At 43.8% G+C, this 230,686-nt stretch carries 213 protein-coding genes, 2 tRNA genes, 6 pseudogenes and 1 riboswitch (2 of these 222 only partly in view); of the genes and pseudogenes, 140 read left to right on the top strand and 81 right to left on the bottom strand.

What is annotated here, in order from left to right:
* Together B1L02_RS16825 and B1L02_RS16820 are read left to right on the top strand one after the other, a co-directional pair.
* Positions 1–391, top strand: the 3' portion of a protein-coding gene (locus B1L02_RS16825; protein ID WP_088531945.1) for a hypothetical protein. The gene continues 59 nt to the left of window position 1, outside the view; 391 of the gene's 450 nt are visible here — the last part of the coding sequence; its start codon lies beyond the left edge, outside the window; the stop codon is at positions 389–391.
* A gap of 126 nt (positions 392–517) precedes the next feature.
* Positions 518–1,288, top strand: coding sequence for a hypothetical protein (locus B1L02_RS16820; protein ID WP_088531944.1), 771 nt, complete (start codon positions 518–520; stop codon positions 1,286–1,288).
* Here B1L02_RS16820 and B1L02_RS16815 read toward each other — a convergent pair.
* A complete protein-coding gene (locus B1L02_RS16815) occupies positions 1,285–1,899 on the bottom strand; it encodes a LexA family protein (RefSeq protein ID WP_088531943.1) in 615 nt (204 codons plus the stop codon). The two genes, B1L02_RS16820 and B1L02_RS16815, sit on opposite strands and share 4 nt — an antisense overlap.
* Positions 1,900–2,003: 104 nt before the next feature.
* Here B1L02_RS16815 and B1L02_RS16810 point away from each other — a divergent pair, with 104 nt between their 5' ends.
* From B1L02_RS16810 to B1L02_RS23810, 18 genes are all read left to right on the top strand, one after another.
* The gene (locus tag B1L02_RS16810; RefSeq protein WP_410477290.1) at positions 2,004–2,249 is read left to right on the top strand and encodes a YdaS family helix-turn-helix protein; all 246 of its coding nucleotides are present in this window, start codon (positions 2,004–2,006) and stop codon (positions 2,247–2,249) included.
* Positions 2,250–2,259: 10 nt separating this feature from the next.
* Positions 2,260–2,514, top strand: a complete 255-nt coding sequence (locus tag B1L02_RS16805; RefSeq protein WP_088531942.1) for a pyocin activator PrtN family protein — start codon at positions 2,260–2,262, stop codon at positions 2,512–2,514.
* The gene (locus B1L02_RS16800) at positions 2,511–2,756 is read left to right on the top strand and encodes a hypothetical protein (RefSeq protein WP_088531941.1); all 246 of its coding nucleotides are present in this window, start codon (positions 2,511–2,513) and stop codon (positions 2,754–2,756) included. Before B1L02_RS16805 ends, B1L02_RS16800 begins: the two co-directional genes overlap by 4 nt.
* Positions 2,753–4,714, top strand: coding sequence for a replication endonuclease (locus B1L02_RS16795; RefSeq protein WP_197696991.1), 1,962 nt, complete (start codon positions 2,753–2,755; stop codon positions 4,712–4,714). Before B1L02_RS16800 ends, B1L02_RS16795 begins: the two co-directional genes overlap by 4 nt.
* Positions 4,698–4,877: a hypothetical protein gene (locus B1L02_RS16790; RefSeq protein ID WP_088531940.1), complete on the top strand. Its 180-nt coding sequence runs from the start codon at positions 4,698–4,700 to the stop codon at positions 4,875–4,877. The genes B1L02_RS16795 and B1L02_RS16790 overlap by 17 nt, the downstream gene beginning before the upstream one ends.
* A complete protein-coding gene (locus tag B1L02_RS16785) occupies positions 4,861–5,325 on the top strand; it encodes a hypothetical protein (RefSeq protein ID WP_088531939.1) in 465 nt (154 codons plus the stop codon). Before B1L02_RS16790 ends, B1L02_RS16785 begins: the two co-directional genes overlap by 17 nt.
* The gene (locus B1L02_RS16780) at positions 5,234–5,704 is read left to right on the top strand and encodes a hypothetical protein (protein ID WP_167651265.1); all 471 of its coding nucleotides are present in this window, start codon (positions 5,234–5,236) and stop codon (positions 5,702–5,704) included. The genes B1L02_RS16785 and B1L02_RS16780 overlap by 92 nt, the downstream gene beginning before the upstream one ends.
* Entirely contained in the window at positions 5,694–6,482 is a 789-nt protein-coding gene (locus B1L02_RS16775) for an ATP-binding protein (protein ID WP_223191951.1), read from the top strand. The genes B1L02_RS16780 and B1L02_RS16775 overlap by 11 nt, the downstream gene beginning before the upstream one ends.
* 240 nt (positions 6,483–6,722) lie before the next feature.
* Positions 6,723–7,289, top strand: a complete 567-nt coding sequence (locus tag B1L02_RS16770; protein WP_232003105.1) for a major capsid protein P2 — start codon at positions 6,723–6,725, stop codon at positions 7,287–7,289.
* Positions 7,286–7,531 (top strand): hypothetical protein, encoded by a 246-nt coding sequence (locus B1L02_RS24590; protein WP_232003104.1) that lies wholly within the window; start codon positions 7,286–7,288, stop codon positions 7,529–7,531. The genes B1L02_RS16770 and B1L02_RS24590 overlap by 4 nt, the downstream gene beginning before the upstream one ends.
* 11 nt (positions 7,532–7,542) lie before the next feature.
* Positions 7,543–7,869: a hypothetical protein gene (locus B1L02_RS16765; RefSeq protein ID WP_088531937.1), complete on the top strand. Its 327-nt coding sequence runs from the start codon at positions 7,543–7,545 to the stop codon at positions 7,867–7,869.
* Positions 7,870–7,982: 113 nt separating this feature from the next.
* The gene (locus tag B1L02_RS16760; protein WP_088531936.1) at positions 7,983–8,198 is read left to right on the top strand and encodes a hypothetical protein; all 216 of its coding nucleotides are present in this window, start codon (positions 7,983–7,985) and stop codon (positions 8,196–8,198) included.
* 8 nt (positions 8,199–8,206) lie between these two features.
* The gene (locus B1L02_RS16755) at positions 8,207–8,560 is read left to right on the top strand and encodes a hypothetical protein (protein WP_088531935.1); all 354 of its coding nucleotides are present in this window, start codon (positions 8,207–8,209) and stop codon (positions 8,558–8,560) included.
* A complete protein-coding gene (locus B1L02_RS16750; protein WP_088531934.1) occupies positions 8,553–9,383 on the top strand; it encodes a hypothetical protein in 831 nt (276 codons plus the stop codon). Before B1L02_RS16755 ends, B1L02_RS16750 begins: the two co-directional genes overlap by 8 nt.
* Positions 9,383–10,426, top strand: coding sequence for a hypothetical protein (locus B1L02_RS16745; protein ID WP_088531933.1), 1,044 nt, complete (start codon positions 9,383–9,385; stop codon positions 10,424–10,426). The genes B1L02_RS16750 and B1L02_RS16745 overlap by 1 nt, the downstream gene beginning before the upstream one ends.
* The gene (locus B1L02_RS24175) at positions 10,426–11,262 is read left to right on the top strand and encodes a hypothetical protein (protein ID WP_197696990.1); all 837 of its coding nucleotides are present in this window, start codon (positions 10,426–10,428) and stop codon (positions 11,260–11,262) included. Before B1L02_RS16745 ends, B1L02_RS24175 begins: the two co-directional genes overlap by 1 nt.
* A 2-nt stretch (positions 11,263–11,264) precedes the next feature.
* Entirely contained in the window at positions 11,265–11,426 is a 162-nt protein-coding gene (locus B1L02_RS23815; protein WP_157757252.1) for a hypothetical protein, read from the top strand.
* Positions 11,420–11,557, top strand: a complete 138-nt coding sequence (locus B1L02_RS23810) for a hypothetical protein (protein ID WP_157757251.1) — start codon at positions 11,420–11,422, stop codon at positions 11,555–11,557. Before B1L02_RS23815 ends, B1L02_RS23810 begins: the two co-directional genes overlap by 7 nt.
* A gap of 89 nt (positions 11,558–11,646) precedes the next feature.
* Here B1L02_RS23810 and B1L02_RS16735 read toward each other — a convergent pair whose 3' ends face one another.
* From B1L02_RS16735 to B1L02_RS16730, 3 genes are all read right to left on the bottom strand, one after another.
* A complete protein-coding gene (locus B1L02_RS16735) occupies positions 11,647–12,000 on the bottom strand; it encodes a hypothetical protein (RefSeq protein WP_088531932.1) in 354 nt (117 codons plus the stop codon).
* A 231-nt stretch (positions 12,001–12,231) separates the two neighbouring features.
* A complete protein-coding gene (locus B1L02_RS23805; RefSeq protein ID WP_157757250.1) occupies positions 12,232–12,396 on the bottom strand; it encodes a hypothetical protein in 165 nt (54 codons plus the stop codon).
* Positions 12,397–12,700: 304 nt separating this feature from the next.
* Positions 12,701–13,768, bottom strand: coding sequence for a site-specific integrase (locus B1L02_RS16730; protein ID WP_088531931.1), 1,068 nt, complete (start codon positions 13,766–13,768; stop codon positions 12,701–12,703).
* A 188-nt stretch (positions 13,769–13,956) separates the two neighbouring features.
* Between B1L02_RS16730 and dusA the strand changes: the two are divergent.
* The 7 genes and pseudogenes from dusA (at position 13,957) to B1L02_RS16695 (ending at position 18,739) form a co-directional block, all read left to right on the top strand.
* Positions 13,957–14,891 (top strand): annotated as a pseudogene (dusA, locus tag B1L02_RS16725) (tRNA dihydrouridine(20/20a) synthase DusA).
* 179 nt (positions 14,892–15,070) lie between these two features.
* On the top strand, positions 15,071–15,727 hold the full coding sequence (locus B1L02_RS16720; RefSeq protein WP_088531930.1) for a PspA/IM30 family protein: 657 nt from the start codon (positions 15,071–15,073) through the stop codon (positions 15,725–15,727).
* 47 nt (positions 15,728–15,774) lie between these two features.
* A complete protein-coding gene (locus tag B1L02_RS16715) occupies positions 15,775–15,984 on the top strand; it encodes a PspC domain-containing protein (RefSeq protein WP_088531929.1) in 210 nt (69 codons plus the stop codon).
* Between the two features lie 23 nt (positions 15,985–16,007).
* Positions 16,008–16,349, top strand: a complete 342-nt coding sequence (locus tag B1L02_RS16710; RefSeq protein WP_088531928.1) for a hypothetical protein — start codon at positions 16,008–16,010, stop codon at positions 16,347–16,349.
* A gap of 95 nt (positions 16,350–16,444) precedes the next feature.
* On the top strand, positions 16,445–16,969 hold the full coding sequence (locus B1L02_RS16705; protein ID WP_088531927.1) for a copper chaperone PCu(A)C: 525 nt from the start codon (positions 16,445–16,447) through the stop codon (positions 16,967–16,969).
* 17 nt (positions 16,970–16,986) lie between these two features.
* Positions 16,987–17,973, top strand: coding sequence for a DUF2333 family protein (locus B1L02_RS16700; protein WP_088531926.1), 987 nt, complete (start codon positions 16,987–16,989; stop codon positions 17,971–17,973).
* A gap of 4 nt (positions 17,974–17,977) precedes the next feature.
* Entirely contained in the window at positions 17,978–18,739 is a 762-nt protein-coding gene (locus tag B1L02_RS16695; RefSeq protein WP_088531925.1) for a TIGR04219 family outer membrane beta-barrel protein, read from the top strand.
* A gap of 86 nt (positions 18,740–18,825) precedes the next feature.
* Here the strand turns inward: B1L02_RS16695 and B1L02_RS16690 are convergent, their stop codons facing one another.
* Together B1L02_RS16690 and B1L02_RS16685 are read right to left on the bottom strand one after the other, a co-directional pair.
* Entirely contained in the window at positions 18,826–19,704 is an 879-nt protein-coding gene (locus B1L02_RS16690; protein WP_088531924.1) for a TIGR03899 family protein, read from the bottom strand.
* Between the two features lies 1 nt (position 19,705).
* The gene (locus B1L02_RS16685; protein ID WP_088532300.1) at positions 19,706–20,188 is read right to left on the bottom strand and encodes a hypothetical protein; all 483 of its coding nucleotides are present in this window, start codon (positions 20,186–20,188) and stop codon (positions 19,706–19,708) included.
* Between the two features lie 220 nt (positions 20,189–20,408).
* Here B1L02_RS16685 and B1L02_RS16680 point away from each other — a divergent pair, with 220 nt between their 5' ends.
* Both B1L02_RS16680 and B1L02_RS16675 read left to right on the top strand, forming a co-directional pair.
* Positions 20,409–22,598 (top strand): EAL domain-containing protein, encoded by a 2,190-nt coding sequence (locus tag B1L02_RS16680; protein WP_088531923.1) that lies wholly within the window; start codon positions 20,409–20,411, stop codon positions 22,596–22,598.
* Between the two features lie 123 nt (positions 22,599–22,721).
* Positions 22,722–22,982: a hypothetical protein gene (locus B1L02_RS16675; protein WP_088531922.1), complete on the top strand. Its 261-nt coding sequence runs from the start codon at positions 22,722–22,724 to the stop codon at positions 22,980–22,982.
* 537 nt (positions 22,983–23,519) lie between these two features.
* Here B1L02_RS16675 and B1L02_RS16670 read toward each other — a convergent pair.
* The 4 genes from B1L02_RS16670 to coaBC all read right to left on the bottom strand — a co-directional run bounded on the left by B1L02_RS16670 (position 23,520) and on the right by coaBC (position 31,517).
* Positions 23,520–26,432: a TonB-dependent receptor plug domain-containing protein gene (locus B1L02_RS16670; protein WP_088531921.1), complete on the bottom strand. Its 2,913-nt coding sequence runs from the start codon at positions 26,430–26,432 to the stop codon at positions 23,520–23,522.
* Positions 26,433–26,697: 265 nt separating this feature from the next.
* Entirely contained in the window at positions 26,698–29,469 is a 2,772-nt protein-coding gene (locus B1L02_RS16665; RefSeq protein ID WP_088531920.1) for a prolyl oligopeptidase family serine peptidase, read from the bottom strand.
* A 106-nt stretch (positions 29,470–29,575) separates the two neighbouring features.
* Positions 29,576–30,163, bottom strand: coding sequence for a nucleoid occlusion factor SlmA (slmA, locus tag B1L02_RS16660; protein ID WP_010376740.1), 588 nt, complete (start codon positions 30,161–30,163; stop codon positions 29,576–29,578).
* Between the two features lie 157 nt (positions 30,164–30,320).
* A complete protein-coding gene (gene coaBC / locus B1L02_RS16655) occupies positions 30,321–31,517 on the bottom strand; it encodes a bifunctional phosphopantothenoylcysteine decarboxylase/phosphopantothenate--cysteine ligase CoaBC (protein ID WP_088531919.1) in 1,197 nt (398 codons plus the stop codon).
* Between the two features lie 128 nt (positions 31,518–31,645).
* Here coaBC and radC point away from each other — a divergent pair, with 128 nt between their 5' ends.
* The 3 genes from radC to rpmG all read left to right on the top strand — a co-directional run bounded on the left by radC (position 31,646) and on the right by rpmG (position 33,184).
* A complete protein-coding gene (radC, locus tag B1L02_RS16650; RefSeq protein ID WP_010605891.1) occupies positions 31,646–32,320 on the top strand; it encodes a RadC family protein in 675 nt (224 codons plus the stop codon).
* A 459-nt stretch (positions 32,321–32,779) separates the two neighbouring features.
* Positions 32,780–33,016 (top strand): 50S ribosomal protein L28, encoded by a 237-nt coding sequence (gene rpmB, locus B1L02_RS16645; protein WP_010605890.1) that lies wholly within the window; start codon positions 32,780–32,782, stop codon positions 33,014–33,016.
* Between the two features lie 12 nt (positions 33,017–33,028).
* The gene (gene rpmG / locus B1L02_RS16640) at positions 33,029–33,184 is read left to right on the top strand and encodes a 50S ribosomal protein L33 (protein WP_010364212.1); all 156 of its coding nucleotides are present in this window, start codon (positions 33,029–33,031) and stop codon (positions 33,182–33,184) included.
* Between the two features lie 56 nt (positions 33,185–33,240).
* On the opposite strand, the gene B1L02_RS16635 is transcribed toward rpmG, so the two are convergent.
* Positions 33,241–35,214, bottom strand: a complete 1,974-nt coding sequence (locus tag B1L02_RS16635; RefSeq protein WP_088531918.1) for a winged helix-turn-helix domain-containing protein — start codon at positions 35,212–35,214, stop codon at positions 33,241–33,243.
* A gap of 131 nt (positions 35,215–35,345) precedes the next feature.
* Here B1L02_RS16635 and B1L02_RS16630 point away from each other — a divergent pair, with 131 nt between their 5' ends.
* Together B1L02_RS16630 and B1L02_RS16625 are read left to right on the top strand one after the other, a co-directional pair.
* Entirely contained in the window at positions 35,346–37,169 is a 1,824-nt protein-coding gene (locus tag B1L02_RS16630; protein WP_088531917.1) for an alpha/beta hydrolase, read from the top strand.
* A gap of 602 nt (positions 37,170–37,771) precedes the next feature.
* The gene (locus tag B1L02_RS16625; RefSeq protein WP_088531916.1) at positions 37,772–41,527 is read left to right on the top strand and encodes a two-component regulator propeller domain-containing protein; all 3,756 of its coding nucleotides are present in this window, start codon (positions 37,772–37,774) and stop codon (positions 41,525–41,527) included.
* Between the two features lie 77 nt (positions 41,528–41,604).
* On the opposite strand, the gene gorA is transcribed toward B1L02_RS16625, so the two are convergent.
* A complete protein-coding gene (gorA, locus tag B1L02_RS16620; RefSeq protein ID WP_088531915.1) occupies positions 41,605–42,963 on the bottom strand; it encodes a glutathione-disulfide reductase in 1,359 nt (452 codons plus the stop codon).
* A gap of 168 nt (positions 42,964–43,131) precedes the next feature.
* Here gorA and prlC point away from each other — a divergent pair, with 168 nt between their 5' ends.
* The 4 genes from prlC to B1L02_RS16600 all read left to right on the top strand — a co-directional run bounded on the left by prlC (position 43,132) and on the right by B1L02_RS16600 (position 49,364).
* A complete protein-coding gene (gene prlC / locus B1L02_RS16615; protein WP_088531914.1) occupies positions 43,132–45,171 on the top strand; it encodes an oligopeptidase A in 2,040 nt (679 codons plus the stop codon).
* Between the two features lie 126 nt (positions 45,172–45,297).
* Positions 45,298–46,449 carry a response regulator gene (locus tag B1L02_RS16610; protein WP_088531913.1) on the top strand — a complete coding sequence of 384 codons (1,152 nt, stop codon included), beginning with the start codon at positions 45,298–45,300 and terminating at the stop codon, positions 46,447–46,449.
* Between the two features lie 74 nt (positions 46,450–46,523).
* Positions 46,524–47,279 (top strand): class I SAM-dependent methyltransferase, encoded by a 756-nt coding sequence (locus tag B1L02_RS16605; protein WP_088531912.1) that lies wholly within the window; start codon positions 46,524–46,526, stop codon positions 47,277–47,279.
* 162 nt (positions 47,280–47,441) lie between these two features.
* Positions 47,442–49,364: a methyl-accepting chemotaxis protein gene (locus tag B1L02_RS16600; RefSeq protein WP_088531911.1), complete on the top strand. Its 1,923-nt coding sequence runs from the start codon at positions 47,442–47,444 to the stop codon at positions 49,362–49,364.
* Between the two features lie 1,093 nt (positions 49,365–50,457).
* On the opposite strand, the gene B1L02_RS16595 is transcribed toward B1L02_RS16600, so the two are convergent.
* Complete coding sequence (locus B1L02_RS16595) at positions 50,458–52,608, bottom strand: S8 family peptidase (RefSeq protein ID WP_088531910.1); 2,151 nt, start codon at positions 52,606–52,608, stop codon at positions 50,458–50,460.
* 544 nt (positions 52,609–53,152) lie between these two features.
* Between B1L02_RS16595 and B1L02_RS16590 the strand changes: the two are divergent.
* Positions 53,153–54,339 (top strand): annotated as a pseudogene (locus B1L02_RS16590) (NAD(P)/FAD-dependent oxidoreductase).
* A gap of 109 nt (positions 54,340–54,448) precedes the next feature.
* On the opposite strand, the gene B1L02_RS16585 reads toward B1L02_RS16590, so the two are convergent.
* The 7 genes from B1L02_RS16585 to asnC all read right to left on the bottom strand — a co-directional run bounded on the left by B1L02_RS16585 (position 54,449) and on the right by asnC (position 64,018).
* Positions 54,449–57,556: an efflux RND transporter permease subunit gene (locus B1L02_RS16585; RefSeq protein WP_088531909.1), complete on the bottom strand. Its 3,108-nt coding sequence runs from the start codon at positions 57,554–57,556 to the stop codon at positions 54,449–54,451.
* A complete protein-coding gene (locus B1L02_RS16580) occupies positions 57,556–58,656 on the bottom strand; it encodes an efflux RND transporter periplasmic adaptor subunit (protein ID WP_088531908.1) in 1,101 nt (366 codons plus the stop codon). The genes B1L02_RS16585 and B1L02_RS16580 overlap by 1 nt, the downstream gene beginning before the upstream one ends.
* Positions 58,657–58,671: 15 nt before the next feature.
* Positions 58,672–59,397 carry a TetR/AcrR family transcriptional regulator gene (locus B1L02_RS16575; protein WP_088531907.1) on the bottom strand — a complete coding sequence of 242 codons (726 nt, stop codon included), beginning with the start codon at positions 59,395–59,397 and terminating at the stop codon, positions 58,672–58,674.
* Positions 59,398–59,585: 188 nt separating this feature from the next.
* The gene (locus B1L02_RS16570) at positions 59,586–60,248 is read right to left on the bottom strand and encodes an alpha/beta hydrolase (protein WP_088531906.1); all 663 of its coding nucleotides are present in this window, start codon (positions 60,246–60,248) and stop codon (positions 59,586–59,588) included.
* Between the two features lie 446 nt (positions 60,249–60,694).
* The gene (gene recG / locus B1L02_RS16565; RefSeq protein ID WP_088531905.1) at positions 60,695–62,782 is read right to left on the bottom strand and encodes an ATP-dependent DNA helicase RecG; all 2,088 of its coding nucleotides are present in this window, start codon (positions 62,780–62,782) and stop codon (positions 60,695–60,697) included.
* Positions 62,783–62,810: 28 nt separating this feature from the next.
* Complete coding sequence (gene trmH / locus B1L02_RS16560) at positions 62,811–63,509, bottom strand: tRNA (guanosine(18)-2'-O)-methyltransferase TrmH (RefSeq protein ID WP_088531904.1); 699 nt, start codon at positions 63,507–63,509, stop codon at positions 62,811–62,813.
* A gap of 50 nt (positions 63,510–63,559) precedes the next feature.
* Positions 63,560–64,018 carry a transcriptional regulator AsnC gene (asnC, locus tag B1L02_RS16555; RefSeq protein WP_010374296.1) on the bottom strand — a complete coding sequence of 153 codons (459 nt, stop codon included), beginning with the start codon at positions 64,016–64,018 and terminating at the stop codon, positions 63,560–63,562.
* Between the two features lie 161 nt (positions 64,019–64,179).
* Between asnC and asnA the strand changes: the two genes are divergently transcribed.
* The 6 genes from asnA to B1L02_RS16520 all read left to right on the top strand — a co-directional run bounded on the left by asnA (position 64,180) and on the right by B1L02_RS16520 (position 70,841).
* Positions 64,180–65,175, top strand: a complete 996-nt coding sequence (gene asnA / locus B1L02_RS16550; RefSeq protein ID WP_088531903.1) for an aspartate--ammonia ligase — start codon at positions 64,180–64,182, stop codon at positions 65,173–65,175.
* 1,212 nt (positions 65,176–66,387) lie between these two features.
* Positions 66,388–67,011, top strand: a complete 624-nt coding sequence (gmk, locus tag B1L02_RS16540) for a guanylate kinase (protein WP_088531901.1) — start codon at positions 66,388–66,390, stop codon at positions 67,009–67,011.
* Positions 67,012–67,098: 87 nt separating this feature from the next.
* A complete protein-coding gene (gene rpoZ, locus B1L02_RS16535) occupies positions 67,099–67,374 on the top strand; it encodes a DNA-directed RNA polymerase subunit omega (RefSeq protein ID WP_010374289.1) in 276 nt (91 codons plus the stop codon).
* Positions 67,375–67,621: 247 nt separating this feature from the next.
* On the top strand, positions 67,622–69,724 hold the full coding sequence (gene spoT, locus B1L02_RS16530) for a bifunctional GTP diphosphokinase/guanosine-3',5'-bis pyrophosphate 3'-pyrophosphohydrolase (protein WP_088531900.1): 2,103 nt from the start codon (positions 67,622–67,624) through the stop codon (positions 69,722–69,724).
* 10 nt (positions 69,725–69,734) lie between these two features.
* Entirely contained in the window at positions 69,735–70,127 is a 393-nt protein-coding gene (locus B1L02_RS16525) for a RidA family protein (RefSeq protein ID WP_010374286.1), read from the top strand.
* A 123-nt stretch (positions 70,128–70,250) separates the two neighbouring features.
* Positions 70,251–70,841, top strand: coding sequence for a biliverdin-producing heme oxygenase (locus B1L02_RS16520; protein ID WP_088531899.1), 591 nt, complete (start codon positions 70,251–70,253; stop codon positions 70,839–70,841).
* 71 nt (positions 70,842–70,912) lie between these two features.
* On the opposite strand, the gene B1L02_RS16515 is transcribed toward B1L02_RS16520, so the two are convergent.
* The 3 genes from B1L02_RS16515 to B1L02_RS16500 form a co-directional block, all read right to left on the bottom strand.
* Complete coding sequence (locus tag B1L02_RS16515; protein ID WP_088531898.1) at positions 70,913–71,137, bottom strand: hypothetical protein; 225 nt, start codon at positions 71,135–71,137, stop codon at positions 70,913–70,915.
* 44 nt (positions 71,138–71,181) lie between these two features.
* Positions 71,182–71,868, bottom strand: coding sequence for a hypothetical protein (locus B1L02_RS16510; protein ID WP_088531897.1), 687 nt, complete (start codon positions 71,866–71,868; stop codon positions 71,182–71,184).
* A gap of 489 nt (positions 71,869–72,357) precedes the next feature.
* Positions 72,358–72,675, bottom strand: coding sequence for a helix-turn-helix domain-containing protein (locus B1L02_RS16500; RefSeq protein WP_088531896.1), 318 nt, complete (start codon positions 72,673–72,675; stop codon positions 72,358–72,360).
* Positions 72,676–72,930: 255 nt separating this feature from the next.
* Between B1L02_RS16500 and B1L02_RS16495 the strand changes: the two genes are divergently transcribed.
* Positions 72,931–73,164, top strand: a complete 234-nt coding sequence (locus tag B1L02_RS16495; protein ID WP_088531895.1) for a hypothetical protein — start codon at positions 72,931–72,933, stop codon at positions 73,162–73,164.
* A gap of 98 nt (positions 73,165–73,262) precedes the next feature.
* On the opposite strand, the gene B1L02_RS16490 is transcribed toward B1L02_RS16495, so the two are convergent.
* The 3 genes from B1L02_RS16490 to B1L02_RS16480 form a co-directional block, all read right to left on the bottom strand.
* Positions 73,263–73,715, bottom strand: coding sequence for a DUF3299 domain-containing protein (locus B1L02_RS16490; RefSeq protein WP_410477308.1), 453 nt, complete (start codon positions 73,713–73,715; stop codon positions 73,263–73,265).
* A 64-nt stretch (positions 73,716–73,779) separates the two neighbouring features.
* Positions 73,780–75,177, bottom strand: a complete 1,398-nt coding sequence (locus B1L02_RS16485; protein WP_088531893.1) for an ABC transporter permease — start codon at positions 75,175–75,177, stop codon at positions 73,780–73,782.
* Entirely contained in the window at positions 75,171–75,863 is a 693-nt protein-coding gene (locus B1L02_RS16480) for an ABC transporter ATP-binding protein (protein WP_088531892.1), read from the bottom strand. The genes B1L02_RS16485 and B1L02_RS16480 overlap by 7 nt, the downstream gene beginning before the upstream one ends.
* A 188-nt stretch (positions 75,864–76,051) precedes the next feature.
* On the opposite strand from B1L02_RS16480, the gene B1L02_RS16475 reads away from it, so the two are divergent.
* From B1L02_RS16475 to B1L02_RS16445, 7 genes are all read left to right on the top strand, one after another.
* Entirely contained in the window at positions 76,052–77,152 is a 1,101-nt protein-coding gene (locus B1L02_RS16475) for a phosphoribosylaminoimidazolesuccinocarboxamide synthase (protein WP_088531891.1), read from the top strand.
* Between the two features lie 116 nt (positions 77,153–77,268).
* The gene (locus B1L02_RS16470; RefSeq protein WP_088531890.1) at positions 77,269–77,898 is read left to right on the top strand and encodes a methylamine utilization protein; all 630 of its coding nucleotides are present in this window, start codon (positions 77,269–77,271) and stop codon (positions 77,896–77,898) included.
* Complete coding sequence (locus tag B1L02_RS16465) at positions 77,898–80,234, top strand: putative bifunctional diguanylate cyclase/phosphodiesterase (RefSeq protein WP_088531889.1); 2,337 nt, start codon at positions 77,898–77,900, stop codon at positions 80,232–80,234. The genes B1L02_RS16470 and B1L02_RS16465 overlap by 1 nt, the downstream gene beginning before the upstream one ends.
* Positions 80,221–81,048 carry a DUF3034 family protein gene (locus B1L02_RS16460; protein ID WP_088531888.1) on the top strand — a complete coding sequence of 276 codons (828 nt, stop codon included), beginning with the start codon at positions 80,221–80,223 and terminating at the stop codon, positions 81,046–81,048. Before B1L02_RS16465 ends, B1L02_RS16460 begins: the two co-directional genes overlap by 14 nt.
* Positions 81,049–81,468 (top strand): group I truncated hemoglobin, encoded by a 420-nt coding sequence (locus B1L02_RS16455; protein ID WP_088531887.1) that lies wholly within the window; start codon positions 81,049–81,051, stop codon positions 81,466–81,468.
* Positions 81,469–81,716: 248 nt separating this feature from the next.
* Positions 81,717–82,118, top strand: coding sequence for an adenylyltransferase/cytidyltransferase family protein (locus B1L02_RS16450; protein ID WP_088531886.1), 402 nt, complete (start codon positions 81,717–81,719; stop codon positions 82,116–82,118).
* 4 nt (positions 82,119–82,122) lie between these two features.
* Positions 82,123–82,962 (top strand): sulfurtransferase, encoded by an 840-nt coding sequence (locus tag B1L02_RS16445; RefSeq protein ID WP_088531885.1) that lies wholly within the window; start codon positions 82,123–82,125, stop codon positions 82,960–82,962.
* 86 nt (positions 82,963–83,048) lie between these two features.
* Here B1L02_RS16445 and B1L02_RS16440 read toward each other — a convergent pair whose 3' ends face one another.
* Positions 83,049–84,017, bottom strand: a complete 969-nt coding sequence (locus tag B1L02_RS16440; protein ID WP_088531884.1) for a class 1 fructose-bisphosphatase — start codon at positions 84,015–84,017, stop codon at positions 83,049–83,051.
* Positions 84,018–84,171: 154 nt separating this feature from the next.
* Here B1L02_RS16440 and B1L02_RS16435 point away from each other — a divergent pair, with 154 nt between their 5' ends.
* A complete protein-coding gene (locus B1L02_RS16435; protein ID WP_088531883.1) occupies positions 84,172–86,595 on the top strand; it encodes a zinc-dependent metalloprotease in 2,424 nt (807 codons plus the stop codon).
* 54 nt (positions 86,596–86,649) lie between these two features.
* Here the strand turns inward: B1L02_RS16435 and argE are convergent.
* A pseudogene (argE, locus tag B1L02_RS16430) lies at positions 86,650–87,797 on the bottom strand (acetylornithine deacetylase).
* Between the two features lie 176 nt (positions 87,798–87,973).
* On the opposite strand from argE, the gene argC reads away from it, so the two are divergent.
* From argC to B1L02_RS16395, 8 genes are all read left to right on the top strand, one after another.
* Positions 87,974–88,984, top strand: a complete 1,011-nt coding sequence (gene argC, locus B1L02_RS16425; RefSeq protein WP_174694584.1) for an N-acetyl-gamma-glutamyl-phosphate reductase — start codon at positions 87,974–87,976, stop codon at positions 88,982–88,984.
* A complete protein-coding gene (gene argB / locus B1L02_RS16420) occupies positions 88,981–89,760 on the top strand; it encodes an acetylglutamate kinase (RefSeq protein WP_088531882.1) in 780 nt (259 codons plus the stop codon). Before argC ends, argB begins: the two co-directional genes overlap by 4 nt.
* Positions 89,761–89,769: 9 nt before the next feature.
* A complete protein-coding gene (locus B1L02_RS16415) occupies positions 89,770–90,690 on the top strand; it encodes an ornithine carbamoyltransferase (protein WP_088531881.1) in 921 nt (306 codons plus the stop codon).
* Between the two features lie 11 nt (positions 90,691–90,701).
* Positions 90,702–91,913, top strand: a complete 1,212-nt coding sequence (locus B1L02_RS16410; protein WP_088531880.1) for an argininosuccinate synthase — start codon at positions 90,702–90,704, stop codon at positions 91,911–91,913.
* 14 nt (positions 91,914–91,927) lie between these two features.
* On the top strand, positions 91,928–93,793 hold the full coding sequence (argH, locus tag B1L02_RS16405; RefSeq protein ID WP_017218422.1) for an argininosuccinate lyase: 1,866 nt from the start codon (positions 91,928–91,930) through the stop codon (positions 93,791–93,793).
* Between the two features lie 177 nt (positions 93,794–93,970).
* Entirely contained in the window at positions 93,971–94,129 is a 159-nt protein-coding gene (locus tag B1L02_RS24050) for a hypothetical protein (protein ID WP_017218423.1), read from the top strand.
* Between the two features lie 66 nt (positions 94,130–94,195).
* Positions 94,196–94,651 (top strand): hypothetical protein, encoded by a 456-nt coding sequence (locus B1L02_RS16400; protein WP_223191948.1) that lies wholly within the window; start codon positions 94,196–94,198, stop codon positions 94,649–94,651.
* A 70-nt stretch (positions 94,652–94,721) separates the two neighbouring features.
* Positions 94,722–95,237, top strand: coding sequence for a zinc metallopeptidase (locus B1L02_RS16395; protein WP_088531878.1), 516 nt, complete (start codon positions 94,722–94,724; stop codon positions 95,235–95,237).
* Here B1L02_RS16395 and B1L02_RS16390 read toward each other — a convergent pair.
* Both B1L02_RS16390 and coaD read right to left on the bottom strand, forming a co-directional pair.
* Complete coding sequence (locus tag B1L02_RS16390) at positions 95,209–96,567, bottom strand: capsule assembly Wzi family protein (protein ID WP_088531877.1); 1,359 nt, start codon at positions 96,565–96,567, stop codon at positions 95,209–95,211. The genes B1L02_RS16395 and B1L02_RS16390 overlap by 29 nt on opposite strands.
* Positions 96,564–97,046: a pantetheine-phosphate adenylyltransferase gene (coaD, locus tag B1L02_RS16385; protein ID WP_088531876.1), complete on the bottom strand. Its 483-nt coding sequence runs from the start codon at positions 97,044–97,046 to the stop codon at positions 96,564–96,566. The genes B1L02_RS16390 and coaD overlap by 4 nt, the downstream gene beginning before the upstream one ends.
* 185 nt (positions 97,047–97,231) lie before the next feature.
* On the opposite strand from coaD, the gene B1L02_RS16380 reads away from it, so the two are divergent.
* Positions 97,232–97,888 (top strand): TetR/AcrR family transcriptional regulator, encoded by a 657-nt coding sequence (locus B1L02_RS16380; protein ID WP_010374241.1) that lies wholly within the window; start codon positions 97,232–97,234, stop codon positions 97,886–97,888.
* Positions 97,889–98,106: 218 nt separating this feature from the next.
* Complete coding sequence (thiI, locus tag B1L02_RS16375; RefSeq protein ID WP_088531875.1) at positions 98,107–99,564, top strand: tRNA uracil 4-sulfurtransferase ThiI; 1,458 nt, start codon at positions 98,107–98,109, stop codon at positions 99,562–99,564.
* Positions 99,565–99,833: 269 nt separating this feature from the next.
* On the opposite strand, the gene B1L02_RS16370 is transcribed toward thiI, so the two are convergent.
* Complete coding sequence (locus B1L02_RS16370; protein ID WP_088531874.1) at positions 99,834–100,736, bottom strand: ketopantoate reductase family protein; 903 nt, start codon at positions 100,734–100,736, stop codon at positions 99,834–99,836.
* Positions 100,729–101,001, bottom strand: coding sequence for a VanZ family protein (locus B1L02_RS16365; protein WP_010374238.1), 273 nt, complete (start codon positions 100,999–101,001; stop codon positions 100,729–100,731). Before B1L02_RS16365 ends, B1L02_RS16370 begins: the two co-directional genes overlap by 8 nt.
* A 230-nt stretch (positions 101,002–101,231) precedes the next feature.
* On the opposite strand from B1L02_RS16365, the gene B1L02_RS16360 reads away from it, so the two are divergent.
* The 3 genes from B1L02_RS16360 (at position 101,232) to B1L02_RS16350 (ending at position 105,350) form a co-directional block, all read left to right on the top strand.
* The gene (locus B1L02_RS16360) at positions 101,232–101,714 is read left to right on the top strand and encodes a YajQ family cyclic di-GMP-binding protein (protein WP_010374237.1); all 483 of its coding nucleotides are present in this window, start codon (positions 101,232–101,234) and stop codon (positions 101,712–101,714) included.
* A 354-nt stretch (positions 101,715–102,068) separates the two neighbouring features.
* Positions 102,069–102,315, top strand: a riboswitch (cobalamin riboswitch).
* A gap of 34 nt (positions 102,316–102,349) precedes the next feature.
* Positions 102,350–104,212 carry a TonB-dependent receptor domain-containing protein gene (locus tag B1L02_RS16355; protein ID WP_088531873.1) on the top strand — a complete coding sequence of 621 codons (1,863 nt, stop codon included), beginning with the start codon at positions 102,350–102,352 and terminating at the stop codon, positions 104,210–104,212.
* Between the two features lie 160 nt (positions 104,213–104,372).
* Entirely contained in the window at positions 104,373–105,350 is a 978-nt protein-coding gene (locus tag B1L02_RS16350; RefSeq protein ID WP_088531872.1) for a hypothetical protein, read from the top strand.
* A 41-nt stretch (positions 105,351–105,391) separates the two neighbouring features.
* Here B1L02_RS16350 and msrA read toward each other — a convergent pair whose 3' ends face one another.
* From msrA to B1L02_RS16335, 3 genes are read right to left on the bottom strand one after another with little or no spacing between them, the layout of a single operon-like run.
* Positions 105,392–105,925: a peptide-methionine (S)-S-oxide reductase MsrA gene (gene msrA, locus B1L02_RS16345; RefSeq protein WP_088531871.1), complete on the bottom strand. Its 534-nt coding sequence runs from the start codon at positions 105,923–105,925 to the stop codon at positions 105,392–105,394.
* Complete coding sequence (locus B1L02_RS16340) at positions 105,925–109,023, bottom strand: efflux RND transporter permease subunit (RefSeq protein ID WP_088531870.1); 3,099 nt, start codon at positions 109,021–109,023, stop codon at positions 105,925–105,927. Before B1L02_RS16340 ends, msrA begins: the two co-directional genes overlap by 1 nt.
* Positions 109,024–109,029: 6 nt before the next feature.
* Positions 109,030–110,082: an efflux RND transporter periplasmic adaptor subunit gene (locus B1L02_RS16335; RefSeq protein WP_088531869.1), complete on the bottom strand. Its 1,053-nt coding sequence runs from the start codon at positions 110,080–110,082 to the stop codon at positions 109,030–109,032.
* Between the two features lie 213 nt (positions 110,083–110,295).
* Between B1L02_RS16335 and B1L02_RS16330 the strand changes: the two genes are divergently transcribed.
* The 5 genes from B1L02_RS16330 to B1L02_RS16310 all read left to right on the top strand — a co-directional run bounded on the left by B1L02_RS16330 (position 110,296) and on the right by B1L02_RS16310 (position 114,525).
* Positions 110,296–111,015, top strand: coding sequence for a DUF2982 domain-containing protein (locus B1L02_RS16330; RefSeq protein WP_410477289.1), 720 nt, complete (start codon positions 110,296–110,298; stop codon positions 111,013–111,015).
* Between the two features lie 22 nt (positions 111,016–111,037).
* Positions 111,038–111,370 carry a hypothetical protein gene (locus tag B1L02_RS16325; RefSeq protein ID WP_088531867.1) on the top strand — a complete coding sequence of 111 codons (333 nt, stop codon included), beginning with the start codon at positions 111,038–111,040 and terminating at the stop codon, positions 111,368–111,370.
* A 15-nt stretch (positions 111,371–111,385) separates the two neighbouring features.
* Entirely contained in the window at positions 111,386–113,071 is a 1,686-nt protein-coding gene (locus B1L02_RS16320) for a DUF1566 domain-containing protein (RefSeq protein WP_088531866.1), read from the top strand.
* Positions 113,072–113,081: 10 nt separating this feature from the next.
* Complete coding sequence (locus tag B1L02_RS16315) at positions 113,082–113,585, top strand: DUF1566 domain-containing protein (protein WP_088531865.1); 504 nt, start codon at positions 113,082–113,084, stop codon at positions 113,583–113,585.
* Positions 113,586–113,754: 169 nt separating this feature from the next.
* Positions 113,755–114,525: a YggN family protein gene (locus B1L02_RS16310; protein WP_088531864.1), complete on the top strand. Its 771-nt coding sequence runs from the start codon at positions 113,755–113,757 to the stop codon at positions 114,523–114,525.
* Here the strand turns inward: B1L02_RS16310 and B1L02_RS16305 are convergent.
* The 7 genes from B1L02_RS16305 to B1L02_RS16275 form a co-directional block, all read right to left on the bottom strand.
* Positions 114,520–115,353, bottom strand: a complete 834-nt coding sequence (locus tag B1L02_RS16305; protein WP_088531863.1) for an amidohydrolase family protein — start codon at positions 115,351–115,353, stop codon at positions 114,520–114,522. The genes B1L02_RS16310 and B1L02_RS16305 overlap by 6 nt on opposite strands.
* Before the next feature lie 13 nt (positions 115,354–115,366).
* The gene (locus B1L02_RS16300) at positions 115,367–116,095 is read right to left on the bottom strand and encodes an SDR family NAD(P)-dependent oxidoreductase (RefSeq protein WP_088532299.1); all 729 of its coding nucleotides are present in this window, start codon (positions 116,093–116,095) and stop codon (positions 115,367–115,369) included.
* 2 nt (positions 116,096–116,097) lie between these two features.
* Positions 116,098–116,586, bottom strand: coding sequence for an FKBP-type peptidyl-prolyl cis-trans isomerase (locus B1L02_RS16295; RefSeq protein WP_088531862.1), 489 nt, complete (start codon positions 116,584–116,586; stop codon positions 116,098–116,100).
* A gap of 101 nt (positions 116,587–116,687) precedes the next feature.
* The gene (locus B1L02_RS16290; protein ID WP_411170909.1) at positions 116,688–117,872 is read right to left on the bottom strand and encodes a transglycosylase SLT domain-containing protein; all 1,185 of its coding nucleotides are present in this window, start codon (positions 117,870–117,872) and stop codon (positions 116,688–116,690) included.
* A 338-nt stretch (positions 117,873–118,210) separates the two neighbouring features.
* Positions 118,211–119,194: a hypothetical protein gene (locus B1L02_RS16285; RefSeq protein WP_088531861.1), complete on the bottom strand. Its 984-nt coding sequence runs from the start codon at positions 119,192–119,194 to the stop codon at positions 118,211–118,213.
* On the bottom strand, positions 119,194–119,478 hold the full coding sequence (locus B1L02_RS16280) for a cell division protein ZapA (protein WP_088531860.1): 285 nt from the start codon (positions 119,476–119,478) through the stop codon (positions 119,194–119,196). Before B1L02_RS16280 ends, B1L02_RS16285 begins: the two co-directional genes overlap by 1 nt.
* Positions 119,478–119,705, bottom strand: coding sequence for a hypothetical protein (locus tag B1L02_RS16275; RefSeq protein WP_010374211.1), 228 nt, complete (start codon positions 119,703–119,705; stop codon positions 119,478–119,480). The genes B1L02_RS16280 and B1L02_RS16275 overlap by 1 nt, the downstream gene beginning before the upstream one ends.
* A gap of 233 nt (positions 119,706–119,938) precedes the next feature.
* On the opposite strand from B1L02_RS16275, the gene B1L02_RS16270 reads away from it, so the two are divergent.
* A complete protein-coding gene (locus B1L02_RS16270) occupies positions 119,939–120,781 on the top strand; it encodes a 23S rRNA (adenine(2030)-N(6))-methyltransferase RlmJ (protein ID WP_088531859.1) in 843 nt (280 codons plus the stop codon).
* A 70-nt stretch (positions 120,782–120,851) separates the two neighbouring features.
* Here B1L02_RS16270 and B1L02_RS16265 read toward each other — a convergent pair whose 3' ends face one another.
* Together B1L02_RS16265 and B1L02_RS16260 are read right to left on the bottom strand one after the other, a co-directional pair.
* Positions 120,852–121,421, bottom strand: a complete 570-nt coding sequence (locus B1L02_RS16265; protein ID WP_010374208.1) for a PhnA domain-containing protein — start codon at positions 121,419–121,421, stop codon at positions 120,852–120,854.
* 107 nt (positions 121,422–121,528) lie between these two features.
* Entirely contained in the window at positions 121,529–122,266 is a 738-nt protein-coding gene (locus B1L02_RS16260) for a substrate-binding periplasmic protein (RefSeq protein ID WP_088531858.1), read from the bottom strand.
* A gap of 208 nt (positions 122,267–122,474) precedes the next feature.
* On the opposite strand from B1L02_RS16260, the gene B1L02_RS16255 reads away from it, so the two are divergent.
* The gene (locus tag B1L02_RS16255) at positions 122,475–123,752 is read left to right on the top strand and encodes an EAL and HDOD domain-containing protein (protein WP_088531857.1); all 1,278 of its coding nucleotides are present in this window, start codon (positions 122,475–122,477) and stop codon (positions 123,750–123,752) included.
* 122 nt (positions 123,753–123,874) lie between these two features.
* On the opposite strand, the gene B1L02_RS16250 is transcribed toward B1L02_RS16255, so the two are convergent.
* From B1L02_RS16250 to B1L02_RS16240, 3 genes are all read right to left on the bottom strand, one after another.
* Positions 123,875–125,359 carry an exopolyphosphatase gene (locus B1L02_RS16250; RefSeq protein WP_088531856.1) on the bottom strand — a complete coding sequence of 495 codons (1,485 nt, stop codon included), beginning with the start codon at positions 125,357–125,359 and terminating at the stop codon, positions 123,875–123,877.
* Between the two features lie 17 nt (positions 125,360–125,376).
* Positions 125,377–127,473, bottom strand: coding sequence for a polyphosphate kinase 1 (ppk1, locus tag B1L02_RS16245; RefSeq protein WP_088531855.1), 2,097 nt, complete (start codon positions 127,471–127,473; stop codon positions 125,377–125,379).
* Between the two features lie 119 nt (positions 127,474–127,592).
* Positions 127,593–128,099: a glycine cleavage system protein R gene (locus B1L02_RS16240; RefSeq protein ID WP_088531854.1), complete on the bottom strand. Its 507-nt coding sequence runs from the start codon at positions 128,097–128,099 to the stop codon at positions 127,593–127,595.
* Positions 128,100–128,404: 305 nt separating this feature from the next.
* On the opposite strand from B1L02_RS16240, the gene B1L02_RS16235 reads away from it, so the two are divergent.
* From B1L02_RS16235 to B1L02_RS16190, 10 genes and pseudogenes are all read left to right on the top strand, one after another.
* A complete protein-coding gene (locus B1L02_RS16235) occupies positions 128,405–130,639 on the top strand; it encodes an ABC transporter permease subunit (RefSeq protein WP_088531853.1) in 2,235 nt (744 codons plus the stop codon).
* A gap of 15 nt (positions 130,640–130,654) precedes the next feature.
* Entirely contained in the window at positions 130,655–132,304 is a 1,650-nt protein-coding gene (pstA, locus tag B1L02_RS16230; protein ID WP_088531852.1) for a phosphate ABC transporter permease PstA, read from the top strand.
* A 27-nt stretch (positions 132,305–132,331) separates the two neighbouring features.
* A complete protein-coding gene (gene pstB, locus B1L02_RS16225; RefSeq protein WP_010607157.1) occupies positions 132,332–133,159 on the top strand; it encodes a phosphate ABC transporter ATP-binding protein PstB in 828 nt (275 codons plus the stop codon).
* Between the two features lie 23 nt (positions 133,160–133,182).
* Positions 133,183–133,884, top strand: a complete 702-nt coding sequence (gene phoU / locus B1L02_RS16220; RefSeq protein WP_010607158.1) for a phosphate signaling complex protein PhoU — start codon at positions 133,183–133,185, stop codon at positions 133,882–133,884.
* A gap of 142 nt (positions 133,885–134,026) precedes the next feature.
* A complete protein-coding gene (locus B1L02_RS16215) occupies positions 134,027–134,704 on the top strand; it encodes a TIGR00153 family protein (RefSeq protein ID WP_010607159.1) in 678 nt (225 codons plus the stop codon).
* Between the two features lie 36 nt (positions 134,705–134,740).
* A pseudogene (locus B1L02_RS16210) lies at positions 134,741–136,008 on the top strand (inorganic phosphate transporter).
* A 108-nt stretch (positions 136,009–136,116) separates the two neighbouring features.
* Positions 136,117–137,028 (top strand): hydrogen peroxide-inducible genes activator, encoded by a 912-nt coding sequence (locus B1L02_RS16205; RefSeq protein ID WP_088531851.1) that lies wholly within the window; start codon positions 136,117–136,119, stop codon positions 137,026–137,028.
* A 114-nt stretch (positions 137,029–137,142) separates the two neighbouring features.
* Positions 137,143–137,691, top strand: a complete 549-nt coding sequence (locus B1L02_RS16200) for an RNA polymerase sigma factor (protein ID WP_232003103.1) — start codon at positions 137,143–137,145, stop codon at positions 137,689–137,691.
* Positions 137,684–138,256, top strand: coding sequence for a hypothetical protein (locus tag B1L02_RS16195; RefSeq protein WP_088531849.1), 573 nt, complete (start codon positions 137,684–137,686; stop codon positions 138,254–138,256). The genes B1L02_RS16200 and B1L02_RS16195 overlap by 8 nt, the downstream gene beginning before the upstream one ends.
* On the top strand, positions 138,253–139,143 hold the full coding sequence (locus B1L02_RS16190; RefSeq protein ID WP_088531848.1) for a hypothetical protein: 891 nt from the start codon (positions 138,253–138,255) through the stop codon (positions 139,141–139,143). The genes B1L02_RS16195 and B1L02_RS16190 overlap by 4 nt, the downstream gene beginning before the upstream one ends.
* Before the next feature lie 90 nt (positions 139,144–139,233).
* On the opposite strand, the gene B1L02_RS16185 is transcribed toward B1L02_RS16190, so the two are convergent.
* Together B1L02_RS16185 and B1L02_RS16180 are read right to left on the bottom strand one after the other, a co-directional pair.
* Complete coding sequence (locus tag B1L02_RS16185; RefSeq protein ID WP_010607165.1) at positions 139,234–139,431, bottom strand: hypothetical protein; 198 nt, start codon at positions 139,429–139,431, stop codon at positions 139,234–139,236.
* Positions 139,432–139,589: 158 nt separating this feature from the next.
* Positions 139,590–142,097 carry an EAL domain-containing protein gene (locus tag B1L02_RS16180; RefSeq protein WP_088531847.1) on the bottom strand — a complete coding sequence of 836 codons (2,508 nt, stop codon included), beginning with the start codon at positions 142,095–142,097 and terminating at the stop codon, positions 139,590–139,592.
* 320 nt (positions 142,098–142,417) lie between these two features.
* On the opposite strand from B1L02_RS16180, the gene queA reads away from it, so the two are divergent.
* The 8 genes and pseudogenes from queA (at position 142,418) to B1L02_RS16140 (ending at position 151,647) form a co-directional block, all read left to right on the top strand.
* On the top strand, positions 142,418–143,455 hold the full coding sequence (gene queA, locus B1L02_RS16175; RefSeq protein WP_088531846.1) for a tRNA preQ1(34) S-adenosylmethionine ribosyltransferase-isomerase QueA: 1,038 nt from the start codon (positions 142,418–142,420) through the stop codon (positions 143,453–143,455).
* Positions 143,456–143,879: 424 nt separating this feature from the next.
* On the top strand, positions 143,880–145,019 hold the full coding sequence (gene tgt / locus B1L02_RS16170) for a tRNA guanosine(34) transglycosylase Tgt (RefSeq protein ID WP_088531845.1): 1,140 nt from the start codon (positions 143,880–143,882) through the stop codon (positions 145,017–145,019).
* 20 nt (positions 145,020–145,039) lie between these two features.
* A complete protein-coding gene (gene yajC / locus B1L02_RS16165) occupies positions 145,040–145,378 on the top strand; it encodes a preprotein translocase subunit YajC (RefSeq protein WP_088531844.1) in 339 nt (112 codons plus the stop codon).
* Between the two features lie 24 nt (positions 145,379–145,402).
* Complete coding sequence (gene secD, locus B1L02_RS16160) at positions 145,403–147,262, top strand: protein translocase subunit SecD (RefSeq protein WP_088531843.1); 1,860 nt, start codon at positions 145,403–145,405, stop codon at positions 147,260–147,262.
* Between the two features lie 9 nt (positions 147,263–147,271).
* Positions 147,272–148,216 carry a protein translocase subunit SecF gene (secF, locus tag B1L02_RS16155; protein WP_088531842.1) on the top strand — a complete coding sequence of 315 codons (945 nt, stop codon included), beginning with the start codon at positions 147,272–147,274 and terminating at the stop codon, positions 148,214–148,216.
* A gap of 132 nt (positions 148,217–148,348) precedes the next feature.
* Positions 148,349–148,876, top strand: coding sequence for a hypothetical protein (locus B1L02_RS16150; protein WP_088531841.1), 528 nt, complete (start codon positions 148,349–148,351; stop codon positions 148,874–148,876).
* Between the two features lie 112 nt (positions 148,877–148,988).
* Positions 148,989–150,769 (top strand): annotated as a pseudogene (locus B1L02_RS16145) (bifunctional diguanylate cyclase/phosphodiesterase).
* Positions 150,770–150,855: 86 nt separating this feature from the next.
* On the top strand, positions 150,856–151,647 hold the full coding sequence (locus B1L02_RS16140) for a substrate-binding periplasmic protein (RefSeq protein WP_088531840.1): 792 nt from the start codon (positions 150,856–150,858) through the stop codon (positions 151,645–151,647).
* 5 nt (positions 151,648–151,652) lie between these two features.
* Here B1L02_RS16140 and B1L02_RS16135 read toward each other — a convergent pair whose 3' ends face one another.
* The 5 genes from B1L02_RS16135 to B1L02_RS16120 all read right to left on the bottom strand — a co-directional run bounded on the left by B1L02_RS16135 (position 151,653) and on the right by B1L02_RS16120 (position 155,475).
* Positions 151,653–152,273 (bottom strand): hypothetical protein, encoded by a 621-nt coding sequence (locus B1L02_RS16135; protein WP_223191945.1) that lies wholly within the window; start codon positions 152,271–152,273, stop codon positions 151,653–151,655.
* A 9-nt stretch (positions 152,274–152,282) separates the two neighbouring features.
* Positions 152,283–152,408, bottom strand: coding sequence for a hypothetical protein (locus B1L02_RS25015; RefSeq protein WP_257790091.1), 126 nt, complete (start codon positions 152,406–152,408; stop codon positions 152,283–152,285).
* 245 nt (positions 152,409–152,653) lie between these two features.
* The gene (locus B1L02_RS16130; protein WP_223191944.1) at positions 152,654–154,312 is read right to left on the bottom strand and encodes a methyl-accepting chemotaxis protein; all 1,659 of its coding nucleotides are present in this window, start codon (positions 154,310–154,312) and stop codon (positions 152,654–152,656) included.
* A 99-nt stretch (positions 154,313–154,411) separates the two neighbouring features.
* Positions 154,412–155,122 carry a 16S rRNA pseudouridine(516) synthase RsuA gene (gene rsuA / locus B1L02_RS16125; RefSeq protein WP_167651264.1) on the bottom strand — a complete coding sequence of 237 codons (711 nt, stop codon included), beginning with the start codon at positions 155,120–155,122 and terminating at the stop codon, positions 154,412–154,414.
* A gap of 23 nt (positions 155,123–155,145) precedes the next feature.
* Complete coding sequence (locus B1L02_RS16120) at positions 155,146–155,475, bottom strand: 5-carboxymethyl-2-hydroxymuconate Delta-isomerase (protein ID WP_088531838.1); 330 nt, start codon at positions 155,473–155,475, stop codon at positions 155,146–155,148.
* Positions 155,476–155,556: 81 nt separating this feature from the next.
* Between B1L02_RS16120 and B1L02_RS16115 the strand changes: the two are divergent.
* The 5 genes and pseudogenes from B1L02_RS16115 (at position 155,557) to B1L02_RS16095 (ending at position 160,119) form a co-directional block, all read left to right on the top strand.
* A pseudogene (locus B1L02_RS16115) lies at positions 155,557–156,347 on the top strand (hypothetical protein).
* A complete protein-coding gene (locus B1L02_RS16110) occupies positions 156,331–156,954 on the top strand; it encodes a LysE family transporter (protein WP_088531837.1) in 624 nt (207 codons plus the stop codon). The pseudogene B1L02_RS16115 and the gene B1L02_RS16110 overlap by 17 nt, the downstream one beginning before the upstream one ends.
* Positions 156,954–157,484 (top strand): gamma-glutamylcyclotransferase family protein, encoded by a 531-nt coding sequence (locus tag B1L02_RS16105; RefSeq protein WP_088531836.1) that lies wholly within the window; start codon positions 156,954–156,956, stop codon positions 157,482–157,484. Before B1L02_RS16110 ends, B1L02_RS16105 begins: the two co-directional genes overlap by 1 nt.
* A 47-nt stretch (positions 157,485–157,531) precedes the next feature.
* Entirely contained in the window at positions 157,532–159,094 is a 1,563-nt protein-coding gene (locus B1L02_RS16100) for a serine hydrolase (protein WP_088531835.1), read from the top strand.
* Between the two features lie 104 nt (positions 159,095–159,198).
* On the top strand, positions 159,199–160,119 hold the full coding sequence (locus tag B1L02_RS16095) for a histone deacetylase family protein (RefSeq protein WP_088531834.1): 921 nt from the start codon (positions 159,199–159,201) through the stop codon (positions 160,117–160,119).
* Here B1L02_RS16095 and B1L02_RS16090 read toward each other — a convergent pair.
* Positions 160,116–160,418, bottom strand: a complete 303-nt coding sequence (locus tag B1L02_RS16090; protein ID WP_088531833.1) for a DUF4144 family protein — start codon at positions 160,416–160,418, stop codon at positions 160,116–160,118. The two genes, B1L02_RS16095 and B1L02_RS16090, sit on opposite strands and share 4 nt — an antisense overlap.
* Positions 160,419–160,494: 76 nt before the next feature.
* Here B1L02_RS16090 and B1L02_RS16085 point away from each other — a divergent pair, with 76 nt between their 5' ends.
* Positions 160,495–163,011: an EAL domain-containing protein gene (locus B1L02_RS16085; protein ID WP_088531832.1), complete on the top strand. Its 2,517-nt coding sequence runs from the start codon at positions 160,495–160,497 to the stop codon at positions 163,009–163,011.
* On the opposite strand, the gene B1L02_RS16080 is transcribed toward B1L02_RS16085, so the two are convergent.
* The 12 genes from B1L02_RS16080 to rsmD form a co-directional block, all read right to left on the bottom strand.
* Positions 162,984–163,805, bottom strand: a complete 822-nt coding sequence (locus B1L02_RS16080) for a DUF2797 domain-containing protein (RefSeq protein WP_088531831.1) — start codon at positions 163,803–163,805, stop codon at positions 162,984–162,986. The two genes, B1L02_RS16085 and B1L02_RS16080, sit on opposite strands and share 28 nt — an antisense overlap.
* A gap of 114 nt (positions 163,806–163,919) precedes the next feature.
* Positions 163,920–165,203 (bottom strand): phosphoribosylamine--glycine ligase, encoded by a 1,284-nt coding sequence (gene purD, locus B1L02_RS16075; RefSeq protein ID WP_088531830.1) that lies wholly within the window; start codon positions 165,201–165,203, stop codon positions 163,920–163,922.
* A gap of 15 nt (positions 165,204–165,218) precedes the next feature.
* The gene (locus tag B1L02_RS16070) at positions 165,219–166,055 is read right to left on the bottom strand and encodes a class I SAM-dependent methyltransferase (RefSeq protein WP_088531829.1); all 837 of its coding nucleotides are present in this window, start codon (positions 166,053–166,055) and stop codon (positions 165,219–165,221) included.
* A 100-nt stretch (positions 166,056–166,155) separates the two neighbouring features.
* A complete protein-coding gene (gene purH, locus B1L02_RS16065) occupies positions 166,156–167,742 on the bottom strand; it encodes a bifunctional phosphoribosylaminoimidazolecarboxamide formyltransferase/IMP cyclohydrolase (protein ID WP_088531828.1) in 1,587 nt (528 codons plus the stop codon).
* Between the two features lie 211 nt (positions 167,743–167,953).
* Entirely contained in the window at positions 167,954–168,244 is a 291-nt protein-coding gene (gene fis, locus B1L02_RS16060) for a DNA-binding transcriptional regulator Fis (protein WP_010374122.1), read from the bottom strand.
* Positions 168,245–168,289: 45 nt separating this feature from the next.
* Positions 168,290–169,255, bottom strand: coding sequence for a tRNA dihydrouridine synthase DusB (dusB, locus tag B1L02_RS16055; protein ID WP_088531827.1), 966 nt, complete (start codon positions 169,253–169,255; stop codon positions 168,290–168,292).
* Between the two features lie 303 nt (positions 169,256–169,558).
* A complete protein-coding gene (gene prmA / locus B1L02_RS16050; RefSeq protein ID WP_088531826.1) occupies positions 169,559–170,431 on the bottom strand; it encodes a 50S ribosomal protein L11 methyltransferase in 873 nt (290 codons plus the stop codon).
* Positions 170,432–170,505: 74 nt separating this feature from the next.
* Positions 170,506–172,356: an RNA polymerase sigma factor RpoD gene (gene rpoD / locus B1L02_RS16045; RefSeq protein WP_010374116.1), complete on the bottom strand. Its 1,851-nt coding sequence runs from the start codon at positions 172,354–172,356 to the stop codon at positions 170,506–170,508.
* A 121-nt stretch (positions 172,357–172,477) separates the two neighbouring features.
* Complete coding sequence (dnaG, locus tag B1L02_RS16040) at positions 172,478–174,217, bottom strand: DNA primase (protein WP_088531825.1); 1,740 nt, start codon at positions 174,215–174,217, stop codon at positions 172,478–172,480.
* Between the two features lie 177 nt (positions 174,218–174,394).
* Positions 174,395–174,841 carry a GatB/YqeY domain-containing protein gene (locus B1L02_RS16035; protein ID WP_010374111.1) on the bottom strand — a complete coding sequence of 149 codons (447 nt, stop codon included), beginning with the start codon at positions 174,839–174,841 and terminating at the stop codon, positions 174,395–174,397.
* Between the two features lie 20 nt (positions 174,842–174,861).
* On the bottom strand, positions 174,862–175,077 hold the full coding sequence (rpsU, locus tag B1L02_RS16030) for a 30S ribosomal protein S21 (protein ID WP_010362466.1): 216 nt from the start codon (positions 175,075–175,077) through the stop codon (positions 174,862–174,864).
* 197 nt (positions 175,078–175,274) lie between these two features.
* Positions 175,275–175,859 carry a 16S rRNA (guanine(966)-N(2))-methyltransferase RsmD gene (rsmD, locus tag B1L02_RS16025; protein WP_088531824.1) on the bottom strand — a complete coding sequence of 195 codons (585 nt, stop codon included), beginning with the start codon at positions 175,857–175,859 and terminating at the stop codon, positions 175,275–175,277.
* Positions 175,860–176,121: 262 nt separating this feature from the next.
* Between rsmD and ftsY the strand changes: the two genes are divergently transcribed.
* The 7 genes from ftsY to B1L02_RS15990 all read left to right on the top strand — a co-directional run bounded on the left by ftsY (position 176,122) and on the right by B1L02_RS15990 (position 184,001).
* Entirely contained in the window at positions 176,122–178,287 is a 2,166-nt protein-coding gene (gene ftsY / locus B1L02_RS16020; RefSeq protein ID WP_088531823.1) for a signal recognition particle-docking protein FtsY, read from the top strand.
* Positions 178,288–178,400: 113 nt separating this feature from the next.
* The gene (gene ftsE / locus B1L02_RS16015) at positions 178,401–179,078 is read left to right on the top strand and encodes a cell division ATP-binding protein FtsE (protein WP_017218471.1); all 678 of its coding nucleotides are present in this window, start codon (positions 178,401–178,403) and stop codon (positions 179,076–179,078) included.
* A complete protein-coding gene (ftsX, locus tag B1L02_RS16010; RefSeq protein ID WP_088531822.1) occupies positions 179,075–180,061 on the top strand; it encodes a permease-like cell division protein FtsX in 987 nt (328 codons plus the stop codon). The genes ftsE and ftsX overlap by 4 nt, the downstream gene beginning before the upstream one ends.
* A gap of 298 nt (positions 180,062–180,359) precedes the next feature.
* On the top strand, positions 180,360–181,217 hold the full coding sequence (rpoH, locus tag B1L02_RS16005) for an RNA polymerase sigma factor RpoH (protein WP_010374102.1): 858 nt from the start codon (positions 180,360–180,362) through the stop codon (positions 181,215–181,217).
* Between the two features lie 195 nt (positions 181,218–181,412).
* A complete protein-coding gene (locus tag B1L02_RS16000) occupies positions 181,413–182,126 on the top strand; it encodes a 1-acylglycerol-3-phosphate O-acyltransferase (protein WP_174694563.1) in 714 nt (237 codons plus the stop codon).
* A complete protein-coding gene (rraB, locus tag B1L02_RS15995; RefSeq protein ID WP_010374098.1) occupies positions 182,126–182,461 on the top strand; it encodes a ribonuclease E inhibitor RraB in 336 nt (111 codons plus the stop codon). The genes B1L02_RS16000 and rraB overlap by 1 nt, the downstream gene beginning before the upstream one ends.
* 265 nt (positions 182,462–182,726) lie before the next feature.
* Positions 182,727–184,001, top strand: a complete 1,275-nt coding sequence (locus tag B1L02_RS15990) for an HD-GYP domain-containing protein (RefSeq protein WP_088531820.1) — start codon at positions 182,727–182,729, stop codon at positions 183,999–184,001.
* Here the strand turns inward: B1L02_RS15990 and B1L02_RS15985 are convergent.
* Positions 183,998–184,315, bottom strand: a complete 318-nt coding sequence (locus B1L02_RS15985; RefSeq protein WP_088531819.1) for a hypothetical protein — start codon at positions 184,313–184,315, stop codon at positions 183,998–184,000. The two genes, B1L02_RS15990 and B1L02_RS15985, sit on opposite strands and share 4 nt — an antisense overlap.
* 374 nt (positions 184,316–184,689) lie before the next feature.
* Between B1L02_RS15985 and B1L02_RS15980 the strand changes: the two genes are divergently transcribed.
* Positions 184,690–185,949 carry an outer membrane protein transport protein gene (locus tag B1L02_RS15980; RefSeq protein WP_088531818.1) on the top strand — a complete coding sequence of 420 codons (1,260 nt, stop codon included), beginning with the start codon at positions 184,690–184,692 and terminating at the stop codon, positions 185,947–185,949.
* Positions 185,950–185,995: 46 nt separating this feature from the next.
* On the opposite strand, the gene mutS is transcribed toward B1L02_RS15980, so the two are convergent.
* Entirely contained in the window at positions 185,996–188,587 is a 2,592-nt protein-coding gene (gene mutS, locus B1L02_RS15975; protein ID WP_088531817.1) for a DNA mismatch repair protein MutS, read from the bottom strand.
* A 24-nt stretch (positions 188,588–188,611) separates the two neighbouring features.
* On the opposite strand from mutS, the gene B1L02_RS15970 reads away from it, so the two are divergent.
* From B1L02_RS15970 to B1L02_RS15955, 4 genes are all read left to right on the top strand, one after another.
* The gene (locus tag B1L02_RS15970) at positions 188,612–189,103 is read left to right on the top strand and encodes a CinA family protein (protein ID WP_088531816.1); all 492 of its coding nucleotides are present in this window, start codon (positions 188,612–188,614) and stop codon (positions 189,101–189,103) included.
* 66 nt (positions 189,104–189,169) lie between these two features.
* Entirely contained in the window at positions 189,170–190,225 is a 1,056-nt protein-coding gene (gene recA, locus B1L02_RS15965) for a recombinase RecA (protein WP_088531815.1), read from the top strand.
* A 338-nt stretch (positions 190,226–190,563) separates the two neighbouring features.
* The gene (locus B1L02_RS15960; protein ID WP_088531814.1) at positions 190,564–191,880 is read left to right on the top strand and encodes an adenylosuccinate synthase; all 1,317 of its coding nucleotides are present in this window, start codon (positions 190,564–190,566) and stop codon (positions 191,878–191,880) included.
* 241 nt (positions 191,881–192,121) lie between these two features.
* Positions 192,122–192,760 carry a tetratricopeptide repeat protein gene (locus B1L02_RS15955; RefSeq protein ID WP_088531813.1) on the top strand — a complete coding sequence of 213 codons (639 nt, stop codon included), beginning with the start codon at positions 192,122–192,124 and terminating at the stop codon, positions 192,758–192,760.
* 146 nt (positions 192,761–192,906) lie between these two features.
* On the opposite strand, the gene B1L02_RS15950 is transcribed toward B1L02_RS15955, so the two are convergent.
* Entirely contained in the window at positions 192,907–194,778 is a 1,872-nt protein-coding gene (locus B1L02_RS15950) for a cation:proton antiporter (protein WP_088531812.1), read from the bottom strand.
* Positions 194,779–195,343: 565 nt separating this feature from the next.
* Between B1L02_RS15950 and proB the strand changes: the two genes are divergently transcribed.
* Both proB and B1L02_RS15940 read left to right on the top strand, forming a co-directional pair.
* Entirely contained in the window at positions 195,344–196,450 is a 1,107-nt protein-coding gene (gene proB, locus B1L02_RS15945) for a glutamate 5-kinase (RefSeq protein WP_410477288.1), read from the top strand.
* 3 nt (positions 196,451–196,453) lie between these two features.
* Entirely contained in the window at positions 196,454–197,701 is a 1,248-nt protein-coding gene (locus tag B1L02_RS15940; protein WP_088531810.1) for a glutamate-5-semialdehyde dehydrogenase, read from the top strand.
* A 207-nt stretch (positions 197,702–197,908) separates the two neighbouring features.
* Here the strand turns inward: B1L02_RS15940 and B1L02_RS15935 are convergent.
* Positions 197,909–197,984: transfer RNA gene (locus B1L02_RS15935), tRNA-Ala, on the bottom strand.
* 129 nt (positions 197,985–198,113) lie between these two features.
* Between B1L02_RS15935 and B1L02_RS15930 the strand changes: the two genes are divergently transcribed.
* Both B1L02_RS15930 and B1L02_RS15925 read left to right on the top strand, forming a co-directional pair.
* Positions 198,114–198,509 (top strand): hypothetical protein, encoded by a 396-nt coding sequence (locus B1L02_RS15930; protein ID WP_088531809.1) that lies wholly within the window; start codon positions 198,114–198,116, stop codon positions 198,507–198,509.
* Positions 198,506–199,012 carry a prolyl-tRNA synthetase associated domain-containing protein gene (locus B1L02_RS15925; protein ID WP_088531808.1) on the top strand — a complete coding sequence of 169 codons (507 nt, stop codon included), beginning with the start codon at positions 198,506–198,508 and terminating at the stop codon, positions 199,010–199,012. Before B1L02_RS15930 ends, B1L02_RS15925 begins: the two co-directional genes overlap by 4 nt.
* On the opposite strand, the gene B1L02_RS15920 is transcribed toward B1L02_RS15925, so the two are convergent.
* On the bottom strand, positions 198,977–200,110 hold the full coding sequence (locus B1L02_RS15920) for an MFS transporter (RefSeq protein WP_088531807.1): 1,134 nt from the start codon (positions 200,108–200,110) through the stop codon (positions 198,977–198,979). The two genes, B1L02_RS15925 and B1L02_RS15920, sit on opposite strands and share 36 nt — an antisense overlap.
* A gap of 188 nt (positions 200,111–200,298) precedes the next feature.
* Here B1L02_RS15920 and B1L02_RS15915 point away from each other — a divergent pair, with 188 nt between their 5' ends.
* From B1L02_RS15915 to B1L02_RS15900, 4 genes are all read left to right on the top strand, one after another.
* Positions 200,299–200,835 carry a DUF2058 domain-containing protein gene (locus B1L02_RS15915; RefSeq protein ID WP_088531806.1) on the top strand — a complete coding sequence of 179 codons (537 nt, stop codon included), beginning with the start codon at positions 200,299–200,301 and terminating at the stop codon, positions 200,833–200,835.
* A gap of 72 nt (positions 200,836–200,907) precedes the next feature.
* Complete coding sequence (locus tag B1L02_RS15910; protein WP_017218486.1) at positions 200,908–201,231, top strand: c-type cytochrome; 324 nt, start codon at positions 200,908–200,910, stop codon at positions 201,229–201,231.
* 121 nt (positions 201,232–201,352) lie between these two features.
* Positions 201,353–202,120, top strand: coding sequence for a class II aldolase/adducin family protein (locus tag B1L02_RS15905; protein ID WP_088531805.1), 768 nt, complete (start codon positions 201,353–201,355; stop codon positions 202,118–202,120).
* Between the two features lie 8 nt (positions 202,121–202,128).
* Positions 202,129–203,304: a mandelate racemase/muconate lactonizing enzyme family protein gene (locus tag B1L02_RS15900; protein WP_088531804.1), complete on the top strand. Its 1,176-nt coding sequence runs from the start codon at positions 202,129–202,131 to the stop codon at positions 203,302–203,304.
* A 129-nt stretch (positions 203,305–203,433) separates the two neighbouring features.
* Here the strand turns inward: B1L02_RS15900 and suhB are convergent, their stop codons facing one another.
* A complete protein-coding gene (gene suhB / locus B1L02_RS15895) occupies positions 203,434–204,237 on the bottom strand; it encodes an inositol-1-monophosphatase (RefSeq protein ID WP_088531803.1) in 804 nt (267 codons plus the stop codon).
* Positions 204,238–204,452: 215 nt separating this feature from the next.
* On the opposite strand from suhB, the gene trmJ reads away from it, so the two are divergent.
* The 16 genes from trmJ to B1L02_RS15815 all read left to right on the top strand — a co-directional run bounded on the left by trmJ (position 204,453) and on the right by B1L02_RS15815 (position 218,232).
* Positions 204,453–205,181 carry a tRNA (cytosine(32)/uridine(32)-2'-O)-methyltransferase TrmJ gene (gene trmJ, locus B1L02_RS15890; protein ID WP_088531802.1) on the top strand — a complete coding sequence of 243 codons (729 nt, stop codon included), beginning with the start codon at positions 204,453–204,455 and terminating at the stop codon, positions 205,179–205,181.
* 291 nt (positions 205,182–205,472) lie between these two features.
* Complete coding sequence (gene iscR / locus B1L02_RS15885; RefSeq protein WP_088531801.1) at positions 205,473–205,964, top strand: Fe-S cluster assembly transcriptional regulator IscR; 492 nt, start codon at positions 205,473–205,475, stop codon at positions 205,962–205,964.
* A 23-nt stretch (positions 205,965–205,987) separates the two neighbouring features.
* Positions 205,988–207,202: an IscS subfamily cysteine desulfurase gene (locus tag B1L02_RS15880; protein ID WP_088531800.1), complete on the top strand. Its 1,215-nt coding sequence runs from the start codon at positions 205,988–205,990 to the stop codon at positions 207,200–207,202.
* A gap of 60 nt (positions 207,203–207,262) precedes the next feature.
* On the top strand, positions 207,263–207,646 hold the full coding sequence (gene iscU / locus B1L02_RS15875) for a Fe-S cluster assembly scaffold IscU (RefSeq protein WP_088531799.1): 384 nt from the start codon (positions 207,263–207,265) through the stop codon (positions 207,644–207,646).
* Positions 207,647–207,655: 9 nt separating this feature from the next.
* On the top strand, positions 207,656–207,979 hold the full coding sequence (gene iscA / locus B1L02_RS15870) for an iron-sulfur cluster assembly protein IscA (protein ID WP_010378967.1): 324 nt from the start codon (positions 207,656–207,658) through the stop codon (positions 207,977–207,979).
* Positions 207,980–208,039: 60 nt separating this feature from the next.
* Complete coding sequence (gene hscB / locus B1L02_RS15865; protein ID WP_088531798.1) at positions 208,040–208,564, top strand: co-chaperone HscB; 525 nt, start codon at positions 208,040–208,042, stop codon at positions 208,562–208,564.
* Between the two features lie 41 nt (positions 208,565–208,605).
* Entirely contained in the window at positions 208,606–210,468 is a 1,863-nt protein-coding gene (hscA, locus tag B1L02_RS15860; protein ID WP_088531797.1) for a Fe-S protein assembly chaperone HscA, read from the top strand.
* 1 nt (position 210,469) lies between these two features.
* Positions 210,470–210,808: an ISC system 2Fe-2S type ferredoxin gene (gene fdx, locus B1L02_RS15855; RefSeq protein ID WP_010378974.1), complete on the top strand. Its 339-nt coding sequence runs from the start codon at positions 210,470–210,472 to the stop codon at positions 210,806–210,808.
* Between the two features lie 89 nt (positions 210,809–210,897).
* On the top strand, positions 210,898–212,331 hold the full coding sequence (locus tag B1L02_RS15850; RefSeq protein WP_088531796.1) for an NAD-dependent succinate-semialdehyde dehydrogenase: 1,434 nt from the start codon (positions 210,898–210,900) through the stop codon (positions 212,329–212,331).
* A gap of 110 nt (positions 212,332–212,441) precedes the next feature.
* The gene (locus B1L02_RS15845) at positions 212,442–213,323 is read left to right on the top strand and encodes a nucleotidyltransferase family protein (RefSeq protein ID WP_167651263.1); all 882 of its coding nucleotides are present in this window, start codon (positions 212,442–212,444) and stop codon (positions 213,321–213,323) included.
* A gap of 46 nt (positions 213,324–213,369) precedes the next feature.
* On the top strand, positions 213,370–214,443 hold the full coding sequence (locus B1L02_RS15840; protein WP_045988907.1) for a phosphotransferase enzyme family protein: 1,074 nt from the start codon (positions 213,370–213,372) through the stop codon (positions 214,441–214,443).
* Between the two features lie 140 nt (positions 214,444–214,583).
* Positions 214,584–215,960, top strand: coding sequence for a Gfo/Idh/MocA family protein (locus tag B1L02_RS15835; RefSeq protein WP_088531795.1), 1,377 nt, complete (start codon positions 214,584–214,586; stop codon positions 215,958–215,960).
* An 80-nt stretch (positions 215,961–216,040) separates the two neighbouring features.
* Positions 216,041–216,541, top strand: a complete 501-nt coding sequence (locus B1L02_RS15830) for a nuclear transport factor 2 family protein (protein WP_088531794.1) — start codon at positions 216,041–216,043, stop codon at positions 216,539–216,541.
* A 29-nt stretch (positions 216,542–216,570) separates the two neighbouring features.
* Positions 216,571–216,837 (top strand): YkoF family thiamine/hydroxymethylpyrimidine-binding protein, encoded by a 267-nt coding sequence (locus B1L02_RS15825; protein WP_088531793.1) that lies wholly within the window; start codon positions 216,571–216,573, stop codon positions 216,835–216,837.
* Positions 216,837–217,457, top strand: coding sequence for a nicotinamide riboside transporter PnuC (gene pnuC / locus B1L02_RS15820; protein ID WP_088531792.1), 621 nt, complete (start codon positions 216,837–216,839; stop codon positions 217,455–217,457). The genes B1L02_RS15825 and pnuC overlap by 1 nt, the downstream gene beginning before the upstream one ends.
* Complete coding sequence (locus tag B1L02_RS15815; protein WP_223191943.1) at positions 217,420–218,232, top strand: phosphotransferase; 813 nt, start codon at positions 217,420–217,422, stop codon at positions 218,230–218,232. Before pnuC ends, B1L02_RS15815 begins: the two co-directional genes overlap by 38 nt.
* Before the next feature lie 66 nt (positions 218,233–218,298).
* Here B1L02_RS15815 and B1L02_RS15810 read toward each other — a convergent pair whose 3' ends face one another.
* On the bottom strand, positions 218,299–218,481 hold the full coding sequence (locus tag B1L02_RS15810; RefSeq protein ID WP_088531790.1) for a helix-turn-helix domain-containing protein: 183 nt from the start codon (positions 218,479–218,481) through the stop codon (positions 218,299–218,301).
* A gap of 197 nt (positions 218,482–218,678) precedes the next feature.
* On the opposite strand from B1L02_RS15810, the gene B1L02_RS15805 reads away from it, so the two are divergent.
* Positions 218,679–218,753: transfer RNA gene (locus B1L02_RS15805), tRNA-Arg, on the top strand.
* A 14-nt stretch (positions 218,754–218,767) separates the two neighbouring features.
* On the opposite strand, the gene B1L02_RS15800 is transcribed toward B1L02_RS15805, so the two are convergent.
* Complete coding sequence (locus tag B1L02_RS15800; RefSeq protein WP_088531789.1) at positions 218,768–219,733, bottom strand: zinc transporter ZntB; 966 nt, start codon at positions 219,731–219,733, stop codon at positions 218,768–218,770.
* A 283-nt stretch (positions 219,734–220,016) separates the two neighbouring features.
* Between B1L02_RS15800 and B1L02_RS15795 the strand changes: the two genes are divergently transcribed.
* Genes B1L02_RS15795 through B1L02_RS15785 form a run of 3 tightly spaced genes read left to right on the top strand, consistent with a single transcriptional unit; the run spans position 220,017 to position 222,368 of the window.
* On the top strand, positions 220,017–220,451 hold the full coding sequence (locus B1L02_RS15795; RefSeq protein WP_088531788.1) for an ATP-dependent zinc protease: 435 nt from the start codon (positions 220,017–220,019) through the stop codon (positions 220,449–220,451).
* The gene (rimK, locus tag B1L02_RS15790) at positions 220,448–221,353 is read left to right on the top strand and encodes a 30S ribosomal protein S6--L-glutamate ligase (protein WP_010378991.1); all 906 of its coding nucleotides are present in this window, start codon (positions 220,448–220,450) and stop codon (positions 221,351–221,353) included. Before B1L02_RS15795 ends, rimK begins: the two co-directional genes overlap by 4 nt.
* Positions 221,340–222,368 (top strand): succinylglutamate desuccinylase/aspartoacylase family protein, encoded by a 1,029-nt coding sequence (locus tag B1L02_RS15785; RefSeq protein WP_088531787.1) that lies wholly within the window; start codon positions 221,340–221,342, stop codon positions 222,366–222,368. Before rimK ends, B1L02_RS15785 begins: the two co-directional genes overlap by 14 nt.
* Here the strand turns inward: B1L02_RS15785 and B1L02_RS15780 are convergent.
* The 4 genes from B1L02_RS15780 to recQ form a co-directional block, all read right to left on the bottom strand.
* On the bottom strand, positions 222,358–222,921 hold the full coding sequence (locus B1L02_RS15780; RefSeq protein ID WP_088531786.1) for a mechanosensitive ion channel domain-containing protein: 564 nt from the start codon (positions 222,919–222,921) through the stop codon (positions 222,358–222,360). The two genes, B1L02_RS15785 and B1L02_RS15780, sit on opposite strands and share 11 nt — an antisense overlap.
* Before the next feature lie 58 nt (positions 222,922–222,979).
* Positions 222,980–224,686: a POTRA domain-containing protein gene (locus B1L02_RS15775; RefSeq protein WP_410477287.1), complete on the bottom strand. Its 1,707-nt coding sequence runs from the start codon at positions 224,684–224,686 to the stop codon at positions 222,980–222,982.
* A gap of 112 nt (positions 224,687–224,798) precedes the next feature.
* A complete protein-coding gene (locus B1L02_RS15770) occupies positions 224,799–225,086 on the bottom strand; it encodes a DUF3630 family protein (protein ID WP_088531785.1) in 288 nt (95 codons plus the stop codon).
* On the bottom strand, positions 225,086–226,909 hold the full coding sequence (recQ, locus tag B1L02_RS15765; protein ID WP_088531784.1) for a DNA helicase RecQ: 1,824 nt from the start codon (positions 226,907–226,909) through the stop codon (positions 225,086–225,088). The genes B1L02_RS15770 and recQ overlap by 1 nt, the downstream gene beginning before the upstream one ends.
* Before the next feature lie 183 nt (positions 226,910–227,092).
* Here recQ and rarD point away from each other — a divergent pair, with 183 nt between their 5' ends.
* Positions 227,093–227,983, top strand: a complete 891-nt coding sequence (gene rarD, locus B1L02_RS15760) for an EamA family transporter RarD (protein ID WP_088531783.1) — start codon at positions 227,093–227,095, stop codon at positions 227,981–227,983.
* On the opposite strand, the gene B1L02_RS15755 is transcribed toward rarD, so the two are convergent.
* Positions 227,972–229,207, bottom strand: coding sequence for a response regulator (locus B1L02_RS15755; RefSeq protein ID WP_174694562.1), 1,236 nt, complete (start codon positions 229,205–229,207; stop codon positions 227,972–227,974). The two genes, rarD and B1L02_RS15755, sit on opposite strands and share 12 nt — an antisense overlap.
* A 236-nt stretch (positions 229,208–229,443) precedes the next feature.
* Complete coding sequence (gene maoP, locus B1L02_RS15750; protein ID WP_010607241.1) at positions 229,444–229,815, bottom strand: DUF413 domain-containing protein; 372 nt, start codon at positions 229,813–229,815, stop codon at positions 229,444–229,446.
* An 87-nt stretch (positions 229,816–229,902) separates the two neighbouring features.
* On the opposite strand from maoP, the gene B1L02_RS15745 reads away from it, so the two are divergent.
* Positions 229,903–230,686: the 5' portion of a LysR family transcriptional regulator gene (locus B1L02_RS15745; protein ID WP_010607242.1), read on the top strand. 62 nt of this gene lie beyond the right edge of the window; the window shows 784 of its 846 coding nt (coding positions 1–784); the start codon lies at positions 229,903–229,905; the stop codon falls past the right edge of the window.

Here is a 230,686-nt window from a genome sequence, read left to right as displayed (position 1 = left end):
AATTGATCATCTAAAATCTGTACCAGCTACCAAATATGAAATTGGTTATGTGCAACTTAGTCTATTTAGCTTTTTGCTTAATGAGCGGTTGAAAGGCGAACCTGTGCCTAATTCTGACTTCGACTACGGTGGTACTAAAGTTTATCAAGATGACTTTCACTTAGGGGTTGAGTTCTCGTTTGTTGGACGATCGAAATATTTGACCCAAAATACATGCGCTCAACATAAGGTAATGGTTGAAAAAATCTTTGATAAAAGTGCTTTGATTAAGGATATTTGGTCCGGCCTAACGGCAGAGCAATACACTAAGCTTGAGAGTGAATTCCCATATGTCGTAACGCTGATTGACGAAAGCAACTCTAATCTAAGAATCAACTGCGGCAAGCCATAACCAGATATGGTAATTTGGTTATCATATCCAGATTACATGTCTAATAATTAAATAGATTTTAAGCTAAGCTTGAATCTGCGTTTTATTAAATTATAAATGATTTTCATATCAGATCTGGAAGGCTAAATGTTTGATAAGATAAAAGAGAACCAAGCTGAGCTAGAAACACTTTCTAATAGCTGGAGTGTTATTTTAGGGGTTGTATTTGTAGTCGAAAGCTTGCTTTCATATATTTGGACTTTTAGGTATTTCGAATTGTGGGGGGTTAAAGCTTTTGACTTTGTTGAAGTTACAGATATTTATTCAATTACTCTATCGACCAATGGATTATTTACATCTATAACTATGGTTATATTTGTTTTCTTTTTATATTTGTTATTTAATTCTATAAAATACAAAGTTAATTTAAACAAAAAACCTTACTCTTATGTATATAAATTTAATAATGATGGTGAACGGGAAGATCCTAGCCTTAACCTTATTGTTTATAGTTTTATACTTACTTTGATAACAGCTATGATTTTATATCTCTCACTTAGTAGCTTTAATACACAGTATGGTAATAGATATTATTTAGAGAGGTTTGAGATAGAACTAAAGGGAGAGAAAAATTCTGACTTGAAATGTGTCTATATAATAGCAAATACGAGTGGCAACTTAGTTGTTTGGGATTATCAAAGAGAAGTAGTAAGTACTGTATCCAAAAGAATGGTTGCTTACTATTCAAAAATATATGACGTAGCACCAGAGTATGAATATATTCGCCGTAGTAAAGTCGGAAAATTTTCTTCCCCCCTAGAAATGAGAGGGAGAAAAAAACAGAGGAAAGCATTGCAGCAGTTAATGAGTGGATTATGCAGTTACCTGATTCTTGTAAGTGATTACAGTATTGCTTAAAGAGACTTACCAGTAAAAACAACTCTACCAACCAAAGTACAATTCCCATTAATTGGCACTAGCTGTTCCGGCCAATTGGGATTTAGTGCCTTTAAGAACTTCTGCCCGCCCTCGATGATTAGCTGCTTAAAGGTAGCTTGATTATCGTCATCTAGTCTTGCCACTACATAAGAGCCGTGAACACAAGCGGCCTCAGGGTCGACAAATATCAGATCACCGTCTTGGAACTTTGGTTCCATGCTTACACCTTGCACCCTTAGTACAAAAGATTTATCGCTACAATTAACAGGGCAAAGAAAGTGTTCGGCTTCTAATTGACTGACTTCTTGAATATCAGCCCATGCGCCAGCTTGAACCCAGCTGATCAAGGGAAGCCTATTTCTAATTTCGGGTCCAATGGATGCGTTATCAAGTTCACCAACTCCAAACTGCAAATATTCAGGTGTACAGCTAAGAGCTTCTGCTAATTTATCTAGTTTTTTTGTAGTCTGACTTTTCCCTGATTCGAGCTTTTGAAGTGTTTGCTGTGCCATATCTGCCAGTTCAGATAGCTTCACTTGTGTTAAGCCCAACTCTTTACGTCTATTTCTTATTCTTTCTCCGATATTCATAACAGTCCCTTATAGGTGCTTAAACAGCCTGAATTATATTTTTATCATCTTTAACTACCGTTAATAGCTATTTTACAGCGAAAAGGGGTATTGACAACCGCAGCGTGGCAGTATTAAATTACCGCCATAGACAGTATTTTAGTGGTTTTTTTATGAAAGGTATAAAAAGGGCAGTAAAATTGTATGGTGGACAGACAAAGCTAGGCAACGCATTAGGTGTTAAACAAGCTTCAGTTTGGGATTGGATAAATAAATATGGACAAGCCCCAGCAAAGTACATCAACAAAATTTCAAAACTAACGAATGGTCAGGTTTCAGTAAGTGAGCTGTTATCTGATCACGAGAAATAAGGACATAGCGATGAATATGACTTTTGCGCTTTTAGCTCGTTTTAATAATCCAGTGGTTCCGCTAAGGGATGTGTGCAAAGAGTTTTTTGGTGTAAACCCAAAGACCGCTGAGCAACATGCCAAAGCGGGTAAGTTTCCAATTCCTACATTTAAGATGCGTGACTCTGAGCGTGCGCCAACATTCGTTAACGTGAATGATTTGGCTGATTATCTCCAAGCACAGTACGACAGCGCCCGAGCTGAGTGGGAGCGTGTGCAATCATGAGCCATACCGTTGTTGAAGTTGAAGAGCTGATCACTGATCCAAGCCATTGGGAAATCCAAGTAATGAAAGTGCAGCAACTACGCGCGCAAATTCGGGCGCACAAGGCAAGGCGTGAAGCAGAGGCCAAGCGCCTAGAGCAAGAACAGCGTGCGCGCAAAAATGGTGAACGTAGCAATCAGTTATTAAAGTCGGCGCTGGCAATGGCCGCCCGCAATCGCATGAATGAACGGGTTGTGCTGTGAGTGTGACACCAGAGTCTCGTTCACTCCCTATTTGCTGGGAGCTGGTTGATACCAATACCGACAACCCCAAGATGCAGCCCATTACCATTACACGGGCTGCGCCTCATTGTTGGGGCATGTTTGGGTTTGATAAAACCGCAGAGCAAGTAAAAGAGCGTCTGGCGCAAATACCAACTAATCGTTTGCGCCGCATTGCTGCCCGTGAATATGCCAAACGTTTTAACTCAAGCAGTGCTAAAAACCCCGAGCGTTCTGCCAATATATATCTGCGCAAAACCACTGAGCGAGTGAGCGAAATTATCGAGCGTTCACCGCTTACCGTCCGCGAATTAAACAGTAAAAAAGCCCGTAAAGATAAAGCCAAACAACTGGCAACGATCTGCCAGCAAATGGGTATTGTCGAATTTACTCACTCAATGACAGAGGAAGATTTAGAGCAGCTTGTATTTGCAGGTTACATCGCAATGCACGACTTTACTTTGTCACAGGGGATAAAGCCGCCTTACCAAGCAACGTTTAACGCCGCCAAGTCCACGCGAATAGAGGATAACTGGCAGCGTTGCAATACTCATTTGCTAGCCGACCGATTAGAACGTGGTATTCGCCGCATGCAATGTGATAAGTGGTGGCTGCGCAAGCTCGACCGTTTGCGTGACACCACGCTTGAGCATTTGAATATCACCATGGGGCAGGTCAAAAAAGGGAGCTCCCCTTATGCCAGTAAAGACGCTGTGCAAGAGTTTCGCCACAGCAAAAAGTCACAGGCCGAGTGGGTCGAGTCTATGCAGTTGGAAAGCAAAGACGGCGACACCATCGATTTAGCCAAGGTATTCGAGGGGTCTATTTCAAACCCCGAGATCAGACGCATTGAAATGATAGTGCGGATCAGAGGTTACAAAGAGTGGGCAGAACAACAAGGCATGTCCTGCATGTTCTACACCATCACGGCACCGTCCAAGTACCATGCCAACAGTGATAAATACAACAATGCTTCACCACGGGAAACCCAAGAGTATTTGGTAAAGCAGTGGGCAAAGGTTCGTGCTGAACTATCCAAAGCTAGAGTAAAAGTGTTTGGCTTACGCATTGTTGAGCCTCATGCCGATGCAACCCCGCATTGGCACATGGTGCTGTTTATGAAGCCGAGTGACGAGCCCACAGTAACCAACACCCTGCGCCGCTATGCTTTACAACATGACGGCGACGAACAAGGAGCCGCGAAAAACCGCTTTGATGCCACGCCTGAAGACAAAAGCAAAGGTGATGCTGTGTCTTACATCATCAAATACATTTCTAAGAACATCAACGGCGCGCACATGGATGATATGTACGATGACGAAACAGGCCAGCCAATAGAGCCAGAAAACGGAATAGTGATGAATGTGGCTGCGTGGGCGAGTCGTTGGCGTATTCGTCAATTTCAGTTTATCGGTGGCGCACCCATTGGCCTTTGGCGTGAGTTTCGCCGTGTCCCAAAGGAATCCGTTGAAAAGCTATCTGAAATTGCAAAAGAGATATTCGAGGCCGCAGATAATAGCCGTTTTGCAGAATTTATTGAACTGCTAGGCGGTGCGCTCCGTGAGCGGGAATGCCCCGTTGAGCTTGCCAAAGAACTCAACGGCACTAACCACTATGGCGAGGATAAAAAGCGCGTAGTTGGAATTGTTTCAGACGGGGTGACTTATTTAACCAGAGCCACGCAGTGGCTACTAAAGAAGCGCGACAGCGATTCTCCTTGGAGCACTGGAAATAACTGTAATACCCAAGTCCATGATTGGCAGGTCGGACACGGGGATAAGTTAGATCCCATCTTTTTAATACCCCCTGAGCATCGCCAAGCAGTCATGCGGGGGGCAACTTACCAAGAAACAGACGAAAGAAACCAAACTGTTACCCATTATTGGGTTAGCGGTGGGCAGCTAATGCAGGAGTCAATGAGTTATGCAGCACAGAGTTAGATTAATCAAAGACAAAATAGAACAAGCGCAGCGCTTACCAGCGTTGAAAGCGGGCAAGAAAATCGAGCTTGCCGAAAGCGTATTAGATGAAACTGTTTCACTACTTTATGAAATGGTCAGCCGCATAGAAATTTTGGAGGCGCACTATGGCGAAATCGAGTAACGAGGAATTAGGTGTAATTGAGTGCGACGGCTGCGGCACATTTGCCAGCATTCGCCGTCGTAAAAATGGCAAAAAGCTTTTGTATTTGCACTGCAAAAACTGCGGATTAGACCAAAGAAGCGGAGCGAATTTACAAGCGAAATGGGCAAAGGCTATTACCCAGCAAAGCCAGCAATCACAAGCTTTACAAAGCGAAATTAGAGAACCAGAGCAAACGGTGAGCCACCACACTACAGCACCTGACGAGTGGGCACCAACATTTGAGCAAAACAATAGCGAACTAGGAGCAAAAGCAGATGCAAGAACCAGCGAAATCACTACCGAACGAGATGCAAAAGACACCGATAGCGACAGCCATGGAGGATCTAACCTTTGGGGCTGGCTCGCAGTCTGCGCACTTGGAGTCGCAGCCATTGCCACAGGTGGAAGAATACAGCCATCTCGATAAATTCACCGCTGAGTCGAGCCACGAACCGCAAGCGGACGAAGTGAGCGAAACGGAAGCAATGACCGACACAGATATTAGCGCCCTTGCAGGTTACGGAGTGTCGTCACTGGCTGACTTTATTGAATCGACGATTGAAGCCCCTGTCATTATCGACCATGACACCCGAGAGGTAATAGCGGAAAAGGCAACGCCTGTTGTTCGTAAATATTGCAAAGGTGATATGCCGCCTTGGTTTGCGAGGTGGAAGGAAGAAATTGAACTTGGCCTTGTGCTTGGTACGGCCGCAATATCAGTTTACAAACAGATCAAAGCACACGAAAAAGAGCAGAGCAGCAGCGAAAACCAAAGCGAAAAACAGGAGGTAGTTAGTGCCCATTAACCCTAACAATGCTTTAAAAGCAAAGCATGTTTGTTATTTGGCAGGAACTGGCGGCGGTAAAACAACGGCCGTTAAGCTATTAGATTTAGTCGGCGAGCAATGCGCGATTTTCGATTTATATGGCGACTATAAATATGATGGCCGCAAGCGCGGTCACTTCAATGGCTTGGGTGGCCGTGCGGTTTATCACTTCAGCAGCAGAAAGCAGTTTGCTCAAGCCTTTGTGGATGCGTGGCGCTCGGGGAAAAAGTTTGTGGTTGCGTATAGCCCCGACTTTCCAAAATCCTTGAAGGGCGAAAAACTGAAAAAGGCCAAACAAAACGAACTGTATTGGTTTGGTCAGCTAATGTGGGAAGCGGCAGACGGGAACCGTGAACTACATGTTGTGATTGAAGAACTCGCCAAGTTAAGCGATACCGTTGGTAAAGATGACTCGATCATTGGTGAGCTAGCGACAGGCGGGCGTAAGTTTGGTGTGGTACTTCATACGGTTTTCCAACGTTCTCAAGAAGTACCAAAAACCATTTGGAATAACTCACCGCGCAAAGTATTGGGCGCACAAGAAGCGCAAGCCGATGCAAAGCGTGTTGCGGTAGAGCTAGATGCCGATCTGCAAGACATTTATCAGCTCAGCAAATTAAACGCTCACTACGAAGATGAGCGCCTTTATTACCTGATGAAATACAAAGGAGGAATAGGCAACATTGAGCCAAAAGTTATCTATTTAAAAACAGGACAAGCCAAAAAACTCACCTTTGACCAACTTCGAGCTGCATAAAAAAGAAACAAAAAGAGCGAAAATTTCGCTCTTTTCGCTATAGGGGGAGCGAAAACCATTGTACAGCGGAGCGAAACGGCTGATTTATTAATTAGCGATTTTTTCAAGCACATAGGTAAATCGCATGATCAGTAAAACAGTTTTAACGTCCGTGGGTATGACTTTGGGCGTTTTAGCCGTACTAACTAACGTCCGCGCACTTCGTCCAATCAAGCGCACAATCGTAGGTTAAGGGGCGTAATGTTAGAAGTTTCTCCACTTAATAACCTAACTGGCGTTGCCGCTGGCGGGAGTGTATCTGTCACACTACCAGTTGGCCGTACTTACGAGAAAATTCATTTTGAATATTCTGGTGTCACGCCCGAGCAAATTAAAAATTTACGTGTAGAGCTGCAAGGCCGCACACTTACCGAGTACGGTACGCTGCAAGATCTACTGGATGAAAACGCCTACTTTAAGCGTGAGCAAGCCGCAGGGTATGCAACATTGTATTTTGCCCGTCCTGAGATCCAAGGTGTATTAAACCCGTCTTTGGTCGAACAACGCTTTTTCTCCCTTGGTACGGTGGGGCTTTCTATCGTGCAAATTAAGTTTGATATTGCCCAAGATGCCACAGCGCCAGTGATTAAAGCATTTGCTGAAAAGTCATCTCCAAGCGCACCTGGTTGGCTGTTTAAGCGTCGAACATTTCGCTACAACTTTGCAGTGGGTATCAACGAGATTGAGAACTTACCACGCCCATTAGGTGCAAAAATTGCCTTGATTGAGATTAAAAAGGCGGGGTTGATTCAGCCGAATTTCTCGTGAACAACGTGAAATGGCGCGACCACATTCCAGCACCGCTGCACAAACACCACCTTAAACAGCGCGGGCGCTCACCGCGAGCGAATACTCACGCCATTGACTTGTTCTTATCTGGTGATGTGTTTAGCGCGCTGGCACTAGACAACAGCATTAACGATATGCGCTTACGTGTTGAGGCATCGGAAGCGGGCAGCGCTGAAGTCGTCGTTCATTACTTTGACGATTACGCGAAATCAACATTCTAAGGGGTTGAGTTATGCAACCAGAGGGAGCGCCAACAGTGGCGGCAACAAATACCGGTGGTGGCTTTTGGGATGGCGCGAACTCATTTTTGGGGAACGCGCTCAAAATGTGGGGCGATTACGAGAAAGTAAAAGCGGTTAAGTCTTCCAATGGGATCACCCAAAAAGAGCACATGAACACAGCTGAGCTAGATAATGGCGCGGCTGTGCTTGTGGATGCGCCAAAAACCCAAACGGCGCAGCCTAGAGAGCCAATGGTTTTCGGTTTACCTCAAAAAACCGTGCTGTATGGCTTTGGTGGGCTGCTAGCAGTGGCTTTAGTGATGAAGGCAATGAAATAAATGAATAATCCAAAGAACTTGAAATATTTTGCGTATGGGGTGGCTATTTCGGTAGTCGGTGCAATTGTGGCGGACTACGTTCGCGACTGGATGCGTGACAAGGATCAAGCCTGATGGTTGGCGCAATGTTAGGCGCTACGGGGGCTGTGCCTAACCTGACGAATGGCGCGGGCAGCCCGATTAGCTCTAGCGCGTCATCTCGAACAGGCGACCAAACACAGTCAATTGGTTTTACAGGCGGCAATATTAACTTTGGTGGCAGTGGTAATAATCAGTTGCTGATTATTGGGGTTGTGGCCGTTGCCGCGTGGTACGTGTTGAAGAAGTAGGGGGCGAAATGCGAGTGGCAAATATTAGCGAAATTCACCACATTCAATCTGCGGCAGCACAAGATTTTGAAGTCATAAAAGCAGAGATAGAAAAAGGCTTGGCGGTATTGGTTGAGTTTGCTGGTTGCTATTGCGTGCTTCGCCAAGACCGCGATGGGCTTTGTGTGGTCTGTGCAGAGGGTAAAAATTTGCGATTAATCGCGCCATGTATTGTCGCGCTTGCACGTAAACTGCTGGCTCCCTCTATCGTGTATCACACAAAGCGCAAGGCGTTAAACCGTTTATTGTCGGCTTATTCATTTGTCTACGAATCGACAGATGAAGACGGCTATGCAGTTTATAGGATGGCTCTAGATGGGTAGTAAATCCAGAAGCAGATCAAGCCAAACCACGCACAATACCAGCACAAGTCTTGGGGTGCAGGGTGATAACAATGGTTATATCACTAATGGTGATGGCAACACTTACAACATAACACAAACCGATCACGGCCTTGTGGGTGCGATTGAGTCACTTGGGGCGGATATGATGGCTGCAAATATCGCGGGCTTTGATTATGCCAGTGACCTAGCTCGTGATGGTTTTGACTACTCCAGCCAAGTGAATCGCGATTCGCTTGAATTTGCAGGCGGCGCGATGACTGATGCTATGGTATTTGGAGAGCGCGCACTTACACAAGTGAGTGATACGGCCAGTAACGCAATGCTCTTCGGTGAAAATGCAATGGCGCATACCAGCGATATTGCAGCTGATAGCATTCAGGCGCAAAGCGCACTTAGCCGTGACGTAATAGCGGAAAACAGCGATCTCGCCCGAGAAATGATGACCATTTCAGCGGGAATAAGTAGCGACGTTGTCGGTTTTGCGGGCGACACCATCGACACCACCGTAAGCGCCCTTGATGGTGCGAATGCGCGGATGAGTGACGTGGCGATCTATTCGATGGATAACGCATCCAATTTGGCAAAAGACTTGGGGCTTCAATTTATGGAGTCAACATCCAAGGCGCAAGAAACCTTTAATGACCAAACATTGCTTGCCCATAAACAGGCTTTGCAATTTGCCGATCATGCGAGCCGTTCTGATGGGCAACAGCTCGCAATCAGCACCAATAAAACCATGATGTACGTAATGCTGGGCTTAGGTGGAATGTCGATGGCCGTAGCAATGATGAGGGCAAGCTAATGTTGATAAGTAACGAGTTAAAGGCGGGAGATGTTTGGGAGGTTAACGATGCAGGAACTGCATTCGCAGTTGTTCGTTCCTCGCTTGGATTGAGAGTGAAAATGTTCGATGAGCATGGTAAGGCGGTACTAGATAGTGATGTTGTTCAGGGACTTAATCTGAATGATATTCGCTTTGCTTCGCTCTACCTTCACGCTGAACGAGATATGCGAGTGACAGTATGGGTTGGAAAGCATAAGTATGACTATACTCCACAGCCTGAACGTGCGGCCTCAATAGTTTCTCGAACAATTGCAACCAGACCCGGTGTAAATAAATTACTTGATTTCGACCCACCACGATTACGAGCATTAATAGAAGCACCTTTTGATATGTGGATTGGCGGTGCGAATATGAAAGCCGAGTTTGGCGCAATTAAAAATGGGCGGCTATTCAAAGGTGGTTCCGAGATTGAGCTCACAAACTTCGGTGATATTTATTATTTTATCTCAGCCGAAAATAAGCGCGTGTTTCAATCCCAAAGTATCCAGCTACCGTATGTTGTTAAGTGGCTAAACTACAACAATAACATGCCATATACGCGCTCTCAGTTAGAGGGCGAGAGCGTGCCTTATTTTGATGTGTTTATCCCTGATGAGCTGGACAACGTCCCGTTTGATTTGCAAATAGACGACACAGTCAGAACCTATCCGTGGACTGAGACAGGGGGCGGTCCATACGAAGCGGGAATATACGCAACGGTTGGGGATATTGGTACGGAAGTGTTAAAGCTGTTCAAGTATGACCGAAGTGTAAATACGAGCAAAGTGTCTACGCCTGAAGGTGATACAAACTGGCCTTATGGCAATAAAACGTTAAGTATCACGCTATCAAAGGGGTGGCACAGGTTATTTATGGCCTGTGTATCACCACCCAAAACAACCGCTCGGGAAAACGGCCACGCCAACTTCACACCATCTGTGATGTATTTTGAATCGGTGTTCACCAATCAAGATGCGCTGCTTTCGTTGGGTGATGTGCAAATTCTTGAGGAACGGGCGTAATGCGGCTCGAAACATCACACATCATCACAGCGTTAATTGTTTTGGGAATTGGGGTATACATGACGACGCAGCAATCAGCGCGGGGGATCCGCAATAACAATCCACTTAATATTGAAGCGGGTGAAAATTGGGTTGGCTTAGTTGGCACCGATGGCCGCTTTGCTATTTTTGAAACCGCTGAACATGGCATTCGTGCAGCCGCGCGTATCTTGCGAACCTACGCCACTAAATACGGCATTGTGAATATAGACGGCATTATCAATAGGTGGGCACCGCCGACTGAAAACGACACGGCTAATTATATCGAGTTCGTATCGAAACGTGTGGGCGTTGATAGTCAGCAGCCATTGTCTGAAAGCGATTATCCAAAGGTGATAGCAGCCATGATAACCATGGAAAATGGCGAGCAACCATATCAACCCGAGCAAATACAACGCGGTTTTGAATGGGGTTTTATGGGTAATTTTATTAGTAAAAACTTGAGCCTTTTACTCACTATTGGCGGTATTTATTACGTCTACAAATATATTGATAACGGCTCTAAATCGGTTACTGAGCCGCTGGGCAACTGGCTTGCAAAACTGCAATTTAAGGCGAACGGTTCACATGATATTGAGCGCGAATGGGCGGGTTTTTTTCTCGATAGGTCAAAACTAGATTTTAGCTATCGCGTAAAAGACGAACTGTGGCTTGAAGCCATCTTAAAGTTAAACCCACAGAACCAAGCGTTGGTAGATACCATTTTTGATGCTGATATGCGTTTACGGCCAGAGTACCAAGTACTGCTAGACGCTGAGGTATCACCACAAACCATAGCAACCGTACAAGCGAGGTAACCATGAGCGACAGCGCAATTTTAGGCATTTTAATTCAAGCTGGGGTGGGCATTGCCACCATAGCCACCATCAAAACAGACGTAAAGTGGATAAAAGACACGTTTAAAGAAGAGTTAAGATCCATTAAAGCGAGGCTAACTAAACTGGAGGACAAGCGATGTTAGGAGTATTCAGCAAGTATCTGTTAACGCGAATTTGTATTTATACCGCAGAGCGCTTAGTAAAGCGCTCTGATAATAAGCTTGATGATCAAATTGTCGATGCGGTAAAACAGGCGCTCGGTGTGAGTCCTTAGCGCAATTGAATTGTCAGATTTTTATCGAATCTGACAATCATACAGGTGTCATTTTCGGACGGTTAAAAGTTTCGCAGTGGAACGATTTGTTATGGCTCAATCATCTTTGTTTCTTCAAAATTGCAGGTGGAACACTTATATTCCCTTTCTTTCGCGCCCAAGCGACCAAATGTTGGGTGTGGTCTAGTTGAAATTATTTTGAAAGTTCGATTATTACAACTTGGGCATCTTTCACCTGATGCACTAGTAATATCTTCGAGCTTCTCTTTTAATGATACGTTTTCCGAAACTAAATCTGCAATTTTTAGCTTAGCGTCTGCTAATTCCAGACTTAAGTCTGCAAGTAGATTCTTAAACTCTGCGTCTTCGATATTTTTACCGACCTCGCGAAGTCTAGTAGCTAACGTAATTGCAGTAGAAACAGTGGTAAGTATATCAGCCATAAATAGTCCTGTTGCTTAACTTGGGTATAACGTTTCAATAACGGATAAGCTTCTCTCTTGTCCCAGTTTATTGACTTGATACAACCCGTTCAATTTTAGTTTATGTTATTTGTTGTTTTAAATGCTTGCTGAGCGCCAAAACTCATAAAGTAAAAGACGCTACTAATTTGAAATTTTATTCTTTAGGCACAGTTTATACAGTTGAAGCTGTTACCTATTTGGTAAGGTAATTTATTTGTTCTTGTTTTCTTTGCGAAGATTCTTGCTTGCCAGTGTTGAAAGGTAGTAGGCAGTGGCAAGATCTTTAATCGCAGCAGCATGTTCAACTGCAAACAGAACAGCACCTTTTAAGTCAGTATATAGTGCTACTAACAAGGTGATGTCTAATCCGATCATAGATTGTTTCCTGATACTTGTCTGGCAAGAAGCCAACACAAACGTACCAGAGCGTTAATATTGAATAAGTTGGTCTACAAACCTCCTTGTTGGATATTCATGAATTAATGCACACGAGATGGTTAAGCATAAGTGTGTGCAAAGTACTTGGAAAACTACTAAGTAGTACTTTTGTATCAAACTTGTTGATTTTTAGCTAGCTATAAAAATATTTGCTAGCCAATAAACTGATCTAAGGCAAAAAAATGTACAAATTGCTCATCTTCCTAAATATGGGACGTGCGCTGCTTTTTGCTAATTGGGTTTAACTCTTGTCATGCAATTTATGCGGAAACAACTGAGTATACACCTGCCAAAGAATATTTAAATTCCGATGCCCAGTAACTTGGGCAACTTCTTCAATCGTATAGCCCTTTTCAAAAAGTCGGCTTGCTCCTTCGCGGCGTAAGTCGTGATAGCGCAGATCTTCAATTCCTAATTCATTACGTACCCGTTGGAACCCTGCGGTTACGCTTCGTGGGTTGTGGGGAAATACTCGCTCATCGATTTTTGGCTGACGCTTTGCAATATCAAACGAGCCACCAAGGAGCGGTACTATCATGTGATTACCTGCTTTTTTGCGGGGGTCTTTTCTATCTCTGACCATCACCGTTTTATGCTGGGTGTTTAGGTCATCCCAAGTGATTTTGCACACTTCCCCTATACGCATACAAGTCAGTAGGCTAAAGTCTAAAATATCAAGGTAAGGAATGCGCTTGGCGCCGTTCGGACGGTACTCCATCCGTTTTTGTAGTCCTTCGCGCAGTCGTTCGAGTTCATCACTTGTTGGACGGCGGGTGCGCTTTTGGCTTTTGCCAACCAGCCCCATATCGATTAACACCGGTACGGCATCTTCAAATATTTTATAGTTGGCGTCTATGTTCCAAACGGGATAGGCCACCTTCATCACCGAGCGCAGGTAAGCAACATCATGATAGATAGTTGAAGGGCTTGCGCCAGCATCGCGGCGGTTTCTGCAATGCTCTATCACATCACTTACTTTAAGCGCATTAGATTGGATTTTGGCTATATCGCAATCCATCAGCATCTTAATCACGTACTGCTTAGTGCGGCCTGTTCTATTCCACAAGTCGTGATCTTCAAAGTACATATTGAGTAGGGTGCCTAGGGTGACTGTGCGTTTCTTTTCAGTCACCCTTTCAGTTTCAAGTTCATGTACACGCTTTTTGCCCCATGTATCGGCAAGTGCTTTTGTGCTGAATGTTTTGCTTTCATTGTGTATAATCTTGCCTTGGCTTTTCTCGCGAACTATACATTTATAGCGGAGTTCGCCAGAGCTAAGCTTGCGTTTTTCGATTCTAAAACCAGCCACAGGAATTCCTTATAAGTTATTGATCTGTCCTACCCATGAGGGGTGACATGAGGGTGACTGTATACCGAATTTTATGGAATTTCAAGGCGATCCAGAGCACTAGAGGTACTATGCAAAGTTCAGTTAAATCAGGCGCTAAGCCAGAAAATACAAGTGATTCAGCCTTTCGCCGCTTTAGCGTTGCACCCATGCTGGATTGGACGGATCGCCATTGCAGAACCTTTCATCGTAAGCTGACTAAACATGCGGTGCTTTATACTGAAATGATCACCACTGGTGCGATTATTTTTGGTAAAGGAGATTATTTGGCATTCGGTGCGCATGAGTTGCCGGTGGCGCTACAATTGGGGGCTCTGATCCTAAAGCGTTGGCGGAGTGCGCTAAGCGTGCTGAGGAATATGGTTACAGTGAGGTAAACCTGAATGTAGGTTGCCCGTCAGATCGTGTGCAAAATGGTCGCTTTGGTGCGTGTTTAATGGCTGAGCCTCAGCTCGTTGCTGATTGTGTGGCGGCGATGAAGGCAGAAGTGAATATTCCGGTCACAGTAAAAACGCGCATTGGTATTGATGAACAAGATTCCTATGAGTTTCTTACGGTGTTGATTGAGGCCTCGAAGGCGGTTGGCTGTGATGACTTTATTATTCATGCCCGTAAAGCATGGTTGCAAGGCTTAAGCCCGAAAGAAAACCGTGAGATCCCACCATTAGATTATCCTCGCGTTTATCAATTAAAGAAAGATTACCCAGATCTGCATATTAGTATTAATGGTGGTGTTAAGACTCTTGAGGAGTGCCAGCACCATTTAGCCCACCTTGACGGCGTAATGGTTGGCCGAGAGGCTTATAGCAACCCGTTTATGTTGTCGCAGGTTGATGAGCTGCTGTATGGCGAAGCTGCGTTTACGCAAACTCGCCATCAAGTCGTAAGAAGCATGTATGACTACTTTGAAAGTGAAATGTCGAATGGTGCAAACTTTTGGCATATTGCGCGTCACATGTTGGGTATTTTTCAAAATCAACCCGGTGCGAGAGGGTTCCGTCGCCATTTATCAGAAAACGGTCACAAAAAAGAGGCTGGCATTGAGGTGATGGAAAAGGCGCTGTCTTTTGTACCTGAAGCGTAAAATACGCTAACCCAATCCTATGTGTGAAAAAGACGATTTTATCGTCTTTTTCACTATTTAATGTATCTCAATAAATCTATTTTTCTTCTCAAAAACCCTTAACCCAATGATTTAATTTTGTTTTTATTTTTGGCACGGCTCTTGGAATAGTCTAACTATATTATAAAAGGAGCCGAACAATGACCATCATCAACAGAATTGAAGATCTTATCAAAGCAGAACTTAACGCTTTATTAGATAAAGCAGAAGACCCACAAAAAATGGCAACTCAGTTAGTGCGCGATTTAGAAGAAGCGCTATCTGATTGTCGTGCAATGGCAGCGGAGCTTATTTGCCAACAAAAAGTAGCGCTGCGCCAAGTTGAGCAAGCGAATAAGGCAGCGGCAACGTGGCAAAGCAAAGCCGAACATGCCCTTGAAAAAGATCGTGAAGATCTTGCCCGCTCAGCCCTTGAGCAAAAGCAGCGAGAAGCCGAAAAAGCGCAAGAAGCACAGCAAAAAATTGATGATCTTACGCCTGCACTTGAAAAGCTCAGCACGGATGCAGACAAGTTACAAAGCAAAATTCAGCAATTAAAGGCAAAAGAAAAGGCCATGTTGCGCCGCTTGGAAACTGGTAAGGCAAGGTTAACCATCAAACAAACGCTGAATAGTGACGACATGCGATCTGCAACGCGCAAGTTCGACGAGTTAGAGCGTAAGGTGGCGCGCCTTGAAGCTGAAGTTGAGTCATACGACTTAGGGCAGCCTGATGTATGGCAGCGCTTTGAAGATGAGCAAAAGCAACAACAAATCGACGATGAATTAGCCCAATTAAAGCAAAAAATGGCGAGCTAGGCTCGCCCACTGCAACGACTGAGCAATCAAGACGAAAGGGGATAAAGATGAAAAATAGATATCAATCAACACTGTCTCAAATGAATAGTTCAAAGAAAATTGGTGGCGTCTGTGCGCAACTAGCACAACGTTTTGATATGCCAATTTGGTTAACGCGTTTACTAACAGTATTGCTGTTTTTTAAGTTTCCAATGTTGGTGTTATTGGCGTATGGCGTCGCTTGGTTTGCAATGCCAAAAGCGCATTACGAAAACTAAGCATAGGCGGCGAGGTAGGCACTATGAAAGTCGTGGCCGGTATATTATTAGCGCTGGTATTTTTATTGGCGCTATCTTGGGTGTCGTTGCCACTGGTATGGCTAGACATTAGCGATCTGCAACTCGATATGGGATTTGACCTAGGTTGGTTTGGCTTTGAAATACTCACGTTGCTATTTGCAATTGTAGCGCTGGTGGTGCTGGGAGCACTCTTGAGTGCAGGTATTTTAGGGTTACTCCTTATTGTGTTCATTGGGCTAGTAATGACATTGCTATTTAATTCTCTGATTGTGTTATTTCCGCTCATTTGTATTATTGCAATTGTGTGGCTAGTGGTAGATAAATCTGCTCAAGTAAAAGCTTGAACTGTGGGTTTTTGTTGGTGGTAGGAGATAAAAAACACGCTAAATTGGGATCTGTGATATAGTTATTTGCAGTTATAAATCCAAGGAAAGCCAACATGAAATCAAGTGTAATCAAAACCTTAATTTTTGCGTTATCAACTTTTATCGGCTTTAACGCTCCAGCTCATCAAGGGCATGAACATGATAAACACCATCATGGTTCGGAGCAACTTTCTGTTCACAACGCAACCGTGCGTGCATTTTTACCAGCCGCGCCTTCTACTGCAGGTTATCTCGTTATAGAAAATCCAACTCAGCAAAATAAAGTGTTGGTTAAGGCCACGCTCGAAGGCGTTAAGCGTGTTGAAATTCACGAGCATGTTCATAAAGAAGACATGATGAAAATGCAACGTGTTGACGAGCTAGCTATTCCAGCAGGTAAATCAGTGAAATTTCAACCTGGTGGTTATCACTTAATGGTGTTTGAGCCAATAGAAACATTAAAAGTCGGTGAGAAGCGCAAGCTTACGCTATATTTTGCTGATGGCGATAGGATCTTCACAATGGCGGAAGTCGTCGCACTTGCAGATATGTTTGGTGGCAAAGAAAAATCAAATGCAGGACATCACTCTCATCACTAAAAACAGTGAGGTATTAAATGGGAAATCATACGGGAAAAATCATCTCTGGCATTATCGCTGTCATACTTCTGGGTTATGTTATAGCCGTGTATTGGAGTGTGGAACCGGACCAGTTTGACGTCGTCGCGGCCGCAAAAGCGGATGCCCAGAAAAATGGCAATACATTAGTCACTGGATATGTGACGACACATACCTTGATTAAAGTGACGGATACGCTGCTGAATAAGCCGGGTGGTTACTTGTCGAATGACATGATGCCACCGAGCGTAATGATGGATAACATGCCAGCTTGGGAATACGGCGTGCTTGAGATGACACGAGATCTTACGCTTTCGATGCGTAAAGACTTTAGTCGTTCACAATCTCAATCGACTGAACACCCAAGTTTAAAACTAGCCCAGCCACAGTTTAATATCAGTTCAACAGCGTGGATGTGGCCAAGTGCAGAAGGTGAATATCAAAAAGGTAACGACTTACTACGTCAGTATTTAACTCAAATTTCTGATAATAGTAACCGCGACAGTCAGTTTTATGCGCGAGCGGATAACTTAAGATCTTGGCTAAAAGAGGCCGAAAAGCGCATGGGCAGTTTAAGTCAAAGATTAAGTGCAAGCGTAGGTCAAGACAGATTAAATACAGATTTGGCTGGAGATTCGGCAGCGGATCAAGCAACTGTGACACCAAGCCATAATATGGTGAAAACCTCTTGGTGGCAGATTGATGATGTATTTTACGAGGCCAGAGGCGCGACGTGGGCTTTGCTACATTACATGAAAGCAGTTGAGCATGACTTTAGGCCTGTGCTTGAAAAGAAAAATGCATTGGTCAGTCTGCAGCAGATCATCAGAGAGTTAGAAGCGACACAGGAAACCGTATGGAGTCCTATGGTACTAAACGGTAGCGGCTTTGGTTTAGTCGCGAATCACTCGCTGGTGATGGCAAATTATATTTCGCGAGCCAATGCGGCTCTCATCGAACTTAGTGAACTTTTAGCGCAAGGATAACATCATGAAAAAACACTTTTTAGCGGCGGCATTATCTCTCGCTTGTTTAGCACCTGCTGCACACGCAGATACGGTACTCGGGCTTTATGTCGGTGCAGAAGGGTGGGATACCGAAACCGAGGGTAGCTTTGCTGAAAAAGGCAATATGCAAACCTTTAACTTTGACGACGAAACTTTTACTAGTTTCTATGCGGCACTTGAGCATCCAGTGCCGTTAGTGCCAAATATCAAGCTACGCTACACCGAGCTAGAGTTGAATGGTCAGACGACGTTAACAGAGTCTTTTGACTTTGGCGGCCAAGTTTATACGGTAGGTACTGATGCGACAACAAACGCAGATCTAAACCACATAGACTACACATTGTACTACGAAGTGTTAGACAATGACTTGTTGACGTTAGACTTTGGTGTGAATTTTAAGCAGTTTGACGGCTCTATCATGGTAAGCGGTACTGCAAATGGTCAAACACGCACAGAAGAAGTTGAATTCTCTGGCTTTGTTCCACTGGGTTATTTACGTGGTGAAGTTGGTTTACCACTTACTGGGCTCAGTGTTTTTGCTGAGGGCAGCATGCTTGCAATTGATGACAGCAAAATCCAAGATTATCAAATCGGTATCGCTTATGAGTTTATCGATAATATGGCTGTCGACGTTGCGGTAAAAGTGGGCTATCGCTCTATGGTACTTGAGCTAGATGATATTGACGATATCTACACTGATTTGGATGTTTCTGGTCCATTTGCAGGGATCCAACTACATTTCTAAGATTGTGTAGTATACAATTTCAGCGGCTTGGGATGTGTAATCGACCAAGCCGTTTTTGTTTGTGTTGAGTAAATAAAACAGCTTTCTTATCTTTCTTCCCACTCGAGAGAAAATTCGCTTTCAAAGGCCTTTTCCACAAGTTGTTTGTATTGTTTATTGATTGGGCTTTGGAGTAATTTTTTTAGCTCGTCTCCGGTTTGCGTCAACTTGTAATAGCTCAGCACCAAGTCATTGGATTTGGCCGTTAAGGTCATTTTTTTACGTAAATACACCAGTTGCATTGACTGTCCTTTTTGTAGCGATGCGGACTCAATTTCTTGCCGATAAAGGATATTAATGTCCATCAAAGTGAGAATATTTGGGAAGTTTAGCCCTGCTTGGCTTAAGTTGATGGATTCGGTGCTGCCTTTACGTAACAAATCAAAAATAGAGGGCTTTTTATAATAACCATGAAGAATGAGGTAGCTGTCTTCTTTTTCTAAGTAGCCGCACAGTGGTGCGCACCTTTGTAATGCGGTTGCTTCACGTTGGGTCATCATTTTTAAGGTTTGCAGACTTTTAATTGAAAAAGTGCCGGGCGTAATACTTTCTCCCACTAAAATTTTTGCCCACAACTTTTGCATGGAGTGATTTGCAATGTCTTCTGCAAGGGTGATGAAGTGCTCCAACCAATCGGGATCGGGGCGACCTCGGGCAGTAACCTCAGGGCATAATGTAAGCGCCATTCCCATAATGCCCTCAAGATTTTGCTGGCGTTGGATTTTGATTAATTGTTGGCGTTTAAGAGCACGTTTTAATGTACCATGTTGAGTTCGTACCGTGTATTGGTTGTCTTTATTCTTATCAGACTGATAACGGTCATTTTGAGTGACAAGCGGTGTGATCCGCTTCACCATGGGATAGCCGAGCTTTTCTTCAATCGAAAGCGCTAAGGCTGACTTTACTTGTGCATTTTTGACTGCCATATCAAGCTCGTAGTTTATACAGTGTATGCATATGATTCACCGCAGAGTTAGTTACTTGTGGTAAGTACTGTTGCATAAAAAGTGCGATAAAACTGCCAATAAAGGGTGTATTCGCTCTTCCTTCAATCGTGATTGTCAGTTGTTTATCGGCTTGAACGGTAAACAAATTAAGGCTAATTTTGGCCAAGTGTTCGTCGTCTAAATACAATGACAGCTCTAAACTCTGTTCGTTGATTTTGGTGATGGTCATTTCTGCCTCTCCCCAAGGATGCACTAAAACTGCTGAGCCACCTACTCGTTGCTTTTTTGGCAGAATACGAAAGTAGATATCTTCGGTTGCTTGCCAATTAAATAATGCCGGCCAGTGGGATAACACTAATGGAGAGAGTGTTGTGTTATTTGCAGAAAGAACGGTGCTTTTTACCACTTTATAATGGTGTGGCATCGCTAAACCAGCAATCACAATGACAAGTGCCAAAATCATCAGCATTCTAATAGGAGTAGATAAACGTTTGATACAGAATCCTCTTTGGTAAAAAGTATGCTAAATCATCTCTTTTGTTCTATGCTCGACTATAATATTTCATGTATGTTAATCAAACAGAACTGTAATAGTAAAAATGTACCATATTTTGTAAGATGGTAAACACTGGAGTGAATCAGTGCCTATAATTGAAGAGTAGTGCGGATTTAAAGGGTAAAACATGGCACCTGAGCAAGAAGATTATTTGTTTGCAGAGCACGAAGAAGTTTCTCAAGAAGAAGAAATGACAAGTGCTTTTTGGGATGTCTTAGTCGTTGATGATGATCCAGAGATCCATTCTGTTACTAAACTTGCACTGTCTAATTTAGAGTTTTGGGGCAAAAAGCTCAGGTTTTTTCACGCCTATTCAGGTAAAGAAGCCATTGAGATTTTAAAAGAACAAAATAATATCAGTATCCTATTACTCGATGTGGTGATGGAAACCGACGACGCGGGCCTTAATGTCGTCCGGCGAGTGCGCGAAGAGATTAAAAATATGGCAGTACGTATTATTATGCGTACAGGTCAACCCGGTTATGCGCCGGAAGAAAAAGTCATTCGTGAGTTCGATATTAACGATTATAAAATGAAGACTGAACTCACCCGCAGTAAACTGGTAACGTCTTTACTTACCGCTATCCGTTCTTATCAACAAATTTGTGAGCTTGAAGCACAAAGCCACGCACTAGAGCAGATCCTTTCTGCTTCTCGCGCCATACTTGGTCACACCGATATGAGCTCCTTTTCGGCAGCGGTTGTCGCTCAATTGGCGAATATTTTAGATGCGTCAGGCGAAGGTTTAGTAAGTGGCTACCTAGATGATGATATGCATTTAAGGGTGTTTGGTGGTAGTGAGCAGTACCGTGAATTCTTTGGTCATGGTATAGAGCAGCTTGATAATGGTCGTGTCATCATGCAAGTGCAAAACTGTATTGATACCGAATCCCACCAATCCACCGCGCATGACATTACCTTCTTACTTGAAAGCAAAAATAAAAAAGCAGCCATTTATTTAGAGCTCGAGGCTGAGCCATCGGAAGCACAATTGAAGTTTGCTGAAATATTCCTGACTAACGTTGGTGTTGGCCTTGATAATATTAAGCTATTTAATGAGTTACGTGAGGTTGCTTACAAAGATAACCTAACCAAGCTGCCTAATCGCGCTAATTTTATCGAGAAGATAGAGTCTTATTTCAACCAGCAACAATCGCTCGTTTTTATTCTTGTCGATATTGCCCAATTTTCAGATATCAATAACGGTTTGGGCCAAGAAGTTGGCAACTTGCTGTTACTAGGGGTTGCTGAGCGAATTAGTATTGAGTTTCCTGAAGCTCAGTTAATTTCACGTATTGGTGCGGATGTGTTTGGCTTTTTAATGCCAGAATCGCAGTTTGATGAAGAGTCTTTTATTGATAACTTGTGCGTTCCCTACCATGTTGGGGAGCATTTGTTAACTATGCACTTTCATATTGGAGTGTGTCGTCAAGAAGATTTCCAGCCGCAAGGAATAGAAACCTTAAAGCTTGCTTATATCGCGCTTAACCAAGCAAAACAGTCGAGTATACCACTGGATTGGTATACCCCAGATTTAGAAGAAAAAATGGCTTGGAAGCTGGGTTTAATAAGGCAGCTCAGGCAAGATTTTGAGATGAAAAAACTCGAGGTCTGGTATCAGCCTCAGTTTTCTATTGCTGATCGCAAGGTGATTGGCTGCGAGGCTTTACTACGTTGGCCTTCTGGAAACGGGAACTATATTTCCCCTGCGATTTTTGTTCCGCTTGCGGAAAATGCAGGGCTTATTGTTGAAATTGGCCAATGGGTGTTAGAACAAGCTTGCCAGTTACAGACAACTTTGCAACAGCAGGGTTTCGGTGAGCTGAGTATTGCTGTGAATGTTTCTGTACCGCAGTTTAAGGTGCCAAACTATGCACAGCAGGTTAAAGACACTATCTTGTCGTTTAATGTAGAGCCTAAGCATATTGAGCTTGAAGTAACAGAGAGTGTGGTCATGGATGAAGTAAATTCGGTGATAAATACACTCCAAGAGTTACAAGAGTTTGGTGTTGAGGTGGCCATTGATGACTTTGGTACTGGATTTTCTTCTTTGAGCTATTTGCAAAAACTTCCTTTAGCACGGCTTAAAATAGACCGCGCTTTTATCAAAGATATCCCTCACGATGACAGCGGTGCAATTGCCGATCTTGTTATTTCTTTAGGTCAACACCTTGGCCTAAAAACGATTGCTGAAGGCGTTGAGACAGAAGAGCAAATGGCGGTGTTACAAAAACTCGGCTGTGATGAGGTACAGGGATTTTTATTAGCAAAACCAATGCCAGAGCGGGACTTGCTTGAATTTTTAGAATCAAATTAGCCAATTGCGTTGTGAAAATCGGTGCAATTGCTTTTCTTTGTAATGTTGATTAGACTAAAGTTTGAACACTCCATTCTTAAGTGTACTTAGGTACTTTGTATTATTAATAATAAAGGATTTGCTATGAAAATCGCAGGAGTTTGTGTTGTCCTATTGTTGCTTCTGTCGGGTTGTAACTCAACGACCGAGTCGGCAAAAAACAATAACGAGAGCACGATAGCCAAGAATCAAGAAGATTTATACTGTAAACAAGATATCATCACGGGTAGTAAGTTTACAAAACGAAGATGTCGCACTAAAGACCAGATAGAGCATGATCGACGTGCGGCAAAAGACATGCTTAACCGACAGCAGAGTACTGTTGGTGTTCAGGGCGGTCAGTAAATTTTGCTTTGTTAGACTAGCACGAGCAGTCTAATTATTTGCTCTAATTGAGGAAACGGTTGCGAGTTGCGCTGAAAATTCCTCTTTTAGAGCAGTTGCTATTCTTCCCTTCCTCCAAATTTAAATTACGCTTCATCTTTCCTTGCTATCTCCACTTATTTAATTGTGATTACGGTGTATGAACGATAGCGGTGATAGATATTATTGTGTGTATGGTATCTCATGTTTTAATACCAAATAGTCTTAATACCCACTCAATGTGGGGGAAATCTGACGCTAGCTGCGTTAAAAACTTCTTTTTTAGAACAATTAGGTGCATTGCTGATGGCTGGATGCGGAGCAAGCGACAAGACTTTCTAACTTCAAAAATAGCTCACCTTATTAGAAAGGTTTTGATGTAACGCGAGTAGTTAACAGATATTTGCCTTCTAGGCATCATGATTAAGCAGTGGTGAGAGTGACGTTAAACTAAAAAAGCCCCCGCAGCGTTAAACTTGCGGGGGCTCATAATTACGACTAAATCTTGCGGGCTTTAGACTACAGTCTAAATGTGAAACCTGCGAAGATATAGCGACCCAAAGAATCATAGAAACCAGGGTAAGTGTTACCATTTGCTGGGCCTGCAGGACCATTTGGTACTAGTGGAGCAGTATTATCAAAGATATTATTTACACCACCGCGGAATTGCAGGTTATCAGAAGCATTCCATGTTACTGCAATATCAACGTAGTCACGCGCAGTCATTGGAACTGGTCCATCGATTACTTGACCGTCGTCATTTCGTGCGAATTCCTTCACTTCACTTACATAACGATAGGTTGCTGTAACGTTTGCATCCCAAGGTGTTACCCAAGTTGTTGAGAAGTTTGACTTAAAGTCAGGAACTGGGTATTCACATACCGCTCTGTCCCAACGACCAGCACAATCGTCAATATCACCACCTGGTAAGTTTTGAGTTGCAAACTTATCTAGCCATGTACCGATTAGCTTGAAGCGTAAAAGACCCATATCATCAGGCAGGTTATAACGGTATGATGCATCAAAATCGATACCGCTTGTTTCTACGCTACCAATGTTGGTGTCAATAGCAGTGATCGCATCCTGACCTAACCATAATGAACCTGTAGGGCCACGGTTGATAAGTCCGCAGAACTCGTCGTTACCATTAATCGCACATTGATTGAAGATTGTTGCTTCAGGGATTTCTTGAATTGCGTCTTCAACAGTAATGTCGAAGTAGTCAATCGCAATGTCTAAACCGTCAATGGCTTCAGGAGATAATAGAATACCAAACGAGATAGTATCTGACTTCTCTGGCTCTAGGTCTGGGTTACCACCAGTGATACTGTTGTATTGACCAGCTGGGTTGATCAGTGCGTTTGAACCATATTTAGATGGATCAAGCCCTGTTCTAGCACACTGTTCAACGGTTAGAGTTGGGTTGTCACCACCACATGGATCTGCCCAGTTAAATAAACCCAAACCAGCAGATCTGAATAGGTCACGTACGTTACCTGCACGCACTGCGCGTTGGAAGCTTGTTCTCAAACCAAGTTGATCATTAACGCGGATATCAAACGCACCTTTATAGGTGTTAGTTGTTTTATCGGTTGAATAATCTGAGTAGCGGTAAGCTAACTCTAAAGTAATATAATCAGCAAATTCAGAGTCTTCGACTAAAGGTACGTTGAATTCAGTAAAGAACTCATTGACGTCAAATTCACCACTTACACCAAGAACTGGACCACCTTGACCTGCACCGTCACCCGACTGGAAGCCTTGATCCGGATTGAAGTCTAGCGACTCTTTTCTGTGCTCAAGACCAAATACCACGCCCACACCAGTGGAAGTCCCAGGTACTACAACACCGTACTCAGTAAGGTCACCAGTAACATAACCACTAATTTGTTTTGTTCTCGTGTCACCACGAGCAAACAGAGGCATAGTTAGATAGTCGATTTGCTCTTGAGTGATGTTCGCTGGATCGAAAATATTCCAAGGAATACAGGTTGGATCGCTACCATCTACAACTGACTTACATACCACGTTACCGTCATCATCTGTTGTTGCTTGTAATGAACGAATGATTCTGGTTGTAGACATGTCGTTTTGGTAAGTCTGAGCATATGATACGTTACCAAAGTTCATATACGCATCATAACTCCAGTTGTCATCGATTTCACCGCGAACACCTAGTACAAAACGAGTTGAGGTATGGCGAATATCGTCTTGACGAGGGCCACCTTCAACATTACGTTTACCGATGAAAGCACCCTTAACAACACCATCTTTTGCAACACCATCAGGTCCGCAAAGCGTATTTCTTTGTGAAGCTGAAAGTAGTGGGTTATCACAGCTAATATCAACTTGATTCAGGAATGAACCAGAAGGTGCGATCTGAGCCACTGTGCGGTTGTCCATGTAGTTAAACTCAGCATAAAACGTATGGCTGTCGTTAAAATCATAGTGACCTAGTAAACCAAATGTTTTACGTTTGTCTGGACGTTGGAAATAGTTTAGTGGGCCGTAGTTGTATACTGTGCCAGCTGTAGGAACTAGATCGGTACCAGATACTTTGTAGTCATAGGTATCGAAATCGGTAATACGGCCATCTGGAATTGTTCCTGAACCACCACAGACACGTGTACCTGTCGCGTTTATATTCATAGCACAGGCACTGTAGTCACGGTTATCCTGTGTCACCTCTTCGATATCACGCCAAGTCGCGTAACCTGTGATGTTAGCACGGCCATCTGCAGAGTTTGCACCAAAAGTCAGAGAGATATCATGGGTGTCGCCATCCCATTGACTTCCGTCAGGTACCGGGAAGCCTCTGTCTTTTAGTGCTCGTTGCATGTCTTTGTGGTCGTTATCATGTTGATAAACACTACCTTGATACTCAACTTGGAAGCCTTCAAAGTCGTCTTTCATGATAAAGTTTACAACACCAGCAACAGCGTCTGAGCCGTATGTTGCTGACGAGCCACCAGTTAACACATCGACACGATCAACTAAAGCTGCTGGGATTTGGTTAAGGTCAGCACCGATACCACCAGCAACAGGAGAACCAGAAGGCAAGCGACGTCCATTAACGAGTACCAATGTACGTTCTGTGCCTAAGTTACGAAGGTTTACTGTTGCGGTACCTGTAGCTCCATTTGCTTGGCCTGAAGTTTGGTCAGCAAAGATTGCAGGCATATCGTTGAGTAGATCTTCTACCCTAGTAATACCTGCAACTTTAATGTCTTCGGCCGTAACACTTGTTACAGGGCTCGCACCGGTCATGGCAGCTCGCTTGATACGAGTACCTGTAACCTCAATTCGTTCTACGCTATTAGTAGCGTTGGCATCTGTTTCTTCAGCGTGGGCGATACCTGATACGCCTGCAGTCAGCGTTGAACAAGCCAGTAGAGATAGCCTGATCGTTGCTGATAGGTTAGAAAGTTTCATCTTATTTCCTTATTTATTTATTTATTAGCAGAGTAGGAAAATGTTCCTGCAACATAGAACTTACAACGCATCTACTGAAAGTTCAATGGTTCGTTTGTAAAACCGTCAAATGTAATGGAGATATGAGCTTTTTTATAACGAAATTATACGGATGAAAGTTGAAACAAAACATTTCTAGATAAAAGTAAAACAAAGGAATGAGTAAATTGTTGCCAAAAAAGGACACCGTGATGGTGTCCTTGACGATGAATACCTGTGGAGTTGCTTACTCTTCAGTGATAAATGCTTCACCGGATTGAATCCACTCTGCTGGTGGCAATCCTTTCAGGTGATAATCAAAGTATTCTTTCATACGAATTGAATAATCTAGCTGATTTGGCAGCTTTTTCAGATGGTGCGGTTCACCTTCGTATTGTAAGAAAGTGGCGTCTTTATCATGTCTTCTTAAGGCTAAGTAATATTGAATACCTTCTTGCCAAGGCACTGCTCCGTCGTTATCACCAAACATGATCAAAATCGGCGTGTTTACTTTATCTGCGTAAAACACTGGAGAGTTTTCTATATATAATTCAGGCGCTTCTGTTAGCGGTTTACCAATACGGCTTTGGCCTGTTTCGTACTGGAACTGTCTTGCAAGACCTGATTCTAAACGGATCCCACTGAACGCTGAGGTCATATTGGATACAGGCGCTCCAGACACAACCGCTTTAAACATATCCGTCTGCGTGATCATAAATGCACTTTGGTAACCAGCCCAAGAGTGGCCTTGTAAGCCAATTTTATCCGGATCCGCAACACCTGAATCAATTAGCGCCTGTGCTGCATTAATCATGGTTTGTGTTGAAGAGCGTCCAGGGTGGCCGATTTCAAAACGAATATCAGGCAAGAATATCGCATAACCGTTTGAGGTATACATTGGCAGGTTTGGTCTGTGATTTAGCTCCATTTTCGGGAAGTCATACATGCGCTGGCTCATATAGCGATAGAAGTAAATCACCACTGGCACTTTATCACCAGCTTTATAATCAGCCGGTTTGATTAACACGCCTTGAAGATCTTCACCATCGTAGCCTTTGTACTTCACAAGTTCAGGTTTTTGGCCCCAAGCAAATGTCTGCTGCTGTGGGTTTAAATCTGTGAGTTTTATTGGGTTATTAAAGCTGCTATCTGAGACCCAATAATCAGGAAATTCTTGATAAGACTGTCTTGTGAAAATATAGGTATCCGCTTCTTTGGCTTTTCTCACTACGCCATATTTAGCTTCGCCAGACAAAACAGTTTGCAACTTGTTATCTTGTAGAGAAAGCGTTGCAATATGTGTTTGTTTATTTTCGAGGTTGTGCGCACTTAACAGTAAGGTATCATCCGGGTTAAAACCTAATTTGTCCTTATCTTTATACTCAATGCGATATTGTGTTTGGGTCTTATAGCCATCAGTTAGTCGAGTTGCTTTTACCGTTTTGGTATCAAATGCCCAAATATCATATTTACTGTAGGCGTAGAGCGTCGAACCATCGAGCTGCCAACCAGCAAATCCAAACCCTTCGTTTGGTTCTGGTTTATCATGTTTATCATCAGCAAATAGTGCGTTTTTAACCGCTTTGCTTACTGGGGTAAGCTGTTGAGTGGATAGCGATTTCAACCAGACTTGTTCACCGTCGAAATAGGCCGCATGTTTACCGTCAGGTGCGACGGTAGGGCGATTTGAACTTTCTTTAACAATGAGTTGTTTATCACCGCTGCTGATATCAACGCTATAGTAGTCACGATAAAAGCCCTTGTACATAATCTGCTTTAGGTAGGGAGTATCATCGCTGCCCAGCACAAAATTTGCGTTTGTGCGCAGTGAAATAGAAGGCACTTGAAGGTTTTCAAGTTGTACTACACGCTCGCCATTAATATGATAAACCGCTTGATAATGTTGATCTCGACGGCTTTCATTCCATGTTTTTATTTCTCTAGTTTTGATTTCAGGATCGGCATTGTGCCAAACTTTTAAGCCTTTTTGCTGGCGAATGGTATCGTAATCATAAAGTGAGCTTTCATCTGTGTATTTAAGCTCTTTGGCTTTTGCTTCAAGCTGTGGACGGTTTTCAAAAAACAGTCGTGAGCCATCTTCAGACCATTTGATTGATGCTGTCTTGCCTGAAAACCAACCGCTCGGGTTGTGGATGTCGGTAATTTTATCGCTTGTTGGAGACCATAATTTGAGTTGGTAGTCGCGGCGGCGTTTGTCATCGTTGACATAATTACCTAAATAAAAAGCGACATGTTGAGAATTGGGTTGCCAAGCAATGTCTCCTAAAGTCACGCCGGGCTCATCGATAAGACTCGTGATTTGATTGCTTGCTAAGTCAATAACGGCAACACGGTTTTTACTGCCGTCTTCGCTTTGCTGATTGACCAAGATAGCGTTACTACTTGGTGCCACTTTGTATGCTGCGATGTCGTCATAGCGAGTGCTTTCATTGTTAGAAAGGTTCAGCACCACAAGCGTTAAGGAGTCATCCCCTTTATCTGCACTGATTTTGAGTTCATCAGTTTGCTTGTCTGTATTCGCTTTTGCGTCTGATTTGTTGTCGCCTTTTTTTGCATCCTCACGGTACACCAGCCATAGGCCATCGTCTGAAAGTTGATAATCTTTAACCGAGTTAAAGGTTTGCTGGGCCTTGGTTGTGGTGTTCACCAACACTAAGTTGTTCTTTAGCGTTTTTTTCTTCTTTTTATCTGCCGTTTCTTTTTCAAGTAGGGTAGGGCGTTGGGTAAAGCCAACCCATTGACCACTTTTATTGATAACTGGGTTCGTGCCACGGGGAACCGATGCAATCAGTGCTTTATTATTGAGAGAATACACTTGGCCTTCGCTGTCACCACGATAAGGCTTTGCACTTAGGCCGAGGAATGTGCCTTGTTCGGAGATCACCGTACCCTGAGGGTAACGAAAATCAAAAACATCTTTAAATTCAAGGCTGGGTTTAGCTGCTAAGCTGCTTACACTAAAAAGTGCTGCGCTTAAGAGAGTGAGTTTTAGAGTCATGTTTAGAGCATTTTAGTATGTATTTATGACGTTTTTATCACTTTTAACAGTGAAACTAAAATGCTCTGCGGTGTGCGGATGTATTTAAGCGGCTAGCCGCAGGTGCTTAAAGCCAGATTTTCTCAAGCTCAACCCACTGTTTATCGAATTGCGCGGTTGGTTTTGCTTTAAAGTCACTTCTGACAAACTGGTTCATCTTACCCTCAACAAAAGCTAAGAATAGGTTAGCCAGAACACTTTCTTCACTCGTGAACGCCTTACCTTCTCTCAATTTACGCTCTCTTAATACTTGTTTGAATTGTGTCTCAAGCTTTTCAAATAAGCTTTGCACTCGTTCACGTAAACGTTCTTGCTCACCTTGTAGTGCGTCACCCGTTAAAATACGTGTTATCCCAGGGTTTTTCTCTGCAAAGGCGAGAAGTAGAGTAAGAATGTTGTAGATCCGGTTACGAGTTTCTTTTTCGTTTTCTAGGATTAAATTAATGCGTGACAGCAACGTATCTTCGATGAACTCAATAAGCCCCTCAAACATTCTCGCTTTACTTGGAAAGTGGCGGTAAAGCGCCGCTTCTGAAACCCCGACTTCAGCAGCGAGTTTAGCTGTGGTGATACGCTGTCCCGGGCTGGTTTCCAGCATTTGTGCGAGTGATTGAAGAATTTGCTCTTTGCGATTACTACGTTTTGTCGCTGGCATGAAATTTCCCTTATTTTTCTAATTGTTATATTGTTTTTGCCGGGTTTATTAAGCACAGAGAGTGATGCGCAGAAGTGCAAACCCCGACTCGTTTACACGTTATCGGGGTATCATGTTAATGTTTTATTCAGTTTCTTTCCAGTCTTTTACATGAAGGTTATTTTATCTTTTCGGCAATAGCTTGCATGACAGTGAGTGCTAACTCTTTTTTGCTAGAGTGAGGGAGTTCAAGTCGGTCTTTTTTCCAATATAGGGTCAATGTGTTGTTATCAGAATTAAAACCACCTGTACTATCCGACACATCATTCGCACAGATCATATCCAGCCCTTTATTTACTAATTTTCCTTGCGCATATTCGGCGACATTCTGCGTTTCAGCTGCAAAGCCAACGGTATAAGGACGCGACTGTTTTAGTGCTGCGACAGTGGCGATGATATCGGGGTTTTTAACCAATGTTAGTGTGATTTCTTCGCCTTGCTTTTTAATCTTTTGCTCGGCAACGGTGGCTGCACGGTAATCAGCCACCGCAGCACAGCCGATAAAAATATCCGATTGTACGGCATATTCGAGAGCGGCCTGTTGCATCTGCTCAGCACTTTCTACATCAACTCGAGTAATTCCGGTAGGGGTATTCAGTGAAACCGGGCCTGCGATCAGATTTACGCTTGCACCTAAGGCTTTTGCCGCTTCAGCGAGGCTAAATCCCATTTTTCCCGAACTGTGATTGGTAATAAAGCGCACTGGATCTAACGCTTCGCGTGTTGGTCCTGCGGTGATAGTTACCGTTTTTCCTGCTAATACTTGCTCAGTAGGGCGAAGTGCAGCTAAACACAGTTGCACCAACTCATGGGGTTCAAGCATGCGTCCTGCGCCTACATCTCCGCAAGCTTGCTCGCCTTTACCGGGTCCCCAGATTTGGACATGGCGTGAAGCTAATGTATTGAGGTTTGCTTGAGTCGATAGATGTGCATACATCTGTTGATTCATTGCCGGCGCCACAGCAACAGGCGCGGGAGTTGCGAGCAGTAATGTGGTCAGTAAATCATCTGCAATACCCGCCGCCATTTTGGCGAGGATATTTGAGGTCGCTGGAGCAACCAGTACTAGGTCTGCCCATTTTGCAAATTCGATATGGCCCATTGACGCTTCAGCTTGTGGGTCAAGCAAAGAGTCAGAAACGATTTCACCAGAGACCGCCTGCATTGTCAGTGGCGTAATAAAGTGCTTGGCAGACTCAGTCATCACCACTTTGACATCTATTTGCTGTTCTTTTAAGCGGCGAACGAGTTCTGCGCATTTGTAAGCAGCGATACCACCGCTGATCCCAAGTAAGAGGCGTTTATTTCTTTGCATGTTTGTTATATACGATCACAGTATCAATAAACTAAAGATACCACAGTCTGTGTTTGCTTTTGAATAATCGTGATCTCCCGCTAAGCTTAATTTAGTCAAGGAGACATACAAAGATAAGGAATAGTAGGATGCAAATATCAGCCTTACCCAAATCCGCACGACCAAGAGAGAAGTTGATTGAGCAAGGCCCTGAGGCGTTATCTAATGCTGAGTTATTGGCTATCTTTTTACGCACTGGGATCAAAGGCTTAAATGCCATAGAGCTTGCCGAATCCTTGTTGCAAGAACAGCAAACTTTACAGCGTTTATTCAATGCCTCGTTAGAAGAGTTCTCAGCGTTAAAGGGCTTAGGCGTTGCTAAATACACTCAGTTACAGGCAGTTTTGGAGCTGAGTCGGCGTTACTTAAAAGAAGAGTGCTTAAGAGAAACGGTATTTCAAAATCCGACAGCAGTACGTGACTATTTGAGTGCTCAACTACGAGGGCTTGGGCATGAAGTGTTTATGGTGCTGTATCTAGACAACCAAAATCGCCTGATAAAGGATGAAGTGTTGTTTCACGGTACGATCAATGCGGCTTCGGTTTATCCAAGAGAAGTAGTAAAGGCGGCACTCAAATACCACTGTGCAGCCGTGATTTTCGCCCATAACCATCCATCGGGCGTGGCAGAGCCCAGCGAAGCGGATAAACTTATCACGAAAAAATTGCAGCAAGGCTTAGCATTGGTTGATATTAATGTGCTTGATCATTTAATCGTCGCTGGAAGTCATTGTATTTCGTTTGCCGAACGAGGACTGATTTAAGCTGAGTTCCTGTTTTATCAGGTGGGTTTAGCTTTCTCAAGCTGTCCTTTTGAATTGAGCAAAAGGGAATGGAGCTTGATCACCCAGCTTTTACTCGACGTGTGAGGTAGCTGGTGGAGTATTGCTGCCCAAATATGCACATAAGCACGAAAATTAAACAGTCAAAATCACCATCGACAAAGGGCCAAAAAAGAAATTTGCTCGTTAAATCAGCATATTTGTATAAATTTTATAAATTAGTTCAATTTAAATGCAGTTTTTACTTTCCTAGTGGGCTTCGGATCATTATAATTGGCCGCTATCAAATTTACCCATGAGCTGATTTCAGTAGGATCAGATCCTTGATCTCTGCCTGTAGATACTGTATAAAGAGCGCCCTTTGATTTTACCTAGGGCACGCAGTTAAAAGGCCTTTAAGGGAAAATTAAGCTCGAGCGAAGTTATTGGAGATACATAGACATGTCTAAAGTCTGTCAAGTTACAGGTAAGCGCCCAGTGGTTGGTAACCACCGTTCGCACGCGCGCAACGCTACTAAGCGTCGCTTCCTACCTAACCTACAAACACACCGTTTTTGGGTTGAAAGCGAAAAGCGTTTCGTTTCTCTACGCACTACTACTAAAGGTATGCGTATTATCGATAAAAAAGGCATCGACGCGGTATTAGTAGATATCCGTGCTCGCGGCGAAAAAATTTAAGGAGCTTAAATCATGCGTGATAAGATCCGTTTAGTTTCAACTGCTGGTACTGGTTATTTCTACACTACCGACAAGAACAAGCGTAACATGCCTGAAAAAATGGAGATCAAAAAGTTCGACCCTAAGGTTCGTAAACACGTGATCTTCAAAGAAGCGAAAATCAAGTAATTCGTTTCAAGAATCAATAAAAACCCAGCCTAGGCTGGGTTTTTTGTTTTTGTACTTTAATTTTTCACGGTTATTTGCCAAAGCTCACCACTCGGTTTTTTCAGTTCACTAAAGACCACATCGCCATTTTGCAATATATCAAACTGTCCAATAAATCGTTGTGGTGGGGCAAAATACAGCTTTTCTTGTTTAGTCTTCAGGTCAAATCGCCAGATACTCTTGGCTTTTTCATAGTAAAGCGCATTATCTCTGAGCCGCCAATTCAGCCAATTTCTCACTGGTACATCCGTCACAACTACAGACTCTTGCCCGTCTTCCAGTTGCCAAATTCCGGGTTGTGTAAACTTGGTAAAATACAACACATTATTAAGCTTGTAGCCACTGTAGCCGCCTTGTGTTGTAAGCTGCTGATGTTGGTTTGTTATTAGATTTAAAGACCATAACTGCCAACTACCAGAGCGTTCACTGCTGTAAATGATTTCGTTGTTATCTTGGCTGTAATTGGCAACGTAAGGCTTAAGCTCAGAACCTATTAGTTGTGTTGTTTTTTGGCTGTTGATAGCAAACTGGTAAATAGCGTCTTGATATTCATACAGTATTGTTGAGGCATCGTGGTTAAGTTGAAAGCGCTGAAAATTAAATATGTGAGGCAAGTCAACTTGAGTGTGTTGTTGTGTTTCAGTGTCGATAGACCATAAAGCGGAATGCGCGCCGTGATCTGAAATATACCAAACTCGCGGCATTTGATTTGCGCGAGGTAAGCGATTCAATGCCTGATTATCAACAAGTGGTGAAAAGGTTTGCTCCGATACGTCGAAAAGGTGAATTAGGCTAGTTAACTTATATTGGTTAAAGAGCAGGGTCTCATTGCTATCTTGTAATACTAGGCTTTCGATTGGTGCTGTGAGCTTGTGAAGCAGTTCTGCTTTACTCGATTTTATATCAGCGCGATAAACGCTACTACCTGCGGCAAAGTAAATATATTGCTCACTGGCAGACCAAGTTAGTGCCGTGAGATTATAAGGTAACTTAACGGTGCTCTTTACTGACATTTTTGGGTAATCGTACACCGTCAGTTGGTGCTTATCTTCTCCAAGATAGCGTGCGACGACGAGTTGGTCTTGGGCCGTGGATAAACTAAATAGATGGTCGCCTCTGAGGTTTCCAGAGGTTGGTGGAAGTGTTAGCTGAATATGCTGTTTAGTATTCAAATCGAAGCGATATAGGCCGTATCCACTGTGTATATTTGTGCGTTTTCGATAAATGATTTCGTGCGTATTTGCGCCCCATATTAGTTTAATGTTTTCGATAGGTTGGCAAGAGAATAGCATCGTGTGCTGTGCCTGCGTGATATCAAATTGTTTAACGCTACAGCCATTATCATCGTCAATATAGGCGATGTGTTTGCCGTCTGAACTCAAGGTTTGTGTGCTGATGTTGCCAGAAAACAGCTTTCTATGTTGCTCTCTGTGATTGAGCCACAACTCCGACTGCTGAGTGTCGGTAGGATGCAGGTAACTAAAGCTTTTATATTTTGGCACGCTACTTAGCTGCAGCTCGATACCGCTCTGACTCGTCAATTTTTGTGGCAAAAGTGGTTCGTTATTGTGCGCTGGCTGGATTATCTGAAAAGCAACAAATGCGCACACACTGGTAATAAGGAGTGAAGCACCCAAAAGAGGCGCTATTCGGGAACTGATCTTATTTATTGTTGCCGGAGTATGGCTTGTGACAGCGGGAATAAGACGATATCCGAGGGTAGGGATAGTCTCTATATACTCAGTTTTATCATCTAATTTATTTATATGCTGGCGCAATGCCGACACGGTTTTATTGATTGCGCTCTCTGTGATCACGCGACCTTGCCACACTTCTGCAATGAGCTTATCACGCGAAACAACATTACCGTCTGCTGCAATTAAGGTTAGTAGCAATAAATATGGCTTAGGCTCAAGTCTGATGGAGTCTGTGCTACTCGTCAGCGTTCGATTAACCGTATCAAACCGAATGGCTGCAATCTCATAGCGCATTTATTATCCCTTTGATTGTATTGTTTATATTTATTGGTAAGGAATTCCTCACAACGATTTCATGTGAATTCGTCGCGCCTTTTTTCAAAGTATTTAGAGTACATGAAAACAATAAAATAGGAATGGCCAACATGACAAGTCGAATGTTTTTAAAACAGGCGTTAGGTTTAACACTCGCAGCTTTAGTCGCGGGCTGTGGCAGTAGTAGCGACAGTAAAAAGGCGTCAAGCAATGACGATAGAGTGTTAAAGCCCATAAGTGGTTTAGAGGTTCATCAACTCAGTGAGCGTTACTATTATATGAAGCCGGTTGAAAAGCCACATAAAGCGTACAAGTTGATATTGGCATTTCATGGTTCTGGTGGCACCGCTTACGGTATGGCAGGTTTAACTAAGTTACATGAGCAAAGTGATGATTATATCGTCGTTTATCCCAAGTCAAAAAACGAAGAGTGGAATGAAGGCTGTGGTTGCAACAAGGCGCATCGTTTAGGTGTAGATGACTTGGGCTTTGTTGACCAAATAATTGCGGAAGTAAAGGCCAAATATAATGTCATTGACGGTGAAGTTTATGCGACCGGTTTTTCTCAAGGCGGGTTATTTGTTCAAAACTTATTATGTAACCGCTCGGAGGTGTTTAATGCAATAGTTACGGTTGCAGCGCCTATGTCTTATCAGTTGGGTGATAGCTGTAACTTTACGACACCTACAAACTACCGAATTATGCATGGTAAAGCAGACTCAGTACTACCCTATAATGGTAAAAGTGACGCGAATTTTGGGTTACTCTCGTCACCTCAAGCGATTAAAATTATTGCCAACCTAAATTATGGAGCAGCGCTATCTGTTGATGAAAAAATCGCAAATGGCGTCACGTTAACTCATTACCCTAGTCGCAATATTCAAACGCAATTAATTAGTGTTGAAAGTGGGCTGCATAGTTGGAATTTGCCACCGGTTCAAACCACCCAATCAATAATGGCTTTTTTTGAATCGACAAGTCGCTATGTGCTGCCCCAAGGCTCTGATCTTATCGCAGTAAACAACGATTATTACCATGTTCGGCAATTAAAGCGGCATGCTGATAAGCCAACCGTAGTTATGCTTTCGGGGGCGAATAGGCATTTTCATAGCGACAGTGCTTGGTTCGCGTTACTACAGCCATACTTAGCAGACAGTTTTAATGTCTACGTTATTGATAGGCTAGGGCAGGGATTAAGTGGTGTTCATGACATGCCTTCCATGAATAAATTTGCAAGCGACCTGCCCGTGCTATTTGAAAAGCTCAATCTCAGTGATGTGCATTTACTCAGTTACGCAAATAGTAACTCGGTGCCGCTGATTGCAATGCAACAATCTGGGGGTTTTAATCAAAAGATAGCCAGTATGTTGTGGTTAGACCCGGATATCTTGCTGCCACACTCTATCGCTCAGTATCAAGGTTACCCTGTTGATGTTTATAGAGAATACGGACAAGACTTGATAGATCATGTTGCTGCAGGTAATTGGCAAGAAAAGATGGATGGCAAAATAGCTGAAGAGCGGGCGCATATTGAAGCGCTGCTTGAAGGAAGTGAGTTTGCAGATTATATGGATTGGCAATATTTTAATCATATAATGCAAACCCGTCATAGTATTGATGCCCAACTTACTCGAGTTCACGAAATGATGAATTACCATGACGACTTGGAATTGGTGAGAAACTGGCAGCCGGATAGCAGTATTCCGATTTCAGTGATAGACAGTGAGTTTGAAAAACTAGATATCGCGAATGCTGATACAGAAGAGGTGAAAGCCAACCTAATAAAATGGGAAGTGGAGGGCCGTAAATGGTCACAAGAAGTTGCTGAAGCTAGTGGTGGGCAGTACTTACCGATCACTTCCACGGAACACCTGATCCCCTTTACGCATCCTGAGCTTATTAAGCAGGCATTGATTGAACTTGCTAGCAAGTAATGACTGCTAATCTACCATTATCAAACCCAACTAGTTGATGTTAAACCTCGCTTCCTCAGCCAACGTACTGTGTTGGCTGAGGAAGCGAATGCACCAATACCAATTTGTCTTAATACTTGCTCAATTTGAAGAAGCGAACCTGACGCTAACTGTGTTAAAAATTTCTTATTTAGAACAACTAAATAGCAAATTTTTTGCGTTGCTGACATGGTTCAGGGTATCTATAAAAACAATAAGTTAACTAATCCGCTTTGTCCAAACTGACACAGTGTTGAGCTCTCGACGGAAGAACAGCAATCTTTAAATTCATTGCTACACTTAGTTGTAATAGAAGCTTGAGAGTGGTTGCTAGCAAGTATCGAATTAACTTAATACATGCTCCAGTAGAAGCAGAAAGCTTCGCGCTAACAGCATTGATATTTCTGGTTTAGACGGCTTGAATAGCAGAATCAGTGTCTTGTATGAGTAAATTATCCTCCTCTATTAAAGGTTGATAGTGAGTTAAGCGAAAAGGTGCAAGATGCAGCTTTGTCCATAATGGTGGTTTTTATTTTTCTTATAGTAAGTAGTAAGAAAATAATGCCTTTTTTAATTGGTTAGTGATGAAATCGATCTGTAAACCTTTTATTTTCTCTCTTTTGTTTTTTTCTCTAGTAAAGAATCCCGTTTATGCAAACGATGATCTAAGTACAGCTCTATTCAGAATGGGTGAGCTGCACTTTGAACGACTGGATACCGAAAGCTTCCCTAGTAAGACAATTTCTGCTGTCTTTCAAGATAAAGCTGGGTTTATTTGGTTTGGGACACAAGAAGGTTTAATGAAATTTGATGGGTATGATTATACCTTATTCAGGAAAGATCAAAATAATAAGAATTCATTGACCGCAAATTACGTCGATACCATTTGGCAAGCACCTAATAATAATATCTGGTTGGGGACATACAGTAATGGCGTTTCAATTTTTGATGTTGAAAAAAAGAAGTTCATAAACCTAAGCGCTTCTGATGATAGCCCCTATAAGCTGCTTGGGAATAAAGTGTACAAAATATCAGGTCATGATTCCGGGCTCGTTGCGGTTGCGACAAAAGGCGGAATTACAATTATCGACTTAAATAATGGAGAGACGCTTGATATTACTGAAGTTAAAGGGTGTGACAGTAACTACAGTAGCAATTTTGTAAGGTATGTTGTTTGGCAGTCGGAATCAATATTGTGGGCGGGAAATGAAGACGGATTATGTAGGTTAAAAATTGACGTTAGTGAAAAGCATTTTTCGGGAACGAGTATACCGGAATTTAATGGGTACTATGTTCGTTCACTACTTTTAGATGAAGAATACCTTTGGGTTGGTACTGCGAATAATATTGCGAGATTAACACTCAATGACAATAACATTCACTTCGTCATTAACGACACAAATACTGGCCCACTTACGACTAAACCTGTAATGGATATCTTAAAAATCCACAATGATGAGATGTGGGTGTCAACCTTTGGCAATGGGATCCACATAATAGATCGCAGTACATTGCGGCTACTCGAAACATTAAACAATGACCCCAGTAACTACTCCACAATATCTTTAGACAAAATAGGTGAAATGATCCAAGACGTCTCTGGGATCATTTGGGTTGGTACTTGGGGGGCTGGTGTTAACAAGCTGAATAGAGGGAATCAAACTATCAGGGCACTGAAGTATAGCGCAGTCAAGGGAAAGGGGCTTAGCTTTGATAATATTTTAGCATTAACCGTAAGGAAAAACGGAGAATTATGGCTGGGTTCTGGAAGTGGCAAGTTACAGGTGGCGTCCCCTCACAGTGGCAAGGTGAAATCAGATGCATTCTTTAATGCGAGGAATCAAGCTGAAATATATGGTATGTCGGAAGATAGAGACGGAGACTTATGGATTAGTACGATAGATAGCGTCTATCTTTATAACCCTGAATTGACCCGACTTGAGAGGGTGCTTGGCAATGACGAAGAGCAAAGTGTTATTTATGAAGGAGTCTTTATTGGTGATGATAACGTTGTATTGATCAAAAGTAGTAGGGGGTTATTGGAGTACGACAAAGGCTCAAAGGTACTATCGAACGTGCCTCTGACAGAAAAGCTAGGTATTGTCGTGATGGCAAAAGATGAGCAGGGAGGATATTGGATCGGCACTGAAACTGGGCTGTACCAGTTAAGTGAAAATTACCGTTCTTTGCTAGCAATTAACGAACGTACAGGCACCGCAAGTGGCTTAGGCGAAGCTCCAGTGAACAGCTTACTCATTGATAGTAATGATATATTATGGGTTGAAAGCGACGATGGTATATATCAACTAATAGAAAGAAACTCGGGAAAATATTATTTCGACAGTGTAAATAAGAAGCTAGGCCTTGATAATACGCACCTTGGGTCAAATTTGCTTCAGGATCGTCGTGGGAGGGTTTGGACCAGTAAGTTTATCATTGATACTGAGCGCTGGACATTTAATAAATTAAAAAAAGCAGCTGGTTGGGACATCGGGGAGCACTGGAATGGAAGTCGCTTCCAATCAGAATCCGGTTTAACCGTCAGAGGAGGAAGCAAAGGAGTTATTCTCTCTTTTCCAGAACAGTATGAAGGAAATTCGTATGAACCTGAACTTGTTTTTACCCGAATAAGTGCTGACGGTGACGAGTTAAATACTGAGTCTAACAGGCTAATGATAGACAGTGATGTTAAAACGCTAGATATAGAGTTTTCTGCACTTGATTACTTTCAGCCGTCACAAAACCAGTACGCGTACAAGCTTGAGGGGTATGATGAAAGCTGGCGCGTTGGTACAAACCGAAAAGTAACCTACCCCCGCCTACATGGTGGAGAATATCGTTTTATTGTAAAAGGCAGTAATAGTGATGGCGTGTGGAGTAAAAAGCGCTTGGAATTAACGATAATTAAGGAACGAAAGTTTTTTGAAAAAACGAGTACTAAAATTGTGCTCGTGTCGCTATTCATATTGCTAGTCTATTTTGTTAATAGCCTTTTTAACTGGGTAAAGGTGAAAAAGCTAAAAGAAGAGCAGCAGAGATTAAACAACCTAGTTAATGAGCGAACAAAGGAGATAGAGAAGCTAGGGCTGATTGGAAAGAGGTTAACCGCTCATCTGGAGGTTCAAGAAGTAGTTAAACAGCTTTACAACAATATATCGAGCATAATGGATTGCTATGTGTTTTTGGTTGGGATTATCAATGAAGAGAAAGAAACACTTGATTATATTGCGAGTTATGAGGATGGACAAGAGCTACCTTACCGTAGTTTAGAATTGAGAAAAACCGACAGGCCAGGTCCATGGTGTGTTACAAACAATCAGTTGTTTTATGCTGAGAATGGTGAAGAGCAAGCACAAATTCTAGGTAAGCGACCCGAGCCTATTGCAGGAGCGAAATGTGAGTCGATTATTTACTTACCTCTTGAAATTAACAATCTAGTCGTTGGATGCTTGAGTGTTCAGAGCCTGCGTAAACGTGCGTATGACGAAAATAGTATACAAATTCTTCTCACTATTGGCGCTTACGCTGCGGTCGCACTGAACAATGCTCGTACTCTTAACAGTTTACTCGAAACTCAACAGCGACTTGCAGAGTCTGAAAGAATGGCCTCAATTGGCCACTTAGTTACGGGTGTAGCACACGAAATGAATACTCCAATAGGGGTAGCACTAACCTCGAGTAGTATTATTGGAGATCAGACTAAGACTCTGCATCAAAGGATGGAGAATAAAAAATTAACACCAAGTCATCTTAACCAATTCATCATGTCAGCGATGGAAAGCAACAAGCTAATCGAAAGCTCATTAAATCGCTGTAGCGAATTAACACGTAAATTTAAAGAGATTTCCGTCTCTCAGCTATATTCCGAGTCTAAAGTAATAGAATTACGCGAGTTTCTATACCGAGTATTTGAGGGGTACGAAAAGCAACTTGGATTAAAAAATATAAAAAAATATATAGACTGTCCGAGCTGCAGTTTTGAAGTAGATATCAATATTCTCACGCAGATATTCAATAACTTAATCTTAAATTCAATTACACATGGGTTTGCAAGTATTAACCAAGCACAAGTTGAAGAACAATGGATTAAAGTACAAGTTGAGTGTTCACACAAAGCGCTGCACATTACATTTTCAGATAATGGCGTGGGGATGACTGCTGAGACAAAAGAACAAGTATTTACGCCTTTCTATACCACAAAAAAAGGTGCAGCAGAGCACACAGGGCTCGGAATGAGTATCGTATATAACTTAGTTGTTTTTGCCCTGAAAGGCACACTATCGGTTGAATCTGAAGCCAATAAAGGGTGCATATGCTCAATTACACTGCCTATGAACTAAGACAGAAATAAGAAACGCGAGTATGCTGCGACTCGCGTTTTATTTCTAAAAGATAATTTGATAATTAAATCAAGTTATTATCGCATAGTAACAAACTCTTCGGAGCCGGTCGGGTGTATCGCGACTACCGAGTCAAAGTCTGCTTTGGTTGCGCCCATCTTCATTGCGACGGCGAAGCCTTGGATCATTTCATCTACAGCAAAGCCGATGCCGTGTAGACCCACTACGGTTTCTTCTGGACCTGCGCATACTAGTTTCATGCGGCATGGTTGGCGGTGTTGAGTGACTGCGGTGTACATTGCAGCAAAGGTTGAGGTATAAACCTTGATATTATCTTTACCGTATTTTTCTTCCGCTTCTGGTTCCGTTAGGCCAATGGTGCCAATCGGTGGGTGGCTAAAGACGACGGTAGGGACTAAATCGTAATCCATTTTTGCGTTTGGCAATTCCGGATTGAATAGGCGTTCTGCTAGCATTCGACCTGCTTTCACGGCAACAGGGGTCAGCTCTATGCCACCATCCATAATATCACCGAGCGCGTAGATACCTTTGGCTGTGGTGTTTTGCCATTCGTCGACTTTAATATGACCACTTGGCGTGGTCTCTACGTCTGTCGCAGCTAGGTTGATAAGATCTGTCATTGGCTCACGACCAATAGCCCAGATCAGTTTGTCTACGGTGTACGACTCACCGTTTTCGAGGTGTAAGGTGACTGAACCATCCTCTTCTTTGGTTACTGACTTCGGTACTGCGTGAGTGTGCAGCGTTGGACCTTCTTTTTCCATTACCTCAGTTAAGGTTTCAACCAAGATAGGATCAAAGTTACGAAGCGGAGCGTGCTTACGAACAAATAGGTGGGTTTCCGTGCCTAAGCTGTGCAACACGCCTGCAAGCTCTACCGCAATATAACCCGCGCCTACAACAGCTACGCGGCGAGGTTGCTCTCTCAGTTCAAAAAAACCGTTTGAATCGATGCCGTGCTCAGCGCCAGGAATGTTTGGAATAGTAGGGCGGCCACCTACAGTAATATTGATATGATCGGCGGTGTAGTGCTCACCGTTGACTTCAATGGTGTTGTTATCAACAAACTTGGCAAAGCCATTAATCACCGTAACGCCGTTTTTTGCTAGGTAACTGTTGTAACCTTGGTGAATACGGCCAATGTAGGCTTCGCGGCTTTCCACTAACTTGCCCCAATCGAAGTTTTTGAGTTCAACATCAAAACCATAATCCGGTGCGTATAGTTTAATTGCTTCAGCAACCTGAGCACCGTGCCACATCGCTTTTTTTGGAACACAGCCCACGTTTACACAAGTACCGCCTAAGTGCTTTGCTTCTATTAGTGCCACTTTGGCACCTCGCATCGCCGCTCGGTTTGCCGACGCGATCCCGCCGCTACCGCCACCGATTGCGATATAGTCAAAATGTTGAGCCATAAAAATTCCTCGCCAATTATTTGTTTTGCTTAAAGCCTACTACTTTAAATAGCACAAGTGCACAACCGAAGACCGATATTAAGCAAAAATCTGTTCAGATACTTGTAAATGCGGTCATTCACCCTTATTTCAACCTCAATATTAGATTAGAAAATAAAGAGCGTGCCCATGAGTAACCCATTAATCGGGCTAGAAGGATTGCCTCCTTTTTCGAAAATTAAGCCTGAACATATTGTTGAAGCATTAAAATCTGCCATTGCGGACTGTCGTGAAACTATCGACACTGTTTTAGCGCAGTCGAATTATACTTGGGACAACTTTGTACTACCGCTGGAAGAGGCGGACGATAAACTTAGCCGTATGTGGTCACCAGTCTCACATATGCACTCAGTGGTCAATTCCGAAGCGCTGCGCAAAGCGTATGATGAGTGTTTACCATTAATATCTGAATATTCGACTTACTGTGGCCAGCATCAAGGGCTATATGAAGCCTATAAAGCGGTAAAAGAGTCACCTGAGTTTGGCAATTTAACGATTGCTCAGCAAACGTCGGTGGATAACGCACTGCGCGATTTTCAACTATCGGGTATCGCGCTTGAACCAGCTAAGCAAAAACGCTATGGCGAGATTGTGGCGCGACTGTCGGAGCTCGCCTCAAAGTTTGGCAACAACGTCATGGATGCCACTCAGGCATGGCAAAAGCATATCACTGATGAGTCTGATTTAGCTGGGCTACCTGAGTCTGCCTTAGCACTTGCCGCTCATACAGCCGAAGCCAAAGGGTTAGAGGGCTGGGTATTTACTCTAGATATTCCTTCTTACCTCCCTGTGATGACCTACGCAGATAACCAAAAGCTCCGCGAAGAGGCTTATCGTGCGTTTGTAACACGTGCCTCGGATCAAGGGCCAAATGCTGGAGAGTTTGATAACTCAGCGATTATGCATGAAGCACTTACGCTTCGACACGAACTGGCTCAGTTGCTTGGTTTTTCTAGTTTTGCTGAAAAATCACTGGCAACCAAAATGGCGGAGACGCCAGAGCAAGTGTTTAAGTTCTTAAACGACCTTGCTGCTAAGTCAAAACCGCAAGCCGAGCAAGAAGTGGCAGAGCTACGTGACTTTGCGAATAAAGAGCACGGTGTAACTGAGTTAAAACCTTGGGATTATGCATATTATGGCGAAAAGTTAAAACAAGCTAAGTATGCGATTTCTGACGAAGCACTGCGTCCTTACTTCCCTGAGCATAAGGTACTTGCTGGTTTATTTGAAACGGTAAATCGCCTGTTTGGGATCCGTGTAAGTGAAGTCAAAGACGTTGACACTTATCATCCAGACGTACGCTTTTTTGCTATTCATGATGAAAGCGGCGAGTTGCGTGGTCATTTCTATCTCGACCTATATGCCCGTGAACATAAGCGTGGTGGCGCTTGGATGGATGACTGCGTGGGCCGAAAAGTACGCGCAAATGGTGAGCTGCAGACTCCTGTCGCTTATTTAGTGTGTAACTTTAATAAAGCCGTTGGCAAAAAACCTGCGCTATTTACCCATAATGAAGTAACCACCTTGTTCCATGAGTTTGGTCACGGTATTCACCATATGCTGACGCAAGTGGATGCAGCCCCAGTTGCCGGTATTAATGGTGTAGCATGGGATGCGGTTGAGCTGCCAAGTCAGTTTTTAGAGAACTGGTGCTACGAAGAAGAAGCGCTGAACTTTATTTCAGGACACTATGAAACCGGTGAGCCGTTACCAAAAGAAATGTTAGACAAGCTACTCGCTGCAAAGAACTTCCAATCAGCCATGCAAATGCTACGTCAGTTGGAGTTTTCGTTGTTTGATTTTCATATTCACGCAGACTTTGAGCCACACACAGATTGCCAAATTCAAGCAACGCTTAACGCGGTGCGTGAACGTACCGCTGTTGTTAAAGCCCCTGAATTTAATCGCTTCCAGCATAGCTTTAGCCACATTTTTGCTGGTGGTTATAGTGCGGGCTACTACTCTTATAAGTGGGCAGAAGTGCTGTCTGCGGATGCGTTTTCTAAGTTTGAAGAAGAAGGGATATTCAATCCGCAAACCGGACGTGAATTTATGCATCACATTCTTGAAAAGGGTGGTTCAGAAGCGCCGATGGTGCTGTTTACTCGCTTCCGTGGTCGAGAGCCAAAAGTAGATGCGTTACTACGCCACAGCGGGATTGCCGCCTAGTTATATTTCCACTCCAAGCGCCTTCTTATGAAGGCGTTTTTTTTGTCTTAGAAAGTGTGACTTTTTGTTAGCAAATTCAATATCTCTGACTATTCTATAAAGATATGAATTAATAGGGAAAGTCACATGACGAAACTGGTTCTTGCCATTGATGATGACAAACTCGTCCATCACATTGTTGATGAGGCGCTATCTCGTACGTGCAAAATATTACATGCGAAAAATGGTGAGGAAGGCTTGCGATTGGCTAAAAAATATCGTCCGGATATTATCTTGCTTGATGTCGAAATGCCCGGTATATCGGGCTTTGAGGTATGTGAGCAACTTAAAAAACAAGACGACACCACTGAGATCCCGGTCATGTTTTTGTCTTCTCGAGCAGATATTTCAGAGCGGATGCGGGGCTATAATGCTGGTGCCGCGGACTATATAGTCAAACCCTTTAACGCCGAAGAGTTACTCGCGCGTATTAATGTACTTGATGACTACAGAAAAACCTCTTCGCAGCTCAAACAAGACGTACAGCGTGCCCAAACTACAGCCGAAATTGCCATGACCGATTCTGGTGATATGGGGCGCATTATGCGCTACGTTGGGCAATCGTATCACGCGCATGATCTCAATACCTTGAGTACTCATTTTTTAGAATTTTTTATGCCGATGGAGCTCGAGGTTGCGGTAGCCTTTTGGTATCACCAAGACGCGATGTTTTACTCCAGCGAAGGGGCGATTCAACCAATAGAACAAGAACTATTCGAGAAACACAAAGATGGCAGCCGCTTTGTTGATTTTGGTCGCAGGACCATTATTAACTATCCGAAAGTTTCTTTGCTGATTAAGAATATGCCCGTAGACGATGTTGCGGTTTATGGTCGATATAAAGATCTGTTTCCGCACATACTAGAAGCGACGGATGCCAAAATCAGAGATATGGAAGTCAGTGAAGATGCGCTCAATAAAGTGGAACATATCGGCCAAGTATTTGCTGAACTGAGCGAGCATTTAAGCGGCGTTGGCGATCATTACAGCGGCAAAGTGGCTGAGTTTCAGACGGTGATAGAAAGCGACAAGCTTGCTGCCTTAGCACCAAGCGAACGAGAGCGACTGCAAGAACTCTATGAGCATTTTACTTATTTAAGCGATGAGCTAACTATAATAAAATACAAGCTAGGAGAAGTGACAGAGGTGCGTCAGCAGCTTATAGAGAGTTTAAACAAAATAGCGAAGCCTTGGGGTGAGGACGAAGTGGCGTCGCAGGCTGATATTGAACTGTTTTAAGTCACTGGATAATCAAAGACACTAGAAAAGGAAAGGGGTATACTGCCACGGTTGGTAATCCTTGGGAGCTTAGCTTGTATATTCACACCCCTTTTGAAGAAAACAGATCCTACCTAGATACGCTAACTAAGCTGTTTAATTTATCCGCCCTTACTATTAACGAGGCGGAGTTTCAATTGGTCTATGATGAACTAGGCTTACAATTATTCAAAAAAGATGAACCAAAGCTCGGCGCTATTCGGGTTGATTTTGTGACTGGCGCAGTCGCTCATCGACGCAAATTTGGTGGTGGTAAAGGGCAAGCAATTGCTAAAGCGGTTGGCTTAAATAAAGGTGCTGTGCCTACGGTACTGGATGCGACAGCAGGACTTGGTCGCGATGCCTTTGTACTTGCGTCCATGGGCTGCAAAGTTGTGTTACACGAGCGTAATCCGGTAGTCGCGGCGCTGTTATATGATGGATTGCAACGCGCCTATCAAGATGCTGAAATTGGCGAATGGGTAGCGTCAACTATGCGATTAGAGTTTGGCTCTAGCCATGATTTGCTAGAGCAAGCGGATTGGCGTCCGGATGTGGTGTATCTTGATCCTATGTTTCCACATCGTGAAAAATCGGCGCAAGTGAAAAAAGAAATGCGCGTATTCCAAGACTTAGTTGGTAATGACTTGGATGCGGATGCGCTGCTGCCTTTTGCTTTGCAGTTAGCCACAAAAAGGGTAGTAGTAAAACGTCCAGACTACGCTGGATTTTTAAATGATAAGACGCCAAGTATGCAAATAAAAACTAAGAAAAACCGCTTTGACGTATACGTTAATGCCGCAATGAAATAGCACATCATTACCTGATTTAATTTTGTTCAGTAGATATCTAGATGGATATACGTAAAAAGTATGATTTTGTACTATTGCATAGAAAAGGTAACCAGATTTAATCAAGTTGTCATAAATCCTTAATACTCTTGCGGAGCATTTTGATAAAGGGGTTGTGATTCTATGCGCGTGTCTACATTTACTCGACTATTGGCAATATTATTGACCACTGCGAGTATTCTACTTGGGGCGAGCCTGTTTTGGGCGAGTCAAGTATTAACTGAACTTGATGCGCAAGACGCCGCTTACAATCAAGTTAAAAATGCGGTGATCATTGAGCTTGAAGGTACAGTAGAAGATTACTTGAGCGCGGGCGATAGTCAGTATTTAAGCCAAGCCGATGAACAAATCAAAGCATTACAGCAAAGTGTGGAACAGTTACCACCAGCGCTTGCTGAGCAACTTAAAATTAAACTCACACAACTACAACAAGACATTGCAGGTAAATACCGAGCACTCGGCAAGCTTTCAGGTAATGAACTTGCGCTTTTGGATAATGCACTAAGGCAAATGTCAGGCTCAGCATCGAGTCTCGTCAAGTATGCAATTAAAGCACAAGATAGTGCCGACAAAGAGTCCTACTTTAATCTCGCCTCAGACTACTTTAGCGAAGTCTCGAATTTGAGCTTATATACCTATCAATTAGTCATGGCTTACGAACAACAGACCGAGCAGAGTTTGATGTCGAGCTTAAGTCGGTTGCAGGATATTGCCGCGCGAATAGACAGACTTGAAAACTTAGGGGTAATGAGTGAAGTAGACGAAGACGAGCTATTTTTAGGCGCAGAAGCGGAAGACTTAGCGCTAGAAATAAAAGCGGAGCTTGTGAGTTGGCCAAAACGTTATGCCCGCGACTTAGAAAATACTTTACAGCAGTCTAAACAGCGTCAAGCAGGCATGTTGGCGCTGCGTGGTGATATTAAAGCAATCTCAGAGAATATCCTGCAAGCTGAAACCAACTTAACAACAGAGCAGGCCGACGTTAAAACCAATGTATTTATGCTGTTTGGTGTGGCTATTGGGTTACTCGTACTCCTTGCTGGTGGTGTGTACTTTGTGCAGTTTAATCAAGTACTAACTCCGTTAAGGCAATTGCGCGATGGCTTTGCGCAGCTTATCGAAAGTAATGAGCTGCGCAATATCGAAAGTAAAAACCAAGACACCGAAATCGGGGAAATTGCGAGTTACTTTAATCAGTTAATCGATAGGCAGCGAGCAGAAGCGGACGAACGATCTGAAATGCTTAGTGTGATCAATACCTTTATGGAAGAGATGAACACTAACTTAGCGCAGATCTCAGCACAAGCAGGAGACACCTTTGAGCAGGTGGAGCAAAACCAAGCACAGCTTGACTCGCTTAGAGCGCTTGGGGCGGATGCCAATCAAATCAATGCACAAGTCGCTGACAATGCTAACAACACCTTTGAAGCGATGACACAAAGTGTGTCCTACGCGGATTCTATGTTAAGCGCTTCATCGACTACGCAAAAGCGGGTAGAGCAGGGGTTAGAGAGCTTAAATGAACTGCTAAATGGTGTTTCAGATGTGAGCAAAGTAATTGATATGATCAGCTCCATCGCAGAACAAACAAACCTGTTAGCGCTCAATGCTGCGATTGAGTCAGCGCGCGCAGGTGAGCATGGCCGTGGTTTTGCGGTCGTTGCGGATGAAGTGCGAAAGCTCGCACAGCAAACACAGGCTTCATTGACTGACATTCACCAGCAATTAAATGCCTTGAGTGATAATTCAAACAAGGTGTCGACTCAAATCTCAGCCTTGGCAGACGAGGCACAGCAGCAAACTGGGCATGCACAAGAGTTGAAACGCAATTCCGAAGGTGTGGCAGAGAGCGCTCAAAGCGCCAATCAAGTCGCCGCCCATGCAATGGATCTTGCCAATCAGCAATCAGATCTCTTAGATACCTTTGGCCACGCCATGGATAGCATGAAAGGTCAGGTTAATAGCTCACATGAGCAAGTACAGCAGATCCAGCAAAGCCTTAAAGAGAAAATGCGGGAGATCAGAGGCACCTTAGGTCTGCAGTAATCAGCATTGTGGCGTAGGTCGAGATTTATCTCGACAGCATAAGCTAAAACGTCGGAGCCGCTTCACGCGGCGAGCAGGTAAAAGATCGCGAGGTAAACTCGTTCCCACCAGCGAGTGCCGTAGGTCGAGATTTATCTCGACAGCATAAGCTGAAACGTCGGAGCCGCTTCACGCGGCGAGCAGGTAAAAGATCGCGAGGTAAACTCGCGCCCACCAGCGAGTGTTGTAGGTCGAGATTTATCTCGACTACTGTAAGCTGAAGCGTCGGAGCCGCTTCACGCGGCGAGCAGGTAAAAGATCGCGAGGTAAACTCGTTCCCACCAGCGAGTGCCGTAGGTCGAGATTTATCTCGACTACTGTAAGCTGAAACGTCGGAGCCGCTTCACGCGGCGAGTAGGTAAAAGATCGCGAGGTAAACTCGTTCCCACCAGCGAGTGCCGTAGGTCGAGATTTATCTCGACAGCATAAGCTAAAACGTCGGAGCCGCTTCACGCGGCGAGTAGGTAAAAGATCGCGAGGTAAACTCGCACCCACCAGCGAGTTTTGTAGGTCGAGATTTATCTCGACTACTGTAAGCTGAAACGTCGGAGCCGCTTCACGCGGCGAGTAGGTAAAAGATCGCGAGGTAAACTCGTTCCCACCAGCGAGTGCCGTAGGTCGAGATTTATCTCGACAGCATAAGCTAAAACGTCGGAGCCGCTTCACGCGGCGAGCAGGTAAAAGATCGCGAGGTAAACTCGTTCCCACCAGCGAGTGCCGTAGGTCGAGATTTATCTCGACTACTGTAAGCTGAAACGTCGGAGCCGCTTCACGCGGCGAGTAGGTAAAAGATCGCGAGGTAAACTCGTTCCCACCAGCGAGTGCCGTAGGTCGAGATTTATCTCGACAGCATAAGCTAAAACGTCGGAGCCGCTTCACGCGGCGAGCAGGTAAAAGATCGCGAGGTAAACTCGCTCCCACCAGCGAGTTTTGTAGGTCGAGATTTATCTCGACTACTGTAAGCTGAAACCACTCTACAAAACAATTAAAAAAGGCCGCAAATGCGGCCTCTCGTTGGGGAAAGAAGGCTCAATCAGAGCCTACTAAATTTTGCTTATGGCTTGTACTGCGCGTCTAACGTTAGACCCGAGAACGTACGGTAAGCATTAATGCTTAGGTGCCATGTACCCGCTTGCGGATTAGTGATTACACAAGTCTCGGTGTTACCACCTTCATATGGACGACAGTCATAGCTGCTTGCTGTTGGCTGTGAGCCAAACTTAACGAATAAGTCAGCGTCACCTGAGCCACCAAATGTTTTCACGGTGAAGTCACTCATACCTTCAGGTACTTCGATTGTGTAGTGAACCCACTGACCGCTTGAAGCTGAAATATCTTCAATTGTACCGCCACCTGCTTGTGGACCACCGGTGCTAGAACCCGAAGTTGCCGCAACTAAACTTACGCCTGAATAAGCTTTATAGCCGTTAATCATTACATGGTATGTACCAGCTTGAGGTGCGTCAAAGCTACAAACTTCGGCATTACCGCCTTCATATGGGCGACAGTCATAGCTGCCTGAAGTTGGTTGACTGCCAAGTTTTACATAAAGGTCAGCATCACCTGTTCCACCGCTCATCGTGAAGGTTACATTGGTTTTTCCAGCAGGTACGTCAAAAGTGAAGAATTGATTGCTTCCAGCCGCACCGCTTAAGCCTGTTTTTGCTACGCCATCTTCAAGCGTATTACCTGTAGGTGGTGTGACAACATCGCCTAAAGCTTCATTTACCGCAGCGGCTGCATCCACAACACCCGTACCGCAGTTTGAACAGCTACCAGCGAAGCTACGTGTAGTGTTTTTCAAGATAGTTTCTACTTCGTCAGGCGTAGCAGATGGTTTTGCTTGCTTGATTAGCGCAGCAACACCCGCAACGTGAGGTGCCGCCATAGACGTACCTTGTGAGTAATGGTAGCTATCATTTGAAGGTGCACCAGAGCCTGAGTTATGCGTAGACAAGATACCTTCAGGATCATCAGCAAAACTTTGAGCGCCACCCGGTGCTGCAACGTCGATGTTTGCACCATAGTTTGAGTAGTAAGCACGGCTACCATCACGACCTACAGATGCTACGTTTACTACGCCATTACAGTTACCTGGGTTGTAGTTTGCTGAGTTATCATTGTCGTTACCTGCTGCAATAACAATTACCGTACCGTTGTTACGCGCTTGGTTGATAGCATTTTGTGTCGTTGCGCTACATGCTCCACCACCACCTAAACTCATGTTGATAACATCAGCTGGGTTGGCATTTGCTGGTACACCAGATACAGAGCCGCCAGATGCCCAAATGATGCCGTCAGCGATGTCAGAAGTTAAACCACCACATTTACCAAGAACACGTACAGGTACCACTTTAGCGTCGTAAGCAACACCAGCTACACCTTCACCATTATTTGTTACCGCGGCAACTGTTCCCGCTACGTGCGTACCATGCCAGCTTGAGTTTTGATCTGCGCGTGGTACAGGTTGACCTGAAGAGTCAGTTCCACATTCACCGCGAGTGACTGCATCACCAGGGTCACGAGCATCGTTGTCACGTGCGCCACCATCGTTAGCAACAAAGGTATTAGAGATCATGTCATAGCCAGGTAAGATATTCGCATTCAAATCTAGGTGCGGACGATAACCTGTATCGAGTACGGCAACAACAACGCCCTGACCCGTTGCTTTATCCCATGCAGCAGGGGCATTAATGCCAGCAGCAGCTTCGTAGTAATGCCATTGATCGTTATAACGAGGATCGTTAGGCGTTGCGAATGGTTTTAGCATTTGGTCAATTTCAATGTATTCAACATTACCAGAAGCCATCACTTCGCTCATGAACGCCTGTGCTTCTTTTGCTGAAAGCTTTTTGTCAGCACGCATAACGTGGTGATTGCTAAGTGCCATTGGGCGTACGTACTGAGCGCGAGCGCTCGCTTTACTGCTCTTAAAGGCTTGTACAAAGCTTTCTGCACGTTGTTGCATTTTAGCAGGAGCAAGATCCGCAGCTGAAAGGCCCATCATTTGCGAACTAGCATCTTTGTACTTGATGATGAACTGTGTACCAAGCGTGCTTTGTGATGATAGTTTTTGTGCCGTTGCTGCAAGCGCTGCATCTTGGCCGATTGATTGTGCTGGTGCGGCTGTAACTGCTGTTGCAGTGAATAATGCACTCACCGCGACGCTTAGTGCTGCGCGCTTAAAGTTTTTATTGATTGTCATAATGTTTCCCTAGTTTCTAACTTGTTGTTCAGCTGTTAACAAAAAGCTGATGGTCAGTGAAAGTAAACTCCTAGTTAAAAAAAAGAAAGCGCTGTTTTGTTATTTGCACTAATTTTTTAGTTATATGTGGACGGATAGATAGCTATATAAAATTCTTACTGTATTGTTTTTAGTTGATATTTTTCATTTTTGTGAGTATCCGAATAAATTTCAGTTACATTGTAAATGACTGTAAACAAAATAGTGTTTGTAACTTTGTGAAGCATTTGTGGCTACTAGGGTGGACTCAGTATTGGTACTAAAGTGTGGATTTTTATGTTTTTTCTAGTTGTATATTGTTGGTTTTTGGTGCTTGAAAAATAATATTTCTGACATGATGTTTACAAGTGTTTAAAATGCAGGCTGAATGCTACTGGTATTTGCAGCTGTGATTAGATGAAGAATCTAGGTATAATTTTCGCTTGGTCACGATTTTGTCGTTTAAAGCTAAACTGTTGGCAAAGCGACTGGTGTAGAAATCTTAGATAAAGAGTTGAGTGAGTTTATGCAACAAATAGAGGTAGTCGTTATCGGCGCAGGTGCTGCAGGATTGATGTGTGCTGCACAGGCAGGATACCGAGGGCGACAAGTTGCAGTGGTTGATATGGGGAAAAAACCTGGTCGTAAAATTTTGATCAGTGGCGGTGGCCGCTGTAACTTTACCAATGAAAATGCTTCACCTGCTAACTATCTATGTAAAAACCCACACTTTGTAAAGTCGTGCTTGAGCCGCTATACCCAACATGACTTTATTGAACTGGTAGACCGCCATGGCCTTGCATACCACCATAAAACGCTTGGGCAGTTGTTTTGCGACAATAGTGCGCAAGACATTGTCGATATTCTTCTTACCGAGTGTGACTGGGCGGGCGTGTCACTCCATTTACGTCAAGAAGTATTAGCGGTTGAGCATCAAACCGATGGTCGCTACTTAGTCAAAACCACAACTCAAACCTTCAACTGCGAGTCAGTGGTGATCGCCGCTGGTGGCTTAACCATGCCAAAACTTGGTGCGACGCCAATCGGCTACAAAATAGCGGAGCAATTCGGCTTAACGGTATTACCAACCACGGCAGCGCTTGTGCCATTTACACTCCATGATCACGACAAAGCACGCTTTGATGGTTTGTCTGGTATTAGCGTAGATAGTCTAGTGACCAGCGAAAGCGATATCCAATTTAGAGAAAATATTCTCTTTACTCACAGAGGCTTATCTGGCCCTGCAGTGTTGCAGATCAGCTCATTTTGGAAAGCCGGTGAGTTTGTTAATATTAACTTACTACCAGACTTAGATGTGCAAGCACAACTTCATGAGTGGCGCAGTGAGCAAGGGCAAAAGAGCCTGAAGAACCTGCTTTCGACCATCTTACCAAAGCGCTTTATTGAAGCTTTAATCAGCGACGGCAGCATCCCAGATAAAAATGCCAACCAACTCAGCCACACTGAGATTGAAAAACTCACCGAAACCCTCACTAGCTGGAAAATAAAACCAAATGGAACAGAGGGTTACCGCACCGCAGAGGTTACGTTAGGTGGTGTAGATACCGACGAACTAAGCTCAAAAACCTTCGAAGCTAAAAAACAAAAAGGCCTGTACTTTATCGGCGAAGTTACCGATGTCACCGGATGGCTCGGGGCTATAACTTTCAGTATGCTTGGAGCTCCGGTTGGGCATGCGGACAGGCTTGTTAGCGATTTCTTATAATTAAACCGAAGACAAAGTAGCCCTAAATCCTGATCTGAACCAATTAAAAGGACACTAAGTATGGCACTTAGTGTCCTTTTGGTTGTTAGCCAGTTATCACGTCATACTGACTTTGCCTACCAACTGCGCTTCTGGGTCGGTTTCAATGGTTTCGGCTTCGCCACGGTGATCGCTGGCTAGCTTTTCATAAAGTAGCGGTAAGACAATCAAAGTGAAGAAAGTACCGATGAGCATGCCTGCGACTAAGATAATACCTATGCTATTGCGCGCTTCTGCGCCTGCGCCGGTTACCAATACCAACGGGAAGTGACCAAGCACGGTTGCACCTGTAGTCATTAGGATGGGTCTTAGACGTGTGGCCGCAGCCCCTTTTACCGCCTCAAATTTCGATTTACCTTCAAGCTGTAAATGGTTCGCAAATTCAACAATCAAAATGCCATTTTTGGCTATTAAACCGATGAGCGTGATTAGGCCGATTTGGCTGTAGATGTTGACTGTCGTGAGTGATAAAAACGGTAGCATCAATGCACCTGCGAGTGCCAGCGGTGCGCAGCCGAGTAGTACTACGAGCGGATCTCTAAAGCTGTTGAACTGGATAGTCAGTAAGAAAAATACCACTATCATGGCAAACAGGAGTACGCCAACCATGGTGTTACCTTCTTTTCTTAGCTGTCTTGATTCACCTGCGTAGTCAATGGAGTAATGGCTCGGTAAGACGTCTGCCGCAATTTCTTCTACCTGTGTGAGCGCTTGCTCTTTGGTAATGTGCGGTAGTGTGCCTGCCAATATTCTAAACGAGTTTTGCTGATTGAATGAGCCAAGCACTCTAGGGCTTGTAAAGGTGCGCAAGGTAGCAAATGCTGAAATCGGAATAAGATCGCCAGCATCGGTTCTTACTTGCATATTGAGAATGTTCTCAGGATTGTATCTTTCGTCATTGCCCACAATTGGAATGACGCGGTAGGCTTTACCTTCTTTGTTGAAGTAGTTGGCAAAATTATTCGACATATAAATACTAAGTTGCTCGTTTACCGACGATAAGCTGAGGCCTAAGTCAGCAACTAGCTCTCGGTCGATTTCAAGCTCGGCTTGCGGCAAGTCGATTTTTAGGTCGGTATTGACGAACATAAAGCTGCCACTGGCGGTTGCCCGTTGAATAATCTCATCAGCGTACTGCTTCATCGCGGTTGGATCGTCACTGGCACGGAATACCACTTCGACGTCAAACTGCCCAGCGGTAGGAAGCGATGCCGGTAGAATAGGAAATAAACTTAGCCCAGTCACGCTGCCCAATCGGCCGTATAGATCGTACAGTAAGTCGTGTACTGAGTTTTCTCGCTCATCAAATGGTGCAAGCTCTACACCACCAAAACCTGCTGCCGCCGTAATAATCTGCCAAGTAAACTCAGCGCCTTCAGTGGCGTTCATGACCTCGGCTGTGTCATTCATTTTCGCTGAAGTGTAAGCTTGAGAAGACTCAGGTGGTGCTTCCACTACGACTTGGATACTGCTTTGATCTTCGATAGGGGCAAGCTCTTTTTGTGATAACAGGTAAAACGGCACCGACAATAAAGAGAATACGATAGCGACAAAAAAGACCTGTGGACGCCATTTAAACAAGGTATCGAGCGCACGAAAGTAGAACGCTTGTAATCGGTCAAAATAGCCATTGACCTTTTGCGTTAATTTACCTTCTTTACCGCCTTCGGGGTTAACGTAAGCACTCATGATAGGCGATAAGGTAATAGCAATCAGTCCAGAAATTAATACCGCAATGGCTAGGGTGAACGCGAACTCTCTGAATAAGAACCCTGTTAACCCTGTTAAAAATCCGATTGGCGCGTAGACCGCAGCAAGAGTCAGCGTCATGGCAATTATTGGGACGAGTAATTGACGTGAACTGATAAGCGCGGCTTGTAATCTGGGTTTGCCTTCGCGCATATGACGCGCAACGTTTTCAACCACCACGATTGCATCATCTACTACCAAACCAACAGAAAGCACGATAGCCAAAATGGTCAGTAAGTTGAGTGAAAAGCCCATTGCTGAGATCACCGCGATTGCGCCTAAAATCGAGATAGGAATGGTAACCAGCGGCACCATGGCGGTTCTAAACGAGCCCATCATCGCGAGTACAACAATGCCCACGAGTAGGACGGTTTCCCCAAGCGTGGTGAAGATTTCTTTTATGGAATCACGCATATAAAGCGTGCCATCGTAGCCAATTCTTAGATGCATGCCATCGGGTAAGATGGTATTTATCTCATCAATCTTTTTATACAGCGCATCACCAATATCGATTTCATTGGCGCCAGGTAATGCCCACACCGCTAAGAATACCGTATCGTGGTCATCAAGACGTGCGGTTACCATGCCTTCGGCCTCACCGAGTTCTACCGTGGCGATGTTACCAAGCTTAAGTTGCGTGCCATCGATTTCTTTTACCACTAGGTTGTTAAAATCGGCTACCGTTTTTAACGAAGTATTGGCCATCAGGTCGATGCGTTGCCTGTTATTTTCACTGTAACCTAAGGTGGCAATGGTGTTGTTTGCTTGTAGCGCGGCAAATACATCGCTAGCACTTACGCCATAGATAGCGAGTTTTTCGGTATCAAGCCAAATTCGCATAGCGGGATCGCGGCCACCTTCCAGTGTCACTTTTTGCACACCAGGAATATCAGACATAGAAGGGACAACATTACGGATCAAATAATCACTCACGTTATTACGTGGCAGACCCTGAGATTCCACATCGAGATAGAATACCGCATATGGGCTGTCGGCACGCACGATTTGAATGGCTGGATCTTCCGCTCCGCTGGGTAACTCAAACTTAATCTGGTTTAATCGGGTAGTTAGCTCAGCCAAGGCGTCGGTGGTACTGTGATTAAGCTCAAGCCAAGCGGTGACTTTGCTAAGTCCCGAGGTAGTTATCGAGTCTACATAGTCGACACCCGGGACAGTAGAGGCCACTCGCTCGATGGGTTCGGTAACATAGCCTTTAACAACGTCCGCCGCAGCGCCCGTATAGACAGTATTGATCACCAGTGAGGCACTTTCTATTTTTGGATATTGCTGCACCGATATATCTCGGGCGGCATTAAAACCCGCTAGCACAATAAGCAATGACACCACGATCGCCAGTACCGGCCGGTTAACAAAAATATCCATGATAGACGGCTTGTTTTCGTGTAATGCGCTCATTACTGGCCTCCGTTATTGCCATCAACAGCGGTAACCTGATCGGTATAAACCAGTAAGTTTTCTTGTAGCTTAAATGCGCCTTCAGCAGCAATAAACTCACCACCGCGCAGGCCAGATAAAACAAGTTGCTTATCGTTGACCTTATCGCCTAATGTGATTTTTACCGGTTTTGCTCGCCAATTTTGGCTGTCGTCCTTTTCAAGTACATAAACAAACTCGCCAAAGTGATTGCGCGTAATCGCATTGGTTGGCACTACCGCGGCGCTTACTACCTCGGTAGGTACGTTGACTAACACCATTTGATTGTGGCTGAGTGTGCCATCGCCGTTTTGTAGCTCAGCTCGATAACTTTGTTGGCGCGATGCGATATCGACCATTGGCATTTTGGCTGATACGCGAGCAGGTACTTGGCCGTTGGCATTAGAAATTGCCACGCTAACGTCTTCGCCTATATTAGGTTGTGGTAAGGTTTGTGGAATTTTGAAATCCACCCAAATGCTGTCGTCTAACCCAACCAAGAAAGTGATTTCGCTATTGGCATCAAGTAATTGGCCAACTTGATATTGTTCTAACCCCGTTTGGCCTGGGTAAGGTGCACGAATGGTTTTTTTCTCAATTAACGTGGTTAGTCGTTTTACGTCTGCCTGATTAATTGCCACCTCGGCTTCGGCTTTGTCTACTTCGTCTGGGCTAATACGTTTTTGTTCAAGTAGCTTAGCAACGCGTTGATAGGTTGATTTGGCAAGTTTTACCCGCGCTTTAGCAGCCTGCAAGTTAGCTTCATCGATACTGCTATCTAGGCGCAATAATACTTGATTCGCTTTGACTTGCGCGCCAGGCTTAAAGCCAACGTAAGTGATTAGGCCTGGATACTCGTTACTAATGGTGACGGTGCGCTTGGCATGGAGCTGACCTACAACCTTAACCGATTTTGTATGCTCAGTGGTTGATACATATGTGCTTTTGACCGAAGCCGAAGGTTCCGGAAAAGATTCCCCAAAGGCAATCGCTGCTTGGATTTGTGTAAACTTCACAAAACCAAGGCTGATAATAACGATGAGAATGATGAAAACGGCCATAAGCCAACGTTTGATGTTCATTGTGATTTCCTTAAGTTAACGAAGCTCGAGCGCTTGCAATTCTTTCTCTATGCGTACCAGAGAGTCTTGGGTGATAGGCTGTTGCCATGGATAACTGTTTAACAGCCGCACAGTACTGCGAATAACAGGATCATTAAGCTCAAGTGGTGCGAGCAACGACGCAGTACCTTCAACAATTTGCTTGGTTTGTTGTAGGCGTTGTACTTGTTCATAACCGACAGTGAGCGCCCAGCCCGTAATAATGATCTCTTCTATCATCTCATGGAGATTGGGTGCGGCTTGCAACTCACCCGCTTCAATGCCATCAATTAGCGCTTGTTTAAACACGTTTTCACAGCCACCACAGGATTCGATAATTTTATTGGTCCAAAACTCAGAAGCCCTTTTTATTACCGCCTCATTGGTAGAGTAGGACTGTAATTCATAATCAAAAGAGAAGCGTTTTAGCTTTTGTGGCGAAATAAGACACACCGCGAGCATGCGTTCTGGCGTGCTAAGTGGTAACGACAACACTTGCTTAAAAACATTGGATGTATGGGTAAAAGACTCATAGGCCAGCGCCATTACTAAGTCTTCTTTAGTCTGCACAAATTTATAGATTGAGCCCATAGACAATCCTGCAAGCAAAGAGACTTTTGCCATTGTAAAGTCAGTGACTGAAGACTCATTAATGCATTGTTCCGCAGCGTTTAAAATCATACGTTGCTGGGTTTCTTTATCATATTTAGGTGCCGGTGCCATCGTTTTTCCTTAGAGTTTGAATCTTATTCGAATGATATTCGAATAAGATTCAATTATAGAGAGCATTTTTAAAAGTGCAATAAGTAAACAGGGTATGGTTTGCTTTAAAATGGGATCTAAAGATATCAAGGGGAGGTGGAATGAAGGCGCTGTACGGCGTTCCTCTGAAAGAACGCCACGCTAATTGTTTAGTGATTTAAAATCCAGCTTTTAACGGGCTTTAACCACTCGTCTCTCGGAAGATAAAAAGCACCGTGTTCTTTTCCGGTTGAAATAGAAAACTCTGTAAAGCTTTTGAGGTTTGCAGAGCGTGCTTTCACAAAGTCGCAAGAACCCACTTGATCTGAGGTTTCGTAAACGGACAATACCTTGCCATAGAGCTGGATCTCGGTTTTACTTTTGATAAGCCCAGCGCAGCCCGCTAGTACCACGTAGTGAATGGCATCATTTTTTAATGCATCACTTGCCATTATCGTTAATGCACCACCACGAGAAAACCCCACGAGCGTAATGTTGCTGGCACCGACGCCCGCATCCAGTAAATTGCGGACCTTGCTAACCAGGGTTTTTGTATACGCTTCTGGTGCGACGCCTTTAGGTCGGTGCTCAGCAATTAGCGTATAGGCATCGTCTCTTAATGCTTGTTTGATGGCTGGAAAGTCATATTTACCCCAGCGCTTATGAATAGGTGTTTCATTATCACCTTCAACGATATAGCCATGAGAGTAAAAAACGTATTTGGCGGATGGATTAATCTGCTCTGGTACATCTGGGTAAACCGCTTTTGCAGAGGCGGTTGACGCCACACAAACGGCAAAGGAGATGCATGCAGCACGTAGTAAACGATTCATTTTTGAGTCTTTTTAGTTGATGTAGCGAGATGGTAGCCAAGCTTTGAGGAAAGAAGCAAGCGTAGCACGATGGGTTATTTTGTATGAGAGAGTTGTTGGCTTGTGGAAGCAGGCTTATTTTGTGGGAGCGAGTTCACCTCGCGATCTCTTAACCGCTCGCCGCATGAAGCGGCTCCTACCAGGGGATTCACCCTGTAGGAGCAAACCCATTTTGTGGGAGCGAGTTCACCTCGCGATCTCTTAACCGCTCGCCGCGTGAAGCGGCTCCTACCAGGGGATTCACCCTGTAGGAGCAAACCCATTTTGTGGGAGCGAGTTCACCTCGCGATCTTTTAACCGCTCGCCGCGTGAAGCGGCTCCTACCAGGGTATTCACCCTGTGGAAGCAGACCCATTTTGTGGGAGCGAGTTCACCTCGCGATCTTTATACCATTTGACGTTTAAGGCTTACGCCATTGCCAGCTCGCTCTTATCACCCATCCAGCGCCAGATGATAGGGTCAACAATATCATTGTGATTTTTAAGTACGGTAAACGCTAGGCTTCTCACTTGGGGTAATAAATGTTTATCACGGCTAAGATCGGCAATTTTTAGCTCTGCCAAACCCGTTTGTTTTGTACCAAGTACTTCACCGGGGCCGCGGATCTCAAGGTCGCGCTCAGCGATGACAAAGCCGTCGTTACTTTCTCGAAGAACCCCCAAACGCTTTTGCGCAGTGACCGACAGTGGTGCATGGTAAAGCAGTAAACAATGTGATGCGATTTGCCCGCGACCAACACGGCCCCGCAATTGGTGAAGTTGTGCCAGACCCAAGCGCTCAGGGTTTTCAATGATGATAAGGCTAGCGTTGGGTACATCCACGCCCACTTCAATCACGGTTGTGGCAACCAGCACATGGGTATGACCTTGTTTAAATTCGTCCATGATGGTCTGCTTTTCTTGTGCTTTCATGCGACCATGTACCAGCGCAATATTAAGTTCTGGCAAGGCTTCGGCAAGTGCTTTGGCGGTGTCTTCTGCGGCCTGGCATTGTAACGCCTCCGACTCATCTATCAGCGTACATACCCAGTAAACTTGACGCTTATCTTCAACACAGGCCTTTTGTACTTTTTTGATCACTTCATTGCGTCTGGTGTCTGGCACGGCGACAGTTGTGATTGGTGTTCTGCCCGGTGGTAGCTCGTCGATAATTGAGGTTTCAAGATCTGCATAGGCCGTCATTGCCAAGGTTCTCGGGATTGGGGTTGCAGTCATCACCAGCTGATGCGGATAGCAATCGCCAAACTTTCCCTTTTCTCTCAGCGCTAGGCGCTGATGCACACCAAAACGATGTTGTTCGTCGATAATGATAAGCGCAAGGTTAGAAAACTGTACTTGCTCTTGGAATAGCGCATGGGTGCCGACCACCATCTGTGCTTGCCCTGAAGCAATACGCTCAAGCGCATGAGTGCGTTCCTTACCTTTGGTTTTACCACCCAGCCATACGGTTTCTATGCCCATAGGTTCAAACCAATTAAGGAAGTTGATGCCGTGTTGCTCGGATAGGATCTCAGTGGGTGCCATCAGTGCTACTTGGTAACCCTGCGCGATAGCCGTTAACGCGCTAAGCGCTGCCACAAGCGTTTTTCCTGAGCCAACATCCCCTTGCACCAATCGCATCATGGGGTAGGGATGTTGTAAATCGCCTTTGATCTCTGCCACTACTCGACTTTGGGCATTGGTGGGGGCAAATGGCAAAGCTGACAAAAACTGGGCTTCAAGTGGGTTGGTGGGCGGTAGTGCAACCGCTTTTACCGCTTGGCCTTTTTGCCTAAGCTTAAGCAAGCTGAGGTTTTGCGCCAATAACTCTTCAAACGCCAAACGTGCTTGCGCGGGATGTTGCCCTAGCTCTAATTGCGCTAAATCCACTTCCTGTGGTGGACGGTGGAGTAATAACAGCGCCTCTTTTACGCTTTGCTGCGATGGCCGATATTGCGCTGGTAAATAGTCTGGTACATCATATTTGCGCAGTAACTCAACGGCTTGATCGGCAATTGCCCGAATGCTCAGTTGCTTTAATCCTTCGGTGGTAGGATAAACTGGCGTAAGCGTCGCAAGACTCGGATCGCTCGGTGCAGAGCGGGTCTCTTTGATGCTGTATTCTGGATGCGCCATTTCAAAGCCATAGTGACCACGGCGAACCTCACCAAAACAGCGGATCACTTTGCCCGCTTGCATGGCATTTTTTTGTGCTGCATTAAAGTTGAAAAAGCGCAGCGCGATCCGCCCCGTTCCATCACTAACATAACACACCAACATGCGGCGTTTGCCTTGCGTGATTTCGCTGCGTTCAATCTCGGCTTCAATACTGACATGGCTATGCGCTTGCAGCTCGCAGATTGGATAGGTACGCGCACGGTCTTCGTAGCGCAGCGGAAGGTGAAATAACATGTCTTGCACCGATTGAATGCCAAGTTTGGCCAAACGCTCGGCCGCTTTTGGGCCTACGCCTTTTAATTCGGTGATTGGATAAGTGGCCAAATTTGGTGTCGACATGCTAATCCTCTAGCGCGATCCGCGTTATTTATTTTTTCTGCGTAAACTTAAGAATGTCCCAAAAAGCGTCGTCTGCAACAATTTCACCGTGCTCATCAAGTGCAGGGTAAGGTAGCCCTTTTTCGCGACAGCGGGTTGCAATGATTGGATGACATCCTTCAAATAATAACTTATGTTTTATCACAGGATCCATCATATCTGTACGTTTGTACAGTCCAGCTGCATCTCTTTGGCGCTGCGCTTCGTATAAAATAAGCGCTGCAGCAACAGACACGTTGAGTGATTGCACCATACCTTGCATTGGGATCACGATGTGCTGATCCGCATGCTCAAGTGCGCGCTCTGAGATCCCTAGACGCTCTTGACCAACAATAATTGCGGTAGGTTTAGTGTAATCAATTTCACGAAAATCAACGGCGCTATCGCTAAGATTGGTTGCTAATAATTGTACACCTGGGTTTTGTTCACGAATTGTCGCAACAGCGTGGTCGATATGCTCATGCATATGGGTTTCAACCCAGTTTTTGCTGCCGCCAGAGGTATTGTTTGTTAACCGTCTTTGATCTTGTGGCCATACTGCGTGTACGTGGTGACAGCCAACCGCATCTGCGGTACGCACAATCGCTGACAGATTATGATGCTTATGCACTTCATCTAGGCACACTGTGAGGTCGGTTTGGCGTCTATCTAATACGCTTTTTACACGATGGAATCTATTCTCAGCCATCTACTTACTACTCTAATCAAAAAATTCCCGCGATTATAACAAAAAAGAAGCTAGGGCATAACGGTGCGCTGAATTGGGTTTTGCAGTGAGATTAGTGTTTCGGTTGACTGGATAGACTCAATGGTCTGCACTTTATTAATAAGCACATCCTGAAGGTGGTCGATAGAGCGCGCCATCACTTTGATAAAAATGCTGTAATTGCCCGTGGTGTAGTAGGCTTCAACAACTTCTTCAAATTCCTTTAAACGTGCAATGGCTCCCGGGTAGTCGCCAGCGTGTTTTAAGTTTATTCCGATAAAACAGCAGACATCATAACCAAGTCGTTTGGCATTAATGCTCACTTGAGTCCCTTCAATGATCCCCGCTTGCTTCATTTTTTCGACCCGAACATGGATGGTACCGGCGCTAACAGCAAATCTTTTTGCTAATTCCGCGTAGGGCGTTCGTGCATTTTCTTTTAAAGCGTGAAGGATGGATCTATCCAGATTGTCGATCTCATAATTTTCCATGTAAATACCCATTAACAATTATCGTTTATATAAAATTTATAGCATATTTTTGATGAAAATAATTGTGTAAAGGTGTTTTTGTTGAGGGTTATTGATGTTTGTGTCTATTTCTTTAAATATAGACTCAACAAAACGACAAATTCGGGAATGAGGACCTAAACATGTTGAGCAAGTATCAAGAGACACAAAAACAGATAGCACGAGTAAAACAAGTATTTTCAGCACAGCTAACCGAGCAATTGGGTTTAGTTGAAGTACAAGCGCCTATTTTGGCGCGTTTGGGCGACGGTATTCAAGACAACCTAAGTGGCCACGAGCAGGCGGTACAGGTAAAAGTGAAAACGCTACCGGACGCACAGTTTGAGGTAGTGCATTCACTTGCTAAGTGGAAGCGCAAAACACTAGGCGATTATGGTTTTGCTAAAGGTGAAGGCCTCTACACGCACATGAAAGCACTACGTCCTGACGAAGATAAGCTATCGCCAATCCATTCTGTCTATGTGGATCAGTGGGACTGGGAAAAGGTGATTTGCGAAAATAGCGAACGTTCGCTGGCAAAACTAAAAGAAACGGTAGAAACTCTTTATCGCTCAATTAAAGCGACGGAAAAAATGGTTGAAGAAGAGTTTGGTATTGCGGCATTTCTCCCTGAAAAAATTACTTTTGTACACAGTGAAGAATTACGCACTATGTACCCAGATTTTACTGCCAAGCAACGTGAAAAAGCGATTGCCCAAGAATATGGCGCGGTATTTTTAATTGGTATTGGTGGTGAGCTTGGTGACGGTAAAATTCATGACGTTCGCGCGCCGGATTATGACGATTGGTCAACGCCAACGTGCGACAAATACCAAGGGCTTAACGGTGATATTTTGGTGTGGAACCCAGTGCTAGAAGACGCATTTGAAATTTCGTCAATGGGCATTCGTGTTTGTCCTGATTCGCTTGCAAGGCAGCTTAAATTAACCGATGACGAAGCACGCTTGAGTTTAGATTGGCACCAACAGTTAGTAGCGGGTGAGTTACCACAAACCATAGGGGGTGGTATTGGCCAATCGCGTTTAGTGATGTTGCTGTTACAAAAACAGCACATTGGTCAGGTACAAGTGGGGGTATGGCCTGAGGAAGTACGCAGTAGCGTAGCTGATTTGCTTTAAACAGATCGCGAGGTGAACTCGCTCCTACAGGGTGAATGCCTCGGTAGGAGATGCTTTACGCGGCGAGCGGTTAAAAGATCGCGAGGTGAACTCGCTCCTACAGGGTGAATGTTTTGGTCGGAGCCTTTGTACGCGCGAGCGGTTAAAAGATCGCGAGGTGAACTCGCTCCCACAGGGGAATGTCTTGGTCGGAGCCGTTGTACGCGGTGAGCTGTTAAGAGATCACGAGGTGAACTCGCTCCCACAGGGGAATGTTTTGGTCGGAGCCATTGTACGCGGCGAGCGGTTAAAAGATCGCGAGGTGAACTCGCTCCTACAGGGTGAATGTTTTGGTCGGAGCCTTTGTACGCGGCGAGCGGTTAAAAGATCGCGAGGTGAACTCGCTCCCACAGGGGAATGTTTTGGTCGGAGCCGTTGTACGCGGTGAGCTGTTAAGAGATCACGAGGTGAACTCGCTCCCACAGGGGAATGTTTTGGTCGGAGCCGTTGTACGCGGCGAGCTGTTAAAAGATCGCGAGGTGAACTCGCTCCCACAGGGGAATGTTTTGGTCGGAGCCTTTGTACGCGCGAGCGGTTAAAAGATCACAAGGTGAACTCGTTCCTACTGGGTGAATGCCTCGGTAGGGGCTGCTTCACGCGGCGAGCTGTTAAAAGATCACGAGGTGAACTCGCTCCTACGGGGAGAATGTCTTGGTCGGAGCCGTTGTACGCGGTGAGCTGTTAAGAGATCACGAGGTGAACTCGCTCCCACAGGGGAATGTTTTGGTCGGAGCCGTTGTACGCGGCGAGCTGTTAAGAGATCGCGAGGTGAACTCGTTCCTACTGGGTGAATGCCTCGGTAGGAACTGCTTCACGCGGCGAGCTGTTAAGAGATCACGAGGTGAACTCGCTCCTACTGGGGGAATGTTTTGGTCGGAGCCGCTTCACGCGGCGAGCTGTTAAGAGACCACGAGGTGAACTCGCTCCTACAGGGAGAATGTTTTGGTCGGAGCCGTTGTACGGGGCAAAATAACACTCTGTTTTAGAGGAATAAATTTAGCGCGGTGGTAGGTTTCTGGGTTACTCACTACGCTGGGTCTATTCCTCGATTTTTCCTTATCCTAATCCTTAGTGTATTCTTATACGTTACTCGGTATAATGCCCGCTTTTAGCATTGCGGCAGACTTGAGTAAACCAATACCACTCGGCCGGTACTTATTGTTGAGAATGACTATGACATCACCTACACGCGGTAATCTGTTTATCCTTTCTGCGCCTTCTGGAGCAGGTAAATCAAGTTTAATCAAAGCATTACTGGAAAAGCACGACGACATTAACGTGTCGGTGTCTCACACTACGCGTGCACCTCGTCCTGGCGAAGAAAACGGCGTACATTACCATTTTGTCTCCGTTGATCAGTTTAAGCAGTTGATCGATAAAGGCGACTTCTTTGAATGGGCGCAGGTATTTGAAAATTACTATGGCACTTCGAAGCAAGCAATTGAAGATCAGCTCGCCGCGGGCATTGATGTGTTTTTAGATATCGACTGGCAAGGCGCGCGTCAGGTGCGTGAGTTGATCCCTGAAGTAAAGACCATCTTTATTTTACCTCCTTCAACTGCGGAGCTAGAAAAGCGTTTAAATAGTCGCGGTCAAGACTCTCAGGAAGTCATCGCAGGGCGCATGGCTGAAGCGAAATCGGAAAGCTCACACTACGACGAGTTTGACTATATTCTTGTCAATGACGACTTTGAGCAAACATGTGGTGAGCTTGAGCATATTGTTATTGCCGCAAGACTTGAGCAAAAAGCACAGTCTATCCGTCATCAAGCACTTATTACTGACTTGCTAAAATAATTACTTTTTAACCATCAATACTTGGCGAAAGGCTAGACATACAGTAAACTAGCCTTTTGCATAATGAACTGAATTTGGAGTGCTTCGATGGCTCGCGTAACTGTAGAAGATGCAGTAGATAAAATTGGTAACCGCTTTGACTTGATTTTAGTAGCAGCGCGTCGCGCTCGCCAAATTTCTGTAGGCGGTAAAGATCCTATGGTTGATGCTGAAAACGACAAGCCAACCGTAATCGCGCTACGTGAAATTGAGCAAGGTTTTGTAACCACTGACTCGCTTGATATTATCGACCGTGAAGAGCAGCAACACCAAGAAGCTGCAGAGCTTGCGGCAGTAGCTGCAATCGTTGGTGGCAATCGCTAATCCAACCACAGTCTAGATTCAATAATGCCAGCTTTTTTGCTGGCATTATTGTTTTATACCAATCTGTCTTAATACAATTGGTATAATAACCAGCAAATTACACGAGCTGTAACGCCTTTAACTTCCTAACAAGTGGCATAAATTGTTCATTGGCAAGGCTGGTGTTTCATCGTATATTCTTAAGTAACTAGCTTGTAACCTATTTTATACTCGCCGAGTATAGCTTCTCTGAAACATTGGAGTGTGAATGTATCTGTTTGAAGGCCTCAAAAAGAAAATCTCAGAATATTTGTCACCAGAAGACGTCGATTTGGTGCAAAAAGCCTATGTCGTGGCCCGTGAGGCACACGAGGGACAGACGCGCTCTAGCGGTGAGCCTTATATCACTCACCCAGTAGAAGTAACCCAGATCCTTGCGAGCATGAGGCTTGATCATGAAACCCTCATGGCTGCGCTTATGCACGATGTTATTGAAGATACTGACTTTAGCCAAGACGACTTAGCGGAGATCTTTGGCGATACGGTCGCTGAGCTGGTGGAAGGGGTGTCAAAGCTTGACAAGCTAAGCTTCAAAGATAAAAAAGAGTTCCAAGCCGAAAACTATCGCAAGATGATCATGGCGATGACGCAGGATATTCGTGTCATCCTTATTAAACTTGCAGACAGAACGCACAATATGCGAACGCTTGGTGCTTTGCGTCCTGACAAGCGCCGTAGAATTGCCCGCGAAACACTAGAGATTTATGCACCAATCGCAAACCGCCTTGGTATTCATGACATTAAAAATGAGTTAGAAGATCTCGGGTTTCAGGCGTTATACCCGATGCGCTATCGTGCACTACGTTCTGAAGTCGCAAAAGCGCGTGGTAATCGTAAAGAGGTGATCAGCAATATTCAGTCTGAAATTGAATCTAGATTGGAAGAAGCAGGTATTGAAGGCTCTGTAAAAGGCCGTGAAAAGCACTTATATAGCATTTATCGCAAGATGCTGAATAAAGAGTTGATGTTTAACGAGGTGATGGACATTTACGCCTTTAGGATCAATGTCGACAATCTGGATACTTGCTATCGTGTGCTAGGCGTTGCGCATAATTTATATAAGCCAATCGAAACTCGCTTTAAAGACTATATTGCTGTGCCGAAAACTAACGGTTACCAGTCGCTGCATACGTCACTGGTTGGCCCGCATGGCATTCCGGTAGAAATCCAAATTCGCACTCATGATATGGATCATATGGCGGATAAAGGGGTAGCAGCGCACTGGATGTATAAAAAGTCAGGTGATAATGCCGGTCACACCGCGCAGCAGCGTGCTCGTCAGTGGATGCAGAGCTTGCTTGAACTACAGCAAAGTGCAGGCTCGTCTTTTGAATTTGTTGAAAACGTTAAAACCGAATTATTCCCAGAAGAGATTTACGTCTTTACGCCAGATGGCCGCATTGTCGAGTTACCGATGGGCGCAACGGCGGTAGACTTTGCCTATGCCGTGCATACCGATGTGGGTAATACTTGTGTAGGTGCTCGTGTAAACCGTAAACCTTATCCGCTGAGTAAAGCACTGGATACCGGTCAAACGATCGAAGTTATTACCAGCTCAGGTGCACACCCTAATGCGACTTGGCTGAACTTTGTGGTAACAGGTAAAGCACGTCTTGGGATCCGCAATTACCTTAAGAGCCAACAAGAAGAAGAAGCGATCCAACTAGGCCGTCGTCTGCTCGACTCGGCACTGGGTGAGTATAAGCTAGACGATATTGCCCAAGAGCAAATCGACAACGTACTTGAAGAGCATAACCTCAATACCTTGTTGGAGCTGCTGGTTGAGATTGGCTGTGGCAATATCATGAGCGTATTGATAGCGAAGCGTTTACTGCAAGATGATAATGCGGTAGAAGATATTGCTAAACGTGCAAAAGCCGCGATAATCGGAACGGAAGGCATGTTGGTAACCTATGCTAAATGTTGTCGTCCGGTGCCGGGTGACGCTATCACAGCATATATGAGCCAAGGCAAAGGCCTAATGGTTCACCGCCAAGAATGTAAAAATATTAAGGGTTGGCGCAACGAGCGTTCGAAGTACTTCGTCGTGAAGTGGGAAGACAACCCAGAGAAAGAATATATAGCGGCGCTGCGTGTGGAAATTATTAACCACCAAGGTGCGTTGGCTAAATTAACCAATGTGGTTGCGACGACCCAAGCTAACATTGTCGAAATCGCAACGGACGAAAAAGAAAGTAATTTATACGTGATTGATCTAGGTATTACCGTGAAAAACCGAATTCATGTCGCTGATATTATGCGCCGAATTCGAGTGATGCCAGATGTACAACGCGTGTATCGTAAAAAATAAAGGAACATTAATGAACAAAGCAATTATTTCAACAGATAAAGCGCCAGCAGCAATTGGCACTTACAACCAAGCGGTAAAAGTTGGTACTGCGGTCTATTTATCTGGCCAAATTCCATTGGTACCAGAGACAATGGAATTTATTTCTGAAGATTTTGCAGAGCAAACGCACCAAGTGTTCAAAAACCTTATCGCAGTATGTGAAGAGGCGGGTGGCGAGTTGCAAGATATGGTTAAGGTTAATATCTTCCTCACTGATCTGAGTAACTTTGCAACGGTAAACGAGATCATGGCTCAGTATTTTAGAAAGCCATACCCAGCTCGTGCTGCAATTGGTGTAAAAGAACTACCAAAAGGCGCGCAAGTTGAGATTGATGGCATTATGGAGTTGCCTTCAACTAACTAACCTCAGGTTAACTAATTGTTAGATATATTTCTTCGCTCCAGTGTCAATCGCTGGAGCGGCTTTTCATAAAGCCAACACAGTCCATTCATTTTCCCCTCGCTTTACAATTTTACAGGAATTCCCATGACAGCAGCCAGCGCACTTACTAGCCGTGCATTGAAATTAAAAGCAGGTACCGCTGATCTTCACGATCGTATTGATAACAGCATTATGGCAAAAGACCCATTTGCCAGTATTGAAAGCTATCTTCAGTTTTTGACTCTTCAATATGTGTTTCTTAAAGATGTCGCTGCATTATATGAGCACCGTGAACTCTCAATGCATATTGACGATCTCAAATCGCGTCGACGACTTGGGTTGTTGGAGCAGGACTTTGCTGACTTACAGCACACATTACCTGTGCCGTCTTTGTCGCCTTCTATCACAACTTCAACTGAGTTTGCCACTGCTTTGGGAGCGCTTTATGTCGTTGAAGGCTCTAAGGTCGGGGCCGCGATGCTTGGGCGTCAAGTGCAGGCGCGTTTGCCCGTCACAGGTGAGTATGGGGCGCGTTACTTAGCAGGCCCAGGTGCCGGGCGCGGCAGTGCGTGGCGTCACTTAATTCAATTTATCGATACGGTTGAGTTAACCTGTGCACAAGAAGATGCATTGATCACCGGCGCTCGTCAGGCCTTTATGCGTTTTCAGCAGTATCAAGCAGAGGTCTATGCTTAATACAATTGGTATAAGTTGAATGGAGAATAATAGGGTTGTTGTCGCGACATAGCATCGCGACAGATGAGTGACTAGCACATATTGGTTGGGCAATCACAATGTAATGTATTTGGCTCAGGAACACACGCTAACGCCTTTGATGGGCAAACCATCGTTGGGCCATCGGTGTCACAGTTTAAGTCGCGACTACAATAGTAGGAGCAACCACCGCCAATTTCACGGGTCTTGTTATTATCCAAAATTAGCTGACTACCTGCTAATGACTTCAGTTGCTTTTTGTTCAGTTTTAAATCCATCGTTTATTCCTTCAATTGATTTAGGGTAAAAGCAGCACAGATCACTATGACCTATGCTGTGGCTCGGATTTTTTAAGCGTTAAGTCTTCTTCACTTTCTTTAATTGGTGCAGGACGAAAACGTTCAACGTAAACTGTTGCTAGGAGTACAGTAACAACCGCTGCAAGCAAAATTGCTTTAGCATACGGATAACTTTGATATATCCAATTCCAACTCCAAAATGGCTTAGCAGTTTCCTCTGCAATACCAAATATATAGTCCATATTGCGAATTAAGTTTTCAATGAATGCGCTAATATCTACGATCATGAAAAGGAAATAAATTCCAACCAACAGAATATCTGCATGAGTCATATAAATGAACTCTCGCTTCTCGGGCAAGAATTTGTTTATAAAGATCATGGATAGTCTAGTTCTATTTTTAAAGTAGTAAAATAGCATTAGATCGGTGAAAAAGTGCAGTAAAAATATCAAAGAGTTTACAAAATAAGCAGGTCTTTCTGGGAAAAACCTTTCGGTGATCAACGAATATGAGAAGAACTCAAAAGAAATAACTAACACCAAGCCCATGGAGATATGCTTGATATTCTCTTGTGCTTTGAAAAAGAATGAAAATACTAAGGTAGTAACAATGATATAAACATATGCATATTCTTCAAAGCTAATTTGAATATGTGAAATAAGAAACCATGTTACTACTGCTAACAAGGCAAAGTGCCAAGTTTTAATCATTTAACTTTCCTTGATCCTGAAGGTAGAAAATTAATATCAGAGGAAGACACTGATGAGCCCCTAGGATCATCCTTGATGACACCTAGACTGCCGCCACAAACTCGTTTATTTTCAGCCTTTGATAGTGCTCTTACTTTCATTGTCTTTGTCATACCTTTCTGATTTACATATATCATATTCTATTCCTTATAGGTTTTTGCAGTGGTTAAAGTCATTAATACTGTACTCTGAAACTCACCTATTGAGAATATTTTGTAAAGTTAAAGTAATTTATATACCTAGTTTTGGATCTATTACAGTTCCACCATGGGAAGCTATAGAGAAAGTTCGAGGGTCATGTTTAACCACGCCTAGGCTGCCACCTTTAATGGACTTTACACTGTATATTGGTAACTTTTTGATTTTTATTACCTTATGAAGTCTTTTTTGCATTAAAAATTTCATTATTTTTATCCTTTTGCAGCTCAAATCAGCTGATAACATGACTACTTACTCTTTCACTTTCTTTGCATCAGGAGGGGTTGGGCTTTTACGTCTTAATTGTGTATCACTAATCAAGCTCCGTAGCGCTTGAAACTGTTTAATGATGGGAGAAAGGTCAATATCACAGTACCTACACCAAACTTGAAAGTGATCCCAAGGTATACGGCTTACACCATTTTCATAGTTTTCGTAGGTTTGGCGGCTAATACCCACAAGATCGGCCATTTGCTGCGTGGTTTTTTGGGCAGCAAGGCGCATTCTTCTGAGGTCGTCACCGTTATATTTAAAATAGGGATTGCCCACCAATTTAGTCCTTTCTTGCATGGGGAGTCTGCTCAGTGCCACCCAAGTTATTTTTATGTGTAATCTTTGTTAATTTGTAATTGTAATCAATAAAAATGTTTCTGCAAGAGGAAATTTAATTAGTAAGATTTGAAAGTGGCGCTTAAAAATACACTTATACTTTTCACTTTATTTTCATCATTTTAATAGAAAAATGGGTTCGACAAGATTTTTTTGCGAGGCTTTTGTTACTTTAGTGTGAAATGAAATCAGGGGTAACAACTGACTGAGGGGGATATGGATTATCTGCGTCAATATAACGACTTAAATATACTCTATGAAGCACTTAAAAAAGCGAATCGTGGAGAGGTTGAGATACCTGAGACGACCACTAAGTGGTTTTCTCTTGTTGAGAGCACTTTATTTGAGCTTCAGGAGCTGGCGTATATGGAAAAGGCGTATATGCAAAAGTCGCGAACTATGAATAATCTCATCGAACTGGTGTACGCCAGTGTACCTACCTCTGAGTAGGGTAAATGAAGATATAAAATTGTATGTTTTGCAGTGGTAAGAGTGCCAATCAAGCTCGATTAAGTATTGGCACTCTTTTTAAATGATTCGTGTGTTTTTTAGAGCTCAAATGGCGCGACGCCTTTGGCTTCCATCATATAACCCGTTTGCGCTATATCGCCTTTCCAAGTGGAGACCTTAATCGTGCCACTGACTGTGATTGCATCATACAGGCTCTCAATCGGAACACCACCTTTGATTTTGACATGAACGATTTGGTTCGGCGGCGGAGGCGGTACATGAATACAAGCGCCAAAGTAGGGAACCAACAAGAATTCGGTGATCATTTCACTGTCACCTTCAAGTGGCACAACAAAGCCAGGTAAACTCACCAGTTGACCGTCTAACTCTTTGACGACTGGGGCATCTAAGTCAGGTTGCACCCAATTTTGTTCGGCGCCATCATGGCTTGCTGCGTCTTGATTGCTAATCTGAACATGCCCTTTTGGAATTAAATCTTCCCAAAATATTTCTTTAGGTGGTGCCGCGTTTGCAATACCACTGAATACCATCGCAGTGATGAATGCAATGAAGTAAAAAACGTGCGTTCGTGCGGTTAACTGCATCTTGATCCTCTTAGGTTTTAATTTGCATGCCATCGGCAAGCGAGTAAAAATAAGCACGGGCGGCAGGAATGGCGCCGATCAAAGTACCTGCACCTATAATAACGCTTAGTAGCGTGAGTTCATAGGTTGAGAGCGCTGAGATACTTAGGACTACGCCAAATTGACTTTGTAGGCTGGATTGGGCAGCAATGAGCAAGGCATAAAAAAGCGCTACACCGAAAGCACATCCTAACACGGTGATAAAAATTGCTTCACTGATGAGAAGCGTAAAAATATGCCAAGGCCTCGCACCAACGGAGCGCAGGATAGCGAGTTCTCGGCGTCTTTGATTCAATGTTGCGAGCAATGAGGTCAACATGCCTAGTAAGCTTATCAGCACCACGGCGAGTGTAATGAGCAGCAAGATTTTTTCGACTATATCTAGCATTTCCCACAGTTCCCTTAATGTCACCCCCGGCATAATCGCCAGCAAAGGCTCACCTTTATACTGATTGATGTTTCTGCGCACTTGTAAGGTATAAAGTGGCGAGTCAAAACCCAGTAAAAATGCAGTGATTTGCTTTGTTGAACCGATTAAATCCCCTGGCTTGGAGTCGAGGTTGTGAAGTAGAGCACTATTGTTTTTACTGTCATGCTCATGCTCATGCTCATGCTCATGCTCATGCTCATGCTCATGCTCATGCTCATGCTCATGCTCATGCTCATGCTCATGCTCATGCTCAAGGTGCGTCGCGTCTTGCTTTTTTGAAATCATTCGAGATGGTTTGCTGTGGCCGGTGCTATGCATGCTCTCGATGGCACTTAACGGCACGTGTAGCGTTTTATCTACTGGCGTTCCCGTTGCTGCCAAAATGCCAGAAATAACCAGTGGATTGTCATCATGATGATGGAAACTGGTATTGCCCATGCCATGAGAAATGACGATTTTTTGTCCCAGTTGATAACCCAACTTTTTTGCGACCATAGCCCCAAGTACCACTTCTTGGCCATTGTGAAATGGTCGACCAGCGGCAAAGGTAAGATGTTGCTTTTTAGCGTATTGATAATGTGTAAAGTAACTTGCATCCGTCCCCAGTACTGCAAAGCCTTTGTGGCTATCGCCTAAACTAATGGGAATGCTCCATGCAACACCGCGCTGTGCCTTGATGTACTCGTAACTTTGCCATTGTACGGCATTATTGGCGTGACCAATTCTAAATACGCTTGAAAGCAAAAGCTGAATATCACCAGTACGTGCGCCGACAATCAGGTCAGTACCAGAAATCGTGTTCGCAAAGCTGGATTTTGCGTCTTGGCGTACACGCTCAACCGACAGCAGTAGCATGACACTAATTGCAATGGTCACTAGCGTTAGGGCGACGCTGGCTTTTCGGTTTAGCGTACTTTTCCACGCCAGTTTGATTAGCATAGCGGTGCTCCTTGTTGTAAATCAGGCAAGCTTATTTGCCTATCAAATAACGGCGCTAAGCTTTTATCGTGACTGACAAAGAGAATAGATGCACTGTAAACCGCAGCTTGGTTAAAGAGTAATTTAATAAATCCATCACGGCTGTCGGCATCAAGGGCTGAGGTTGGCTCATCGGCAATAATGATTTCGGGCCTGCCAATAAATGCGCGAGCGGCGGCGACACGCTGCTGTTGGCCAATACTTAACTCAGCGACACTGCGGTGCTGAGTGTGCTCGTCTATGCCAAGCTCAGTGAGTAGAAGCTTAGCTTCTTGCTCAAGCGATTTATTCTGCGAGGAGATATTTTGTCTGCGCTTTTTGGAAAATTCGCAGCCAAGAGTAACGTTTTCAATGGGCGACAGATAGGGCAACAAATTAAAATTTTGAAAAATAGTACCGATATGGTCAGCTCTAAACTTATCTCGTTGGCCACGGCTTAGTGCGCTCGCGTTTGTACCTGCAATTTCAATTTCTCCCTGCTGGCAATCCAAGGTGCCTGCGATAAGTCCAAGCAAAGTCGATTTACCGCTGCCGCTTGGGCCATGTAAAAACACGTGTTCACCTCGGGCGATATGTAGCTTAGGTATGGTTAGCACCACAGTGCTCGACTTAGGCCAAGTAAACTGTAATTGAGATATCGTGAGCATAACGCCTCAATGTTGGCAAATAATGTTGTGATGGTATAACAAGAATGACTAAAGCAAAACCAAGTTAAGCCCAACAACAAGCGTGTAAGTTAAATTGTGATTTTTGTTCAGCTCGACTATTATAGCGACCCTAACCCCCTCATTATTTTGTGCCCTTTAGCAAGGCGCATCCTGTCATCGGAGTAACAATGAGTAGCTACAAAGTTTTAGACGTTAATGACGATCTTCCAATTCGCACTAAAGGTGCGGTTCACAGTGGTAAAGTACGTTCAGTTTATTGGTTAACCGACGCCGACAGTGCGCGTTTAATTGAAGAAAAAGGCTATCAAGTCCCGGTTGGTACAGAGCTGGCAATTATGGTCATTTCAGATCGTATTTCAGCGTTTGATTGTATCTGGCAAGGTGAAAATGGCCTTAATGGTGTACCGGGTAAGGGCATTGCGCTTAACAGTGTTGCCGCACATTGGTTTTCACTTTTTGATGAAGCAGGCCTTGCAGGTAACCACATTGTTGATATTCCACATCCTTATGTTTGGATTGTGCGTAAAGCCAGTACGGTAAGAGTTGAAGCGATTGCGCGTCAATATATTACTGGCAGCATGTGGCGCGATTACGCAAAAGGCGTAAGGGAGTTTTGTGGCCTGCAATTACCAGAAGGCTTAGAGGCGAATCAAAAGCTAGATGATGTCTTAATCACACCATCAACCAAAGGGATCATCAAAGGTTTAGCTGACGTACCAGAAGTGGATGACGTAAACATCTCTCGTAAAAATATCGAAGATAACCTTGCGGCGTTCAACTTTAAATCTGCAGCAGATGTAGATAAATACGAGCAATTGTTAACCGAGGGCTTTACCCTGATTAGCAAAGAGCTTGAGAAGCTTGATCAGATCTTTGTTGATACTAAATTTGAGTTTGGTTATGTCGAAGATAAAGACGGCCAAGAGCGTCTAATTTACATCGATGAAGTGGGTACGCCTGACTCGTCACGTATTTGGGATGGCCCTGCTTATCGCGATGGTAAGATCGTCGAAAACTCAAAAGAAGGTTTCCGTCAGCTACTGATTAACAACGTACCAGATAGCGATGTCCTGCTGAATAAAGATCGCATGCCTGAGCGTGAAGCGCTTGCTCGCGATTATCTATTGCCGGAAGCTGTGATGATGTCAGTAAGCGAAACTTACGTTGGGATCGCAAGTAAAATCGTTGGCCGTGAGCTGACGATCCCTGCTGATCCTCGCCAAGAAGTTATTGATATTCTTGATAAGCAGTATGGATTAATAGACTAATTCTTTTTCAATTGCCCTGATAGATAAGTTTATTAGGGCAATCCTCTCAATTCACTTGCATTTCATAGCAAGGTCTCTTTTACTTAACCTAACTGTTGCAAAAAATAGAGTTAGATATGCGAACGTCTGTTCTGTTCCTACTAAGTTTTTGTTTTTTATTTCTTTTAGGTTCAAACTTCGCAACTGCTGGGCAATTAAAGGTGCTAGATGGCAAAGGCGAACCCTTGCAGCATGCCGTTGTAGAACTGACGGACAAGCCCGTCGAGCCAGCAGCACAAGAAGTGGCTGTCATGGATCAAATCAATAAACAGTTTGTCCCTTTCATACTCACCATCCAAAAAGGGCAGTTGGTTAATTTTCCCAATAGTGATGATATCCGTCATCACGTTTACTCGTTTTCTGCGGCGAAACCTTTTGAGCTAAAGCTATACGCTGGCACTCCCAATCAACCGCTTAAGTTTGAAAACTCTGGCGTAGTGGTGTTAGGTTGTAACATTCACGACTCTATGGTGGGCTATATTTACGTTGCAGATGACAAGCAAGTCTTGGTATCTGATGCGAATGGTTTGGTAACTTTGCCAGATTCTGTACAACAAGTAACGATATGGCATCCTTATCAAGATAATGACATAGACACTCGACAAACCGTGCAAATTGTGAACACAACGGCGCCATTGTCCGTAACAATTAAAACAACTTATCCAGCGCCGCGTAATACCTTTGGCGAGCGCTTTGGACAACATTAATGAATAACAGCTTTAAAAATAAAATCATTAGTCTCTGTATTTTGCTCATCTTAGTAACGGCAGGGATGAGCTTGGCAAGTTTTTGGTGGTCCACAAGTAAATTCAATGAAGCGCAAGTACAAAGAAAAATTCAAGTGGCGCAAAATGTTTATCAACAATATTTAAAAGCGCGAGAGCAGCTACTGGTTACCGCCGCTACTGTACTAACGGCTGACTTTGGTTTTAAACAAGCGGTGGCGACGAGAGACGCACAAACTATCAGAAGTGTATTGCTTAATCACTCCCGTCGTATTGATGCCGATTTGATGCTGCTTTTGGACGTGAAAGGCGACCTGATCTCGGCAAATAGAGAAGGGCTCGACTTCCCGAGCGATACCAGAGTCTGGATGCAAGCCTTACAAAGCCACGCCGACCACTCTGCTTTTGTGGTGCTCAGTGAACAGCTTTATCAAGTGATTATTTTGCCTGTGCGAGCGCCTAGAACGATTGCATACTCGATTATTGGCTTTGAGGTGAGCTCCGCTGTGACCTCTGAACTCAAAGAGCTGACAGGAATGGAAACGAGCTTTGTTGGGGCCGCAGACAAATTAAAAGCAAGTTCGTTGACTGCTCTTACACTTGGTAGCGATTTGTTTACTTTCCTTGCAGCACAAAAGATGACACGTTGGCTGAGCCAGTACCCCGTATATGAAAGTGCAGAGGTGAGCTTACCTTCTCTTGATAGTAATCCAGTGAGCTTGGTACTCAGTGCGGATTTAACTACCCAGTATCAAGAGTTTGACAAAATGGTACTGACCATAATTTTACTCTCATTTGGCACTATCCTTATTGGTTTTATCACCAGTGGTATTGTTGCTAAGAATCTTACGACACCGCTTAGTAAGCTCACTGAGTTGGCAAAACGCTTTGCTAAAGGGGATTACTCAGCCAAGCTGGAAGAGGCTCGACCAACACTGGAAATTTGCCAGCTTGTTGATGCTTTCAACAATATGGGCGAAGACATTCAGGAGCGTGAAGAGCAGATCCGCTTTCAAGCCAGTCATGACCATTTAACTGGTTTTTTTAATCGTAATGCGGCTTTGGACAAGCTGCATAATATGCTCAGCGGTGGTGCTGAGTATTATTTTATTGCCATAGACATAAAGGGCTTACGTCATATTAACGACAAGCTCGGCCCGCGGGTAGGAGATGATTGCATTAAAGCGGTGGCGAAGCGGGTAGCGGAGATTAATGCCGCGGAGGGCGGATTGAATGTTCGGCTTGGCGGCGATGAGTTTTTAGTTGCACATCAAGCGAATGCATGTGCCGATCCGCAAAGTGCCGCGCTTGGTATTGTTGAGTGTGCAGAGATGTTAAATCAAGGCCTGAGTAAGACCTATACCGTGCAGGGGTTAGATATTTCGCTCCACTTTAGCATAGGCGTGGTGCATTACCCCAAACAAGCTCATACTCCCGAGGATGTCGTGCGCCGAGCACTGATCGCAGTTGATACCGCGGCGCACGATGGCCATGATGTTTATTACTATCAATCAGGTGAAGATGAAGCCCACTTAGAGCGCCTGCAAATTATTGATGAACTAAAACATGCTATCGCCAGCGACGATGGCCAGCTTTTTATGACCTACCAGCCTAAGCTGAATATGAAAACCAATCGTATTGATAAGGTTGAGTCTCTCATTCGCTGGCAACGTAAAAATGGCGAATGGGTGTCGCCCGAACTATTTATTGATCTTGCAGAGCAATCTGGTTTGATTGTTGATTTAACTCAGTGGGTAGTCAAAACCGTGGTGTCTCAAGTTGCTAACTGGGTGCGTCAAGGTGAGCGCATTAAGGCGGCTATTAATGTGTCAGCACAAGACATCGCAGATAAAAACTTCTTGTCTCACCTTAAGACGCTATTAGACACATATAGCGTCAAACCAGAGTTGATCACCATAGAACTTACCGAACGAGATATGATTGAGAATGAAGAGAAAGGCATTGCTGTGCTCCAAGCGCTCAAACAGCTTGGTGTGCAGGTCTCTCTTGACGATTATGGTGTGGGTCAAACCTCCCTTGGTAGACTAAAAATGTTACCTATTGACGAGCTGAAACTCGATAAGGTGTTTATTTTAAAGCTCGCACAATCGGAAAAAGACCAGTTTATTGTGCGCTCTACTATCACGCTTGGTCACCAACTTGGTTTTAGTGTGGTAGCGGAAGGCGTTGAAGACAAAGCCTCGCTCGATCTACTTGAGTCAATGCAGTGTGATTATGCACAAGGTTACTATCTAAGTAAGCCGCTCAAAGCCGATGACTTTGACCGGTGGCTCGGGAGATATAATGAAGTGGGCTAATATTTTTGCCGTGTGCTTATTCGTATGCGGATCAACTTATGCCGCGACAGGGAAGCTACTAGCGACGCCCGGGGTATCACAGGTTGAGGGAAGCGCAGGTGGGGGAATTGTGCCGTGGGCGCAGCTTGCCGGATATGCTTCGGAAGATGAATGGTCGGCCAGCGGGTTTTGTAGCCGAGCTAGCCTGAAAGACTACCAACTAGAGGTATGTGGCGTTCAAGCCAACTTATTCAATCGCGTAGAGTTAAGTTTCGCTCGGCAAAACTTCGATGTGGATGCGCTTAACCTTGATATTGAGCAAGATATTGTCGCTGCTAAGGTGCGGCTATATGGTGATATCGTCTACAGTAAATATCCACAATTGAGCTTTGGTATTCAGCATAAGTCCGTGGATGATGCTACGGTTGCCAATTTGCTGGGCGCTGAAGATGATTCAGGAACGGATTATTACTTAGCTGCAAGCAAACTGCATTTGGGTGCTGTAGGCGGTTATAACTGGTTCTGGAATATTACGATGAGACATTCTCGGGCTAATCAACTTGGCATACTAGGTTATGGTGGTGCTAACGACAGTGCGCCTTGGCAACTAGAAGCTAGTAGTGCAGTGTTTTTATCTAGGCATTGGGCTGTCGGTGCAGAATACCGCCAAAAATCCAACAACCTTGGACTTGGTGAATCAGATTGGAAAGATGTATTTGTCGCTTGGATCCCGAATAAGTCGGTGAGTGTTACGGCGGCATGGCTAGACCTTGGAAAAATCGCAGGGCAACCTTCTCAAACGGGTTGGTATCTATCTGTTACGGGGTACTTTTAAATGAAATGGCTATCACTAACGGCAATCTTGCTTTTCCTCGTGGCTTGTAGTGCTTCAACTCCACAAACCCCTCTGTATGAGCAAATAGGGGGCAACGCCGGCGCAGAAAAGCTAGTAGACGCGTTTATTAAACAGATTGGCAATGATGACGTTATTTTGCCGTATTTTAGAGAGTCTAATGTAAGGCACTTCCGTGAAGGGTTTATCACTCATCTGTGCGATACGCTAGATGGCCCTTGCAATTATGAAGGTGATAGCATGGTGCAGATCCACACTGGCATGGCTATTAGTGAGTCTGACTTTAATCGGGTGGTTGACCTCTTGATCAACGCAATGAATGAGGTTGGGATTGCTCACTCTGTACAAAATCAAGTTCTGGCCCGTCTAGCGCCGATGCGAAGTGAAGTGATTAAGTTGTAGACTCAATAGCAAAAGGCTTGCAGGAGAGATTATTTTTATTTTGTTAATAAATCTCCCGTAGTTGACTTATTGTATTGTTTTTCAGTGTTCAAACTTTTTCCCTAATTGAGTAAAGAAAAAGCTGAATTTAGGTGCTTATTTCTGTAGTCTAACAGCTAAATTATCGTAAACTTCGTCACGGTTTTAGCAATAAATGAATGTCATAATGAGTTACAACTCAAACCGTGCTGATTAAAAAGAGAACCAAGTTGAAAAAAGTTATCACATTTGGAACCTTTGACGTATTCCACGTTGGTCATGTCAATATTTTAGAGCGAGCGAAATCACTGGGTGATTATCTCATTGTAGGTATTTCATCAGATGAACTTAACTTGTCGAAAAAAGGTAGAAATCCAATATACTCAATAGCAGATCGCCTAAAAATCATTAGCTCATTGCGATTTGTAGATGAGGTGTTTGTGGAAGAATCTCTGGAGCTAAAAGCGCAATATATCAAAGACTTTGATGCCGATGTGCTGGTGATGGGTGATGACTGGAAAGACAAGTTCGATGTGTATAACGATATCTGTGATGTGGTTTACTTAGAGCGTACCCCATCAATTTCAACAACGGAAATAATAGAGGTCGTGCGCAGACCCGAAGGAAAGTAATAGCATGAAGCATGTGGTAGATAGGGATTGGCTCTTTGCAAATCTTGGCAAAGTGAAAGTATTGGATGCTGGCATTGTGAAACCGGGGCAGCCAGGCCCTTATAACGCCCCTGCAATCATTCAAGGTGCGCTGCGTTTTGATATTAGTGGCGCACTGGCTAATCCCCATGCTACATCACCCAATATGTGCTGCAATCCAGCTCAATTTCAAGCAGAAATGCGACAACTTGGTATTAACCAGAACGATGTGTTAGTCGCTTACGATGATAAGGGCATGTTTAGCGCTGCCAGAGCTTGGTATATGCTGAAAATGATGGGTCATAAACAAGTGTATGTGCTGGATGGCGGGCTACCCACTTGGTGTGAAAGGCAATACCCGTTGAGTCAAGCATACGCGCAAGCTGAACAAGCAGAAAATTTTGTCGCTGCATATGATGAAACTGCATTTGTTGATAAAGCAGCTGTGCTTAGTAATATTGACGCTGAACTGAGTTGCTTATTTGATGCTAGAGGGGCAAAGCGTTTTACTGGAGAAGAGGCTGAGCCTCGTGCAGATATGCGCAGCGGCCATGTGCCTAAAAGTAAAAACCTACCATACACGAGTTTGTTAAATGCTGATGGCTGCTTTAAACCACTCACTGAGCTTGAAGTGTTATATAGCGACTTATCAAAGGATAAAACTAAGCCTCTGATATTCTCTTGTGGCTCAGGTGTTACAGCTTGTATTTTAGCGCTGGTGGCTGACGAGCTAGGTTATAAACATTTGACGGTATATGACGGTTCGTGGAGTGAATGGGGCGCTGATCCCGATGTGCCTGTTGAGACGAGTTATACCACTATTTAAAATGAAAAAGGTGCCAATGGTACCTTTTTCATTTGCGAAGCGAGCTATTTCCTCGCTTTAAAATAGATCACTTAATTAAGTTAGTATTACTTATGATAAGCAAGGCAAGCTTCAACTTCATTCTTTGAACCTAAGATAACACCAACACGTTGGTGTATTTCTTCAGGTTGAATATCCAAAATGCGTTCACGCCCAGTGTGGGCAATACCGCCAGCTTGCTCGATGAGCATAGCCATTGGGTTTGCTTCGTAAAGTAGGCGAAGTTTAAACGGCTTGTTTGGATCTTTACGATCTTCAGGGTAAGTGAATAGTCCGCCACGGCATAATACGCGGTGAACATCGCCAACCATTGCCGCTATCCAGCGCATATTAAAGTTCTTACCTCTAGGTCCTGTTTCACCCTCAAGCAGATCGGCAATGTAGTTTTGCATTGCTGGTGTCCAGTGGCGTTGGTTCGAGGCGTTAATGGCAAACTCTTTCGTGTCTTCAGGGATCGCAGCAAAATCTTGTGTGAGTAGGAAACTGCCGTGCGTCTTGTCTAGTGTAAACAGACGAGTTCCCTTACCCGTTGATAGGGCTAACATGGTCGATGGGCCATATAACACATAGCCTGCTGCAACTTGTTTATGGCCAGGTTGCATAAATATCGCGGGATCGCTAGGGTCTGAACCTTCAGGCGCTTCCATTATAGAGAAAATAGTGCCGACTAGTGAGTTAATGTCAGTATTTGATGAGCCATCGAGCGGATCGAAAGCGACAATATAGTTTGCTTTTGGGTTACCGGCGACAGTGTAATCTTCTTCTTCAGAAGCGATGGCTTTGACATAGCCAGATTCAAGCAAAATATCTTTCAATAGTTGATTTGAAAGTACATCTAGCTTCTTTTGCGTTTCACCTTGAATGTTCTCATCTAAGGTTGAACCTAATACACCTGAAAGTGCACCTTGGCCAACACGGAACGATATTTCTTTACATGCCGCGAGAATGGTTCGGATTAGAGAAACCAACTCACGAGAGCAACCATCTTCAATTAACACCGGAGGGAGTCTACGCATTTTTTAAATCCTGATCACTTTGTGTCTATGGCAATAAATAGTGTGAGAGGTGCCATAAACTGCGCTGTAATTCGTCTTGAAAGACTGTAAATTGTATACGATTTAATATACAACTGGGGTTAAGCCTCAAAACCATAAATAACAAAGAGCAGCCATGAGAAAAATAACGTGCTTCACTCAAACTGTATCCGCTTTGCTACTGTGTATGATAACCCAAGCACACGCAGCAATTAAGTCTATTGATGAATTTACTGCCAGTTTTAATCATCACCCCGGTTTTTACGCCTTCTATAGCGATGATTCGAGCGGCAAACTGTACTTAGACATCGACAAACTCGATGCCCCTTTCTTGCTACAGCATAGTTTACCTTATGGTGTGGGTTCGAATGATATCGGTTTAGACCGCGGCCAGTTAGGCGGTACGCACTTAGTTCAGTTTGAACGTTTTGGTGATAAGGTGATGCTACGTGCTATCAATACTTATTATCGCGCAAGTGCGAACAATATGGCCGAAAAGCAAAGTGTTAAAGAAGCTTTTGCCTCAAGTATTCTGCACGGGTTTAACGTGGTTGCAGAAGATAATGACAGTGTTTTGATTGATTACACGCCTTATTTACTCAGCGATGTACATGGGGTTTCTCGCACGTTGGCAAATCGTAATCAAGGTAGTTTTAGCCTAGACTCAAGCCGCAGTGCTGTGTTTATGCCGCGTTCGAAGGCATTTGTTAAAAACACAGAACTTGAAGCGGTGTTGACATTCAAAGGCACAAAGCCTGGTGAATATGTACGCCAGGTAAGTGCAGACCCTTATGCGCTTACTGTACATCAACACCATTCTTTAATTGAGCTGCCTGACGATGACTACCAACCACGTGCGTTTCATCCGCAATCGGGTTATTGGAGTATAGAGCATAAGGATTATTCGGCACCGCTTGGGCAGTCAATGTTTGTGCGTTATATCCCACGCCACCGTTTACAGAAAAAAGACCCAACCGCAAAAGTCTCAGAGGCCGTTGAGCCAATCATTTACTATCTAGATCCAGGGGTACCAGAGCCCGTCAAAACAGCATTACTTGATGGTGCTAAATGGTGGGACCAAGCATTTGAAGCAGCTGGCTATAAAAATGCGTTTCAAGTCAAAGTGCTCCCTGAAAATGCCGATCCCATGGATATTCGCTATAACGTGATCCAGTGGGTGCATCGCGCAACGCGAGGATGGTCATATGGTGCGTCGGTGATAGATCCACGTACCGGTGAAATTTTAAAAGGTCACGTGACGCTAGGTTCGTTGCGTGTACGTCAAGATATTCTTATTGCTGAGGCACTTTCTGCACCTTTTGTGGAAGGTAATGATGTGACAGAGCGACTTCATGCGATGGCGCTAGACCGTATTCGTCAGTTGAGTGCGCATGAAATTGGCCATACATTGGGTATTGCACACAACTTCTCAGCGTCAGTAAAGGATCGCGCGTCAGTCATGGACTATCCTCATCCGCTGGTGGGATTTGAAAATGGCCAACTTGATATCACTAAGGGCTATGCCAAAGGCATGGGCGCGTGGGATACGCAAGTGATCAAATATGGTTACAGCGATTTCAGTGGCATTGATGAAGCAACTGAACTCGCGGCTATTCTCGCTGAGAATAAGGCACAAGGGCTTGAATTTATCTCAGACTCAGACGCCAGAGCACAGGGCGGAGCGCACCCAACGGCGCACCTTTGGGACAATGGTGCGGATCCTGCTGCCGAATTACTACGCGTGCTGGATGTCCGCAAGCAAGCATTGGATACCTTTGGTATTAACAGCATTAAAAAAGGAGTTGCCCTGTCGCAGCTAGAGGAAAAACTGGTACCACTGTATCTTTTCCACCGTTATCAGGTTGAAGCCGCAGTAAAATTGATTGGCGGCGTGGACTACGACTATGAAGTCCGTGGTGATGAAGTGATAAAAGGCGCGAAAGTAGTGGCTAAGGAGACACAGCACAATGCGGTAAATGCGCTTTTGAGTACGCTGTCACCTGCGGCTTTGACTATTCCTGACTCTATTCTGGCGTTAATTCCTCCTAAGGCTTACGGTGAGTACAAAACTCGCGAAAGTGTTAAAGGAAGAACAGGGCTAACTCTAGATGCGATGGCATTACCAGAAGTCGCTGCACAGCATAGCCTTGACCTGCTGCTTAATCCACAGCGATTAAACCGTCTTGCACAGCAGCATGCGCGTGATACTCAATACTTTGGTACACAAGCACTTTTAAATGCATTATATCAGCAGATATTCGCTCAATCAGGCCGCAAAGGTATGGCTGAAAAGTTACAGCAACGCGTGCAATACCTAAGTGCAACTAAGCTAGTAAAACTGAGTAACGACGATAAAGTTGCACCTGAAGTGCAGGCGCAATTAAAGTTTTATTTAGCAAAAGTAGCAAAAGACTTTAATCAGTCGTCGGTATTTAGTGATGTGGCATTCGATCAAGCGTTTAAGCATATGCTAGCGCAGCAAATCAATCACTACCTAGATTCAGGCGAGTGGCCTGAAAGCTTTAAGGCGCTTGAAATGCCACCAGGCTCACCAATCTAGCCTTTAAAGCGAAGCTGAAAAGGGCGCTCGGGTGAGCGCCCTTTCTAATTATGATTAAGCAAAGCAACTTTCTCTTATTAGTTGTTTAATAATATCCTGACTTGGCTGGATTTTTTCCATTGCTAAAAACTCGTTGGGTTGGTGTGCTTGATTAATCGAACCCGGTCCCATAACGATAGTTTCGCAGCCTAGCTGCTGTAGAAATGGTGCTTCGGTGCAATAGTTTACAGCAATTGCTTGTTGTCCTGACAGGCGCTCAGCCATTTTCACTAAAGCAGAATCCGTTGAGCCGGTAAAAGCAGGAATGGGTTCGTGCATATCTATAACTGACACACTATTTGGATAATGTGTGTTGATGGGGCCACAGCTGCGGTGAGCATGGCTTGTAGTTCTTTGATGCTTAAACCAGGCAAAGGGCGCATATCAATATGTAGTTCACAACAGCCACAAATACGGTTGGCATTGTCGCCACCATGAATGTGTCCAAGGTTTAGAGTTGGGTAAGGAATAGCAAAATGCGGAGTTGAATATTTATTCTTTAATTCTTCTCTTAATTTTAATAAATTTGCAATCACCTGATGCATGATTTCAATGGCATTTAAGCCGCGCTCCGGATCTGAACTATGGCCTGAGCGACCAACGATACGGATGGCGGTCGTCATATGACCTTTGTGGGTAAATACCGGCACCATATCCGTGGGCTCTCCGATAATACAGCGCGCCGGTTTCAAGCTTGGATGTTTAGCAATTTCCTGAGCGCCAGCCATAGTGGTTTCTTCATCGGCGGTGGCTAAAATCATGATAGGTGCACTTTGCTGTAATTCATCAAGCTCTGAGATTGCATTTAATACAAAAGCAAAAAAACCTTTCATGTCAATGCTTCCAAGACCATATAATTTATTATCTTGCTCGCTTAATTTAAAAGGATCAAATTGCCAGCGGCTATCGTCGAATGGCACGGTATCCGTATGGCCGGCCAACATTAACCCACCATCGCCACTACCTCGCCTTGCAATTAGATTATATTTTCCTTTTGCATGTTCAAGCTCTGTTACTTCAACGGTAAACCCTAACGTTTCGCACCACTGTGCGAGTAGATGGATCACATTCTGATTGCTCATGTTGAGACTTTCTTCTAATGCACTGATAGATGGCGCGGCGATCAGTTGCTGATACATTTCCATAAAAGCGGGTAATTTCATAAAAATTCCTAAAATACTTATTCAAAGTTCTTGCATAAAAATATAAAGATGTTTAGAGTGAATATCAATTCACTTTTTTAGCATAAATATATTTTGGAACAGCAATGCGACGATTTGACTTCAACAACTAGCAGAACCAATCCAAATCAAACTTTTTTAATCTTGAGAACACTATGTTGAAAGTATCTATAATCGGAGCGAGCGGCTACAGTGGCGCTGAGCTTGCTAAGCTGGTTGCCAAGCATCCTGCCTTCACACTTGCGCATTGCTTTGTATCTGAGCAAAGCTTAGACAAACACAAATTCATCAGCGATTTATATCCAGAATATTCGGGCTTGCTAGATATTGAGCTGCAACCCTTAAATGAGCAAGCTTTTTCATTGATAGAGCAATCATCGGACTATGTGTGTTTATGCACGGATCACAAGGTTAGCGTGGAACTTGCACCGGTATTTTTACAGATGGGCAAACGGGTTTTTGACCTATCTGGAGGTTACCGTTTATCTAGCAATGAAGACTACGAAACTTACTACGGTTTTTCTCACCCACATCAAGACTGGTTAGCGCAAGCGCAATACGGGTTAGCTGAATGGTATGGCGATGCTATTAAAACGGCAAAGTTAGTGGCGGTCGCGGGCTGCTATCCGACTGCGGCACTCAATGCACTTAAGCCATTACAACAAGCTGATCTGATAACAGAGCAGCCAGTTATCATCAATGCTGTTTCTGGTGTTACCGGCGCAGGAAGAAAAGCGAATGTCGCCACACACTTTTGCGAAGTATCTCTTGCACCATACGGTTTGTTTACGCACAGACATAGTCCAGAAATAGAAAAATACCTTGAACACCCAGTGTTGTTTACGCCGCATTTAGGGAATTTTAAGCGTGGTATCTTGGAAACGATCTACGTCACTCTGAAAGAAAATGTCACACCAAATCAAGTCGATGCCGCTTACCAGGTGCTTGCCGATGAGCCGCTGATCAGGTTAAAGGGGAGTCAACTTCCATCAATCAAAGCCGTTGAAAATCAACCTTTTGTGGATATTGGTTGGCAGCAAAAGGGCAATCAACTGATCGTGGTTGTCGCGATTGATAACTTGCTTAAAGGGGCTGCAGGCCAAGCATTACAGTGTATGAACTTGGCGGCGGGACTTGAGCATTATCAAGGTTTAGGAGTATCAGCATGAGCAAACAAACTTGGGTGATAAAACTAGGTGGCGCGGTGTTGAATCAAGAGGGTGCAGCGCAAGCATTGTTTTCAGCTATCAAGCAAATTCAACAGGATGCACCACACAAGCAGTTTGTGATTGTTCATGGTGGCGGGGCGCTGGTTGATAAGTGGCTGACCGATGCCGGTTTTGCTACTGCAAAACATCAAGGATTGCGGATCAGTCCGCAAGAGCAAATGCCCTATATTGTTGGTGCACTTGCAGGCTGTGCTAACAAGCAACTGATGGCGGACGCCATTACCGCCACGCTCAAGCCCGTTGGGCTGTGCTTATATGATGCAGGGTTTACCACAACTCAAAAACTAAAAGCGCTTGGCCGTGTGGGTAGCTGTGAAGCGAGTGTAGGTGGCATGCTTGAAGCAGTGTTGGAGTTTGATAGGTTGCCTGTTGTTAGTTCAGTAGGTATTGGCGCTGACGGCCATTTATACAACGTGAATGCGGATGAAGCAGCAGCTGCTATCGCCAGTAAACTTGGTGCAGAACTTATTTTTATGACTGACGTTGAGGCGGTACTTGATGGCGATAAACAGCCATTAAATCAACTTAACGCGGAACAGATTTCAACGTTAATCGCGCAAAAGGTCATTCTGGGCGGGATGGAGGTCAAAGTTAAGACCAGTCTTCACGCTGCCCAACACTTACGACGAGGGGTGTACATCTCTAGCTGGCAAAAGCCAGAAAATTTAATTGCGTTGCTCAATGGTGAGCACGTAGGTACACAAATTCTGCCGTAGGAAAACATCATGACTAAACATTTTTTAACTGGTTTGGAATTAGACCAAACTAACGTTTTAAACTTATTAAAGCTTGCAAAAAATATTAAAAATCAACCGCAAGAATATAACCAAGCCTTAGCTGGCAAGTCGATTGTCACGTTATTCGAAAAGCCGAGCTTAAGAACGCGGCTATCGTTTGATATCGGTATCCACAAATTAGGCGGCCATGCTGTGTATTTAGATCAGCAAAATGGCGCAATGGGGGCGCGTGAATCCGTAAAAGATTTTGCGCTTAATATTTCGACTTGGGCCGATGGCCTTGTGGCTCGTGTAAATCATCATAGTACGCTTGAGACGCTCGCTGAGTTTTCGTCTGTGCCAGTTGTGAATAGCCTATGTGATTTATATCACCCTTGCCAAGCGTTGGCTGATTTTCTCACCTTATTTGAAACTTACGACGATGTCAGTCAGATCAAAATCGCTTATCTCGGTGAAGGCAACAACGTAACGCATTCATTAATGTTGCTTGCAGCAACATTAGGCACTGATTTTGTGGCGGTTTGTCCTAAAGGCCATTCGCCAGATGCACAGATTGTAAAGCAAGCTGAACAAATTGCGGCGGTAAATGGCGCCTCGGTCCTTGTCAGTGATCGGGTAGAAGCGGCGGCTGGCGCCAATGTGCTCTACGCTGATACTTGGGTTTCGATGGGGAATAAAACACCACTTGAACAGGTGAAAGACACCTTTATGCCATATCAAATCAACCAACAATTGGTTGAGGCTTGTGGCGCACAAACCATTTTGCACTGCCAGCCAGCACATCGTGAGTTTGAAATTACTTCTGAAGTGATGGACGGGCCAAAGTCAAAAATTATTCAACAAGCTGAAAACCGCATGCATGCCCAAAACGCATTGCTGGTATCGCTGTTAAACAAAGATTACGTTTGAGGTTAAAGAACATGAGCAAGATTAAAAAAGTGGTACTGGCTTACTCTGGTGGATTAGACACATCAGCGATTGTGCCATGGTTAAAAGAGAACTACGGTTGTGAAGTTGTCGCCTTTGTTGCCGATGTAGGTCAGGGTGAAGAAGAACTGGTTGGGGTTGAAGAAAAGGCAATCGCATCAGGTGCCTCTGAGTGCTATATCGTCGACTTAAAAGAAGAAATGGTTAGCGACTACATTTATCCAACTCTTAAAACTGGCGCTATCTATGAAGGGACATATTTACTGGGTACTTCGATGGCGCGTCCTATTATTGCCAAAGCTCAAGTAGAAATCGCCCGTAAAGTTGGCGCGGATGCACTTTCTCATGGTTGTACAGGCAAGGGGAACGATCAGGTGCGTTTTGAATCTTGCTTCTCAGCGCTTGCGCCTGACCTTAAAGTGATTGCACCATGGCGTGAATGGTCACTATCAAGCCGTGAATCACTGCTCGACTATCTGGCTGAGCGTAATATCCCTTGTGCAGCCTCTGCTACTAAAATCTACAGTCGTGATGCCAATGCTTGGCATATTTCTCACGAAGGTGGTGAATTGGAAGATCCATGGAATGAGCCAAGCGGTCAGGTTTGGACCATGACTAATTCTCCAGAAGCTGCACCGGATCAGCCTGAATATGTGTCGGTGTTAATCGAAAAGGGTGAAATCACCGGTGTTAACGGTGAGCGTTACAGTCCTTATCAGTGTCTAGTTAAGTTAAACGAGATTGCAGCGCCGCACGGTGTTGGTCGTGTGGATATCGTTGAAAACCGTCTCGTCGGCATGAAATCTCGTGGCTGTTATGAAACACCGGGAGGCACTGTGATGATGGCTGCGTTACAAGCGATTGATGAGCTGATCTTAGACAAATCTTGTCGTAAATGGAAAACCGCGCTTAGCGAAGAGTTTGCACACTTAGTTTATGATGGTCGCTGGTTTACCCCACTGAAAGATTCAATTCTAGCTGCTGCAGAGTCATTCGCACAGCAGGCAACTGGCGAGGTGGTACTTAAGCTTTATAAAGGCCACGTACATGCAGTGCAAAAGCAATCAATCAATAGCTTATACAGCGAAGATTTTGCCACATTTGGTGAAGATGACGTATATGACCAATCTCATGCGGAGGGATTCATTCGTCTATTCTCACTATCTAGCCGGATAGCGGCGTTAAACAAGCAAAAGCAGTCTTAAGGTAGGAGAGCGAGATGGCATTATGGGGCGGCCGTTTTTCATCAGGTCCTGATGAGGCATTTAAGCAATTTAATGATTCTCTGCCATTTGATTATCAATTGGCAGAGCAAGATATTGTTGGCTCTATCGCTTGGGCGGGTGCGCTAAAGCAAGTAGAAGTATTAACTGAAAGCGAACATCAGCAGATCATCGCTGCGCTGAAACAGCTTTTGGATGAAGTGATTGCTGATCCGCGTAGTGTAGCAACTGCGGGACATGAGGATATTCATTCTTATGTTGAAGCTAAACTTATCGACAAAGTGGGTGATTTAGGTAAAAAGCTGCACACAGGTCGAAGCCGTAACGACCAAGTAGCCACTGATTTTAGACTGTGGAGTCGTAAAACTGCGCAGCAACTGCTTGTGGCACTGAGTTCACTCAAGCAAGCTTTGGTTACACTTGCAGAGCAGGAGCTTGGTACTATTTTACCAGGCTACACCCATTTACAGCGTGCTCAGCCAGTACTCTTTAGTCATTGGTGTATGGCTTACGTTGAGATGATTGAGCGCGATGAGTCGCGCTTAAATGATGCGCTTGAAAGGTTAAATGTGTGTCCACTTGGCTCAGGTGCACTCGCGGGGACTGCTTATCCTATCGACCGTGAAGTGTTGGCCGTTAACCTTGGCTTTAGAGAAGCCTCTCGTAATAGTTTAGATGCGGTCTCTGATCGTGATTTTGTGGTTGAGCTACTCAGTTGTGCGTCTATTTCAATGATGCATTTATCTCGTTTTGCTGAAGATTTGATATTTTACAATTCTGGTGAATCTGGATTTATTGATCTGGCCGACAGCGTGACGTCCGGCTCATCCTTGATGCCACAGAAAAAGAACCCTGACGCCTTAGAGCTGATCCGCGGCAAAACTGGCCGAGTTTTTGGTGCCTTTAGCGGCATGATGATGACGCTTAAAGCTTTGCCTTTGGCCTATAACAAAGACATGCAGGAAGACAAAGAAGGCCTATTTGATGCCATGCCAACTTGGCTTGCGTGTATTCATATGGCTGAAGCATGTGTTAAAGGCATTAAGGTTAATGGTGATAAAACGTTAGCGGCGGCAAAAGGTGGTCACGCCAATGCAACTGAGCTTGCGGATTATCTCGTTGCTAAGGGAATACCGTTTAGGGAAGGCCACCACATCGTCGGTGAATTAGTGCAGTTGGCTATTAGTAAGGGGCAAAACCTCGAGGATCTGAGCTTAGAAGAATTCCAGCAAGTCAGCGCTGTAATTGCAGAGGATGTCTACCCTGTACTCGAAATTGACGCTTGTATTGCCGCTCGTAAAGCATTAGGCGGCACTTCATTGCCACAAGTAACTAGTGCCATTAAAACGGCAAAAAAAAAGCAAAAAATCTTAGTACGTGATGCCAATTTAGATGATGTTGAAGCCATTGCAGGATTGATTCAATACTGGGCTAAAGTAGGTGAGAACCTACCGCGAGCGAAAAGTGACATGATCCATAGTATCAATGAGTTTGCGGTAACTGAGGTCGATGGCAAAGTGACCGGGTGTGCATCTTTGTATATTTACGACACTGGGCTTGCTGAAATTCGCTCTTTGGGTGTAAATCCCGAAAGCGAAATAAAGGGACAAGGGCAACTTTTAGTCGAGCATTTACTGGTGAAAGCCAAAAAATTGGCACTCAATCGTATTATTGTGCTAACTAGAGTGCCTGGCTTCTTTATGAAACAAGGTTTTAACAACTGTACCAAAGATAGCTTGCCTGAAAAAGTGATGAAAGACTGTGAGCTGTGCTTGCGTAAAGATAACTGTGATGAAATTGCGATGGATTTCATTATAAAACAAACATCTAGCTTAAGTATTCCATGTAAATTTGTGGCTTAACACTAAGCTTTTATAGAATCAGAAAGAGCGCTAGTAAGCGCTCTTTCTGTATGTAAATCAACCGATTGAATTTGTCTCAATGAATATTGGCATACCCTGTGCTTAATTAATCCCGATAATTTTTAGATGACTCACTTTTAGAGTTAAGACTAATTTGTAAATATTGAGGGAAATTTCATGATAAGAACAATCCTAGCGAGAAAAAATCAAGCTAAAACAACTGGTCAAGTAAAGTCGCTTTCTGATAAGGTAATTCAATCTGGAAGTAAACTTGAGATGGTATCTGGCGCACGTGGAAGTGTAATTACTCCACCTGGGTCTAAAGATCCGCACTAATGATTAATGTTAATTTATGATTTTTTTGGTATGAGTATAGGAGCCCTTGTAATATGGGGCTTCTTGATGGCTTCATTACTACATTTATTTTTTTATATACTAAAAGTCCAGAAAAATTTACAGCTACTCGTCGCTTCTATCCTGTTATTTACCTCCTACTTTGTAAGTGATTTTATCATTGTTTCTGATAGTTACAACACAGCTATTCACGGGATATTTGCTTTGTTTGATCTCTTTACTTTGTTAGCTCTTTTTCTTGTCACTTATACATTTTTTAAAGATGAAAAGCTTGAGGTCGGCGTTTTATATACCATGATAGGTTTGACTGTTAATACTGTTATGTTCTTCTTTATGTATATTGATACATATGTTTATGAAAATGTAACACGCTGGTTATTATGGTATTTGTACTCATATATAGTGATTTCTGTGGACTTTATTATGGTTACTTCTCTATTAGTCAATAAAGATTGGTTAGGTATTAAATGGGCTATAAGTAAGGTGAGAGCTAGGGTAGCTTGAAGTTGTGGTCGATTTTCACTATTTGTTTTACTTGTTTCTTAGTAGTTTGCACTCATGGATTCTACTTTTTGTGGCACTCTTTAACTTTGTTCGAGCGACTAAAAACCCTAAATTTAAGCAGCTCAGTGGCATTTCATTTCTCCTCGCAGGTTCATATTTTCTCACAATACCTACATTTTATTTTTGTGAGTCAAAAGGCTGGTTAACTGGTACAGCGGGGTTCTATGATCTTTCAATTTACTTTATATTTTTATTCTTAGATATTTCTACAATACTTTTGTTAGTAAAGCTATTTAAGTTTCCTGAGTATCGACTGACAAAAGTAGTGAAATTCTATACGATAGGTTTTTTAACTGTAAACTCACTTCTTTTTGCTTTAATTATAAATGAGGATATTATTACTAATCACCGAGTGGATAAAGATTATCGTGATTGGGTTTACTGGTTATACACTATCGGAATGTATATAACCGATTGGCTTTTAATTGTAGTTTTGCTTATTCCTAAGGACTTTCTTGGATTATACGCCATAATAAAAGAGCGGCGATGGCCGCTCGTTAAAACTGATATTCCACGCTCAACGTGAGTGCTGCGTGGCTTTCGCCTTCTTCCTGAGACTTATCTTGCCATGCTTTTACGCCTATTTTTGCAAGCGCGCCAAACACGCCTTGTTGGTAACCGAGCTCAAGCTGGTTTCGTTCAACGTCTAGTGTTTCAAATTCAACTCGTTTTAGTTTGGCATAAGCACCAATGCCATCTGTGCTGAAGTAATCTAACGCGAGGGTGAGGTTTTTAGCGTCCAATCCCGAGCTTGCTCCAAGCCAGAGGTCGCGCTCACTGTAATTCGCTGAATCCACGGCATTATCTCTTGGGCAAAGCGCGAGCTTTAGCTTGTCTTTACAATCAATGCTTGTATCTGAGTATTCAATAAAGCTCTTGAGACGATAGTCTTTCCCACCCCAAAAGCTTTCAATACCTAGGGTGTACATTGGATTGCTTGGTAATGCACCACTGTCGTTATTGCCTGCAAACTCACCGTATAAAGCGAGCGGTTGATTAGCTATCCGAGTGGAATATTTGAAGTCAACGCTGGTGAGTCGTTGCGTTTGCTTTTCGCTTTCAAGGTTTTGCTGCTGATAAACAAAGTCGCTGGATGTTGTACTAAAGCCAAGTTCTAGCCCTTGAATTGGAAAGACAGCCGCTCTAAATCCCCAAAAATCGCCATCCTTTTTACTGGCTATATTCGGGCGTTGTTTTGCCATAATAGCCGTCACTTGCCAAGGGCCAACGAAAGAGAAAAAACTCGGTCCAATATAGTTATTATTGGCACGACTTAAACGAACCGCCTTCATTGGCGCTGCGTTGTTTGAAAGCATTAGCGCATTTTCGTTGCTCGGTCCCCACCAGTAACTGAGTCGCTCAGCGCTGAGAGACCAATTACCAAACAGCACTGCAAGGTGGCTGCCGTGGTGATTAACGTATTTTCCATCTTGGCCTTCATCTGCGTAGTTAACCGCAACTTTGGCGCTAACAGCACCGCCAGTAATAACGCCATAAGTACGTAAGCCAGAACGTTCATTTTGACGTTCACCAAAGCCTGTTGAGCGCTCTTCAGCACCGTTAAAATGTGCTTTTACACTACTGTATCTTTCTCTTTTTGCTTGTTTTAGTGCATGGCGTAAATGTGCCAATGCAAAGCTTGCGGTTTCAGAGAGATTTCTGTCATCAATAGCGGCAAGGTCATTAACAATGCCGCTCCACAGCAGAGGATATTGATTAACTGGACGATTTATCACGCCTTCTGCAACCAATAAATCTATGCTGTGTTTAAGCTCACTTTGCGACACCTCTATCCAAGGTGAAGCGTGCGCATAAGTACCAACCAATACGGCTAGGGATAATAAGCACTTTTTCATCCGTGTAGTTTTTCCTCTAAAGCTTTGGCAACCAGCGGATGAACAAACTCACTGACATTGCCTTTATGAAGTGCAACTTCTTTTACTAAAGTTGACGAGATAAATGAATTCTTTTCAGATGGCGTTAAAAAGACGCTTTCTAAATCGGGATGTAAACGGCGATTCATATTAGCCAGCTGGAACTCATAATCAAAGTCAGACACCGCGCGAATGCCGCGGATCAGCACGTTGGCTTGTTGCTCTTTCGCTAAATCAACTAACAATCCTGAAAACCCAATCACCTTTACATTTTTATGTGACTTTAAAATTTCTTCAGCCAAAGCAACACGTTGCTCTAGTGAGAAACAAGGCTGTTTATTTGGGTTATGGGCAATTGCCAAGATCACGGTATCAAACATTTTTGCTGCACGTTTGATTAAGTCTTCATGTCCATTAGTGAGGGGATCAAATGTGCCTGGATAGAGGGCGATGACTTTCATAAGCGTAACTATGTTGAATTTTTTTCTATGGTAACAAGGTTTTTTTGAAAAAACACTGGTCAGCTTTGTCGGATCTAAGCTTATCTAGAGTTAAAATTAGTGCTATTTTTTTACATGGAGCGCGAAATAGCCTAGTAACCCTAGCTATAGCGCGACCACGTTATCAACAAAGATAGAGAATCGTAATGAATACCAAGGAAAAAATAATACGTACCAGCATCGCGTTATTTAATTTGCATGGAGAGCGCGCGATTACGACAAACCATATAGCGTCCAGTTTGGGGATTAGCCCTGGCAATTTGTACTATCATTTTAAAAATAAAGAAGACATCATTCGGCAAATATTCGCGCTTTACAGCGAGCATTTAAATACGCACTTTAAGCCACTGGAGCAGCACAACGAACCTCTTGAGCAGCTAACTCAATATTTAGACTCCTTGTTCGACCTGATGTGGCGTTATCACTTTTTCTACGACAACCTGACAGACATCTTGGCTCGTGATGATGAATTGAAAAAAAACTACATTGCTTTTCAGTCACGCTTACTTGAGCAAGTTAAAGCGGTAGTAATTGGCCTAAGAGATACGGGCGTGATCACCATAGATGATGACGATGCAAAAGAGCTCGCGCATATGCTGAAAATGACCGTTAGTTTCTGGACTCCCTATGTTAAAGCCAGAAGAATGACAGGCGTACTTGAGCAACAAGATATATACAATGGCATTGTTAAAGTTCTGATGATTTTTAAACCTTACGCGACGCCCATGAGCGCCCCGAAAGTGGCACAACTTCAGCAGCATTATCAAGCACTAGCTGAGGCGAGCTTACCGAGTATTGCTTAGCCTTAAATAAGTAAGCGGGTCTTTTGCTTGGGTGAGCCCGGGCAAAAGGCTTTGTAGAGCACAAAGGGAAAAGGTTTGTTTATTTCCTAATCGGCTCTGAGTTTGATATACTCGCGCGCCCGAACTGTCCTCGGTCAGTGTGCGCCACGATAAAGTCCGCTTAGGTCAAATCAGTGCGTCATCGCAACCGATAATCGATCTGTAGTAGAGTGACTTTTATGCTTAAATTTATCGTCAAATTACATCCCGAAATTGCTATTAAGAGCAAATCCGTCCGTAAGCGTTTTACCAAAGTATTAGAGAAAAACATCAAAATGCTGTTGGTTCGCGTTGACGAAAACGTAAAAGTTAAAAATAACTGGGACAATATCTCAGTGACAAGCCTGTTAAGTGACGAGAAAGCCCGTCTTGGTCTGATCGACCACCTTAAACGCACGCCAGGTATTGTGCAGTTTATTGAGGTGCAAGAAACACAGTTCGACACGCTTGATGATATCTACCAACAAACGATTGCTTTGGTTGAGCCATTAATCAAGGGCAAAACGTTTTGCGTGCGTGTAAAACGCCAAGGTAAGCATGAGTTTACTTCAAGCGACGTGGAGCGTTATGTTGGTGGCGGTTTAAACCAAAATGTAGAGGGTGCCAGCGTAAGACTGAAAAAACCTGATGTGACGGTTAAAATCGAAGTCAAAGACAATAAAGCCTACATCGTTCGTCACCAGCACTTTGGTCTAGGTGGCTTCCCACTACCAACGCAAGAAGACGTGCTATCTTTGGTTTCTGGCGGATTCGACTCCGGTGTTGCGACTTATCAAATGATGCGAAAAGGCGCGCGTACGCACTTTTTGTTCTTTAACTTAGGTGGCGCAGCCCACGAAATTGGCGTTAAGCAAGTAAGCCACTACTTATGGAAACAATTTAGCTCTACCCACAAAGTTAAATTTATTACGATTGACTTTGAACCGGTTGTTGCAGAAATTCTTGAGAATATCGAAAGCGGACAAATGGGCGTGGTACTAAAGCGCATGATGATGCGTGCAGGTGCTGTAGTCGCAGAGCGTTTAGGGATCCCTGCACTGGTAACTGGTGAAAGTATTGGTCAGGTATCGAGTCAAACCTTGGCTAACCTCAACGTGATTGACCGTGTTACAGAGATGCTGATCTTACGACCGCTTATTCAACACGATAAAGAAGAGATCATTCGTATTGCCAGAGCGATTGGCACCAACGAAATGGCAGAAGCAATGCCTGAATATTGTGGTGTGATCTCTCAAAAACCAACGGTAAAAGCACAGCTTCACAAGATTTTAGCGGAAGAAGAAAAGTTTGACTTTGATGTATTGAATACAGTTGTAGCTAACGCGACGGTAAAAGATATTCGTGACATTGAAGTTGAAGCAAAAGAAGAAGTGAAAGAAGCGGAGTCGGTAAGTGAATTACCAGACAATGCGGTGGTATTAGATATTCGTTCTCCAGAAGAGGAAGATGCCAACCCTCTAGAGCTAGATGGCGCACAGGTGATCCACTTACCTTTCTTTAGATTAGCCACTAAGTTTGGCGACTTACCACAGGACAAAGAATACTACTTGTACTGTTCGAAAGGCGTAATGAGCCAGTTACAAGCACTTATTCTGCATGAAAATGGCTATGCTAACGTCAAGGTGTACCGCCCTTAGAATAAAGCATGTTAACAAGCGTTGGGTGAGACTTTAGGATTTACCCAACGTACGCTTTTGTGGGGAGGTTATAGGTTGCCTGTTATTGCTTATTTATCCCTGCTTATTTGTTTACTAGGTATTTTTTGTAAGTCTCACTATTCATATCAAAGCGCGTCCACGCGCTCCTCGTTCATTCTTTTAAAACGACGCTCCGACATCATACTTAATCCCTAATTCGCTGTGTAAATAGTTTTGTGGGAGGCGGTTTACCCGCCGAGAAGTTAAGCTTATTGTCGCGCTAGCTGCCAGCGCTTATTCACTTCCTCGAGTAACTGTTGATTAAACGGCACATCGATATTTTGCTTCGCTGCTAGCTCGCAAATATACCCGCACATGGCGTCAATTTCTGTGCGTCGATTATTCGCGAGATCTTGATTCATTGAAGAGCGATTGTTTGCAGTTTGCGCCATTACGGTGTAAGCAAGCGTGACTAGCTCGCTAAGCGCTAAGTTTACGCCTGTACTTGCAGCCACTAGTTGTACTTCATTCATTAAATTAAGGGTTTGGGCTGCGTATTTGGGCTGTCTTAACTGACCATTTGCGACTTGCTCCAATGCACTTAATGGGTTAATGGCAATATTAACCGCCAGCTTTTTCCAAAGCGTTGGCATGATATCAAACGTGGTTTGGGCATTTTCAAATGTGCTAAACAGTTGCGAGAATACGCGCTGGTAGTGGCATTCAGCTGGTGAATTTAACGGCCCAAACCAAGTTGCACCTTGTCCTGTATGGTGCACAGTGTCTGCGACTTTATAGCCCGCAATGGATGTGCTTAAGAAGTAGGCGGATTGTGTTTTTTCAAGCGCTGCTAACTCACCAGACCAATCTACCATGCCATTATGACTAAGGATTAGCGTGCCATTTTTTGAAAGTGCAGGGCGAAGCGCTCGGAGTGCTTCGATGACTTGATATGCTTTAACGGGAATGATTATCGTATCTATACTGCTGGCAGGGAGTTCTGCAAGTGTTTTGGTGCTGCATGGGATGGTTTGTTGAATACTTGCTGTTTGATAGCGATAGGTCGCCGCGCGTTTATTTCGAGTGATCAGCGTAATTTGATGAGATTGACTAAGGTGCTGGGCGAGCAGTAATCCTATCGCCCCCTCACCTAAAATATGTATGTTAGCCATGTTTTCTGTTGCGCCAACTTGCCCAAATATAAAATAGAACAAAATAACTGACCGCACCGGCTAAATCAGCTAAAAAATCAGCGGTAGATGCTTGGCGATACGGCAGTGTATGTTGCATCCACTCAATTCCTGCACCATATAAGGACAGTAGCACGATGTGTGTCCATACTTTCACTTTAAAAGCATGATGCGAGATGAACGCAAGTACAAAAAAGACACCAAAATGCGCCACTTTGTCGATATTTGGAAACAGCTTTGGAGACAAGCTAATTTCCTTTGCGAATAGCACAGTACATATAATTAAGGAGATAATCAAAAGAGCTTTATAAACGCGCCGTGTCACAATACATCCTACTTCTGTATGACTAAGCGAGCAGTATACCATCGAAAACTGTCCATTGGGTGAACATCCTAATAAGCTGTTTAAAAACTTAAAGTAACTCAAATTAAGCATAAACTGCTATAATCGAGCCAAAATGACTTTAGGAGAGAAGCATGCCTTCATTTGATATTGTATCTGAAATTGATATGACAGAAGCAAAAAATACCGTAGACAACGCGGTTCGTGAGCTTGATACGCGTTTTGATTTTCGTGGCGTAGATGCGTCAATCGAGCTAAGCGGTGAAATGATCAACCTCAAAGCGGAAGCAGAACAGCAAGTTATGCAATTGTTCGATATGCTAGTGGGTAAAGCGGCAAAGCGTGGTCTTGATGTAGCAAGCTTCGAGTTAAAAGATATTGAGCGCTCTGGCAAATACGTATCGCGTAAGGTGGCGTTAAAGCAAGGTATCGACAAAGAGATGGCGAAAAAACTGGTTAAGCTGATTAAAGACTCAAAAGTTAAAGTTCAAGCATCAATTCAAGGCGATACGGTACGTGTAACGGGTAAAAAACGTGACGATTTGCAAGAAACTATGCAATTAGTTCGCACCGGTGAGCTTGGTCAGCCATTTCAATTCAAAAACTTCCGCGACTAGGGCCTGTTGACCTTTCAAGTTTGTTTTTGCAGCAGTTTGATTGGTATTTATGCAAGGCAGAGCCTGCGTAGCATAGTTATTCTATGTAAGTTAGGCGATAATACAGTAGAAATGCCAATCAAGCGCTGCCCTTTGGGTTCCCCTGAGTGCGCTTTGTTCATTGTTGCTCAACTTTTGCCTAGATTACTAGGCGACAAGTCGAGCGTCGCGATCAAAACACACTCAGGAGAACAAAAATCAAACAGCAAAGGTCAACAGGCCCTAGTTACGCTTTCCTTCGTTCCAAAAGTGCATAGATGGCACTTTTGGATTTCTAGACGTCCATTGACAATCATTCCGAAACCCAAGACAATAGCCTCGCATTTTCAAGGTGCTGTACACAACCTAGTGTGGTTGCTAAGTGTATAGATAATCGGGAAACTGGTGCGAACACAAGGGAACATCTAATTGCGTTAATCAATAATAAATTGAGTAAGACAGTTTATTACACGTGGTTAGTTTGGATCGGTTCTATGCCAGCGCTGCCCCCGCAACGGTAGAGTGAACTGCCAATCTGCAGATTTACTGAGCCCGGAGACCGGCCTTGAAACAGTCACTTTGTGTTCTTGTACGGTGGGTACAAGTTAGGGGAAACCATGTTAAATAAAACTGCTCTAAGCGCGGCGATAGCGACGGCGCTCTCTTTTTCAGTATTTGCTGATCAAAATGTTGAACATATCACTGTTACTGCCAATAAGTTTGAACAATCTCTAGAAAGCGCATTGTCTGCCATTACGGTTATAGATCGTGCTGAAATTGAAAAAAGCAATGTTCAAGATGTCGTATCGCTACTTGATAATGTCGCTGGTATTCAAGCGGTTAGAAACGGTGGCTTTGGCCAAAGCGTGAGTTTATTCCTACGCGGTAACGATGCTAAGCATACGCTAGTGTTAATCGATGGGGTTCGAGTGACGGATGCAAACTCCGGTGATAATTCGCTCACTAATTTACCACTTAATAGTATCGAAAGAATTGAGATCATTCGTGGTGCCAAAGCTGCGATTTATGGTTCAGATGCCATTGCTGGCGTGATTAATATTATTAGTCGCGAAGGGAATAACAATACTATCGCGCTTACGACAGGGAGTAACAATTACTCCAAGACCGAAGCGACGGTGAATTACAAAAAAGACAAGTTTAGTATTGCAGCTAATGCGGGTTACACCCATACCGATGGCTATGATGTGATAGAGAAAGATCCTGAAGCTGCAATCACAAAAAACCATGACCGTGATGGATATTATAACGGTAATGCCGGTTTAAATGTGCAGTATGGGGATGAAGAAAGCGGCATTTTTAGCTTGCGTTCACAATACAGTGAAGGAGAGGGGGAGTATGACTCTTTTGGTAGTGACGCTTACCGTTTCCATAACTACACTAATAAGTTGGCGTGGAAAAGACGTACTGACAAGTTTAGCCAAAGCGCGTCATACAGCTTAGGTAAAGAACAAAATGTTCAGATCGGTAATAGCGCCGACGACAATGCTTATGTCACTAAACGCAGCCAATTTGAATATCAGTCGCAATATAGTTTAACTGAAGCTTTGATCTTCACGGGTAACTTTACCTTTTTGAATGAAGATGTTGGTGATTCTACCGCCTCTTTTTCAGAGCCTGAGCGTGATAACTTATCTTTAGCACTTGGTGGGTTTTACAATGACGAAAATTGGCTAGCAGAGGTTGTACTGAGAACGGATGATTATGATTTTCATGGTCGTGCAAACACCTATACGGTCGCTGTAGGCAAGCAACTCATAGATGGCCTGAGTGTTAAGTTAAATCATGGAACTGCTTTTAGAGCACCTTCTTTATCACAGGCATTTGTGATTGATAGTCCTTACTATTTACCTAACCCAAATATTAAGCCGGAAGAAGCTACTAATAACGAAGTTATTGTCACATGGAGCGGCAAAAACTTCCGTGTGGAAGCTGCGGTATACGATAATCGTATTACCGATAAAATCGTTTATCAGCAAAATGATAAATGGAAATATATCCCTTACAATGTTCAGCGTGCCGACTTTGAAGGTGCTGATTTTTCTATCGAAATTGAAGATAACTTTGGTATCGAGCATACGGTAAATGCGAGCTATGTGAGTGCGAAAGACGCTGACACCGACAAGCAATTGCAGCGCAGAGCGAGACGTACCTTAACTTATTCAGTCAGTAAAGAGTGGGAAAATGTCGACGCAACCCTGACCTTAGTTCATAGAGGTAATCGCGACGATAAAGTATGGGGAGCTGAAGGTGCATATACAGTGACTTTACCGTCATATACGCTGTTTAACTTAGCTGCTAACTATACGTTTTTCGATGGATTCAAGTTAAATGGCCGAATTGAAAACTTAACCGATAAGCGTTATTTCAATGCCACAGCGGGCGAAGCAAAAGATGGCTCTTTACTGGGTTATAAACCTCCAGGCAGACAAGCCTACGTTGGCGTGAGCTACAGCTTCTAATACGTTAACAGCTTTTCAATACCCAAAGTGATCCATCTTGAGTAATGGATCACTTTTCATATTTATCATTTAGTTACATTACATTTGTAACTGGTGTTCTGCCTTATATGTGGTTGATAATAGATTTTATTTGTATTATTACTACCTTAAGGAAAAGAACATGAAGTCACTATTATTTGGGTTACTCACGCTTGGGATTGTCACATCAGCACAAGCCTCACTACCTAAAAACCAGCTTGAACCTCAATTTTCGACACAATCAATGACGGGCGATTTCGCTTGGTTTAACGCGCCATCGCAAACCTGTAGTCGGATCCGAAGCATGATGTACTATCGTCATCCTGGCAACGACCACCTAACGCCTATATCTGTGCCTGTGATTTATACCGGTGGCGAGTGTTGGTCTACTGGCAGGACAACGTCTAGCCAAGGTCCAAAGGAAATGTATACGCAGGTTTCAGATATCATTCATCAGCAATTTTCGAATGTGGAACATAACTACAAAGAGTTGACGACTGATATTGTCAACAATATTGCCGCGCAATCTAGTTCAAATAAAGTGAGCCACACCACTAGCCTCTACGGCACCATGCATATGAAAATCGCAGGTAGAGTCGATGCGCAAAATAAAGTGCCGGTGCTGATCGATGGCTTCGATCTGAAGTCTTACGCTAAGTTTCGTAAGAAGCAGCTTGGAATGAATATTTATATCCATGTCTATATTAACAACGAAAATGTCACCATAAAAGGTAAGTATGATGTACGTACCCAGCAACTTGAGCTGGATCCTTTAATTTCTAGCTTTAAGCCTGTGGTGACGACAAAAGTAGAGTTGCCGTGGATCCTCGATTTGATAGACACCTTGACTCCGGGGATTTTTGACAAGCTTTATACTGAATTTAGCCGTATTGTGATTGATGTGTTTGAGTTCTTAGGTGTGGATATGAGCGAAGATATTCCGCAGGTCATTAAACACAACGCACAGTTAATCAATTCAGGTGTGGTTCCGCTTAAAGGCTTAGATACCTTAAGACCTGGTGATACTGCGAATCTAGAAATGGAAGTCATGCGTGGGCATTTGCGGATTAAAGATGGCCGCACTAGCTTTTATGTATTTGCTATACCTATGTTGCCGTAAGCCGTGTGCCGAACGCAATCTACTGCGTTCGGCAAACAAGTTTAGTGCTTTAAATTTGCCGCAAAATGGCTTTCAAATTTTGCAATTTTAGGGGCAATCATCACGCTGCAATAGCCTTGATTTGGGTTTTCAGTGTAATAATCTTGGTGATAGTGCTCAGCAGGATAAAACTCAGGGGCTGGGCTCACCTCCGTCACTATCTTTTCACTCAACTGGCTTTGAAGCTGAGCAATACAATCTTGGGTTTGCTGCTGTTGCTGCTTGTCATGATAAAACACCACACTGCGGTACTGAGTACCAATATCGTTGCCTTGGCGATTCAGCTGTGTTGGGTCATGCAGCGTAAAAAACATATCAAGCAAAGTATCAAAGCTGACAATATTGGCATCAAATTGTAGCTGTACCACTTCTGCATGGCCACTGTCTCCTTGACATATCATTTGATAGGTTGGGTTGTCTGTGTGGCCTCCTGCGTAACCTGATTGCACTGACTCAACGCCATTGACGCGACGAAATGCCGCGTCAATACACCAAAAACAACCACCACCAAAAGTTGCGGTTTGTAAATTCGCCATTATACCTCCTGCTCAGGATGTTGTTTCGACTGCTCTTCCAGACGTTTTGTTGTCTCTTCTGGAGATTGCGTCTTCTTAGCTAGTAAAGTATAGGCAGTTGGGATAACAAACAAGGTCAAAATGGTGGCAACGCTAACACCGGCAAAAATCACGACACCGATCACCATGCGGCTTTCGAACCCAGGGCCTGTTGCAAACACAAGCGGGATAGAGCTCATCACGGTCGTTAGCGAGGTCATAATAATAGGTCTTAACCGCTGTGCTGCGGCATCAACAATGGCTTGTTCGAAGGCGATGCCTTTGTCGCGCAATTGGTTAGCAAATTCTACGATTAAGATACCGTTTTTGGCACTAAGGCCAATCAACATCACGATACCAATTTGGCTATAAATGTTTAGCGTGCTGTCGGTGATAAATAACCCATACATCGCACCAACTAAACCCAGCGGTACAGTGAGCATGATAACCAGTGGATGGACAAAGCTTTCAAACTGTGCGGCTAATACCAAGAACGTAACGGTGAGCGCCAGAATAAACACATAGGTCATCGCTGACGCGCCTTCATAAAACAGCTGCGACTCGCCCTTGTAGTCGATGGCACCGTCGATATCATTTTCTTCGGCGGCAACTGTATTTAAAAAGTCGAGGGCTTGTTCTAGTGTATAGTCGCCAGCGAGGTTTGCTGTAATAGTGATTGCGCGCATACGGTTGTAGCGGTTTAATCGAGAAGCCGTGGCCTCCTCTTTTATGGTGATCAAACTGTCTAACGGCACTAGCTCATCGCTACGAGATTTCACATAAATATCAGAAATATTATCTGGGGCAGAGAAATCGGCTTTGGTGCCTTTTAAGATCACATCGTATTCTTCACCGCGGTCAATAAAGGTGGTAACACGACGTTGTCCCAGCATGGTTTCGAGCGTTTGACCAATGGCACTCACCGACACGCCCAAGTCTGCGGCTTTGGTTTTATCAATGCTTATCAAAAACTGTGGGAAGGTTTCTTTGTAATCGTGATCGAGGCGAACCAGTCCTTTATTTTCACGTGCGCGTTCTAGAATGCGATCGCGCCATGCGGCCAACTCGTCATAGTCGTTACCTTGCAGTACAAACTCAATGGGGCGTGAGTTACCGCCGCCGCCAATACCACGGCGCATAATAGCAAAGGCGCGAATATCTGTAACATCCTGCATTTTACCGCTGATCTCATCCATGACTTCCCAAGTAGAGCGTTTTCGCTCATCCCAGTCTGGCATGCCGATAATCGCAACACCGCCTTGACCACCCCAACCAGGCACGCGAATAAGCACGCGGCTAAGCTCCTCTGAGTCTACATAAGGAAGCAGTCGCTCTTCAATTTTTGCCATATTTTGCGAGTTATTTTCGTAGCTTGCCCCTTCTGGGCCATTCATCATAACGAAGAAAGTACCACGGTCTTCTTTTGGTGTCAGTTCAGACGGGATCTGTTTAAACAGGCTATAGCTGGTAAAGCCCGCCAGTGCCAACATCACAATCAGGCTGTATCTACGCGATAAGTTGTCTTGTAAAACTCGACGATACCCCTGTTCAAGTCGACCAAATTGACGGTCCATCCACTGACTAAAGCGGTTTTCTTTATTGCTTGGTTTTAATACTTTGGAGCAAAGGGCTGGAGACAAGGTCAACGCGGTAATACTGGAAAACAGCACTGCAGCACTAACAGCAAAGGCAAACTCGGTAAATAGGGCACCAATACGACCATCCATAAAGACCAAGGGAATAAATACGGCAACCAAAACCAGCGTTGTTGCAATGATGGCAAAGCCTACTTCACGCGCGCCACGGTACGCTGCCAGTAACTTGGGTTCGCCAAGCTCGATGCGGCGGTAGATATTTTCAAGCATTACAATGGCGTCATCGACCACAAGGCCGATGGCAAGCACGAGTGCAAGCAGTGTCAGCAAGTTGATAGAATATCCCATGGCCAGTAAGAACATAAAGGTTGCAACTAAGGCAACTGGCACGGTAACAGCAGGGATCAGCGTAGCGCGGATATTGCCAAGGAAGATGTAGATGACGAGTACCACCAACGCCATGGCAATCGCAAGTGTGCTGTATACTTCAGCAATGGACTCACGGATAAAAATAGAAGAATCGTAGCTGTCTTCTATGGTAGTGCCTTGAGGCAGGTTGCGTTTTATTTTTTCAAGCTCTTTACGGGCATTGTCGACCACTTCTAGCGTATTGGCTTTGGCTTGCTTTACAACGCCAAGGCCAATCATATTTTTACCATTACCACGGAAGGTACTTTCGTCATCAGCGGCTTCAAGTACCACCTGCGCAACCTCACCAAGTCGCACCAAATAGCCTTGTTCGCCACGCTTAATCACTAGGTTGTCAAAGTCTTCTTGCGTTTTATAACTTCTGGCAATGCGAACAGAAAAATCACGGTCTACGGATTCTATTTCACCTGCGGGTAACTCTACGTTTTCTCTACGTAGCACTTGTTCAATATCACTACTGGTGACCCCACGAGCGGCCATCGCCTTTCGATCTAGCCAGATCTTCATGGCGTATTGACGTTCACCGCCAATACGCACATTCGATACGCCATCAACAACCGCCAAGCGGTCAACGATAAAGCGTTGGGCGTAGTCCGAAAGCTGCAAGGTATCCATGGTTTCGCTGTTGAGTACAAACCAAGCGATAGGGCTTTCGTCGCTGTTTGATTTCGATACTTCAGGCGGCCTGACTTGCTCTGGTAATCTATCCAGCGCACGAGAAACGCGCTCTCGCACATCATTTGCGGCAGCGTCGATGTCGCGATCGATATTAAATTCGATCGTGATATTAGAGCTACCGTTGCGGCTACTGGAGTTTATGCTTTTAATACCTTCGATCCCCGAAATCCGGTTTTCTAGTACTTGGGTGATCTTGGTTTCTACAACTTCCGCTGACGCACCTGTATAGTTAGTGCTTACACTGACTATCGGGGTTTCAATATCAGGGTATTCGCGCAGAGGTAGCATAGTGAATGCCACTAAGCCAAATGTTAGCAGCAGTAAGTTAATGACGATCGCGAAGATCGGGCGCTTAACCGCCGTATCAGTGATTCTCACGTCGTCTTACCCCTTTACCGCAACTTTTGAGCCTGAGCGGATCTTCATGGCGCCTTCCGTGATCACTTGTTGTCCCTCTGTCAGCCCTTCGTCAATCGCCACCCAGCCGCTAAAGCGAGTTTGCAGGTGTACTTCGCGTTGCTGCGCTTTACCTTGGTCGTCAATGACAAATACAAAGTGCTTATCTTGTCTTGGAATGATGCTTTTTTCTGGCACCACAAGGGCTTGTAATCGAGCCAGTTCAAGTCCCATATGTAGCAGCATTCCTGGGCGGAGTTTATGATCTAGATTGGTGAAGCTCGCTGTCACTCGTACCGAGCGAGTTTGTTCATTAATACGCGGATCAATATGAGAAACCTTACCTGAAAATACCTGCTCTGGATAAGCTTCACTTTGTGCATTCACTTGCATGCCAAGCTGTAGTTGCGCTAGGTATTTTTCTGGGACCTGAAAATCTACTTTGATGATACTAATATCGTCTAACGTGGTAATCACAGTACTGTTGTTAACGAAGCTACCAATGGAGATATTTCGAGTACCCAATAATCCATCGAATGGAGCATAAATGGTCATCTCAGCGAGTTTTGTTTTGGTGGCTTCCAATTGTGCGGTTAAGGTATCCACCTTCGCTGATTGCGCTTCTAGTTGAGAGCGAGCTGCCGATTGAGTTTTTGCAAGATCTTTAAGACGGTTTAGTTGTCTAATTTCTTCTTTTAGCGTCACCTTCAGCGCTTCGATATCGAGTTTCTCTTCCGCATCACGCAACTGGACTAGCTTGTCACCTTTTTTTACTACGTCTCCGTCATCGAAATATAGGGCTGCCACATAGTCGCTTTGGGCGCTACTCACGTTGATTGCTTGATTTGCTCTAGCGGAACCAATAGAGTGAACAGCAATAATACGCTCCTCTTTAGCTACAGTATGAGCTTGAACGGAGGTTACGGGTGTCGAGTTGCCACTCATTTTGCCTTCCGAGGCTGGTAAATATAAATAGCCGCTGATGACGACTAGCACTACAATGATAAAAGGAAACAGTGCTTTTCCTGATTGATGACGCATAAAAGTGACCCAGATTATAATTTGTCTCTAGTTTACAAAATTAAAGGCTAACAAAGTCGACGGCATATCCTGTAAATTTGTGCATTAAACGAAAATGTAATTCAATTTAAGTGTTTGTACCTAAATTAAATATTATGAAAAGCAGTCATTCATGTAAACGGTGTATCACAATACGTAAATTAGTCGCATGGGCGATCATCATGTACATCTTTTATGTCTGGTATACCCATGCTTGAAGCAAAACTACGTGCAACCGCTGATCGAAATGGCGTTGAATTTATGCTGGTTGGTGCAATTGGATTGGTTGTTATCATGCTTTTTGTCAACTTGCGTGGTACTGCTATTACTATTGTAGAAATATTTCTTGCCAGCGCCATGTTAGTGGCTATTTTTGTTGGCTTTCTCAAAAGTCAGCAACCATACTTTAGTTTATACATTACAGAACAAGAGCTTAGGTATGTGCATAAATATGGAGCTTGGCCGCTATCCATTGTAAACTTCCACTCCAGCGGCATTCCCAAAGTTCAACAAGGTGTTGAAACACTTGAGTTAAATGCAGTTGGTATTAAACTTAATGATATTGATGCGTTTTTATTAAATTTAACACCTCGACTTGCGGGTAAATTATTGATCGAGCAGCGGCATATTTTTTTACAAGCTGTTAAAATGCATTGCGAAAATGGCAACTGCCCATCTGAATGGTTGATAGAAGAAACCGTTTTTCGCTCCAAGGCGGGAAAGGAATATACTGGTTTAATGGCAATGTTTGCAAACCGGATGGATAATTTAAAGACAGTGACGGGATATGATTTATTGATTCCCGCGACTGCCTTAGACAGGGATATTTGGCAATTTTCAGTCATGTTAAACCGCTGGAAACTTAACCCTAAAGAGGTGGTAAAAGCATTGTTAGAAGAACAAACCACCTACTGAAGATGTAACAGGATACACCAATATGAGCTTAGAAACGGCCTATATTAAAAGTGGGCGTAATACCATTATTCACAAAGAGAAGAAGTTAGATCTTGTGATTGTGAATGGTGAAACACACCCAAAAATCAAGGTGACTGCAAATGGTTTGGTGCCTTTTAAGGAAGAGCTGCCTAGAAATCGAAGAGAGGCCAAAGAGCGTTACTTAGAAGTCGTCCACGTTTCGAGTATTGATGTATTTGGTGAAGTAAAGCGGTTGTTGTTTATTCAGGCTTTAGATGGTCGAGAATACAAAATAGATTACAGTAAAGTTGGCACTAAGTTGTTTGTGCGGATACATCAAGATAGTTATCTATAATTCACAAGGAATAATATGAATGCATTCAAGGGAAGTTGGGTTGTACTTGCGTTAATATTAACGGGTTGCGGTGGGGGCTCTGGTAGTGATGAACCGAGTCAAGTCAGCGCGTCGGTTAATGCGGGTGCTGATCTTCAAGTGACCGAAAAAACAGAAGTCACCCTGAATGCACAAGCATCACCTGCAGGCGGTACCTTTAACTGGCAGGTGATCTCTGGTGCTAACATCAGTGAATTCCCAATCACCGAGCAACAAGCAGCTTTTGTTGCGCCGGATATCAAAGCCGATGTCAATTTACTCATTCAGGTCGATTATGTTGCGCCTGACGGCAGTCTTGCAAGTGACCAAGTGACGGTTGCTGTCAAATCTAACAATCAATTACCCATACCAAGTATCAGCCAAACCGCACCGGAAACACTGCCAGCCAAATATAAAGATACTATTACCCTTAGTGCCGCAGGCTCTTCCGACCCAGACGAAAATGGACAAGTGGTTGCTTATCAATGGCAGCAAGTAAGTGGTCCCACAACAATACAGCCTACAGGTTTGAATACGGCTACTTTATCTTTTGTACATCCATTATTGGCCACTTCTCTGTCATCAATCTGGCAGTTGACGGTTACCGATGATGAAGGCGGACAAGCCAGTACCCAATTTACCCTTGGGCTACTAGCGCATTCGAGCGTAGTAGTGGCAGATGCAGGGAGCGACCAGCAGGTGCAAGAGTTTGATGAGGTCAAGCTTGATGGCTCAAACAGCGACACTGTTTCCGGTCAGAAACAGTGTGTATGGCGACAAGTGACGGCGGGCACTCAGGTTGCGTTGAGCTCTGCTACTGGGTGTTCAACAACCTTCGATGCTCCCGATCAAAATATTTTGTCGCAAGTGGAATTTGAGCTGACGGTTACTGACTCGCAAAACCGCTCTGCTACCGATACTGTGCGCATTGATATCGAGAAAAAGCCATTAGGTAAACTAAACGACAGTGGCCAAACAACGTGTTATAACAATACGGATGTGATCACCTGTAGTATGACGCAGTTTACGGCTCAAGATGCGCAGCGTGGACGTGATTATTTTGCCACTCAGGTGGCGAAAGAGGGCAGTGGTCGAGCAGGTTTTGACTTCACCAAACTAAATCGCTTTGCGGATGAATTGCCTGATGACGCTACGGACTTTGCTTGCGTTCGTGATAACGTCACAGGGCTTATTTGGGAAGTGAAAGAAGCAAGTGCAGGTACATTACCAAACACTTCTTCTCGTAACGCACAAAATAGTTATACCTGGTATGTTGAGGTAGACGGAGCGGTTGCTGAGGGGAGTGTGCAGGCCGCAGCAAATACAACCTGCCCACAGGATAGTCATTGTGGTATTCAAGCTTTGATTGATGAAGTGAATAATCCTGCCGTTGGAGAGCAAAGTTACTGTGGTGGTAACAATTGGCGCTTACCGACTTATATGGAACTACTTGGACTACTAGATTACGGCAGTGCAAGCTCTGCTGTGATAGATGAAGCGCTTTTCCCTCACTTACCTAGCACAACTACACTTGGTCATCGCTATTACTGGACCTTGCAGTCGAGTTTAGATGGTACTGGTAGCATGCTTAGAAGGGCTTATGTCATCGACATGGATACGGGCAATGATTTTGCAGTAGAAAAGTCTAGCAGCGCATTTGTTAGATTAGTAAGGAACCCTTAGGGAGCGTCGTATGAAGATTATTGCAATTACATTATTCATGTTGTCATTTTCTGTTGTCTGCCAGGCGCAAACTTGCGTTGGTACAGGTTCTAATACCAGTCGCTATACGATAAACAGCAACGGCACAGTGCTTGATAGTCAAACGGGACTAATGTGGCAACGCTGCAACTTTGGGCAAAGTTACAACGCTACCTCTCAAAGCTGTGAAGACAATGCTCAGCAACTCACTTGGCAACAGGCATTAGTGGTTGCCAACGAAGACGATTTTGCAGGATTTACAGATTGGCAAGTGCCTAATGTTAAAGAGCTTGCCAGCATTGTGTATCACGAGTGTGTGACTCCAGCGATAAACATAACGGTATTTCCAACGACCAAAAGTAATAATTACTGGTCGGCAACGACTCAGACTAGCGAGCCTCAGTTTGCTTGGGTGTATCAGTTTGCGGATGGTAAAAATAATCCAACCATTAAAACCGCGGATGCCTTTGTCAGATTGGTGAGATACTATCAATAGCCCTTATTTCCTGCTGCTTTTGATGCTAATGCACAGGAATCTCTAATATTGTCAATCAGACATAGCTTGTTACTTTCATCCGTCTAAAATGGCTTTGGGATTGTTTGATCTTTTGGTACTCTCCTGAAGCACCCCTTTCCCGTCTTACATTCTGCACATAGGAGGCCATATGAATCGATTACTCAGCGCGATAGCCTTGTCTTGTGCCGTACTGGCGTCTTCTGCACATGCTACAAATAAGTGCGATGTTGAACTTGGGCATGGCCTTATTATCACTGACAACGAAATTCGTATCGTTGATGATGGTCAGACCCGAATCCAAATCAACAATGATAGTCAGCTTTTTATTCTAGGCCGCTGGATTGAGTTAGATCAGGAAGGGGAGAGAGTTGTGCGCGAGTATTCTTTAGGAATACGGGATACCGTTCCTGAACTGGTTAATCTGGCGACCGATGGCGTAAACCTCGGATTAAGTGCGATTGAGCAAGTGGTTGAGGGGATGTCCGACAAAGAGCCTGAAGTGCTCAAAACGCAGTTGCAATACGTTGAGCGTGCGCTGATGGATAAGTTTAAGCGTGGAGACGATTTCTTCTTTATCGCACCACAGTCACTTTCTAAAATTGATGATTTCTTTACTAAAGAGATCAGTCAAAAAATTCACTCAGCTGTTCATGGCTCGTTGGGATCCATTTTAGTTTCTTTAGGGGATGCGTTTAAATCTCGCGAAGGGAATATCGAAGATCGCATTAACGATATGGGTCAACGCATGGAGATTATTTCGAAAGAAATAGATAAATCGCTGCAGAAAAAAGCCCACCAGTTAGAAGAGAAAGCTGAAGAATATTGCGAGTGCTTAAACACCTTAGATCAAACGGAAGAAAAACTGCAGCGCATAGTACCTGAGCTGGTTGCTTACGATCTGGTTCAGATCCGCTCATAATCCATAGCAGTTTTTGGCATTATCTCGGCTGAGTTTATGCCAAGTGGACGATATGCCTATCACGTCTAAATAATCCTGCCATATTTGCCAGTAGCTTTTTTGCATGAGAGAAACCGGATAATTTGAACCTAGCATTAGGCTCTCTTCTCCCGCATATGTGATTAAGTGGGTAAGCCATTCAGGGAGTGTCAGCGGGCTTGCTAACATTTCGTGGCCAGAGCACTTAATCATGACGTTGTTGAGCGCTCGAATGCGCCTCAAAATATCTCTGCAAGGGCTGGTGGCGTCAATAAACCCAGCATGGTTAAATACGATTTTTAGGCCAGATTTTTGTTCTGCAAGTTGCAATAACAGATCGACTTTTTCGCTTTGCTTAAATTCTAACTGGGCCTCAAAATGTAGTCCATGCTCGGCAAGACAAGTGAGGTTTTCGAGCACTGAAGGCGCGGATAAACGTTGGCTATCGATGCCTTCTGTGATGTCTCTTATCGCCACTAGCTTAGGATATGCTAAACGCTCTATGGCAGCGCTAAATTGCTCAGGAGTCGCGTTAATGGATGCGTAACCGACGGCTTTAAAAGGAAAGCTGCCTAGTTCCTGATTTAACCAATGTAATTCATTGATGGGGTTTTGATTATCAAAACCGGCTTCCACATGCACTAAGGCTTCGAGTGTAAACTGTGAATGGTGGTGGAGACTTGTAAGGGTATGATTCTGTCTTATTTTTTCCAGATTAGGCCAAGCGGGCGGGTTGTGCTTGAGCCAAGAATATTGCCCTAACGCTAAATCGAAAAAGTGTAGGTGGCTATCAATAATTCTCAGACTCATCACGCATTCCTTTTTACTGTGCGGTATAACCGCCATCAATGCTTTGTAGGCTACCTGTGATAAAACTCGCATCCTCACTTAGTAAGAAAGCGACCAGTGCTGCAACCTCTTGCGGTTGCCCTAATCGACCCAATGGCTGCAACTGGGCTTCTTCTGCAACGATTTCTGCTTTATCTGCACCGCTGCGCGCGCAGTAACTATCAATGGCATGATGGAATAACGGAGTTTCAATTGTACCTGGGCACACTGCATTCGCGCGAATGTTAAATTTGGCGTAATCCAATGCTGTGGTTTTCGCCATCGAAGCAAGCGCACATTTAGACAGGTTATAAGCGAAGGAGTTAGGTTTACCAATAACCGCCTGATCCGACGACATCAATACGATGCTACCGCTACCTTGTGACTTCATGCTTGGTAATACGGCTTGAATGGCAGCGTAAGCGCCTTTCACATTCAATGCAAAAAGGGCGTCAAATGTGGCTTCGTCGGTATCTTCGATTGTTGCACTCAGATGTTTCCCCGCGTTTGAAACGAGCGCATCTATTTGCCCTGTTTCTGCGACTATATCTGCAACTGTTGCTTTTACATCGGCGACTTTACTGACGTCACAATGGCGAAAAATCCCTTGTTCACTGGGCTGAATATCGAGGTTATAAACGGTGTATTGTTGCGATAGCAGCTTGTTGACAATGGCGGCGCCAATGCCAAAGCTGCCACCTGTAACGATGGCAACTTTGTTCATCATTAGTGTCCGCAGCCGCCAGCTGCGTGTACGTGACCGTGTGAAATTTCTTCTGCAGTTGCTTCGCGTACAGAAAGGATCTCAACATCAAACGTTAGTGTTTTGCCTGCGAATGGGTGGTTTAAGTCACAGTCCGCATTAAAGCGTCCTACTTTTACCACCTTAACCTGATGACGACCTTGGTTTGAATCGACAATAGCAGTCATGCCTGGCTTCCAAACTTTGCTGTCACCAAGACCTTGAAGGTGCTTAATAGGAATACGCTGTACTAGACCTTCTTGATATTCGCCGTAAGCTTGCTCAGGCGTTAAGGTTACCGTAAAGCTATCGCCACCGGTTTTACCTTCAAGTTCACTTTCAAGACTAGGTAGCATGCCTTCAGTACCGTGTAGGTAGTTTAGTGGCTCGCCTTCTTTGCTTGATTCGATTTGGCTGTCACCTTCATGAAGTGTGTAATGAAACTCTACCACTGTGTTCTTTGCAATTTGCATAAGTAAACCTTTAATAAATAGTATTTGGGGACGCCATTTAGTATCCACCTTTAAAGCCTGTAGTTTACGTGAGTGCGCTTCTTGGACGCAAGTCTATCCTTTTAATTTGGGCTCTCACCTTGTTTTGGATTACCATGGCGCAGAATTGATTGGATCGCTTCAATGCTGGAGATTGATGAGCCAGCAGGTTGAGTCTTATTGCTTTTTGGCGTAGCAGAGGCTGGTAGAAACACCATTAACACTTTGCCTGGTTTTAGTAGGCTTTGTGCAGTGAGTGAATTCCAATTTAATAAATCTTTTACCGCGACCTTGTAGTGACGGCTGATAGTCCACAGTGACTCGCCTTGTTTTATGGTGTGATGATGTTCTACTTGAGGTGTGGGCTTGGCTTTTATTTCTTGAATGTAAGGGCTCACGTCATAGTCGACGAGTAAGTCTAATTGCTCATTACTCTCGGAAACTAAAAGCTTTTCACCAACTCGGATCAAATCAGTGGTCTTGTTATTTAGTGCTTTTAATGCACTTACGCTCATCCCCGCATTTAATGCGACGCGGTAGAGTGTGTCGTTGGCTTTGACTGTGTAGCCTTGACTGAAGTTTTCTCTGAAAAATGCACTTTTCAATAATGCTTGTTCAGATAATGGCAGTAGCACTTTATGTGGACCATTCGGAGAGCTTCTATGCTTTAAAAACCCTTGGTTGAGTGCGTATAACTGACGCTTTTTGATACCACTGAGCTTAGCCAGTTGGTTAACATCAAATTGCTGTCCAATATCAAGTACTGACGTGGTGGCCTTGTTGGGCAAACTCGGTATTTTAAACCCCTTGGGTGAAGTTTTTAGTAAATGGCTGAGCGCTAAGAGTTTGGGTACGTAGTCCGCGGTTTCTTTTGGTAATGTTAAATGCCAAAAGTGGGTCGACTTTCCAGCTTTTTTATTTTTTGAGATAGCCTTCTTGACCCGCCCTTCACCACTATTATAGGCAGCAAGCGCATGTAGCCAGTCGCCATCAAAACGCTCGTGCAAGTACAGCAAATAGTCGAGCGCGGCGTCGGTCGATGCTAACACATCCTGCCGACCGTCATACCATTCGTCCTTCTTGACGCCGAAATGGTAGGCAGTGGCATCCACTAGTTGCCAAACCCCAACAGCATTTTGTTGTGATTTGGCCTTTGGTCTAAAGTCACTTTCGACAAAAGGGAGCAAGGCGATTTCAATAGGAAGGCCTTTGCGTTCTACCTTTTTTACTACGTGATAAAAATAGGGAGCGGCGCGCCTATTTACCACATTGAGATAATTAGGCTGTGATAAATACCATTTTATGCGCTTATCTAACCTTGGGTGAGATGCGGTATTAAAACTGAGCTTTTTCCGAATGTGTTGCCATAAATCATCGTCTCTGAGGGGGCTTTAACGGTAGTGACTTTGGGTCGTTTTACCTCAACTATAGCAGGAGGCGTGACTGGCTTTTCTGCGGGCACTTGAGTGAGAGCCGACAAAATGGCTTGCCTGCTCACCTGTGGACTACTACTGCTTTTACATCCTGAGAGCACGGCTAATAATATTAACCCACTCAGTTGTATTAATACTCTGTTCATCCTTTAACTATACCGAGAGGTTAAGTTTTATTCAAAATTTCTTTGCTGCTGAAAGTGTTGCCACTGTAATAATGCGCGTTGCTGCATGTGTTTGTCTGGATATAAAACACCAATTTTTTCAACTGCTTGTTGACTATCTTGTAGCTCTAATAAAGCCAAAAACTGTGCTGGAGTGGTCAGCATTTCAGGACGATAGGGTTTTCCCGTTGCCGGCAATATCCAATCAAGTGCATAGCGATTAAAGCGAGTAATAGTTTGTTGCCACTGCGTAGTATGCGGTAAATGTGCAAGTGGAATCTGATCCACGCTATAACCTGCTATCAAGCCCCGATATTTCGGCAGATAAACACTGATGTCATGACCGCTAAAACCCGTGACTTGAGTAAGTTCAACCATCAGACCACCTAGCTCCACGCTTTCAGGTACGTTACCAATGACCTTGCTTGATGGTGCTTGCATGATGAGCTTTGACCATGTCGCAATCCTGTTTTTTGCTAGTGCAATTTTTTTTTGCCACTTTGGTTGTTCAGTTGACTCAAGAGACGCGATGCGGTTTTCACTGAGCACTATGCTTTGGCTGAAAAGCTCAAGTTGTGAGTGAAAGGCTGTCGTCAATGCGTTGGCTGATATTGTCGTAGGACTAAGCCATTGTAAATTTGGATAAGCATGCTTGAGTAGCACGATGCTGGTATCTTGTTTGATATCAGAATGCAGAGAGACCACGTAGCAAAGGGGGACGGTGAGGTGCTTTTTTAATTCAATAATCAAGGCCTCGGTGGTGACAAGATCACCATGTAAGGATGCCAGTAGCGCACACTGCTTGCCGATAACCAGCGCTTGGTTTGGCTGCAAAGCGCGAGCTTTTCCTTGGATAAAATAAACCGAATCATTTACCTTGTGGAACTGGTTAGGATTGGCGGCGGTGCTTGGAAAACTCGCCGCCAATAAAACGATAGCCCAAATTAGTGAGGTGCTACGTAATAAGATAGGGTTGATCCAGTATGTCGGCATTATTCGCCTGCTGGCGGCGCTAATTTGTCGATGAGCGTGGAAACGAACTCTGCGTTTTGCTGTTGCTTTGATTCCAATGCTTGTAAATCATGACAAAGGTGTAGGGCTGCGAGTAGTAACGCATTGTGATCATTGCGAACGGTTGAGCGTTTACGCATTTCTTCTACACGTCGGTCTAAAAGCGCCACGGCGTTATGCAGCGCTTCCTCTTGATCTGGCGCACATGCAAATTGATGTGACTTGCCAAGTAACGTCACTGTTACTTGGTTATTCTGCTCAGACATTAGCTAGCCTGTTGAGTTTGCAACTTATCAAGTAGACCAGATAAAGATGAACTAAACTCTTTTTGCTTTTCTTCGCTTTCTAGCATTTCAAGCTGTAGTGTTTCATTTTCATCGATGAGTTTTTGATTTTGTTCTTTCAGTGCCGAAACTTCCGATTTTAACTGGTTATTTTGGCTCAAAAGTTGGTCAATCAACTGGTCGAGTTTTTGGAGATCCTGATTATTCATAAATGCGCTCATATGACTGTGATTTGTCATGCAAATGTAAAACAAAGCGGCTAAGGATGCTAGTGTTTACGCGACTTTCTACTGATTTTTCTCAACTTTTAAGAGATAATGCCGATATTGGAATATTTTGTTCAGAAGTGATTCAGTCTAAAGTTAAAAATTGATGAATCATTGCTCAAATTTAGCTCAGGTTTATTTACCTGTGTTGTTATTATTTTTATCAAGGCGGGGTTATGCTCAGTTACCGACATTCTTTTCATGCAGGAAACCCTGCCGATGTGATCAAACACTTAGTATTGGCAGAAGCGTTGTCATACATGACTAAAAAAGATAAGCCGTACGACTATGTGGATACGCACTCTGGTGCTGGCTTTTTTGAGCTGGCGAGCAATGATGCACAAAAAACTCAGGAGTACCTTCAAGGCATCGCTAAGCTATGGAATTATTCAGGATCAGTGTCAGCGATTAGTGATTATGTTGCATTAATCAAGTCTTTTAACGAAGGCGATAAACTAAGCCATTACCCCGGCTCTCCTAAGGTGGCGGAACACTTCTTACGTCGTCAGGATAACGGCTGGTTTTTTGAGCTACATCCAAAAGATCTGGAGCTGTTAAAGCAAAATACAGCACATAAAAAGTCACTGCGAGTAACTGGTAGTGATGGTTTTAAAGGGCTTTTAGGATTGGTGCCACCAGCTTCACGCAGAGCCTGCGTGCTGATGGATCCACCTTATGAGATTAAATCTGATTATGATGTTGCGATCAAAAGCATCATAAAAGCACACAAAAAGTTTGATTCAGGTGTGTATATGATCTGGTATCCTGTTGTTGAGCGTGAACGCATTGATGCAATGGAGTCGAGCCTGATTGAATCTGGAGTGCGCAATATTCAAGTGTTTGAACTTGCTACTCGTGCAGATACCCAAGAGCGAGGCATGACGGCTTCTGGCATGATGGTGATCAATCCGCCTTGGACCTTAAAGAAAACCATGGATAAAGTGTTGCCTGAATTGGTTGCGCTATTGGCTGAGGATGATGGTGCGTTTTATCGCAGCATTCAATTAGTCGAAGAATAGAAATAAACTGCTAAGCTATCCAGTTGATAAGACAGTGAAGACACTTAGCAGTTTATCTTAGGGCGCCTAGTTATTTCTTAACAAACTTCGTTAAAATAACGATGTTTTGACCTTCTACACGGCCTTCAATATGCTCTGGGTTTGAAGGCGAAAGGCGAATGTTACGTACTGCAGTTCCGCGTTTTGCAACTAGGCTACTACCTTTGACATCCAAGTCTTTAATCAAAGTCACTGTGTCACCAGCGCTGAGCTTCACTCCGTTACTATCTAGGTGGACAAGGTCGTCATCCTCTGCAAGTGCTTGATCAGCCCATGCTCGAGTCTCATCTTCTAGATACAGCATGTCTAATGCATCTTGAGCCCAGCCATTATCTGGCGCAAGGCGCTTAAGCATACGGTAGGCAACAACCTGAACGGCAGGAACCTGGCTCCACATACTATCGTTTAAACAGTGCCAATGGTTGGCTTCTAAATCCTGTTGACCTTCAACCTGTGGTTTGCACTGGCTACAAAGATAAACACATTTGTCAGAATGTGCTTCGGCGACTGGTGGCACTTCGTATACTTCGAGACCATCCGTTGAGGTACAGAGCTCACATTGATTGTTACTGCGCTCAGCAAGCGCGGCAGCGATAGTCATAATGATTTCCCAAGCTGTAAAAGTGCCATTATACCAAATGCGTCACTTGATACTCAATTTATGGGAAGAATTTATGCATTTAACTTGATCTATGTCCAGAGCAGATGTTATCTGCCACCTTTAGCATGTATTGGTAGTTGTGAAATATACTGCTGTGCTATTTTTTCGATTTCACCAGAATGTTTAAGCTGTGCGATAGCCTGATTTATCCGCTTAAGTAATCCATGATGCTTACCTAACAACCGCAGCTGCAGCATCCCTTCTGAATGTAGTTGATTGAAGCTAAAAGCAATGCCAAGTTGTTCAGACCAATATAGTGCGGGTAAATCGCCAATAATAATATGTTCAACCCTGCCTAGGTTTAGGGCTTGCAGCAACTCTTTTTCGGATGCAAAATCAACCCGCTCGAATATTTGGTCATCATGGTAATAGTAGCCTCTAACTGTACCAACTTCGATACCCGCTAGGGTTAATATAGGTGGTTGAGATTGACGAGTAACAATATATTCTTTAATAGGTAGGATGGGGTCTGAATAGATAAATCTATCGTCTTGCCTCTGCTGCTCGTTCAGCCAATCTGGACTGATGATATCAAAATCAATTTGCTGCTTCTCTAGATAAAAGTTGGTGCGTTTCGCTGGGAGAAGCAGGTTTTCGCCTCTGATCTTTGCTTTTACCAAAATGGCTTCCACCATTTCGGGCAGGATCCCTGGTGCATCTTCGCTGTGAGTAAAATACGGGTAAAAGCTGCCCGAGCCACTTAAACTGTACTTTAAGTAGGGGACTTGTTCAGCCTTAGTCAAACCGGCAAAGGCGAATAACCAGACGATCAAAACTTGCTTCATGCACTCATCTTAGCTTAACTTTTCTTAGACAGGCAAGCCACTGGCGTTCTGTGAATTAAAAGCCTACTCTTTATAAGGACTTAGTTTAATAAGTTGGTAACTTTTGGTTATACGTGTTGTAAAATAGCGAAACTTTTTATTGCTCGGGGCGTTACCATATTATACGCTCCGAGACACGTGGTTTCCTTTTATCTAAAAAAGGATACGAATGTTAATGAGTGGTCCGGTGACTGAAATACGTAAATCAGCAGTGCAGTATATTGCAAGACAGGCCATTTTGCGGCCAGATCAAGAAGTCTTTGCCTATGAGTTGCTTTACAGAGACTCAGATAACAATGCTTTCCCAGTTGGGGTAAGCGATGGGCAAGCGACTGGGCGAATGTTTTTTAACTCCTTAATGTTTATCGGTGTAGAGCGTTTGGCTGCGGGGCAGCTCGCTTTTATAAATCTATCCGACGAATCATTACTGCAAGAATTACCTAGCTTATTAGCGCCACAGAAGCTTGTGGTGGAAATTGTGGAGCGCTCTAAAAATATCCCTTCTCTTGTGAATACGGTGACTAAGTTAATAGAGAAAGGCTATCGATTTGCTTTGGATGACTACGACGGCACGTCAAAGTGGGATCCGTTGCTACCACTCATGGAATTCGTCAAAATTGAGGTTGAGCAGCCAATTATAAAAACCAATATGGCGGTAAAAAAGCTCAAGCGCCAGTATCCGGATATTAAAATCATTGTTGAGCGTATCGAAACAAAAGAAGAGTTCGAGATCATCAAATCATCTGGAGCAGACTTTTTCCAAGGTTTCTTTTTCGCCAAACCTGAAATGCTCAACCATGGCAACGTTGAACCATCGAAAATGGTGGTGTTTCAGCTGCTACAAGCAACGGCGAAAAAATCTTTATGCTTCAAAGAAATACAAACAAGAGTAAGCAAAGATCTGAGTTTAACTGCACGATTGCTAAAACTTGCGAATGCTAAAGCCGGTGAAGATAGATTAGAAATTAAGTCTATCTCTCAGGCTGTTGTGTATTTAGGCGAAGACGCAATTAGGCAGTTTGTTAAAATACTGGCATTGAGCGAATTGGGTTCAGATAAACCCAGTGAGCTGACAAGAATGGGCTTAACTCGTGCCAAGTTTGTGGAAACATTCTTAATGCCAGGTGGCGAAGAAATGTCGGAAACTGGCTATTTGCTTGGTCTTATGTCCATCCTAGATGTGATCCTTGATGTTGAGCTTTCTGTTATTGCAGCGGAGTTTTCTCTCGATGATTCGCTTTCCAGTGCGTTACTGAGTTATCAAGGCTTACTTGGTGGAGCGCTACGTTTAGCGTTCGAAATTGAGCGCAACGATTGGCGAGAAGCTGAGCTTATTTTACAAGCTATCAGACCAGCAACACCGACCAATTACCTCTATGATATGGCGCTTTCTAGTCGAGCTTATGCAGATGAGATCCTTTCTATTGTGGCAGGTGATGAACAGTAGTTCTTACCTGGCAAAGTGAAAAGGTAAGTAATCGGAGTTGCGGATAATTAGCGCCTTTCTAGCTGCCCATCTAAGCGCTAATGGCGTTGAATTCCCTTCCAATAGTTAGCTATTGGTAATACTTATCCAAATCTCAGGTTAAATTGAATACCGATTGTTTTTAGATAGTTTTGTTCTTGCTCGAGATCTGCTTGAAACAGCGAGTGTGATTCAAGCCACTCAGCCGCAATGTGAAGTATCAAAGCGTTATCAACAGCTGTGATACTTAGCTCGGGAAGTTGGTCTTGTTGGCGCTTTTGGTTCACTAGGACGCTGAGGCGAAACACCGCCAAAATACGATTAAAGTGTGTTAGCTCTTCGTTGACTAACTCTGTTAACTCTGGCGTTTTTATCTTTTTTCGATAAAAGCGTACAAGTGCACTTAGCCTTAATTGCTGGGCTTGAGTAAAGCCAGGAAGTTGGCTATGTCTGACAATATAAGCACCGTGTTTATGCATGCCAGAAGAGTTTATGGCGAGTCCCACCTCATGGAGTTTTGCTGCCCAACATAACATTTCGACATCATAAGAGGATAGTTGCCAGTGCGCTTTTAGTTGAGTCGTAAATAGTTTGATGGTTTCACAAATATTTTCGGCGTGTTGCTTATCAATATTATAGTGATCGCTGAACGTGTTAATTGTGCGGGTGCGAATATCAAACTCGTCAGTTTGATGCATTTCAAACAATAAACCTTCTCGCAATGCATATTCACTAAGGCGCATGCGCTCGAGCCCTAACTGTCTAAATAGTGCTATCAATACAGCAAGGCCGCCTGCAATACTGGTTTTTCGCTCCTCAGGTAGTGCTTTTAAGGAAATATTGTCTATGTGCCCAGCATCAATAAATAGCTGTTTAATTTGCTCCAAAATAGGCAGGGTAATTTCATCGGCTTGGGTTAGTTCGTTAACCATAGCAGCAATTGCTTTAATGGTACCAGATGTGCCGATAACGGTATTCCAGCCGAGTTTTAGGTAGCTTGCGGTAATACTCTCAATTTGTTGCTCTGCTTTTATTTCTGCCTTTTTGAATCGCTTTGCAGATAGCTTTCCGTCAAAAAAGTAGGCTTTTTGCATGGTTACGCAGCCCACATTGCGACTACTTAACAGTTTGTGCGTAAGGTGCTGACCAATAACTAACTCTGTGCTGCCACCTCCAATGTCGATAACCAAACGGTTATGACTATCATGTTCATGATTGGCGACACCTTGGTAGATAAGGCGAGCTTCTTCTTGGCCTGAAATCACATTGATTGGATATGGAAAAACCTGTTTCGCCTTAGCGAGAAAATAATTAAGGTTTTTGCAATTTCGTAGCGTGTAGGTCGCTACTACTTGAACGGACTCTTTAGGAAAATCATGTAGTGTCGTCGCAAATTGCGAGAGCGTATCCAATGCTCGGGCTATCGCGTCGTCACTTAAATTGAAATCATCATCAAGGCCCGCAGCCAAGTAAACGCGTTGCTTTTCTTTATGGAGGAGTTGAAGGCGACCATCTACTTCTCTTGCTACAACAAGGTGAAAACTATTTGAACCTAAATCCACTGCGGCAATAGAAGGGTAGTCGCGCATATATTCTTCCTCAACGGTTATTCTTTCGCTTCATTTAATTGGTGCAACTCCCATTTTTTTAAATGGTCATAAATCGCGATCTGAGAGCGAATTTTTTTACGGTTACCTCGGCGAACGTACAGATTCTTCTGTTCGGCGTCAATAATTCTGGCTTTAGTGCGATCTTTAAATTGCAACTCAATGATATCGATAATCAGCTTTTTCAAATGTTCGGCATAAATGGGGGTGCCAACTTCAACACGGTGGTCGAGGTTACGAGTCATCCAGTCTGCAGAGGAAATGTAGACTTTAGGGTCGCCGTTGTTGTCGAAAATCATCACTCGCGGGTGCTCTAAGAAACGATCGACGATACTTATGATTTTTATATTATCGCTAAACTGCACTATACCGGGCACAAGGGCACACATGCCGCGTACGATGAGGCGGATCTTGACGCCTTTACGCGATGCTTCGTACAGCTTATCAACGAGTTGTTTATCAACTAAGTTATTGATCTTAATTGTTACCTTACCTGTTCGACCTTGCTCGGCATGGGTTATCTCTTCATCGATCAATGCTAGAATTTGGCTACGCGCGTTGATAGGCGAAATCATCAAGTGCTCGAATCTAAACGGCAGGTAACTACTCTCAATAAAGCGAAATACGCTATCGCATTCTTCCGTGATATCAGGGTGCTTGGTAAACAGACTGAAATCAGTATAAATCCTGGCGGTTTTTTCGTGGAAGTTACCCGTACCTATGTGAGCGTATTTTACGATTTTGCCTTTTTCTCTGCGGTGAACCACACAAAGCTTACTATGTACCTTGAGCGCCGGTATGCCTATCATGACCTTAATACCGTATTCACTCATGAGTTTTGCCCACTCAATATTATTTTGCTCATCGAAGCGGGCTTTTAACTCAACCATCACGGTGACTTTCTTACCGTTCTTTGCTGCATTGATCAGTGAAGCGATTAAACGAGATTGTTTGGCCACGCGATAAATGTTGACCTTTATTTGTGTCACTCTGGGGTCAAACGCCGCTTGGCGGATATATTCCAGCATGTGATTAAAGGTATGGTAGGGGTAATACAGTAAAATATCCTGAACTGAAATCGCGCGAAAGACGCTGCTATATTTTGAAAAGGCAGCACTTTTAAGTGGCGGCAATGGCTTATTTTCTAAGTAACCACGACCAACGTTTGGAAAAGACATAAAATCTCTGAAATTGCGATATCTACCACCTGGGATCATGGCATCTTGGCCTGTTACTCCTAAGCGCTTTTTCATCAACTTGATCATTTCTTCCGGCATTGATTCTTCATACACTAAGCGCACGGGTTCGGCATACAAGCGCTGCTTGAGGCCTTTGGACATGGTATCCAACACACCTTCTTCAAGCTCATCATCTAAGTTGTATTCAGCGTCTCGAGTAAGCTTCATCGAATAGGCGTCAATGCGGTCAAATTTGAAGAAACTTTTAAACACATCGGCAATAAAGAATCGAATAACATCGTCAAGCAACACAATCGTTTTATGTCGACGGGTTTTTTCTGGTGGTAGCTGGACAAAACGATTTAGACGGTCAGTCGGGACTTCCAAAAAGGCATGGTGCTGCTTCTCACCATTTAACTCCACAAACAGGTGAGTCATAGTGTCGTTGATGTTGTCCGAATAGTCCTTACTTTCGTTAATCATCATTGGTAATAGGTGAGGCAGCACTTGGTCTTTAAAGTAGTTAGCCAACCAATTTTTGTGGAAGTCAGACAGCGCATCAGGTTGCTTAATATGGATATGATGCTCATTTAAATCGATGAGGATCTGGTCATAAATAGCATTGAACTTTTTGCCAAGTTCCAACACCTTCTTTTGAATGTCAGCAAGTAGCGCTTCATCTTCATCGAAATTGGTATCAGGCAGATTATTTAATAAGATACGGCGCTTTACATCCGCAACACGGACTTGGAAAAACTCATCTAAGTTATTGGAAAATATACCAAGAAACCGGATCCGCTCGATGATCGGGTTGGTTGGGTCCTTGGCTTCTTGTAAAACGCGTTCGTTAAAAGAGAGCCAGCTTAATTCTTTGGCAAAGTACGTGATAGTTTTATGCTCTGGAGATACGGCCTGCATGGTTCTTTCCATAGGTACAGCTTATTTTTACAGCTTAAGCAGGGTGTGTGACATAATTATGACAAACACAACGCGCCTGTCGTGTTTGTCATTCAACTATCATGAGTATAGTGTAGGTTTTAGCTTTCTTCTATGTCCACGATCAAGTCACTGGTGATTGACTCGAGTGCTTCAATTACGTTTTCCTTGACCGTGCCAGCAGGTAAAGTCACAGTTGCGAAAGCGCTGAAAATAGGCAGTCCCCAGTTCGGTGCACTACGTTGTTTTGAGGTTAAGTGTGTGATGTTTGCACCCTTGTGGCGAATAACCGTAGCAAGCTCTTGCACAATTCCCGGTCTATCGTTACCTGTGATGATTAAATTTAATGTATCTGGCTCATCCTGTGCTGGCAAGTTTTCGCCTGATTCAACGCTAACGTCTAACCCTGGCAATTTATGCAACGCATCTTGTATTTCTTGCAAATGTTCTTCGGCAACCTCAACTTGCACGATGCCTGCGAATTGTCCGGCAAGGTGGCTTAAGTTACTGGTTAACCAATTGCCATGGTTGGAAAGAATAGTGGAAGAGATTTCCTCAACGAGACCCGGTCGGTCCTTACCTATAAGTGTTAATATTAACTGCTTCATATCATGTCTCTTTTTTTGTGGCGCCCGTAGGCGAAAAAACGAATTCGGCGCATGATTTAGACTAGTCTAAAAACTTACTTTGTCCAGTGCCCATAAACACTTAATGTAAAGAAATGCAACGAAATTTATGTATTTACTCTAGGCTAACAATCAGAGCATTTTTTGAGCCGATTAGTTCCATTATTCTCATAATGAATTTGATGGCTAATGCCAATTGAAGAAAGTTCAATAGTGTCTCAGGTGTAACACAACTGTCATCTTGATGAAATATAATACCCCCAATTTTTAAACCAAAGGGTATATTGATGACTTCAAATCCGCAAAAGCCATCCTTTAAAACGGATAGAAGCCGTCTCTTCAAAGACAGGTTTGCACAATTTGGCATTACTTCTGGTGGAGTAATGGTCTTAGTCGCACTTTTACTTATCTTCTTCTACTTATTGTATGTTGTTCAACCAATCTTTGAATCGGCAAAGGTTGAAAAGCGTATGGATATTCAGCTTACACAAGACAAAGCATATTTGGGAGTAGGGGTAGAAGAACAAACTGAAATTGCGTACTTACTCGGTAGCCAAGGAACGGTAGATTATTACCAAATCAAAGGTGAAGGCGCTGGTAAATTGCTAGATACATTAGATGTTGCACTCGACGGTAATATCACATCATTTGCAGAGAGTGCGCCTTTCCTAGGGCAATATGCATTCGGTCTGGATAATGGTCAGGTACAATTAGTGAAGCCGATGTTCACGGTAAGCTTCCCTGGTAATCAACGTGTTTTAACCCCTCGCTTAAGTTATCCACTCAATGCGAAGCAACTGATTGTTGATGAACAAGGGCAAGCAATTCGTAAGTTTGCCTTTAGTCACTTCGAAGACAAAACAGCGGTAGTTGCTCAAACTGCGGATAAACGTGTGATTTTTGCGTCTTTTGTTGCGGAAGAAAACATGTTTACTGGAGAAGTTGAGTGGGCCGTTGAGCGTACTGAGTTAGATATTGATGGCCGCGTTGATGAGTTACTTATTTCTCCCGATACGTCGCGTACATTTGTTCGCTCAGCAAACCAAGTTTACGTTTTTGACTCTCGCTATGCTTCTGAAGTTGAGTTATTCCAATTGCTTGCTGCAAACGAGGAAAATGCCAACTTAGTCGATATGAACCTACTAGCGGGCGCAAACTCGTTAATGCTTGCTAACGACAATGGTGAGGTTTCACAATGGTTTGAAGTCAATACCGATGATGGACGCCAGTTTGCTAAAATCCGTTCTTTTGAAACACCAAAGAGCAAACAGGTCAAACTATTCAGTGAATACTATCGCCGTACTTTCTTCACGACCAACGAAAATGGTCAGTTAGGTTTGTATTACACCACCAGTGAAGCGCACTTATGGCAAGGTAAAGTCACAGATAAAGTAGTACAGAAGTTTGCAGTAGCGCCGCGCGCTAATGCGGCTTTGTTACTAGCCGGTGACACGTTAACGGTGGTAGAGCTGCACAATGAGCACCCTGAAGTTACTTGGTCTGCACTGTGGCAAGAAGTGTGGTACGAAGGGTATCCGGAGCCTGCTTATACTTGGCAGTCAACCTCTGCGAGTGATGACTTTGAGTCGAAATTCTCATTAGTACCTATTTCGTTCGGTACCATTAAAGCGGCGCTTTACGCCATGCTGTTTGCCGTGCCAATCGCATTAGCGTCAGCAATTTACACCGCCTATTTTATGTCGAGTGAATTGCGCCGCGTGGTGAAACCAACGGTAGAGATAATGGAAGCACTACCAACGGTTATCTTGGGCTTCTTGGCTGGTCTTTGGTTAGCGCCTTTAATTGAAACTCATCTACCTGCAGTGGTTGCCTTATTGGTGCTATTACCAATTGCGATGATTGCAACGGCATTTGGTTGGACTAAGTTACCTGCAAAAGTCAGACACTTTGTGCCTGAAGGTTGGCATTCAATCTTGCTGATCCCTGTTGTGCTGATCGTCGGCTGGATTTCATTTGCCATGAGCGCTGGTGTTGAGTCTTGGCTATTTAGCGGTAATGTGCGCCAGTATCTAACCAATGAGTTAGGGCTAACATTCGATCAGCGTAACTCGCTGGTAGTGGGTATCGCGATGGGATTTGCGGTTATTCCTACTATCTTCTCTATTGCAGAAGATGCTGTATTTAGCGTACCTAAGCATCTTTCAAATGGCTCATTGGCACTCGGTGCTACGCAGTGGCAGACTTTGGTTCGTGTTGTATTACTTACTGCAAGTCCCGGTATCTTCTCTGCAGTAATGATGGGTCTTGGCCGTGCAGTGGGTGAAACCATGATCGTATTGATGGCAACCGGTAACACGCCAATCATGGACTGGAGTATCTTTCAAGGTATGCGTACGCTCGCTGCAAACATTGCGGTGGAAATGCCGGAGTCTGAAGTTGGCAGCTCTCACTATCGCATCCTGTTCCTAGCTGCCTTTGTATTGTTTATTTTTACTTTCGTATTTAACACCGTTGCTGAATTTGTTCGTCAGCAGCTGCGTGAAAAGTACAGCTCAATGTAATTGGAGTGACATGACATGATAAAACAGTGGTTTAAGTCAGGTTCTCCGTGGATCTGGATGACAGGTGGCGCGGTCAGTATTAGTTTGATTTCTGTAATTGGACTACTTGCAATGATAGCGTGGAAAGGACTGAGCTTCTTTTGGCCATCAGAAGTTGTTGAGATGCATCTTGATGGTTCGGTTGCTAAGCAAACGGTAATTGGTGAAATATACGATCGCGAGATGGTACCAAAATCGCGCCTTGAAGCAGCTGGATTTGACCTTTCAGGCTACAACAGCGATCAAATTGAGCGTTTGCTCGTTAAAACGGGTAATCGTGAATATGTAGAGCTTGATTTCCGTTGGGTATTATCAACAGACATCAAAAGCCAGTCTACTCCAGCAGAATTAGCAGTATTTGAGCGTAGTAAAAATGGTAATTTCTATGGCTATGTTGCCCGCGTTTTAGAAGACGGTAAAGTAGTAACTGACCAGCCAATTGAAAGGCTGCATGAGCTTGTTGAGCGTGCCGTTGACCTTAATGACGAAGCGCTTGACCTACAAAATAGCGAAATCGGGCACATTAACTATGAGCTTGAACGTCTACGTTTAAAAGAAAAGTCGTACCAGCTTGATAATGAACTGACAGCAGAAAAGTTAGCAGAGCTAGATGCACGCCGTGCTGAGCTACGCGAAGATTACAAAGTCTTCGAAAAACGTTTATTTGAGCTAAGAAAGCAGGCAAAGCGTGACCAAGTTGTGGTACGTGACATGCGTGGTGAAGAAGTGACTTTACCTCTGTACCAAGTGTTGGACGTTTGGTTTCCAAATGACATGGGCTTTTTTGCCAAAGTGGGTCATTACTTAGTACAAATCAGTAAGTTCGTGAGCGATGACCCGCGTGAAGCAAACACCGAAGGTGGGGTATTCCCAGCAATCTTTGGTACGGTATTTATGGTTATGTTGATGGCAGTGATCGTGACACCATTCGGTGTTATTGCCGCAATTTATCTTCATGAATATGCAGCAAAGAACGCTGTGACTAAGATGATCCGCATCGCGGTCATCAACCTTGCAGGCGTTCCATCCATAGTATATGGGGTGTTTGGTCTAGGATTCTTCGTTTATATGTTAGGTGGGTCAATTGACGAGCTCTTCTATCCTGAGGCTGCGCCAAGTCCTGTATTTGGTACACCAGGGGTAATTTGGTCGGCACTTACACTTGCTATCCTTACTTTGCCAGTGGTTATTGTATCCACGGAAGAAGGTTTGTCTCGGATCCCAAGCTCAGTGCGTCATGGTTCACTGGCGCTTGGTGCAACTCAAGCAGAAACCTTATGGCGGATCATTGTACCAATGGCGAGTCCGGCAATTATGACGGGTCTTATTCTTGCTGTTGCTCGTGCAGCGGGTGAGGTAGCTCCTCTGATGCTGGTTGGTGTAGTCAAAATGGCACCAACACTACCGCTTGACGGAAACTTCCCCTATATTCACTTGGATCGTAAGTTTATGCACTTAGGATTCCATATTTATGATGTTGGCTTCCAAAGCCCGAATGTTGAAGCTGCTAGACCTTTGGTTTATGCAACCGCGTTCCTACTGGTTACGGTGATTATTGCACTGAATATCACAGCGATTGGTATTCGTAACCACTTACGCGAAAAATTCAGATCGTTAGAGCATTAATAGTAAAGATTTTTAATAGGTAAAAACATGATTACAGTAGCGCCAGAAGTCAATCAAGCAAACGGCAACAACAAGCTTGATTTAGCAAACTTAAGTCCAGAACTCACCGCACTAGAGATCAAAAACCTAGATCTTTACTATGGTGATAAACAAGCCCTTAGCAACGTCAATATGTTGATCCCAAAAGGGCAGGTAACCGCATTTATCGGTCCATCAGGTTGTGGTAAGTCAACGTTACTGCGTTGTATTAACCGCATGAACGACCTTGTTGATAGCTGTCGTATCGAAGGAGAAATCAACCTTCAAGGACAGAACATTTATGACAAGAGCGTAGATGTTGCGGCACTGCGCCGTAACGTAGGTATGGTATTTCAAAGACCAAACCCTTTCCCTAAATCTATTTATGAGAATGTGGTTTATGGTCTGCGCCTGCAAGGTATCAAAGATAAGCGTAAGTTAGACGAAGTGGTTGAAAAGTCACTCCGTGGCGCCGCGCTTTGGGATGAAGTAAAAGACCGACTTCACGACAGTGCATTTGGTTTATCTGGTGGTCAACAGCAGCGTTTGGTGATTGCTCGCTCTATCGCGATTGAACCCGAAGTATTGTTATTGGATGAACCAACATCAGCACTCGATCCGATTTCAACATTGGTTATCGAAGAGCTCATTAACGATCTGAAAAACAAGTATACTGTAGTTATCGTTACACATAACATGCAGCAAGCAGCGCGTGTATCTGATCAAACTGCGTTTATGTATATGGGTGAGTTAATTGAGTATGCAGATACCAATACCTTATTCACCACGCCGTCTAAGAAGAAAACAGAAGACTATATTACAGGTCGTTACGGTTAAGGCGAGCTTGCGAGGAGAATATAATGGAACACAATATTAATAAGCACATTTCTGGTCGCTTTAATGAAGAGCTAGAAAACGTAAGAAATCACGTACTCAGTATGGGTGGACTGGTAGAGCAGCAACTAAACACTGCGCTTGATGCGGTGAATCACAATGATGCTGAAAAAGCGAAAAAAGTTAGTCAGAACGACTACAAAGTCAATGCGATGGAAGTGAATATTGACGAAGAATGTACGCGTATTATCGCGAAAAGACAGCCAGCAGCCAGTGACTTGCGTTTGGTTGTTGCCATCGCAAAAACGATTGCAGATCTTGAACGCATCGGAGATGAAGCTGAGCGTATTGCTAAGGTTGCATTAGACTCGTTTACCAAAGATCAGCAAGACCTATTAGTGAATATTGACAATATGGGTCGCCAAGTGTCGCAAATGCTACATGATGTGCTCGACGCGTTTGCCCGTATGGACGCACAAAAAGCATTTGAAGTGCATAAAGCTGACGCCAAAGTGGATCGTGAATACGAAGCTGTAACGCGTCAAATTATGACCTATATGATGGAAGACCCTCGCTCTATTCCAAAAATTATGGACTTAATTTGGTCTGTGCGTTCATTAGAGCGTATCGGTGATCGTTGTCAGAATATTGCGGAATACGTGATTTATTTCGTAAATGGCAAAGATATTCGTCATACATCTCAAGAAGATATCGCAAAAACCTTGTGACGCTTATCAACTAGTTGCGCGCTTTCGGCGCGCAATTTCATAGTAAGTTCATCTAAACTTGAAATAAAACCGTTCACAACAGCGCGCAATGCTGTAAAATTACACCTTGCACATGCATACAAATATGATTTAAGGGTCAGTTATGCCTAGTAACGCGTTTTTAGGAGTATTTGCTAAATCTCCTATTAAGCCAATTGAAGAGCATATAAAAATAGTCCATCAAGCCAGTGCGGCTTTGATCCCATTTTTTAACCATGTCTTCAAAGGGGAGTGGACAGAAGCGGATGCAATTCGCATTGAAATCCGCAACCTAGAGCGTGAAGCAGATGAACTAAAGCGTGAAGTACGCTTACATTTGCCTCGTGGTTTATTCATGCCAGTAGAACGGACTGACTTACTGGAACTTATCACCCACCAAGATAAGATAGCCAATAAAGCGAAAGATATCGCAGGTCGCGTTATCGGTCGCGAAATGGTCATCCCTGAATCCATTCAAAAAGATTTTCTTGCTTATGTCACTCGTTGTGTGGACGCAACTAAACAAGCATCAGAAGCGATTAATGAGTTTGATGAACTGCTTGAGACAGGCTTTAGAGGCCGCGAAGTCACTTTAGTTGAAAAAATGCTAGTTGAGCTTGATGCCATCGAGCAAGATACCGACGATATGCAAATTAAAATTCGTCGAGAGTTACGCGCTGTTGAAAGCGAGCTTAACCCAATTGATGCGATGTTCTTATACAAGATCATCGAATGGGTCGGTGGGCTTGCAGATATCGCAGAGCGCGTTGGTTCACGTCTTGAGCTGATGTTAGCTCGTTAATAAAAATCGATCTTTTAAAATAAAGTAAGGTTTCTTATGGATATCATTGCATCCTACGGCACAGTATTGGTTTTAATTGCCGCAGCAGTTGGTTTCTTTATGGCTTATGGTATTGGCGCAAACGATGTTGCGAATGCTATGGGTACTTCGGTAGGTTCAAAAGCGCTTACCATCAAACAAGCAATTATTATTGCTATGATCTTCGAATTCGCAGGGGCTTACCTTGCGGGTGGTGAAGTAACATCAACGATCCGTAAAGGGATTATAGACTCTACTCCTTTCATAGATATTCCTGAACTGATGATACTGGGAATGATCTCTGCACTTTTTGCTGCGGGCGCTTGGTTATTAATGGCCTCAATGCTAGGTTGGCCGGTATCTACAACGCACTCAATCATTGGTGCAATTATTGGTTTTGCGCTAGTGGCAGTAGGCAGCGAAGCAATCCAATGGGGTAAAGTTGCAGGCATTGTTGGTAGCTGGATAGTTACCCCTGCCATCTCTGGCTTTATTGCCTATCTCATCTTCATGAGTGCCCAAAAGCTCATTTTCGATACCAATAAGCCATTAGAAAATGCCAAACGCTTTGTGCCTATTTACATGGGTCTAGCGGGCTTTGTCATGTCTTTGGTTACAATCAAAAAAGGCCTTAAGCATATTGGTATCAAGCTTGGCACATTCGAAGGTTTTGCCCTTGCTATCGGTATCGCTATTATCATTGCTGTTATCGGTAAGATTGCGATTTCTAAGTTGAAAATGGATCCCAATGCTGACAAGCAAATGCAGTTCAACAATGTTGAAAAAGTATTCGCTATCCTTATGGTACTAACGGCATGTTGTATGGCATTCGCGCATGGTTCTAATGACGTTGCTAACGCAATTGGTCCATTAGCTGCAGTGGTAAACATTGTTGAAAACGACGGTGAAATTGCTAAGAAAGCGGCGCTTGCTTGGTGGATCTTACCGCTAGGTGGTTTAGGTATTGTTGCAGGTCTTGCGATTCTTGGTAAGAAAGTTATCAAGACTATCGGTGAAGGTATTACACACCTTACTCCAAGTCGTGGTTTCGCAGCTGAACTTGCCGCTGCTTCAACAGTAGTAATCGCATCAGGCACAGGCCTACCAATCTCTACAACTCAAACCTTAGTTGGTGCGGTATTGGGGTGGGTATGGCGCGTGGTATTGCGGCATTAAACATGGGTGTTATTCGTAACATCGTAGTTTCTTGGGTAATTACGTTGCCAGTTGGTGCTGCCCTTGCTATTGTTATATTCTATATTTTGAGATTAGTGTTCGGCGTATAAAAATAAACCGTACTTTTCAAAAAGACAGACTTTTAGCTTGAAAAGATCTCAACACCTTTGGTGTTGGGGTCTTTTTATTTGTGCTGTTGAAAATTAAGAGTAAAGCTTGTGACGAATTTACCTAGTATCAAACAACTACAATACCTTCTTGCGGTGCACCAGCACCAACATTTTGGTCGTGCAGCGGAAGCATGCTTTATTGGTCAATCGACGCTAAGTAGCGCGATACAAAACCTTGAAGAGACATTGGGGTGTCAGCTAATTGAACGCGAAAATCGCAGCCTAATGTTTACCGATATTGGTGAAGAAGTGGTTGAACGAGCGCGGAAAATTATCGATGACACGATGAGTGTTAAAGAGCTGACTAAAAGCTACAAAAATCCATTGTCTGGCAAGTTGACGTTAGGGATCATTCCCACTATCGCGAGTTTTATTGCTGCGCCACTTTATCAGGCGTGCAAAAAGGAGTTTGAAGCGCTTAATTTAGTACTGGTTGAAGATACCAGTGATAACTTACTGGATAAGCTAGAGCATGGTCATATTGATATGGCAATGTTGGCGTTGCCATATAGAACTGATAAGTTTCATACTCAAGTGCTCGCAAAAGACCACTTTAGTTTGGTTCGCCATGCAGAGTACAGCGTACCAGAGCCGATAGAGGACTTTAACCTGCTGCCTGATCAAAGTGTATTTTTACTCGAAAAAGAGCACTGTATGACGGGACATGCACTTAGCGCTTGCCATTTAAATCGTAGCGCATGCATCAATCCATTTGAGGCGGCAAACCTGCATACTTTATTAAGTATGGTGGAATACAAAAATGGCGTGACGTTTTTACCCCAAATGGCGATCAATGCGGGGATTTTGGAAGGGAAACCTTTAGTTGCCATGCCACCACAAGATCATGCATATCGTGAAATTGGTCTGATTTGGCGTCGTACTACGGGGCGGATCAGAGACTTTAGATTGTTTAGCGATTTTGTTGGTGGCTATATCAGTGGCCAATGTCAGTCGCAGTAATAGTAACGATTATGAAAAAGCACCTTAGCGGTGCTTTTTTTTCAAAAAATTTCCCTGTCTCTACAACTTTTTTTGCAGCAGCTACGATTAATAGTTAGTGAATAGATTGGATGAGTGAACTGCGTGTTTTTTAATAGCGAAAAACAATTAATAAAAAGAGCACTGCAAGGCAATCAAGGAGCATGGTCAAAGCTTTGCGCCCAGCATCATAGCCGTGTTTATAATCAATGCCTAAGGCTCGTTGGTAACCCGCAAGACGCGCTAGATATCGCTCAGGATGTATTTTTAAGTATGTATCGAAATCTGCATACCTTTAATGGTGATGCTAAGTTCTCGACTTGGGTATTTAAAATTACCCATGCAAGGATAGTGGATCACATGCGAAAGCATAAGTTTGAATCGATTGAAGGTAGAGAGCCAGAGGCACCACAACACGGACCTGACACCAAAATAGTGCAGCAACAAAGTAATGAAGAGATATATATCGCGTTGAAACAATTACCATTTGAGCAGCGAATTGTCGTGGAACTAAAGTTTTTCCAGCATTACACCTTTGATGAAATTGCGCTGCAGCTTGAGTTATCAAGTAATACGGTGAAAGCCAGGCTATACAGTGCATTAGGTAAGATGAAAGGGCAACTAGAGGTGCAAAATCATGGCTAAATTAGCATACTTATTTGAGCAATGGTTGGATGGCAAAGTGCTTTCTGAGGCCGAGTTGGCCGTACTTCAGGAAGATAGTGAATATCGAGAAATGATGAGTGCTGCAGCTACTTGGCAACAGCGTGCTGCTAGCTTCGAAGAGCAAACGCCTCCCTCACCGCTCACTTTGCAACACCAAACTCGCTCTTGGTCAGTTGCTGCCGTCGCAGCTTGGCTGGTTGTTGGGCTTGGTGTCTCGGGACTTTGGCTACAGAATTTAGGCTTGCATCAACAGTTGAATGTTCAACAAACGCAACTGGCACAGCAGCAAAGCGCTATGCAGGCCATGCTTGCAAAACTTGATGAGACAAAGCCAATAGATCAAGCCACGCTCGCTAAGTTAGCCACGCAAGTGGTTGAACAAAATCGTAAAGAGCGCAGTTTGGCAATGAATAATCTCGTTGATCTGATCCAGGCACAAAGAGCACAAGATCAAGCCCTACTTAGGCTGCAATTGAATGAATTAGCAGAGCAAGTAGAGCAAGCACCGACACAAAATTTAGCACAGTATCGAGGTAAACCATGAAGTTAATTCCACTTTGTTTTGGCGCTGTCGCTGCCATTTCTACAAGTTTCGCTCAGGCTCAAGCTGTTGACGAAGCACTAAAGCGCGAGGTCGCTATTTTTGAGCGCGTATTAGTGAGTGCGCTGCAGCATGACACGCAAGATCAAGTCCGTAGCGTTTCAGGCTATTATTTGAAAGATCAGGGGGTTGTATTTGAACTCGCTTTAAAACGTCGGCACCGTTTGGAGTGGATCTCTCACATCGAAAATTTGGATGATGTGGCTGCAATAGGGGAATTTGAACTGCCGGAATTTGATATGGCGATTGCGGAGGTCGAGATTTCGCAGCCGATAGCAGAAGCTGTTTCTCAAGCTTACTCGGATGCTGCTGAGAAGGTGAGAGCAGGAGCCGAGAAGGTCCGCGAAGCCGTAGAGCAAGAAAGAGAGAATAGAATTCAATTGCGGGAGCTTGAGCGCCAAAAAGCGGAGTTGGAATTTGCAAAAAGGCATGAAAGTGAAGATCAAGTAAAAGAATTTACCGAGTCATTGAGAGAAGTTGAGAAGCGCATAGAGAAGCTTTCGCTTAAGGATTCGGAATTAAAAGACCTTAAGGATAAGCTGAAAGCGAGTCTTGAGGCTTCTCGAGTCAAACGCGCGAAAGAGAAAGCGGAAAAGCAGCTGGCACTTGAAAAAATGCTAGTAACCAGCTTAGCTCGAAGTTTATGCGACTATGGTGCGGGTTTAAGGAGTTTACCTAAAAATGAGCATATAAGCTTTATTTACAGTGAGCTCAGCAATTCACACAACAAACAGATATTTGTTTATCCAAAATCCTTGGTGCAGCAATGTGTTAAAGGTGATAAAACGGCTAAGGAGCTAGCCGAGACAGTAACTAGCTATCGCTTTTAGTTAACCTAAGCTTTGGGTAAAACAGCATGATTACATGCTGTTTTATTTATAAAGGAACTTACACTAGTAAAGGAACTACACTTGCTTGTATTAAGCCTGCTCTATATTTTTTGCAGTAGTTAAATTTGGTAAAAAGAGTAAGTAAACCCAAACCACTAGATTAAAGTAGGGTAGTAAACCAAGCCCCGTAAACAATTTTACCGGGTATCCTTTTGTGTTGGCATAACGATAACATTGATAAGCAATGAGCAAGTTTGCAAGTAATAAAAACAGTGATAATGACAGCATAATTTACCCCTTGAAGTCCATAGCAAGATGTAACTCATTCCTTTGAATGTCCATAAAATTAAGGTGTTACCTTAAAAGTTGGTGACATTTTAAACTGATATCTTTAATTATAGTGGACTTTGCAAGAAGTAAAAGTAACCTTTAGTATAAAGTTGTTACTACGCTGTTTTTAGAGATAAAATAGTTTTTGCACTGCTCGCTAGTTGCTCAATAGGGAGCGGTCTGGAGATAAAGTAACCCTGTCCATAGTCCACACCTATTTCTTTAAGTTTTTGAAATATTTCTTTGTTTTCGACATATTCGGCAACTGAACACTTATCTAATGAGTGACTAATATCGTTTACAGCTTTGACCAGTGCTAGATCAATTGGGTCGTTGAGCATGTCTCGAACAAAGGAGCCATCTATCTTAACATGCTGTGCGGGTAGCTGTTTTAAGTAGCTAAAAGTACTGAAGCCTGTGCCAAAATCATCAATAGCGAAATGACAGCCAAGATCGTTTAGGTTCTTGATCATCGTCTGAGTTGCGTTGAGATTGTTAATACTGGCAGATTCTGTGATCTCAAAAATAACGCGATTAGCCGAAACTTGGTGCTCCTTTAAACAGGCTTGAATATGAGGCTGCAGTCGTTCATCTAAAAATGAATGAGCGGATAAGTTAATCGCCACTTGGCTCAGGATCTCATGTTCAGCCAGTGCTTTAATGGCTGTTCTGATCACGCATTGATCCATCAAAAATGTATCATTAAGTAGCTCTAATGCAGGAATAAACTGATTTGGGTAAATTGTCTCACCGCTGATCTTTAACCTGAGCAGTGCTTCATAGTAGGCTATTTGTTCCTTTTTGAAATCCCAGATCGGTTGATAGTGAAGTTCTATGCTGTTGTTCTGGAGCGCTTGTCTAACGCTATGACCCCACTCTAAACCGGTTTGCAGTGTCTGGTTTTGTTCATCTTCTTTGTTATAACAATGCACCAAGTTGCGGCCGAGATTTTTGGCAATATAAAGGGCTATGTCTGCTTGTTTCAAACACTCGCTGGGATCCGCATTTTCATTGGTAATTTGCGTTAATCCGATAGAGCAACTGAGAGAGTATGCATTATCTTCAAAATGGAATTTATGTTCTTCGATAGCCATGCAAATGCTTTCAGCGCACATATGAGCATCAAGTAAATTGGTGTGCTTAAGCAGCACTGCAAACTCGTCGCCACCAATACGGAAAGTGAGGTGCTCTTCACCTATTTTGTCGCCAAACAACTCAGATACTTCTTTGAGAACAATATCTCCTTGCTGATGGCCTTTACTGTCATTGATGATCTTAAAGTGATCTAAGTCGATGTAAATTAGCGCATGTTCTACATCTTCAGCAGACTTTACTTCATTACACAGCTGATTTAATTGCTGGTCAAAGTAGTAGCGATTGTGTAAGCCCGTAAGCGTATCATGTAGTGCTAAGTGTCTAAGTTGCAGTTCAGCTTGCTTACGCTCGTGAATGTTATCGAGTGTTGCAGTAATGGCGACCGAACTTGAGGTATTCTTGATAAGTTGCAGGCGACATTCAACCCACACTAGGTGTCCAGCTTTATGGCTGAGCTGAAGTTCTACTTGCGCATGCTGCCTTACGCCACTTTGAATTTCCCGAATAACCTTTTTGAGTAAAACGAGGTCTTCTTTAGCTATGTAGTTGCTGAGCTGGGTATTGAGGCTCGACTTTATACCATAGCCTGAGAGGTATTCCCATGCAGGGTTTATAAAGCGGATCGCGCCTTCTAGATCCAATTCAACGACTACTGTTCTAAGGTGCAGCAAGATCCGTTGGTGCGCAGAGAATAAATCCTTATAGCGACTTTCACTGCGACTGAGTTGCTCAACTTTATTAGCAAACTCGGCATAGCTCACCATAAAATCTTCTCGCCGCGCCGCATGGTCGCATACTTTGCTTAAAAAGGGCATATCGTATGGCGCTCGAACAAAGTCGGTAACACCTAACAATAATAGTTGTTCGGCATGGTCGGCATCGCGTTTGTCAATAATGGTTACAATGGCTTGGCTTGGACGATGTTTGAGAATACTGTCGACTAAGCTTTCTGCGGAACCTGATAAATCAGACGTAGTGTCCATTAAAACAATGGCGTAATGATCTTGTAGAAATAGCGATAAAGCGCTAGCCGCTGAACTCACATGTGTGCAAACGAAATTGTGCGATAAGTGCTCACAAATTTTTTGCGCACGTTGTTGATTGGGTTCTAACAAGAGTAAGTTGAGACGACTGCTTTTATCTAAATGCGTTGACAACACGTTGGCCAGAATTTGAGGCAACATATCTTGGCGCTCAAATGGCAGCACGGCATCAATACTGTAGCTGCGGGCGGTGGTTTCGGCTATGCGCTCACAATAAGTTGGTGGAATAAGCACGATGGGCGTATTCTTTGGCGTCGTCAGCAAACCTGAGCGTATCATGCGCGAGAATCGCCAGCCGTCAATCTTTCCGACATCCAAGCCAGTGATCACTAAATCTACAGCTTGAGTCTTCAGTAAGCTTAGGGCATCTTGAGAGTCAGATTTGGCAATGATAGTAAAGACATCTAATACACTAAGAGTTTTAGTCAAGGCTTGACGCTCGTGAGCACTGGCGTTAACAATGAGCAACGTTAGTTGTCTAGACACAATAAAAAAACCTCACCAGATACTGCGACACAATCATTGGGCTTGTCTTAAAGTTAGCAAATCGTACTTAACCGCTGCTTGATAATAATCAAACAGTGACACGAACTTTGCTCGGAAATCATAGCCGATAGCGATAAGTTATTGTTTAAACGTAAAGAATAAAGAACGCACTAAACAAAGGTGCACACCGTATAAAATTTTACATGGTGAGTACCGTTTTAGACTCGCTAGGTTAAAGGTATTTACGCAAGGTTACAAGCACTTGATTTCGCCAAAACACCGCACTAGACTTGGCGCACTTTTAGAAATGAGGCCTTTCCATGCGCGTAGCAGACTTTAGTTTTGATCTTCCTGATGAGTTGATTGCCAGACATCCAATGAAGGAACGCTCTAGCAGTCGTCTTCTTACCTTAAATGGCAATAGTGGCGAAATAGAACACAAAGTATTTAAAGATATTTTGACACTCATTAATCCAGAAGACTTAATCATCTTTAATAACACTAAAGTTATTCCTGCTCGCATGTTTGGCCAAAAAGCCAGTGGTGGAAAACTAGAGGTACTGGTTGAGCGTGTTGTTGATGAACGTACTGTGCTTGCTCACGTTAGAGCGAGCAAATCGCCAAAACCTGGTACTAAGATTGAGCTTGAAGGCCAAGCAACCGCAGAAATGGTTCAGCGCCACGGAGAGTTATTTGAGCTGAGATTCGAAGGCGAAGAAAACGTATTGACTATTTTAGATAAAATTGGCCACATGCCTTTACCTCCCTATATAGACAGACCGGATGATGAAGAAGACAAAGAGCGTTATCAGACCGTTTATGGTGAAAAACCCGGTGCCGTTGCTGCACCTACCGCTGGACTGCACTTTGATGATGAATTAATGGCCAAGCTAAAAGACAAAGGTGTTGAGATGGCCTTTGTTACTTTACACGTGGGCGCAGGTACGTTCCAGCCGGTGCGAGTCGATTCGGTGGAAGAGCATGTTATGCACTCAGAATATATCGAGGTCTCAGCAGAAGTCGTGGAGGCAATCAAAGCGGCAAAAGCCAGAGGAGGACGCGTCATCGCGGTAGGTACTACGTCGGTGCGCTCACTTGAGTCTGCGGCTAAAGCAAACGGCGGTGAAATTGCTCCACTTTATGGTGATACCGATATTTTTATTTATCCGGGCTATCGTTTTAACGTGGTAGATGCAATGGTGACTAACTTTCACTTACCAGAATCAACGCTCATCATGTTAGTGAGTGCATTTGCAGGGCAACAGCATATTATGAGGGCCTATCAAACCGCAATTGAACAGAAATACCGCTTCTTTAGTTACGGTGATGCGATGTTCTTGCAAAAGCAAGATAAGTAACTCACGCCATACAACTATTAAAATGCCCAGTGTTGCTGGGCATTTTGCGTTTTATGGTTGTAAAGTTGTCGGCTTGATATGGACTTTGTGTTTTTTATCCCAATATTATACCAATTAGTCTTAACACTTGCTCAATTTGAAGGAGTAAATCTGACGCTAATTGCGTTAAAAATTTCTTATTTAGAGCAACTAAATATCAAAATTTTTGCCTTGCCTACAGGACGTAGGTACCTCGGCGTGAGCAGGACGCGGCAGCGGTGTTATCGACAAGATTTTCTCGCCTCAAAATAGAACACTTAATTAAGATAATTGGTATTAGAATTGCGCTGGTAATCTTGGTAGAATCGAAAGATCACTGCCCTAAGCATTGGCTTAGCACGTTTTTTAGTCAAGGTTGGACTGTTTTTCCGACAACGAGGTAACAATGAAATTTGAATTAGATCGCAAACAGGGTAAGGCTCGCCGAGGTCGCTTGATTTTTGAGCGTGGTGTGGTAGAAACACCTGCGTTTATGCCTGTTGGTACATACGGCACAGTAAAAGGCATGACCCCTGACGAGCTGAAAGAAACGGGCGCACATATCTGTTTAGGCAATACCTTCCACTTGATGCTAAGACCAGGCACTGAGATCATCAAGCAGCATGGCGATCTGCATGATTTTATGAACTGGGATAAACCGATTTTGACCGATTCAGGCGGCTTCCAAGTATTCAGTCTTGGTGCGATGCGTAAAATATCGGAAGAAGGCGTGTTGTTCAAGTCACCTGTCAATGGTGAGAAGATCATGTTATCTCCAGAGAAAGCGATGGAAGTACAGCGTGACTTAGGGTCAGATATCGTCATGATTTTTGACGAATGTACGCCGTATCCAGCGACAGAAAAAGAAGCAAAAGACTCGATGGAGCTCAGCTTGCGTTGGGCAAAGCGCTCTAAAGATGCACACGGTGACAACCCCTCAGCGCTATTTGGTATTATTCAGGGCGGTATGTACCCAGAGCTTCGCGCAGAGTCGCAAAAGGGCTTAGAAGAGATTGGCTTTGACGGTTATGCACTTGGTGGTTTGTCAGTTGGTGAACCAAAAGAAGACATGATCAATATTCTGGATCAATGTGCGTATAAAATGCCTGAAAACAAACCACGCTACTTAATGGGCGTTGGTAAACCAGAAGACCTGGTTGAAGCGGTACGTCGTGGTATTGATATGTTTGACTGTGTAATGCCAACGCGTAACGCTCGTAATGGTCACTTGTTTGTGACCGGTGGCGTGGTGAAAATCCGCAATGCAGCACACAAAACGGATATCAGTCCTCTGGATGCAGAGTGTGATTGTCACACTTGTAAGAATTACTCTCGAGCGTACTTACATCACCTAGATAAGTGTAATGAAATTCTAGGCGCTCGACTCAATACCATCCACAACTTACGTTATTATCAACGTTTGATGGAAGGAATGAGAAACGCCTTATCTGAAGGTACATTTGATGAATTTGTCGAAGACTTTTATGCGCGCCGCGGCATCCCGGTGCCAGAGTTGGCTGACGTTGGTTTGACAGAAAATAATTAATTTATAAACGAGGAAGTGAAATGAGCTTTTTTATCTCAAACGCGCATGCAAGCAATGCAGCGGCAGCACCAGCTGGTGGTGGCATGGAAATGCTGATCATGTTAGGTATTTTTGGTCTGGTATTTTATTTTTTAATTTACCGCCCACAAGCTAAGCGTGTTAAAGAGCACAAAGACCTAATGGGTGCATTAGGCAAGGGGGACGAAGTACTAACTCAAGGTGGACTTGTGGGTAAAATCACGAAAGTTGCTGATGACAAAGACTTCGTTGTAATCGCACTGAACGACCAAACTGAAGTGACAGTGCAAAAGTCAGCGGTTTCAGCTGTGTTACCTAAAGGTACAATGAAATCTCTATAAGAATAACAATAAAGGGATAGCCCAGTGTTAAACAAGTTTCCAATGTGGAAGTACTTACTTGTTCTCGCTGTGTTAGCTATCGGTATTCTTTATGCCACACCTAACTTGTATGGTCGCGATCCGGCCATACAAGTGTCTGGCACAAAAGGTGCAGATGCGACGCTCAGTGTATTAGATCAAGTTAACGAAACCCTGCAAAAGAACAAGCTTGCTGTAAAATCTTCTGTGTTAGAAGATGGTCAAATTCTTGTTCGCTTCAAAAATGTTGAAGATCAGCTTAAAGCGCAAGATATTTTGCGTGGTACCTTAAGCGACGATTACATTTCAGCAATCAATATGTCTCCTGCACAACCTGAGTGGTTAAAAGACTTAGGTGCAAATCCAATGAAGCTTGGTCTAGATTTAAGTGGTGGTGTTCACTTCACAATGGAAGTGGATATGGTCACTGCGATGGACAATGCGCTTGAGCAAATGGAGCAAGATTTTAAGAGCGATTTACGAGATGAAAAACTGCGTTATCGCTCGGTGCGTCGAGTGTCGAATAGTGATCGTGTACAAGTAACGATGCGTTCGGAAGAAGATAAAGACGCAGCAATGAGCTTCTTGAGAAAGCGTTACCCGGGTAACGACTTTATCAATGATAGTAGCGATAGCCTCGCTTTCTTCTCAAGCCTCAGCGACCTTAAATATAAAGAGTTGCGCGAATACGCTATCAAGCAAAACGAAACCATTATTCGTAACCGTATTAACCAACTAGGTGTTGCTGAACCAAATGTTCAACGTCAAGGTGGTGAGCGCATAATTGTTCAACTTCCAGGTGTCCAAGACACGGCTCGTGCGAAAGAAATCCTCGGCGCCACGGCGACGCTTGAGTTCCGTGAAGTAGACGAAAATGCCGACGTGCGTGCAGCAGCACAAGGTCGCATTCCTCCTGGTACAGAAGTGATCCCGCATAAAGATGGCTATCCTGTTGTGCTGAAAAAGCGCGTTATTCTTGAAGGTACGCATATCACCGGTGCGCAATCTGGTATGGATGAATATCAGCGCCCTCAGGTGAATATCAAGCTTGATAGCAAAGGTGGGGCAAAAATGAATGCCTTTACTAAACGTGCTATCGGTAAACGTATGGCGACGGTTTTCATCGAGTACAAACCATCTGGCAAAAAAGATGAAAACGGCAAAGCGTTACCACCAATCAAAGTGGAAGAAGTGATCAACGTTGCAACGATTCAAGCGCGTTTAAATAGCTCTTTCCGTATTACCGGTATTGATAGCCCTGCAGAAGCACACAACTTAAGCTTGCTACTACGTGCAGGTGCACTGGTTGCGCCGATTCAAATCGTTGAAGAGCGTACTGTAGGTCCAAGCCTAGGTCAGGAAAACATTGAAGCGGGTATGACTGCGGTTGTCCTTGGTTTTGCGTTTGTTCTTGCCTTTATGTTGCTGTACTACAAGGGCTTCGGTCTGGTAGCAAACTTGGCGCTTGCGGCTAACCTCATTATGATTGTGGGTGTGATGTCGATGATCCCAGGTGCGACGCTGACGTTGCCGGGTATTGCAGGTATTGTATTAACCGTCGGTATGGCCGTTGATGCCAACGTACTTATCTTTGAGCGTATTCGTGAAGAAATAGCGGAAGGCCGCAGTCCACAGCAAGCCGTTCACCATGGTTACGACAGTGCATTTAGTACGATTTTTGATGCCAACATCACCACTTTAATTGCTGCGGTGATCCTATTCTCTGTTGGTACAGGTCCAATTGCAGGCTTCGCGGTAACCTTAGCTATCGGTATCATTACTTCGATGTTTACAGCGATCGTTGGTACGCGTGCAGTTATTAATGCCATCATCGGTGGCAGACGTATCACTAAGCTATCAATCTAGGAGACGGACATGCAATTATTAAACTTAAAAGGCACTATCCGTTTTATGTCGGCAAGAAAGCTTTCCATGGCTTTCTCTGTTTTGTTGATCTTGGCTTCAATCGGCTCGTTTATGGTGAAAGGACTAAACTTTGGTTTGGACTTTACCGGTGGTACGGCAGTTGAAGTTGGATTTTCTCAGCCAGCAGACTTAGCAAAGGTACGTAGTGTATTAGCTGAAAGCGGTTTTGCCGATGCCTCTGTACAACTTTTTGGTTCAAGCCAAGAGGTATTAGTACGACTCGCCCCTCGTGGGGACGACGTGAAAGCTGAAGTATTGGGTAACCAACTCATTGCAGCGCTGAAACAAGCGGATGAAAGTGTGGTTATGCGCCGCATTGAATTCGTAGGTCCAAGTGTTGGTGAAGATCTAAAAGAGCAGGGTGGCTTGGCGATGCTCACCGCGCTTATCTGTATCCTGATCTATGTTGCTTTTCGTTTTGAATGGCGCTTTGCGGTGGGTGCAGTATTTGCACTTTTCCACGATGTAGTGCTGACAATGGGGCTGTTCTCAATCTTAGGTCTGGAATTTGACTTAACGATTTTGGCGGCAATATTGGCGGTAATAGGTTACTCACTCAACGATACTATCGTTGTGTCTGACCGTATTCGTGAAAACTTCCGTAAAGTACGTATTGACGACACGCTAGAGATCATCAACATTTCACTGACACAAACGCTTAATCGTACATTAGTGACCTCAATCACGACTATCCTCGTATTGATTGCGCTATTTGTATGGGGCGGTCAAACCATTCATGGTTTTGCGACGGCCTTACTGTTCGGTGTATTTATCGGTACCTATTCTTCAGTTTATGTTGCCAGTTCAGTTGCGGTGGCAATGGGCGTAAGCAAAGAAGATTTGATCCCGGTAGAAGTTGAAAAAGAAGGTGCAGACCTAGATGCTATGCCTTAATCACAGAAATTGATGTGATAATCGAAAGCGGCCTTTGTGCCGCTTTTTTGTTGCTTGTAACACGTCATTTTATTGTTTCTAAAAAATGACGTTTGTATATAATGATAATCGTTATCAATAAAGGAGATACTTATGTACAAACTTGTGATGGCGGTTGGCGCATTAACATTAATGACCGCCTGTTCTAAGCAACCTGAATTAGAACAACGCACAGAGTCTGCTCCCACAGAAGCAACCTCACCTTTAGCACAATACAAAGTTCAAGCGGAGGCATTACTTGCGGATATTCGTATAGAAAAGGATGCTGCAGCACTTAAAACCCAATCAGCAGACCTTGTGACCCTTTCTAGGACCTTACTAAAGGAATTTGTAGCTAAGCACCCTCAATGCCAGACTTATCTGGATGCCTTGGACAAAGCCGCTGATATCATTCCTACGTTACCACTTGAAGAGATCGAAACGGGCTATCATGCAGATGGTAAATTACCCAAGTTTGACGACCCAGTTTGCTACCATGCCAAAGATTTATTAGTGCATCCAGCAACTGTGCAAGCGATTGCGATGAAAGGATTTAGTGGCGCTGAGGATTATAAGAGCGCAGAGATGGAAATTGTGGAAGTGATAGCACACTTTGATCAGGTAGAGAGAGCGCTGAAGTAAGCGGTTGAAAATCATTCAATTGCAAATTGGGTACATTTCACCCGATTGACATATATCTGTCATACATAGTTGCTACCGTGCGCGATTATACTTTTACAGTGAGCTTGATGCTGTGGATCCTTCGCGTACGTTAGTACTTAATACAATAATAAAAGAAAAAGCGGTATATACACTGTTTCAGCCTATCTACGATCTTGCGAAACGCCAAATCTTAGGGTTTGAAGCATTGAGTCGTGGCATGTCCGGCTCGCTGTTGGAATCTCCAGACAAGCTTTTTGCGATTGCGAGTATGCAGGAGCGTTTGTCAGAGCTCGAGATTATCTGTCGTGAAGCGGCTATTAAGCAATTCGTCTCACTCAATCTTCCCGGTAAGTTATTTTTAAATGTTAGCCCAAAAGCGTTGCTCGACCCGAGCCATCCAAAGGGTGAAACACGGCATCTTACTGAAGTGTATGGGCTTGATCCTAAGCGCGTCGTCATAGAAGTGACTGAGCAAGATAAAGTCGATGACGCGAATCTGCTACTAACGACAATTACCCATTATCGAGAACTTGGATTTCAAATTGCGATTGATGATTTGGGTGCGGGTTATTCTGGTCTCAAAAAGTGGTCGGAGTTATGCCCTGACTACGTCAAAGTCGACAGATATTTTATCGACCATTGTGACCAAAGTGTGGTGAAACGCGAGTTTTTAAAGTCTATTATTGAGCTTGCTAAAGCCACTAGTACTCAAGTCATTGCCGAGGGGATTGAACGAATTGAAGAGCTGAAACTTATTGAGCAGCTCGGTATAGTGATTGCACAAGGCTTCTTACTTGCAAAGCCAACTCGCAAACCTCCTACAGAACTCGCACTGTTTAAATCTTTACATACTGAATCCAAAACGACCTTCAATCAATTTGAACAGTCGATGGCAATTGGTTGGCTTGCCAAAGAGGCCAATGCAATCCACGAATGCACGCAGTGTATCGATGCTCACAGGTTGTTTGAACAAGATCGCAAGCTTACCAGCCTTGCTGTGGTTAACGATGCTAGGGAGCCTGTGGGGCTGCTACACAGAGATCAACTAACAGAGGTTTTCGCAGCGCCTTATGGTCATGCACTTTTTGATAAGAAGTCAGTAACTAAATTGATGGACAAGCAGCCGTTAGTGGTGGATGAGCAGCAAGAGCTTGATACGGTGAGTAAGCAAATAACCGACCATGAGTTTGATATTAGACGTCATATCATTATTACAAGAGATGGTCGTTATCTTGGCTTAGCGCCATTGAGAGACATACTTAAGCACATCACAGAAGAAAAAATTCGTCATGCTCAACATGCCAATCCATTGACCATGTTGCCAGGAAACGTTGCGATAAATGAGGCAATAGAGCAAAGATTACGTTCACATCATGACTTTTCTCTTGCATATATCGACCTTAATCATTTTAAGCAGTTTAACGATTTATATGGATATGCCAGTGGTGATAGCGTAATTAAGCTACTCGCCGAGGTGACGGTTGATGTATGTGCGCAGAGCTCAAGTTTCGTTGGGCATATCGGGGCGATGACTTTATGGTGGTGTTCGATAATACTGATGCAGAGGTGTTGTGTCATGAGATCATCACTCAGTTTGAACTCAAATCAAAAGCCTTCTTTACTCCTGAACATGTTAGTGCTGGTGGTTACTGGGCAACAAATCGTGAAGGGCAGAAGCAATTTGTGCCTTTACTCACTTTATCGATTGGTTTAGTGAGACCAGATTTACAACACTGTATAAATTCGCACCAAGTTGCAGCTTTAGCAACCGATGCTAAGAAAGAAGCAAAGCGCTATCGTAATAGCTATTTATTTGTATGTAACCGTCGCAAGCCGACGGTATCCACTGTACGACTGGAAAATGCTGGTTGACTATATTTTTAGTTACGCAATAGTAATAGCAATCCGTAAAAATACTCTTGATTGTAGTATTGTTTCCCCTAAAAGAGGGTTGTGCGATGAAGTTAAAGTTGAGTGTAATTATCTCCGCTCTGGTGTTTCAAAGCACCTCTATCGCGGCGCAAGCTCCTGAGTTAATCTATGTCGCGAAAGAGGCGCGAACCTTGTATGATCGCGATCTTTATCTCTATGAAATACTAGAAAAAGCACTGGCTGCTGCGAAGTACTCAGCTCAAATTGAACACATCAAAATCCATCCTCATCAACAGCGAACGTTAATGGCACTAAGCCGAGGTAAGGTTGATTTACATTGGTCAATGACCAGCCCAGCTCGTGAGCAAATTGCTATTCCTATTAAGGTCCCTTTATACGATGGACTTATCGGCAAACGCGTGCTGATTGTTCATAAAGATATTTATCCAGCCATAAAGGCTGTTCGCTCGCTTGACGATTTAAAGCGTTTTACCGCGGTTCAGGGGCACGATTGGCCTGACACCAAAATTCTTAGTTATAACGGCCTTAAGGTCAGACCTATCTCCGATTATCAAACTATGTTTAATCTGATTGTGGATAAAAAAGCGGATTATTTTCCACGCTCAATAATCGAGGCTGATTCAGAGCTCATTGCGCAAAATAATGAAAAGTTGATGATAGTGCCTGATTTTCACCTTGAGTATTCAACCGCATTTTATTTCTTTGTGAATAAGGATAAGCAGGCTTTAGCAACGGCTTTGGAAGAGGGACTTGCCAAACTTCAAGCGTCTGGCGAGTTACAATCCTTAAAACAAAAGTATGGTCTTAATAAGCAACTTGAAAGCGATAGTATTGAGCTAGTAAACCCTTACTTTTGAGTTGGCTATCTCTTTTTCCTCAGGCTTGGAAGTGCATAATCATACGCTTCCTTGTAAGTAACTGCGGCTAAAATCAACAAAATTAAACAGTTTGCGCTATATATCAAATAACCGCTAACGTCAAAGCTGTAGAAAAAGAACGTAAGGTTCACACCTTTTGCATTTCTAAGGTAATTTTCAACTAAGGCAGCAAAGCTCATACATACGCTAAATATTGCTAACCAAGGCATTATTGCATCGGCAAACGTATAGCGGGTTTTGAATTTAGGAAATAACTTTCTCGTCAATTCCACACGGTATGTAAGTGGGAATACGACCATTAAGTCGATTAAAAAGTGTGCGCCAAAAATGAGAGTATTTTGAAGTAACCTCTGATCTTTAGACGAATCTAAGCTTATGAAACCGGAGGAAAAAACAGCAGTCTCTAGGGTGAACGGTACGATAGCAAGAAGAGATAAAGCACATATATTGATGTCTTTTAATCGAGCACCCAAAATAAAGACCGTTAAAACGATTAACAGGTAAATGAGATAGAAATGAAACCTAATATCATACAGAACTAGGAGGCCTACTGCGACAATAGCATAAGGAATGAGTAAGTCTCCTAATGAAAAGTTTTTCTTCATAGGTGAGTGCTAATCTTTTTTGTTAGCTTCATTATTTGCAGTAGGAGTTTCGCTTTTTGCTGCTTTAGGATCGTTTGGCTCATAAATATTGCCACCAGAAACCTTTTTGCATTCTTTCAAATTTAGCTTTTGCATTATCATAGTCCTTATTGAACTCACTTGAATTTCAAGTGATCAAATTATATTGGATTGGTCTTTTATTGTGAATATCACAACTTCAGGAGGGTCGTGCCAGACTACTCAACCGACACTCCCGACAGGTACAAACTTAACACCAAATAAACACAAGGTGAATGAAAAATTAAAGAAAATTTTCAAATAATAGTTTAGATATATTTACACTATTCTAATGGTATGAAAAGTAAGGATAAAATCATTTTTCACACCTTGAATTTAGCCATCTCAAGCTCCAGATTTCCGGATAATGATTTAATCGTATCTGTTGCTTTATGTGCTTTTTCAGAGACGCTAGCCGTTTGGGACGCGGTATCAGAAATAATCACGACGCGTTTGGCTGTATCTTCACCGGCATCCAGTTGCTCTTTAGCTGCTTGAGATATTTGATGACTCATCTGTGATATAGATTTTAAAGAATCGGCGACTTGCGCAAGCGCTTGGGATGCCTTAGACGACATACTCACCGTCTTTTCACTTGTTGCAATACTTAAACTTACCGAAGCTTTAGCATCCTGAGTCGCACTTTGCAGTTTAGTGATCATGGTGCGGATCTCTTCTGTGCTGGTTTGAGTGCGTTGAGCAAGCTGCCTGACTTCGTCCGCTACGACAGCAAAGCCTCGTCCTTGCTCTCCAGCTCGCGCAGCTTCTATTGCGGCATTGAGTGCCAGTAGATTGGTTTGCTCGGCGATAGATTGGATAACGGTAAGTACATTGGCGATATTAGATACTTCTTCATCTAGCACTTGAATGTTATTACCAGCGCTGTCAATTTGTTGCTCTAATAATGCAATTTCAGTCGCAGCCTGTGCTGTCAGTTTGTCGGCTGCATTACCTTGCTTTTCGGCCTCTTGAACCGAATTCGCAGCTTGTTCTGCATGTTCGACAACGGTTTGTGCTGATGCTGTGAGCTCGGTAATTGCAGAAGCCACCATTTGAGTTTCTGCGTTTAAACTGCGAGTTAGGTTTTCAAGTTCTACTGAGCGCACTTCGCTGTCTGATGTTTGGTTTTGTAGCGCCTTGGTTGCGTCTTTGAGTCCTTCAACTACCCCTTTCAATCCGTCTTGCATATAGGCCATGGCTGCGAGAATACTATAATCTTCACAATCCGAGGTGTTTATTGGTGTCGTGAGGTTACCTCGTGAGACGTGTTTTACGATTGCGAGTACATCATTGATTTCGGCACCTAGCTTATTGTTGAGTGATAGTCCAAATCGCGCAAGTGCGGTGGTTAATGCAACAGCAACTGCTAAAGAAAGTGCCACTAGCCAAATAGCGGTATCCCAATAGCGCTCGTTCACTTCTTTATAACTAATACCTGTGCCGACGTACCAGCCAAATCCTGGGGTTTTTTGCACCACGGAGGTTAGGTCGACAATTTCTCCATCTCGTAATGAAGTCCAATTGTAGGTAATGATCCGATCAAACTGGTTGCCGACTAAGCGCTTCACCATGCTGCCTATGCTTTTGCCATCGGCATCTTTAAAGTCGTTAAAGCTAGTATCGTGCAATTGGGGATCATGAGGTGTCGCTACGAAGTCCATTTTGTCATTCACTACGTACACATATTCAGAGTCATGGTATTTATTTTCTCTTAAAACCTGAATCGCCATTTCTTTTGCTTGTTGGTCCGTCAGTTTTCCTTGCTCTGCAAACAGCTCAAATTGTTTAACAATATTAACGGTGCTTTTCATTAACTGATTGATACGCGCAATATTATCGCTTTCACTGGCATGGCGCAGAGCTTGAAGGCCTACAAAGGCTACAGCAAGTAAGGAAATAAATATTGCGGCGGCAAAGGTAATTATTTTTGCTTTTAATGTGAAACTAGAAAACACAGGATCGCCCCCTAAAAATACTCTCATTACATGATTTAGCATGTTTAGGGGGAGTTTGTAAGTAGGTTAATGCTTTATAAAGGCTATTTTGAGATGATATTTACTCATACTACTTGAAGATGATTACTAAGTTGCATTAATTATGCTTATTTCCTCATCAGTTAATGGGCGATATTCTCCCTCAGCAAGAGTCGGATCAAGCTCGATCCCTGCTATATTTTCTCTATGAAGTTCAACTACTTGGTTGCCAACAGCGGCAAGCATGCGTTTTACCTGATGATATTTTCCTTCGCAAATAGATAAGCGTAGTGCAAATTTATCAATAAGCTCTGCTTTTGCTGGCAGGGTTGCTTGTTTCTCACCATGTAGCTCTACGCCTTGTTTAAGCTGTGTTAATGCTTCTTCAGTGAGCTCGTCACGACTTTCTAGCACATAAGTTTTAAACTTTTGTTTTTTCGGGGAGGTAATTTGATGAGACCAATCGCCATCATTAGTGAGCAGTACTAAACCCGTTGTATCGATATCCAGTCTACCCGCAAAATGAAAATCTTTTAAGTTAGGTTCTTCGATTAAATCGAATACTGTTGGGTGTAATTCGTCACTATTTGCACATACATAACCTTGTGGTTTGTTTAGCATATAGTAACGTAAACCTAAATACTGTAAGCGTTCGCCATCGAAAGTAATATGGTCGGCTGGGGTGACTTGGATATCGCCTTTTTTGACGACATTACCATTGACGGTAACTAGACCTTTTTTAATATTAATTTTGACCTTGCTTCGTGGCATCTCTGCAACGCGGCTCAAAAATTTCTCCAATCTACATGGAAATTTCATAGTTAAACAACTCGAATAATAAATTAGTTTTTGCGGTAAATGTCGGATAATAAATCATAGCAGTGGACGCTGAGTGCAAAATGCTCCCCGACCTTTGCGAGCAAAAGTTTCAAAGCACCTTCCGTCAGCATTTGTTTTTGCTCTACAGTTCTACCAGCCATCATATGGATTTGCAGGTGAATAAATCCTTGTTTGCCATCACCTAACTGAAAATGCTCAAAAGCAACAGCACGGGTTTTGACTGAAGTTGGAGAAAACAAGCCACATGCACAGGCAAATTGCTGCACCTGTGATACTAACGCCTCGGTTTCAATTGGCAAATTAGGTGAGTGTTCGAGAATAAAGTGTGGCATGTGAAACTCCATGTTTTTGCATTAGACTCAGAGTTTATGCTATTTATCAGGGGTTATTCCAGAAAAGAGTGAATTATTAGCATGCTGTCCTTATTTAAAGTCTCGCCTTTGCTTAGCGATGAAGAAACCCAATGGTTAATTGATACCTTTGTCTGGGCATTTGAACACTTTGATGGCGAGTACTTTTTAAATGAAACGCAGATCATTACTCCGACTTCCAGTTGTTTTCCAGAGCCGGTATCCAGTATTGAAGAGATGGCGGCAGTGGTTTTCTCCCGCGTAAAATCCTATGCGGGTTACAACAGTGGCCAATCACTTTGGTTGCGCCTGAACGGATGCTCGCGTCGACTAGTATGACTAAGCTTAACATTGAAGGGCGTTGGCGAGGTGAGCAAGCGGTCATTGCTGACACAGCTGCGCCTATTTTGATTTCTTATAATCCTAATCAAATAAATCAGCCGCAAGATTTGATCGCCAGTTATGCAGGTGTTATGGCAAAAGTCTTAATTTTACAGCGTGGCGTGTTACCTCCTGGTGGAGAAGCGCAAGTAGACGCGGCCTGTGATGTACTGGCGAGCTTTTTTGGCTTTGGGATCATGGTGTCTAATACGGTATATCACTTTAGAGGAGGGTGTGGTTCTTGCTACAACCAATATGCCAACCGAAAAGCTGCACTGACGGAGCAGCAGAGTGTATTTGTGCACGCCCTAGTTTGTCATTTTAAAGGGGTGAAAGATGGTCATAAGCATCTTAAGTCACATCTTGTGAGTCAGTATAAAAAGGCGAAAAAGCAAATTAATACCCTAATTGATAACTCGGAGCGAGGTGATTTACTTGCCTTACAGGAGCATGTACATGCTCGCTTATCTTGATGAATTTATCCTAATTGCACTGGCACACTTTTTTGCCGTCGCAAGTCCAGGGCCCGATTTCGCGATAGTGCTTAAACAAAGTGTGCAGCAGGGTAGAGTAAACGCACTTTGGACCAGTTTTGGTGTTGGTGTTGGTATTTTAGTACATGTCAGTTATTGCTTATTGGGAGTTGCATTACTGCTATCTCAATCCGAAACCTTGTTCACTGCAGTAAAATACTTAGCCGCACTTTACCTTGCTTATCTTGGTGTTCAAGCGCTGAGGTATGCAAAACCCAATTCAGAGCAAGAAAGTATCAACGAGCAGGCTGTCACTGAGTCTAACTGGACTGCGTTAAAGCGAGGCTTTTTAGTCAATGCCTTGAATCCTAAAGCGACCCTGTTTTTCTTATCGCTTTTTACCTTAGTGATTGAGCCAACCACACCAAGTAGTGTGCAGCTGTTTTACGGCGTTTATATGGCGTTGGCTACGTGGGCTTGGTTTTCGTTTTTATCATTGGTTTTATCAAAAACAACGGTAAGACAATTCTTTCGTCGTGCAGGACATTGGTTTGATCGCGGGATCGGTGTGATCATGTTACTGCTTGCAGTAAGATTGGTGATGTAATGAGTAACAAAAACATTATTAACTTTAGCTTTGGTTCAAATATGTCGACTGCGCGTTTATTTGCTCGCTTACCACACGCGAAGCTGCTTGGAGTAGGTAAATTGCACGGCTATCGGCTGACTTTCGACATGTTGAGCACCGATGGTTCAGCCAAGTGCAGTATTGCGCCGAGTACAGAGATGAATAGCCATGTTTATGGCGTTTTGTATGCGTTGGATGAGCAAGAAAAAGCGCGTTTGGACGACATTGAAGGGGAGCGTTACACCTGCCATTGCTTACCAGTTGAAAGGCAAGATGGCAGTATAGTGGATGCCTGGTGCTATATCGCTAACACTTTTGTGGAACAACAATTACCTTTCGATTGGTACGTACATCATGTGTTGGCCGGGGCAAAAGAGCATCGTTTTCCGACCAGCTATTTACAAGCAATTTCGGCACAATCACACGTTACAGATAATAATAGTGACAGACAACAACAAGAATTAGCCATCTACCAATGTGATGCTACGAACTTAAACCTCAAGGCATGACTCGCAATATCGTGATTGGTTGTGGCAAGAAAATCCAAGGAAAAATAATGAAAATAAAACAATGGCTATTAACCTCCGGCCTAGTTGCAGCAAGTTTTCTTAGTGCACAGGCAAGCGCGGCAGTAAACCAGCAGGATGTTGAAACTGCGATAAAAAGCGCAATGGCAAAGTTTAATATTCCAGGCTTGGCAATTGGTATCGTAGAAGATGGCAAGGTTGTCATGACCAAAGGCTTTGGTGTGACACATTTGAATAAGCCAGCTAAGGTCAATGCGGATACCTTGTTTGGTATTGCATCCAACACCAAAGCATTCACGGCAGCAGCGCTGGCGATGTTGATAGATCAAGGCAAGCTGAGTTGGGATGACAAAGTCACCAAACACATTCCAGAATTTAAGCTTTACGATAGTTATGTAACTCAAGAGATGACGATCCGCGATTTGTTAAGTCATCGAAGTGGATTGGGCCTTGGTGCGGGTGATCTTATGATCTGGCCTGATACTGATAAAACCATGCCTGAATTGCTAGCAGGTATTTCACACCTCAAGCCTGATTCAAGTTTCCGCAGCCATTACGCTTATAACAATTTGATGTTTGTTGTTGCTGGAGAAGTTGTAAGCCGAGTCAGTGGCAAAGATTGGCGTGATTTCGTTGAGCAGGAGATGTTTACTAAGCTGGATATGGATGACTCAAAGGCTGGATTCTCTCGGATCCCGGCTAACAATAGCAATTGGGCGACAGGCCATATTCCGATGGATGGCAAACTTACGCCATTCTTTGTTAACTACCTAGAAGATTTTCGTGGTGCTGGGGCCATTGCATCTAACGTTGATGACATGACCAAGTGGTTACAAACTCAGCTTGGAGGGGGTCGCTTACCTTCTGGCGAACAATTGTTTAGTCAAGAGCAACAAGTGCAAATGTGGCATCCACACATTACGCGTATTCCATCAGGAAAAGCCGCAGAAGTATACCATCAGCAGTTTAGAGGGTATGGCCTTGGTTGGGCGGTAGAGGACTACTTTGGTTATAAAAAAGTGGGTCACGGCGGTGGGATTTTAGGAATGGTGTCGCAAGTGGCGATGATCCCAGAGAAGAAATTAGGTGTGGTTGTCTTATCAAACCAACAAAAATACCCAGCACTTTCCGCTATTATTAATGAAGTGTTTGAAGATGCGCTTGGTCTAGAAGATAAAGACTGGGTCCAGATCATCGCCGATGACTACTTTAAGGCGCAACAAGAAAAATATGCCAAAGCCGGGATAATCGAAGTTGCAAAACCACAGCCTGCTTTGCCATTAAACAACTACACTGGGACACTAAATAGTGCTTGGTATGGCGATGTCGTGGTGGAAAAGCTCGGTAAGGAACTGCGCATTGATTTTACGCATACTAAGCGCCTAAAGGGAAAACTTGAGCACCTTACTGGTAACACCTTTGTGGTACGTTGGGATGAGCCATTACTTGAAGCAGATGCTTATATCAATTTTGTGATGGATAAATCTCAACGGGTTGAGTCTGCACAGATGGAGTATGTTAATCCGGAAATAACCGATTTTAGTTTCGATTTCCACAATTTGAATTTAACAGCGAAAGAAATCCAGCACTAAGATATACCAAAGTATCAAAGCTACGTTATTGTGGCTTTGATATAGTGAGAGGATAACTACTTTAATCAACCACGTCGCAAACTAACATAGGATGTATATTCGTTATGCGTACTGCAATTATTACTCATCCATATTGCCGCAAGCATAAAATGACTGAGGAACATCCTGAGTGTCCTGCGAGGTTAGATGCGATATCAGACCGGTTGCTAGCGTCTGGACTTGATATCGCCATTGAACACAAAACGGCGCTGAAAGCTGATACGTCACACTATGCATTGGTTCATGATCAAGCCATGATCAAAGAAGTAATGGATAAAATCCCTAATGAAGGGTTAACTGAGTTAGACGGTGACACTTGGCTTTGTCCTGACTCTATGAAAGCAATTGAACGCGCTGTCGGCGCAGGAATACTTGCGGTGGACGAGGTAGTTGCTGGTAAACTTGACGCTGCGTTTTGCTCTGTGAGACCTCCTGGGCATCACGCCAATCAAAGTACTTCATCGGGATTTTGTGTCTTTAATAATGTTGCCATTGCTGCCGCTTATGCCAAGACAAAGGGGGTAGAGCGAGTGGCTATATTGGACATCGATGTACATCATGGTAATGGCACGCAAGATATTTTCAAAGACGATCATAGCGTGTTACTTTGCTCTTTGTTTCAACACCCTTTTTATCCGAATACCGCGATTGAGAATCATCAAACACTTATCAATTCCCCTTTGAGTGCGGGAGCGGATGGCGCAGACTTAAAGGCCTTGGTGGAGCAGCAATGGTTACCTAAGCTGCAATCATTTAAACCTCAGCTCATTTTTATCAGTGCAGGGTTTGATGGTCATTTGGAGGATGATATGGGCGGACTCAAGTTTGTTGAACAAGATTACCAGTGGTTTACTGAGCAAGTGGTTGAGTTCGCAAAAGCACCGGACTGTTTGGGGATTATTTCCTACTTAGAAGGGGGCTACGATCTTTCTTCTTTAGGCCGCAGCGCCGTGACACATATAAAAGCGCTGGTTGAAACCTGCTAGTTTAGACTTTCAAGTAAATCAAAAGCCTGCTGAGTATTTCTCAGTTGGATTTTGCTCACGCAACACTGGCCTTCGTCAATGAGATATTGTTGCACTAATTCGGTTAAATATTTCAAATCAATACATTGCACGGGCGCATCTTGTATATTGCTGCAGCGTTCGTTTGGGTATACTAGCATTACACGTTTGAGTGACGCATTATCGATCAGATGTGTTGCATCTCTTAGTGCTTTTTCATCTTCGATAAACTCTATACTTTGGTCTAATACCAGCAATAAAGGATAGCTTTTTATCGCCATAATTTGTTCTTGGTCAAGTTATCAAAAGTGGCGCCCAGTATACTTCAAAATGGAATAATATTGCGAGAGTGTGCTTATGGTTGGTGATTCACGTCAGTTACAGATCAAAGAAGTATTTACCAATAGCTTGTTATGCTGCGATGAGCAAACCAGTCTATATGATGCGGTTGCGCAAATGCGAGCAAGCAGAGTGAGCTCGATCTTTATTACCCGTGCTGATGACATCATTGGTATCTGGACTGAGTCGGATTGCGTTAAGCTCAACTTTAACGACCCTGACTTTGCGCAGGTACCGATCCGGTCAGTGATGACAACACCGGTGCAAAAAATTCAAATAGATAAAACCTTGAGCGAGGCAACGATCAAGTTCCACCAACTGGGGATCCGTCACTTACTCGTGGTTGACTCGGATAATCTACCTTGCGGTGTGGTTTCTTTATCCGATATTGTACGTAGCCAAGGACTCGACCATTATTTGCATTTTAGGCCAATTGAGCAGCACTTTGACTCGAGCATTGTGATTTTAGATAGTGAAGACTGTGTCTCTGATGTTATTAATCATATGCGTGAGCTTAATCTTACCGCAGTGCTGGTGTATCACCGTGAATTAAATGAGTATGGCATTATTACTCAGCGTGATATCGCTCATATCATTCTTAACCCCGATTGGCGTCAACCTTGCTGGCAATTAGCCAGCTACCCTATGCTCTCCATGACGCCAAAAGACAGCCTATTCGACGCTTACAGATTGATGACGGTAAACTCCATTCGTCATTTAGTGGTGACCTCCCCAGACTCGCAACAAGTGATAGGGCTATTGGCGCTCAAAAATGTCCTGACTGAAATTGAAACTGCGTATTGTAGCGAACTAGAAAAAGTCTTAGTACAACGTGATATTGCACTGCAAAAATCGGAAAAGAACCTTTATCTAGCTAACCGCATTATTGATGCTTCTCTCGACGGCATCATGATCACCAAGAGCTCAGGTGAAATAATCCAGATCAATCCTGCGTTTAGTGCGCTTACCGGCTACAAAGATTACGAAGTGTTAGGGAAGAACCCAAGCATATTGAGCTCTGGACTACATGACGAAGCGTATTACCAGAGCATGTGGCAAACGCTCAGAGAAACAGGCGTTTGGCAGGGCGAGATCTGCAACCGAAAAAAGAGCGGTGAGATTTATGTTGAATGGCTCACGATTATTGAGATCAGAGAGCCGTACAGTGACGACATGCTCTACGCAGCCATTTTTAGCGATATTACGGAGCGCAAAAATGCTGAAGAAAAAATTGCTCGCTTAGCCTATTTTGATGAATTGACTGGGTTGCCTAATCGCCGCTTGTTTTACGACAGACTTTCTATGGCATTGGCATCAGCGCACCGCTATAAGCAAAAACTCAGTGTGATGTTTATAGATTTAGACCGCTTTAAGGAAGTGAATGACTCTCTTGGTCACAGTGCCGGAGATGAGTTGTTGGTACAGGTTAGCGAGCGGATAAAATCAATTCTAAACGAAGGTGACACGTTAGCGCGCCTTGGTGGCGACGAATTCGTTGTGCTACTGAGCGAAGTGAATGGCATGTCGGAAGTCATTGAGTTTGCAGACCAAATATTGATGGCATTATCGAGCCCCTTTCAACTTGGTGATATGCAGGTAGCTGCGACGGCCTCGATGGGGGCTGCTATTTATCCCGAAGATGGTCATGATACAGAAACGTTGCTGAAGCACGCTGATGTTGCTATGTATCGCTCTAAAGAAGTAGGGCGTAATTCCTTTCAGTTATTCGAAGCTTCGATGAATGCACGCTCATTTGAGCGTTTATCCATGCTAAGCCGCTTTCAGAATGCCCTGGAGAATGATGAGTTTGAACTGCACTTTCAGCCACTGCAGTGCTTAACCAGTAGTCGCATTTCTAGTGTTGAGTGTTTGCTGCGATGGCGTGACCCAAGTCTTGGGATGATCTCGCCGGCTCAATTTATTCCACTTGCAGAGGAACTTGGGCTTATTATTCGCTTAGATCAATGGGTAATAGATAAAGCCTGTCAGCACTTGGCGAAATGGCAACACGCAGGTATTGAGATTAGGCGCTTGGCGATCAATATCTCGGCGTCACATGTCACTCAGGGTGACCTTTGTCAATGTGTTGCGCAGGCATTAAAAAAGCATAACGTCGAAGGCAAGCATCTTGAGCTTGAGCTTACTGAAAATAGCTTTATTGGTAATCTGCTTGAGGCTAAGTATACCTTGAAAAAACTCAAGGAGCTGGGTGTAAAACTGGCAATTGATGACTTTGGTACTGGGTATTCTGCGTTGAGTTACTTGGCTAAGCTGCCCATCGACATTCTAAAAATAGATGCTAGTTTTATTGCTAAAGTGCCCGATGAATATGGCAACAGCGAAATTGTTTCGGCAATTGTGGCTATGGCAAAGGCGCTAAACCTGCAAGTGGTAGCTGAGGGCGTAGAAAAGCCTGTACAGAAACGTTATCTGCGTAAGCTAGGTTGCCATACAATCCAAGGTTACGTCTTCTGTAAGCCACTTACAGAAGACGACTGGCATGCATTTTATTCGGCAGAGAAGGTGATTTCGTAAGAGGTAAACTTACGGATATTGATCACGCCATTATCAAAAATAAGGTACTGGCCTTTGATCCCTTCAAGCACGCCTGAAACTACAGGGTCTTTGTCAAAGTTGAACGAGCTGATTTTACTCGGGTGCTGCTCTACAGGGAAGGTGAGATCAACCACTTCTTCGTCAAGCACTTCAATGGCGGTTGCACCAAAGAGTTCGGCAAGTTCATCGAGCTTTGCTTGGATCTGCGGGATAAGCTTAGTAGCTTCTGCCTTGAGGTCTATTTCAGGGTTGATGCCTTTAAGCATATTGCGCCAGTTAGTCTTATCGGCAATAAACTGAGCCAGTGCCACTTCCACTAATCCTGACTGGTGACGGGTTTGCACCTTAAAAATAGGCAGTGCTTGCGTTGCGCCTTGATCTATCCAACGAGTCGGGATCTGTGTATGACGGGTGATCCCAACTTTAAGACCTGAGGTATTGGCTAAATACACATAGTGCGGGATCATGCAGTTTTCTTCGCCCCACTGGGGTTCACGACAGGTGCCTTGATCATAGTGGCAGGTCTCTGGCTTCATAATGCACATGTCGCAGCTCGCTAGCTTTTTCATGCACACAAAACAGTGACCTTGCGAATAGCTCTTTTTGGTTTTTTTACCACAGCTACTGCAAAATATATTGCCAGTGAAGGTAAGGGTGACGGATTTACCAAAGTAATCGTTGAGCGATACTAAGTTATCACCCACGGGTAATTGATATTGAATAGGTTCAACAAGCGCTGATTTTAACTTGCTGAGTGTACCTTGTACTTGCATCTTTGCCCCTAAAAATGCTCATAAAAGGGTAGGATACCATTACAAACTTAGAAACGCAGTGTGTAAAAATGAAAAAGGCCAGCGTCGCGCTGGCCTTGCAAAGCTTAACGTGAATTAGCTTTCGCGTGCGATTGCGCGATACGCGATATCTGTGCGGTACTCTACACCGTCCCAGTGAATGTCTTTCACTAGAGAGTAGGCGCGTTTTTGCGCTTCGGTTACTGTGTGGCCAAGGGCCGTTGCACATAATACTCGACCACCAGCAGTCACGACGTGTTCACCATCTTGCTTAGTCCCAGCATGGAACACTTTTTCACCTTCAGCGTAATTTACTTGTAGGCCAGAAATCGCGTCACCTTTAGGGTAGCTACCAGGATAACCTTTGGCTGCCAGAACGACACCTACTGCCGCACGTGGATCAAACTCAATCACAGTTTGATCTAGCTCTTCACGGTTAGCCGCTTCAATCAGCTCAACAAGATCCGATTGTAGGCGTAACATGATAGGCTGTGTTTCAGGGTCGCCAAAGCGGCAGTTATACTCGATAACTTTTGGTGTGCCGTCCGCTGTGATCATCAAACCAGCGTATAGGAAACCAGTATAAGGGTGACCTTCTTTCGCCATACCTTCAACCGTTGGATTGATCACTTCAGCCATGATGCGATCATGAATATCTGGCGTGACCACAGGAGCAGGAGAATAAGCACCCATGCCACCTGTATTTGGGCCTTTATCACCATCGTATGCACGTTTGTGATCTTGGCTGGTGGCAAAAGGAAGTACATTTTTGCCGTCAACCATCACGATGAAAGAGGCTTCTTCACCTTCTAAGAACTCTTCAATAACAACACGGCTGCCTGCTTTGCCAAAAGCATTACCAGCAAGCATATCGCGGATAGCTTCTTCCGCTTCCGCTTCGGTCATTGCCACGATGACCCCTTTACCAGCAGCAAGACCATCAGCCTTAACGACGATAGGTGCGCCTTGTGCTTTCAAGTAGGCAAGTGCAGGCTCAATCTCTTCAAACGTTTGATAAGCCGCTGTTGGAATATCGTGACGTGCTAAAAAGTCTTTAGTAAACGACTTTGAACCTTCCAACTGTGCTGCCGCTTGAGTAGGTCCAAAAATAGCTAAGCCTTCGTCACGGAAACGGTCAACCACACCGATAACCAGTGGTGCTTCAGGGCCAACAATGGTTAATTGCACATTGTTTTCTTTCGCAAAGACGACCAAGGCATCGATATCTTCAACGCCGATAGCCACGTTTTCGAGTTTAGGCTCAAGCGCAGTGCCTGCGTTACCAGGTGCTACAAAAACCGTTTTTACAGATGGGTTTTGTGCGGCTTTGAACGCAAGCGCATGCTCACGTCCACCGCTGCCAATGACTAGTACATTCATGGCGAAATTTTCCTATTAAAGCTTTTTGAATTTTAAGGTCATGCGGTCGCTTTCCCCAATCGCTTTATATTGCGCTGCTTTTTCATCACCTAGCGCTAAGCGAGGTGGCAGAGTCCAGACGCCTTTCGGGTGATTGGCGCTGTCTAGAGGGTTGGCGTTAATGTCGCTGCTTGCAACTAATTCAAACCCAGCTTGCTTGGCGATATCAACAACATAACTTTGCTTCATATAACCTGACGACTTTTGATCATCAAGTTGGCGGTGCTCAGGCAGACGGTGTTCAACCACACCTAAAATGCCACCAGGTTTCAGTGCCTTATTAAACGCGTTGAACGCGCTAAGTACACCTTCATCCCCTTTACCCATGTACCAGTTATGCACGTTACGGAAGGTAAGTACCACGTCAGCACTACCCTCTGGTGCAATATTGCTGTGTGTCACTGGTGCAAATTCTGTGATCTTTACTTCACTATAGTCTGGGTTGGTTGCTACTTTTTCTTTGTAGCTTTTTAATGAGCGTTGATAGTAGCCAACATCTGAATCAGCAGGGAAGTGCGCTGCATAATAGGTGCCTTGACCTTTAACCAGCGGTGCTAAAATCTCGCTATACCAGCCACCACCAGGTGCAATTTCTACCACGGTCATTGATGGTTCAATGCCAAAAAAAGCAAGCGTTTCACTTGGATGGCGATACTGGTCTCGGGCTCTATTTTTCTCAGCTCGATTGTCGCTAGCAACGGCTTTTGCAATCGCGCTTGGTACCGCTTGGCTGGAGTTGGATTCTGTCGCGTTACAGCCCACTAAAGTGGTAAATACTGCCGCAGCGATAAGAGATTTCATACCTAGATTCATCGTTAGCTTCCTTCATTCTGTTATGATTATGCTGTAGCCAGAATACTGGAAATTAGCTGAAACAAAAAGCGCGAAACTCATAAGTTTCGCGCTTTATTGATTAATGGCGGAAGTGGCGCATGCCGGTAAACACCATTGCCATTCCGGCTTCATCAGCGGCGGCAATCACCTCTTCATCACGCATTGAACCACCCGGCTGGATAACTGCGGTAATACCCGCAGCTGCAGCGGCGTCAATGCCATCACGGAATGGGAAGAACGCATCAGATGCCATCACTGAACCTGGTACTTCTAGGTTTTCATCGGCGGCTTTGATCCCTGCGATTTTTGCAGAGTATACGCGGCTCATTTGGCCCGCGCCCACACCAATAGTCATACCATCACGGGCGTAAACAATCGCGTTGGACTTAACAAATTTAGCGACTTTCCAGCAAAACAGTAGATCTTTCAGCTCTTGCTCTGTAGGTTGACGTTTTGAAACCACCTTAAGGTCGTCCAAACCAACCATACCTTGGTCACGATCTTGTACTAAGATACCGCCGTTAACACGCTTAATATCAGTACCTGTGGTTTTGTTTGACCACTGGCCACATTCTAGCAAGCGTACATTTTGCTTCGCAGCAACGATTTGTGCGGCTTCTTCTGATACGCTAGGCGCGATGATAACTTCAACAAACTGACGCGCTACGATGGCTTCCGCCGTGTCGCCGTCTAGCTCTCGGTTAAAGGCGATGATACCACCGAAGGCAGAAGTTGGGTCGGTCTTAAACGCGCGGTCATAGGCGGCAAGAATGTTTTCATCTACCGCAACACCACAAGGGTTGGCGTGTTTTACGATAACACAAGCAGGCTTATCAAACTCTTTAACACACTCAAGTGCTGCATCGGTATCAGCGATATTGTTATAAGACAGCGCTTTACCTTGAAGTTGTTTAGCCGTCGCGACGGATGCTTCTTCAATGTTGTTTTCAACATAGAAAGCAGCGTCTTGATGCGAATTTTCACCGTAACGCATATCTTGCTTCTTAGTGAATTGCATATTGATAGTGCGAGGGAATTTGGTTTCTTCAGCTGCTTCTTCAGTATAATCAGGAACCATTTTACCGAAGTAGTTGGCAATCATACCGTCATACTGTGCGGTATGCTCGTAGGCCGCAATAGCAAGGTCGAAACGTGTCTTGTACGTTGTAGAGCCAGAATTCGCCTTCATTTCTTCAATGACACGGTTGTAGTCATTCGCATTTACAACGATGGTTACGTCTTTGTGGTTTTTAGCTGCAGCACGAACCATAGTAGGACCACCAATATCGATGTTTTCGATTGCATCTTCTAGGCTACAGTCAGCTTTCGCAACAGTTTGTGCGAAGGGGTATAAGTTGACTACTACCATATCGATTGCTGAAATATTGTTTTCAGTCATGACGTCTTCGTCTTGACCGCGACGTCCTAAGATACCGCCGTGCACTTTCGGGTGAAGCGTTTTAACGCGACCATCCATGATTTCTGGGTGGCCAGTGTAATCAGATACTTCTGTTACTTTAATGCCGTTGTCTGCAAGTAGTTTGCAAGTACCGCCAGTTGATAAAATTTCTACGCCTTGAGCTGCAAGTGCTGTGGCGAATTCAACGATACCGGTTTTATCTGACACGCTTAGTAGGGCGCGACGAATTGGACGATGTATATCCATGATGGTTCAGGTTTCCTCAATGATTAGTTAAGGGCTAGCTTAGAAAGCCGGTATTTTAGCGCATTATTGTTAAGATGACGATGTTAAAAGGCGAGATAAACATGAGAAAAGTGCGACATGAAAAGGATAAATGTCCGCTAGCTGCTGAATTTTAAACAATAAAAAAGCACCCGAAGGTGCTTTTTTATCAACTAAATTTTACCAGCAGTGCTTAGTTCATGCCGTATTTTTTTAGCTTCTTGCGAAGTGTGCCACGGTTGATACCTAAAAGGATCGCTGCGCGAGTCTGGTTACCACGAGTATAAGTCATAACCTCTTCAAGTAGAGGTGCTTCAAGCTCAGAAAGAACTAACTCATAAACGTCTTGTACGTCTTGACCATTAAGCTGCTTTAGGTAGTGATGTACAGCTTTTTTAACTGCATCGCGCAAAGGTTGCGGTTTCTCTTGTGACTGAACATGAGCGTTAGTAATAAATGGAGAAGTCACATTTTGTTCGAACATCGTTATGTCTCTTTCTTAGTTAGCCTGAAGGATGAATAAATTCATTCACCCTAATGTTTCAAAATAGTCTTCTAATGCCTCGATTTGCGCTTCTGGCGTCTCCAAGGCATTGAATACTCGCCTAAATTGACCTTCTTGGTCATGGGCCTGCAAATACCAAGATACATGCTTGCGTGCGATGCGCGCTCCCATTGGCTCACCATAGAATTGATGAAGATTTACTAAGTGCTCCATCAATATTGCTCGAACCTCTGCTATTTCAGGTTCTGGCAAATGTTCACCGGTTTGCAAATAGTGGTCTATTTCTCGGAAAATCCAAGGACGACCTTGGGCGGCTCGACCAATCATAATGGCATCTGCGCCCGTGTATTCCAGCACCTGTCGCGCTTTTTGAGGAGACGTAATGTCACCGTTTGCCACCACAGGAATAGATACTGAACGTTTAATCTCTCTAATCGTGGCGTATTCAACTTCGCCCTTATACATACATGCTCTTGTACGACCATGCACGGCTAGCGAAGCAATGCCTCGACGTTCAGCTATGCGAGCAATCTCAACTCCGTTACGATTGTCTGTGTCCCATCCTGTACGGATTTTTAACGACACAGGCACGTCAACGGCAGCAACCACAGCGGTTACGATTTCGTCAACCAACTCTGGATATTGCAACAATGCTGAGCCTGCAAGCTTCTTGTTCACTTTCTTAGCGGGGCAGCCCATATTGATATCTATGATCTGCGCACCGTTTGCGACATTAAATTGTGCTGCTTGCGCCATCAACTCAGGATCCGCTCCTGCGATTTGTACCGAGCGAATGCCCGATTCACCGCTGTGATCCATGCGATTTTGCGACTTATCGGTTTTCCACACTTTTGGATTTGAAGACAACATTTCTGATACCGCAAGCCCAGCACCTAGACGTCGACACAGTTGTCGAAACGGTCTGTCAGTGATCCCAGCCATTGGTGCTACGATAAGATTGTTTTCAAGTTGGTATGGACCAATACGCACTACAGTTTAATCCGCCTTACCTCAAGGGGCGCTAAGTTTACGGTTTTTTTCGCAAAAATCAAAGGTTATAAATTGAACATAATTGCTTTTTTTTTGAACTTTATGGGTTGACATTTGATAACAACCTGAGAGCCCAGATAATTTGCACGAAATTTATGCAAAAACAATTTTAAAGGTACAATTTGAGTCGAAAATTTATGCTGTAAAAAATGCGTAAAGCCTGTTAATTACAGGCTTTACCAGTTAAAACTTACTAACTTTCATTGAGCCGCTGGTACTTTTGTCAGCGCTAAGTTAGCAGCCTTATTTTTTCACACCGCTGACGCGCGTCCATTCGCCTTGTTGGGCAATGTTGTCTAGGTTTAAAAATGGTGCGTAGACATCCGCGACGGATTGCGCTTGCTCTTCTAAAATACCAGACATAGCGATGGCACCTTTGTCGCCTAAGAAGCCGAGAATGATTTCGTGTAGCTCTCTAAGCGGCTGTGCAAGAATATTGGCAACGACGATATCTGCACTGAATTGCGGTTGGTTTTCAGGTAAATACACTTCTAGTTTATCTGCAACACCATTACGCTCGGCATTATCGCGGCTCGCGATAAGCGCTTGTGGATCGATATCAATACCAATCACACGCTCAGCGCCTAATTTGATCGCTGCAATTCCTAAAATCCCAGAGCCACAGCCAAAATCAACGACCGTTTTACCGCTGAGGTCTTGTTGTTCTAGCCACTGTAGGCAAAGTGCGGTTGTGGCATGGGTACCAGTACCAAATGCAAGGCCCGGATCCAGTAACACATTGACGGCATTGGGATCTGGCACATCACGCCAGCTTGGGCAGATCCATAATCTCTCGCCAAACTTAATTGGGTGGAAATTATCCATCCACTCGCGTTCCCAGTCTTTGTCTTCTAGCTGTTCAAGCTTGTAGTTTAACGGCTTGTCGTATTGTGACTGGACAAAGTCAACGACTGCTTGCATATCATGGTTCGCTTCAAATAAACCGATCACCGTTGTCTCAGGCCATAAGATGACTTCGCCTGGTTTTGGTTCGTAAACGGGATTGTTTTTACTATCCATGAATGTGACAGATGGACAACCGACATCCATAAGCATATCGCTTAATGCATCGGCATCGGCTTTATCTGAATAAATTCGGATTTGGATCCAAGCCATGTGTGTGTACCTATTTAATCCAATTAGTATAAAAAAGGCCGCTGAATAGCGGCCTTAATCTTATTTGCTACTTTTTAGCCCTTAACGTCTAAAAAGCTCTTTAATAGATCTGAGCGAGAAGGGTGGCGCAGCTTACGTAGCGCTTTAGCTTCAATCTGACGAATACGCTCACGTGTTACATCAAACTGTTTACCCACTTCTTCTAACGTGTGGTCTGTATTCATATCGATACCGAAACGCATACGTAGTACTTTGGCTTCACGAGCGGTAAGGCCTGCCAGCACTTCGTTGGTCGCGCCACGAAGACTTTCCATCGTTGCTGAATCAATCGGCGACTCAATAGTAGTGTCTTCGATAAAGTCACCAAGATGTGAATCTTCATCATCACCGATTGGCGTCTCCATTGAGATTGGCTCTTTGGCGATCTTTAACACTTTGCGGATCTTGTCTTCAGGCATCATCATACGCTCTGCCAACTCTTCAGGACTTGGCTCACGGCCCATTTCCTGTAGCATTTGACGAGAGATACGATTCAGCTTGTTAATTGTTTCAATCATATGCACTGGAATACGGATAGTTCTTGCCTGATCCGCAATCGAGCGAGTAATCGCCTGACGGATCCACCAAGTTGCGTATGTTGAAAACTTATAACCACGACGGTATTCAAATTTATCAACCGCTTTCATCAGACCGATGTTACCTTCTTGGATCAGATCCAAGAACTGTAGACCACGGTTGGTATACTTTTTAGCGATTGAAATTACAAGACGTAAGTTCGCTTCAACCATCTCTTTCTTCGCACGGCGAGCTTTTGCTTCACCAATACTCATGCGACGGTTGATGTCTTTAATACGCTCAATGCTAAGACCTGTGCTATCTTCAAACGCTTTAAGCTTGTTAACACAACGCTCGATTTCAGGTTTTACTTCAGCCAGTTTTGCTGAGTGTTTTTCACCTGATGCAATTTCAGCATCGATCCATGCGGTATCGGTTTCATTGTTAGCAAAGTGCTTAACGAAAACCTTTTTTGGAACCTTGGCAATCTGAACTGCTTGTTTCATGATGATGCGTTCTTGAACACGCACTTTATCCATCATGTCGCGCATGTTATTTACCATGCGGTCGAATTGCTTAGGAACTAACTTGAAAGTACGGAAGTGATCGCCGATTTCCTGAATTGCAGCTTTCGCATCAGGGTGCGAGCGACCTTTACTTTCAAAAATTTCTCGCGCTTTATTGTACAGCGTACGAAGTTGTTCAAAATGCTCACGAGCTTCTTCAGGATCTGGACCTGAATCGCCTTCTTCTGAGTCATCATCGTCATCATCTTCATCATCATCTTCGTCATCTAAGTCTTCATCACTTAGCTCAGAACCGATGTGTGTTGCTGAAATTGGTGCTTCGTCTTCCTCGATTGCATTAGGATCAAAGAAACCAGAAACAATGTCGCTTAGGCGCATCTCTTCTGCTTCGTACTTATCCCATTGCTCTAGCAGGTAAGTAATCGCTTCAGGGTATTCTGCAACAGAAATCTGTACTTGGTTGATCCCTTCTTCAATACGCTTAGCGATTTGGATTTCGCCTTCACGAGTTAGAAGTTCAACCGTACCCATTTCACGCATATACATACGAACAGGGTCAGTTGTGCGGCCAATTTCTTTTTCTACTGTTGCTAAAGCCGCAGCCGCTGCTTCCGCAGCATCCTCATCTGTTGTTGTTTCTTGCATCATCAACTCGTCAGCATCAGGCGCATTTTCAGAGACCTGAATACCCATATCGTTGATCATGCTGATGATATCTTCTACCTGATCTGAGTCTATGATGTCTTGTGGAAGATGATCGTTAACTTCTGCAAAAGTTAAATAACCTTGCTCTTTACCTTTCTGAATCAGAAGTTTGAGTTGTGACTGAGGAGATTGATCCATAGAGAAATTTGCTTCCACTCTGAAAAGTTGATACAACAGGCGCCAGCTATTTAACAGCTAAATTTTGATGACGCAGTGAATAGAACATTATAGCACCGAAAATTGCTATTGACTAGAACTTCTACTGTTTAAGCGCTTGGGTAAGGAGTGCGCATTCTAGCCGCTCATCATTTGTTAGGCCTTCGGTTTTCTCCTTTATTAATAGGGTCTCTAGACGATAATTTAAACACTGATCTTCAATAAATTGAAAAGTATTTTTAAATTCGTCTTCTAGCCTATCTTCAGCAACGCCATGTTGCCACACCGCAAGCTTTTTCAAGGCATCGAATTCAGCTTGGTCGCGATAATGTTCAAGTAACTGCGCTGTATTTATTTGCGGATTATCGTTACATAACATTTGTAAACTCAGCAGCAGTTGAATACCTGGGATCGCCATTTCACCGAGTTCAGGCATATATTCAATCGTTTGCGCAAGCTGTGGATGTTGGAGCAGTAAGCCAATTGCTCGGCGCATCGGCGTGACTTTAAATTGGCGCTCAATTTTATTCTGCTGTTTGTTACTTGCCAATTTAGCGCTCAGTTGCTCACGGGTACGACCAATTAACCTTGCTAAAGTAGTCAACAAGCTCTCTTGGTAGTAGTCACTGGGTATTTTGCTAATGAGCGGAATGGCATCGGTAAGCAGCTTGGATTTGCCTGCATCATTTGTAAGGTCGCATTGCTCACGTAATTTGGTAAACAATACTTGCGTATAATCGGTTGCCGTTTCTAGCCGTGCTTCAAAGGCGTCTTTGCCTTCTTGCTGTACTAATGAGTCTGGATCTTCACCATCAGGTAAAAATACAAACTGTAGTGACTTACCGTCTTTTAAGTTAGGTAGAGCATGGTCAAGCGCACGCCAAGCTGCATCGCGGCCAGCTCTGTCACCGTCGTAACAGCAGATCACTCTGTCGGTATTACGAAACAAAGTTTGCATGTGTTCAGCTGTGGTTGCAGTGCCTAATGCGGCAACGGCGTAATCAATGCCTTTTTCTGCTAGGGCAACGACGTCCATATAGCCTTCCACAATCAACACTTTATCTAATTGCTTATGGGCTTGTTTAGCCTCATAAAAGCCATAAAGTTCGAAACTTTTATGGAAAATGCGTGTTTCAGGCGAGTTTAGATATTTAGGGCCTTGATCTGCACCCATTATCCTTCCGCCAAATGCGATGACACGGCCACGTTTATCACGAATAGGGAACATCAAGCGATCGCGGAAGAAGTCAAATTGGCGGCCAGCTGACTTTTCCGATGCTAATTTTAAATCAAGCAGCTGTTGTTTGTGCTCGGGCTTACGGGCTATCTGGTTACACAATGACTCCCACTCAGGCGGTGCATAACCAATCATAAACTTTTGCACAGTCTCGCCGCTCAGGCCGCGTCTTTTCACGTAGTCGATGACTTGAGTGGCGTTGCTATGATGTTTTAACTGATGCTGGTAAAACTTAGCCGCTTGGAGCATTAAGTCATAGTCAGACTTTTTCTCTTCCATTGAACGCTGCGGCCCTTGCGGGGCATTTTCGCGTGGTACTTCTAAGTTTAATAGGGCGGCTAGTTCTTCAATGGCATCAACAAACTCAAGCTTGTCGTATTCCATTAAGAAGGAAATTGCGTTGCCATTAGCACCACAACCGAAGCAATGATAAAACTGTTTATCACGTGACACGGTAAATGAAGGTGTTTTCTCATTGTGAAATGGACAGCAGGCTTGATAGTCTTTTCCTGCCTTTTTCAATCCCACACGACCGTCTATGAGCTCGACAATGTCCGCTCTTGCGAGCAAGTCATCAATAAACTGTCTAGGGATTTTGCCTTTCATTTATGTTCCGAAGTTGTACTAGTGAGTGAGCGCATTATATCAAGTAGCGACGAGAAAAAATCAACTTAATTCAATTAAGGTATCCTATCAGCGCTGCATTGATACGCATGACGCCTAAAACGAAGAAACCGAGCGCAAGGCTCGGTTCACTTATCAATCATACAATTGTATGTGGGCTTAAGCGGTAAGTCTTTGCTTAATTAAACCAGAGACTTTACCCATATCAGCACGACCTTCAGCTTCAGCTTTAATCGCACCCATTACTTTGCCCATGTCTTGCATGCCTGACGCACCAGTTTGTGCAATCACGGCATCAATTAGCTCGACAATTTCATCTTCGCTAAGTGGCTTAGGAAGGAATGTCTCAAGTACGCTAATTTCGTTAGCTTCGATATCAGCTAAGTCTTCACGCCCTGCATCTTTATACTGGGTATAAGAATCGCGACGCTGCTTAACCAACTTAACTAAAACCGCAGTAATGCCTGCGTCGTCTAGTGTAGTTTGGTTGTCGATTTCTCGCTGTTTAATTTCAGCAAGTACCGCACGAATCGCGCCAAGACGAAGTTTCTCTTTGGCTTTCATCGCTTCTTTTTGCGCGTCTTTTAGCGTAACTAATAAGCTCATTGATACAAGACCAATACTGATTAGTATAATTTAACGCGACGTGCGTTTTCGCGAGAAAGCTTCTTCATGTGACGCTTAACCGCTGCAGCTTTTTTGCGCTTACGCTCAGCAGTTGGCTTCTCGTAGTGCTCGCGACGACGAACTTCAGAAAGGATACCTGCTTTTTCACATGAACGTTTGAAACGACGTAGTGCAACGTCAAACGGCTCGTTTTCTCTTACTTTAATTACTGGCATTAAAAATTCACCTACCTAATTAATGAGCTTAGCTCTATCTGGCTAAAAACTAGCCAATTGGTTCAAAAATGGTGCGGTATTGTAATCTGAAGCAAGACCGCATGTAAAGCCTAAATTATAGCTAAAAACACCAGCCCTGTCATGTCATACGCTAGCGGCTGTTTTTTCATTCTTTATGAAAGAATTATTAAGGAGTTTTAGCGCTGATAAAGGCGGCAGATCACTTGTCCTGCATGTTTTTCTTTAATCACTCGCCAGTTATCTGGTGTGTCAGGCTGTGCCTCTTGTTCAAACTCAACATAGATGAGTGCGTCTTCGCTGAGCCAAGATTGTGACTCAAGTAAGTCACAACAAGGAGTCACAAGCCCTTTGCGAAAGGGTGGGTCAATAAAAACCAAGTCATATTGCTGTTGCTTAGGGTTATTTGCCAGCATGGATAACGCGTCGGTATTAATGATTTCAACGTTATTCAGTTTGAGTAAGGTTGCATTATTGCTAAGCTGCGTCGCCGCGGTTTTATCAAGTTCGATAAAGGTTCCGCTTGCTGCAAAGCGTGAAATAGCCTCAAATCCTAGACTGCCAGCACCGGCAAAGCAATCGAGTACTTTTGCGTCTCTTACGTCCTGCATGAGCCAATTAAAGACGGTTTCTTTCATCCTATCTGTTGTTGGTCTTAATCCCACAACATCATGAACTGGTAACTTGCGACCTTTATGCTTACCACTGATCAGGCGGATGAAACCAGACTGTTGGGTATTTGACTTAGGCTTAGATTTTCTCATAGCGACGTAATTTGCTTCTTTATTAAAGGTTCTTGGTGTCAGGATTTTTCATCCTTACGGAACATGGTACACTTGCACGCAATTTTGTCTAAGCACTAAGGTTGCCATCCTCGGCTTGCCTTTCGAGCCCAAAATTAAGTGTGATATCAATCCAAGCAAAAGCAATAAGCTGATGCGGATTGGCGTTTTCGAGTATGGTATCAAGATCATCAACATTTTGCTTTGGGTTTATGCAATTTATCTAACACGGTCATAAGTGAATATGGGAAAGAAAAACAAATTTTTATCTTGGTTGGGCTTTGGTAAATCCGACAAAGAGCAACAAGAAGCGGAGCGTCAAGAACAGTTAGCAAAGGAGCAGGCTGCGCGTGAGGAATCAGAGCGTCAGGCGCAATTAGCTAAAGAACAGGCCGAGCGTGAAGAAGCAGAACGTCAGGCACAATTAGCTAAAGAACAGGCCGAGCGTGAAGAAGCAGAGCGTCAGGCACAACTTGCGAAAGAACAAGCTGAGCGTGAAGAAGCAGAGCGAGAACAGGCCGAGCGTGAAGAAGCAGAGCGTCAGGCACAACTTGCGAAAGAACAAGCTGAGCGTGAAGAAGCAGAGCGTCAAGCAAAACTCGCTCAAGAACAAGCTGAGCGTGAAGAGGCGGAACGTCAGGCACAATTATCTAAAGAACAAGCCGAGCGTGAAGAGGCCGAACGTCAGGCACAACTTGCGAAAGAACAGGCCGAGCGTGAAGAGGCAGAACGTCAAGCAAAACTCGCTCAAGAACAAGCCGAGCGTAAAGAAGCAGAGCGTCAGGCACAACTTGCGAAAGAACAAGCCGAGCGTAAAGAAGCAGAGCGTCAGGCACAACTTGCGAAAGAACAAGCTGAGCGTGAAGAGGCAGAACGTCAGGCACAACTTGCGAAAGAACAGGCCGAGCGTGAAGAGGCAGAACGTCAAGCAAAACTCGCTCAAGAACAAGCCGAGCGTGAAGAAGCAGAACGTCAAGCAAAACTCGCTCAAGAACAAGCCGAGCGTAAAGAAGCAGAGCGTCAGGCACAACTTGCGAAAGAACAAGCTGAGCGTGAAGAGGCAGAACGTCAGGCACAACTTGCGAAAGAACAGGCCGAGCGTGAAGAGGCAGAGCGTCAGGCACAACTTGCGAAAGAACAAGCTGAGCGTGAAGAGGCGGAACGTCAAGCAAAACTCGCTCAAGAACAAGCCGAGCGTGAAGAGGCGGAACGTCAAGCACAGTTGGCGAAAGAACAAGCTGAGCGTGAAGAGGCAGAACGTCAGGCACAACTTGCGAAAGAACAGGCCGAGCGTGAAGAGGCAGAACGTCAAGCGCAATTAGCAAAAGAACAAGCTGAGCGTGAAGAGGCGGAACGTCAAGCAAAACTCGCTCAAGAACAAGCCGAGCGTGAAGAAGCAGAGCGTCAGGCACAACTTGCGAAAGAACAAGCTGAGCGTGAAGAGGCGGAACGTCAAGCACAATTGGCTAAAGAACAAGAAAAGCCAAAAAAGGAAGGGTTCTTTTCCCGTCTTAAAAAAGGCTTGTTGAAAACCAAGGTCAATATCGGCTCAGGCTTTGCTTCGATATTCAAAGGCAAGAAAATCGATGATGAGTTGTTCGAAGATCTAGAAACGCAATTGCTAACGGCAGATATTGGTGTTGAAACCACGATGAAGCTGATAGATAACCTGACTGATGCTGCTGATAGAAAGCAGTTAAAAGACGGTGAAGCTTTATACGATCTAATGAAAAAAGAAATGTCAGAGATCTTAAAAACGGCAGAGCAACCGCTTGAGATCCCTGCCGATAAGAAACCTTTCGTTATCTTAATGGTCGGCGTAAATGGCGTTGGTAAAACGACGACAATCGGTAAGCTTGCCAAACAGTTTCAAAGCGAAGGTAAATCTGTCATGTTGGCGGCTGGCGATACTTTCCGCGCGGCTGCAGTAGAGCAGTTGCAGGTATGGGGTGAAAGAAATAGCATCCCTGTTGTTGCCCAGCATACTGGTGCTGATTCTGCGTCGGTGGTATTTGATGCCTTTCAAGCCGCTAAAGCGAGAAATATCGATGTATTAATAGCGGATACAGCGGGTCGATTACAAAATAAAGATAACCTAATGCAAGAGCTTGAAAAGATAGCTCGAGTAATGAAAAAGTTAGACCCAGATGCGCCACATGAAGTGATGTTGACGATTGATGCCGGAACTGGTCAGAATGCGATTAGTCAGGTAAAACTGTTTAATCAAGCGGTTGGCTTAACTGGTATCACGTTAACTAAGCTTGATGGTACAGCCAAAGGTGGGGTTATCTTTGCTGTGGCGGATCAGTTTAAGGTGCCAATTCGATATATTGGTGTAGGTGAAGGCATTGATGACTTACGCACCTTTAAGAGTGATGATTTTATCGAGGCATTGTTCAGTCAAGAATAAATAGAAACATCAGTTGCAACAAAGCGGGCAAATTTGCCCGCTTTATTCGATTGCCGAATTGCTACAATGCCACGGACTGAGTGTCATGGTTAAAATAAGTATAAGAGGCCAACATGATTAAATTTGAGCAAGTGAGCAAAACTTATCCTGGTGGGCACAAAGCGCTGGAAAAAGTTAGCTTTGAACTTGCAAATGGAGAACTTGCATTTTTAACCGGCCATAGTGGCGCAGGTAAAAGTACATTATTAAAGTTGGTTAGCGTGATGGAAAGGCCATCAGCAGGCCGTGTCTACATTAATGGTGTCGATCTCAATACGGTATCTAACCGGCAAGTTCCTTTTGTTCGCCGAGATATTGGGATTATTTTTCAAAACCATCGCCTACTAGAACGCTACAGCGTATTTGATAACGTCGCACTACCTTTAGTCATTGAAGGAACCCATCATAAACAGATCACCAAAAGAGTACATGCCGCTTTGGACAAGGTGGGTTTGCTTGATAAAGCAAAGTGCCATCCGAGTGTGTTATCTGGAGGTGAACAGCAACGTGTTGGCATAGCAAGAGCGATTGTTAACTCTCCGCCTTTGCTGCTTGCAGACGAACCTACTGGAAACTTAGACCCCGAACTATCGATGGAAATTCTGAACCTATTTGAAGAATTTAACCGCCGTGGTACATCCGTTCTTATCGCTACCCATGATTTAGGGTTAATAGCACGTATGAAGTACCGTAGCTTCACGCTTAATCAAGGCCGTATGCTACAAGATCCACTGGCGGAGGACACGTTATGAGTTTGCTGTTTAAAGGACGAGGAAATCAGGCTGAACAGAGTAAAAAGTCGGTATTTCATCATTTTTACTTTTTTTGTTTGATGATTATTCGTCAAGGTGTACAGAGCCTTGGGGAAATGTGGCGTACGCCAATGGCCTCTTTAATGACTATTCTAGTTTTGGGACTCAGCCTGACATTGCCCGCGACGCTTTATGTGGTAGTGAAAAATGTACAGCAGGTAAGTAGTGGGTTTAAAGAGGCATCTGAAATATCATTGTTCGTTAAAGATGAAATGACAGAGGCACAGACACAAACCTTGGTGAAGCGGCTTGCACTTTATCCAGAAATAGAAAAAGTAGTACTGATAAGTAAAAACCAAGCTTTGGATGAATTTAAATCAACGTCTGGCTTTGGTCAGGCGCTTAACTATTTAGAAGAAAACCCATTGCCTAATGTTGTACTGGTAACGCCTGTTAGCCGTTTTAGAAAACCCCAAGCAGCAACAGAGTTACTTGCTAAGCTAGAAAAAGAGCGCGAGGTTGAGTTTGGTAAGCTGGATATTGAATGGCTAGAGCGCCTAAATGCACTACTGGGGTTACTAAAAGAAAGTGTGATCACCGTGGGATTCCTATTACTTAGCGCCGTTATCTTGATTATTGGCAATACCATACGCTTATCCATCATGGATAAAAAAGAAGAAATCCAAGTGCTAAAACTGGTGGGAGCGACCAATACCTTTATTCAGGCTCCGTTTCTTTGGACTGGTGTATGGTATGGCATAGTCGGTGGTTTGGTTGCCTTTATCTGCGTTGCTCTTATGTTGTGGTGGCTGGAGTCAGCCGTATCTACGGTTGTTGGGGTATATCAAAGCAACTTTGTGCTTCAGGGAATGGCAGGGAATGAACTTTTAGTGCTACTTGGCACTGCGATTACTTTAGGGTTTGTAGGCTCCTTTCTTTCTGTACACCGTTATATCAAAGAGATTGAACCTGAAAAGGTATGATTGAACGCTACAAACACCAATCGACTGCTAAAGTGTAGCAGTCGATTGCCAATTACTATCAGATTTTAGCACTTAAACAATCAGAACTAATTAAATTTAGCACTGTCATAAAAAAATAATATCGTAAAAAGAAGCCTAGTTAATTCGATATTTTCATTAATATTCAATTGGTTATCTTTTATTTTTGAAGTTCTTCTAAAAAGGTTGATTTTAAAAATCAGATAAAGTAGATTGCATTTAGCACTCTAGATGTTAGAGTGCTAAATATACACGAAACGGTTTATCACTGAGGTGAAACATGACTAAAGATTTATACGCATTAGCACTAACTGGGCAGCAGAGCGCAAGTGTTGAAGGTTACCTTCAATCTGTAAGCACAATACCTATGCTTGGCGCTGAGGAAGAGAAAAAACTTGCGACACGTCTTCAGGAAGAAGGGGATCTTAACGCGGCTAAGCAACTCATTATGTCTCATTTGAGATTTGTTGCTCACATCGCAAAAAGTTATTCGGGCTATGGCCTACCTCAGGCTGACTTAATCCAAGAAGGTAATATTGGATTGATGAAAGCAGTAAAGCGTTTTGACCCAAGCGTGGGTGTGCGTCTCGTATCTTTTGCGGTACATTGGATTAAAGCAGAAATCCATGAATATGTATTAAAGAACTGGCGTATTGTTAAAGTTGCGACGACAAAAGCGCAGCGTAAATTATTCTTCAATCTGCGCAAAAATAAAAAGCGTTTAGGTTGGTTTAACCAAGACGAAGTGACAACGGTTGCAAACGAGCTTGGTGTAAGTGAGAAAGAAGTTCGCGAGATGGAGTCTCGTATGGCAGGCCAAGATATGGGCTTTGACCTATCTGCTGATGATGACGAAAGCCAAGCGGGTAACTTCTCTCCAGTACAGTATTTAACAGACACAAGTAGCGACCTTGCCGAAGAAGTTGAGCAAGAGCAGTGGCAAGAGCAGTCACATAATCGCCTATTTGCAGCATTGAAAACGCTTGATGAGCGCTCTCAAGATATCGTAAGCGCACGTTGGCTTGCTGACGAAAAGGCAACACTACAAGATCTTGCTGAGAAATATAGCGTGTCGGCAGAGCGTGTACGCCAGCTAGAGAAGTCAGCGATGAAAAAGCTGCAAAACGCAATGAGCTAAATTTTGCAAAAATGATAAATCGTGTGTCAAATGCCGCTACTCAGCGGCATTTTTATTTTCTATAGACAGATCAGTATCTTAACTATCATATCCACCTACTCCTTTGGCATTCTCTAACACTATCATCATTTTGAGCTTACAAGTGTTCGCTTAATTTACTATAATGCGCGAGACTTTAATTCTGGAGTGGTTAAATTGATTGCCATTATACGAATTCTCTTATTAGCAGTGTTTATTATTGTTAGTGGTATTTGCGGATTGTTATTGTGTATTGCGCGCCCCTTTCATGCCAACAATGTGCATACGATAGCCAAATGGTATGGCTATATGTCGAAGTTGATAGGCGTTGAGTTGGTGATCACGGAGCATGAAGATGCTAAGCATGTTGTCCCTGCGATGTACGTTGCAAATCACCAAAATAATTATGATCTCTTTACGCTGCCGGCCGTGGTGCCAAAAAACACCGTCAGCATGGGTAAAAAAAGCTTAAAGTGGATCCCGTTCTTTGGGCAAATGTATTGGCTATCTGGCAATATTTTGATTGATAGAGCTAATCGTTCTAAAGCTTTAGGTACACTGACCAAATCAGCTAAAAAAATTACTGAATCAAAACTATCGGTTTGGATGTTCCCTGAAGGGACCAGAAGCTATGGTCGCGGGCTGTTACCATTTAAAACAGGGGCATTCCATACTGCGATGAGCGCCAAAGTACCTATTATTCCCGTATGCATGAGCTCAACACATGAGCAGATAAAGCTCAATCGTTGGAATAATGGCAAGGTCTATATCGACATACTAGAGCCAGAATATTTAGACCCAGAAGTGCCTGCGAGGGATCACGCAGCTCAGATCCATGCTAAAATGGCTCAAAGAATAGCGGAACTAGATGCAAAAGCGAGATTAACATAATGGAAAACTGGCGTGAGATAAGTGAAGACATCGTTTCTTCATTGCTAGAAGACGGTTCAAACCCTGAAACCCTTTACGAAGTAGAGCATCACTTTGTAAGTGAGGATTTTGACAAGCTGGAAGCTGCAGCATTAGCGGCATTTAAATTGGGCTATGATGTTGAAGAGCCAGCTGAACTTGAGCTCGAAGACGGTGGTAAAATTTGGGGCTTCGATGTTGTCGTAGAAGCCGAGCTGGATACCGACGTCATCATGGAAGACGTAGACAAGTTAGAAAAGGTTGCATTAGACGCTGGCGTTGAATACGACGGCTGGGGAACTTATTTCCAAGAATAGCAACCGTATAAAACCCAGCATGTATACGGTGTTGGGTTTTCCTTCCTGCAACATTTCACGAATACTTCAACCTCAAAATGAGTAGTTAGTTATTTAACTAGGGTTTAGCTAGATGCTTAGTATTCGAAACCCACGGGACTATCAAACGTTTTCTGAGTGGTTGGGTTTCTCCATACCTTTGTGTGAATTTAATCTGAATAGATGGTGTTTCACCTCATTCAATGGTATTAATATTCATTGGCTAACTAAGTAGTGTAAGCGATTCATGCAGATTGTCCTTCCCATTGAAGATCTTAGACCTGGAATGTTTGTGGATAATGTTCACAAGCATAAGTCTGACGCGGGCGTTAAGATCAAATCTAGGGGAATGGTCAGAGATGAAGCCATCATTCAAAAGCTGATTGATAAAGGGGTACTGGAGCTCACCATCGACTTTACGCAGAGCGATATTCCTGTACCACAGAAATACCAACAGCCAGCAGAACCGGTCACTGAAACGCCACAAGTGTCTGAAGAACCAGCCGCTAAAAATGGCATGGATGGTAGTCTTTCCACCGCTCGCAGCAAGCCAAAACCTAAAGCCAAAACGGTGAGTAAAGAACAAACTTTGCAGCAAGAATTTGCTATTGCGATGCAAAAGTTTGAAAAAAATAACCGTCAGATCCAAAGCCTATATGGGGATGTAACATCGGGTTTGAAGGTCGATATGAGCCTCATCAATGAGGTAAGTAAAGACATCGTCGATTCGGTACTGCGCAATTCAAATGCGATGGCGATTTTAACTCGGATCAAAGACAAAGATGCCTACAATTGGCGTCATATGACCAATTGCGCAATTCTGATCACCGTATTTGCCAAGCATCTCGGTTTGCAACATCACATCATTGAACAGCTAGCCATGGGAGCGATGTTGCATGACATTGGTCACGCTAAGTTACCCCAGGGGCTGATCAATAAGCCGGGTAATTTTACCGATCTTGAGTATCGTGCGGTCAAAAAGCATGTGGCGCAGTCATTGGGGTTGAGTAAAGGAGAGTCTGGTATTACGCCTATTATGCTGGACATGATCATCAACCATCATGAACGCTTAGATGGCACTGGCTATCCCAGAGGGATTAAAGAAGATGCACTCAGTACTGCAGCAAGAATGATGGCAATTGTGGATGTATACGACGCCATAACCTCAGATCAGCACCATAAAGAGGCTGATGAACCGATTAATGCGTTACGCTTTTTGCTGTCGAGTAAAAAGCAATTTGACCCTATTTTAGTGCAGCGTTTTATTAAGTGTATGGGGGTTCACCCCGTAGGGACTATTGTTAAACTGACCAACGAGCGATTAGGGCTGGTACTAGAAGGCAATAAACATGCACCCACCGCACCTCTTGTACGTGTGTTTTACAATACCAAACATCTCCACCATGTTACGGCAAAAGATTTGGATTTAAGCGAGTCAGACATAAAAGTGATCGCAAGCGTTAGGCCGCTTGATTATCAAATTAACCTCTCACGATTGCTAAGAGATCAATTATTGATTTAAGGCTTGGATTGCGCGACTGGGAAGAAAGCGTTTTTACAGCGTCTTTTGAGGTTTTGCCATTTTGCAGAGAGCATAGCACCAGTCATACAGCTCGCCATCATTAATATCCACAGTAATGTTCCCTTTTCCGAATGTAACGCTACACAGTTTAGCAGCAGCGATAGCAGTGCTGCGACAATAGCACCTAACCAGTACTGGCTGACCGGGTTATCACACTCTCCCGCGTGGCGACAGGCACAGTAGTTTGCTTTACACAGGCAATAAACGCTGAGACCGCAAAATACCAATGCACAAACGATTAATGCTATCGACATGTTGTTCTCCTTGGCACGATTAGCACACAGAATGACTCACACTCAGATTAAAGAGTGTATATAAGGGATGACGGTACGTCAATGATATTGGTAATTATTATCATTTGGTAATTAATCTCATCCGATGAGTTTATAAAGTGCGTAATTTGTGCGTTATATGTTCACTTAATCAACGAAAAGTCGCAAAAAAGGAGATTTCTACTCCACTTTTAGGTAGGGTGTCATAAATTTATTATTCTGCCAATTTGTTGTGTGTGTGGCATAGCTGGATATTGGCTAGGTGAGCAAGGTCACGGTGCGGCTACGCAGTGTTACTCGAATTGGTTTTTTTAGCCATTACAAAGAGAAATGGTTAGTTCACAGGGGATTAGAGTATGAACAAAGTATTATTAGGTCTTATCGCATCAGGTGCGATTTTATCGTCATCACAAGCACTAGCTGCCGCCTTCCAACTTGCGGAACAAAACGTATCTGGCCTTGGTCGTGCTTATGCGGGTGAAGCATCTGCAGCCGACGATGCGTCAGTGGTTGCACGTAACCCAGCATTGATGGGTAAGCTATCAGGCACGCAATTATCAGTAGCAGCTATGTATGTTCAACCGGACGTAAGCCTGACGGGAACAGGTACTAGCAATGGTATCCCTGCATCAGCGTTAAATGACAACAGCATCGCACCAAGTGCTATTATTCCTGCTATTTATGCAACACACAAATATAACGACCAATGGTCGATTGGTGCTGGTATCTATTCACAGTTTGGTCTATCTACGGAGTTCGATAAGGATTATGTTGCAGGCCAAATCGCGGGTGAAACTGAAATCGTCACAGTTAATGCTGGTATTTCCGCTTCATACCAAGTTGATGAGCAGTGGAGTGTTGCTATGGGTATTAATCATGTTTATGCCGATGCAAAAATTATCCGTAACTTGGGCGCGAACAACTTAGGTCAGCCAGCTAGTCTTGAAGCTGTTTACCTTGAAGGTGATGATACGGGGTTCGGTTGGAATGTTGGTGTAGCTTATCAAATTGATGAAAACAACCGTCTTGGCTTCCACTATCGTAGCGAAACTGACATTACTTTTGATGGCCACTTCCGTAGTGCTTTACCTACTGCGATGGGTGGTACTAGCAACGTATCTGTTCCTGGATATGTAGATGTTACCCTACCTGCGATTGCGGAGATCTCGGGTTCTCATAAACTAAACCAAGAAACCTCACTACACTACAGCGTGCTCTGGACAGGTTGGAGCAGCTTTGATGAACTTAAAGCGATTATCGGTACTTCACAGTCTGCGTTTACTAAAGAAGAAAACTTCTCAAACTCTTTGCGTTTCTCTGTTGGTGCTGACTATCAGCTAAGTGAGTATGTTAAGTTGCGTGCTGGTATGGCGTATGATGAATCTCCAGCGGATGAAAACCTTCTGTCAATTTCAATCCCAGATACAGACCGTACCTGGTACTCTTTTGGTGCTGAGTATACTTTACCAAATCAAGCAACACTTGATGTTGGTATCAGCTTACTACGAGGCAAGACTCAAAACTTTATCGAGACTGACAAAGCGAAAAGCGAGTGGGGGTTCCGCTCTAAAGGCCACGCGATGATTTTTGGTCTTCAGTATAACCACAAGTTCTAATTGTGAGTGAACAATAAAAAAGCGGCTTTTAGCCGCTTTTTACTTTCTACAACATAGATTTAAGTTGATATAGCAAAGCATGAGCTTGCTTTGGTGTCATATCATCGGGATCCATATCTGCAAGTAGTGCTTCAACCTCTGAAGACTCATTGGCAAGCATTAGACTCTGCTGCACAGGTGCGGCTGTATGAGTCGGCTTATCGCCAACCACACTTTGATGTTGCTCTAACAAAGCGAGTTTCTGTTTAGCCAATTTAATTACCGCTTTTGGCACGCCGGCAAGGCTTGCTACCTGTAAACCAAAACTCTTACTTGCAGCCCCTTCCATCACAGTGTGTTTGAAGGCAATGGCATCGTTATGTTCAACGGCATCCAAATGCACATTAACTAGGCCGACTTTTTGTTCAGCCAATTCGGTTAACTCAAAATAGTGGGTAGCAAACAGTGTTTTTGCTGCAATTTTGCTGGCGAGATAATCCGCTGTCGCATAGGCGAGTGATAAACCGTCATAGGTGCTTGTACCACGACCAATTTCGTCCATCAGCACCAATGATTGGGCGGTTGCGTTGTTTAAAATAGTTGCAGTTTCGGTCATTTCAACCATGAAGGTTGAGCGCCCAGAAGCAAGGTCATCACTAGCACCAATGCGAGTAAAAATACGGTCGACAATTCCGATGGTGGCTGCGCTTGCCGGTACATAGCTGCCAATATGTGCCATCAACACAATTAACGCAGTTTGACGCATATAGGTCGATTTACCGCCCATATTTGGTCCAGTGATAATGAGCATTTTACGTTCATCGTTGAGCTTTACTGGGTTGGCGATGAATGGCTCTTTACTTACTTGTTCTACGACTGGATGGCGACCGTCTACTAAATCAATTTCACTACCTTCGGTAAGTGTGGGTTTACAATAGTCTAGTGTCTGAGCACGTTCAGCTAAGGTGTTTAGTACGTCCAAATCCGCAAGCGCCGCTGCCATGACTTGCAATTGTTCAATATAAGGAGCGATGAGTTCAAAGAGCTCTTCATATAGGCGCTTTTCGAGTGCCAACGCTTTCGATTGGCTACCAAGCACTTTGTCTTCATGCTCTTTTAGCTCAGGAATAATATAGCGTTCATTATTTTTCAGTGTTTGCCTGCGGATGTATTCTGCAGGTACTAAGTGCGAATTGGCGCGGCTGATTTCAATATAAAACCCGTGAACGCGGTTATACCCAATTTTTAATGTCGAGATCCCTGTGCGTTCGCGCTCTCTTTCTTCAAGCTTTTCTAGTACATCCGTGGCACCTGCGCTTAATGCGCGTAGCTCGTCAAGCTCTGCATTGTAGCCTTGTGCAATCACCCCACCATCACGAATGAGAACGGGGGGATTGTCGATAACCGCTCGTTCTAGTAGATCTTGTAACTTAGGTAATGCCGGTGAATGGCAAATGATGGACTGAAGTCTCGCATCTGTCGCATCTTGTAATATCTCATGCAGTGGCGGTAATGCTTGTAGTGCACTTCTTAAGCGTGTTAGATCACGCGGACGAGCGGTAAACAATGCTAAACGAGCCACGACTCGTTCAATATCGCCAATGTGTTTTAGTGCATCGTAAACTTCCATGCAAAGTTGTTGTTCGATAAGGCTTGCAATTGCATTGAGTCGAGCGTTGAGCTCTTTGCGTTCGCGCACGGGCGTATGAATGCGGCGTTTTAGTAAACGCGAACCCATAGCCGTTGAAGACTTATCTAAAATCTGCGCTAAGGTGTTTTCAACACCGCCAGAGAGGTTCAGTGTCAGCTCTAAGTTTTTGCGCGTCGCGGCATCTAAGATCACTGCATGCTCATTCTTTTCGAGCGTGATCGCGCGAATATGAGGTAGTGCAGTGCGCTGCGTGTCTTTCACGTATTGCATGACACAACCCGCAGCGATTAAACCCATATTGGCATTGTCGACACCAAAACCGACTAAGTCGCGGGTTTCAAACTGCTGACAAAGTAGATGCTTTGCAGTGTCTAAATCAAACTCCCAATCTGGACGGCGACGACTGCCTTTAATGCTTTCTAGCACTAAAAGGTTCTGAAATGATTCAGGATATAACAATTCTGCGGGCTGCAAGCGCTGTAGCGTGGAATTAAGTGCTTCGTCAGTTTGTAGCTCTACGATATTAAATCGGCCAGAGTTAATATCGAGGTAGGCAACGCCATAACCTAAGTTTTTTGGATGTTGGTAGACCGCCGCAAGTAAATTGTCTTGGCGTTCTTGTAATAGTGCTTCGTCGGTGACGGTACCTGGAGTAACAATACGCACAACTTTACGTTCTACAGGACCTTTACTGGTTGCAGGGTCGCCAACTTGCTCACAAATAGCAACAGATTCACCCAGTTGTACCAAGCGAGCTAAGTAGTTTTCAACTGCATGATAGGGAACACCCGCCATTGGAATCGGATTGCCACCGGCTTTGCCACGATAGGTTTGAGAAATATCGAGAAGCTGCGCCGCTCTGATGGCATCGTCAAAGAAGAGTTCATAAAAGTCGCCCATGCGATAGAACAGCAAGATTTCTTGATGCTGAGCTTTAATTCGCAGGTATTGCTGCATCATTGGGGTTTGTTGGTTTATAGTGTGTTCTGAATATAGATCTGACGACATTGTTGATACCTAAAAGGTTTTCCTATGGAGCACTACAAAGAGATAGCCGAATATGCGGCACAATTGGGCGCTATTCTAACGAATAACGGCGTAACAATCACTACCGCAGAGTCATGTACAGGTGGTGGGGTGAGTTATGCGTTAACAGATACGCCAGGGAGCTCTGCATATATAGAACGTTGTTTTGTGACATACAGTAATCAAGCTAAGCACGAATTATTGGGTGTGTCACAACAAACCCTAACGCAATTTGGTGCCGTGAGTGAGCAAACGGTTTTGGAGATGGCCAGAGGCGCTCAGCAGGCTGCTCATGCTGAAGTTGCTATTGCTGTGTCTGGTATCGCAGGACCGACAGGGGGCAGTGCTGATAAGCCCGTAGGTACTGTATGGTTTGCTATTGCAAATAGTGAAAAAGTTCAGGCATTTCACCAAGTATTTACTGGAAATAGGTCCGAAGTAAGAGTTCAAGCTATTGAATTTGCATTAAAAAACACTATAGCGATGGTAAAATCATAAAATTCTACTTGATACTGTAATTTCATACAGTATACTAGGTGTCATTACGCTGAATTGGAGAAGCAAATGAACGATAACAAGCAAAAGGCATTAGACGCAGCACTATCACAAATTGAGCGTCAGTTTGGTAAAGGCTCAATCATGAAACTGGGTGAGAACAAGGCGCTAGATATTGAAGCCATCTCAACTGGTTCACTAGGTCTGGATATTGCTCTTGGTATCGGCGGCTTACCAACTGGTCGTATTGTTGAAATCTATGGTCCAGAATCATCAGGTAAAACAACGCTAACATTACAAGCGATTGCAGAAGCGCAGAAGCTTGGCAAAACATGTGCGTTCGTTGATGCTGAACACGCACTCGACCCAATCTATGCCGAAAAGCTAGGTGTTAATGTTGATGAGCTATTAGTATCACAGCCTGACACCGGTGAACAAGCGCTTGAAATTTGTGACATGTTAGTACGTTCTGGCGCGGTTGATTTGGTTGTTATTGACTCGGTAGCAGCACTTACCCCTAAAGCTGAAATTGAAGGCGATATGGGTGACTCACACGTTGGCTTGCAGGCTCGACTCATGTCACAAGCGTTACGTAAGCTGACAGCTAATATTAAACGTTCAAACACATTGTGTATTTTCATCAACCAAATTCGTATGAAGATTGGTGTGATGTTTGGCAACCCAGAAACCACAACTGGTGGTAACGCACTTAAATTCTATGCATCTGTACGTCTTGATATTCGTCGTATCGGTTCGGTGAAAGAAGGTGATGAGGTTGTTGGTAACGAAACTCGCGTTAAGGTTGTGAAAAACAAAGTAGCACCACCATTTAAGCAAGCTGAGTTTATCATCATGTACGGCGAAGGTACGTCGAAACAAGGTGAGTTGATAGACTTAGGTGTGAAGCACAAACTGGTTGATAAAGCGGGTGCTTGGTTTAGCTACAACGGCAGTAAAATCGGTCAAGGTAAAGCAAACTCAATTAAGTTCTTAAAAGAAAATGTTGAGATCGCCAACGAAATTGAAGGCAAGTTAAGAGAAATGCTCCTAGCGCAAGCAGTCATTATGCCTGAGGATGGGGAAGATAAAGGTCTTGCTGAAGTTGAAGATGATTTAGAGCTATAAGCTAGCGACTCAAGCTTAACCGCCCACAAGCAAGCTTGAGCTATATTTTAAAAGCCCAAAGGCTAACCTTTGGGCTTTTTGCGTTTTATAAAAGTTTACTTTTGATAACAAAGAGATAGTTATCGATTAATCCGAACAATATGGCTCTTTTGATATAAAAATAAAATACGCAGCTTGATTTTCTGCGATTAATCCGCCTTTTCAATAAGTTATGTAATTTGTCTTGATACTTTACATCATGAATCTCAGTGAAAGCGGAAAAATTAGGCAAATTGGGGTGATTTCGGCTAGGGTTTTCTGGTAAAATCTGCGCCTAATTTTTTCTAAGTGAATTTGCAATGGGTAAAAACGTCGTTGTATTAGGCACCCAATGGGGTGACGAAGGTAAAGGTAAAGTAGTTGACCTACTTACAGATAAGGCTTCTTTAGTTGTTCGCTACCAAGGCGGACATAATGCTGGCCATACACTAGTAATTAACGGTGAGAAAACGGTACTACACTTGATCCCATCAGGTGTATTACGCGAAGACGTTAAGTGTGTAATTGGTAACGGTGTAGTACTTGCACCAGATGCACTAATGAAAGAAATCCACATGCTTGAAGCGCGTGGCGTTCCAGTACGTGAGCGTCTATTGGTCAGCGAAGCATGTCCTTTGATCTTACCTTACCACGTTGCACTAGACCAAGCGCGTGAATTAGCGCGTGGTGAAAAAGCCATTGGTACAACTGGCCGTGGTATCGGTCCTGCGTACGAAGATAAGGTAGCACGCCGTGGTTTACGTGTTGGCGATCTGTTCAACCCTGAGCAATTTGCTGCGAAGCTTAAAGAAGTACTTGAATTCCACAACTTTGCCTTGGTTAACTACTACAAAGTAGACCCAGTAGACTTCCAGAAGACATACGATGATGCAATGGAAGTAGCAAAAGTACTTAAGTCAATGATTGTTGACGTTACAGAGCTTCTTGATCAAGCGCGTAATGCAGGCGACCACATTCTATTTGAAGGTGCGCAAGGTACATTACTTGATATTGACCACGGTACTTACCCGTACGTAACCTCATCAAACACGACAGCTGGTGGTGTTGCGACTGGTGCAGGTTTTGGTCCTCTACACTTAGATTACGTTTTAGGTATTGTTAAAGCTTACACAACTCGTGTTGGTTCAGGTCCTTTTCCTACAGAGCTTTACGATGGTCAAGATAAACAAGACCCAGTTGGCAAACATTTAGGTGAGAAAGGCAACGAGTTTGGTGCAACAACTGGTCGTTTACGTCGTACAGGTTGGTTTGATGCAGTGGCAATGCGCCGTGCAGTTCAAATCAACAGCATCAGTGGTTTCTGCTTAACTAAACTAGACGTACTTGATGGTCTAGAAAAAGTGAAAATCTGTACTGGTTATCAGCTAGAAGACGGCACTGTAACTAATGTGACTCCTCTTGCTGCGGAAGGCTACGAGAAAGTGACTCCAGTATACGAAGAAATGCCAGGTTGGAGCGAAAACACCTTTGGTGCAACTTCTGTTGAACAACTTCCAGAAGCCGCTATCAACTATATCAAGCGTTTAGAAGAAATCACTGGCGTGCCAATTGATATTATCTCAACAGGCCCTGACCGCGTTGAGACAATGATTGTTCGCAATCCTTTTGCTGAATAATACTGCTGTCGATTGATAAAGAAAAAGCTGCTGTGGCAGCTTTTTTTATGTTCATTACCCTACAATTTTTCATCATCCTGCCGATAAATAAGCGAATGTTTGCTCATATGATAAAATTAGACTTCGCCTTGGCGCGGATAATGCTTAATCAAATTTGAGTGTCGATATTGCTGCAGAGCAAGTAAGTTGCCTTTGCAGCCTGCTATAGTTAAACAATCAGCTTTACTTTGATGGGTCTTCGATGAATTACTTACTTCGTTATTTTGCAGCTTCAGCATTGAGTGTTTCCTTAAGTCTCAGTATACAGAGCAAAGTATCTGCAGAAGAGGCAATCGAAGCTGTGCCTTTGTATACGCAGCAGGAGCTATTAGCGCTCATTGAAAAAAATCAACACCTTGCTCGGGTTAAAGCGGATGAATGCCAGCTGGTTAAAGATATTGAAGCGCGTGCTGAAATTATGGCGCTACCTTCGTATCAATTTCTTTATGGTGACATGCTAGCCTATGCCGTGTGTGTTGATAGAGATGTTGAGCTCGGTCTTTATTACATGAAAAGGGCTGCAGAGCAGGGTCTTGCCGCGGCGCTTGAACAATTAGGTCGTTACTATGATGTTGGCCAGTTGGTGCAAGAAGATAAAGCGATGGCTGTAACTTATCTGAGGGAAGCTGCGGCACTTGGCAACTTAAACGCTCAACTGAGACTCGTAGATGTGTTTAATCAAGGTCATGGTAGCCCTAGAGATTATGAAGATGCTTATCGATGGTTGTTCCATTCCGCAGTTGCAGATAAAAAACTGCACAAGCGAATTCAGGTAGCACTAGGGCAATTGGCGGATAAAATGCCTGATAGTGTGGTACAGCGCGCTAGATTACCTATATAACCTGAGTTTAGGATAACTCCGTTGAATCAATAGGTATTACTTCTGTGGGTTGTGAGTGGAAAGTAAAAGCGGCGTAACTTACGCCGCTTTTACTTGTTTCTAAATAAAGCCCGTAAAGCTAACTTATTCCTTATCCAAACCTCATGTTAAGTAATTTGCTGGCTGCTAAGTTTCGCACCAATTTGGCCTTCTTTATTCGCGTTAGGATCTTTAAGCACCGTTAACTTAGGCGGTTGTAGCGCTAATACGCGGTCGCCTTCTTCTGGAAGCTTTTTCATGTCAGAGGTAAATGGACGGATCAACATAGGTTCCTCATCTTTGTTCTGCTCTGTGAGCACAAACAGCGGAATTGCTTCACTATTAACCTCTTTATACTGCTCCCATTTAAACTCTTCTGAGATCCGAGTTACGCTCACTTTGCCTCCCTTAGCCATCATGCTACTTAGCTTGGCGTAGTTACCTTCGTCACCAAACAAGATTTGGCGAGAAAGGAAAGTTGCGCTATCTTTGTTTGCCTTGGCATGGTTCGTCGATGACTTGAGCGAGTACACACACTGATCGCCGAGTAAGTGAGAAAAGTACTGTACACCCAAAGCGTTGTGGTGACGGTTAGGTGAAAGCGCTAGGACTGATTTTAAGCTGGTCAGCGGGAGGTAACGCTCAGCATGCTCCGACTGTGGGTTACCATAGTAGCAAGGCAATCCATCCATTCTTGCCATCTTGCAGTTTTCCCATGCGGGATCGGAAAGATAAACATCAACATTTTGGTCTTTTAAGCCCTTAGCAACTGCTCTAGCTACATGGTTTGCACCAATGATGAGTAGGGTATTGGGTTTGGGTTGACGTACGCCTAAAAGACGCGCGAAAGGCGTTGCCGTTAAGCTTTGTAGTACCACAGTAACAATGATGACGGTGAAGATAAGCGGCACCATTTTATCCGCATCCGCGATTTGTGACTTTGTCATACTCAGCGCAAAAACTGAGCCTACAGCTGCAGCTACAATACCTCGAGGAGCTATCCAACTTAACAGAATTCGAGACTTAATCGGTAGGTCAGTATTGAACGTTGATAAGAATATCGACAGCGGGCGAGCAATAAATAATACTACAGCTAGAAAGATAAAGACGTCGGTGTCTAACAGCATTAAATCTTCTAACTTGAGTCGTGCCGCGAGTAAGATAAATAAGCTCGAAATCAGGATCATTGAGAGATCTTCTTTAAACTCTAACACTGAGTCTATTTCCAAGTCATCTTGGTTAGCGAGCCAAATACCAAAGATGGTCACGGCTAGTAAACCTGACTCATGACTCAGATGATTCGATAGCGTAAAGCTAAACAACACTAGCGCTAAAATAGCGAATTTGTGAAGCTCAAAAGGAAGCCATTCTTTTCTTATTAGGTAAGTGGTGAGATAACCTGATGCGACGCCAATACTGATCCCAACACCAAGCGTTGATACGAGCGCCCACAGGGTATGACTGAAGATACCTTCGCCACCAACTAAAGAGACGGCTTCAAATACGAGTACCGCAAAGAGCGCCCCAATTGGGTCTATTACAATCCCTTCCCACCGTAAAATACGATCTATATCCTTGTCTGGGCGCATTGCGTTGAGCATCGGGGCAATAACCGTTGGACCGGTCACGACAAGTACCGCGCCTAAAACGGCGGCAACTTGCCAGTTAAGTTCCAGCACGAAAATAGCGGTCGTTGCTATCACCGCAAAGGTTGCCAACATTCCGATAGAACAGAGATTCCGTACGACCTTACCAATCCCTTTTAGTTCTTTAAAATGGAGGGTTAGTGAACCTTCAAAGAGGATAACTGCAACGGAAAGCGAGACGACGGGAAAGAGTAAATCCCCGAGTAAGGCATCTGGGTCTAGGGTGCCACTAAATGGCCCCAAAGCAAGGCCTATAAGAAGTAAAAACAAAATTGCAGGAACCTTAAAGGCCCAAGCAAGCCATTGTGCTATTACAGAACATACTGCAATACCTGCAATGTAGATTGCTGACATAGATTCTCCCCGGTTGGATTATCCCAACATTTTTATCAGTATAGCTAGCATCCAGTTATAACACAGCGCGAATGAGGGTAAAGTGAATAAATTACTGAAAATAAGGTATTATAAAATTGATTTATGGTCGTCATAAATAATTAACATGGGATAGGGTTGCAATCTTACCCGTGCTTACGTTAAGGTAATAAGCGTTCAAGGCGTGGAGTAAATCGCGCCATCATTCACAATCTACTCATTACGCAATTATTCATTGCGGTACAGCCTTTCCGGCCGCACCAAACCATGGTGGCCCTGTTGGAAGCGGCTCGACGTCAAGGGTTAAGTACTTGATGTCACAATCAATCTTCTATTAGTGAAATGTCAGCCAGTTAACGATTGTTACTGCGTCTGGGTTTAGCATGTGTGGCGATATGATGGGACCAAGGTCTTCGCCGTCGCACGTCTGTTTGTTTTATCTATTTGCCGACTTTGTGGTCGATGCATTGCGCTTTCTGTTGTCTTCTAATAGGAGATATTTGGAGTACCAACTCGTGGGTGGGTGGTTAATTTAATGCAGGAATTTATGTCGATGAAACAGTCAAAACGTATAGTAATCAAGATCGGGAGTGCGTTAATCGCTCCAGAGCAAGATGGGTGTCGATCCCGTTATTTACTCAGCATCGCGCAATTCATCGTGCGTTGTCGAGCCCGAGGTATCGAGGTGATTCTCGTCTCTTCAGGTTCAGTCGCGGCAGGGTCGCACTTATTTCCAAATTCAGAGCAGCCTAGCATTGCGGTGAAAAAAGCGATGGCGGCAGCTGGCCAAACCGAGATGATGGCTACGTGGGACCGTTTCTTCGACTTCCCTTCGGCGCAGATATTACTGACTCACGGCGACCTGCGTGACAGGGAGCGATATACCAGTATTCGTGAAACAATATTCACTTTACTCGATCATGGAATACTGCCTATTATCAATGAAAATGACACCGTGACCACAGACGACCTGAAGGTGGGTGATAACGATAATTTGTCTGCCATGGTAGCAGGGGCTGCAGACGCCGACGGGCTAATTATTTGCTCCGATGTCAGTGGTTTATATAACAAAAACCCTAATTTACATGCTGATGCAGTACTGATTTCAGAGGTGACAGAGATCACTGAGGAAATCTACGATATGGCAGGTTGTCCAACAAGTAAGGTTGGCACTGGTGGCATGAAAACCAAAATTGAAGCTGCTGAAAAGGCAACGTCTCACGGTATAGATACTTACATTGTTAACGGCTTTGAAGAAACAACTTTTGAATTGTTGTTGGCGGGTAAAAATCCGGGGACCGTATTTACAGCCTATGACAAGCCAATGCAAGAAGCGGTGCATTGGATGACTCACACAGCCTCAGAGCAAGGTGAGCTGGTTGTGGACAGCGATTATGGCTCTAACGAAAATCAAGTGGTAGGGCAGTTAAGTGGTGATGAAATCACTGAGGTAAAAGGTGAATTTTCTGTTGGTGACACCGTACTCGTAAGGAGTAAAGACGGTAAGCGCTTAGCCAAAGCGACTACGAATTACAGTAGCTGCCTATTAAACTTTTTAACTGAACATGAAGAGAATCCGATCAGCGAAAGAATTCAAGATAGCATCGGGCCCGTTATTTCAGAACAAGATATTGCATTATTGGAGAAGTCATAAGACATGAGTTTAATTACAGATATTTCAGCACAGGCTGCAAAAGCAGCGAAACAGTTAGCACTATTATCTACAGAGCAAAAAAATTCGGTGTTAGCAGATATGGCAAAAGGGATCCGTGAAAACAGCGATGCCATCATTAAAGCCAATGAAGCTGACTTAGCTGCAGCGCGTGATAATCAACTTAGTGACGCCATGATAGATAGATTAACGCTTAACCAAGCGCGTATTGAAAGCATGGCTGAAGGCATTGAGACCATCATTCAATTGGATGATCCAGTGGGCGCGCGTAGAGACATGGGCGTAAGACCAAATGGCATTAAAATCAGCAAAATGCGAGTGCCACTTGGTGTTGTCTGCATGATTTATGAGGCACGCCCCAATGTCACCGCTGACGCCGGTGCGCTGTGTTTTAAATCAGGTAATGGTGTTATTTTGCGTGGTGGTAAAGAAGCGTTAGCGAGCTCTTTAGAAATTGCTAAAGCGATGCATCAGGCGCTTGAAAAGCATAACCTACCAGCTGCACTGGTTTCTGTTATTCCAGATCCAGATCGTGCATTGTTAATGGAGCTGATGCAGCAAAAAGATTATATTGACCTTATTATCCCACGTGGTGGTGAGGGTCTAATCAACTTCGTCACTGAGAATAGTACAGTGCCAGTGATCCAGCACTTTAAAGGCGTGTGTCATTTATATGTAGATAAAGCAGCCGATCTCGATAAAGCAATGGCGCTGCTGTTAAATGGTAAGACTCAGCGTACTGGTGTATGTAATGCGCTAGAGGGGTTAATTGTACATCAAGATATCGCTCCGACTTTCTTACCAAAGGCAGCTGCGGTACTGGCTGAAAGCGGTGTGAAGATTAATGCGTGTAAACAAGCCATAGCCTATTTCGATAATGCAGTTGAGTTAAGCGATGACGAATTTGGCGAAGAATACTTAAGTCTTGAAATTGCAGTTCGTCAGGTAGCCGATTTTAATGCAGCGCTCGCACATATTGATCGCTTTGGTAGTCACCATACCGAAGTTATCTGTACGGAAGACAAAGCTGCTGCCGATTTGTTCCAACGCGGTGTAGATGCTTCTGTTGTGATGGTTAACGCCTCTTCACGTTTTAGCGATGGTTCAGCGTTAGGTTTAGGTGCCGAGATCGGTATTGCTACAACCAAATTGCACGCGTACGGACCTATGGGTTTAGAGTCGCTAACGACAGAAAAGTTTTTAGTGAATGGTGAAGGTCAAGTCAGAGAATAATGAACTGATGCTGCTTGAGTAGATGGAAGAATCATACTCAGTGGTAGACACAGAATGACATAAGTAACTGCAAAGCTCGGGTCGAAAGACTTGGGCTTTTTTCTTTTTGGTTTAGGGTTTTAATGTTGTAAGAAGTAAGAAGTAAGAAGTAAGAAGTAAGAAGTAAGAAGTAAGAAGTAAGAAGTAAGAAGTAAGAAAAGCGGAAAGTGGTGGAGCTAAGCAGGATCGAACTGCTGACCTCCTGCGTGCAAGGCAGGCGCTCTCCCAGCTGAGCTATAGCCCCACATTCCGTCTGTAGACGAAGCGAAATTTAATCATTTTTTATATTCCCGTCAACCCCTGACAAAAAATTTCGCTATTTTTTTATAGTCTTTGTTACACTGAACTGAAAATAAAACGAATTAAGCGAATTATGGTTCTGCGTCATATCTTTTTTATTCTCATCGTTGGGCTTCTAGCAAGTTGTGCATCACAGCCTGATGAGCCTGAACTTATTATCGAAAAACAATCTCTTCATAAGCGCCTTTCGCCAGCGGGTGATAAAGAATTTGCTTTCATTGTAACGGTACAAGCAACACCTCGAATGGAGCTGGATTCAAGTAGGCCAATATCAAGAAGAGAGCTAAAACGTTTTGCCGAGTTTGAGCGTATTGAAGATTCCCCCTCTCTAAAACTCAAGCTAGAAGAGCAAGCCGTGGCCTTATTAAAACCGGCTTTGATTGAGGCGGACTATTGTAACGGAGGTCATAAAATTACCGATGTATACTGGCGACAGCGCAGCGTTCAGTTACGAGGTAAGTGTTTGTGATCAGAAACAATCCAAGAGCACTTGCAGAGCGGCTCGCTCAGCTCGATATCAACTATCTCGATTATGAGCATCCACCTTTACATACTTGTTTGGATGCTGACAATCTAAAGTTAGAAAGAAAGGGGACGAGGCTGAAAAATCTCTTTCTCCGAGATAACTATGGTAAGCGACACTTTCTTTTTATTATTCCTGCAGATAAGCAAGTAGATCTAAAAGCGCTGTCTAAATCTCAAGGGGTGTCGCGCTTAGGTTTTGCATCGACGGACAGGCTAGCAAAGTATTTAGGTGTGGAACAAGGCTGTGTGTCAGTACTCACACTGCATAACGACAGCGAGCAACAAGTCGAATTATGGCTTGATAATGAACTGCAATCTGCGCACTTGTGGCAGTGCCATCCCCTAGTGAATACCAAAACTTGGGTGTTAGCGCTCGAAGATCTAAAGCGCTTTTGGCAAGTCACTGGACACTCACCTCACTGGGTTGACTGTGTTTCTCAAACTTAGCACTAAGCCGACTGTACATACGATAAAAAGTGACGCACAAAACCAAGTGATACCAGCTTGCTCATAAATCAAACCCGGAAGATAAGAGCCCAGCACGCCTCCTGAATAATAAAACGAAACATAAGCGCCATTGGTGACGGTTGCTGGAGCCTGACTAATACCGTTGGCTAATGGTGCAGCGGTTGAATGGATCACAAACATACAGGCGCAGAATAGCGTAAATAAGATCACAAAAAAGAAGATAGACGCCACGGGTAAAAGTGCAATGGTTGTGGCATAGATAAGGAACATCACAGCTAAAAAGCGCCAGGTAGAATGAAACTTACCTTGTAGCCAAGGCGTAATGATAGACCCTAAAGCGCCAACTAAATAGCCTGTATAGACCCAGCCCACTTTACTGGGGTCGGTTAAATTAAAGTCGTACTTCAGTATAAAAGGTAGAAAATTGAGTAGGCCCGCGAAGCAAAAAAACATACAAAACACAGAGCTATACAATCTTACTAGGCGCGCTTGCTTGAGCGGTGCTAAGTATTCACGGATCCTGGTGGCTTGTATTATCGGTGGCTTATTTTTACTGGCTCGAATGCTAAACGCCAGCACAATCAATAATAATGCGTTTAGGTAATAGAAATTTTGCCACTCGAACCAGGCTGCAAAGTTGGCTGCAAGGGTTCTACCAAAATAGCCTCCAGCTATCGTACTCCCAATATAGAGGCTCATATTCGTTTTCAGTTGAGCGCCGCTAAACTGTTGGCCAATATAACCCGTCATTGCAGTGAGTGCCGCGGGTAATAATAGCCCTTGAATTAACCGAGTAAACAATAGCCCTGAAAATGAAGTCATTGAAGCAAATGCTAAACTGCTGAGTGCCAATAGCAGCATAGTCCATTTTAAAATGCGTAGCGGGTTGGACTTTGCCAGTAATAATCCGTAGCAGATTGGTGCGATAGCGAGAGGTAGCATCGTTGCTGACATCAGCATGCCAGCATCGGACGCCGACACGCTAAATAGCTCTGCAAACTCAGCTAGCAGTGGCTGTGGTGCATAAAGCACAAAAAAAATGGTAACAGAGCAGAGCAATAGATGAATGACAGGCATTAAGTGATAAGGCTTTTAATTTCGATGAGTCAGCTTAAATTAAAGCAAACTAGATGACAATTTTTTGCGCTAAATCACGATGCGCAAAAATAATTTTGGTAGTTTTACATTAGATTGACCGATTCCTCTCTGGCCAATCGAAATAGCTGAGTTAAAATAGTGAAAAGTCTATTTTACGGAGTTGCATGATGGGTTCACTGCAAGATCAGTTGCTAAAAGCTGGCCTAACAACTGAGCACAAAGCGAAAGTTGCAAAAACACAAAAGCGTAAGCAGCAGAAGAAAAAGAAAAAGGGCGCAACGAGCGACCAAACAGACCTTCAAAAACATATTGAGCAAACAAAGCTCGAGCAGCAAAAGCGTGCCGAAGAGCTAAACAAAGCGAAGCAAGAAACACTTAAAGACAAAGAACAAATTGCTCGCGTGAAGCAGATCTTAGAGCATCATAACCAAGATGAGATCCGCGGCAATGTGACCTTTAACTTCACATACCAAAATAAGGTGAAGGAGTTAGAAGTTAATTCAGAAACACAAAAGGCGTTATCAAAGGGGCGTTTAGCGATTTGTGTTTTAGAAGGACAGTTCTACGTGTTACAAGATGAACCAGCCAGAAAGATTGCAGAGGTAGACGAGAAGTATATCGTTTTCCACGTAGAGGATAATCAGCAAGGGGATGAGGATGACCCTTACGCTGACTTTGAAGTCCCAGATGATTTGATGTGGTAGTGATTAGGCTTTAGGTCAAACTTTAGTCTACACTGACTTACAACGTTAACCGTCAATAAAAAGAGTAATGATATGAGCAAGATGAAAAAACTACTAGTAGGGACTACGGTGGCAATTTGCGCACTAGGTTCAGCAAGTTCAATGGCTGCAGATGGTAAAGCATTGTATACAGCGAAGATGTGTCAAACCTGTCATGGTGCAGAAGGTAAAGCACCAATCATGCCTCTGTATCCAAAGCTAAATGGTCAAAATAAAGAGTACTTGGCCGCACAAATGAAAGATATCAAATCAGGTAAACGTAATAATGGTATGTCAGCGGCGATGAAGGCGATGGTTGCCAATGTCACTGACGCTGAAATCGATGCGATTGCAGAGTATCTATCTAAAGTTGAATAACATCAAAGTTAGATATCAAAGATGATAAAAAGCCACCGTTCGCGGTGGTTTTTAGTTGAAGATATAATTAAGCTAATTTAGACTTCTATACATCCAAATGTGGAGTAAATAAGGGATCCCCATGTTCGAATTACCTCAGTTAAATTTAAAAGACAAAGTAAGCGCAGAAGAATGGCAACTGCGTGTTGACCTTGCCGCTTGCTATCGACTGGTTGAGCACTTTCGTTGGGGAGATCTAATTTATACGCATATGTCGGCGCGTTTGCCGGGTACGGATCATTATTTAGTAAACGCCTTCGGCCTGACATTTGATGAAGTCACCGCTTCTAATTTAGTGAAGGTCGATCTTGAAGGGAATATTCTTGATGATACGCCATTTAAGATTAATCCGGCGGGTTTTACTATTCACAGTGCAATCCATGAGGTGCGAGAAGATGCGCATTGCGTTATCCACCTCCATACCAAAGAGACGATTGCAGTGGCGAGCCTAGAGTGTGGTTTATTGCCTTTGAGTCAGCATAGTATGTTCTCCTTACCATCACTGTCTTATCACGGCTATGAAGGTTTAGCGGTGAATATGGATGAGAAAAAGCGCTTGCAAGATGACTTAGGTACAACCAATCACATGCTGCTCGTGAACCATGGTGGTTTAACTGTTGGACCAACGGTAGGCGATGCCTTTATGCGTTTTTATGACTTACAGCGTGCATGCGAAATCCAAGTTGCGATTCAAGCAACGGGACAACAAGCGGTACCTGTACCACAGCCCATTATTGATAACATTTATAACCAAGCGAATGTCGTGCATAGCGGTAGCACCGGTGGTCAATTAGCATGGCCTGCAATGCTTCGTAAAGCTTACCGCCTAGACCCAAGCTTTGCTCAATAGGAGTCAACATGAAAGTTAATCGCGTCGAAGTTTTCGATATTCATTGTCCAGATAGACCTGCTTGGACACCCGTTTTTGTTCGTATTCACACCGATGAAGGTATCTCAGGGGTTGGTGAAGCTGGGCTTGCATACGACCTCGGTCACAGCGCAGCGGCCAGTATGATCAAAGAAATGGCTGAAGCCTTTTTGATTGGTCACGACCCTTTTCAAACCGAATTGCTATGGTCGCGTATGCTGAGAGAAAGCTTTTGGGGTTTAGGTGGCGGGCCTGTGGTATATGCGGCTATGTCAGCAATAGATACCGCGCTTTGGGATATTAAAGGTAAAGCCTTAAACCTACCTGTTTATCAGTTGCTTGGTGGTAAAGTGAATCCCGAGCTTCGTACCTATGCCTCACAATTACAGTTTGACTGGGACAGCGAGTTTAAAGCACTAGTTCAACCTCACGAATATGCTGAAGCGGCTCACAAAGCCATTGCTGAAGGGTACGATGCGGTTAAAGTTGACCCCATCCAGTACGATAAAGATGGCAATACCTATTACGATAGAACTAAACTTATCTCGCGCGCGGAAATGAAATTATACCGTGCAAGAATGAAAGCTATACGTGAAGCGGTAGGTGATGAAGTGGACATTATTTTTGAATGCCACAGCTTACCGGGCGCGACATCGGCCATTCAAATTGCGGACATCGCTGAAGAATTTGATTGTATGTATTATGAAGAGCCAGTGAATTATCTTAACCACTCTTTACATGCAAAGGTAGCAAATAAGACTTCAGTGCCAATTGCTGGTGGTGAGCGTTTGTATAATCGTTGGGGCGTTCGTCCTTATTTTGAAGATCAAAGTATTGATGTACTGCAGCCAGATATTGGCTTATGTGGTGGCTTTACGGAAACTAAGAAGGTATGTGACTACGCTGATATCTTTGATATCCGTATTCAGGCGCACGTCTGTGGCGGCCCAGTAGCAACCGCAGCGTCACTACACTTGGAAACCGCGATCCCAAACTTCCTGATCCACGAGCACCATACTTACGCAATTAAAAAGTGGAACAGAGAGCTATGCTTGCAAGATCCACAGCCTAAGAACGGTATCTTTACCGTGTCAGAAGAGCCGGGGCTTGGTATTGAGCTAAACGATGAAATCGTGATGCGCTCAGCCCGTGTGGAAATTAAGTAGGTATCCGGCGCTTAGCTTAAATACCTGAGTTTGGAATAACAGTTAGCTCTTACTATTGTTATTCTTAGACTGAATCAGATACAAAAAAACCCAAGCAGTGCTTGGGTTTTTTCATCTAAGTCAGAGTTATTATTTTAACAATGACTCAGTTAATACTGGACGAATTTCTTTTACAATCGCTTGGCAGAGCTTAGGTGCGCCACAGATGATGTTGCCGCTACGGTTAAAGTTAGCACCGCCTGCAAAGTCAGTGACCATACCACCAGCTTCTTTTACTAACAGCTCACCAGCTGCTGTATCCCAAGGCTTAAGGCCAATTTCAAAGAAGCCATCCATACGACCTGCTGCAACATACGCCATATCGAGTGCTGCAGAACCTGCACGGCGGATGTCAGCGGTATGAATGAATAATGCTTTGAATGCTTCTAGGTAGGCGTCCATGTGGTGCTTTTGCTTGAAAGGGAAACCTGTTGCAAGCACAGTGCCTTGTAATTCAATAGACTTAGATACACGAATACGTTTGTTGTTTAGCTGTGCGCCTTGACCACGAGATGCGGTAAATAATTCATCGCGGATTGGATCGTATACCACAGCTTGCTCTACGCGGCCTTTGACTTTTAGCGCGATAGAAACAGCGTAGTGGGGGATACCTTTAACAAAGTTAGTCGTACCGTCTAAAGGATCGATAACCCAAAGGTAGTCTGCATCTTTGCCTTCGTGATGACCAAATTCTTCACCAACAATAGAGTGATCAGGGTAAGATTTTAAAATTGTGTCACGAACGATTGATTCCGCATCTGTATCGATGTTTGTTACTAAATCATTAGTGCCTTTTTGAGTGGCTTCAACGCGCGATAAATCTTCACTTGCACGTAGGATAATCTTACCTGCGTTACGCGCAGCGCGTACCGCAATGTTCAACATTGGATGCATAGCATTACCTTTAGGTTGTAAAAGAACAGGATCATTTTGAGCCGGCGTATTCTAGCGGTTTTTTCTCTAAAGTAAATAACCAATTGTGAATTTGTCTGGTTGTTTTTTATACTCCGTTGCTGTGCAAAGGTTTTTAATTTCTGGTTGTGGAGCTTGGATAAACGCAAATGAGATATGCTACACTGCGCCATTATTTTTGTTTGAGACTCGTGTAAATGGCTTTAGAAGATATTCGAATTGTATTAGTGAACACCTCACACTCTGGCAATATTGGCTCTGTAGCGAGAGCAATGAAGACGATGGGGTTATCTAAGCTTTATTTAGTTGATCCTGCATGTGAAGTGGACAGCCATGCAAGTGCATTGGCGGCTGGCGCAACCGACGTGTTGGGTGCGGCAACTAAAGTCGATACGCTTCAAGAGGCGATCGCTGATTGCGCGTTAACTATTGGTACCAGTGCGCGCTCGCGTACTTTATCATGGCCGATGGTAGATCCGCGTGAGTGTGCACAAAAATTGGTGGCTGAGTCGGTGAATGGTCCTGTAGCGCTTGTGTTTGGTCGTGAAAATAGTGGTCTGACGAACGAAGAGCTGCAATTGTGCAACTATCATGTGTGTATTCCAGCTAATCCTGAATATAGTTCGCTTAACCTTGCGATGGCAGTGCAAACTTTGGCCTACGAAACTCGCATGACATACCTAGACACGCAACAAAAGCAGTCAGAAGAAGTGGATGAAGCGATTTACCCATCATCAAAGCAGATGGAATTATTCTACGAGCATCTTGAAAATACCTTGAATGACACCGGCTTTATCATCAAGCAGCATCCGGGCATGGTGATGACCAAACTAAAGCGTTTGTTCAACCGCGCTAGACCGGAAGATCAAGAACTTAATATTCTACGTGGGATCCTAAGCTCAATAGATAAATCCACTAACAAGTAAACTAAACAAGATAACAGTATTGGCCAAGTCAGCGCGCCAATACTGTTACATTTCTATTGTCTAAATATCAACCATTCCCTTTGTGAAATCTTGCATAAATCTTCATCACTAATACTTGACTAAAATACTCAGGTAATTACAATATCCATAATACTTGATTAAATTACTCGGGTATTTCGGGTAGGCATACGAGGGTTGCAGATTTAAAGCCGTTATTATGCTTGGTTAATACTTGACTATCTTAGTCAAGTAATTAAAATTTGCGGCTTGGTAAATTAGCGGGGGCTATGCATGAAACTAACATCAAAAGGCAGATACGCCGTAACAGCAATGTTAGATGTTGCGTTACACGCAGGTATTGGCCCTGTTCCACTAGCAGATATCTCTGAACGACAAGAGATTTCGCTATCTTACCTTGAACAATTATTTGCCCGTCTACGTAAACATGGTTTAGTAAGCTCTGTACGTGGTCCAGGCGGCGGCTATTTATTAGGCCGTGATGCACACACAATTTCCGTCGGTGATGTGATTAATGCCGTTGACGAGTCTGTTGACGCAACACGTTGTCACGGTGAAGGCGGCGGTTGCCAAAGCGGTATGCGCTGCCTGACTCATTCATTGTGGTCTGACTTAAGTGTGCGAATTGAAGAGTTTTTAAACAGTATTTCCCTAGCCGAGTTAGTCGCCGATACAGACGTACAGTCCGTTGCAACGCGGCAAGATAAGCACGTTAAACGTGTTATCGAGCAATTAGACAATATTCAAGTGAGCTGTCAACTCTAGGTTGACGTCAAGCGGAGAGATAAATGAAATTACCGATATATCTAGATTATGCAGCAACCGCTCCGGTTGATCAGCGTGTTGCAGACGAAATGATGCAGTGCCTGACAATGGATGGTAACTTTGGTAATCCAGCTTCTCGTTCACACCGTTTCGGTTGGCAAGCAGAGGAACTGGTTGATCAGGCGCGTAATGATATCGCTGATTTAATCAACGCAGATCCGCGTGAAATCGTTTTCACATCTGGTGCAACAGAGTCAAACAACCTTGCAATCAAAGGTGCAGCACAGTTCTACAAAAAGAAAGGTAAGCACATCATCACAGTTCGTACAGAACATAAAGCAGTGCTAGACACGTGTCGTGAGCTTGAGCGTCAAGGCTTTGAAGTGACGTATATGGATGTTGAAGATAACGGCTTACTTGACCTGAAAAAGCTTGAAGCAACCATGCGCGAAGACACTATTTTGGTGAGCGTAATGCACGTTAATAACGAGCTAGGTGTTATTCAAGACATCGCGACTATCGGTGAGATGTGTCGTGAGCGCAAGATCATGTTCCATGTTGATGCGGCGCAAAGTGCTGGCAAGGTATTAATTGACCTACAAACATTGAAAGTAGACTTTATGTCATTTTCTGGCCACAAAGTTTACGGCCCTAAAGGTATCGGTGCATTGTACGTACGCCGTAAGCCACGCGCGCGTTTAGAAGCACAAATGCACGGTGGTGGTCATGAGCGCGGTATGCGTTCAGGTACTCTTGCAACTCACCAAATCGTGGGCATGGGTACTGCATTTAGAATTGCCAAGCAAGACTTTGAAAAAGACCATGCACACATTAGTGCGCTCCGTCAGCGTCTGTTGGACGGCTTGATGGATATGGACGAAGTTTATTTTAATGGTGCTATCGACCAATCGGTACCAGGTATTGTAAACATCAGCTTCAACTTTGTTGAAGGCGAGAGTCTACTAATGGCGGTAAAAGACATTGCGGTTTCTTCTGGTTCTGCATGTACATCAGCAAGCTTAGAGCCATCTTATGTATTGCGTGCTCTAGGCCGTAATGACGAATTAGCACACAGCTCTATCCGTTTTAGTATTGGTCGTTTTACGACAGAAGAAGAGATCGATTACACCGTCAATCTTCTTAAGAATTCTATTGGTCGCTTACGTGAGATGTCACCGCTTTGGGAAATGCACCAAGATGGCATCGATTTAGATAGCGTTGAATGGGCACACCATTAAGCAAGTTTTAGCCGCTGGCTGGATACAATCCAGCCGCAAGCAGGTAGTGAGGAAATAGTTATGGCTTACAGTGATAAAGTTATCGACCACGTTGAGAATCCACGTAACGTAGGTTCTTTAGACAAGAACGATCCAAGCGTAGCAACGGGCATGGTGGGGGCACCTGCGTGTGGCGACGTAATGAAACTACAAATTAAAGTTTCTGAAGCTGGCATCATCGAAGATGCGAAATTTAAGACATATGGTTGTGGTAGCGCGATCGCATCATCATCCCTTGTGACCGAGTGGGTGAAAGGCAAATCGTTAGAAGAAGCTGCGACTATCAAAAACACTGATATCAGTGCTGAGCTTGAGTTGCCGCCAGTGAAAATCCACTGCTCAATTTTGGCAGAAGATGCGATTCAAGCTGCAATTGCAGATTACAAGAGTAAACAAGCGAAGTAAGAGACTATTATGGCAGTGACGTTAACAGATGCAGCCGCTAATCGCGTATTAGCCTTTTTGAGTAACCGTGGAAAAGGCATAGGGCTGCGCGTTGGTATTAAAACCACGGGCTGTTCAGGTCTTGCTTATGTTCTTGAATTTGTCGACGATTTAGACGAAGGCGATGAAGTATTTGAAGACAAAGATGTCAAAATCATCGTTGATGCAAAAAGTTTAGTTTATATCGATGGCACTGAGCTTGATTACACAAAAGAAGGTCTGAATGAAGGGTTTAAGTTCAATAACCCGAATCAGAAAGACGAATGTGGCTGTGGCGAAAGCTTCACCGTATAGTTTGCAACAGTGAATAGCTTAAAGCCCTGCCTTGGTAGGGCTTTGCTGTATTAGGTGCGTATGCGTTATTTTGAATTATTTGATTTACCTGTTGATTATCACGTTGATTTAAACAAACTAAATCAAGGTTATTTAGAGCTACAGCGTGCAGTTCACCCAGATAGGTTCGCTGGTAAAAGTGAGCGCGAGAAGTTACTCGCAGTACAGAAAACCGCAGAGATCAATGACGCGCTAGCGGTGCTCAAACATCCAGTTAAACGCGCTGAGTATATGCTAAGTGAAAAGGGTGTAGACATACGCGCAGAGCAACAAACTTTGCAAGACCCGATGTTTTTAATGCAACAAATGGAGTTGCGTGAAGCGTTAGAAGAATTACCTAATGCGGCGGATACTGATGGCGCGATTGCAGAGTTCGAAACACAAATCAAAGCGTTAGATACAGAGTTTAGCGCCTCCCTTGCCGAGCAGCTTCAAAGCGATGATATGAGTATATTAGAAGCGGCAGCAGACAATATTCGTAAGCTAAAGTTTGTCTACAAGTTACGCGACGAATTAGCACGTATCGAAGATGAATTATTCGATTGATGATGTATAGCATCAACAAACGTTAAAGTGAAAAGAGCATTATGGCATTATTGCAAATTGCTGAGCCGGGGCAGAGCGCGGCACCTCATGAGCATAAATTAGCGATTGGTATTGACTTAGGTACCACCAACTCTCTTGTGGCGACAGTACAAAGTGGCGAAACGAAAACCCTCAGCGACTTAATGGGTAAACCTATGCTGCCTTCGGTAGTAAGGTATACAGACTCTGAGGTTATCGTTGGTGAACAAGCTCAAGCAGCTTCTGCTGAAGATCCAACGAATACGCTTATTTCAGTAAAACGTTTTTTAGGTAAAACGCAGGCTGAAATAGAACAAAGTTACGGTCAATTGCCTTATAACTTTGTCGATAACAACGGTTCGCTTGCTATTGCAACCGTAGCGGGTGCCGTAAGCCCAGTACAAGCCTCCGCTGAAATTTTAAAAACATTACACCAACGTGCTATTGATAGCTTCGCTGGTGAAGATGTGATGGGTGCAGTGATCACCGTACCTGCGTATTTTGATGATGCGCAAAGACAAAGTACAAAGGACGCAGCCGAGCTTGCTGGTCTAAAAGTACTGAGACTCCTTAACGAGCCGACTGCGGCAGCGGTTGCATACGGCCTAGACTCTGATCAAGAAGGTGTGATTGCGGTTTATGATCTTGGCGGCGGTACGTTTGATATTTCTATTTTACGCCTAAACCAAGGCGTGTTTGAGGTATTATCAACGGGTGGTGATTCTAGCCTCGGCGGTGACGACTTTGATTCGTTGTTGGTCGATTTTTTCAAACAACAAACTCAACTATTTGATTTAAATCCAAAAGAACTACGCTTATTTATCAATAAGGCAAGAGCCTGTAAAGAAGCGCTTTCAAGCTACGAAACGGTAAACGTAGAGCTACCAGTTCGCGAGCAAAAGTTTGTTGTTACGATCACGCGTCAAGCATTTGCTGAAATGGCAATGCCACTGGTTAAAAAGACTTTACGCTCTTGTCGCCGTGCGTTAAAAGACGCCGGTGTGACACAAGAGGAAGTCTTGCAGGTTGTGATGGTGGGTGGTTCGACTCGTATGCCTGTGGTGCGCGAAGAAGTAGGTAATTTCTTTGCCAAAGAGCCGCTAACATCAATCGATCCAGACCGTGTAGTGGCATTAGGTGCTGCTATCCAAGCAGATATTTTAGTGGGCAACAAGCCAGACTCTGATATGTTACTGCTTGATGTGTTGCCATTGTCTTTAGGTCTAGAAACTATGGGTGGACTGGTTGAAAAAATCATTCCGCGCAATACCACTATTCCAGTTGCACGCGCACAAGAGTTTACCACCTTTAAAGATGGTCAAACGGCCATGTCGTTACATGTATTGCAAGGTGAGCGTGAGCTAGTTGATGATTGTCGTAGCTTGGCTAAATTTAGTCTGAAAGGCATTCCGCCAATGGCGGCAGGCGCTGCACATATTCGAGTCACTTTTAGAGTTGATGCTGATGGTCTGCTGAGTGTTTCAGCTGAAGAAAAGTCGACAGGCGTGCAGGCTGAGATCCAAGTAAAACCGTCGTTTGGTTTGAGTGATGACCAAGTGGCGCAAATGTTAAAAGATTCGATGAGTAATGCCAAAGAAGACATGAGTGCTCGTATGCTTAAAGAGCAGCAGGTTGAAGCACTGCGTGTGTTGGAGGCGTTAGAGGCATCGCTCGCAACAGACGGTCATCTGTTGGCAGAAGATGAACTCAATACGCTTCGCGGTGCAATGATTGAACTTGCACAAATTCGCGAAAGTGCAGACAATCCAGAGCAGATTAAAAAGGCGATCGAAGCAGTCGATCAGGCGAGTAGTGATTTTGCTTCACGCCGAATGGACCAATCAATTAAAAAGGCACTGCAAGGGCAGTCGGTAGACGAGGTGTAATATGCCACAAATTATCTTTTTACCCCATGAAGAGTTATGTCCGGAAGGTGCTGCAATCGAAGCGAAAACAGGTGAAACTGTACTCGATGTGGCGTTGAAAAATGGTATCAGTATTCCACATGCGTGTGAAAAATCATGCGCATGTACCACTTGCCATATCGTTATTCGTGAAGGTTTTGACTCACTTGAAGAAAGCGATGAGTTAGAAGATGACATGCTAGATAAAGCTTGGGGTCTAGAGGCGGAGTCTCGTTTAGGTTGCCAAGCTATTATTAGTGATGAAGACTTGGTGGTTGAAATTCCAAAGTACAATCTCAATATCGTTAATGAAGACCATTAAGTGCTGCTAACAACCTAGGTTGTTAGCGACAAATTTTATAAAAGCCGTAGTCTTATACTACGGCTTTTTGCTTTTCTAGGAGGAACGCTATGTCACTCATCAGTAATCCCGAATTTTCACTTATCGATGGCCAAGCACATCATAGTAAAATGCAAGTCGAGGTGGTCAACCCTGCAACTGGAGAGCACCTTGCTCAGGTTTCTGAGGCAGATAATCAGGCAGCTGATAAAGCGCTACAAGCAGCGGTTGAAACCTTTGAAAAACTTGCTAGCACGACAGCACACGCCCGCAGCCAAGTTCTTAGAAAATGGTACGAGCTGGTAGTAGAGCATCGTCAGGTATTGGCTGAAATCGTCACTAAGGAGCAAGGTAAGCCGCTAAAAGAGGCACTTGCAGAGGCGGATTATGCTGCTGGATTTATTGAATGGTATAGTGAAGAAGCCAAGCGTGCTTATGGTCAGGTTATTCCTAGTCATTCTCAATCACATGAACTAACTACCATTAGGCAAGGGGTTGGTGTTGTACTTGGGATCACACCGTGGAATTTTCCACTGGCGATGATCACTAGAAAAGTAGCACCAGCTTATGCCGCGGGCTGTAGTTTTATTCTAAAGCCTTCTGAGAAAACTCCGCTTGCGGCTATAGCGCTTGCCAAGTTGGCTATCCAGGCTGGAATGGAAGTTGGCGCTTTTCAGGTATTAGTGACTAGTGACTCTAAAGGGTTAGTTGCACATCTTACTGCGTCACCACACGTGCGAAAACTCACGTTCACGGGGTCTACACCAGTGGGGAGTGCGTTGTTAAAGCAATGTGCCGACACGGTGAAAAGAACATCAATGGAGCTTGGTGGTAATGCACCCTTTATTGTTTTCGACAGTGCTGATGTTGAGCACGCGGTAAGTGGTTTGATGGCAGCGAAGTTTAGAAATGCAGGACAAACTTGTGTGGCTGCAAATCGCGTGTTTGTCGCGAAAGGTATCGCGGCAGAGCTACTTAATACGCTCACCCAGCAGGTTAGCGCGCTCAGCTTGGGAAATGGTTTAGAGCAAGGTGTTGATATCGGGCCGCTCATTTCACTTGAAGCCAAACAAAAAGCACAGGATCTGTTGGGAGATGCGTTAGCTAAAGGTGCGAGCATCGCTTATCAAGGTGATAAACAAAGCGGCCAATTTATGGCTCCGGTAGTTATCACGGGTGTGAATAGCACGATGCGGATCTTCCATGAAGAGATTTTTGCACCGATTGTCAGTATTATTGATTTTGAGAGTGAAGATGAAGTTGTAAGAATGGCAAACTCTGTGCCGGAAGGGCTTGCTGCTTATTTTTATTCAAATGATGGCAATCAAATAAGGCGAGTAAGTCAAGCGCTTGAGTATGGCATGGTTGGGATTAATGAAGGGATTATATCTAATCCTGTAGCGCCTTTTGGTGGCGTGAAGTTTTCCGGTCTTGGCCGAGAAGGGGCACAGGAAGGACTGCTTGAATACCAGGAAATAAAGTACTTATGCCAAAAGTTTAGCTAGTTCACACTGGTGTAAGACTAATTGCGAGGACGCCTTTCCTCGCAATTGCTTTTATTCTGTGCAAAAGCTCAGTACACTTATCCGCTTATTTGAGTTTTGATATTTTTTCAATGATAAGAATCGAACAACCCCCCACGCTGATCATTTTGGCAGGTGGATTAGGAAGCCGTTTTGGTGGTAATAAGCAGGTTGCCGCGCTGCCAAGTATCGATAAAAGCATTATGGAATTGAGCATAATTGACGCGTATCATGCCGGCGTGCGCGATGTTATTTTGATCATTAATGACAAAGTGCGAAGCCTAATCGAAAATGTGATATTACCGAGATTGCCGAAGGCGCTGAACATCACTTTAGTACAGCAGCGGCTTAGCGATATTCCAAGTGAATTTATCGACTGTTTAGCCGGGCGAGAAAAACCATGGGGCACAGGGCATGCGCTGTTGTGTGCAAAACCATATGTTGATAAACCAGCGATAGTTATTACGGCGGATGATTATTACGGCCCTGATGCATTTGAGCAGCTTGTTGAACATTTTCAGCATCATACCAATATGGCGATGGTCGCATACCCAATTATGAATACCTTATCAGAGCAGGGCGGAGTAAACCGTGGTGTTTGTCAGGTACAGGCGCAACAACTACACTCGGTTGAAGAGGCGTTAGATATTCGCCTTGAAAACGGCGAGTTGTCAGGTGATATTGCAGGTAAGCGGTGTAAGATCGAAAACTCGGCGCTTGCTTCGATGACCTGTTGGGGCGTTACGCGGTCACTTTTTGATTCACTAGAAGCGGGATTTAATGCGTTTTTAAGGAATTATGACAACGGTGTCAAAAAAGAGTATTATCTGCCGGATTGTATCCAACACAGTATCAATGCGGGCCTACAATCAGTGTCGGTCTATCAAGCTAAATCACATTGGTACGGTATAACTTATAAGAGCGAACTAGACATTGTCGCGAGAAAGATTTATGAAGCACGTCAGGGAAGATAATCGTCTCCACACAACTACATCCGACTTAACTCCTTTTGAGGTGAATATGGAGTATCAAGCCGTTGCGCAACAACTTGCTGATGAATACGGTCTCATTAGTGAAGAAGCTAAAATGAAGCCGATCGGTAGTGGTCATATCAACACAACTATGCTGTTGCAGGACAACCACAAAACCATGGTGGTACAAAAACTAAATACCACGGTCTTTCCAAACCCTTTGCACCTTGTTGAAAATGCGCGAGCGATTGAACAGCACTTAACAGCAAAAGCCTTAAATGGAGAATATAGCCTCGCTATCATAAAGCACTTAGCGACGAGTTCAGGCCAATATTTAGTCGATATTAATGACGAAGTTTGGCGTGCGCTTGCATTTATTGGCCGCAGTTATAGCGAAGACGTAGTGGCAAACGAACAACAAGCATTAACGGCTGCAAACGCCTTTGGCCAGTTTGCACATGCGCTAAATGACTTTGACGCCGCGCAGTTACATCATGTCATTCCAAACTTTCATAACTTGGCGATGCGTATTGACGCATTTAACCAAGTACTAGCGAAAGATGAGCATGGTCGCGCGGAAAAGTGCAGTGATGTTATCGCCGCTTTTCAGCAGCAATTTGCGCTTGCAGAAGAGCTGCAGCAGGCACAAAAACAAGTACCACTTAGAGCTTGCCACAACGATACCAAAATCAACAACATGCTGTTTTCAACACAGAGTGATGCAGCGCGAGCCGTTATTGACTTAGATACTTGTATGCCAGGTAACTGGTTGTTTGATTTTGGCGATATGGTGCGTACCTTCTGTTCGCCTGAAGCCGAAGACTCAACGAACTTGAGTAATGTGCAGGTAAGAGAAAATATCTTTGCTGCGCTGGCGCAAGGGTATATTGAACCGTTACAAGACAGTGTAACTGAAGCAGAAAAAGATAGTTTTATTCTTGGCGCGAAAGTGATGCCATTCATGATAGGTCTGAGATTTTTAACGGATCACTTAGATGGAGATAATTATTTTGCAACCCACAGAGCCAATCATAATCTTGACCGTGCGAAGAACCAGTTTGCGTTGTATTCCAGTGTGCTAGAAAAAGAGGATTGTCTGAATAATATTATCAGAGCAATTTAACGGTTTAATATATTTTAAGAAAAGCGCTTCAAGCGCTTTTTTTGCGGCTTTATCGCAATGTTTTGAACCTAAGATTGGGATAGGTTAGCTTGATAGTAAGCAGTATTAGTGCTGTTAAGAAGTATCGTTTAGGAGTAAGAATGAAAAATATAAACCGCCGCGACTTTTTAAAAGCCGCAGGAGCGGCAGCGGCTGCGAGTGTAGTGGCTGGGTGTGCAAGCTCCAATCAAAATAATAGCATTGTACCTAAGCAACAAGGCCGCTCTGTTATTGGGCTCGTTGCACCAAAAATGGACGTGGTTCGAGTAGGTTTTATTGGTGTGGGTCAACGTGGCTATGGTCATGTTAAGCGCATGAGTCACATCGATGGCGCACGTATTGTCGCGATTTGTGATACTCATGATGAAGTGCTTGAAAAATCAGCGGACTATCTCGTGCGCGAGCGAGGCTTACCGAAACCTGCGCTGTATCGTGGTGGTGATTTAGCTTATCAAGATATGCTTAACCGGGATGATATTGACATCGTTATCATTTCAACGCCATGGAAATGGCACGCGCCGATGGCGATAGATACCATGAACAGTGGTAAGCACGCATTTGTTGAAGTACCGTTGGCATTGACCGTTGAAGAAATGTGGCAGATAGTCGACACTGCAGAGCGCACGCAAAAGAACTGTATGATGATGGAAAATGTCAATTACGGTCGCGATGAGCTGATGGTACTAAATATGGTTCGCCAAGGTGTATTTGGTGAGCTATTGCATGGTGAAGCTGCATATATTCATGAATTGCGTTGGCAAATGAAAGAAATTGAGCATAAGACTGGTTCATGGCGCACCCATTGGCATACTAAGCGAGATGGTAATTTATACCCAACTCATGGCTTGGGGCCAGTATCTCAGTACATGAATATTAACCGCGGCGACCGTTTTGATTACTTAACCTCAATGAGTTCTCCTGCACTTGGACGTGCTGCCTATGCAAAACGCGAATTTCCGGCAGATCATGAGCGCAATCAACTACACTATATTGCGGGTGATATGAATACCACGATGATTAAGACCATCAAAGGACGCAGTATCATGGTACAACATGATACGACTACGCCGAGGCCCTATTCTCGTCATAACCTTATTCAAGGAACCAACGGGGTCTTTGCAGGTTTCCCTAATCGTATCGCGTTAGAGCAAGGTGGTGCTAAGAGCTTCCATGAATGGGATTACGAAATGGAGCCATGGTACAACCAATACGACCATCCGCTTTGGACTAAAATGGGTGAAGAAGCACAGCGCAATGGCGGTCATGGTGGTATGGACTTTTTAATGTTCTGGCGCATGATCTACTGCTTGCGTAATGGTGAGGCGCTAGATCAAGACGTGTACGATGGTGCCGCTTGGTCTGTAATTTCTCCATTATCGGCTCAGTCAGTGGCTAATCGCAGTGAATCATTGAGTATTCCAGACTTTACTCGTGGTGCGTGGAAAACCGCCAAACCATTGGGTATAGTGACGGTATAAAAATACACACATTATCATCGTCGAATTAAGCGCTATAGGCGCTTTTTTTATACACGATTAATACGGCTTTTGGAGTGGCTATGATGCGCTTTGGGTTCTTGTTATTTCCTATATTAATACTGAGTGGTTGCAGTAATTCGGTTAATATCAGTAACAAAACTACATTCATCAGCCATGCCGATACTTACTTTAATACCTATGCTCAGCGGAAGAACTTTACCCAGTTTATCGAGTTCTATGCAGAAGATGCCGTGTTGGAAGATATGGTTTTTGGTCATAAGGCACAAGGTAAAGAGCAGATCACGGCTTTTTTTAATTGGTCAGCTGGGAATTTTGCTGTGCTGGATGAACGACCTGTCTTAGTGGTAGAGGATAAGATAGTCGATACCACGACTCGAACCGTGGTTACCAGAGGCGTTTTTAATCGCTTTAATTATGCGTCACGCGAGTTAGGGCCTTGGCGATTTCTGATAGTGCTAAAGTTTGACGAAAAAGGTAAAATTATTTATCAGCAAGATTGGATTAACTATACCCCGAAATCGGATTTTACCGGTGGGGAAAATCTAAATCAGCAATATTAATAATCGGCTGCCATTTGTAAGGAGCGCCCATGCAAGTTTCTGTTGAAATAAGCAAGTATCCACTGCACCAAGACTATATTCCTTTCATTAAAGGTTTTATTGATAGGCTGAATGAGCATGAAGGGATCAAGGTGATCACGAACACGATGTCAACTCAGGTCTTTGGTGAATTTGATTTAGTGACCTCGGTATTGAATCAAGAAATGAAGCATTCATTTGAAGCTTACGGGAAATGTATTTTTGTTTGTAAGTTTATCTCAGGTGATTTATCCCCAACTGATAGTGTCCGCGATTAATGGACTGGTTTACGGAAACCTTTGCAGGGTTCACAGCAATGTCGAGTTGGGAGTACATCGCCGTGGTGCTGGCAGTTGCCTATTTGTTGCTGGCAATTCGAGAGAATATTTGGTGTTGGCCAGTGGCCTTTATTAACACCTTTATCTATACCGTGCTGTATTGGAATGGAGCGCTAGTGATGGAATCACTGCTGCACTTTTACTATATGGTCATGGCCGTCGTTGGTTGGTGGATGTGGCGTCAGGGTGACAAAAATAAACCCAGTGAAATTGTTTCTTGGTCGTTATCAAAACACCTTTCAATCATTGTTATCACCTCTGTGGTTTCCGTACTGTTGGGTTATTTCACCAAGCATTATATGGCGGCAGATCTCGCTTATCTGGATAGTTTTACCACGTGCTTTGCGGTGGTGACGACCTATTTAGTGGCTAAGAAAATTCTTGAAAACTGGCTATATTGGGTCGTGATTGATGCGGCCTCTATCTACCTTTATTACCTCAAAGGTTTCTATCCTACGCTGGTACTATTTATTTTCTACACCTTGATGGCTTGTTGGGGCTACAAGCGTTGGTACGAAGAATATGAAGCGAAGCAAGGAAAGACGCTTGCAGCACTCTGAGCTTGAACAATTAAAAGTAAAGGTGGATACCGTATTCAAGGTTTCAGCTGAGCGATTAGAAAAGCTAACTAAAGGTGTGAGTAACAATAATTACCTGATGGTGAGTAAAGGCGAAAGCTATCTATTAAAATGCTATAGCCATGGTATTCCTACTGAGGCCTTAAAGGCACAGAATAAATTAGCACTGCAAGGTATTACTTCTGACGTACTGCAGTACGATTTACGTACTCGTATGGCGCTGTTCACCTTTATGCCAGAAGTGTGTGTTGAGCCAAGGCTAAACACTGCATTGTTAGTGCAAGTTATCCAGGTGCACAGCTTAGAGCTTGAAGTTTATGAAGTACTAGACTTAGTCGGTTATGTCCAAGCTATTGATGAGAAGCTGCGTCACTTGGTTGATATCGAATGGCTTATCAAAAACTTAGCTTATTTACCCGTGGATCAAGCGTTTTGTCACAATGACTTAGTCATGAGCAATATTATTCAAAGTCCAGAAGGAGTTCGGTTAATTGACTTTGAGTATGCTTGTCACAGTGACATATTTTTTGATTTAGCGGCACTGGTGTGTAGCTTTAGCTGTGACGTTGAAGAAGCACTCACGGTTGTTGAGTCTTACTTTTCTCTAAAGCGGCAAGCCATGCCCTCATATGCTCAAGTTAAACTGACGGTATTTTGCCAAATTTATTTGATTGTTAGTATTCAATGGTACGAGCAGCGTGGCGTAATAACAGAAGCTGAGGAGCTGAGACAGTTACTGAAGCAGTGGTTATCGTAGCAACTAGCTGAGCCAGTAGCGTGTGACATTCCCTGAACACAAGACTGGCCATCGTTACTGAAAGGGCTAGATCCCACCCAGTCGCTGTGCTAGCTCTTTGTATTTTTCAACATCGGCTTTGTCAAAAATAGGTTCGCCACTGGCATCTGTGTCTTTGGCGACTAGCAAGTTTTCTCGTGCGAGGCGTCTTACGCGTTCAACCTTTACTTCAAGAAACTCTGCAACTTGCTCTGTTGTCATAGGTGTCATATTTGGGATCCTCAATGATGTATCGCGATATTTCTGAACTGGCAGCAATATCAGTCTATTTTATTATTTTCAAAGCATAGTTGAATAACTGGTTTTTTGCTCAAAGTACAGCTTTTTTTAAAAAATAGGTTACTAATTAGTCATATAGAAAACATTGTCTGGCAATTTTTTGATCTTAGCATTATTATGATGCCGACGCTCTCGTGGTGAAATGGATATCACGTAGCCCTCCGGAGGCTGAGTTCTAGGTTCGATCCCTAGCGAGAGCGCCAATAATTACTCCTATTTACAACCAGCCTTTGCGTTTAAAGTAGACGCCAATACCGCCAGTGAGCACTACTAACATAATAACAAAAAAGCTAAATGCGCCACCCCATTCTGTGCCAGGAATACCGCCAATATTCACCCCCAACAAACCCGTTAAAAACCCCAGTGGTAAGAATAACGCAGCAACAACGGACATTACGTACATTCTTTGGTTTAACTGTTCATTTTGATGGTTGGTGATTGCATTTTGGATAACTTGTGCACGCTCAATCGCCGCTTCTAACTCTTCGATATATCGACTTAAGGCATTGCTCGCCTCTTCAATCATGTGATGGTGATCTTCGTCGAGCCAAGCGAGCTTTGCCAATAGCAGTTCGCTAATAGCAAGTTTTTGTGGCTTAAGGTAGCGTTTTAAACCAATGGTTTGTCTTCTTAATGTTGAAAGTTGCTGATGGTTGGGCATCTGCTCACTGCTTTCCATCGCGTCTTCAAATTCGTCAAGCTGCTCTTCTATCTGCCAGATGATGTCTTGCATTCGTACAGAAAGTCGCATCACCAATGTAGACAGTAACTCACCGATACTTTTTGCGCCTTGACCCTTTTTAAGCGATGCCAGCATATCTTGGGCAGACATAATATGACGCTTACGACAGGTGATAAGTAGTTTATCGTTTGCAAAACAGCGAATAGAAACCATGTCTTCAGGGCTTTGCTTGGGGTTAAGATTCACACCGCGCAAGAATACCAGCAAGCCTTCATCACCATTAGCCGTCCTCGGACGAGTTTCATCTGCGGTTAGCGCTTCTCTTTCCCAGTCATCCAAAAACGTTTGTTGCTTCAGCCATTCGGTCGTTTCGTCGAAGCTATAGTCGAAATGGAGCCAAAGAGGTTCTTTGTGAATTACGGATTTTACTTCACTCAGATCGCAAAGTAGTCTACCGCCCCCCTGACCGTCGAGCACAAACGCATGGAGTAATCCAGCCATAGTTAATTCCTATTAGAAAGTTCGTTCCAAGATTGACATAGATTATTTATTTTTCAAATTTATTTAGGTCCTAAAATCTTGGCGATGAAATAAATTGTTTGAGTGCTAAGTTTTACTTTAACTCAGTATAGGGCTTTACCTTGAAAAATGTGTAAGTGGTGTTACTGTAAGTTAAGGTGCTTGGCTTAACAGAGCGTTTTTATCTTTAGGATAAATTTATTTTGTTTTTCAAGTGACTTGAATCAGCGTATAAGTCCGAACTCATTTTGTACGAGAGCATAATATGATCACAGTTGGTTGGAGAGAGTGGCTTTCCTTACCCGATTTAGGTATCGAAAAAATCAAAGCGAAAGTAGATACTGGAGCAAGAACATCATGTCTGCACGCCTTTAAGGTTGAGCCTTTCAAAACAGAACAAGATGAACTTTGGGTAAGGTTTTGGATCCATCCCAAACAAGACAATACCGACTATGAAGTCTGTAGCGAAGCAAAAGTAGTAGATGAGCGCGTTGTTACCGATTCGGGCGGTCATAAAGAACTACGTTATGTAATAGAAACAAATTTAACTATCGGCAATCAGGCTTGGCCAATTGAAATCACGCTAAGCGATAGAGAAACCATGAAATTTAGAATGTTACTGGGCCGTACGGCGATGCGAGGCCGCATCCTTGTTGATCCAGAACAGTCATATTTAAGTAATAAAACGGATAAATCATGAAAATTGGCATTCTTTCAAGGAATCAATCTTTATATTCAACACGTCGTTTAATTGAAGCGGCAGAGCAGCGTGGGCACGAAGTAGAGGTTATTGACGCGCTACGTTGTTATATGAATATCAATAGTAGTGAGCCTGAAATTCACTTTAAGGGTCAGCAGTTGAGCGGCTTTGATGCGATTGTTCCGCGAATTGGTGCCTCTGTGACATTTTATGGTTGTGCGGTACTCAGACAGTTTGAAATGATGGGGGTGTACCCATTGAATGAGTCTGTTGCAATCACTCGCTCAAGAGATAAGTTGCGTTCATTACAGCTACTGTCAAGAAAAGGCGTAGGCATGCCAATCACAGGCTTTGCCAGTAAGCCTGATGACGTTAAAGACTTACTGGAAATGGTTGGTGGCACACCAGTTGTGATCAAGCTACTAGAAGGCACACAAGGTATTGGCGTGGTGTTAGCTGAGACACGTAAAGCGGCAGAAAGCGTTATCGAAGCATTTATGGGCTTAAAAGCCAATATTATGGTGCAAGAATATATTAAAGAAGCTGGTGGTGCAGACATTCGCTGTTTCGTTATCGGCGATCGTGTCATTGCCGCGATGAAGCGTCAAGCGCAAGAGGGTGAATTCCGTTCAAATCTGCATCGTGGTGGTTCTGCGACCTTGGTAAAAATCACTCCGGAAGAGCGCCGTACTGCAATTGCTGCAGCAAAGGCCATGGGCCTAAATGTTGCCGGTGTAGATTTATTGCGTTCAGAGCGTGGTCCTTTGGTGATGGAAGTGAACTCATCTCCGGGCCTTGAGGGCATTGAAAAGGCAACAGGTAAAGACATAGCTAGCTTGATCATCTCCTTTATCGAGAAGAATGCAGCGGCGAAAAGGACTGCTACACGTGGCAAAGGTTAAAATCAACCAACCCTTTACGTTATTAGATACACGAGTGGGTGTTGCTGAAAGGCAGACTGTCCAGTTGGAAGTGGCCAAACTCTACACCCACACGCCAATGACCATTCCGATTGAAGTCGTTAATGGTGCTGAGGCCGGGCCGGTACTTTTGGTCTGTGCCGCAATTCATGGTGATGAATTGAATGGCGTTGAGGTCGTGCGCCAGCTATTAAGTAAAGTCGATGCCGCAACGCTACGTGGCACGTTGATAGCGGTGCCTATCGTGAATATCTTTGGCTTTATTCATAAGTCTCGTTATTTACCTGACAGACGAGACCTAAACCGCTGTTTTCCAGGTTCTGAGCAAGGCTCTTTAGGGGCTCGAATGGCATCTATGTTTTTCGACTTAGTGGTAAAAAAATGCACCCATATTATCGATTTACATACCGGCGCTATTCATCGCTCTAATTTACCGCAGATCCGTGGTGACTTGTCCTGCGAAATGACCAAAGAAATGGCTATGGCGTTTGGTACACCGGTTGCGATAGATGCGCGACTACGTAACGGTTCGTTGCGAAGTGAAGCCGCTGGATTGGACATTCCTGTTATCACCTATGAGGCAGGAGAGGCTTTGCGGTTTGACTCATTGGCCATTGCCGCTGGGTTGCAAGGAGTTGAAAATGTCATGCGCAAACTCAGAATGCTGCGTGGGCGTCGCAGGAAGCAACGTCATGATGCGGTTATCGCGGCAGCGACAAGTTGGGTACGTGCAGATGTTGATGGTATTGTTCGAGCTCAAGTTAATTTGGGGGAGCGCGTATCAAAAGGTCAAATATTGGCCTATATAGACAGCCCTCTTGGTCAAAGCGAAGAAGCTGTTATTGCTCCGCGTAGCGGGATCGTGATTGGTCAACAAATGCTGCCCTTGGTGAATGAAGGAGATGCGGTTTTTCACTTAGCTTACTTTGCACATGCAAATAGCATTGTTGAACAGCAGCTAGAAACCTTTATTGACGATATAGGCCCTATTTCTTAGGGCCTAATGTTCTTCTTGGCGCAGGAACCTGTTTAGGTTTAACGGGTTCCTGACTAAGCACCAAAACCGGTCGAGTAACAAATAGATTGTTGGGATACACGACTTTATGACCATCAACATGACGCAGCACTACACTCATCAACCCCATCTCTACAATACAGCCTTCAACAAAGTTCGCACCGTCGACAATTCTGACCCAATTTCCAACGCGGTAATCATTTTGAATAAACATAAGTAAAAATGAAGTCAGGTTGGAAAGCAGTGACCAACCGGCAAACATGGCAACACCTAGCATCGCAAATAACGATGAACCAAGCACCAGCAAACCACGAAGCTCTATGCCCCAGAATACGAGCATAAAACAGACGAATACAAACGCAACGAGTACACGAACGAGTAGATCTGCACGTTGTTTTCGGTGCGAGTCTATTTTCCCTCGTGTTACTTTTTCTAATAGTTTGCAACACGCTTTCATTAACAGTGGGAAGGATAAGAGTGCTACCAAAGTTACAATTAGCTTGTATTGACTGAGTGCGAAATCTAACAAATGCAAAATCGTATCCTAAGAAATTTTTTCTGCTTTATATCATGTTTATTGGTGCGCGACACCGTTAAAAGCGATTTTTTACCGTTAATAGCCACTGCACGCTATCGACGTTATCCGGACCATTAATTGGCGCGGCTAAATCAATATGAACCATGATATCTGAATTGGCTCTGCTTGGTGCTAAGCGCAAGCCAATACCAACATTTTTTAGGACGGATTCATCAGCTTCAATCGGTAGGTGAGAGTGATACGCGCGCCCTACATCAAAAAAAGCTGCACCACCGATTTTGAATAAGCGCAGTAAGTCATATTCCCAGTAATAGCGCTTTTCGATATTGAGTAGCATACTGCGACTCCCTTGTTGATACTTTATTGGGTATCCGCGTAGCCCGGTTTCACCCCCTAACGTGATTTGATTGTCAAAGGTAAGGTTGTTTCCGTAGGTATAACTTGCATTGATAAACCAAGACTCATACAAACTGGTATTTAAGTAGTATTGAAAGGTCGTTTTAGCTATCAGGTTTTCGGTTTTATCTGTGTCTTTGTTCCAGTTACCACTGACATCAAAATAAAAACGCCACAAACTGTGATCTGAGGTGTAGTGTGCAGTATTAGCAGAAAATGAATAGACAAGGCGCTCCGTATCATCACTCCAAGATGCGGCTGAGTAGCCAAATAGAGCGTTAATATTCCAACCTAAATTAAGATCCTCTGTACGATAAATAGAGTCGAAATTGCGTACCTTTACATAGGAATCTTCAAACCATTGAGCTTGAACATAAGGATAGGTTAGCGTTCTATCTTGTGCGATGGGTAAAGTGGTATCAGCTATCTCACGAAAAGTATGTTGTTCGTGTCTAAGACCTGCGATGAGACGACGAGTCCAACTGCCGGATAGGGCTTTTGAATGTCCGAAGTACACTTGCGTGACATCGGTGGATTGGCTGAACTCTGAGACAGTTTCACCTTCAGAGTATATGGGTTCTTCGCGTTTGTCTGAATAACTCGTAAAGCCATAGCTGTATGGTGTATCGGTTGCAAAAAATGGATAGCTCACATCGATATAGTGGCGTTCACCATCGTCGTTGTCTGAATATTCTAAACGGCCACGATATCTTGAGTTTAAAATATTAGGGTCATCATAGACAAACTGATAGCCGGAGCGGTCAACCTCTTGTATATGAGTAAAGGAAAGGCGCTTTCCCCAACCAAATAGATTACTTTCTCTAAATCCAATTCTAGACGTATTTTCCCCACCGCTTCGGCTAAAACTTAAATCGGGTAATAGAGTCCAAAGGTCTCTTGTTACAACCGTAACTAAAATATCACCATCACAGTTCTCAGCAGCATAAATGCGAGCATCATATAGGTATGACTGATTGCGAAGGAGTCGCTCTGATTCACTTAATTTTCTTGGGTTGTAAGCATCTCCTTCTTGAAACAGGAGTACGCTTTTTAATACTTCGGGCTTGGTTTGAATATGATAACGGTTGGCAAATCGGAATAGGGCATTGTCTTCCTCTGGCTTGTCGGTATCGAAAACATTAAGTTGTTTAAGAGTGATAGCGACGACCTTCTTACCCTTTGCAGGCTCTGGATAGACTTGTTTGCTGTCTAGCTGGCGTGAAAGATTTTGGTCGCTTTGTGCTTCAACCCGGTTATTACCGCAGCTATTAGCAAAATCAACTGCTGGCACTTTTTCAGCTTGCGCAGCTGCGTTTAAGCTACATATTAGCAAAATACTATTACACGAAATCCTCTTTACATTCATCACAGAGCCTTTAAGTCTAATATTCCTTTAGTATGGATTATATTGTTGCAGCTTGCTTTGGTTCTGCAACAAAAGTAATAATATTTATAGACTTAAAGAGCTTTATGTGGACTTAACGAGAAAGCTGTTGGCGCAGGAAAGGTAGGAGTTCTAAGGCATCAACACCATCAGGTACTATCCATACGCTTTCACTGTAATGCTCAAAATTTAAATTGAAATTACAGTCTTTATATGAAAAGCGCCACTGATGTCTATCTGCTCCAGCAGAGAATTCAATCAATTGAATCTCATCTTGATGTAAGAATATTTGCCCCCAAAGTTCAAACTCATCGTCTTGAGGTGTGATTTCACAGCTGATGATAATCACCTCGTGTGAATTATCCAAAGTGAGTGTGGTCATTATTCTCTTTCCAAATAATTGCGGATTAACTGCATGAAAGGTGCTCCGTACTTGCTGAGCTTAGTAAAACCGACACCAGACACTTGCAAAAACTCGCTGTCAGTCGTTGGCGTTCTTTGTGCCATTTCTGCCAAGGTTCGGTCGTTAAATACGACATACGGTGGCACATCATCTTCATCCGCGAGCTGCTTTCTGAGTGCACGAAGCTTGGCAAATAATTTCTTGTCGTAATTGAACTGAGCCAGTTTATCTTGATAGACATGCTTAGCCACGAGTCTTGGCTCTGCGAGTTGAAGCACGTATTCGCCGCGTAGTACGGCGCGGGCCGCTTCTGTTAATCTAAGCGTTGCACCTTGAGTAATATCTTGATTCAATAAACCATGGTGGATCAATTGGCGTAAGATACTCAGCCAAAACTCATTGCTGTGCTCTTTCCCGATACCGTAAGTTGAGAGTGTATGGTGGTTTTGCTCTCTGATCCTTGCGGTATTTGCGCCACGCAAAATATCTACAATGTAACCGATACCAAAGCGTTGCTCTGCACGATATACACACGATAACGCTTGTTGCGCAACTAATGTGCCATCAAATTGTTTCGGTGGGTTAAGACAGATATCACAGTTACCGCACGCCTCACGTTGATATTCGCTGAAGTAATTGAGCAATATTTGACGGCGGCAGGTTTGCGCCTCAGCAAAGCTCGACATCGCCTGAAAGCGCTGTTCTTCCACTTTACGACGTTGTTCGTCTGGAATATCTTCAAAAAAGCGCCTAACGCGGGGGATATCTGCAGGATCAAAGTACATAACGGCTTCAGCCGCTAAGCTATCTCGTCCTGCACGGCCTGTTTCTTGATAATACGCTTCTACACTTTTTGGAATATCGTAGTGGACCACAAATCTCACATTGGGTTTATTGATCCCCATGCCAAAAGCAACGGTTGCTACTACGATTTGAATATCATCTCGGGCGAAGCGGTTTTGTACAAATTGGCGCTGATCATTATCTAGACCGGCGTGATAACCTGCTGCATTGAATCCAGCATCAACCAGTTTTTCTGCAATGTCATCAACACGTTTACGGCTACCACAGTAGATTATGCCACTTTGACCTTTTTGCTCTTTTAAATAGCGGAACAACTGTGACAGTGGTTTGAACTTTTCTTCGATGGTGTAACGAATATTGGGTCTGTCAAAGCTACCGGTATAGATAAATGGTTCTTGCATACCTAGTTGCTGGACAATATCTTTTCGTGTTGCTAAATCAGCCGTTGCGGTTAATGCCATCATTGGCACAGAAGGAAAGTGCTGACGTAACTCTTTTAAACGAAAATAGTGCGGTCTAAAGTCATGTCCCCAATGGGATACACAGTGAGCTTCATCAATGGCAAATAAACTGATTTTACAGTTGGATATACGCTCAATAAAGTCTCGTTGTAAAGCTTTTTCTGGTGCAACGTATAGCAGCTTTAAACGGCCTTGGAAAAGCGCGTCATAGGTATCTCTTTGCTGCTCCCAGGCGACACTATTGTTGATGTATTCAGCGGCTATGCCTTGTGCTTTTAACTGCGCGACCTGATCTTGCATTAAAGAGATAAGGGGCGATATAACAATTGTCACGCCTGCTAATAATACAGCTGGGACTTGATAGCATAGTGATTTACCACCGCCTGTCGGCAGTAGTACAAGCGTATCCTGACCAGCTAAGCTAGACTGAATAATATCAAGCTGACCATCTCTAAACGTACTGTAGCCAAAAACATCTTTCAGTACTGAATGAGGATCGTTAATTGGGGTGCTTACGAGGGTATCCATCGGCGTCATTTTAGAGCTTTTTTTGAACCTTGTCTTTGCTTTTTATCTAATCTGAAGAGACTTGAATAAGTTTTGAGCACTTGTGGGTTGTAGACTTTGTGATTGTGAATTCATCGAACTTTCATCGCCGTGATTAGTGAAAAGAAGTATAATGATTGACCTCTTAGTTAATCCCTCCAAGGTTAAACGCCCGTGATTGAAGAACAAAAGAAAGGCCACTTACTCGCTGTACTCGCCTTTTTTATGTGGGGACTTGCACCCATCTATTTTAAGCAACTCGTCCATGTTGATGCGATTGAGATACTCATTCATCGCGTTGTATGGTCTGTATTTTTTATTGCGCTAATAGTGCTGGCAAAGCGGCAATGGCCCAAGATTAAGGCCATACTGATTAATCCTAAGTTACTGGCGATGTTGACACTCACCGCGTTGCTATTGGGTTTTAACTGGGGTTTATTTATTTGGTCTGTCAATAACGGCTTTATGTTAGATGCTAGCTTAGGTTATTACATCAACCCACTCCTTAACGTGCTGCTGGGGATGTTATTCTTATCTGAAAGGTTAAGAACGGCACAAAAGTTTGCTGTGTTATTGGCGATTGTTGGTGTGGTGTTACAGTTAATCAGTTTTGGCTCATTCCCCGTTATTGCGTTTTCACTTGCGGGATCTTTTGCGATATATGGATTGCTACGTAAGACATTAGCGGTTGAATCGCTTCCTGGTTTGCTGGTTGAAGCACTTATTCTTACCCCAATTGCACTTGCTTATTGGTGGTGGGTTGAGCCAAGTGCTACGAGTAACCTTTGGCATAACGATTGGTACACCAACACCTTATTGATAAGTGCGGGGGTGGTAACAACATTGCCTTTGTTATGTTTTACCGCAGCTGCAAAGCGAATACCCTATACGACACTTGGCTTTTTTCAATATATCGGGCCGAGCTTGATGTTTATATTAGCGGTGCTGCTTTACGGGGAAGCCTTTGACGCAGAGCGAGCAATAACGTTTGCCTTTATTTGGGGAGCGCTTGTGATGTTTAGCTTTGATTCTTATCGAGATAAAAGAAAGCGCTTAGTGAACTAAGCGGTTTCTTCCCGAAGCTTTCGCCTGATATAAACACTCATCCGCTTGTTTTATCAGGCTTTCAATATCTGCAGTTATTTGTGCTGCAAGTCCCACTGAAACGGTAAATGAGATCTGCTGTGAAGTCAGTTCACTACTATTTTGCTCCAAGTATTCCCTAAAGCATTCTAGTCTTTCTTTACAATGTTCAGCCACCGTATCTTTGAAATATATCGCAAACTCTTCACCGCCTAATCGGGCGACTAAATCATTGGTAAAATATTTAGCAAATGCCTGTCCGATAGACTCAAGCACTGCATCGCCGCCCTCATGACCATATTTGTCATTTACTTGCTTAAAATGATCTATATCTATCATTGCAATTAGTCCGTAGAGTTCCTTTTTATGTCTAGCTTTTAGACTTTTCTTTACGGTATCGAAGAAGTAACGGCGATTGGGCAGACTGGTTAAATAGTCTGTATTTGCTTGCCTGCGTATCGTTTGAATATGTTCTAGCATATCAACGTTCTGGCTAAGGCGGCAGTAAAATTCTTCAGCGTTAAAGGGCTTTCTGAGATAGTCGTTAGCGCCATTTTTCAAAAAGCGTGTCGACAAGTTTTCGGTTTCAACACCTGATATACCAATTATCGCTTTATCATCATCAGTGTAGAGCCGTCTAATTTCGATACATAGTTCTTCGCCTCGCATGTTAGGCATCTCGCTATCGGTGATTATCACGGAAATGTCTGGGTTGTCTCTTAATACCGTGAGTGCTTCTATGCCATCGCAGGCCTCCATTACCTGATATTTATGGCGATTGAGCAGCGCTGACACATAATTTCTAGACGAGATAGAATCATCCACAACCAGTACTCTGACATTTTCATTTCTTGGCAGACGTTCTAATTGGCGACGTAAATAATGATAGGCTTGTTTATTTTCCTTGGTGATATAGTCGATGATAGGGTATTGCTCAACGATTGAGCGAGTTTGACTGTCAAGGTTACCAGTCATCACGATGGTAGGAATGTCGGCCTTGACTGTACAAGGGATCGCTTCGCCGAGTGGGGCATCTGGCAACATAAAATCTACCACAGCACAAAAATACTTGTGTTGTGATAATAACACTTTGGCTTCAGCCAGAGAGCCCGCAATATCTACATGGTATCCCACAGTGGTAGCTATATGCTTTTGCACCTTCGCAATCGTGGGGGTGTCTTCAATGATTAAGATTTTCCGTAACACAACCTTCGCCAATCATTTCCTGTTTTATTAATTCTTAACCTAACTGAGCTTAATTGCAATGATTGTGCTAATAAACAGGTAATGACTAAGAACAAATTGCTAAAAGATGAAGGTGAAGATGGTGAGGTGATCGAGATTGAGATGGTATAAATAAAAGGGGAACCGCTTAGACATCAACGAAAGAAATAACGTTACTTTGTTGGTGTCTAAGCTTGGTAGTATTTAGATGATTTTGCTTATAGCTCGTCGTCAATATCTACAGGGATCACCACGCTACCATCGTTTTGCACTTTAGAGCGTCCAAATAGCGTGTGAAACTTTGTCTTACACGTAGTATGCTTCAAATATTTGGTCCAAGCTTTTTCTACAGCGTTAGTTGGGGGAATTAACCCTTCCATTACCTGAACAAATTGAGATTGGAAACTGTTTTGAGGTTCTTCTGCTTTGCTGTATAAGCTTCTTAATGTGGCACCACAGCGTTCAAGAATTTCGGCTTCTTGTAGCGTGAAGTGACCACTGCGTCCGAATCCTCTAGGGAAGTTGGCGTCATCATAAAAGGCTCTGGGGCTTGCAAATGCATTTTTCAAAGTCGCTAAATTATGATCCATAACTGAGTCCTCTAAGATTATCTGGCTGGAGTATGGACCAAGTTTTATAATTTTTTAAACGAGTAATTTTTATCGTCAGGAAGAAAAATGGACATAGATCTATTAAAAACTTTTGTCGAAGTTGTCAAAACCCGTCACTTCGGTCGAGCGGCAGAAAATTTATACATCACTCAGTCAGCTGTAAGTTTTAGGATCCGCCAGCTTGAGCAAAGTTTAGGAGTGAATCTTTTCATTCGCCAGCGTAACAATATTCAGTTAACTGCGCCGGGTGAAAGATTGTTACCACACGCCAAAATGATCTTAACTGGGATGCAGCGCGCCAAAGTCGATGTTGCACTGGCAAACAATATGCACAAGCAATTGTCGTTGAGTGGCACCGCTAATATTTGGGACGCATTTTTACAATTTGGGATTAATCATATTGTATCTGCTATGCCTGGTGTATCGCTCGTTGCTGAGGTGAAAGCACAGCAAGAAAGCACGCGACTACTATTAGAGCGAACACTGGACCTTGCCGTGTTGTTCGATCCGCCAAAAGTGGATGAACTGGTTGTTAAGCCTATCAGCGACCTTGCTATTATTCCGGTAAGCACTTTTGACAATGCAACGAAAGAAGACTTTTTTGACAACCAATACGTTTATGTTGATTGGGGAACCGCTTTTTCTCTATGGCATGCAAAACAGTTTACTGGCGCAACGCCTCCTTATTTTAGAACCAGCACCGGCAGAATAGCACTCGATCTTATTCTTCAATGTGGTGGCTCCGCATTTGTGCCAGAAGCGCTAGCGTTAGAGTCTATTGAGGCAGGAAGGTTGACTCAAGTTGATGAAGTAGAAAGTAACTCAAGAGAGATATTTGTGGCATACCACA

The sequence above is a fragment of the Pseudoalteromonas piscicida genome, assembly GCF_002208135.1.
GTDB lineage: Bacteria > Pseudomonadota > Gammaproteobacteria > Enterobacterales > Alteromonadaceae > Pseudoalteromonas > Pseudoalteromonas piscicida_A.
The sequence above is the reverse complement of the archived record's forward strand: the minus strand, read 5'-3'. Positions and strand labels throughout refer to the sequence as shown.

What these genes read in the sequence shown, in the direction of transcription:
- B1L02_RS16820 (WP_088531944.1), top strand. Translation starts at nt 518, where the DNA reads ATGTTTGATAAGATAAAAGAGAACCAAGCTGAGCTAGAAACACTTTCT.
- B1L02_RS16815 (WP_088531943.1), bottom strand. Translation starts at nt 1,899, where the DNA reads ATGAATATCGGAGAAAGAATAAGAAATAGACGTAAAGAGTTGGGCTTA.
- B1L02_RS16805 (WP_088531942.1), top strand. Translation starts at nt 2,260, where the DNA reads ATGAATATGACTTTTGCGCTTTTAGCTCGTTTTAATAATCCAGTGGTT.
- B1L02_RS16800 (WP_088531941.1), top strand. Translation starts at nt 2,511, where the DNA reads ATGAGCCATACCGTTGTTGAAGTTGAAGAGCTGATCACTGATCCAAGC.
- B1L02_RS16790 (WP_088531940.1), top strand. Translation starts at nt 4,698, where the DNA reads ATGCAGCACAGAGTTAGATTAATCAAAGACAAAATAGAACAAGCGCAG.
- B1L02_RS16785 (WP_088531939.1), top strand. Translation starts at nt 4,861, where the DNA reads ATGGCGAAATCGAGTAACGAGGAATTAGGTGTAATTGAGTGCGACGGC.
- B1L02_RS16780 (WP_167651265.1), top strand. Translation starts at nt 5,234, where the DNA reads ATGGAGGATCTAACCTTTGGGGCTGGCTCGCAGTCTGCGCACTTGGAG.
- B1L02_RS16770 (WP_232003105.1), top strand. Translation starts at nt 6,723, where the DNA reads ATGTTAGAAGTTTCTCCACTTAATAACCTAACTGGCGTTGCCGCTGGC.
- B1L02_RS16765 (WP_088531937.1), top strand. Translation starts at nt 7,543, where the DNA reads ATGCAACCAGAGGGAGCGCCAACAGTGGCGGCAACAAATACCGGTGGT.
- B1L02_RS16760 (WP_088531936.1), top strand. Translation starts at nt 7,983, where the DNA reads ATGGTTGGCGCAATGTTAGGCGCTACGGGGGCTGTGCCTAACCTGACG.
- B1L02_RS16755 (WP_088531935.1), top strand. Translation starts at nt 8,207, where the DNA reads ATGCGAGTGGCAAATATTAGCGAAATTCACCACATTCAATCTGCGGCA.
- B1L02_RS16750 (WP_088531934.1), top strand. Translation starts at nt 8,553, where the DNA reads ATGGGTAGTAAATCCAGAAGCAGATCAAGCCAAACCACGCACAATACC.
- B1L02_RS16745 (WP_088531933.1), top strand. Translation starts at nt 9,383, where the DNA reads ATGTTGATAAGTAACGAGTTAAAGGCGGGAGATGTTTGGGAGGTTAAC.
- B1L02_RS24175 (WP_197696990.1), top strand. Translation starts at nt 10,426, where the DNA reads ATGCGGCTCGAAACATCACACATCATCACAGCGTTAATTGTTTTGGGA.
- B1L02_RS23815 (WP_157757252.1), top strand. Translation starts at nt 11,265, where the DNA reads ATGAGCGACAGCGCAATTTTAGGCATTTTAATTCAAGCTGGGGTGGGC.
- B1L02_RS23810 (WP_157757251.1), top strand. Translation starts at nt 11,420, where the DNA reads ATGTTAGGAGTATTCAGCAAGTATCTGTTAACGCGAATTTGTATTTAT.
- B1L02_RS16735 (WP_088531932.1), bottom strand. Translation starts at nt 12,000, where the DNA reads ATGGCTGATATACTTACCACTGTTTCTACTGCAATTACGTTAGCTACT.
- B1L02_RS23805 (WP_157757250.1), bottom strand. Translation starts at nt 12,396, where the DNA reads ATGATCGGATTAGACATCACCTTGTTAGTAGCACTATATACTGACTTA.
- B1L02_RS16720 (WP_088531930.1), top strand. Translation starts at nt 15,071, where the DNA reads ATGACCATCATCAACAGAATTGAAGATCTTATCAAAGCAGAACTTAAC.
- B1L02_RS16715 (WP_088531929.1), top strand. Translation starts at nt 15,775, where the DNA reads ATGAAAAATAGATATCAATCAACACTGTCTCAAATGAATAGTTCAAAG.
- B1L02_RS16710 (WP_088531928.1), top strand. Translation starts at nt 16,008, where the DNA reads ATGAAAGTCGTGGCCGGTATATTATTAGCGCTGGTATTTTTATTGGCG.
- B1L02_RS16705 (WP_088531927.1), top strand. Translation starts at nt 16,445, where the DNA reads ATGAAATCAAGTGTAATCAAAACCTTAATTTTTGCGTTATCAACTTTT.
- B1L02_RS16700 (WP_088531926.1), top strand. Translation starts at nt 16,987, where the DNA reads ATGGGAAATCATACGGGAAAAATCATCTCTGGCATTATCGCTGTCATA.
- B1L02_RS16695 (WP_088531925.1), top strand. Translation starts at nt 17,978, where the DNA reads ATGAAAAAACACTTTTTAGCGGCGGCATTATCTCTCGCTTGTTTAGCA.
- B1L02_RS16690 (WP_088531924.1), bottom strand. Translation starts at nt 19,704, where the DNA reads ATGGCAGTCAAAAATGCACAAGTAAAGTCAGCCTTAGCGCTTTCGATT.
- B1L02_RS16685 (WP_088532300.1), bottom strand. Translation starts at nt 20,188, where the DNA reads ATGATTTTGGCACTTGTCATTGTGATTGCTGGTTTAGCGATGCCACAC.
- B1L02_RS16680 (WP_088531923.1), top strand. Translation starts at nt 20,409, where the DNA reads ATGGCACCTGAGCAAGAAGATTATTTGTTTGCAGAGCACGAAGAAGTT.
- B1L02_RS16675 (WP_088531922.1), top strand. Translation starts at nt 22,722, where the DNA reads ATGAAAATCGCAGGAGTTTGTGTTGTCCTATTGTTGCTTCTGTCGGGT.
- B1L02_RS16670 (WP_088531921.1), bottom strand. Translation starts at nt 26,432, where the DNA reads ATGAAACTTTCTAACCTATCAGCAACGATCAGGCTATCTCTACTGGCT.
- B1L02_RS16665 (WP_088531920.1), bottom strand. Translation starts at nt 29,469, where the DNA reads ATGACTCTAAAACTCACTCTCTTAAGCGCAGCACTTTTTAGTGTAAGC.
- slmA (WP_010376740.1), bottom strand. Translation starts at nt 30,163, where the DNA reads ATGCCAGCGACAAAACGTAGTAATCGCAAAGAGCAAATTCTTCAATCA.
- coaBC (WP_088531919.1), bottom strand. Translation starts at nt 31,517, where the DNA reads ATGCAAAGAAATAAACGCCTCTTACTTGGGATCAGCGGTGGTATCGCT.
- radC (WP_010605891.1), top strand. Translation starts at nt 31,646, where the DNA reads ATGCAAATATCAGCCTTACCCAAATCCGCACGACCAAGAGAGAAGTTG.
- rpmB (WP_010605890.1), top strand. Translation starts at nt 32,780, where the DNA reads ATGTCTAAAGTCTGTCAAGTTACAGGTAAGCGCCCAGTGGTTGGTAAC.
- rpmG (WP_010364212.1), top strand. Translation starts at nt 33,029, where the DNA reads ATGCGTGATAAGATCCGTTTAGTTTCAACTGCTGGTACTGGTTATTTC.
- B1L02_RS16635 (WP_088531918.1), bottom strand. Translation starts at nt 35,214, where the DNA reads ATGCGCTATGAGATTGCAGCCATTCGGTTTGATACGGTTAATCGAACG.
- B1L02_RS16630 (WP_088531917.1), top strand. Translation starts at nt 35,346, where the DNA reads ATGACAAGTCGAATGTTTTTAAAACAGGCGTTAGGTTTAACACTCGCA.
- B1L02_RS16625 (WP_088531916.1), top strand. Translation starts at nt 37,772, where the DNA reads ATGAAATCGATCTGTAAACCTTTTATTTTCTCTCTTTTGTTTTTTTCT.
- gorA (WP_088531915.1), bottom strand. Translation starts at nt 42,963, where the DNA reads ATGGCTCAACATTTTGACTATATCGCAATCGGTGGCGGTAGCGGCGGG.
- prlC (WP_088531914.1), top strand. Translation starts at nt 43,132, where the DNA reads ATGAGTAACCCATTAATCGGGCTAGAAGGATTGCCTCCTTTTTCGAAA.
- B1L02_RS16610 (WP_088531913.1), top strand. Translation starts at nt 45,298, where the DNA reads ATGACGAAACTGGTTCTTGCCATTGATGATGACAAACTCGTCCATCAC.
- B1L02_RS16600 (WP_088531911.1), top strand. Translation starts at nt 47,442, where the DNA reads ATGCGCGTGTCTACATTTACTCGACTATTGGCAATATTATTGACCACT.
- B1L02_RS16595 (WP_088531910.1), bottom strand. Translation starts at nt 52,608, where the DNA reads ATGACAATCAATAAAAACTTTAAGCGCGCAGCACTAAGCGTCGCGGTG.
- B1L02_RS16585 (WP_088531909.1), bottom strand. Translation starts at nt 57,556, where the DNA reads ATGAGCGCATTACACGAAAACAAGCCGTCTATCATGGATATTTTTGTT.
- B1L02_RS16580 (WP_088531908.1), bottom strand. Translation starts at nt 58,656, where the DNA reads ATGAACATCAAACGTTGGCTTATGGCCGTTTTCATCATTCTCATCGTT.
- B1L02_RS16575 (WP_088531907.1), bottom strand. Translation starts at nt 59,397, where the DNA reads ATGGCACCGGCACCTAAATATGATAAAGAAACCCAGCAACGTATGATT.
- B1L02_RS16570 (WP_088531906.1), bottom strand. Translation starts at nt 60,248, where the DNA reads ATGAATCGTTTACTACGTGCTGCATGCATCTCCTTTGCCGTTTGTGTG.
- recG (WP_088531905.1), bottom strand. Translation starts at nt 62,782, where the DNA reads ATGTCGACACCAAATTTGGCCACTTATCCAATCACCGAATTAAAAGGC.
- trmH (WP_088531904.1), bottom strand. Translation starts at nt 63,509, where the DNA reads ATGGCTGAGAATAGATTCCATCGTGTAAAAAGCGTATTAGATAGACGC.
- asnC (WP_010374296.1), bottom strand. Translation starts at nt 64,018, where the DNA reads ATGGAAAATTATGAGATCGACAATCTGGATAGATCCATCCTTCACGCT.
- asnA (WP_088531903.1), top strand. Translation starts at nt 64,180, where the DNA reads ATGTTGAGCAAGTATCAAGAGACACAAAAACAGATAGCACGAGTAAAA.
- gmk (WP_088531901.1), top strand. Translation starts at nt 66,388, where the DNA reads ATGACATCACCTACACGCGGTAATCTGTTTATCCTTTCTGCGCCTTCT.
- rpoZ (WP_010374289.1), top strand. Translation starts at nt 67,099, where the DNA reads ATGGCTCGCGTAACTGTAGAAGATGCAGTAGATAAAATTGGTAACCGC.
- spoT (WP_088531900.1), top strand. Translation starts at nt 67,622, where the DNA reads ATGTATCTGTTTGAAGGCCTCAAAAAGAAAATCTCAGAATATTTGTCA.
- B1L02_RS16525 (WP_010374286.1), top strand. Translation starts at nt 69,735, where the DNA reads ATGAACAAAGCAATTATTTCAACAGATAAAGCGCCAGCAGCAATTGGC.
- B1L02_RS16520 (WP_088531899.1), top strand. Translation starts at nt 70,251, where the DNA reads ATGACAGCAGCCAGCGCACTTACTAGCCGTGCATTGAAATTAAAAGCA.
- B1L02_RS16515 (WP_088531898.1), bottom strand. Translation starts at nt 71,137, where the DNA reads ATGGATTTAAAACTGAACAAAAAGCAACTGAAGTCATTAGCAGGTAGT.
- B1L02_RS16510 (WP_088531897.1), bottom strand. Translation starts at nt 71,868, where the DNA reads ATGATTAAAACTTGGCACTTTGCCTTGTTAGCAGTAGTAACATGGTTT.
- B1L02_RS16500 (WP_088531896.1), bottom strand. Translation starts at nt 72,675, where the DNA reads ATGCAAGAAAGGACTAAATTGGTGGGCAATCCCTATTTTAAATATAAC.
- B1L02_RS16495 (WP_088531895.1), top strand. Translation starts at nt 72,931, where the DNA reads ATGGATTATCTGCGTCAATATAACGACTTAAATATACTCTATGAAGCA.
- B1L02_RS16490 (WP_410477308.1), bottom strand. Translation starts at nt 73,715, where the DNA reads ATGGTATTCAGTGGTATTGCAAACGCGGCACCACCTAAAGAAATATTT.
- B1L02_RS16485 (WP_088531893.1), bottom strand. Translation starts at nt 75,177, where the DNA reads ATGCTAATCAAACTGGCGTGGAAAAGTACGCTAAACCGAAAAGCCAGC.
- B1L02_RS16480 (WP_088531892.1), bottom strand. Translation starts at nt 75,863, where the DNA reads ATGCTCACGATATCTCAATTACAGTTTACTTGGCCTAAGTCGAGCACT.
- B1L02_RS16475 (WP_088531891.1), top strand. Translation starts at nt 76,052, where the DNA reads ATGAGTAGCTACAAAGTTTTAGACGTTAATGACGATCTTCCAATTCGC.
- B1L02_RS16470 (WP_088531890.1), top strand. Translation starts at nt 77,269, where the DNA reads ATGCGAACGTCTGTTCTGTTCCTACTAAGTTTTTGTTTTTTATTTCTT.
- B1L02_RS16465 (WP_088531889.1), top strand. Translation starts at nt 77,898, where the DNA reads ATGAATAACAGCTTTAAAAATAAAATCATTAGTCTCTGTATTTTGCTC.
- B1L02_RS16460 (WP_088531888.1), top strand. Translation starts at nt 80,221, where the DNA reads ATGAAGTGGGCTAATATTTTTGCCGTGTGCTTATTCGTATGCGGATCA.
- B1L02_RS16455 (WP_088531887.1), top strand. Translation starts at nt 81,049, where the DNA reads ATGAAATGGCTATCACTAACGGCAATCTTGCTTTTCCTCGTGGCTTGT.
- B1L02_RS16445 (WP_088531885.1), top strand. Translation starts at nt 82,123, where the DNA reads ATGAAGCATGTGGTAGATAGGGATTGGCTCTTTGCAAATCTTGGCAAA.
- B1L02_RS16440 (WP_088531884.1), bottom strand. Translation starts at nt 84,017, where the DNA reads ATGCGTAGACTCCCTCCGGTGTTAATTGAAGATGGTTGCTCTCGTGAG.
- B1L02_RS16435 (WP_088531883.1), top strand. Translation starts at nt 84,172, where the DNA reads ATGAGAAAAATAACGTGCTTCACTCAAACTGTATCCGCTTTGCTACTG.
- argB (WP_088531882.1), top strand. Translation starts at nt 88,981, where the DNA reads ATGAGCAAACAAACTTGGGTGATAAAACTAGGTGGCGCGGTGTTGAAT.
- B1L02_RS16415 (WP_088531881.1), top strand. Translation starts at nt 89,770, where the DNA reads ATGACTAAACATTTTTTAACTGGTTTGGAATTAGACCAAACTAACGTT.
- B1L02_RS16410 (WP_088531880.1), top strand. Translation starts at nt 90,702, where the DNA reads ATGAGCAAGATTAAAAAAGTGGTACTGGCTTACTCTGGTGGATTAGAC.
- argH (WP_017218422.1), top strand. Translation starts at nt 91,928, where the DNA reads ATGGCATTATGGGGCGGCCGTTTTTCATCAGGTCCTGATGAGGCATTT.
- B1L02_RS24050 (WP_017218423.1), top strand. Translation starts at nt 93,971, where the DNA reads ATGATAAGAACAATCCTAGCGAGAAAAAATCAAGCTAAAACAACTGGT.
- B1L02_RS16400 (WP_223191948.1), top strand. Translation starts at nt 94,196, where the DNA reads ATGGCTTCATTACTACATTTATTTTTTTATATACTAAAAGTCCAGAAA.
- B1L02_RS16390 (WP_088531877.1), bottom strand. Translation starts at nt 96,567, where the DNA reads ATGAAAAAGTGCTTATTATCCCTAGCCGTATTGGTTGGTACTTATGCG.
- coaD (WP_088531876.1), bottom strand. Translation starts at nt 97,046, where the DNA reads ATGAAAGTCATCGCCCTCTATCCAGGCACATTTGATCCCCTCACTAAT.
- B1L02_RS16380 (WP_010374241.1), top strand. Translation starts at nt 97,232, where the DNA reads ATGAATACCAAGGAAAAAATAATACGTACCAGCATCGCGTTATTTAAT.
- thiI (WP_088531875.1), top strand. Translation starts at nt 98,107, where the DNA reads ATGCTTAAATTTATCGTCAAATTACATCCCGAAATTGCTATTAAGAGC.
- B1L02_RS16370 (WP_088531874.1), bottom strand. Translation starts at nt 100,736, where the DNA reads ATGGCTAACATACATATTTTAGGTGAGGGGGCGATAGGATTACTGCTC.
- B1L02_RS16360 (WP_010374237.1), top strand. Translation starts at nt 101,232, where the DNA reads ATGCCTTCATTTGATATTGTATCTGAAATTGATATGACAGAAGCAAAA.
- B1L02_RS16355 (WP_088531873.1), top strand. Translation starts at nt 102,350, where the DNA reads ATGTTAAATAAAACTGCTCTAAGCGCGGCGATAGCGACGGCGCTCTCT.
- B1L02_RS16350 (WP_088531872.1), top strand. Translation starts at nt 104,373, where the DNA reads ATGAAGTCACTATTATTTGGGTTACTCACGCTTGGGATTGTCACATCA.
- msrA (WP_088531871.1), bottom strand. Translation starts at nt 105,925, where the DNA reads ATGGCGAATTTACAAACCGCAACTTTTGGTGGTGGTTGTTTTTGGTGT.
- B1L02_RS16335 (WP_088531869.1), bottom strand. Translation starts at nt 110,082, where the DNA reads ATGCGTCATCAATCAGGAAAAGCACTGTTTCCTTTTATCATTGTAGTG.
- B1L02_RS16330 (WP_410477289.1), top strand. Translation starts at nt 110,296, where the DNA reads ATGTCTGGTATACCCATGCTTGAAGCAAAACTACGTGCAACCGCTGAT.
- B1L02_RS16325 (WP_088531867.1), top strand. Translation starts at nt 111,038, where the DNA reads ATGAGCTTAGAAACGGCCTATATTAAAAGTGGGCGTAATACCATTATT.
- B1L02_RS16320 (WP_088531866.1), top strand. Translation starts at nt 111,386, where the DNA reads ATGAATGCATTCAAGGGAAGTTGGGTTGTACTTGCGTTAATATTAACG.
- B1L02_RS16315 (WP_088531865.1), top strand. Translation starts at nt 113,082, where the DNA reads ATGAAGATTATTGCAATTACATTATTCATGTTGTCATTTTCTGTTGTC.
- B1L02_RS16310 (WP_088531864.1), top strand. Translation starts at nt 113,755, where the DNA reads ATGAATCGATTACTCAGCGCGATAGCCTTGTCTTGTGCCGTACTGGCG.
- B1L02_RS16305 (WP_088531863.1), bottom strand. Translation starts at nt 115,353, where the DNA reads ATGAGTCTGAGAATTATTGATAGCCACCTACACTTTTTCGATTTAGCG.
- B1L02_RS16300 (WP_088532299.1), bottom strand. Translation starts at nt 116,095, where the DNA reads ATGAACAAAGTTGCCATCGTTACAGGTGGCAGCTTTGGCATTGGCGCC.
- B1L02_RS16295 (WP_088531862.1), bottom strand. Translation starts at nt 116,586, where the DNA reads ATGCAAATTGCAAAGAACACAGTGGTAGAGTTTCATTACACACTTCAT.
- B1L02_RS16285 (WP_088531861.1), bottom strand. Translation starts at nt 119,194, where the DNA reads ATGCCGACATACTGGATCAACCCTATCTTATTACGTAGCACCTCACTA.
- B1L02_RS16280 (WP_088531860.1), bottom strand. Translation starts at nt 119,478, where the DNA reads ATGTCTGAGCAGAATAACCAAGTAACAGTGACGTTACTTGGCAAGTCA.
- B1L02_RS16275 (WP_010374211.1), bottom strand. Translation starts at nt 119,705, where the DNA reads ATGAATAATCAGGATCTCCAAAAACTCGACCAGTTGATTGACCAACTT.
- B1L02_RS16270 (WP_088531859.1), top strand. Translation starts at nt 119,939, where the DNA reads ATGCTCAGTTACCGACATTCTTTTCATGCAGGAAACCCTGCCGATGTG.
- B1L02_RS16265 (WP_010374208.1), bottom strand. Translation starts at nt 121,421, where the DNA reads ATGACTATCGCTGCCGCGCTTGCTGAGCGCAGTAACAATCAATGTGAG.
- B1L02_RS16260 (WP_088531858.1), bottom strand. Translation starts at nt 122,266, where the DNA reads ATGAAGCAAGTTTTGATCGTCTGGTTATTCGCCTTTGCCGGTTTGACT.
- B1L02_RS16255 (WP_088531857.1), top strand. Translation starts at nt 122,475, where the DNA reads ATGTTAATGAGTGGTCCGGTGACTGAAATACGTAAATCAGCAGTGCAG.
- B1L02_RS16250 (WP_088531856.1), bottom strand. Translation starts at nt 125,359, where the DNA reads ATGCGCGACTACCCTTCTATTGCCGCAGTGGATTTAGGTTCAAATAGT.
- ppk1 (WP_088531855.1), bottom strand. Translation starts at nt 127,473, where the DNA reads ATGCAGGCCGTATCTCCAGAGCATAAAACTATCACGTACTTTGCCAAA.
- B1L02_RS16240 (WP_088531854.1), bottom strand. Translation starts at nt 128,099, where the DNA reads ATGAAGCAGTTAATATTAACACTTATAGGTAAGGACCGACCGGGTCTC.
- B1L02_RS16235 (WP_088531853.1), top strand. Translation starts at nt 128,405, where the DNA reads ATGACTTCAAATCCGCAAAAGCCATCCTTTAAAACGGATAGAAGCCGT.
- pstA (WP_088531852.1), top strand. Translation starts at nt 130,655, where the DNA reads ATGATAAAACAGTGGTTTAAGTCAGGTTCTCCGTGGATCTGGATGACA.
- pstB (WP_010607157.1), top strand. Translation starts at nt 132,332, where the DNA reads ATGATTACAGTAGCGCCAGAAGTCAATCAAGCAAACGGCAACAACAAG.
- phoU (WP_010607158.1), top strand. Translation starts at nt 133,183, where the DNA reads ATGGAACACAATATTAATAAGCACATTTCTGGTCGCTTTAATGAAGAG.
- B1L02_RS16215 (WP_010607159.1), top strand. Translation starts at nt 134,027, where the DNA reads ATGCCTAGTAACGCGTTTTTAGGAGTATTTGCTAAATCTCCTATTAAG.
- B1L02_RS16195 (WP_088531849.1), top strand. Translation starts at nt 137,684, where the DNA reads ATGGCTAAATTAGCATACTTATTTGAGCAATGGTTGGATGGCAAAGTG.
- B1L02_RS16190 (WP_088531848.1), top strand. Translation starts at nt 138,253, where the DNA reads ATGAAGTTAATTCCACTTTGTTTTGGCGCTGTCGCTGCCATTTCTACA.
- B1L02_RS16185 (WP_010607165.1), bottom strand. Translation starts at nt 139,431, where the DNA reads ATGCTGTCATTATCACTGTTTTTATTACTTGCAAACTTGCTCATTGCT.
- queA (WP_088531846.1), top strand. Translation starts at nt 142,418, where the DNA reads ATGCGCGTAGCAGACTTTAGTTTTGATCTTCCTGATGAGTTGATTGCC.
- tgt (WP_088531845.1), top strand. Translation starts at nt 143,880, where the DNA reads ATGAAATTTGAATTAGATCGCAAACAGGGTAAGGCTCGCCGAGGTCGC.
- yajC (WP_088531844.1), top strand. Translation starts at nt 145,040, where the DNA reads ATGAGCTTTTTTATCTCAAACGCGCATGCAAGCAATGCAGCGGCAGCA.
- secF (WP_088531842.1), top strand. Translation starts at nt 147,272, where the DNA reads ATGCAATTATTAAACTTAAAAGGCACTATCCGTTTTATGTCGGCAAGA.
- B1L02_RS16150 (WP_088531841.1), top strand. Translation starts at nt 148,349, where the DNA reads ATGTACAAACTTGTGATGGCGGTTGGCGCATTAACATTAATGACCGCC.
- B1L02_RS16140 (WP_088531840.1), top strand. Translation starts at nt 150,856, where the DNA reads ATGAAGTTAAAGTTGAGTGTAATTATCTCCGCTCTGGTGTTTCAAAGC.
- B1L02_RS16135 (WP_223191945.1), bottom strand. Translation starts at nt 152,273, where the DNA reads ATGAAGAAAAACTTTTCATTAGGAGACTTACTCATTCCTTATGCTATT.
- B1L02_RS25015 (WP_257790091.1), bottom strand. Translation starts at nt 152,408, where the DNA reads ATGCAAAAGCTAAATTTGAAAGAATGCAAAAAGGTTTCTGGTGGCAAT.
- B1L02_RS16130 (WP_223191944.1), bottom strand. Translation starts at nt 154,312, where the DNA reads ATGAGAGTATTTTTAGGGGGCGATCCTGTGTTTTCTAGTTTCACATTA.
- rsuA (WP_167651264.1), bottom strand. Translation starts at nt 155,122, where the DNA reads ATGAAATTTCCATGTAGATTGGAGAAATTTTTGAGCCGCGTTGCAGAG.
- B1L02_RS16120 (WP_088531838.1), bottom strand. Translation starts at nt 155,475, where the DNA reads ATGCCACACTTTATTCTCGAACACTCACCTAATTTGCCAATTGAAACC.
- B1L02_RS16110 (WP_088531837.1), top strand. Translation starts at nt 156,331, where the DNA reads ATGCTCGCTTATCTTGATGAATTTATCCTAATTGCACTGGCACACTTT.
- B1L02_RS16105 (WP_088531836.1), top strand. Translation starts at nt 156,954, where the DNA reads ATGAGTAACAAAAACATTATTAACTTTAGCTTTGGTTCAAATATGTCG.
- B1L02_RS16100 (WP_088531835.1), top strand. Translation starts at nt 157,532, where the DNA reads ATGAAAATAAAACAATGGCTATTAACCTCCGGCCTAGTTGCAGCAAGT.
- B1L02_RS16095 (WP_088531834.1), top strand. Translation starts at nt 159,199, where the DNA reads ATGCGTACTGCAATTATTACTCATCCATATTGCCGCAAGCATAAAATG.
- B1L02_RS16090 (WP_088531833.1), bottom strand. Translation starts at nt 160,418, where the DNA reads ATGGCGATAAAAAGCTATCCTTTATTGCTGGTATTAGACCAAAGTATA.
- B1L02_RS16085 (WP_088531832.1), top strand. Translation starts at nt 160,495, where the DNA reads ATGGTTGGTGATTCACGTCAGTTACAGATCAAAGAAGTATTTACCAAT.
- B1L02_RS16080 (WP_088531831.1), bottom strand. Translation starts at nt 163,805, where the DNA reads ATGCAAGTACAAGGTACACTCAGCAAGTTAAAATCAGCGCTTGTTGAA.
- purD (WP_088531830.1), bottom strand. Translation starts at nt 165,203, where the DNA reads ATGAATGTACTAGTCATTGGCAGCGGTGGACGTGAGCATGCGCTTGCG.
- B1L02_RS16070 (WP_088531829.1), bottom strand. Translation starts at nt 166,055, where the DNA reads ATGAATCTAGGTATGAAATCTCTTATCGCTGCGGCAGTATTTACCACT.
- purH (WP_088531828.1), bottom strand. Translation starts at nt 167,742, where the DNA reads ATGGATATACATCGTCCAATTCGTCGCGCCCTACTAAGCGTGTCAGAT.
- fis (WP_010374122.1), bottom strand. Translation starts at nt 168,244, where the DNA reads ATGTTCGAACAAAATGTGACTTCTCCATTTATTACTAACGCTCATGTT.
- prmA (WP_088531826.1), bottom strand. Translation starts at nt 170,431, where the DNA reads ATGGCTTGGATCCAAATCCGAATTTATTCAGATAAAGCCGATGCCGAT.
- rpoD (WP_010374116.1), bottom strand. Translation starts at nt 172,356, where the DNA reads ATGGATCAATCTCCTCAGTCACAACTCAAACTTCTGATTCAGAAAGGT.
- dnaG (WP_088531825.1), bottom strand. Translation starts at nt 174,217, where the DNA reads ATGAAAGGCAAAATCCCTAGACAGTTTATTGATGACTTGCTCGCAAGA.
- B1L02_RS16035 (WP_010374111.1), bottom strand. Translation starts at nt 174,841, where the DNA reads ATGAGCTTATTAGTTACGCTAAAAGACGCGCAAAAAGAAGCGATGAAA.
- rpsU (WP_010362466.1), bottom strand. Translation starts at nt 175,077, where the DNA reads ATGCCAGTAATTAAAGTAAGAGAAAACGAGCCGTTTGACGTTGCACTA.
- rsmD (WP_088531824.1), bottom strand. Translation starts at nt 175,859, where the DNA reads ATGAGAAAATCTAAGCCTAAGTCAAATACCCAACAGTCTGGTTTCATC.
- ftsY (WP_088531823.1), top strand. Translation starts at nt 176,122, where the DNA reads ATGGGAAAGAAAAACAAATTTTTATCTTGGTTGGGCTTTGGTAAATCC.
- ftsE (WP_017218471.1), top strand. Translation starts at nt 178,401, where the DNA reads ATGATTAAATTTGAGCAAGTGAGCAAAACTTATCCTGGTGGGCACAAA.
- ftsX (WP_088531822.1), top strand. Translation starts at nt 179,075, where the DNA reads ATGAGTTTGCTGTTTAAAGGACGAGGAAATCAGGCTGAACAGAGTAAA.
- rpoH (WP_010374102.1), top strand. Translation starts at nt 180,360, where the DNA reads ATGACTAAAGATTTATACGCATTAGCACTAACTGGGCAGCAGAGCGCA.
- rraB (WP_010374098.1), top strand. Translation starts at nt 182,126, where the DNA reads ATGGAAAACTGGCGTGAGATAAGTGAAGACATCGTTTCTTCATTGCTA.
- B1L02_RS15990 (WP_088531820.1), top strand. Translation starts at nt 182,727, where the DNA reads ATGCAGATTGTCCTTCCCATTGAAGATCTTAGACCTGGAATGTTTGTG.
- B1L02_RS15985 (WP_088531819.1), bottom strand. Translation starts at nt 184,315, where the DNA reads ATGTCGATAGCATTAATCGTTTGTGCATTGGTATTTTGCGGTCTCAGC.
- B1L02_RS15980 (WP_088531818.1), top strand. Translation starts at nt 184,690, where the DNA reads ATGAACAAAGTATTATTAGGTCTTATCGCATCAGGTGCGATTTTATCG.
- mutS (WP_088531817.1), bottom strand. Translation starts at nt 188,587, where the DNA reads ATGTCGTCAGATCTATATTCAGAACACACTATAAACCAACAAACCCCA.
- B1L02_RS15970 (WP_088531816.1), top strand. Translation starts at nt 188,612, where the DNA reads ATGGAGCACTACAAAGAGATAGCCGAATATGCGGCACAATTGGGCGCT.
- recA (WP_088531815.1), top strand. Translation starts at nt 189,170, where the DNA reads ATGAACGATAACAAGCAAAAGGCATTAGACGCAGCACTATCACAAATT.
- B1L02_RS15960 (WP_088531814.1), top strand. Translation starts at nt 190,564, where the DNA reads ATGGGTAAAAACGTCGTTGTATTAGGCACCCAATGGGGTGACGAAGGT.
- B1L02_RS15955 (WP_088531813.1), top strand. Translation starts at nt 192,122, where the DNA reads ATGAATTACTTACTTCGTTATTTTGCAGCTTCAGCATTGAGTGTTTCC.
- B1L02_RS15950 (WP_088531812.1), bottom strand. Translation starts at nt 194,778, where the DNA reads ATGTCAGCAATCTACATTGCAGGTATTGCAGTATGTTCTGTAATAGCA.
- proB (WP_410477288.1), top strand. Translation starts at nt 195,344, where the DNA reads ATGTCGATGAAACAGTCAAAACGTATAGTAATCAAGATCGGGAGTGCG.
- B1L02_RS15940 (WP_088531810.1), top strand. Translation starts at nt 196,454, where the DNA reads ATGAGTTTAATTACAGATATTTCAGCACAGGCTGCAAAAGCAGCGAAA.
- B1L02_RS15930 (WP_088531809.1), top strand. Translation starts at nt 198,114, where the DNA reads ATGGTTCTGCGTCATATCTTTTTTATTCTCATCGTTGGGCTTCTAGCA.
- B1L02_RS15920 (WP_088531807.1), bottom strand. Translation starts at nt 200,110, where the DNA reads ATGCCTGTCATTCATCTATTGCTCTGCTCTGTTACCATTTTTTTTGTG.
- B1L02_RS15915 (WP_088531806.1), top strand. Translation starts at nt 200,299, where the DNA reads ATGGGTTCACTGCAAGATCAGTTGCTAAAAGCTGGCCTAACAACTGAG.
- B1L02_RS15910 (WP_017218486.1), top strand. Translation starts at nt 200,908, where the DNA reads ATGAGCAAGATGAAAAAACTACTAGTAGGGACTACGGTGGCAATTTGC.
- B1L02_RS15905 (WP_088531805.1), top strand. Translation starts at nt 201,353, where the DNA reads ATGTTCGAATTACCTCAGTTAAATTTAAAAGACAAAGTAAGCGCAGAA.
- B1L02_RS15900 (WP_088531804.1), top strand. Translation starts at nt 202,129, where the DNA reads ATGAAAGTTAATCGCGTCGAAGTTTTCGATATTCATTGTCCAGATAGA.
- suhB (WP_088531803.1), bottom strand. Translation starts at nt 204,237, where the DNA reads ATGCATCCAATGTTGAACATTGCGGTACGCGCTGCGCGTAACGCAGGT.
- trmJ (WP_088531802.1), top strand. Translation starts at nt 204,453, where the DNA reads ATGGCTTTAGAAGATATTCGAATTGTATTAGTGAACACCTCACACTCT.
- iscR (WP_088531801.1), top strand. Translation starts at nt 205,473, where the DNA reads ATGAAACTAACATCAAAAGGCAGATACGCCGTAACAGCAATGTTAGAT.
- B1L02_RS15880 (WP_088531800.1), top strand. Translation starts at nt 205,988, where the DNA reads ATGAAATTACCGATATATCTAGATTATGCAGCAACCGCTCCGGTTGAT.
- iscU (WP_088531799.1), top strand. Translation starts at nt 207,263, where the DNA reads ATGGCTTACAGTGATAAAGTTATCGACCACGTTGAGAATCCACGTAAC.
- iscA (WP_010378967.1), top strand. Translation starts at nt 207,656, where the DNA reads ATGGCAGTGACGTTAACAGATGCAGCCGCTAATCGCGTATTAGCCTTT.
- hscB (WP_088531798.1), top strand. Translation starts at nt 208,040, where the DNA reads ATGCGTTATTTTGAATTATTTGATTTACCTGTTGATTATCACGTTGAT.
- hscA (WP_088531797.1), top strand. Translation starts at nt 208,606, where the DNA reads ATGGCATTATTGCAAATTGCTGAGCCGGGGCAGAGCGCGGCACCTCAT.
- fdx (WP_010378974.1), top strand. Translation starts at nt 210,470, where the DNA reads ATGCCACAAATTATCTTTTTACCCCATGAAGAGTTATGTCCGGAAGGT.
- B1L02_RS15850 (WP_088531796.1), top strand. Translation starts at nt 210,898, where the DNA reads ATGTCACTCATCAGTAATCCCGAATTTTCACTTATCGATGGCCAAGCA.
- B1L02_RS15845 (WP_167651263.1), top strand. Translation starts at nt 212,442, where the DNA reads ATGATAAGAATCGAACAACCCCCCACGCTGATCATTTTGGCAGGTGGA.
- B1L02_RS15840 (WP_045988907.1), top strand. Translation starts at nt 213,370, where the DNA reads ATGGAGTATCAAGCCGTTGCGCAACAACTTGCTGATGAATACGGTCTC.
- B1L02_RS15835 (WP_088531795.1), top strand. Translation starts at nt 214,584, where the DNA reads ATGAAAAATATAAACCGCCGCGACTTTTTAAAAGCCGCAGGAGCGGCA.
- B1L02_RS15830 (WP_088531794.1), top strand. Translation starts at nt 216,041, where the DNA reads ATGATGCGCTTTGGGTTCTTGTTATTTCCTATATTAATACTGAGTGGT.
- B1L02_RS15825 (WP_088531793.1), top strand. Translation starts at nt 216,571, where the DNA reads ATGCAAGTTTCTGTTGAAATAAGCAAGTATCCACTGCACCAAGACTAT.
- pnuC (WP_088531792.1), top strand. Translation starts at nt 216,837, where the DNA reads ATGGACTGGTTTACGGAAACCTTTGCAGGGTTCACAGCAATGTCGAGT.
- B1L02_RS15815 (WP_223191943.1), top strand. Translation starts at nt 217,420, where the DNA reads ATGAAGCGAAGCAAGGAAAGACGCTTGCAGCACTCTGAGCTTGAACAA.
- B1L02_RS15810 (WP_088531790.1), bottom strand. Translation starts at nt 218,481, where the DNA reads ATGACACCTATGACAACAGAGCAAGTTGCAGAGTTTCTTGAAGTAAAG.
- B1L02_RS15800 (WP_088531789.1), bottom strand. Translation starts at nt 219,733, where the DNA reads ATGGCTGGATTACTCCATGCGTTTGTGCTCGACGGTCAGGGGGGCGGT.
- B1L02_RS15795 (WP_088531788.1), top strand. Translation starts at nt 220,017, where the DNA reads ATGATCACAGTTGGTTGGAGAGAGTGGCTTTCCTTACCCGATTTAGGT.
- rimK (WP_010378991.1), top strand. Translation starts at nt 220,448, where the DNA reads ATGAAAATTGGCATTCTTTCAAGGAATCAATCTTTATATTCAACACGT.
- B1L02_RS15775 (WP_410477287.1), bottom strand. Translation starts at nt 224,686, where the DNA reads ATGAATGTAAAGAGGATTTCGTGTAATAGTATTTTGCTAATATGTAGC.
- B1L02_RS15770 (WP_088531785.1), bottom strand. Translation starts at nt 225,086, where the DNA reads ATGACCACACTCACTTTGGATAATTCACACGAGGTGATTATCATCAGC.
- recQ (WP_088531784.1), bottom strand. Translation starts at nt 226,909, where the DNA reads ATGACGCCGATGGATACCCTCGTAAGCACCCCAATTAACGATCCTCAT.
- maoP (WP_010607241.1), bottom strand. Translation starts at nt 229,815, where the DNA reads ATGGATCATAATTTAGCGACTTTGAAAAATGCATTTGCAAGCCCCAGA.